The sequence below is a fragment of the Pedococcus aerophilus genome (genome assembly GCF_039532215.1).
GTDB classification, from domain to species: Bacteria; Actinomycetota; Actinomycetes; order Actinomycetales; family Dermatophilaceae; genus Pedococcus; species Pedococcus aerophilus.
This window is the reverse complement of record NZ_BAAARN010000001.1, coordinates 1-215,618: the sequence shown is the minus strand read 5'-3', so window position 1 is coordinate 215,618 and position 215,618 is coordinate 1. Positions and strand designations below refer to the sequence as shown.

Annotated in this window: 195 protein-coding genes, 1 tRNA gene and 1 riboswitch; of the genes, 52 read left to right on the top strand and 144 right to left on the bottom strand. The window is 71.7% G+C overall.

Annotation, left to right across the window (positions count from 1 at the left end):
• Positions 1-135: 135 nt before the first annotated feature.
• The 3 genes from ABD286_RS00975 to fabG all read right to left on the bottom strand — a co-directional run bounded on the left by ABD286_RS00975 (position 136) and on the right by fabG (position 3,909).
• Positions 136-2,322 carry a tetratricopeptide repeat protein gene (locus tag ABD286_RS00975; protein WP_344189379.1) on the bottom strand — a complete coding sequence of 729 codons (2,187 nt, stop codon included), beginning with the start codon at positions 2,320-2,322 and terminating at the stop codon, positions 136-138.
• A 43-nt stretch (positions 2,323-2,365) separates the two neighbouring features.
• A complete protein-coding gene (gene fabI / locus ABD286_RS00970; RefSeq protein WP_344189377.1) occupies positions 2,366-3,124 on the bottom strand; it encodes an enoyl-ACP reductase FabI in 759 nt (252 codons plus the stop codon).
• Positions 3,125-3,198: 74 nt separating this feature from the next.
• Positions 3,199-3,909 carry a 3-oxoacyl-[acyl-carrier-protein] reductase gene (fabG, locus tag ABD286_RS00965; protein WP_344189375.1) on the bottom strand — a complete coding sequence of 237 codons (711 nt, stop codon included), beginning with the start codon at positions 3,907-3,909 and terminating at the stop codon, positions 3,199-3,201.
• Positions 3,910-4,006: 97 nt separating this feature from the next.
• Between fabG and ABD286_RS00960 the strand changes: the two genes are divergently transcribed.
• Positions 4,007-4,330, top strand: coding sequence for a DUF3099 domain-containing protein (locus tag ABD286_RS00960; protein WP_344189373.1), 324 nt, complete (start codon positions 4,007-4,009; stop codon positions 4,328-4,330).
• Complete coding sequence (locus ABD286_RS00955; protein ID WP_344189371.1) at positions 4,330-4,539, top strand: hypothetical protein; 210 nt, start codon at positions 4,330-4,332, stop codon at positions 4,537-4,539. The genes ABD286_RS00960 and ABD286_RS00955 overlap by 1 nt, the downstream gene beginning before the upstream one ends.
• 49 nt (positions 4,540-4,588) lie before the next feature.
• On the opposite strand, the gene moaA is transcribed toward ABD286_RS00955, so the two are convergent.
• Positions 4,589-5,635 carry a GTP 3',8-cyclase MoaA gene (gene moaA / locus ABD286_RS00950; RefSeq protein WP_344189369.1) on the bottom strand — a complete coding sequence of 349 codons (1,047 nt, stop codon included), beginning with the start codon at positions 5,633-5,635 and terminating at the stop codon, positions 4,589-4,591.
• Between the two features lie 32 nt (positions 5,636-5,667).
• Here moaA and ABD286_RS00945 point away from each other — a divergent pair, with 32 nt between their 5' ends.
• Positions 5,668-6,477 (top strand): SURF1 family cytochrome oxidase biogenesis protein, encoded by an 810-nt coding sequence (locus tag ABD286_RS00945; protein WP_344189367.1) that lies wholly within the window; start codon positions 5,668-5,670, stop codon positions 6,475-6,477.
• Between the two features lie 22 nt (positions 6,478-6,499).
• Here the strand turns inward: ABD286_RS00945 and ABD286_RS00940 are convergent, their stop codons facing one another.
• The 10 genes from ABD286_RS00940 to ABD286_RS00895 all read right to left on the bottom strand — a co-directional run bounded on the left by ABD286_RS00940 (position 6,500) and on the right by ABD286_RS00895 (position 18,145).
• Entirely contained in the window at positions 6,500-8,371 is a 1,872-nt protein-coding gene (locus ABD286_RS00940) for an ABC transporter ATP-binding protein (protein ID WP_425565346.1), read from the bottom strand.
• Between the two features lie 102 nt (positions 8,372-8,473).
• The gene (locus tag ABD286_RS00935; RefSeq protein WP_344189363.1) at positions 8,474-9,334 is read right to left on the bottom strand and encodes an enoyl-CoA hydratase/isomerase family protein; all 861 of its coding nucleotides are present in this window, start codon (positions 9,332-9,334) and stop codon (positions 8,474-8,476) included.
• Complete coding sequence (locus ABD286_RS00930; RefSeq protein WP_344189361.1) at positions 9,331-10,035, bottom strand: sirohydrochlorin chelatase; 705 nt, start codon at positions 10,033-10,035, stop codon at positions 9,331-9,333. Before ABD286_RS00930 ends, ABD286_RS00935 begins: the two co-directional genes overlap by 4 nt.
• 10 nt (positions 10,036-10,045) lie before the next feature.
• Positions 10,046-11,350 (bottom strand): uroporphyrinogen-III C-methyltransferase, encoded by a 1,305-nt coding sequence (cobA, locus tag ABD286_RS00925; protein ID WP_344189359.1) that lies wholly within the window; start codon positions 11,348-11,350, stop codon positions 10,046-10,048.
• Entirely contained in the window at positions 11,350-12,711 is a 1,362-nt protein-coding gene (locus ABD286_RS00920) for a sulfate adenylyltransferase subunit 1 (RefSeq protein WP_344189357.1), read from the bottom strand. Before ABD286_RS00920 ends, cobA begins: the two co-directional genes overlap by 1 nt.
• A gap of 97 nt (positions 12,712-12,808) precedes the next feature.
• Positions 12,809-13,753 (bottom strand): sulfate adenylyltransferase subunit CysD, encoded by a 945-nt coding sequence (gene cysD / locus ABD286_RS00915; protein ID WP_344189355.1) that lies wholly within the window; start codon positions 13,751-13,753, stop codon positions 12,809-12,811.
• Positions 13,735-14,487 (bottom strand): phosphoadenylyl-sulfate reductase, encoded by a 753-nt coding sequence (locus ABD286_RS00910; RefSeq protein WP_344189353.1) that lies wholly within the window; start codon positions 14,485-14,487, stop codon positions 13,735-13,737. Before ABD286_RS00910 ends, cysD begins: the two co-directional genes overlap by 19 nt.
• Entirely contained in the window at positions 14,484-14,696 is a 213-nt protein-coding gene (locus ABD286_RS00905) for a hypothetical protein (protein ID WP_344189351.1), read from the bottom strand. Before ABD286_RS00905 ends, ABD286_RS00910 begins: the two co-directional genes overlap by 4 nt.
• On the bottom strand, positions 14,693-16,369 hold the full coding sequence (locus tag ABD286_RS00900) for a nitrite/sulfite reductase (protein WP_344189349.1): 1,677 nt from the start codon (positions 16,367-16,369) through the stop codon (positions 14,693-14,695). Before ABD286_RS00900 ends, ABD286_RS00905 begins: the two co-directional genes overlap by 4 nt.
• Positions 16,370-16,543: 174 nt before the next feature.
• Complete coding sequence (locus ABD286_RS00895; protein WP_344189347.1) at positions 16,544-18,145, bottom strand: ABC-F family ATP-binding cassette domain-containing protein; 1,602 nt, start codon at positions 18,143-18,145, stop codon at positions 16,544-16,546.
• A gap of 206 nt (positions 18,146-18,351) precedes the next feature.
• Here ABD286_RS00895 and ypfJ point away from each other — a divergent pair, with 206 nt between their 5' ends.
• Positions 18,352-19,272, top strand: a complete 921-nt coding sequence (ypfJ, locus tag ABD286_RS00890; protein ID WP_344189345.1) for a KPN_02809 family neutral zinc metallopeptidase — start codon at positions 18,352-18,354, stop codon at positions 19,270-19,272.
• A gap of 3 nt (positions 19,273-19,275) precedes the next feature.
• Here the strand turns inward: ypfJ and ABD286_RS00885 are convergent, their stop codons facing one another.
• From ABD286_RS00885 to ABD286_RS00830, 12 genes are all read right to left on the bottom strand, one after another.
• A complete protein-coding gene (locus ABD286_RS00885; RefSeq protein WP_344189343.1) occupies positions 19,276-19,800 on the bottom strand; it encodes an acVLRF1 family peptidyl-tRNA hydrolase in 525 nt (174 codons plus the stop codon).
• A 34-nt stretch (positions 19,801-19,834) separates the two neighbouring features.
• A complete protein-coding gene (locus ABD286_RS00880; RefSeq protein WP_344189342.1) occupies positions 19,835-20,164 on the bottom strand; it encodes a metal-sulfur cluster assembly factor in 330 nt (109 codons plus the stop codon).
• The gene (gene sufU / locus ABD286_RS00875) at positions 20,161-20,658 is read right to left on the bottom strand and encodes a Fe-S cluster assembly sulfur transfer protein SufU (protein WP_344189340.1); all 498 of its coding nucleotides are present in this window, start codon (positions 20,656-20,658) and stop codon (positions 20,161-20,163) included. The genes ABD286_RS00880 and sufU overlap by 4 nt, the downstream gene beginning before the upstream one ends.
• On the bottom strand, positions 20,658-21,968 hold the full coding sequence (locus tag ABD286_RS00870; protein ID WP_344189338.1) for a SufS family cysteine desulfurase: 1,311 nt from the start codon (positions 21,966-21,968) through the stop codon (positions 20,658-20,660). The genes sufU and ABD286_RS00870 overlap by 1 nt, the downstream gene beginning before the upstream one ends.
• A 35-nt stretch (positions 21,969-22,003) precedes the next feature.
• Positions 22,004-22,774 (bottom strand): Fe-S cluster assembly ATPase SufC, encoded by a 771-nt coding sequence (gene sufC / locus ABD286_RS00865; protein WP_344189336.1) that lies wholly within the window; start codon positions 22,772-22,774, stop codon positions 22,004-22,006.
• 2 nt (positions 22,775-22,776) lie between these two features.
• Positions 22,777-23,151 carry a non-heme iron oxygenase ferredoxin subunit gene (locus ABD286_RS00860; protein ID WP_344189334.1) on the bottom strand — a complete coding sequence of 125 codons (375 nt, stop codon included), beginning with the start codon at positions 23,149-23,151 and terminating at the stop codon, positions 22,777-22,779.
• Positions 23,148-24,350: a Fe-S cluster assembly protein SufD gene (gene sufD, locus ABD286_RS00855; protein ID WP_344189332.1), complete on the bottom strand. Its 1,203-nt coding sequence runs from the start codon at positions 24,348-24,350 to the stop codon at positions 23,148-23,150. Before sufD ends, ABD286_RS00860 begins: the two co-directional genes overlap by 4 nt.
• Positions 24,347-25,768 (bottom strand): Fe-S cluster assembly protein SufB, encoded by a 1,422-nt coding sequence (sufB, locus tag ABD286_RS00850; protein WP_344189330.1) that lies wholly within the window; start codon positions 25,766-25,768, stop codon positions 24,347-24,349. Before sufB ends, sufD begins: the two co-directional genes overlap by 4 nt.
• Positions 25,765-26,550: a helix-turn-helix transcriptional regulator gene (locus tag ABD286_RS00845; RefSeq protein ID WP_344189328.1), complete on the bottom strand. Its 786-nt coding sequence runs from the start codon at positions 26,548-26,550 to the stop codon at positions 25,765-25,767. Before ABD286_RS00845 ends, sufB begins: the two co-directional genes overlap by 4 nt.
• Positions 26,551-26,610: 60 nt before the next feature.
• Positions 26,611-29,703 (bottom strand): helix-turn-helix transcriptional regulator, encoded by a 3,093-nt coding sequence (locus tag ABD286_RS00840; protein ID WP_344189326.1) that lies wholly within the window; start codon positions 29,701-29,703, stop codon positions 26,611-26,613.
• 94 nt (positions 29,704-29,797) lie between these two features.
• Positions 29,798-29,974, bottom strand: coding sequence for a hypothetical protein (locus ABD286_RS00835; RefSeq protein WP_344189324.1), 177 nt, complete (start codon positions 29,972-29,974; stop codon positions 29,798-29,800).
• A gap of 116 nt (positions 29,975-30,090) precedes the next feature.
• Entirely contained in the window at positions 30,091-30,282 is a 192-nt protein-coding gene (locus tag ABD286_RS00830; protein ID WP_344189322.1) for a hypothetical protein, read from the bottom strand.
• A 183-nt stretch (positions 30,283-30,465) separates the two neighbouring features.
• Here ABD286_RS00830 and ABD286_RS00825 point away from each other — a divergent pair, with 183 nt between their 5' ends.
• The 6 genes from ABD286_RS00825 (at position 30,466) to ABD286_RS00800 (ending at position 35,562) form a co-directional block, all read left to right on the top strand.
• Positions 30,466-31,176: an ABC transporter ATP-binding protein gene (locus ABD286_RS00825; RefSeq protein ID WP_344189320.1), complete on the top strand. Its 711-nt coding sequence runs from the start codon at positions 30,466-30,468 to the stop codon at positions 31,174-31,176.
• Positions 31,173-31,955, top strand: a complete 783-nt coding sequence (locus tag ABD286_RS00820; protein WP_344189318.1) for an ABC transporter permease — start codon at positions 31,173-31,175, stop codon at positions 31,953-31,955. Before ABD286_RS00825 ends, ABD286_RS00820 begins: the two co-directional genes overlap by 4 nt.
• A gap of 526 nt (positions 31,956-32,481) precedes the next feature.
• Complete coding sequence (locus ABD286_RS00815; protein ID WP_344189316.1) at positions 32,482-33,423, top strand: COX15/CtaA family protein; 942 nt, start codon at positions 32,482-32,484, stop codon at positions 33,421-33,423.
• A gap of 40 nt (positions 33,424-33,463) precedes the next feature.
• On the top strand, positions 33,464-33,655 hold the full coding sequence (locus tag ABD286_RS00810) for a hypothetical protein (protein ID WP_344189314.1): 192 nt from the start codon (positions 33,464-33,466) through the stop codon (positions 33,653-33,655).
• Between the two features lie 54 nt (positions 33,656-33,709).
• Complete coding sequence (locus tag ABD286_RS00805; RefSeq protein ID WP_344189312.1) at positions 33,710-34,294, top strand: ArsR/SmtB family transcription factor; 585 nt, start codon at positions 33,710-33,712, stop codon at positions 34,292-34,294.
• Complete coding sequence (locus ABD286_RS00800) at positions 34,291-35,562, top strand: MFS transporter (protein ID WP_344189310.1); 1,272 nt, start codon at positions 34,291-34,293, stop codon at positions 35,560-35,562. The genes ABD286_RS00805 and ABD286_RS00800 overlap by 4 nt, the downstream gene beginning before the upstream one ends.
• On the opposite strand, the gene ABD286_RS00795 is transcribed toward ABD286_RS00800, so the two are convergent.
• Complete coding sequence (locus tag ABD286_RS00795; RefSeq protein ID WP_344193195.1) at positions 35,544-36,443, bottom strand: heme o synthase; 900 nt, start codon at positions 36,441-36,443, stop codon at positions 35,544-35,546. The genes ABD286_RS00800 and ABD286_RS00795 overlap by 19 nt on opposite strands.
• Before the next feature lie 207 nt (positions 36,444-36,650).
• On the opposite strand from ABD286_RS00795, the gene tkt reads away from it, so the two are divergent.
• From tkt to pgl, 6 genes are read left to right on the top strand one after another with little or no spacing between them, the layout of a single operon-like run.
• Positions 36,651-38,948, top strand: coding sequence for a transketolase (gene tkt / locus ABD286_RS00790; RefSeq protein WP_344189308.1), 2,298 nt, complete (start codon positions 36,651-36,653; stop codon positions 38,946-38,948).
• A gap of 5 nt (positions 38,949-38,953) precedes the next feature.
• Positions 38,954-40,120 (top strand): transaldolase, encoded by a 1,167-nt coding sequence (gene tal / locus ABD286_RS00785; RefSeq protein WP_344189306.1) that lies wholly within the window; start codon positions 38,954-38,956, stop codon positions 40,118-40,120.
• Positions 40,117-41,787 carry a glucose-6-phosphate isomerase gene (locus ABD286_RS00780; protein ID WP_344189304.1) on the top strand — a complete coding sequence of 557 codons (1,671 nt, stop codon included), beginning with the start codon at positions 40,117-40,119 and terminating at the stop codon, positions 41,785-41,787. Before tal ends, ABD286_RS00780 begins: the two co-directional genes overlap by 4 nt.
• Positions 41,784-43,328 (top strand): glucose-6-phosphate dehydrogenase, encoded by a 1,545-nt coding sequence (zwf, locus tag ABD286_RS00775; RefSeq protein ID WP_344189301.1) that lies wholly within the window; start codon positions 41,784-41,786, stop codon positions 43,326-43,328. The genes ABD286_RS00780 and zwf overlap by 4 nt, the downstream gene beginning before the upstream one ends.
• A 55-nt stretch (positions 43,329-43,383) precedes the next feature.
• Positions 43,384-44,610 carry a glucose-6-phosphate dehydrogenase assembly protein OpcA gene (locus ABD286_RS00770; protein WP_344189299.1) on the top strand — a complete coding sequence of 409 codons (1,227 nt, stop codon included), beginning with the start codon at positions 43,384-43,386 and terminating at the stop codon, positions 44,608-44,610.
• Positions 44,607-45,359: a 6-phosphogluconolactonase gene (gene pgl, locus ABD286_RS00765; RefSeq protein WP_344189297.1), complete on the top strand. Its 753-nt coding sequence runs from the start codon at positions 44,607-44,609 to the stop codon at positions 45,357-45,359. Before ABD286_RS00770 ends, pgl begins: the two co-directional genes overlap by 4 nt.
• Before the next feature lie 102 nt (positions 45,360-45,461).
• Here pgl and ABD286_RS00760 read toward each other — a convergent pair whose 3' ends face one another.
• The 14 genes from ABD286_RS00760 to ABD286_RS00695 all read right to left on the bottom strand — a co-directional run bounded on the left by ABD286_RS00760 (position 45,462) and on the right by ABD286_RS00695 (position 59,421).
• Positions 45,462-46,226 carry a glycosyltransferase family 2 protein gene (locus ABD286_RS00760; protein ID WP_344189295.1) on the bottom strand — a complete coding sequence of 255 codons (765 nt, stop codon included), beginning with the start codon at positions 46,224-46,226 and terminating at the stop codon, positions 45,462-45,464.
• Complete coding sequence (locus ABD286_RS00755; protein ID WP_344189293.1) at positions 46,223-47,641, bottom strand: PIG-L family deacetylase; 1,419 nt, start codon at positions 47,639-47,641, stop codon at positions 46,223-46,225. Before ABD286_RS00755 ends, ABD286_RS00760 begins: the two co-directional genes overlap by 4 nt.
• The gene (locus ABD286_RS00750) at positions 47,602-48,693 is read right to left on the bottom strand and encodes an acyl-CoA dehydrogenase (protein WP_344189291.1); all 1,092 of its coding nucleotides are present in this window, start codon (positions 48,691-48,693) and stop codon (positions 47,602-47,604) included. The genes ABD286_RS00755 and ABD286_RS00750 overlap by 40 nt, the downstream gene beginning before the upstream one ends.
• A gap of 190 nt (positions 48,694-48,883) precedes the next feature.
• A complete protein-coding gene (locus tag ABD286_RS00745) occupies positions 48,884-49,234 on the bottom strand; it encodes an RNA polymerase-binding protein RbpA (protein WP_344189289.1) in 351 nt (116 codons plus the stop codon).
• Positions 49,235-49,255: 21 nt separating this feature from the next.
• Positions 49,256-49,501, bottom strand: coding sequence for a preprotein translocase subunit SecG (secG, locus tag ABD286_RS00740; RefSeq protein WP_344189287.1), 246 nt, complete (start codon positions 49,499-49,501; stop codon positions 49,256-49,258).
• A gap of 101 nt (positions 49,502-49,602) precedes the next feature.
• The gene (gene tpiA / locus ABD286_RS00735; RefSeq protein WP_344189284.1) at positions 49,603-50,409 is read right to left on the bottom strand and encodes a triose-phosphate isomerase; all 807 of its coding nucleotides are present in this window, start codon (positions 50,407-50,409) and stop codon (positions 49,603-49,605) included.
• Positions 50,409-51,623: a phosphoglycerate kinase gene (locus ABD286_RS00730; protein WP_344189282.1), complete on the bottom strand. Its 1,215-nt coding sequence runs from the start codon at positions 51,621-51,623 to the stop codon at positions 50,409-50,411. Before ABD286_RS00730 ends, tpiA begins: the two co-directional genes overlap by 1 nt.
• Before the next feature lie 3 nt (positions 51,624-51,626).
• Positions 51,627-52,631 (bottom strand): type I glyceraldehyde-3-phosphate dehydrogenase, encoded by a 1,005-nt coding sequence (gap, locus tag ABD286_RS00725; protein ID WP_344189280.1) that lies wholly within the window; start codon positions 52,629-52,631, stop codon positions 51,627-51,629.
• A gap of 141 nt (positions 52,632-52,772) precedes the next feature.
• Positions 52,773-53,945 carry a nucleotide sugar dehydrogenase gene (locus tag ABD286_RS00720; protein WP_344189278.1) on the bottom strand — a complete coding sequence of 391 codons (1,173 nt, stop codon included), beginning with the start codon at positions 53,943-53,945 and terminating at the stop codon, positions 52,773-52,775.
• Entirely contained in the window at positions 53,942-54,922 is a 981-nt protein-coding gene (whiA, locus tag ABD286_RS00715; RefSeq protein ID WP_344189276.1) for a DNA-binding protein WhiA, read from the bottom strand. Before whiA ends, ABD286_RS00720 begins: the two co-directional genes overlap by 4 nt.
• 96 nt (positions 54,923-55,018) lie before the next feature.
• Positions 55,019-55,954: a gluconeogenesis factor YvcK family protein gene (locus tag ABD286_RS00710; RefSeq protein ID WP_344189274.1), complete on the bottom strand. Its 936-nt coding sequence runs from the start codon at positions 55,952-55,954 to the stop codon at positions 55,019-55,021.
• Positions 55,951-56,877 (bottom strand): RNase adapter RapZ, encoded by a 927-nt coding sequence (gene rapZ, locus ABD286_RS00705; RefSeq protein ID WP_425565295.1) that lies wholly within the window; start codon positions 56,875-56,877, stop codon positions 55,951-55,953. The genes ABD286_RS00710 and rapZ overlap by 4 nt, the downstream gene beginning before the upstream one ends.
• Positions 56,874-58,856: an excinuclease ABC subunit UvrC gene (gene uvrC, locus ABD286_RS00700; RefSeq protein WP_344189272.1), complete on the bottom strand. Its 1,983-nt coding sequence runs from the start codon at positions 58,854-58,856 to the stop codon at positions 56,874-56,876. The genes rapZ and uvrC overlap by 4 nt, the downstream gene beginning before the upstream one ends.
• 94 nt (positions 58,857-58,950) lie before the next feature.
• Entirely contained in the window at positions 58,951-59,421 is a 471-nt protein-coding gene (locus tag ABD286_RS00695; RefSeq protein ID WP_344189270.1) for a Rieske (2Fe-2S) protein, read from the bottom strand.
• Positions 59,422-59,795: 374 nt separating this feature from the next.
• Here ABD286_RS00695 and ABD286_RS00690 point away from each other — a divergent pair, with 374 nt between their 5' ends.
• The 5 genes from ABD286_RS00690 to ABD286_RS00670 all read left to right on the top strand — a co-directional run bounded on the left by ABD286_RS00690 (position 59,796) and on the right by ABD286_RS00670 (position 64,790).
• Positions 59,796-60,926, top strand: a complete 1,131-nt coding sequence (locus ABD286_RS00690; RefSeq protein ID WP_344189268.1) for a branched-chain amino acid ABC transporter substrate-binding protein — start codon at positions 59,796-59,798, stop codon at positions 60,924-60,926.
• 131 nt (positions 60,927-61,057) lie between these two features.
• Complete coding sequence (locus ABD286_RS00685; protein ID WP_344189266.1) at positions 61,058-62,044, top strand: branched-chain amino acid ABC transporter permease; 987 nt, start codon at positions 61,058-61,060, stop codon at positions 62,042-62,044.
• On the top strand, positions 62,041-63,171 hold the full coding sequence (locus ABD286_RS00680) for a branched-chain amino acid ABC transporter permease (RefSeq protein WP_344189264.1): 1,131 nt from the start codon (positions 62,041-62,043) through the stop codon (positions 63,169-63,171). Before ABD286_RS00685 ends, ABD286_RS00680 begins: the two co-directional genes overlap by 4 nt.
• Positions 63,164-64,081, top strand: coding sequence for an ABC transporter ATP-binding protein (locus ABD286_RS00675; RefSeq protein WP_425565294.1), 918 nt, complete (start codon positions 63,164-63,166; stop codon positions 64,079-64,081). Before ABD286_RS00680 ends, ABD286_RS00675 begins: the two co-directional genes overlap by 8 nt.
• Positions 64,071-64,790: an ABC transporter ATP-binding protein gene (locus ABD286_RS00670; protein ID WP_344193189.1), complete on the top strand. Its 720-nt coding sequence runs from the start codon at positions 64,071-64,073 to the stop codon at positions 64,788-64,790. The genes ABD286_RS00675 and ABD286_RS00670 overlap by 11 nt, the downstream gene beginning before the upstream one ends.
• Before the next feature lie 38 nt (positions 64,791-64,828).
• Here the strand turns inward: ABD286_RS00670 and uvrA are convergent, their stop codons facing one another.
• A complete protein-coding gene (uvrA, locus tag ABD286_RS00665) occupies positions 64,829-68,011 on the bottom strand; it encodes an excinuclease ABC subunit UvrA (RefSeq protein WP_344189262.1) in 3,183 nt (1,060 codons plus the stop codon).
• Positions 68,012-68,060: 49 nt separating this feature from the next.
• Here uvrA and ABD286_RS00660 point away from each other — a divergent pair, with 49 nt between their 5' ends.
• On the top strand, positions 68,061-69,893 hold the full coding sequence (locus tag ABD286_RS00660; RefSeq protein WP_344189260.1) for a glycoside hydrolase family 15 protein: 1,833 nt from the start codon (positions 68,061-68,063) through the stop codon (positions 69,891-69,893).
• A gap of 10 nt (positions 69,894-69,903) precedes the next feature.
• Complete coding sequence (locus ABD286_RS00655) at positions 69,904-70,614, top strand: maleylpyruvate isomerase family mycothiol-dependent enzyme (RefSeq protein WP_344189258.1); 711 nt, start codon at positions 69,904-69,906, stop codon at positions 70,612-70,614.
• Between the two features lie 20 nt (positions 70,615-70,634).
• On the opposite strand, the gene ABD286_RS00650 is transcribed toward ABD286_RS00655, so the two are convergent.
• The 3 genes from ABD286_RS00650 to ABD286_RS18855 form a co-directional block, all read right to left on the bottom strand.
• The gene (locus ABD286_RS00650) at positions 70,635-71,309 is read right to left on the bottom strand and encodes a response regulator (protein ID WP_344189256.1); all 675 of its coding nucleotides are present in this window, start codon (positions 71,307-71,309) and stop codon (positions 70,635-70,637) included.
• 187 nt (positions 71,310-71,496) lie between these two features.
• Positions 71,497-72,147 carry a response regulator gene (locus tag ABD286_RS00645; RefSeq protein ID WP_344189254.1) on the bottom strand — a complete coding sequence of 217 codons (651 nt, stop codon included), beginning with the start codon at positions 72,145-72,147 and terminating at the stop codon, positions 71,497-71,499.
• Positions 72,144-72,470, bottom strand: a complete 327-nt coding sequence (locus tag ABD286_RS18855; RefSeq protein ID WP_425565344.1) for an ATP-binding protein — start codon at positions 72,468-72,470, stop codon at positions 72,144-72,146. The genes ABD286_RS00645 and ABD286_RS18855 overlap by 4 nt, the downstream gene beginning before the upstream one ends.
• Here ABD286_RS18855 and ABD286_RS00640 point away from each other — a divergent pair.
• From ABD286_RS00640 to ABD286_RS00630, 3 genes are all read left to right on the top strand, one after another.
• A complete protein-coding gene (locus tag ABD286_RS00640; protein ID WP_344189252.1) occupies positions 72,402-72,800 on the top strand; it encodes a hypothetical protein in 399 nt (132 codons plus the stop codon). The genes ABD286_RS18855 and ABD286_RS00640 overlap by 69 nt on opposite strands.
• A 182-nt stretch (positions 72,801-72,982) precedes the next feature.
• Positions 72,983-73,645, top strand: coding sequence for an MBL fold metallo-hydrolase (locus ABD286_RS00635; RefSeq protein WP_344189250.1), 663 nt, complete (start codon positions 72,983-72,985; stop codon positions 73,643-73,645).
• A 174-nt stretch (positions 73,646-73,819) separates the two neighbouring features.
• Positions 73,820-74,692: an EamA family transporter gene (locus ABD286_RS00630; RefSeq protein WP_344189248.1), complete on the top strand. Its 873-nt coding sequence runs from the start codon at positions 73,820-73,822 to the stop codon at positions 74,690-74,692.
• A 64-nt stretch (positions 74,693-74,756) separates the two neighbouring features.
• Here ABD286_RS00630 and ABD286_RS00625 read toward each other — a convergent pair whose 3' ends face one another.
• Together ABD286_RS00625 and uvrB are read right to left on the bottom strand one after the other, a co-directional pair.
• A complete protein-coding gene (locus ABD286_RS00625; RefSeq protein WP_344193187.1) occupies positions 74,757-75,761 on the bottom strand; it encodes a TerC family protein in 1,005 nt (334 codons plus the stop codon).
• A 396-nt stretch (positions 75,762-76,157) separates the two neighbouring features.
• Complete coding sequence (uvrB, locus tag ABD286_RS00620; RefSeq protein ID WP_344189245.1) at positions 76,158-78,266, bottom strand: excinuclease ABC subunit UvrB; 2,109 nt, start codon at positions 78,264-78,266, stop codon at positions 76,158-76,160.
• 146 nt (positions 78,267-78,412) lie between these two features.
• Here uvrB and ABD286_RS00615 point away from each other — a divergent pair, with 146 nt between their 5' ends.
• Complete coding sequence (locus tag ABD286_RS00615) at positions 78,413-79,618, top strand: MFS transporter (protein WP_344189243.1); 1,206 nt, start codon at positions 78,413-78,415, stop codon at positions 79,616-79,618.
• Here the strand turns inward: ABD286_RS00615 and ABD286_RS00610 are convergent.
• The 6 genes from ABD286_RS00610 to rpsA form a co-directional block, all read right to left on the bottom strand.
• Complete coding sequence (locus ABD286_RS00610) at positions 79,611-79,931, bottom strand: DUF202 domain-containing protein (RefSeq protein ID WP_344189241.1); 321 nt, start codon at positions 79,929-79,931, stop codon at positions 79,611-79,613. The two genes, ABD286_RS00615 and ABD286_RS00610, sit on opposite strands and share 8 nt — an antisense overlap.
• Before the next feature lie 58 nt (positions 79,932-79,989).
• The gene (locus tag ABD286_RS00605; RefSeq protein WP_344189239.1) at positions 79,990-80,379 is read right to left on the bottom strand and encodes a YidH family protein; all 390 of its coding nucleotides are present in this window, start codon (positions 80,377-80,379) and stop codon (positions 79,990-79,992) included.
• Entirely contained in the window at positions 80,372-81,562 is a 1,191-nt protein-coding gene (gene coaE / locus ABD286_RS00600; protein WP_344189237.1) for a dephospho-CoA kinase, read from the bottom strand. The genes ABD286_RS00605 and coaE overlap by 8 nt, the downstream gene beginning before the upstream one ends.
• Before the next feature lie 33 nt (positions 81,563-81,595).
• The gene (locus ABD286_RS00595; RefSeq protein WP_344189235.1) at positions 81,596-82,060 is read right to left on the bottom strand and encodes a PPOX class F420-dependent oxidoreductase; all 465 of its coding nucleotides are present in this window, start codon (positions 82,058-82,060) and stop codon (positions 81,596-81,598) included.
• 10 nt (positions 82,061-82,070) lie between these two features.
• A complete protein-coding gene (locus ABD286_RS00590; RefSeq protein WP_344189233.1) occupies positions 82,071-82,685 on the bottom strand; it encodes a DUF4184 family protein in 615 nt (204 codons plus the stop codon).
• Between the two features lie 120 nt (positions 82,686-82,805).
• Positions 82,806-84,317 (bottom strand): 30S ribosomal protein S1, encoded by a 1,512-nt coding sequence (rpsA, locus tag ABD286_RS00585; protein ID WP_344189231.1) that lies wholly within the window; start codon positions 84,315-84,317, stop codon positions 82,806-82,808.
• A gap of 158 nt (positions 84,318-84,475) precedes the next feature.
• On the opposite strand from rpsA, the gene ABD286_RS00580 reads away from it, so the two are divergent.
• Both ABD286_RS00580 and ABD286_RS00575 read left to right on the top strand, forming a co-directional pair.
• Complete coding sequence (locus ABD286_RS00580) at positions 84,476-85,279, top strand: class I SAM-dependent methyltransferase (RefSeq protein WP_344189229.1); 804 nt, start codon at positions 84,476-84,478, stop codon at positions 85,277-85,279.
• Positions 85,280-85,400: 121 nt separating this feature from the next.
• On the top strand, positions 85,401-86,933 hold the full coding sequence (locus ABD286_RS00575) for an MFS transporter (protein WP_344189227.1): 1,533 nt from the start codon (positions 85,401-85,403) through the stop codon (positions 86,931-86,933).
• Positions 86,934-87,240: 307 nt separating this feature from the next.
• On the opposite strand, the gene pgfA is transcribed toward ABD286_RS00575, so the two are convergent.
• A complete protein-coding gene (pgfA, locus tag ABD286_RS00570; protein WP_344189225.1) occupies positions 87,241-88,230 on the bottom strand; it encodes a cell envelope lipid trafficking protein PgfA in 990 nt (329 codons plus the stop codon).
• A 133-nt stretch (positions 88,231-88,363) separates the two neighbouring features.
• On the opposite strand from pgfA, the gene ABD286_RS00565 reads away from it, so the two are divergent.
• Together ABD286_RS00565 and ABD286_RS00560 are read left to right on the top strand one after the other, a co-directional pair.
• Positions 88,364-90,133 carry a hypothetical protein gene (locus tag ABD286_RS00565; protein ID WP_344189223.1) on the top strand — a complete coding sequence of 590 codons (1,770 nt, stop codon included), beginning with the start codon at positions 88,364-88,366 and terminating at the stop codon, positions 90,131-90,133.
• The gene (locus ABD286_RS00560; RefSeq protein WP_344189221.1) at positions 90,130-91,371 is read left to right on the top strand and encodes an acyltransferase family protein; all 1,242 of its coding nucleotides are present in this window, start codon (positions 90,130-90,132) and stop codon (positions 91,369-91,371) included. Before ABD286_RS00565 ends, ABD286_RS00560 begins: the two co-directional genes overlap by 4 nt.
• Here the strand turns inward: ABD286_RS00560 and ABD286_RS00555 are convergent.
• Entirely contained in the window at positions 91,275-95,564 is a 4,290-nt protein-coding gene (locus ABD286_RS00555; protein ID WP_344189219.1) for an alpha-(1->3)-arabinofuranosyltransferase domain-containing protein, read from the bottom strand. The two genes, ABD286_RS00560 and ABD286_RS00555, sit on opposite strands and share 97 nt — an antisense overlap.
• Complete coding sequence (locus ABD286_RS00550) at positions 95,564-96,268, bottom strand: class I SAM-dependent methyltransferase (protein WP_344189217.1); 705 nt, start codon at positions 96,266-96,268, stop codon at positions 95,564-95,566. Before ABD286_RS00550 ends, ABD286_RS00555 begins: the two co-directional genes overlap by 1 nt.
• Positions 96,269-96,402: 134 nt before the next feature.
• On the opposite strand from ABD286_RS00550, the gene ABD286_RS00545 reads away from it, so the two are divergent.
• Positions 96,403-97,554: a glycosyltransferase family 4 protein gene (locus tag ABD286_RS00545; protein WP_344189215.1), complete on the top strand. Its 1,152-nt coding sequence runs from the start codon at positions 96,403-96,405 to the stop codon at positions 97,552-97,554.
• A gap of 1 nt (position 97,555) precedes the next feature.
• On the opposite strand, the gene ABD286_RS00540 is transcribed toward ABD286_RS00545, so the two are convergent.
• The 3 genes from ABD286_RS00540 to polA all read right to left on the bottom strand — a co-directional run bounded on the left by ABD286_RS00540 (position 97,556) and on the right by polA (position 102,215).
• On the bottom strand, positions 97,556-97,759 hold the full coding sequence (locus ABD286_RS00540) for a hypothetical protein (RefSeq protein ID WP_344189213.1): 204 nt from the start codon (positions 97,757-97,759) through the stop codon (positions 97,556-97,558).
• 104 nt (positions 97,760-97,863) lie between these two features.
• Positions 97,864-99,522 (bottom strand): MmpA family trehalose lipid delivery protein, encoded by a 1,659-nt coding sequence (locus ABD286_RS00535; RefSeq protein WP_344189211.1) that lies wholly within the window; start codon positions 99,520-99,522, stop codon positions 97,864-97,866.
• Positions 99,523-99,542: 20 nt separating this feature from the next.
• A complete protein-coding gene (gene polA, locus ABD286_RS00530) occupies positions 99,543-102,215 on the bottom strand; it encodes a DNA polymerase I (protein WP_344189209.1) in 2,673 nt (890 codons plus the stop codon).
• 82 nt (positions 102,216-102,297) lie between these two features.
• On the opposite strand from polA, the gene ABD286_RS00525 reads away from it, so the two are divergent.
• The 3 genes from ABD286_RS00525 (at position 102,298) to ABD286_RS00515 (ending at position 106,025) form a co-directional block, all read left to right on the top strand.
• A complete protein-coding gene (locus ABD286_RS00525; protein WP_344193185.1) occupies positions 102,298-102,690 on the top strand; it encodes a PaaI family thioesterase in 393 nt (130 codons plus the stop codon).
• A gap of 155 nt (positions 102,691-102,845) precedes the next feature.
• A complete protein-coding gene (locus tag ABD286_RS00520) occupies positions 102,846-104,654 on the top strand; it encodes a DUF1800 domain-containing protein (protein WP_344189207.1) in 1,809 nt (602 codons plus the stop codon).
• A 9-nt stretch (positions 104,655-104,663) separates the two neighbouring features.
• A complete protein-coding gene (locus ABD286_RS00515) occupies positions 104,664-106,025 on the top strand; it encodes a DUF1501 domain-containing protein (RefSeq protein WP_344189205.1) in 1,362 nt (453 codons plus the stop codon).
• Between the two features lie 111 nt (positions 106,026-106,136).
• Here the strand turns inward: ABD286_RS00515 and ABD286_RS00510 are convergent, their stop codons facing one another.
• The 23 genes from ABD286_RS00510 to ABD286_RS00400 all read right to left on the bottom strand — a co-directional run bounded on the left by ABD286_RS00510 (position 106,137) and on the right by ABD286_RS00400 (position 131,740).
• Complete coding sequence (locus ABD286_RS00510; protein WP_344189203.1) at positions 106,137-106,718, bottom strand: GNAT family N-acetyltransferase; 582 nt, start codon at positions 106,716-106,718, stop codon at positions 106,137-106,139.
• A 238-nt stretch (positions 106,719-106,956) separates the two neighbouring features.
• On the bottom strand, positions 106,957-107,487 hold the full coding sequence (locus tag ABD286_RS00505; RefSeq protein WP_344189202.1) for a GNAT family N-acetyltransferase: 531 nt from the start codon (positions 107,485-107,487) through the stop codon (positions 106,957-106,959).
• 3 nt (positions 107,488-107,490) lie between these two features.
• Positions 107,491-108,102 (bottom strand): ANTAR domain-containing response regulator, encoded by a 612-nt coding sequence (locus ABD286_RS00500; protein WP_344189201.1) that lies wholly within the window; start codon positions 108,100-108,102, stop codon positions 107,491-107,493.
• Between the two features lie 104 nt (positions 108,103-108,206).
• Positions 108,207-108,289, bottom strand: a tRNA-Leu gene (locus tag ABD286_RS00495).
• Between the two features lie 112 nt (positions 108,290-108,401).
• Positions 108,402-109,853 (bottom strand): pyruvate kinase, encoded by a 1,452-nt coding sequence (gene pyk, locus ABD286_RS00490; protein WP_344189199.1) that lies wholly within the window; start codon positions 109,851-109,853, stop codon positions 108,402-108,404.
• 146 nt (positions 109,854-109,999) lie between these two features.
• Complete coding sequence (locus ABD286_RS00485; RefSeq protein ID WP_344189197.1) at positions 110,000-111,454, bottom strand: glutamate synthase subunit beta; 1,455 nt, start codon at positions 111,452-111,454, stop codon at positions 110,000-110,002.
• Entirely contained in the window at positions 111,447-115,991 is a 4,545-nt protein-coding gene (gene gltB, locus ABD286_RS00480; protein ID WP_344189195.1) for a glutamate synthase large subunit, read from the bottom strand. The genes ABD286_RS00485 and gltB overlap by 8 nt, the downstream gene beginning before the upstream one ends.
• A gap of 149 nt (positions 115,992-116,140) precedes the next feature.
• The gene (gene lgt / locus ABD286_RS00475) at positions 116,141-116,998 is read right to left on the bottom strand and encodes a prolipoprotein diacylglyceryl transferase (protein WP_344193183.1); all 858 of its coding nucleotides are present in this window, start codon (positions 116,996-116,998) and stop codon (positions 116,141-116,143) included.
• A 65-nt stretch (positions 116,999-117,063) separates the two neighbouring features.
• Complete coding sequence (locus tag ABD286_RS00470) at positions 117,064-117,822, bottom strand: DsbA family protein (RefSeq protein WP_344189192.1); 759 nt, start codon at positions 117,820-117,822, stop codon at positions 117,064-117,066.
• A complete protein-coding gene (locus ABD286_RS00465) occupies positions 117,819-118,352 on the bottom strand; it encodes a MauE/DoxX family redox-associated membrane protein (protein ID WP_344189190.1) in 534 nt (177 codons plus the stop codon). Before ABD286_RS00465 ends, ABD286_RS00470 begins: the two co-directional genes overlap by 4 nt.
• 1 nt (position 118,353) lies before the next feature.
• Positions 118,354-119,169 carry a tryptophan synthase subunit alpha gene (trpA, locus tag ABD286_RS00460; RefSeq protein ID WP_344189188.1) on the bottom strand — a complete coding sequence of 272 codons (816 nt, stop codon included), beginning with the start codon at positions 119,167-119,169 and terminating at the stop codon, positions 118,354-118,356.
• Entirely contained in the window at positions 119,166-120,437 is a 1,272-nt protein-coding gene (gene trpB, locus ABD286_RS00455) for a tryptophan synthase subunit beta (protein ID WP_344193181.1), read from the bottom strand. Before trpB ends, trpA begins: the two co-directional genes overlap by 4 nt.
• A gap of 29 nt (positions 120,438-120,466) precedes the next feature.
• Complete coding sequence (gene trpC / locus ABD286_RS00450) at positions 120,467-121,258, bottom strand: indole-3-glycerol phosphate synthase TrpC (RefSeq protein WP_344189186.1); 792 nt, start codon at positions 121,256-121,258, stop codon at positions 120,467-120,469.
• 37 nt (positions 121,259-121,295) lie between these two features.
• Positions 121,296-121,712, bottom strand: a complete 417-nt coding sequence (locus ABD286_RS00445; RefSeq protein ID WP_344189184.1) for a DUF2752 domain-containing protein — start codon at positions 121,710-121,712, stop codon at positions 121,296-121,298.
• Between the two features lie 4 nt (positions 121,713-121,716).
• Positions 121,717-121,968: an HGxxPAAW family protein gene (locus ABD286_RS00440; protein ID WP_344189182.1), complete on the bottom strand. Its 252-nt coding sequence runs from the start codon at positions 121,966-121,968 to the stop codon at positions 121,717-121,719.
• Positions 121,969-122,017: 49 nt separating this feature from the next.
• Positions 122,018-122,617: a Trp biosynthesis-associated membrane protein gene (locus ABD286_RS00435; RefSeq protein ID WP_344189180.1), complete on the bottom strand. Its 600-nt coding sequence runs from the start codon at positions 122,615-122,617 to the stop codon at positions 122,018-122,020.
• The gene (locus ABD286_RS00430) at positions 122,614-124,197 is read right to left on the bottom strand and encodes an anthranilate synthase component I (RefSeq protein WP_344189179.1); all 1,584 of its coding nucleotides are present in this window, start codon (positions 124,195-124,197) and stop codon (positions 122,614-122,616) included. The genes ABD286_RS00435 and ABD286_RS00430 overlap by 4 nt, the downstream gene beginning before the upstream one ends.
• Positions 124,190-124,558, bottom strand: a complete 369-nt coding sequence (gene hisI, locus ABD286_RS00425; protein ID WP_344189177.1) for a phosphoribosyl-AMP cyclohydrolase — start codon at positions 124,556-124,558, stop codon at positions 124,190-124,192. Before hisI ends, ABD286_RS00430 begins: the two co-directional genes overlap by 8 nt.
• Positions 124,559-124,600: 42 nt before the next feature.
• Positions 124,601-125,296: an ergothioneine biosynthesis protein EgtC gene (egtC, locus tag ABD286_RS00420; RefSeq protein ID WP_344189175.1), complete on the bottom strand. Its 696-nt coding sequence runs from the start codon at positions 125,294-125,296 to the stop codon at positions 124,601-124,603.
• A complete protein-coding gene (gene egtB, locus ABD286_RS00415; protein ID WP_344189173.1) occupies positions 125,297-126,595 on the bottom strand; it encodes an ergothioneine biosynthesis protein EgtB in 1,299 nt (432 codons plus the stop codon).
• Complete coding sequence (locus ABD286_RS00410; protein ID WP_344189171.1) at positions 126,588-127,958, bottom strand: glutamate-cysteine ligase family protein; 1,371 nt, start codon at positions 127,956-127,958, stop codon at positions 126,588-126,590. Before ABD286_RS00410 ends, egtB begins: the two co-directional genes overlap by 8 nt.
• Before the next feature lie 135 nt (positions 127,959-128,093).
• Positions 128,094-129,875 carry an ABC transporter ATP-binding protein gene (locus tag ABD286_RS00405; protein ID WP_344189169.1) on the bottom strand — a complete coding sequence of 594 codons (1,782 nt, stop codon included), beginning with the start codon at positions 129,873-129,875 and terminating at the stop codon, positions 128,094-128,096.
• Positions 129,872-131,740 (bottom strand): ABC transporter ATP-binding protein, encoded by a 1,869-nt coding sequence (locus tag ABD286_RS00400; RefSeq protein WP_344189167.1) that lies wholly within the window; start codon positions 131,738-131,740, stop codon positions 129,872-129,874. Before ABD286_RS00400 ends, ABD286_RS00405 begins: the two co-directional genes overlap by 4 nt.
• Before the next feature lie 202 nt (positions 131,741-131,942).
• Here ABD286_RS00400 and ABD286_RS00395 point away from each other — a divergent pair, with 202 nt between their 5' ends.
• The gene (locus tag ABD286_RS00395) at positions 131,943-132,587 is read left to right on the top strand and encodes a TIGR03085 family metal-binding protein (protein ID WP_344189165.1); all 645 of its coding nucleotides are present in this window, start codon (positions 131,943-131,945) and stop codon (positions 132,585-132,587) included.
• Positions 132,588-132,623: 36 nt separating this feature from the next.
• Here the strand turns inward: ABD286_RS00395 and hisF are convergent, their stop codons facing one another.
• A complete protein-coding gene (gene hisF / locus ABD286_RS00390; RefSeq protein ID WP_344189163.1) occupies positions 132,624-133,397 on the bottom strand; it encodes an imidazole glycerol phosphate synthase subunit HisF in 774 nt (257 codons plus the stop codon).
• A 31-nt stretch (positions 133,398-133,428) separates the two neighbouring features.
• Here hisF and ABD286_RS00385 point away from each other — a divergent pair, with 31 nt between their 5' ends.
• From ABD286_RS00385 to ABD286_RS00375, 3 genes are read left to right on the top strand one after another with little or no spacing between them, the layout of a single operon-like run.
• Positions 133,429-134,064, top strand: a complete 636-nt coding sequence (locus tag ABD286_RS00385) for a nucleoside/nucleotide kinase family protein (RefSeq protein WP_344189161.1) — start codon at positions 133,429-133,431, stop codon at positions 134,062-134,064.
• A 5-nt stretch (positions 134,065-134,069) separates the two neighbouring features.
• A complete protein-coding gene (locus tag ABD286_RS00380; protein WP_344189159.1) occupies positions 134,070-135,188 on the top strand; it encodes an FUSC family protein in 1,119 nt (372 codons plus the stop codon).
• Between the two features lie 37 nt (positions 135,189-135,225).
• On the top strand, positions 135,226-136,419 hold the full coding sequence (locus tag ABD286_RS00375; RefSeq protein ID WP_344189157.1) for an MFS transporter: 1,194 nt from the start codon (positions 135,226-135,228) through the stop codon (positions 136,417-136,419).
• A gap of 9 nt (positions 136,420-136,428) precedes the next feature.
• On the opposite strand, the gene ABD286_RS00370 is transcribed toward ABD286_RS00375, so the two are convergent.
• Positions 136,429-137,430 (bottom strand): aminoglycoside phosphotransferase family protein, encoded by a 1,002-nt coding sequence (locus ABD286_RS00370; protein ID WP_344193179.1) that lies wholly within the window; start codon positions 137,428-137,430, stop codon positions 136,429-136,431.
• 1,359 nt (positions 137,431-138,789) lie between these two features.
• Here ABD286_RS00370 and ABD286_RS00365 point away from each other — a divergent pair.
• Positions 138,790-139,233 (top strand): MarR family winged helix-turn-helix transcriptional regulator, encoded by a 444-nt coding sequence (locus tag ABD286_RS00365; protein WP_344189155.1) that lies wholly within the window; start codon positions 138,790-138,792, stop codon positions 139,231-139,233.
• On the top strand, positions 139,233-139,835 hold the full coding sequence (locus tag ABD286_RS00360; protein ID WP_344189154.1) for a sigma-70 family RNA polymerase sigma factor: 603 nt from the start codon (positions 139,233-139,235) through the stop codon (positions 139,833-139,835). Before ABD286_RS00365 ends, ABD286_RS00360 begins: the two co-directional genes overlap by 1 nt.
• A 330-nt stretch (positions 139,836-140,165) precedes the next feature.
• On the opposite strand, the gene ABD286_RS00355 is transcribed toward ABD286_RS00360, so the two are convergent.
• The 10 genes from ABD286_RS00355 to rpe all read right to left on the bottom strand — a co-directional run bounded on the left by ABD286_RS00355 (position 140,166) and on the right by rpe (position 149,553).
• Positions 140,166-140,666 carry a PH domain-containing protein gene (locus ABD286_RS00355; RefSeq protein WP_344189153.1) on the bottom strand — a complete coding sequence of 167 codons (501 nt, stop codon included), beginning with the start codon at positions 140,664-140,666 and terminating at the stop codon, positions 140,166-140,168.
• Entirely contained in the window at positions 140,663-141,508 is an 846-nt protein-coding gene (gene hisG, locus ABD286_RS00350; RefSeq protein WP_344189151.1) for an ATP phosphoribosyltransferase, read from the bottom strand. Before hisG ends, ABD286_RS00355 begins: the two co-directional genes overlap by 4 nt.
• Before the next feature lie 13 nt (positions 141,509-141,521).
• Complete coding sequence (locus ABD286_RS00345) at positions 141,522-141,785, bottom strand: phosphoribosyl-ATP diphosphatase (protein ID WP_344189149.1); 264 nt, start codon at positions 141,783-141,785, stop codon at positions 141,522-141,524.
• A gap of 53 nt (positions 141,786-141,838) precedes the next feature.
• The gene (locus tag ABD286_RS00340) at positions 141,839-144,352 is read right to left on the bottom strand and encodes a bifunctional FO biosynthesis protein CofGH (protein WP_344189147.1); all 2,514 of its coding nucleotides are present in this window, start codon (positions 144,350-144,352) and stop codon (positions 141,839-141,841) included.
• Positions 144,353-144,491: 139 nt separating this feature from the next.
• The gene (gene ribH, locus ABD286_RS00335; RefSeq protein ID WP_344189145.1) at positions 144,492-144,962 is read right to left on the bottom strand and encodes a 6,7-dimethyl-8-ribityllumazine synthase; all 471 of its coding nucleotides are present in this window, start codon (positions 144,960-144,962) and stop codon (positions 144,492-144,494) included.
• Positions 144,959-146,188, bottom strand: coding sequence for a bifunctional 3,4-dihydroxy-2-butanone-4-phosphate synthase/GTP cyclohydrolase II (locus ABD286_RS00330; RefSeq protein WP_344189143.1), 1,230 nt, complete (start codon positions 146,186-146,188; stop codon positions 144,959-144,961). The genes ribH and ABD286_RS00330 overlap by 4 nt, the downstream gene beginning before the upstream one ends.
• Positions 146,185-146,895: a nicotinamide riboside transporter PnuC gene (gene pnuC / locus ABD286_RS00325; protein WP_344189141.1), complete on the bottom strand. Its 711-nt coding sequence runs from the start codon at positions 146,893-146,895 to the stop codon at positions 146,185-146,187. Before pnuC ends, ABD286_RS00330 begins: the two co-directional genes overlap by 4 nt.
• On the bottom strand, positions 146,892-147,524 hold the full coding sequence (locus ABD286_RS00320) for a riboflavin synthase (protein WP_344189139.1): 633 nt from the start codon (positions 147,522-147,524) through the stop codon (positions 146,892-146,894). Before ABD286_RS00320 ends, pnuC begins: the two co-directional genes overlap by 4 nt.
• A complete protein-coding gene (ribD, locus tag ABD286_RS00315) occupies positions 147,524-148,573 on the bottom strand; it encodes a bifunctional diaminohydroxyphosphoribosylaminopyrimidine deaminase/5-amino-6-(5-phosphoribosylamino)uracil reductase RibD (RefSeq protein ID WP_344189137.1) in 1,050 nt (349 codons plus the stop codon). The genes ABD286_RS00320 and ribD overlap by 1 nt, the downstream gene beginning before the upstream one ends.
• A gap of 120 nt (positions 148,574-148,693) precedes the next feature.
• A riboswitch (FMN riboswitch) is annotated at positions 148,694-148,824 on the bottom strand.
• A 72-nt stretch (positions 148,825-148,896) separates the two neighbouring features.
• Complete coding sequence (rpe, locus tag ABD286_RS00310; RefSeq protein WP_344189135.1) at positions 148,897-149,553, bottom strand: ribulose-phosphate 3-epimerase; 657 nt, start codon at positions 149,551-149,553, stop codon at positions 148,897-148,899.
• Between the two features lie 20 nt (positions 149,554-149,573).
• On the opposite strand from rpe, the gene ABD286_RS00305 reads away from it, so the two are divergent.
• On the top strand, positions 149,574-150,626 hold the full coding sequence (locus ABD286_RS00305) for a tetratricopeptide repeat protein (protein WP_344189133.1): 1,053 nt from the start codon (positions 149,574-149,576) through the stop codon (positions 150,624-150,626).
• Between the two features lie 23 nt (positions 150,627-150,649).
• Here ABD286_RS00305 and ABD286_RS00300 read toward each other — a convergent pair whose 3' ends face one another.
• From ABD286_RS00300 to def, 3 genes are read right to left on the bottom strand one after another with little or no spacing between them, the layout of a single operon-like run.
• Positions 150,650-152,257, bottom strand: a complete 1,608-nt coding sequence (locus tag ABD286_RS00300; RefSeq protein WP_344189131.1) for an RsmB/NOP family class I SAM-dependent RNA methyltransferase — start codon at positions 152,255-152,257, stop codon at positions 150,650-150,652.
• Entirely contained in the window at positions 152,254-153,204 is a 951-nt protein-coding gene (fmt, locus tag ABD286_RS00295) for a methionyl-tRNA formyltransferase (protein ID WP_344193176.1), read from the bottom strand. The genes ABD286_RS00300 and fmt overlap by 4 nt, the downstream gene beginning before the upstream one ends.
• A 2-nt stretch (positions 153,205-153,206) precedes the next feature.
• Positions 153,207-153,752 (bottom strand): peptide deformylase, encoded by a 546-nt coding sequence (gene def / locus ABD286_RS00290; protein WP_344189129.1) that lies wholly within the window; start codon positions 153,750-153,752, stop codon positions 153,207-153,209.
• A 164-nt stretch (positions 153,753-153,916) separates the two neighbouring features.
• Here def and ABD286_RS00285 point away from each other — a divergent pair, with 164 nt between their 5' ends.
• Positions 153,917-155,518 carry an HNH endonuclease signature motif containing protein gene (locus ABD286_RS00285; protein WP_344189127.1) on the top strand — a complete coding sequence of 534 codons (1,602 nt, stop codon included), beginning with the start codon at positions 153,917-153,919 and terminating at the stop codon, positions 155,516-155,518.
• Between the two features lie 28 nt (positions 155,519-155,546).
• Here ABD286_RS00285 and ABD286_RS00280 read toward each other — a convergent pair whose 3' ends face one another.
• The 16 genes from ABD286_RS00280 to pyrR form a co-directional block, all read right to left on the bottom strand.
• Positions 155,547-155,813 carry a hypothetical protein gene (locus ABD286_RS00280; RefSeq protein ID WP_344189124.1) on the bottom strand — a complete coding sequence of 89 codons (267 nt, stop codon included), beginning with the start codon at positions 155,811-155,813 and terminating at the stop codon, positions 155,547-155,549.
• 171 nt (positions 155,814-155,984) lie between these two features.
• The gene (locus tag ABD286_RS00275; protein ID WP_344189122.1) at positions 155,985-158,042 is read right to left on the bottom strand and encodes a primosomal protein N'; all 2,058 of its coding nucleotides are present in this window, start codon (positions 158,040-158,042) and stop codon (positions 155,985-155,987) included.
• An 83-nt stretch (positions 158,043-158,125) separates the two neighbouring features.
• Positions 158,126-159,346, bottom strand: coding sequence for a methionine adenosyltransferase (gene metK, locus ABD286_RS00270; protein ID WP_344189120.1), 1,221 nt, complete (start codon positions 159,344-159,346; stop codon positions 158,126-158,128).
• A gap of 79 nt (positions 159,347-159,425) precedes the next feature.
• Complete coding sequence (locus ABD286_RS00265) at positions 159,426-160,790, bottom strand: bifunctional phosphopantothenoylcysteine decarboxylase/phosphopantothenate synthase (protein ID WP_344189118.1); 1,365 nt, start codon at positions 160,788-160,790, stop codon at positions 159,426-159,428.
• Between the two features lie 31 nt (positions 160,791-160,821).
• Positions 160,822-161,085 carry a DNA-directed RNA polymerase subunit omega gene (gene rpoZ, locus ABD286_RS00260; RefSeq protein ID WP_344189116.1) on the bottom strand — a complete coding sequence of 88 codons (264 nt, stop codon included), beginning with the start codon at positions 161,083-161,085 and terminating at the stop codon, positions 160,822-160,824.
• 63 nt (positions 161,086-161,148) lie between these two features.
• Positions 161,149-161,733 (bottom strand): guanylate kinase, encoded by a 585-nt coding sequence (gene gmk, locus ABD286_RS00255; protein WP_344189113.1) that lies wholly within the window; start codon positions 161,731-161,733, stop codon positions 161,149-161,151.
• On the bottom strand, positions 161,730-162,047 hold the full coding sequence (gene mihF, locus ABD286_RS00250; RefSeq protein WP_056882257.1) for an integration host factor, actinobacterial type: 318 nt from the start codon (positions 162,045-162,047) through the stop codon (positions 161,730-161,732). The genes gmk and mihF overlap by 4 nt, the downstream gene beginning before the upstream one ends.
• Positions 162,048-162,293: 246 nt before the next feature.
• A complete protein-coding gene (gene pyrF / locus ABD286_RS00245) occupies positions 162,294-163,166 on the bottom strand; it encodes an orotidine-5'-phosphate decarboxylase (RefSeq protein ID WP_344189110.1) in 873 nt (290 codons plus the stop codon).
• A complete protein-coding gene (locus ABD286_RS00240; RefSeq protein ID WP_344189108.1) occupies positions 163,166-164,158 on the bottom strand; it encodes a dihydroorotate dehydrogenase in 993 nt (330 codons plus the stop codon). The genes pyrF and ABD286_RS00240 overlap by 1 nt, the downstream gene beginning before the upstream one ends.
• Entirely contained in the window at positions 164,158-165,063 is a 906-nt protein-coding gene (locus ABD286_RS00235) for a dihydroorotate dehydrogenase electron transfer subunit (protein WP_344189106.1), read from the bottom strand. The genes ABD286_RS00240 and ABD286_RS00235 overlap by 1 nt, the downstream gene beginning before the upstream one ends.
• Positions 165,060-168,383 carry a carbamoyl-phosphate synthase large subunit gene (gene carB / locus ABD286_RS00230; protein WP_344189104.1) on the bottom strand — a complete coding sequence of 1,108 codons (3,324 nt, stop codon included), beginning with the start codon at positions 168,381-168,383 and terminating at the stop codon, positions 165,060-165,062. Before carB ends, ABD286_RS00235 begins: the two co-directional genes overlap by 4 nt.
• Positions 168,383-169,570 (bottom strand): glutamine-hydrolyzing carbamoyl-phosphate synthase small subunit, encoded by a 1,188-nt coding sequence (gene carA, locus ABD286_RS00225; protein WP_344189101.1) that lies wholly within the window; start codon positions 169,568-169,570, stop codon positions 168,383-168,385. The genes carB and carA overlap by 1 nt, the downstream gene beginning before the upstream one ends.
• On the bottom strand, positions 169,567-170,199 hold the full coding sequence (locus tag ABD286_RS00220) for a PH-like domain-containing protein (RefSeq protein ID WP_344189098.1): 633 nt from the start codon (positions 170,197-170,199) through the stop codon (positions 169,567-169,569). Before ABD286_RS00220 ends, carA begins: the two co-directional genes overlap by 4 nt.
• Positions 170,196-171,485, bottom strand: coding sequence for a dihydroorotase (locus tag ABD286_RS00215; protein ID WP_344189096.1), 1,290 nt, complete (start codon positions 171,483-171,485; stop codon positions 170,196-170,198). The genes ABD286_RS00220 and ABD286_RS00215 overlap by 4 nt, the downstream gene beginning before the upstream one ends.
• Entirely contained in the window at positions 171,485-172,459 is a 975-nt protein-coding gene (locus ABD286_RS00210) for an aspartate carbamoyltransferase catalytic subunit (RefSeq protein WP_344189094.1), read from the bottom strand. The genes ABD286_RS00215 and ABD286_RS00210 overlap by 1 nt, the downstream gene beginning before the upstream one ends.
• Before the next feature lie 58 nt (positions 172,460-172,517).
• Positions 172,518-173,129 carry a bifunctional pyr operon transcriptional regulator/uracil phosphoribosyltransferase PyrR gene (gene pyrR / locus ABD286_RS00205; RefSeq protein WP_344189092.1) on the bottom strand — a complete coding sequence of 204 codons (612 nt, stop codon included), beginning with the start codon at positions 173,127-173,129 and terminating at the stop codon, positions 172,518-172,520.
• 165 nt (positions 173,130-173,294) lie between these two features.
• On the opposite strand from pyrR, the gene ABD286_RS00200 reads away from it, so the two are divergent.
• Entirely contained in the window at positions 173,295-174,200 is a 906-nt protein-coding gene (locus ABD286_RS00200; protein ID WP_344189090.1) for an NAD(P)-dependent oxidoreductase, read from the top strand.
• 77 nt (positions 174,201-174,277) lie between these two features.
• On the opposite strand, the gene ABD286_RS00195 is transcribed toward ABD286_RS00200, so the two are convergent.
• From ABD286_RS00195 to efp, 3 genes are read right to left on the bottom strand one after another with little or no spacing between them, the layout of a single operon-like run.
• Positions 174,278-174,631, bottom strand: coding sequence for a GNAT family N-acetyltransferase (locus ABD286_RS00195; protein WP_344189088.1), 354 nt, complete (start codon positions 174,629-174,631; stop codon positions 174,278-174,280).
• A gap of 17 nt (positions 174,632-174,648) precedes the next feature.
• Positions 174,649-175,062: a transcription antitermination factor NusB gene (gene nusB / locus ABD286_RS00190; protein ID WP_344189086.1), complete on the bottom strand. Its 414-nt coding sequence runs from the start codon at positions 175,060-175,062 to the stop codon at positions 174,649-174,651.
• Positions 175,063-175,623, bottom strand: a complete 561-nt coding sequence (gene efp, locus ABD286_RS00185; RefSeq protein ID WP_344189084.1) for an elongation factor P — start codon at positions 175,621-175,623, stop codon at positions 175,063-175,065.
• 157 nt (positions 175,624-175,780) lie between these two features.
• Here efp and ABD286_RS00180 point away from each other — a divergent pair, with 157 nt between their 5' ends.
• A complete protein-coding gene (locus ABD286_RS00180; RefSeq protein WP_425565343.1) occupies positions 175,781-176,722 on the top strand; it encodes an aldo/keto reductase in 942 nt (313 codons plus the stop codon).
• Positions 176,723-176,787: 65 nt separating this feature from the next.
• Complete coding sequence (locus ABD286_RS00175) at positions 176,788-177,282, top strand: GNAT family N-acetyltransferase (protein ID WP_344189080.1); 495 nt, start codon at positions 176,788-176,790, stop codon at positions 177,280-177,282.
• 31 nt (positions 177,283-177,313) lie between these two features.
• Here the strand turns inward: ABD286_RS00175 and ABD286_RS00170 are convergent, their stop codons facing one another.
• Positions 177,314-178,294 carry a peptidase associated/transthyretin-like domain-containing protein gene (locus ABD286_RS00170; RefSeq protein ID WP_344189077.1) on the bottom strand — a complete coding sequence of 327 codons (981 nt, stop codon included), beginning with the start codon at positions 178,292-178,294 and terminating at the stop codon, positions 177,314-177,316.
• 194 nt (positions 178,295-178,488) lie between these two features.
• On the opposite strand from ABD286_RS00170, the gene ABD286_RS00165 reads away from it, so the two are divergent.
• The gene (locus tag ABD286_RS00165) at positions 178,489-179,826 is read left to right on the top strand and encodes a lamin tail domain-containing protein (protein WP_344189075.1); all 1,338 of its coding nucleotides are present in this window, start codon (positions 178,489-178,491) and stop codon (positions 179,824-179,826) included.
• 63 nt (positions 179,827-179,889) lie between these two features.
• Here the strand turns inward: ABD286_RS00165 and aroB are convergent, their stop codons facing one another.
• The 10 genes from aroB to ABD286_RS00115 all read right to left on the bottom strand — a co-directional run bounded on the left by aroB (position 179,890) and on the right by ABD286_RS00115 (position 189,572).
• Positions 179,890-180,993 (bottom strand): 3-dehydroquinate synthase, encoded by a 1,104-nt coding sequence (gene aroB / locus ABD286_RS00160; protein ID WP_344189072.1) that lies wholly within the window; start codon positions 180,991-180,993, stop codon positions 179,890-179,892.
• Positions 180,990-181,517 (bottom strand): shikimate kinase, encoded by a 528-nt coding sequence (locus ABD286_RS00155; protein ID WP_344189070.1) that lies wholly within the window; start codon positions 181,515-181,517, stop codon positions 180,990-180,992. Before ABD286_RS00155 ends, aroB begins: the two co-directional genes overlap by 4 nt.
• 26 nt (positions 181,518-181,543) lie before the next feature.
• Positions 181,544-182,767 (bottom strand): chorismate synthase, encoded by a 1,224-nt coding sequence (gene aroC, locus ABD286_RS00150; protein WP_344189068.1) that lies wholly within the window; start codon positions 182,765-182,767, stop codon positions 181,544-181,546.
• A gap of 37 nt (positions 182,768-182,804) precedes the next feature.
• The gene (locus ABD286_RS00145) at positions 182,805-183,500 is read right to left on the bottom strand and encodes a prepilin peptidase (RefSeq protein WP_344189066.1); all 696 of its coding nucleotides are present in this window, start codon (positions 183,498-183,500) and stop codon (positions 182,805-182,807) included.
• Positions 183,497-184,336 (bottom strand): shikimate dehydrogenase, encoded by an 840-nt coding sequence (locus ABD286_RS00140; protein ID WP_344189064.1) that lies wholly within the window; start codon positions 184,334-184,336, stop codon positions 183,497-183,499. Before ABD286_RS00140 ends, ABD286_RS00145 begins: the two co-directional genes overlap by 4 nt.
• A complete protein-coding gene (gene mltG, locus ABD286_RS00135) occupies positions 184,309-185,508 on the bottom strand; it encodes an endolytic transglycosylase MltG (RefSeq protein WP_344189062.1) in 1,200 nt (399 codons plus the stop codon). Before mltG ends, ABD286_RS00140 begins: the two co-directional genes overlap by 28 nt.
• Positions 185,505-186,032: a Holliday junction resolvase RuvX gene (gene ruvX / locus ABD286_RS00130; protein WP_344189060.1), complete on the bottom strand. Its 528-nt coding sequence runs from the start codon at positions 186,030-186,032 to the stop codon at positions 185,505-185,507. Before ruvX ends, mltG begins: the two co-directional genes overlap by 4 nt.
• 13 nt (positions 186,033-186,045) lie before the next feature.
• Positions 186,046-188,748, bottom strand: coding sequence for an alanine--tRNA ligase (alaS, locus tag ABD286_RS00125; protein ID WP_344189058.1), 2,703 nt, complete (start codon positions 188,746-188,748; stop codon positions 186,046-186,048).
• 111 nt (positions 188,749-188,859) lie between these two features.
• A complete protein-coding gene (locus ABD286_RS00120; protein WP_344189056.1) occupies positions 188,860-189,183 on the bottom strand; it encodes a DUF6167 family protein in 324 nt (107 codons plus the stop codon).
• A gap of 5 nt (positions 189,184-189,188) precedes the next feature.
• Positions 189,189-189,572 carry a DUF948 domain-containing protein gene (locus ABD286_RS00115; RefSeq protein ID WP_344193174.1) on the bottom strand — a complete coding sequence of 128 codons (384 nt, stop codon included), beginning with the start codon at positions 189,570-189,572 and terminating at the stop codon, positions 189,189-189,191.
• Positions 189,573-189,576: 4 nt separating this feature from the next.
• Between ABD286_RS00115 and ABD286_RS00110 the strand changes: the two genes are divergently transcribed.
• On the top strand, positions 189,577-189,981 hold the full coding sequence (locus tag ABD286_RS00110) for a hypothetical protein (RefSeq protein ID WP_344189054.1): 405 nt from the start codon (positions 189,577-189,579) through the stop codon (positions 189,979-189,981).
• Positions 189,982-190,063: 82 nt separating this feature from the next.
• Here ABD286_RS00110 and ABD286_RS00105 read toward each other — a convergent pair whose 3' ends face one another.
• The gene (locus tag ABD286_RS00105; protein WP_425565293.1) at positions 190,064-191,482 is read right to left on the bottom strand and encodes a replication-associated recombination protein A; all 1,419 of its coding nucleotides are present in this window, start codon (positions 191,480-191,482) and stop codon (positions 190,064-190,066) included.
• A gap of 19 nt (positions 191,483-191,501) precedes the next feature.
• Between ABD286_RS00105 and ABD286_RS00100 the strand changes: the two genes are divergently transcribed.
• The 3 genes from ABD286_RS00100 to ABD286_RS00090 all read left to right on the top strand — a co-directional run bounded on the left by ABD286_RS00100 (position 191,502) and on the right by ABD286_RS00090 (position 195,504).
• Positions 191,502-193,706 (top strand): MMPL family transporter, encoded by a 2,205-nt coding sequence (locus tag ABD286_RS00100; RefSeq protein ID WP_344189052.1) that lies wholly within the window; start codon positions 191,502-191,504, stop codon positions 193,704-193,706.
• A gap of 25 nt (positions 193,707-193,731) precedes the next feature.
• The gene (locus ABD286_RS00095) at positions 193,732-194,535 is read left to right on the top strand and encodes a GNAT family N-acetyltransferase (RefSeq protein ID WP_344189050.1); all 804 of its coding nucleotides are present in this window, start codon (positions 193,732-193,734) and stop codon (positions 194,533-194,535) included.
• A 132-nt stretch (positions 194,536-194,667) separates the two neighbouring features.
• The gene (locus ABD286_RS00090; protein ID WP_344189047.1) at positions 194,668-195,504 is read left to right on the top strand and encodes an alpha/beta fold hydrolase; all 837 of its coding nucleotides are present in this window, start codon (positions 194,668-194,670) and stop codon (positions 195,502-195,504) included.
• 63 nt (positions 195,505-195,567) lie between these two features.
• Here the strand turns inward: ABD286_RS00090 and aspS are convergent, their stop codons facing one another.
• A complete protein-coding gene (aspS, locus tag ABD286_RS00085; protein ID WP_344189045.1) occupies positions 195,568-197,394 on the bottom strand; it encodes an aspartate--tRNA ligase in 1,827 nt (608 codons plus the stop codon).
• 288 nt (positions 197,395-197,682) lie between these two features.
• Between aspS and ABD286_RS00080 the strand changes: the two genes are divergently transcribed.
• Positions 197,683-199,857, top strand: a complete 2,175-nt coding sequence (locus ABD286_RS00080) for a DUF6351 family protein (RefSeq protein ID WP_344189043.1) — start codon at positions 197,683-197,685, stop codon at positions 199,855-199,857.
• A gap of 4 nt (positions 199,858-199,861) precedes the next feature.
• On the opposite strand, the gene ABD286_RS00075 is transcribed toward ABD286_RS00080, so the two are convergent.
• The 15 genes from ABD286_RS00075 to ABD286_RS00005 all read right to left on the bottom strand — a co-directional run bounded on the left by ABD286_RS00075 (position 199,862) and on the right by ABD286_RS00005 (position 215,156).
• Positions 199,862-200,257 (bottom strand): YchJ family protein, encoded by a 396-nt coding sequence (locus ABD286_RS00075; protein WP_344189041.1) that lies wholly within the window; start codon positions 200,255-200,257, stop codon positions 199,862-199,864.
• Positions 200,254-200,856, bottom strand: coding sequence for an NUDIX domain-containing protein (locus ABD286_RS00070; protein ID WP_344189039.1), 603 nt, complete (start codon positions 200,854-200,856; stop codon positions 200,254-200,256). The genes ABD286_RS00075 and ABD286_RS00070 overlap by 4 nt, the downstream gene beginning before the upstream one ends.
• Before the next feature lie 35 nt (positions 200,857-200,891).
• A complete protein-coding gene (pyrG, locus tag ABD286_RS00065; RefSeq protein WP_344189037.1) occupies positions 200,892-202,598 on the bottom strand; it encodes a CTP synthase in 1,707 nt (568 codons plus the stop codon).
• An 11-nt stretch (positions 202,599-202,609) separates the two neighbouring features.
• The gene (locus tag ABD286_RS00060; protein ID WP_344189035.1) at positions 202,610-203,731 is read right to left on the bottom strand and encodes a glycosyltransferase family 4 protein; all 1,122 of its coding nucleotides are present in this window, start codon (positions 203,729-203,731) and stop codon (positions 202,610-202,612) included.
• Positions 203,728-205,482: a murein biosynthesis integral membrane protein MurJ gene (murJ, locus tag ABD286_RS00055; RefSeq protein ID WP_344189033.1), complete on the bottom strand. Its 1,755-nt coding sequence runs from the start codon at positions 205,480-205,482 to the stop codon at positions 203,728-203,730. The genes ABD286_RS00060 and murJ overlap by 4 nt, the downstream gene beginning before the upstream one ends.
• Positions 205,479-206,297 carry a hypothetical protein gene (locus ABD286_RS00050; RefSeq protein ID WP_344189031.1) on the bottom strand — a complete coding sequence of 273 codons (819 nt, stop codon included), beginning with the start codon at positions 206,295-206,297 and terminating at the stop codon, positions 205,479-205,481. Before ABD286_RS00050 ends, murJ begins: the two co-directional genes overlap by 4 nt.
• Before the next feature lie 7 nt (positions 206,298-206,304).
• Positions 206,305-207,243: a copper transporter gene (locus tag ABD286_RS00045; RefSeq protein ID WP_344189029.1), complete on the bottom strand. Its 939-nt coding sequence runs from the start codon at positions 207,241-207,243 to the stop codon at positions 206,305-206,307.
• Entirely contained in the window at positions 207,240-208,424 is a 1,185-nt protein-coding gene (steA, locus tag ABD286_RS00040; protein ID WP_344189027.1) for a putative cytokinetic ring protein SteA, read from the bottom strand. The genes ABD286_RS00045 and steA overlap by 4 nt, the downstream gene beginning before the upstream one ends.
• 102 nt (positions 208,425-208,526) lie before the next feature.
• A complete protein-coding gene (gene recN / locus ABD286_RS00035; RefSeq protein ID WP_344189025.1) occupies positions 208,527-210,248 on the bottom strand; it encodes a DNA repair protein RecN in 1,722 nt (573 codons plus the stop codon).
• 104 nt (positions 210,249-210,352) lie between these two features.
• Complete coding sequence (locus ABD286_RS00030; protein ID WP_344189023.1) at positions 210,353-211,306, bottom strand: NAD kinase; 954 nt, start codon at positions 211,304-211,306, stop codon at positions 210,353-210,355.
• Entirely contained in the window at positions 211,303-212,118 is an 816-nt protein-coding gene (locus ABD286_RS00025) for a TlyA family RNA methyltransferase (RefSeq protein WP_344189021.1), read from the bottom strand. The genes ABD286_RS00030 and ABD286_RS00025 overlap by 4 nt, the downstream gene beginning before the upstream one ends.
• Positions 212,115-212,447: a hypothetical protein gene (locus tag ABD286_RS00020; protein WP_344189019.1), complete on the bottom strand. Its 333-nt coding sequence runs from the start codon at positions 212,445-212,447 to the stop codon at positions 212,115-212,117. Before ABD286_RS00020 ends, ABD286_RS00025 begins: the two co-directional genes overlap by 4 nt.
• Positions 212,444-213,208, bottom strand: coding sequence for a hypothetical protein (locus tag ABD286_RS00015; protein WP_344189017.1), 765 nt, complete (start codon positions 213,206-213,208; stop codon positions 212,444-212,446). The genes ABD286_RS00020 and ABD286_RS00015 overlap by 4 nt, the downstream gene beginning before the upstream one ends.
• A 49-nt stretch (positions 213,209-213,257) precedes the next feature.
• Positions 213,258-214,271: an HAD-IIA family hydrolase gene (locus ABD286_RS00010; RefSeq protein WP_344189015.1), complete on the bottom strand. Its 1,014-nt coding sequence runs from the start codon at positions 214,269-214,271 to the stop codon at positions 213,258-213,260.
• Positions 214,272-215,156, bottom strand: a complete 885-nt coding sequence (locus ABD286_RS00005) for a tetratricopeptide repeat protein (protein ID WP_344189013.1) — start codon at positions 215,154-215,156, stop codon at positions 214,272-214,274.
• Between the last annotated feature and the right edge of the window lie 462 nt (positions 215,157-215,618).

The window sequence follows — 215,618 nt, the reverse complement described above, 5'->3', positions numbered from 1 at the left end:
GCGCGTTCAGTGACGTAGTGCCGCCGGCCCCCACCGCACCTTCGCGGCATCCCCGTCGGGCGAGCTGGAGCGCCGTCGGGCGGGGTCAGCCGCCGTTGGCGAGGGGTCAGGTGCCGGTACGGCGCCTTCGCGCGGTCAGGCGTCGCGCAGCTGCGCGGCGTACGCGTGCAGGGCCCGCTGGTAGCTCAGGCTGTCCTCGTCGCCCGCGTGGTGCAGCAGGGTGTCGACGAGGTCGGCCACGGCCTCGGCCGCGCGTCCGCTGTCGTAGGCGGCGAGGGCACGGAAGGCCTCGATGGCGACGCTGCCGGGGCGCTCGTGCGAGAGCTCGGTGAGCAACGAGTGGGCCAGGTCCGGCTGGCCGGTGACGCGCAGGCTCGAGGCGAGCTGGATCCGCGCACGGTGCCGATGCGGCTCGCGCAGCCCACTGGCGAGGGCATCGCGGTAGAGGTCGATGGCGTCCTTCTCGCGACCGGCGGCGTCCAGGCTGGCCGCCAGCTCGTAGACGAGGCGGGGGTCCCCCGGACGCGAGGTCCGCAGCGCGGTGGCCGCGTCGATCCTCTCCTCGTCGTCGTCGAGCTCCCAGAGCGCCGCGATCTGCGACTCGAGCTCGTGCTCGCCGCGGGCGGCGACGACCTTGCGGCGGATGTCCTCCGGGCCGTCGGCCGTGGCGCCCTGGTCGGCCAGCCAGGCTGCCACCTGGGTCCGTTCGGCGTGGCACATGAGGGCCACGACATCACCGTCGGAGGCCCCGGGGACGAGTGCCTGGAGACCACCCAGCTCGGTCTCGTAGGACTCGATGTCGGCGACCCCGGCCCGGGCCAGCCCGGTCCGCAGGTGGCCCTCGAGCTCGGCCATCGTGCGGCCCCGCAGGTAGTGCTCCTTGTGGGCCGCGACGATGCGGTCCGCCCGCAGCCCCGCGACCTCGCCGATCGACTCGAGCAGGTCGTCGGTGCGGTCACCGGCCAGCCCGAGACCCAGGTGCACCTGGGCGCCGGGGACCTTGAGGCCGTGTGCGACGTCCATGAGCGCCTCGAGGCCTGCCTCGTTGTGAGCCAGGTCGACGATCACGGTGATGGCGCTGCCGTCCTCGCGGCGCAGCGTGTAGGTGTTCATCCGGCCGGGGTTGAGCCGGTCGTCGGGTGCGAAGGTCTTCAGGCCCTCGACCACCGCCGCACGCGGCAGCCCGAGGCCCAGCGCGGCGGCAGCACCTGCCAACGCGTTGGCGATGTTGTGGACCGACAGGCCGGACAGCGTGGCGGGGACGTCGAGGATGCTGACGAGGCGGTCGGGGTCCTGACCGTTCTCCAGGACGGCGATGTCGCCGTCGAGGACGGTGATCGCGCGGCCGCCGGCGTCCAGGGCTTCGCGCACAGCGGGCGCGTCAGAACGCAGCGAGAAGACCCAGGGACGCGCCTTGGTCCCCGAACGCATGGCCCACACCCGCGGGTCCTCACCGTTCAGCACAGCCCACCCACGGGGCTTGGTGGCCTTGGTGACGATGGCCTTGACCTCGGCGAGCTGGTCGACGGTGTCGATGCCCTGCAGACCGAGGTGGTCGGCCGAGACGTTGGTGACGACCGAGACGTCGTTGGCCGAGACGCCCATCCCCTTGAGGAGCATGCCGCCGCGGGCGGTCTCGAGGATGCCGAGCTGCACGCCGGGCGTCGTCAGGACGCCGCGGGCCCCGGCCGGCCCCGAGTAGTCGCCGCCCTCGATGACCTCACCCTGCACGACGATGCCGTCGGTGGAGGACCAGGCCGTGCGCAGGCCGGCGGTCATGCCGATGTGGCCGAGCAGCCGGGTCGTCGTCGTCTTGCCGTTGGTGCCGGTGATCGACGCGACCGGGATGGTGGGCGTGATGATCGAGGGTCGCTCCCCCGGCTCCGCAGCCGCCACCTGCGCCCCCAGGGCCTCGACCCTGTCGCCGCCGTCGAGCCAGGACTGCAGGAGCGGGGCCACGCCCTCACCGAGCGCACGCGCGCGGCCGCGGCGGCGCCATACGAAGGCCACCACGACCTGGGCGGGGTCGCTGCCGGGACGGGCCCGCACCCCGAGCCGTGTCGTGCCGCTGGCGGCGGCGAGGCGACGGGTGGCGCGCTCGACGAGCCGCATGACGAACCGCTGCCGCTGCTCCGTGCCCGGAGCGCCGGGCCGGGAGCTCTTCAGCCCCACCGATCGGGCGAGCTTCTTGAGGTCGGCCTCGTCGGCGGCGAGGTAGCCGGGCAGCTCGAGGCTGACCTTGATGGCCGGCTTGGCAAAGTAGAGGTTCGGGCCCTCGAGGACCCGGACCTCTGTTGCAGAGACGGCAGGAGCGGACGTCATGCGGCGAGCCTAGTAGCGGCTCACCGACCCGGCAGAACCAGCGTCACTGACCCATCGCGTGGACGCCGCCGTCGACGTGGACGATCTCGCCCGTCGTCGCCGGGAACCAGTCCGAGAGCAGTGCCGCGCAGGCCTGGGCGGCGGGGACCGCGTCGTTGACGTCCCACCCGAGGGGAGCCCGGGTGTTCCAGGTCTCCTCGAACGTCGCGAAGCCCGGGATGGACTTGGCGGCCGTCGTGCGGATCGGTCCGGCGGCCACGAGGTTGCAGCGCACACCCTTGGGGCCGAGGTCACGGGCGAGGTAGCGGTTGGTCGACTCGAAGGCGGCCTTGGCCACGCCCATCCAGTCGTAGACCGGCCAGGCGAACTTCGCGTCGAACGTGAGGCCGACGATGCTGCCGCCGTCCTTCATGAGCGGCAGCGTGGCCACGCCGAGGGACTTGAGCGAGTAGGCCGAGGCGTGGATGGCGGTCGACACGTCCTCGAAGGTGCCCTCGAGGAAGTTGAACGCCCCCTGCGGCGCGAAGCCGATCGAGTGGAGCACCCCGTCGAGGTGGTCGACGTGCTCGCCGAGCCGCTCCGCGAGGGAGTCGAGGTGCTCCTGGTCGGTGACGTCGAGCTCGACCACCGGCGGGGTGACGGGGAGGCGCTTGGCGATCGTCTGGGTGATCTTGAAGGTGCGGCCGAACGACGTCAGCACGACCTCTGCACCCTGCTCCTGGGCGATCTTCGCGACGTGGAACGCGATCGAGGAGTCCATGAGGACACCGGTGATGAGCAGCTTCTTACCCTCGAGCAGCATGGGGGTACTCCGATCTGGTGGGGTCAGGGGGTCGTGGGCGAGGCGGCGTCGCCTCGCGGCCGGAGCCGGCGGGATCAGTGGCCCATCCCGAGGCCGCCGTCGACGGGGATCACGGCGCCGGTGATGTATGCCGCGTCGTCCGAGGCCAGGAAGCGCACCGTGGCCGCCACCTCGTCGGCCTGGCCGAAGCGTCCCGCCGGGATGCTGGCCTGGTAGGCCTTCTTGCGGTCCTCCGGAAGGACCTCGGTCATGTCGGTCTCGATGAAGCCCGGGGCGACGACGTTCGCGGTGATGCCGCGGGTGCCGAGCTCGCGGGAGATCGAGCGGGCCAGGCCGACGAGGCCGGACTTGCTGGCCGAGTAGTTGGTCTGGCCGGGTGAGCCGTAGAGGCCGACGACGCTGGAGATGAAGATGATCCGGCCGTGGCGGGCGCGGATCATGCCCTTGACCGCCCGCCGGGCGCAGCGGAAGGCGCCGGCGAGGTTGGTGTCGATGACGGAGTCGAACTCCTCGTCGCTCATCCGCATGAGCAGCTGGTCGCGCGTCACGCCGGCGTTGGCCACGAGGACCTCGACGGGACCGCCCAGGAGCTCCTCCGCCTGGGTGAACGCGGCGTCGACCGACGCGGTGTCGGTGACCTCGCACAGCACACCCTGGAGCCCCTCGGGGGGTTCGCCGGAGCGGTGGGTGATGACCACCGAGTGGCCTGCCTCGGCGAGGGCCCGGGCGATGCTCAGCCCGATCCCGCGGTTGCCTCCGGTGACCAGGACGTTGCGGCCTGCCATCGATTCCTCCGTGTCGTCCGTGCTCGGTCAGCGTCTGCGCGCGACCCTATCGACTACCGATGGGTACACCGCATCGCAGGCGGCTTATCGTGGACAGGTGCCTCTCTCCCGCCGCCGTCACCCCGACGAGCCCGTCGTCCAGTCGGTGACGTCGGCGCCGGCCAACATCGCCGACGAACAAGCCGGTCGCATCCGGCGCTACCTCTTCACGATGGCGGTCCGCACGGTGTGCTTCATCGCCTGCGTCCTGACCGCCACCGCCGGCGCGCCGTGGTGGGTGTGGGGCTCGTTGGCCCTGCTGGCGGTGCTGCTCCCGTACGTCGCGGTGGTCATGGTCAACGCCGTGGCTCCCCGTGGCGCCGGGCGCGGCGGCGCCCCGGTCACGCCGCGTGGTGACGGACCGACCCAGATCGGCCGCTGATGGAGGGCATGGTGTGCAGCGCCAAGGCCTGCCGTGCCGAGGCGAGCTGGGCCCACCTGTGGAACAACCCCAAGCTGCACACGGCTGACCGCCGCAAGGTCTGGCTCGCGTGCGAGGACCACCGGACGTCGCTGGGCGAGTTCCTGTCGGTCCGGGGATTCCTCGTCGAGACGGTCCCGGCGGACGCGATCCCCGCCACCGCGGGCTGACCGCACCCGCCCGACGCGGCCGCGCGGCACACCCCGTCGTCCTGGGCCGTCAGCCACCGATGGCCGACATCGGGCGGTCGGGCTGCACGAAGTCGTCCGAGCCGATCCCGTGGCCGGGGGCCTTGCGCCACATCTCCCCCTGGATGAGGCGGGCGAGGTCCTCGTCGGTGGCCCCGTCGCGCAGCGGGCCGCGCAGGTCCGTCTCGTCCTGGGAGAACAGGCAGTTGCGCACCTGGCCGTCCGCCGTGAGCCGGGTGCGGTCGCACGCGGCGCAGAACGGGTCCGTGACGCTGGCGATGATGCCGACCGTCTGCGGTCCCCCGTTGACGAGGAACCGCTCGGCCGGGGCGCTGCCCCGGTCGGCCTGCGGCAAAGGCGTCAGGGTGAACCGCTCGCCGAGGCGCTCGTGCAGCTCCTGCGAGGACACCATGGTCGAGGCGTCCCAGCCGTGCTGGGCGTCGAGCGGCATCTGCTCGATGAAACGCAGCTCGTAGCCGCGGTCGAGGCACCACTGGAGCAGGTCGGCGACCGAGTCGTCGTTGATGCCCCGCATGGCGACGGCATTGACCTTGACAGGCACGAGCCCGGCGGTCGCGGCGGCCTTGAGGCCGGCTTCGACGTCGTGCAGGCGGTCGCGCCGGGTCAGGTCGGCGAACTCCTTGGGGTCGATCGTGTCGAGGCTGACGTTGACCCGGTCGAGGCCGGCGTCGGCCAGCGGCTGGGCCAGACGGTCCAGACCGATCCCGTTGGTGGTCATGGCGATGCGCGGGCGCGGCTCGAGGGCGGCGATCCGTCGCACCACGTCGACCAGCGAACGGCGCAGCATCGGCTCGCCACCGGTGAGCCGGACCTGGCGGATGCCCAGCCCGACGAACACGCCCACGACCCGCACCAGCTCGTCGTCGGAGAGCATCTCCGGCTTCGCGAGCCAGGGCAGACCCTCGGCCGGCATGCAGTAGCGGCAGCGCAGGTTGCAGCGGTCGGTGACGGAGACACGCAGGTCACGCGCCACCCGTCCATAGCGGTCAGGGAGGCCCGCCAGGCCCTCGGGCGCAGGCGTGGCACCGCGCACGGTCGGGAAGGGGAGGCCGGTCATGTCCCCCAGCCTAAGCCGGGTACCGTGATGAAGTGCTCAGGGTGCTCATTTCGCGGCGTTGGCTGGGGGCCCTGGCAGTGGCTCTCGGCTTCGCCGTGGCCGCGTGGTTCCTCGGTCAGTGGCAGTGGCACCGGTACGAGGCCAAGGCGGCGAGGGCCGATCGGATCAACTCGCACTACGAGGCCAAGCCCCAGCCCCTCGCCGATGTCCTGGGCGAGACGCCCATGCCGTTGTCCGAGGAGTGGACGCGGGTCACCGCCACCGGACGGTATGCCGCCGACCAGACGCTGCTGGTCCGGAACCGCCCGTACGAGGGCACCTACGGGTACGAGGTGCTCGTGCCGTTCACGACGGACGCAGGCACCGTCCTCGTCGACCGCGGATGGGTGCAGAACGCCCGGTCCGCCGAGTCGCTGCCCACCGTCCCGCCGGCGCCGACCGACGAGGTCACCCTCACCGGCTGGCTGCGTCGCTCCGAGCCGTCCCTGGGGCGCACCCCGCCCGCCGGACAGGTCGCCAGCATCAATCTCACCGAGGCCGGACGACAGGTGGACGAGCCGCTTCTGGGCGCCTACGTCGTCCTCGAGGTCGAACGGCTCCCCGACGGCAGCGCCCCGCCGCGACCGACGGCGCTGGAGGCGCCCGACACCGGGCTGGGACCGCACCAGGCGTACGCGTTCCAGTGGTGGCTGGCCATGGTCGGCGGGTTCGTGCTCGTGGGCTTCGGGGTGCGACGCGAGTACCGCGACGGCCTCGACGACACCGACTCCGGTGCCGTGGCGGCCGGGGCCGCGCCCCCGCGACCGAAGAAGGTCCGGATCTGGGACGAGGAGGACGGCTGAGCCGTCGCTCACCGAGGACCGGTCAGGCGGGGACGTCGGACTCCTGGTCGGCGAACTGCGTCGTGTACAGGTCGCTGTAGACCCCGCCACGGGTCATCAGCTCGCGGTGGGTGCCGCGCTCGACGATCCGCCCGCCGTCGACGACGAGGATCTGGTCGGCCCCGCGCACGGTGGACAGCCGGTGCGCGATGACCACGGCCGTGCGGCCGCGCAGCGCGGTGTCGAGGGCGCGCTGGACGGCTGCCTCGGACTCGCTGTCGAGGTGGGCCGTCGCCTCGTCCAGGACGATCAGGCCGGGGCTCTTGAGCAGCAGACGGGCCAGGGCCAGGCGCTGCTTCTCACCACCGGAGAGCCGGTGGCCGCGGTCGCCGACGACGGTGTCGAGGCCCTCGGGCAGGGCACTGACCAGCGGCCAGACCTGGGCAGCCTTGAGGGCGGCGACGACCTGGTCGTCGGTGGCGTCGGGCGCGGCGTAGGCGAGGTTGGCGCGGATGGTGTCGTGGAAGAGGTGGGCCTCCTGCGTCACCATCCCGACGGTCGCGGACAACGAGGTCGTGGTGGCCTGGCGCAGGTCGAGGCCGTTGATGCGCACGGCACCCGCGCTCGGGTCGTAGAGGCGCGCGAGCAGCGAGGTGATCGTGGACTTGCCGGCGCCGGAGGGTCCGACGAGGGCCACGAGCTGTCCCGGCTCGACCTCGAACGAGATGTCGCGCAGGACGAGCCCGGATCCCTTGCGGTCTCCCGCGGCGACGCTCTCCAGCGACGCCAGGGAGACCTCGTCTGCTGAGGGATAGCGGAAGGCGACGTCGTCGACCTCGACGCGGACCGGGCCGGCCGGGATGGGCCTGGCGTCGGCGCGCTCGGTGACCAGGGGCTTGAGGTCGAGGACCTCGAAGACGCGTTCGAAGGAGACGAGCGCGGTCATGACGTCGACGCGGACGTTCGACAACGACGTGAGCGGGCCGTAGAGCCGTGCGAGCAGGGCCGTGAGCGCCAGCAGCGTGCCGACGGTCAGCGAGCCGTTGACGGCCATGATGCCGCCGAACCCGTAGACCATCGCGGTCGCGAGCGAGGCCACCAACGTGAGGGCGACGAAGAACACGCTGCGGTTCAACGCGATCCGCACACCCATGTCGCGCACGTCGGCCGCCTGGCCTTCGTACTCCCGGTCCTCGCGACGCGGGTCACCGAACAGCTTGACGAGCAGCGCGCCCGCGACGTTGAACCGCTCGGTCATCCGGGAGCCGAGGTCGGCGTTGAGGTTCATCTGGGCGTGGGTCAGCCCCGACAGCCGTCGCCCCATGACCCGGGCGGGGATGAGGAAGAACGGGACCAGAGCCAGCGACGCGAGGGTCAGCTGCCACGACAGCGATGCCATCGCCGCGATGATCAGCGTGAGGGACACGACGTTGCTCACCACGCTGGACAGCACCGAGGTGAAGGCCTGCTGGGCACCGATGACGTCGCTGTTGAGCCGGGTCACGAGCGCCCCGGTCTGGGCCCGGGTGAAGAAGGCGATCGGCTGGCGCAGCACGTGGGCGAACACCTCGGTGCGCAAGGCGTAGATCAGCCCCTCGCCGATGCGGCTGGAGTACCACCGTTGGATGAGCGTCAGCACGGCGTCGGCCACGGCCAGCAGGGCCACGACGAGGGCGAGCTCGACGACCACGCTGCGGTTGCGCGGCGTGATGCCGTTGTCGATGAGGTCCTTGAGCAGCAGCGGGGTCGCGACCACGAGGGTCGCACTGACCACGACCAGCACGAGGAAGACGATGATCTGCCGCTTGAAGGGCAGGGCGTAGCCCAGCACCCTTCGTGCGGTGCCGGGGGCCAGCTTGCGGTCCTTGACCGAGCCGTCCCGGGTGAGGGAGCGCATCGCGCTCCAGCCGGACATGCTCACGTGGTTCTCCTTGCAGTCACGCGGTGGAACGTCCTGCGCCCACAGCGGCATTCCCCAGCATGGCCCTACCCACCGACAGCGGGCCGCCCTCGGTGGTCAGCGGCGGCCGGTGGCGCGGGCCTCGCCCAGGCCACGCAGGAGCACGGCCTGGGTCTCCCGCTCGGCCCGGAGCTGGGTCTCCCGGTCGGCCGAGACCGCCGACCTCAGGAGCGGCTTCAGGGCGCGCAGCGCCGCCTCGGGTGCAGCGAGCAGGGCCGCGACGAGGTCGGCCGTCGTTGCCTCGAGCTCGTCGCGCGGCACGGCGACGTTCGCCAGTCCGGCGGCCACGGCCTCCTGCGCCCCCACGAACCGACCGGTGGCGCACAGCTCCAGCGCACGGGACGGCCCGACGAGGGACACCAGCGGCTGGGTGCCCCCCAGGTCCGGGACGAGCCCGAGCGACGTCTCACGCATGGCGAGCTGGACGTCGTCGGCCACGACGCGCAGGTCGGCTGCCAGGGCCAGCTGGAAGCCCGCTCCGATCGCGTGGCCCTGGACCGCGGCGACCACCACCGCCTCCGCCTCTGCCCAGGCCGTGAACCCGCGCTGGAACCCCGCGATGACGTCGGCCGCCTCCTCGACGCCGCGCCCGGCGATCTCGAAGAGGTCCGGCTCCCCCTGCGGCGCCTTCGCCGGGTCGCCGGCGACGACCGACAGGTCCAGCCCGGCCGAGAACGACGGGCCCTCGGCTCTCAGGACGACCACGCGGACCGATGCGTCAAGGCCCTGCGCGACCTCCGCCAGGGCCAGCCACAGCGACGGCAGCTGGGCGTTGCGCCGCGCGGTGTTGTCGAGCGTCACCGTCAGCACCGGACCGTCCTGCTGGACGCGCAGGTGCGGGTGCGGACGGCTCCCGTCGTCGGTGCCCTGGGTCGTCACGTCCGGGGTCGAGAGGTCTGGCGTCGAGGGGTCGGTCACACGAGAACGCTATCGGCCCGCTCCAGGACCAGCTGCGCCATCGCCCCCGTCTGGGCCAGCGCCCCGGGGACCATCGACACGCCGGCGCGGCCGCAGTGCTGGGCCATCCGGTCGCGCAGGATCCCCTCGGCGACCATGAACGAGACCGCCACGGTGCGCTCGACCTCGTCGGGCATGGTGCGCAGCACCTGCTCCATCGTCGCGCCCCCGTCGAGCGCCGCCACGCCCCAGCGCCCCCACCCCTCGCGGGGGTGGTCGGCGATGGTCTGGCCCACGGTGGCGACGGCTTCGCTGTCGCTGGACCCGGCGGCATACAGGACCACGGCGGTGGACGGATCCGGCAGGATCCCCTCGGCGGCGAGCAGCTCCTCCGCGGCGTCGAGCAGGAGGTGGTGCGGGCCGAGCGCCGCAGCGACCTCCACCTGCGACCCCGAGCCGGCGACCATCTGGCTGACGGCCGCGGGCACGTCGACCTTCGCGTGGTAGGCCGGGGTGAGGAGCACCGGGACCACCACGGCATGGCTCCCGAGGCCGGCTGCGGTCTCGCTGGGGCTCGGTGCGTGGTGGTCGAGGTATGCCGTGTGGACGGGACGGTCGGGCGCGAGCGTGCGCACGTGGTCGGCCAGGGTCTCTACGCCCCTCGCGTGGCGCGGGTCGGGCGACCCGTGCGCGAGCAGGACGATGTCGGGCTCGGTGCTCATCCCGGGGACGCTACTCCCCTGCCAGGTCGCCGAGCCGGTGACGCACCGACACGACGTCCCCGACGACGACCACGGCGGGGGCCCTCACGCCGGCCCGTTCGGCGTCCGCCGCGGCACCCTCCAGCGTGGTCACGGTCGTGCGCTGCTCGGGGGTCCAGCCACGCTCGATGAGCGCCACGGGGGTGTCGGGCCGGCGTCCGGCGTCGACCAGGGCCCGTGCGGTCTCACCGAGCCGCGTGACACCCATGAGCAGGACGAGCGTGGCGTCCGAGGCGGCATCGGCGGCCGCGCGCAGCACCTGGTCCGCACCGTCGTGGGCCGAGGCCACCACGAAGGACGCCGTGATGCCGCGGTGGGTCACCGGGATGCCGGCAGCGGCGGGCACCGACACCGCGGAGGTCACGCCGGGCACGACCTCGACCGGGATGTCGTGCTCGAGGCAGTGCAGGGCCTCCTCGCCACCTCGACCGAGGACGAACGGGTCGCCGCCCTTGAGTCGGACCACCCGCTTGCCGAGCAGGGCGTGGTGGACGAGCAGCTCGTTGATCCGCTGCTGGGTCACGGGGTGGTTGCCCGGCGTCTTGCCGACGTCGACCACCTCGACGTCGGGGGCCAGCGTCGACAGCAGGCCCCGGGGGCCGAGGCGGTCGGTGACGACGACGTCCGCAGCGGCGAGCAGGGCACGGCCGCGGACCGTGATGAGGTCCTCGGCGCCGGGACCGCCCCCGACGAGCGCCACGCGTCCGGTCGATGCGGGTCCGGCACCATCTGCCGTCCCGGCCCCGGGCCCGACGGGCGTCGCCGTGTTCCGGCGCACCCGACGCACCGGGAGCGTTCCGCTGTCGAGGGCGGCGAGCACGGCATCGCGGACGGCGGTGGCCCGTCGGGGGTCTCCCCCGGCCGTGACCGCCACGGTCAGGCCCTCGCTGGCCGAGCCGGCGGCTCCTCGTGCGACAGCCGGGGTCCACGCACTGGAGGCGCCGGCGTCGTCGGCCCGCACGCACCACACCCTGGCGGCCTCTGCCTCGCGGGACACCTGGGTGTCGACGTCCCGGTCACCGGTGGCCGTGTGCACCAGCCAGGCCGGTTCAGGGAGCACAAGGTCGCCGACCACGAACTCCCGCTCGTGCCAACGGATCTCGTGGGATTCGACGAGGTCGTGCACGTCCTCACAGACGAACGGCGCGATGACCTCGACGTCGGCTCCGGCGTCGACCAGTCCGCGGGCACGACGGGCCGCGATCGGCCCACCGCCCACGACGACCACCCGACGACCGGTGAGGTCGAGGGTGAGCGGGTAGGCGGGCCCGGCCATCAGATGCCCTCGCCGATGCTGCGGTCCGGCGCGTCGGCCATGCCGGCCGCCAGGGTCGAGCCGTCGTTCTCGTCGATCAGCAGGAAGGCGCCGGTGCGCCGCAGCTGTCGGTAGTCGTCGATGGCGACGTCCTCGGCCAGCCGGATGCGCACCCGTCCGATCGCGTTGAGCGCGAGGCCGTCCGGGGCGGTGCGCTGCTCCATCGTCTCGATGTCGAGCTGGTCCACCACGTCCTCGACGATCGCGCGGACGGTGCGCGTGCCGACGCGCAGCAGGACGCGGTCCCGCTGGCGGACCGGCCGCTCGTTGACGACGGCGACCGTCCCGGCGAGGGACCGTGTCGTCAGGCTGGGCTCGTCTGCAGCCGCGATGAGGTCGCCGCGGGAGATGTCGATGTCGTCGGTCAGGCGCAGGACGACCGACTGGGGCGCGAAGGCGACCGCGAGCTCCTCGACGGTGCCGTCCGACCGGGCCCGGTCGATCCCGGCCACGGTGGTGCGGGCACCGGCGGGGAGGACCACGACCTCGTCACCGGGACGCACCACCCCGGAGGACAGTCGACCGGCGTAGCCGCGGTAGTCGCGGTGCCCGTCCTTCTGCGGGCGGATGACGTACTGCACCGGCACGCGCAGCGGCTGCGCCGAGGGGTCGGTGCCGACCGGCACGGACTCGAGGTGCTCGAGAAGGGTCGGCCCTGCATACCAGGTTGCGCGGTCCGAACGGGCCACGATGTTGTCGCCGAACAGGGCGGACACGGGCACGGCGACGACGTCCTCGATGCCGAATCTCGTTGCGTGGCGGGTGAACTCGGTGACGATCTCGTCGTACCGCGCTTGGTCCCAGTCGACGAGGTCCATCTTGTTGACCGCGACCGCGACGTGCCGCACCCCGAGCAGGCCGGTGACGGCGAGGTGGCGTCGGGTCTGCTCGACGACGCCGTGACGGGCGTCGATGAGGATGAGCGCGAGCTCTGCCGTCGAGGCGCCGGTCACCATGTTGCGGGTGTACTGCACGTGCCCCGGGGTGTCGGCGAGGACGTAGGACCGGGTGGCAGTGGAGAAGTAGCGGTAGGCCACGTCGATGGTGATGCCCTGCTCGCGCTCGGCACGGAGGCCGTCCGTGAGCAGCGCGAGGTCGGCGGCGTCGAGGCCGCGCTCCTTGCTGACCCGCTCCACCGCGTCGAGCTGGTCGGCCAGCACGGACTTGGTGTCGTAGAGGAGGCGTCCGACCAGGGTGGACTTCCCGTCGTCGACCGAGCCCGCCGTGGCCAGCCGGAGCAGGTCGTGGCGGCGCGTGGGCGCCCCCGCGGCAGGAGCAGTGGTCACGGTCGCCTCGCTGTCGGGGGTCGCGGTGCTGGTCATGACGGCGTGTCCTTCCATGTATGGGGCCCCCGCGAAGTATCGGAGCTGAGTCCCACGCTCCGCGTGGGCGGGACGAGCGCGGAACTTCGTGGGGATTTCAGAAGTAGCCCTGCTTCTTGCGGTCCTCCATGGCGGCCCCGGACATCCGGTCGTCGGCACGGGTCGCGCCGCGCTCGGTGAGGCGTGAGGCGGCCAGCTCGAGGATGACGCCGGCCACGTCGGTGGCCTCGGAGTCGACGGCACCGGTGCAGCTCATGTCGCCGACCGTGCGGTAGCGGACCTGGCGGGTCTGCACCTCCTCGGTCGGCTTGGGGCCGCCCCACTCCCCTGCGGACAGCCACATGCCGTCACGGGCGAACACCTCGCGCTCGTGCGCGTAGTAGAGGTCGGGCAGCTCGATGCCTTCGCGCTCGATGTAGCGCCACACGTCGAGCTCGGTCCAGTTCGACAGGGGGAAGACGCGGACGTGCTCACCGGGGGCGTGCTTGCCGTTGTAGAGGTCCCAGAGCTCGGGCCGTTGGCGGCGGGGGTCCCACGCGCCGAACGAGTCACGCAGGCTGAAGACACGCTCCTTGGCCCGGGCCTTCTCCTCGTCGCGGCGTCCGCCGCCGAAGACGGCGTCGAACTTGTTGGCCTCGATGCCGTCGAGGAGGGGCACGGTCTGCAGCGGATTGCGGGTGCCGTCGGGACGCTCACGGAGCCGTCCGTCGTCGATGTAGTCCTGGACGTGGGCCACGACGAGGCGCACGCCGAGCCGCTCGACCGTCTCGTCGCGGTACGTCAGCACCTCGGGGAAGTTGTGCCCGGTGTCGACGTGGAGCAGGGCGAAGGGCAACGGCGCCGGCGCGAACGCCTTGAGCGCCAGGTGCACCATGACGACCGAGTCCTTGCCGCCGGAGAACAGGATCACCGGTCGCTCGAACTCCCCCGCCACCTCGCGGAAGATGTGGATCGCCTCCGACTCCAGGTGGTCGAGGTGGTCCAGCGTGTACTCGTCGGGCAGCGCCCGCGCAGCCGTCGTCGTCACGTGTGCAGCCCACATTCCGTCTTGTCCTTGCCGGCCCAGCGGCCGGCCCTCGCGTCCTCACCCTCGGCGACGGGGCGCGTGCACGGCGCACAGCCGATGGACGCATATCCCTCCTGGCGCAACGGGTTGAGGAAGACCCCGTGCTCCTCGACGTAGCGGTCCACGTCCTCGTCGGTCCAGCCGGCGATCGGGTTGAGCTTGACCATGCCGCGCTTGTCGTCCCAGCCGACGATGCCGATGTCGGTGCGGGTCGGTGCGTCGACACGGCGCATGCCGGTGACCCAGGCCTCGTGGGTCGACAGCGCACGGTTGAGCGGCTCGACCTTGCGCATCGCGCAGCAGGCGTTGGGGTCGCGGTCGTGCAGCTTCGCGCCGTACTCCGCGTCCTGCTGGGGGACGCTGAGCAGCGGCAGGATGGTGCGGATGTTCACCGGCAGCATCGCCTCGTAGGCGTCGCGCGTGCCGAGGGTCTCGGCGAAGTGGTAGCCGGTGTCGAGGAAGAACACGTCGGCACCGGGGATCGTCGTGCCGACGAGGTGGACCAGCACCTCGTCGCCCATCGACGACGCGACGGTCAGCCTCTCGCCGAACGTCTCGGCGGCCCAGCGCAGCGCCTCACGCGCCACCTCCACCCTTCCCTCGTACGTCGCGTGCGCACCGTCTGCCTCGACGGCACCGAACCGCTGCTCACCCTCGACGGCGAGGGCGCGCAGGGCGTCGGCCGGGTGGGTCCGGGTCGCTGCGGTCATGACGGACCTCCTGGCGTCTGCTGCTGGAGCTCGGCTTCCTCCCGGAGACGACCCGGGATGCGGGTGGTGTCGAGGGAGGCCATCTGCACCGTGAACACACGGGCGCAGGCGTTGCACCGCCAGGCACCGCGGGGCTCCTCGACGGGGCGCAGGTCCTCCTCGGCGCAGAACGGGCAGTAGTAGATGACGGCGGCGCGGCTCTCGCTCATCGCAGGTCGTCCTCCTCGGCGCGGTGGGCCCAGTGGGCGAACGACTCCGAGCCGTCGCGCTGCTCGAGGAACCGGCCGGCGATCCGCTCGACGTAGTCGGGCAGGTCCTCGGCGCGCACCTTGAGGGCGCGGGTCTTGCGGGCCAGCTGCGGCTCGGTGCCGAGGCCGCCGCCGAGGTGGATCTGGAAGATCTCGACGAGGTTGCCGTCGTCGTCGGTCTGCACCATGCCCTTGAGGCCGACGTCGGCCACCTGGGTGCGGGCGCAGGAGTTCGGGCAGCCGTTGATGTGGATCGAGAACGGCAGGTCGAAGTCCGGCAGCCGTCGCTCCATCTCGGCGATCACCGTGCCCGCGCGGGCCTTGGTCTCGACGAGGGCGAGCTTGCAGAACTCGATGCCCGTGCAGGCCATGACGCCGCGGCGCCACTCGCTCGGCTCGGCGGGCAGGCCGATCTTGGCCAGTGCCGCCTTGACGTACCGCGTCTTGGCCCTCGGGACGTCCAGGACGAGCAGCTTCTGGTGGGCGGTCAGGCGCACCCGACCGGAGCCCCAGCGCTCGGCGATGTCGGCGACCGTCGCCAGGGTCGCGCCGCTGACGCGACCGGCGACCGGGGCGACGCCGACCCAGTAGAGCCCGTCGTTCTGGGCGTGCACGCCGACGTGGTCACGGCGGTGCTCCGAGGGGGCCTGCGGCGCGGGGCCGTCGACGAGCGTCCGGTGCAGGTACTCCTCCTCGAGCACCTCACGGAACTTCTCCGGCCCCCAGTCGGCCATGAGGAACTTCAGCCGGGCGCGGTTGCGCAGTCGACGGTAGCCGTGGTCGCGGAAGATCGACACGACGCCCTTCCAGACGTCGGGGATCTCGTCCAGGGGGACCCAGACGCCGAGGCGCTGCGCGAACATCGGGTTGGTGGACAGGCCGCCGCCGACCCACAGGTCGAAGCCCGGTCCGTGCTCGGGGTGGACGACGCCGACGAACGAGATGTCGTTGACCTCATGGGCCACGTCGAGGCTGGGCGACCCGGAGATCGCGGTCTTGAACTTGCGCGGGAGGTTCGAGAACTCGGGGTCGCCGATGTAGCGCTCGAGGATCTCGCGGACGGCCGGCGTCCCGTCGATGACCTCGTCCGCCGCGATGCCGGCCACCGGTGAGCCGAGGATGACGCGCGGGGTGTCTCCGCAGGCCTCGGCGGTCGTCAGCCCGACGGCCTCGAGCCGCTCCCAGATGGTGGGGACGTCCTCGATGCGGATCCAGTGGAGCTGGATGTTCTGGCGGTCGGTGACGTCGGCTGTGTCGCGGGCGAACTCGGTGCTGATCCCCGCGATGGTGCGCAGCTGCTCACCGGTGAGCGCACCACCGTCGCTGCGGACGCGCAGCATGAAGTACTCGGCGTCGAGCTCGGACGGGTCGAGCGTGGCGGTCTTGCCGCCGTCGATGCCGGGCTTGCGCTGGGTGTACAGCCCCCACCAGCGCATCCGCCCGCGCAGGTCCTCGCCGGGGATGGAGGCGAACCCCTCCCGGCTGTAGACCTCCTCGATCCGGGCGCGGACGTTGAGACCGTCGTCGGCCTGCTTGAACTCCTCGTTCGCGTTCAGAGGCGTGCGGTCGCCGTCGGCCCAGGCGCCGGTGGCCTTGCCTGCCTGGCGCTGCGGTCGGGTGGGGGTCTGCGTCACCCGACCATTCTGCCAAGACCGTTATGGATTGCATAACCGTCCATTATCCGACCCCATCCCCCACCAGCTGGATGGGAGTTTCCCATTCGCCACTTCGTACCCGCAGACCCGCTCACTCCGCCCCGAACCGGGGTCATGAGCGGGGCTGCGGGTACGAAGTCGGGGTGGAGGGGGTCAGGCGAGGGAGATGAGGTCGAGGTAGTCCTGGCCCCAGTGGTCCTCGATGCCGTCGGGGAGCAGCAGGATCCGCTCGGGGTCGAGCGACTCGACGGCGCCCTCGTCGTGCGTCACGAGGACGACGGCGCCCTTGTAGGTCCGCAGGGCGCCGAGGATTTCCTCGCGCGAGGCCGGGTCGAGGTTGTTGGTGGGCTCGTCGAGCAGCAGGACGTTGGCCTCGGAGACCACGAGCATGGCCAGGGAGAGGCGCGTCTTCTCGCCACCGGAGAGCACGCTGGCCGGCTTGTCGACGTCGTCGCCGCTGAACAGGAACGAGCCGAGCACCTTGCGGACCTCGGTCTCGCCGAACGAGTCCGGGGCGGCCGACTTCATGTTGGCCAGCACCGACCGGGACACGTCGAGGTTCTCGTGCTCCTGGGCGTAGTAGCCGAGCTTGAGGCCGTGGCCGGGCTCGACCTCCCCGGTGTCCGGGGTGTCCACGCCGGCGAGCATGCGCAGCAGGGTCGTCTTGCCGGCACCGTTGAGCCCGAGCACGACGACGCGCGAGCCACGGTCGATGGCCAGGTCGACGTCGGTGAAGATCTCGAGGCTGCCGTAGGACCGGGACAGCCCGGACGCGCGCAGCGGCGTCCTGCCGCACGGCGCGGGGTCGGGGAAGCGCAGCTTGGCCACCTTGTCGGTGGTGCGGGCTCCCTCCAGGCCGGCCACCATGCGCTCGGCACGCTTGATCATGTTCTGGGCGGCGACGGCCTTGGTGGCCTTGGCACGCATCTTCTCGGCCTGCTCCATGAGGGCCGCGGCCTTCTTCGTCGCGTTCGCGTACTCGCGCTTGCGGGCGCGCTCGTCGGTCTCGCGCTGCTGGAGGTAGGGCTTCCAGCCGACGTTGTAGAGGTCGAGCTCGCCGCGGTTGGCATCGAGGTGGAAGACCCGGGTCACTACAGCGTCGAGCAGGTGGACGTCGTGGCTGATGACCACGAGCCCGCCCTGGTATCCCTTGAGGTAGTCGCGCAACCACGCGATGGAGTCGGCGTCGAGGTGGTTGGTCGGCTCGTCGAGCAGGAGCGTCTGCGCGCCGGAGAACAAGATGCGGGAGAGCTCGACCCGGCGGCGCTGACCACCCGAGAGGGTCGCGAGGGGCTGGCCGAGGATGCGCTCGTCGAGCGACAGCGCACTGGCAATGGTCGCGGCCTCGGACTCGGCTGCATACCCACCGGCAGCGGTGAACTCGCCCTCGAGGCGGGAGTAGCGCCGCATCGCCTTGTCGCGGGTCTCGTCGTCGGCCGACGCCATGGCGCCCTCGGCCTCGCGCATCTGGGTGATGATGCGGTCGAGGCCACGGGCGGACAGGATCCGGTCCCGCGCCAGCACGTGCAGGTCGCCGGTGCGCGGGTCCTGCGGCAGGTAGCCGACCTCCCCGGTGACGGTGACGCTGCCGGCAGCGGGCTGTCCCTGGCCCGCGAGGACCTTGGTCAAGGTGGTCTTGCCGGCACCGTTGCGGCCGACGAGGCCGACCCGGTCACCGGCGGCGATGCGGAAGGTCGCGCCGTCGAGCAGGAGGCGGGACCCAGCGCGCAGCTCGATCCCACTGGCGGCGATCACAGACGTACTCCAGACACATTTCGAGGAAGAACAGGCAGCTCAGCGTGGCTCCGCGCCGGTCCCGTGCGTCGATGCAGGGACGGTCACGACCGATCGGCGGGCGGCGCGCCGTGCACAGGTTGCGCCGGTGCCGCACAGCCGCTGAGATCACTAGTCTAGCGACGTCGCTCGACCCTCGAGTGCACGCCCGAGGCCCCGGAGGTCAGATGAGCTTCAACGACGACGTGCAGCTCGACACATCCCAGGTGGGGTCGGGCGGGGGCGGCGGCCGTCCCGGGGGCATGGTCGTCGGGGGCGGCGTCGGCGGCATCATCCTGCTGATCATCGCGCTGGTCTTCGGCATCAACCCGAACGACCTGCCCGGGGGCACCGGAACCGACCCCGGCACCGGCGGCTCGGGACAGGTCGAGCCCGGCGGCAGCACCGACCCCAATGCGTTCGCCGAGTGCAAGACCGGCGCCGACGCCAACCGCAGCGACACCTGCCGCGTCATCGCCACGGTCAACTCGGTCCAGGCCTTCTGGGCGGCAGAGCTCCCCCGCTACCGCCGCGAGTACACCCCGGCCAAGACGATCATCTACACCGGCTCCACCCAGTCGGCCTGCGGCACCGCGTCGAACCAGGTCGGGCCGTTCTACTGCCCGCTGGACACCCAGATCTACATCGACGCGAGCTTCTTCCAGATCTTGTCCGACCAGTTCGGATCGAGCGGCGGACCGCTGGCCCAGGAGTACGTCGTGGCGCACGAGTACGGCCACCACCTCCAGGACATCTTCGGCACCCTCGGCAAGGCGCAGCAGGACCCGCAGGGCGCCAACAGCGGCGGTGTCCGCCTCGAGCTCCAGGCGGACTGCCTGGCCGGCGTGTGGGCCAGCAACGCCACCCAGACCAAGGACGCCCAGGGCACGGCGTTCCTGAAGCCGTTGAGCGACAAGGACATCCAGGACGCCCTCTCCGCCGCCGCCTCGGTCGGCGACGACCGGATCCAGGAGAAGACGCAGGGCCGGGTCAACCCGGAGTCGTGGACCCACGGGTCGGCGGCAGCCCGCCAGAAGTGGTTCACCACCGGCTACGAGTCCGGCGACCTCAACAGCTGCGACACGTTCTCCCCGGCCACCGTCGAGTAGGGCTCAGTCCTCGATCGTGATGCGGATCGCCCTGCCCCGCTTCAGCGCGTCCTCGAGGACGGCTCTCCTGGGGTCCGGCAGGTCGTAGAGCTCACGGCGGGGCAACGCGTCGAGGTGGGCCAGCCGCGGGTCGTCGAGGACGGCCCGGACGAGGGCCTTGTCGCCACCGACCACGATGCCCGTGGCACTTCCCCGCGGCAGGATCCGCAGGGCGTGCTCGGCCACCGCGCGGACCAGCTCGTCGGCCTGGTTGCCCCGGCGCCGGGCGAACCGTTGCTGGGACCAGCCGCCCGCGGCCGTGCGCGACTGGACGTGCCGGGTGCCCACCTTGGACTCGGTGAAGGCGGCCCCGTGCGCCAGCCCGACGGCATACCCTCCACGGCGGATGAGCAGCACCGCCAAGGGGTCGTGCAGGAACTCGTCACGAGCCGAGATCTGTTGGCCCGCAGCGGGTTCAGGGTTGTTCGCGGCGAACCGTTCGAGCCAGCCGTCCAACCGCTCCGGAGACACCTCGACGACGCGACTCACGGTCGTGAGGGCGTCGTCGAGGGGACGGGACGGGTCAGAGGTTGAAGCCGAGCGCGCGCAGCTGCTCGCGACCGTCGTCGGTGATCTTGTCCGGGCCCCACGGCGGCATCCAGACCCAGTTCACGCGGTAGGACGCCACGAGGCCCTCGAGGGCCTGCTGCGTCTGGTCCTCGATGACGTCGGTCAGCGGGCAGGCCGCGGACGTGAGGGTCATGTCGAGGACGGCGTGCTTCTGGGCGTCGACGGTGATGCCGTAGACGAGGCCGAGGTCGACGACGTTGATCCCGAGCTCGGGGTCGACGACGTCGCGCATGGCCTCCTCGACGTCCGCGACGTTGGGGGTGGCGGTGGTCGTGTCGCTCATCGTGCCTCTTCTCTCGTGGTGCCGGCGGGAGCGGCGCTGCTGTCGGTGGTGCTGGTGTCGATGCCTGCCTGGTGCAACGCGTCCGTGAACGCCATCCATCCCAGCAGAGCACACTTGACGCGGGCGGGGTACTTCGCGACGCCGGCGAACGCGACGCCGTCGCCGATGACGTCCTCGTCGCCGGGGTCCTCGCCCTTGGAGGTGAGCATGACGCGCATCGCCTCGTGGGTGACCATCGCCTCGGCGACGGTGTGGCCGATGACCTCCTCCGCGAGGACGCTGGCCGACGCGGTGGAGATCGAGCAGCCGAGGGCGTCGTAGGAGACGTCCCGGACAACTGCGTCCGAACCCTGCCCCTCGACGTGGACGCGCAGCGTGACCTCGTCACCGCAGGTCGGGTTGACGTGGTGCACCTCGGCCTCGAAGGGCTCGCGGAGCCCGGCGTGCTGGGGTCGCTTGGAGTGCTCGAGGATGAGCTCCTGGTAGAGGTCCATCAGCTCGCCACCCCGAACACGTCCGGCACGCGGTCCAGCGCCACGAGGAGCGCGTCGACCTCCGCGGGCGTGGAGTATGCCGCGAGGCTGGCTCGCGTCGTGGCGGTCGCCTTCATCCGGCGGTGCAGGGGCCAGGCGCAGTGGTGGCCCACGCGTGCCTCGACACCCTGGTCGTCGAGGACCTGGCCGACGTCGTGCGCGTGGACGCCGTCGACGACGAACGCCACCGCACTCCCCCGGTCGACACCGTCGGCCGGGCCTACGACCCGGACCCAGGGACGCTCGGCCAGCCCGGCGAGGAGGCGCTCGGTGAGGGCCTGCTCGTGGGCGTGCACGCGGTCCATGCCGAGCTCCTGCAGCCACTCGATGGCGGCTGCCAGGCCGATCGCCTGGGCGGCGTTCGGGGAGCCGGCCTCGAAGCGCTGCGGCGGGGCTGCATACGTCGTGCCCTCCATCCGGACCGTCTCGATCATCGAGCCACCCGTGATGAAGGGGGGCATCGCCGCGAGCAGGTCGTGACGTCCCCAGAAGACGCCGATCCCGGTGGGGCCGTACATCTTGTGGCCCGAGAAGGCCGCGAAGTCGACCCCGAGGTCGGCGACGTCGAGCGCGAGGTGCGGAGCCGACTGGCAGGCGTCCAGCACCGTCAGGGCGCCCACCGAACGAGCCGCCTCGACGAGCCGGTGGACCGGGTTGACCGTGCCCAGCACGTTCGAGACGTGGGTGAACGCGAAGACCTTGGTGCGGTCGGTGAGCAGCTCGCCCAGGGCGGGGCCGTGGATCCCGTCGAGGTCGAGCCGGCCGTCGTCGGTGACGCCGACCCAGCGCAGCGTGGCGCCGGTGCGGTGCGCCAGCTCCTGCCACGGCACGAGGTTGGCGTGGTGCTCCATCTCGGTGATGAGGATCTCGTCGCCCTCGCCGAGCGTCAGCCGCGGGTCCTTGGCCTGGCCGACGACCGAGTTGGAGAAGCCGTAGGCCACGAGGTTGAGCGACTCGGTGGCGTTCTTGGTGAACACCACCTCGTCGGTCGCCCCGCCGATGAACCCGGCGATGGTCGCCCGGGCCTGCTCGTACCGGTCGGTGGCCTCCTCGCTGAGCTGGTGGGCACCACGGTGGACCGCGGCGTTCACCTGCTCGCTGAAGGCGCGCTCGGCGTCGAGGGCCCGCGTGTGCCGCTGCGAGGTCGCCCCCGAGTCGAGGTAGACGAGCGGGCGACCGTCACGGACGGTGCGCGTCAGGATCGGGAAGCCGGCCCGGATCTGGGCCAGCTCCCCGTCGGTGAAGACGGTCGCTGTCGCGGTGGTCGACATCTGGGGCACCCTCGGGGTGGAGTGGGTCAGCGGACTCAGGCCGTGGTGGTGGCAGCGGCGCCGACGTAACGGTCGTAGCCCTCGGCCTCGAGGCGGTCGGCCAGCTCCGAGCCACCCTCCTCGACGATCTTGCCATCGACGAAGACGTGCACGAAGTCGGGCTTGATGTAGCGCAGGATGCGCGTGTAGTGCGTGATGAGCAGGACGCCCACGTCGGTGTTGTCCTTGACGCGGTTGACGCCCTCGGAGACGACGCGCAGGGCGTCGACGTCCAGGCCGGAGTCGGTCTCGTCGAGGATGGCGACCTTGGGCTTGAGGAGCTCCATCTGGAGGATCTCGTGGCGCTTCTTCTCGCCACCGGAGAAGCCCTCGTTGACGTTGCGCTCGGCGAACGTCGGGTCCATGCGGAGCTCGTTCATGGCGCCCTTCATGTCCTTGACCCAGGTGCGCAGCTTGGGGGCCTCACCGTCGATGGCGGTCTTCGCGGTGCGCAGGAAGTTGCTCACCGTGACGCCGGGGACCTCGACGGGGTACTGCATCGCGAGGAAGAGGCCGGCGCGGGCACGCTCGTCGACCTTCATCGCCAGCACGTCCTCGCCGTCGAGGGTGACGGTGCCACCGGTGACGGTGTACTTCGGGTGGCCGGCGATGGAGTAGGCCAGGGTCGACTTGCCGGAACCGTTGGGCCCCATGATCGCGTGGGTCTCGCCGGACTTCACGGTGAGGTCGACGCCACGGAGGATCTCCTTGGTGCCGTTCTCCGTCTCGACGGTGACCTGCAGGTTGCGGATCTCGAGTGTGGACATGCTCAGCGCTCCAGGTGTGTGGGAGTGGTGTTCTGGGGGGTGGTGGCGACGTAGACGTCGTCGCCGTCGATCTTCACGGCGTACACGTTGATGGGGGCGAGCGCGGGCGGACCCGACGGCAGCCCGGTGCGGATGTCGAAGCGCGAGCCGTGCAGCCAGCACTCGAGCGTGCAGCCGTCGACCTCGCCCTCGGACAGCGACACGTTCGCGTGGCTGCAGGTGTCGTCGACCGCGTGGACGCTGCCGTCCTTGGTCCGGACGATGGCCACGACCGTGCCGCCGATGTCTGCTGCCGCGGCACCCACCTCGGGGAGCTCGTCGAGGCGGCAGACCCTCACGAAGTCCTCGTCGGGGACGAGCTCTGCTGCTGCGCTCACTCGTCGTCCCCGGTCGGGGTCGCCGTGCCACCCAGCTCGGTGTCGATGGCAGCCATGAGCCGCTCGGACACCTCGGGCACGCCGATCCGGGCCACGACGCTCGCGAAGAAGCCGCGCACGACGAGGCGTCGGGCGATGTCCTCGGGGATGCCACGGGCCTGCAGGTAGAAGAGCTGCTCGTCGTCGAAGCGACCGGTCGCCGAGGCGTGGCCGGCACCGACGATCTCGCCGGTCTCGATCTCGAGGTTGGGGATCGAGTCGGCCCGCGCCCCGTCGTCGAGGATGAGGTTTCGGTTGAGCTCGTAGGTGTCGGTGCCCTCGGCGCTCGCGCGGATGAGGACGTCGCCGACCCAGACGGTGTGGGCGGTCTCGCCCTGGAGCGCGCCCTTGTACTCGACGTTCGAGTGGCAGTGCGGCGCCTGGTGGTCGACGAAGAGGCGGTGCTCCTGGTGCTGACCGGCATCGGCGAAGTAGACGCCGAGGCCCTCGAAGGAGCCACCGGGACCGGTGTAGGTCGCGTTCGTGCTCAGGCGCACGATGCCACCACCGAGGGTGACCGCGATGTGGCGGACCTTCGCGTCGCGACCGACGACCACGTCGTGCTGGGCCAGGTGGATGCTCTCGTCGTCCCACTCCTGGACGCTCACGATGGTCACGTCGGCGCCGTCCTCGACGACGACCGACAGGACCTCGCTGTAGTCCGTCAGCCCCTGGTGCTCGAGCACCACGGTGGCACGGGCGAAACGACCCACGCGCACCATCAGGTGGCCGTGGACGGTCTCGCGCTCGGTGCCGGTCAGGCTGATGCGGACGGGCTCGTCGAGCTCGGCCTCGGCCGGGACCTCGACCAGGGCCACCCCGCCGCTGTGGGCGGCGGCCACCGCTGCGGCACGGTCGCCGGGGGCCGGGGCACCGCTCGCGCGCCACTCCTCCACCGGGATCGTGCGCAGGGTGACACCCTCGGGGAGCGACTCGCTCCAGTCGAGGCAGGCACCGGTCGCCTCGTCGCGGAAGAGCGCAGCAAGGCGGTCGACGGGGGTGAACCGCCACTCCTCCTCGCGGCCGCCGGGGACGGGGAAGTCCGCGACGGCGTACGAGGTCCGGCGCTCGGCGCGCGACTGGTCGGGGACGAAGGCGGCGGCGGAGTCCGTGTGGGCTCCGGCGGTCGCCTCGGGGTTCTTCTGGGCCAGCAGGCTCAACCTACGGCTCCTTCCATCTGAAGCTCGATCAGGCGGTTCAGCTCGAGGGCGTACTCCATGGGAAGCTCACGCGCGATGGGCTCGACGAACCCGCGCACGATCATGGCCATGGCCTCTTCCTCGGTCATGCCGCGGGACATGAGGTAGAACATCTGGTCCTCGGACACCTTAGAGACGGTGGCCTCGTGGCCCATCGTCACGTCGTCCTCGCGGATGTCGACGTAGGGGTAGGTGTCGGAGCGGCTGATGGTGTCGACCAGCAGCGCGTCGCACACGACGCTCGAGCGGGAGCCGTGGGCACCCTCGAGGATCTGGACGAGGCCGCGGTAGGACGTGCGGCCACCACCACGGGCCACCGACTTCGACACGATGGTCGAGGAGGTGTTGGGGGCGGCGTGCACCATCTTGGCGCCGGCGTCCTGGTGCTGGCCCTCGCCGGCGAAGGCGATGGACAGCGTCTCGCCCTTGGCGTGCTCGCCGAGGAGGAAGACGGCCGGGTACTTCATGGTGACCTTGGAGCCGATGTTGCCGTCGATCCACTCCATCGTCGCGCCCTCGGCGCACGTCGCGCGCTTGGTGACGAGGTTGTAGACGTTGTTCGACCAGTTCTGGATGGTCGTGTAGCGGACGCGGGCGTTCTTCTTCACGACGATCTCGACGACCGCGGAGTGCAGCGAGTCGGACTTGTAGATCGGCGCGGTGCAACCCTCGACGTAGTGCACCGAGGAGCCCTCGTCGGCGATGATCAGCGTGCGCTCGAACTGGCCCATGTTCTCGGTGTTGATCCGGAAGTAGGCCTGCAGCGGGATGTCGACGTGGACGCCCGGCGGGACGTAGATGAACGAGCCACCCGACCACACGGCGGTGTTCAGCGCGGCGAACTTGTTGTCACCGGCGGGGATCACCGAGGTGAAGTACTCGCGGAACAGGTCCTCGTGCTCGCGCAGGCCCGTGTCGGTGTCGACGAAGATGACGCCCTTCTCCTCCAGGTCCTCGCGGATCTGGTGGTAGACGACCTCCGACTCGTACTGGGCCGCGACCCCGGCGACGAGGCGCTGCTTCTCCGCCTCGGGGATGCCGAGCTTGTCGTAGGTGTTCTTGATGTCCTCGGGAAGCTCGTCCCAGGTGGTGGCCTGCTTCTCGGTGGACTTCACGAAGTACTTGATGTTCTGGAAGTCGATGCCGGTGAGGTCGGAACCCCAGTTGGGCATGGGCTTCTTGCCGAACAGGCGCAACGACTTCTCGCGCAGGTCGAGCATCCACTGCGGCTCGTTCTTGCGGGCGGAGATGTCGCGCACGACATCCTCGTTGAGGCCTCGCTTCGCGGTGGCGCCAGCGCTGTCGCTGTCCGCCCAGCCGTACTCGTAGCGGCCCAGGTCCTTCAGACCCGGGTTCAGCTCTTCGATGTTGGTGCTCATCGCGTAGACCCTTCTGTTCGTGTCACAGCAGTGGGGATGGTGGTGTTCGTGGAGCTCGTGGGGGCGGTGTCCGTCGCCGTCGTGGCGTGCTGGACGGTGCTGGTGGGGATGAACGTGGTGCAGACGTGGTCGCCGTGCGCCAACGTCGCCAACCGCTGCACGTGGACACCGAGCAGGCGCGAGAACGCATCTGTCTCAGCGTCACAGAACTGAGGAAATTCCCGGGCCGCGCCCTGCACGGGGCAGTGGCCCTGACAGAGCTGGATGCCGGTGAAGGGGCTGGCACTGCCGGGCTCGCCCACCGGGCGGGCCGAAGCGGCGAAGCCGTCGCGCGTCAGGGCGACCACGAGGGCGTCCACCCGTGCGGCCCGTGAGCTGCCGGCGGCGGCCAGCTCCACGGCATACCGCTGCTCGAGCTCGTGCACGCGCTGCTCGGCGAACCGGCGGACGGCGTCGTCACCGGCCTCCTCGGACAGGAAGCGCAGCGCCTCCATGGCGAGGTCGTCGTAGTCGGACTCGAGGGCCTGGTGGCCGGTGGCGCTCACGACGTAGGCGCGGGCCGGGCGACCACGACCGCGGTGCCCGGCGGCGGGACCCTGCTCGCGCTCGACGATGAGGCCGGCGTCGACGAGGTTCTCGAGGTGACGGCGGACCGCCGGGGCGGTGAGCCCGAACTCCTCGGCCAGGGTCGCCGCGGTCACCGGACCGCGCTCGCTGATCGCCTGGAGCACCCGGTCGCGCGTGCGCGACTCGAGCACCTGAGGCGCTTCGGCGATATTCACAACGCCGATGTTACGTAATTGCCCCGACCCCGCGATAGCAAGGTGAACCTAACCTGTCCGTCAGTCGAGAAGGCCGCGCTCCCGGGCGACGGCGACCGCCTCCCCCCGCCCGGCGACCCCGAGCTTGGCGAGGATGTTCGAGACGTGCACGCTGGCCGTCTTCGCGCTGATGAACAGCTGGGTCCCGATCTGCTTGTTGCTGCGGCCCAGCGCGACGAGGGACAAGATCTCCTGCTCCCGGGCCGTGAGGGACTCCCCCAGCCGTGACGGCGGACGGCTCGAGGGGCGGGTTCCTCCGGCGGCGCGGATCTCGGCCCGCAGGGGTTCGGCCCCGAGCCGGACGGCAACCTCGAGGGCTGCCGCCAGCTCGCTCGAGCCGTCGGTGCGTCCGGTCGAACGCAGGGCGACACCGAGTCGGGCCCGCGAGCGCGCGGTCTCGTAGGGGTGGCCGTAGGTCTCGAACGCGTCCACGGCCAGCCGCCAGGACCCGACGAGCTCGTCGGCATCGACGTCCTCGCCCCCCAGCCAGCGCAGCCGCAGCGCCTCGGCGCGGGACCTGGCCAGCCAGGCCCGCGACTCGGGACCGTCGTTGCCCGGGCGCGTCACGGCCTGGTCCCAGACCTCCTCGCCCGTCGAGGCGATGGCGCTCCCCCGGGCCAGCAGGTCGGGTCGCCGGGCCGTCGGCACGCGCTGGACGTGGTCGGCGAGCTGGCCGAGCAGCAGGGTCCCGAGGCGCAGCTGGCCCTGGAACAGCGGGTACCAGACCCGCGAAAGGAGGGCGACGACCTCGTCGTGGAGGGCGACGGCCCGGTCGAGCTCGTTGGCGTGGCCGTGGAGGTCGACGCCGGCGGTGCCGGCGATGAGGGCGACCAGCCCCTCCCGCTCCCACCACGGCCGGGTGCCGTCCAGCACCTGGAGCGCGGCGACGTCACCGCGACCGGCCGCGACGTACATCCGTGCCGCCCGCAGGGACGACCCTGCGGGCTCGGGGGCCGCCTCGCCCTCGAGGGCGAGGATGGTCAGCGACTCCTCCCACCGACCTCGTTCGTATGCGGCGATGCCGGCGAGGAGCCGACCGTCGAAGGCGTACGGCGCCCACGGCCGTCCCGCGGTGCGGGCCCGCTGGGTCCCCCGCAGGTAGACGTCCACGGCCTCGTCGAGCCGCCCGGCGCGGTGGTGGAGCCACCCGAGGTGGTGGAAGGCGCGGGCCTCGGCGGCCTCGCCGAGGGGGCCGGGTGAGCTGACGAGAGCCTCGAGGGCGCGTCGCGACCCCTCGGGATCACCGGCCTTCTCCGTGATGCGGGCGGCGACCACCCGCACCTCCTCGGCGAGCTCGTCGAGCCCTGCGGCCCGCGCGGCGGCCACGGCCTCGTCGATCCCGACGAGGGCCTCCTCGTCGCGTCCTCGGTCGGCGAGCGCCTGGACCCGGGCTGCGAGGAGCTTGGCCCGCACACGGGGGTGGTGCCCGTCGTCGCCATCCAGCAGCGTCAGCCCCTCGGTCGTCGTGGCCAGCGTGTCGAGGGTGCTCTCGGTGATGCGGGCGGCGGTCGCGAGGGCGGCGAGCAGCTCGGCACGCCCCACCAGCGGTGCATCGGCGGATCGCCGGTCGAGGCGCTCCTGGAGCAGGTCGAGCGCCTTGTGCTGCCGCCCGACGGCGACGGCTGCGGCGGCCGCCCGCAGGGTCACCGTGTCCACCTCGTCGTCCGGGGCGTGGTCCGGGGTGAGCGACAGGGCGTGGCTGAAGTGCCGCCAGGCCTCCTCGGGACCGGCCATCCGCAGGGCGGCGTCCCCCGCCCGGACGCTGGCGTCCCTGGCGACGTCCCGCTGCCCGGCGGCCGAGGCGTGGCGCGCCAGCTCCGCCCACGACCCCGCCGCGCGATCTCCGGTGAGGGCGGCGGTGAGGGCCGCGGCATACCTCTCGTGGGCGCGCACGCGCTCCCCCGGCAACAGGTCGTCGTAGACCGTCTCGCCGAGCAGCGCGTGGCGGAAGGCGTACCCGCCGGTGTCGAGCGGCACGAGGACGTGGTGCTCCACGGCGTCGCGCAGCCCGGCGTCGAGCTCGTGCTCGGGGAGGTCCGCGACCGCGGCGAGCAGCCGGTGGGAGACGTGCCGTCCGGAGGCCGAGGCCATCCTCACGACGTGCTGCCCCGATGTACCCAGCTGGTCGAAGCGCACGAGCAGCAGCCGCGACAGGTCCTCGGCGAGGCGGGCGCCCCCGAGGGCCGAGGCGGCCACGAGCTCCTCGGCGAAGAACGCGTTGCCCTCGGCGCGTTCGACCACGGCCCGGACGTCGCCGTCGTCGAGCGGGTGCGTCTGGAGACCGTGGACGAGCTCGCGGACCGCGGCGTCGGGCAGCGGCGGCAGGTCGAGGCGCTCGACCTCGGCGAGCCGGGACCAGTGCGCCAGCGTCGCGCGCAACGGGTGTCGGCGGTGCAGGTCGTCGCTGCGGTAGGAGACGACGACGCTCACGGGGTGGGTGAAGCCGCGCGTGAACAGCAGGGTCAGCAGGTCGCGCGAGGACTGGTCGGCCCAGTGGACGTCCTCGATGACGACGAGCAGGGGCGTGGTGGCCCCGATCTCGTCGAGGGCGGCGTGCACCGCTGCGACGAGGTCGCCGCGGTCGGTGGCCTCGGGGCCGTTCGCGCCGGGGCCGTTCGCACTCGGCCCGTTCGCGCCGGGGATCCCCGGGGCGTAGGCCTCCGACCGGTGGCCCGGCAGGAGCCGGGACAGGCTGGGGTGCGCTCTGGCGGATCGCTCGACCTGCTCGGGGACGAGCGCCTCGAGCCGGCCGAACAGCTCGAGGAAGGGCAGGTAGGGCAGCGACTGCCCGGCCTCGCTCAGGCAGTGCCCGACGAGGACCGTCCAGCCCTGGTCGCGGGCCGTGCGGGCAACCTCCGCGAGCAGGCGCGTCTTGCCGATCCCCGCATCCCCGGACAGGACGACGCTGCCGTGCCTGGCACCGGGAGCCCCGGCACCGGGACCACGAGCACCGGGACCACCAGCACCGGGACCACCAGCACCGGGACCACTGGCGCCAGGACCACCGACCCCAGGCGAGCCCACTCCGGTGAGGGCGACGAGGCGGCGGGCCTCCTCGGCCCGCCCCACGAACAGGCTGCTCCCGCCGGCATCCAGACCCACGCCGTCGATCATGTCAGAGGCGTTCGCCCCGGCGGGGTGGGTCCGAAGCGCCGACGGGGACCCTGTCGCGGTGCCCACGACGCCCACGACGGCCGCGCTGCCCACGTCAGGCCGGACGCGCGGCACCGTGGCGGTGGTGCAGGCGGGGGCTGCGCTGCAGGAGGCTCTCGACGAGGCCGTGGTGGCGACGGGCCCGACCCACGGTCGGCAGCCCGGCGGACAGGCTCTCGCGGCGGTAGGCGACCTCGGCGGCGACGGACAGCGGGTCTGCACTGATGCTCATGGTGTTCTCCTCGGTTTCTCGTGGTGGTGCTTCGACGGGTCCCACGCTGCGCGGCTGAGGTGGGGGGCCACATGGGGCAGATGCCTTATCCGGACCGGCGACCGGTCCGGGACACCTCAGACGGGCCGTGCGCGGTGCCGTGCGTCGTGCCGCTGGACGTGCAGTCCTGTCAGGGCGAGTCCCAGCACGGACCGCAGCCGGATGCGGGTCCTGGACGGGCGACGGGGCGCCAGGTTCGCGTGGCCGAGGCTCTGCTGCTTCCACTGCTGCTCGGCGAGGACGACGTACGGGTGGGCGGTGAGGCTCATGGTCGACTCCTTCGGTCCTGCCGCGTCCGGGCGGGTGCGGCAGGACCGAGACTTCGCGCCTGAGGTGCCCCTCCACATGGGGCAGGTGCCCAGTCCGGGCCCGCGTCCTGGCGTCGCACGACCGCCTGAGGCCCCGCAGCACCCGAGGCGGGCCGCGGGCGTGCGCGGACCTACACTCGGGCCGTGCCACCTGCAGTCGCCGTGTCCGGCCTCGTCAAGCGCTACGGCGGCGTCGTCGCCCTCGACGGGGCCTCCTGGTCGGCGCAGTCGGGGCAGGTCACCGCCGTCCTCGGCCCGAACGGCGCCGGCAAGACGACGATGGTCGAGTGCTGCGAGGGCCTGCGCCGCGGTGACGCCGGCGAGGTCCGCGTCCTGTCCACCGACCCGTGGAACGCGGGCGCCGACCACCGCGCCCGTGTCGGCGTGATGCTCCAGGACGGTGGCCTCCCGAACGCCGCGCGTCCCCTCCCCCTGCTGCGGCACCTGCGTTCGCTGTATGCCGCCCCGGCTCCCCTCGACGAGCTGGTCACCCGCCTCGGGATCGCCGACTTCGCGAGCACCTCGGTCCGGCGCCTCTCCGGTGGCCAGAAGCAACGCGTGGCGCTCGCGGCCGCCCTGGTCGGACGCCCCGAGGTCGCGTTCCTCGACGAGCCGAGTGCCGGGCTGGACCCGCACGCCCGGCTGGACGTCTGGGACCTCGTCCGGGAGGTCGCGGATGCCGGCGCCGCGGTCGTCCTCACGACGCACTCGTTCGAGGAGGCCGAGCGCCTCGCCGACCACATCGTCGTCGTCGCCTCCGGGCAGGTCGTCGCGCAGGGCTCGCTGGCCGAGGTCACCGCGGGCGAGCGCCTCGAGGACCGCTACTTCGCCCTGACCCGCAGGTCCGCCGCATGAGCGCCGCGTCCGACGCACCGGAGACCCGCGTCACGCCTGCAGCGGCGCGGGCCCGCGACCGGGTGCTGGCCCAGGCACGGTTCGAGGCCACCACGCTCCTGCGCAACGGCGAGCAGCTGCTCGTCGCCCTGGTCCTGCCGGTCGCCGTCCTCATCGGCCTCGTCCACACCACGGGCATCTCGGTCGGTCAGGGGCGCCGCGTCGACCTGGTCGTGCCCGGCGTGCTGGCCCTCTGCGTGATCTCGTCGGCCTTCACCGGACAGGCCATCTCCGTCGGCTTCGACCGGCGCTACGGCGTGCTGCGCCTGCTCGGCGTCTCGCCGCTGGGGCGGACCGGCCTCCTGCTGGCCAAGGCGACCGCCGTGCTCGCCGTCATCGCCCTCCAGTTCGTCGTCATCGCCGGGGTCGGCCTCGTGCTCGGCTGGGAGCCGCGCTGGGGCGGCATACCGGCTGCGCTGGTCTCGACACTGCTGGGCACATGGGCGTTCGTGGCCCTCGCCCTCCTGCTCGGGGGGACGCTGCGCGCCGAGGGCGTGCTCGCCCTGGCCAACCTCGTGTGGCTCGTCCTGCTCGCCCTCGGTGGGGTGGTCGTGGCGGGCAGCGAGCTGCCGGACCGGTTCGCGCCGGTCGTCGGGCTGCTGCCGTCGGCAGCGCTCGGCGACAGCCTGCGCGCCGCACTCGTCGACGGGGCCGCGAGCCCGGCCCACTGGGCGGTCCTGGCCGTGTGGGGCATAGTCGCGACCGCGCTCGCCCGGCGCCTGTTCCGCTGGAGCGACTGAGTCGCGAGCTCCCGACGGAAGGCGACCACCGTCGCCCCCAGCGCGAGACCGCCGAGCAGCCAGAACGGCTCGTAGACCAGCACGTACCGCCACCGGGCGTCGCTCACCCCGTTGCCTGCGGCGACCCCCGGGAGGGCGAAGGCGATGTTCGACAGGACGTGGCCCAGCATCACGGCCGTGCCCACCTGGGCCGGCCACAGCAGCCACGCCCGGTGGCGCAGCTTGCCGGCGCGCTGTCCGGGCCGCAGCAGCCACGCGGTCACGGCGCCGGCGAGGCACAGCGGGATCGCCACGAGGTCGATGACCAGCAGCGCGGGGTGCTCCGTGACCACGACCCCGGGCGGCAGGAGGCCCGTGCCGCCGAGCCCCCAGTAGGTGTGGATCCCCGCGAACAGCAGCATCCACGCGGCGCTCAGCCTCCAGGCGTTTCTCGTCATGGCCCCAGTCAGCCAGCGGTCGACGGCCACGACCATCGGGGGCCTCCCCCAGCGACGTCAGGGTTCCACCTGAGACGTACCCTCGTCCTGTGACCGCACCACCCCTCTCGGCCCCCTCCACCACCGCTCCGGCGGCCTCGACCGGAGCCGTCTGGCTACCCCGGATCCTGCTGCTCAACCTCGTCGTCGAGGTGCTCATCGTCGTCACCGGTGGCCTCGTCCGGCTCACCGGCAGCGGTCTGGGCTGCCCCACCTGGCCGCAGTGCGTCCCCGGGTCCTACACCCCCGTGCCGCACCAGGAGGAGGGCTTCCACCGCTACATCGAGTTCGGCAACCGGACGCTGACCAGCGTCGTCGGCATCGCCGCCCTGCTGGCCATCGTCGCCGTGTGGCGCTGGGCGGACCGGCGCCGCGACCTGCTCGTGCCCGGGTTCGTCGTCCTCGGTGGCGTCGCGTTCCAGGCCGTCCTCGGTGGGATCACCGTGCTGACCGGCCTGAGCCCCGTCACCGTGGCGGCGCACTTCCTCGTCTCGATGGTCCTGGTCACCGCTGCAGCGCTGCTGTTCTTCCGTGCACAGGAACCGGCTGGCCCCCGCGCGCTGACGGTGCACCCCTTGGTCGAGCGGCTCGGCTGGGTCACCTGCGGCGTGGCCGCGGTCGTCCTGGCCCTCGGCACCGTCGTCACGGGTTCGGGCCCGCACTCCGGCGACGCCGACGAGCCGGCCCGCCTCGGCTTCGACCCCCGCACCGTGTCCTGGCTGCACGCGGATGCCGTGATGCTGTTCGTCGGGCTGCTCGTGGCGACCTGGGTCGCGGCCCGCCTCACCGGGACCTCTTCCCGCCCCGGGCGAGCGTGGGCCGGCGTCTTCGCGGTCACCGTCGTCCAGGGACTCGTCGGCTACACGCAGTACTTCACCGGCCTGCCCTGGGCCGTCGTCGTGGTGCACATGCTCCTGGCCACCCTGCTGGTCGTGGCCCTCACGCGGGCGGTCCACAGCCAGCGCAGCACGCTGCTCCAGCACGCAGCCTGAAACCCTGTCGCCACCGCACCTATGGATGCACACTCGTGGCATGACCACGTTGCGGGGGACCATCAACCGCACTGTCGCACTTCGCGTGGTGGTGCTCGTCATCCTGGCCTGGGCGTTCTGGCAGGCCGCCCAGCCGACACCCGAGTGCACCCAGTGGGGCAAGGGCAACGCCGTCGAGTCGGCCATGCCGGCGAGTGGGCTCGTCCAGGTCCCGGTGACTTGCCAGCGCTGACCTATTGCACAAGGACTCTTGTGCAATAGGTCTTGTGCATCTAGTCTCAGGGGCATGAACAGTCCCCGAGAGCACGACGGCGTGCGCCGCGTCACCGAGGCGAAGGCCTTGTCTGCGATGGCCAACCCCTTCCGGTCGCGGATGATGGACGCCCTCAAGGTCGACGGACCCTCCACCGCCTCGGGCCTGGCCCAGCGCACCGGGCAGGCCGTCGGCAGCGCGAGCCACCACCTCAAGGTGCTTGCCGAGGCCGAGCTCGTCGAGGAGGCACCCGAGCTCGCCAAGGACCGTCGCGAACGCTGGTGGCGCCTGGTCGACCCCGGCACCCGCTGGTCTCGGGCCGACTTCGCCGACGACACCGCAGCCGTCACCGCCGCCCACGCCGCCGAGGCCCTGGCCCTGCAGCGCCAGTTCGAGCGCACCCAGCAGTGGAACGCCAACGCCGAGTCGGCACCCGAGTGGGACTCCGCCGCCTTCGCCACCCAGAACTGGCTGCGGCTGACGCCCACGGAGCTCGACGAGGTGTCGGCCGAGATCGTCGCGGTCCTCATGCGTTGGTCCGGTCGCGAGCTGCCCGACGACGGGCAGGAGCGCGAGCCCGTGTTCGTCTTCGCCCGAGGGTTCCCGGCCCAACCATGACCTCCCGACCCGCACCGGTCGCCGCGCTCCCCCTGCGCCGCAACCGGGACTTCAGCCTGCTCTGGTTCGGCGAGGGCGTCAGCGTCCTCGGCAACGCGACCACGTCGGTCCTGCTCCCCCTGCTCGCCGTCGTCGCGTTCGACGCCGGCCCGGGGTGGATGGGCATCCTCACCGCTGCCGCCTGGCTCCCCTGGCTGGTCATCGGGCTCCCGGCGGGGGCCCTGGTCGACCGGCTCCCTGCACGACGGGTCATGGTGGCCAGCGACCTCGTCGCTGCCGCCGTCCTCGCCAGCGTCCCGATCGCCGGGGCCCTGGGGCACCTCACCCTCACCCACGTGGTCCTGGCCGCCCTCGGCAACGGGGTGTGCACCGTCTTCTTCCGCGCGGCATACCCGGCCCTCGTCCGACAGGTCGCCCCGGCCCAGCAGCAGGAGCAGGCGTTCGCCCGCCTCTTCGGCACCGAGTCGGCCATGCAGGTGGCCGGCCCCGGTGTGGGTGGCCTGCTCGCACAGCTCGGCTCGGCCGCCCTCGGCCTCGTCGTCGACGCGGCGAGCTTCCTCGTCTCGGCCGCCTGCCTCGCGAGGCTCCGCCTCTCCCCCGGCGGCACCGACCCCGACACCGTCACCGCCCGTCCGAGCCTGCGGACCAGCATCGGCGAGGGCGTGGACTACATCCGTGGCGACCGGATCCTGCGGTTCTTCACCGTCGTGGGCGGCGCGTCCAACTTCGGGCTCACCGGGTATGGCGCGCTGCTCGTCCTCTTCCTCGTGCGGGACCTGGGCCTGTCACCGGCTGCGGTCGGCATCGTCATGGCCACGGGGAGCATTGGCGGGTTCCTCGGGGCGGCCCTGGCGACCAGGGTGTCGGCGCGGCTGGGCAGCGCGCGGGCGCTGCTCTGGCTCCAGGTCCTGGCCGGTCCCACGTCCCTGCTCATCCCCCTGGCCACCCCCGGTCCGGGCGTTGCCTTCCTCGTTGCCGGACAGCTGCTCGTCGGCACCGGTGTCGTCGCGGGCAACGTGGTCCGGGGGGCCTGGCGCAACCGCTACGTGCCGGAGGCCATGCTCGCCCGCCAGGTCACCACGGCGCAGGTCGTCAACTACGGGACCATGCCCGTCGCCGGCCTGGTCGCCGGGGTCCTCGGCACCCACTTCGGGCTGCGGCCCACGATCCTGGTCATGGCCGGCACCCACACCCTGGCCTGCCTGGCGATGTTCTGGAGCCCGCTCCGGGGCCTGCGCGAGATGCCTGCTCAGCGGAGCGGAAGGTAGAACAGGGGGTCGAGCGCGACGCCGAGGAAGAGGATCCCGACGTAGGTGATCGAGAAGTGGAAGAGCCGCATCGGCTTGAGCACGCTCGGTCCCTCACCGGCCTTGGCGGCACGCTGCAGGCGGTGGGCCTCGGCGAGGAAGAGCGCGCCGGTGGCGATCGCCGTGACGAGGTACAACCACCCCATCGGGTGGACCCAGACGAGCAGCAGCGAGGCCGCCACCATCGCCCACGAGTAGGCGACGATCTGCCGGGCGACGACGACGAACTTCTCGACGACCGGGAGCATCGGCACGTGCGCTGCGGCGTAGTCGTCCTTGAACTTCATCGACAGCGGCCAGTAGTGCGGCGGCGTCCAGAAGAAGATCACGAGGAAGAGGACCACCGCGGACCAGGACACCGAGTTCGCCACGGCGGACCACCCGATGAGGACGGGCATGCACCCGGCGGCCCCTCCCCACACGATGTTCTGGGCGGTGCGGCGCTTGAGCAGCATGGTGTAGCCGACGGCGTACATGACGATGGCGCCGAGCGACAGGGCCGCCGACAGCCAGTTGACGACGAGGGCGAACCACACCGTGGAGGCGAGGGTGAGGACCGCACCGAAGACCAGGCCCTCACGCGGCGTGATCTCGCCGGTCACCATCGGCCGGTTGCTGGTGCGGTGCATCTCGGCGTCGATGTCGCGGTCGTAGACGCAGTTGAAGGTGTTGGCGGCGCCGGCGCTGAGCGCGCCACCGACCAGGGTGGCCACGATGAGCCACAGGGAGGGGACGCCTCCCTCGGCGAGGAACATGACCGGCACCGTCGTCACGAGCAGCAGCTCGATGATGCGTGGCTTGGTCAGCGCCAGGTACGCAGCGGCCTTGCGCCGAGGCGGCATCGGGGACGCGGAGATCCGGGCAGTCGGATCGAGTGCGGTCACGGCGTCCTTCGCGGGTGCTGCTGGGGGTCTCACGGGCGGGGCAAGTCTATCCCCGTCCGGACACCGCGCTGCGCCGGGACTGGATGCGACGGCGGTCACGCTCAGGACTAGTCTCGTCACGAAGCCTCGAGCCGCCTGTGCAACTCAGTGTGAGGAGAACCATCAGTGCCCACCACCACCCGTTCCACCAAGGCCACCGCCGCGAGGAAGCGCAGCACCACGCTGCGCCGTCCCGTGGCCCGCAAGGCCGGCTGGACCGACCTCGACGTCCGCGCGGTCGACACCGCGCGACTGCTCGCCGCGGACGCCGTCCAGAAGGTCGGCAACGGCCACCCCGGCACCGCCATGAGCCTGGCCCCCGCGGCCTACCTGCTCTACCAGAACGTCATGAAGCACGACCCGACCGACGCCGCATGGCTCGGCCGTGACCGCTTCGTCCTGTCGGCCGGCCACTCCAGCCTGACGCAGTACGTCCAGCTGTTCCTGTCGGGCTACGGCCTGGAGCTGAACGACCTGAAGTCGTTGCGCACGTGGGGATCCCTGACCCCGGCCCACCCCGAGGTGCACCACACCACGGGCATCGAGATCACCACCGGGCCGCTCGGCTCCGGCATGGCCTCGGCCGTCGGCATGGCCATGGCGCAGCGTCGCCAGCGCGGCCTGCTCGACCCCGACGCGAAGGCCGGCGAGAGCCCGTTCGACCACCACATCTGGGTCATCGCCTCCGACGGCGACCTCATGGAGGGCGTGACGGCCGAGGCCAGCTCGCTCGCCGGTCACCAGCAGCTCGGCAACCTCACCGTCATCTACGACGCCAACCAGATCTCGATCGAGGACCAGACCGACATCTCGTTCTCCGAGGACGTCGCCGCGCGCTACCGCGCCTACGGCTGGGACGTCGTCGACGTCGACTGGCGCGGCGACGGTGACGGCGCCGCGTACGTCGAGAACGTCGACGCGCTGCTCGCCGCCCTGGAGAAGTCGAAGAAGGGCAAGCGCCCGACGCTGGTCCAGCTGCACACGATCATCGCGTGGCCCTCGCCGACCAAGCAGGACACCGGCAAGTCGCACGGCTCGGCCCTCGGCGACGCCGAGATCGAGGCCACCAAGGAGCTGCTCGGCTTCAACCCCGCGAAGACCTTCGAGGTCGACCGTGCGGTGCTGACCCACACCCGCCTGGCGGGCAAGCGCGGCAAGGCGGCGCACAAGGCGTGGGACAAGACGTATGCCGCGTGGCGCAAGGCCAACCCCGACCGTGCGGGCCTGCTCGACCGCCTCGTCGCCGGTGAGCTGCCCGCCGGGCTCGACTCGGCGCTGCCGGTCTTCGAGGCCGACGCCGAGAAGGGCATGGCGACGCGCGCCGCGTCCGGCAAGGTCCTGTCCGCCCTCGCCGGCGTCATGCCCGAGCTGTGGGGCGGCTCGGCCGACCTCGCCGAGTCCAACAACACGACGATGGAGGGCGAGCCGTCCTTCATCCCCGTCAACCGCCAGACGCGTGAGTGGAAGGGCGGGCCCTACGGCCGCACCCTGCACTTCGGCATCCGCGAGAACGGCATGGGCATGATCCTCAACGGGATCGCGCTCGAGGGACTGACCCGTCCCTACGGCGGCACGTTCCTCGTCTTCTCCGACTACATGCGCCCCGCCGTGCGGCTCGCTGCCATCCAGCAGATCCCTGTCACCTACGTGTGGACGCACGACGGCATCGGCCTCGGCGAGGACGGGCCGACCCACCAGCCGGTGGAGCACCTCGCGTCCCTGCGCGCCATACCGGGCCTGGACGTCGTCCGCCCCGCGGACGCGAACGAGACCGCAGCCGTGTGGGGCCAGGTCCTGCGCAACGCCCGCCCGGCAGCGCTGGCCCTCACCCGCCAGAACGTGCCGGTCCTCGACCGCAGGGTCTTCGCCAAGGCGTCGAACGCGGCCAAGGGCGCCTACGTCCTCATCGACGGCGGCAAGGACGGCAAGTCCGCTCCGGACGTCATCCTCATCGCCACAGGGTCCGAGGTCGCCATCGCCCTCGACGCGCGGGAATCTCTGGAGCGCCAGGGCGTTGCCACTCGTGTGGTGTCCATGCCGTGTCGCGAGTGGTTCGAGCAGGCCGGCAAGGCCTACCAGAACCGCGTCCTCCCGCCGGAGGTCCGGGCGCGCGTCAGCGTCGAGGCCGCGGTGTCGATGGGCTGGCACGACCTCGTCGGCGACGCCGGTCGCAGCATCAGCCTCGAGCACTTCGGTGCCTCGGCCGACTACAAGACGCTGTACCGCGAGTTCGGGATCACCCCGGAGGCCGTCGTGAAGGCGGCCAAGGACTCCCTCAAGGACGCCAGGGCGACGGCGCGCAAGAGCGCCGCACCTGCCGTCAACCAGACCCGGCCCCGCGCCGCGGTCTCGCCGACCAAGGCGACCGACACCACGACCAAGCGCAGCGCCGCAACGAAGAGCGCTGCATCCAAAGGGAAGTGACCCACGTGACTGACAACGCACTCAAGGCCCTCGCCGACCAGGGCGTCTCCGTCTGGCTCGACGACCTGTCGCGCGAACGGATCGAGACCGGCAACCTCAAGGACCTCATCGACAAGGGGGTCGTCGGCGTGACGACGAACCCGTCGATCTTCCAGGCGGCCCTCGCCAAGGGCGAACGGTACGACGCCGACCTGCGTGCCTTCGCCGCCGACGGCAAGACCGTGGACGAGACCGTGTTCGGCCTCACCACCGAGGACGTCCGCAACGCCTGCGACCTGTTCCTGCCGCTCTACGAGTCCACCGACGGCGTCGACGGCCGCGTGTCGATCGAGGTCGACCCCCGCCTGGCCAAGGACACCGGCAAGACCGTCGCCGAGGCGAAGAAGCTCGTCGAGGCGGTCGACCGCCCCAACGTCCTCATCAAGATCCCTGCCACCGTCGAGGGCCTGCCGGCCATCTCGCAGGTGCTGGCCGAGGGCATCAGCGTCAACGTCACGCTGATCTTCTCCCTCGACCGCTACCGCGGGGTGATGAACGCCTTCCTCACCGGCCTCGAGCAGGCCCGTGAGAAGGGCAAGGACCTGTCGAAGATCCACTCCGTCGCGTCCTTCTTCGTCTCCCGCGTCGACACCGAGATCGACAAGCGCCTCGACGCGCTCGGCACCGACGAGGCCAAGGCGCTCAAGGGCAAGGCCGCCGTCGCCAACGCCCGCCTCGCCTACCAGGCCTACGAGGAGGTCTTCTCGACCCCGCGCTGGAAGAACCTCGAGGACGACGGCGCCCACGCGCAGCGCCCGCTGTGGGCCTCTACCGGCGTCAAGGACCCGGCCTACTCTGACACTCTCTACGTCACCGAGCTGGTCGCCGCGAACACGGTCAACACCATGCCCGAGAAGACGCTCGACGCGGTCGTCGACCACGGCGACGTCACCGGTGACACGATCACCGGCGAGTACGCCGACGCCGCCGAGGTGCTCGACGCCCTCGAGGGCCTGGGCATCTCCTACTCCGACGTCACCTCGCAGCTCGAGCGCGAGGGCGTCGACAAGTTCGAGGTCGCCTGGGGCGAGCTGCTCGACGAGGTCCAGAAGGACATCGACCTCGCCCGTGCCGACGTGGGCGCCGACACGCCCGACAACGAGTCCGGCCACTCGGAGCAGGTCGACCGGTGAGCTCCCTCGGTGTGGTCGCCTCCGGCCCCGCCGCGGACGCGATCGCTGCATCCGTCCCGGTCCTGGTCGAGGCGCAGTTCGCGAGCAAGCTGTTCGCCCAGGACGCGACGCTCTGGGGTCCCGAGGCGGAGTCCGAGTCGGCCATCCGGCTGTCCTGGGTGAACCTCGCCCGCACCTCGCGGCCACTGCTCGGCGAGATCGCCGCCCTGCGGGACCAGCTCCGCGGTGACGGCGTCGACCGCATCGTGCTGTGCGGCATGGGCGGTTCGTCCCTCGCGCCCGAGGTCATCTGCGCGACGGCCGGGGTCGACCTCGTCGTCCTCGACTCCTCCCAGCCGGACATGGTCCGCGACGCGATCGTCGACCTCGAGCGCACGGCCGTCGTCGTCTCGAGCAAGTCCGGCTCGACGGTGGAGACCGACTCCCAGCGGCGTGCGTTCCAGGCGGCGTTCGAGGAGAAGGGGATCGACCCGACGACCCGGATCATCATCGTCACCGACCCGGGCAGCCCGCTCGACGATCAGTCGCGCGCCGACGGCTACCGCGTCGTCAACGCCGACCCCAACGTCGGTGGCCGCTACTCAGCCCTGACCGCGTTCGGGCTGGTCCCGTCCGGTCTCGCCGGTGCCGACATCGAGGCCCTCCTCGACGACGCCGAGGCCGTGGCCGACGTGCTCAGCGCCGATGACGACGGCAACCCGGCGCTGCGCCTGGCTGCCGCCATGGCGGCGACAAACCCGTTGCGCGACAAGCTCGTCCTCGTCGACGACGGCTCCGGCATCGTCGGTCTCCCCGACTGGGCCGAGCAGCTCATCGCCGAGAGCACCGGCAAGCAGGGCACCGGCATCCTGCCGGTCGTCGTGGGGTCCGAGGAGGACCCCGAGGTCGCCCACCCCGACGCCGACGTGACCGTCGTGCGCCTCAAGGGCGACGACGAGGACTCCGACAGCGCTGACGAGCTGGTCCAGGCCGACCGCTCCGACGTCGCCGTCAGCGGTCCCCTCGGCGCCCAGCTGCTGCTCTGGGAGGTCGCCACCGCGGCCGCCGGACGGCTGCTCGGGATCAACCCGTTCGACCAGCCCGACGTGGAGAGCGCCAAGAAGGCGTCCCGCGCGCTGCTCGACCAGGGCATGGGGGCCGGCGACGAGCCCGCCGCCACGGACGGCGCCGTCGAGATCCGCGCCCTGGGTGGCGACTGGCTCGGCGACGCGACCACCGTCCCGCAGGCGATCGACGCCCTCTTCGCCCAGCTCGACGCCGACCGCGGCTACCTCGCCGTGATGGCCTACCTCGACCGGATCGCCGACGCGGAGCTCGCCTCCGTGCGGCCCGGGCTGGCACGCCGTACCCACCGCCCGGTGACCTTCGGCTGGGGGCCGCGCTTCCTGCACTCCACCGGCCAGTTCCACAAGGGTGGACCGGCCACCGGGGTCTACCTGCAGATCACGACGGCGCCGCACGAGGACCTCTCGGTCCCCGGACGCGAGTTCAGCTTCGGTGAGTTCGTGGCCTCCCAGGCCGCGGGTGACGCCCAGGTCCTCGCGGAGCACGGGCGTCCGGTCCTGCAGCTCCACCTCACCGACCACGACGCCGGACTGGCCCAGGTGCGCGAGTCCCTCGCTGCCGCGGCCTCCGGTGGCGACGACGACCCTAAGGGCAGTGCATGAGTCCCACCCGTGTGACGCAGGAGAACAACCCGCTGCGTGACCCGCGTGACAAGCGCCTCCCCCGCATCGCCGGGCCCTGCGGCCTGGTGTTGTTCGGGGTCACCGGCGACCTGGCCCGCAAGAAGCTGATGCCGGCCATCTACGACCTGGCCAACCGCGGCCTGCTGCCGCCGGGCTTCTCGCTCGTCGGCTTCGCCCGTCGCGACTGGGCCGACCAGGACTTCGGCAAGATCGTGTACGACGCGGTCAAGGCGCACGCGCGGACGCCGTTCCGCGAGAGCGTGTGGCGCAACCTCGCCGAGGGATTCCGTTTCGTGCCGGGAACGTTCGACGACCCGAACGCCTTCGACCTGCTGGCCGAGACGGTCAAGTCGCTGGAGGAGGAGCGTGGCACCGGGGGCAACCAGGCGTTCTACCTGTCCATCCCACCGGGCTCGTTCTCGACGGTCTGCGAGCAGCTCGAGCGCTCCGGCCTGAGCCGCCCCGAGGGTGACTCGTGGCGCCGGGTCGTCATCGAGAAGCCGTTCGGTCACGACCTCAAGAGCGCGCGTGAGCTCAACGACATCGTCGAGAGCGTCTTCCCCGCCGACTCGGTGTTCCGCATCGACCACTACCTCGGCAAGGAGACGGTCCAGAACCTCCTGGCGCTGCGCTTCGCCAACCAGATGTTCGAGCCGGTCTGGAACGCCAACTACGTCGACCACGTGCAGATCACCATGGCCGAGGACATCGGCATCGGTGGCCGCGCCGGCTACTACGACGGCATCGGCGCCGCCCGTGACGTCATCCAGAACCACCTCCTCCAGCTCCTCGCGCTGACCGCCATGGAGGAGCCTGTCTCCTTCGCCGCGGAGCACCTGCGCGCCGAGAAGGAGAAGGTGCTCTCCGCGGTCCGCCTCCCGAAGGACCTGTCGAAGGCCACCGCCCGCGGGCAGTACGCCGCCGGCTGGCAGGGCGGCGAGGAGGTGGGCGGCTACCTCGACGAGGACGGCGTCGCCCCCGGCTCGCGCACCGAAACGTATGCCGCGCTGAAGCTCGAGATCGACTCCCGCCGCTGGGCGGGTGTCCCCTTCTACCTGCGCACCGGCAAGCGCCTCGGCAAGCGTGTCACCGAGATCGCCGTGGTGTTCAAGAAGGCCCCGCACCTGCCGTTCAACGACACGGCGACCGAGGAGCTCGGGCAGAACGCCATCGTCATCCGCGTGCAGCCCGACGAGGGCATCACCATGCGCTTCGGCGCCAAGGTGCCCGGCGCGCAGATGGAGGTCCGCGACGTGACGATGGACTTCGGCTACGGCCGCGCCTTCACCGAGTCCAGCCCCGAGGCCTACGAGCGTCTCATCCTCGACGTGCTGCTCGGCGACCCGCCGCTGTTCCCGCGCCACGAGGAGGTCGAGCTCTCCTGGAAGATCCTCGACCCGGTCGAGGCGTTCTGGTCCAAGCAGAAGGGTTCGGTGGAGCCGTACCTGTCGGGCGGCTGGGGACCGGCCAGCTCCGACGAGATGATGCACCGCGACGGACGCGTCTGGAGAATGCCTTGACCACCCCATCCAGTTCTGCGTTCGTGCCTCACTCCGATACTGAACGGGGACCCCGGTGATCATCGACCTGCCCAGCACCTCGACCGTGGCGATCAGCAAGAAGCTCGTCGCCCTGCGCCAGGACACCGGCGCGATGGCGCTCGGACGCGTGCTCACCCTGATCATCGTCGTCGACGAGCAGGATGCCGACGAGGCGATCGAGGCCGCCAACGACGCGAGCCGGCAGCACCCCTGCCGCATCATCGCCGTCGTCATCGGCAACAAGCGCGGCGCCTCGCGCATCGACGCCCAGATCCGCGTGGGTGGCGACGCCGGCGCGAGCGAGGTCGTCGTGGCCCGGCTGTACGGCGCCCTGACCGACCACGGCCGCAGCGTCGTCACGCCGCTGCTGCTGCCCGACTCCCCCGTCGTCGCGTGGTGGCCGCGCGAGGCCCCGGCCAACGTGTCGAAGGACCCGATCGGCTCGATGGCCCAGCGCCGGATCACCGACGCGGCCGAGGCCAAGAACCCGCGCAATGCCCTGGCGAACCGCGCCGAGACCTACGCCGGTGGCGACACCGACCTCGCGTGGACCCGCGTCACCCTCTGGCGTGGCCTGCTCGCGGCGGCGCTCGACCAGCGTCCGTTCGAGCCGGTCACGGAGGCCACCGTCACCGGCGGCAGCGACTCCCCGTCGACCGACCTCCTGGCCGGTTGGCTGGCGCAGACGTTGCGCTGCAAGGTGACTCGCGCGCGCAGCCGTGCCGGCACCGGGATGATCAGCGTCCGGCTCGACCGCAAGAGTGGTCCTGTCGACCTGGTCCGTCCCGACGGCACGGTCGCCACCCTCAGCCAGCCGGGCCAGCCGGTGCGGCGCATCACCCTGGCCCGTCGGGCCACGGCCGAGTGCCTGGCCGACGAGCTGCGACGCCTCGACCCCGACGACATCTACGAAGAGACCATCCGCAAGGGCCTGCCCCGAGTCGGACGCAAGGGCGTGACCGCCAGCGAGGCCGTCCGTGAGGGCGAGGCCCCGTCGACGGCGGAAGCGGCCGCAGAGGCACGCAAGCTGTCCCGCGCCCACAAGGCCGGGAGCGCTGCGATGGTGCAGGCCCCCGATCCCGAGCAGAAGACGAGCAGCACGGCGACGGTCAAGAAGGCGGCCGCACGCAAGCTCGGCAAGGCCAAGGCCGCCCGGTCGACCGGTGGGAAGACGGCTCCGACCAAGGCTCCGGCCGCGAAGGCTCCTGCAGCCAAGAAGGCGGCGGCTGGCAAGGCTGCGGCGAAGAAGGCGGACTCGTGAGCAGCGATCCCGTCGTCCTCGTCCACGCCACCAAGCAGCTGCTCTCCGACGCTGCGGCAGCCCGGCTCATCACGGCCCTCGTCGACGCGCAGAACGCACGCGGCGAGGCCCACGTCGTCCTCACCGGCGGCACGATGGGTTCGGCGATCCTCGCGTCCGTCGCAGCCAGCGCGGCCCGCGACGCGGTCGACTGGACCCGCCTGCACGTGTGGTGGGGTGACGAGCGCTTCCTGCCCGACGGTGACGCCGACCGCAACGAGACCCAGAACCGCGAGGCGCTGCTCGACGCCGTCCCGCTCGACCCGGCCAAGGTGCACGCCATGCCGGGTCCGGACGGACCCGACGGTGACGACGTGGCCGCAGCCGCGACCCGGTATGCCGCCGAGCTGGCCGCCGCTGCGGGCGACGGTGCGCCGTCCCCGACGTTCGACGTGCTCCTGCTCGGGGTCGGTCCCGACGCCCACGTCGCGTCGTTGTTCCCCGGCCACCCGGACCAGCTGACCGCCGGGGTGGCTGCCGCGCCGGTGCACGACTCCCCCAAGCCGCCGCCGACCCGGGTCACCCTGACCTTCGAGGCGCTGGCCAGGGCCGAGCGCACGTGGTTCATCGTGGCCGGTGCGGACAAGGCGCACGCCGTCAAGGTCTCGGTGGCCGGTGCTGCTCCGGCGGAGTCCTCCGCCGCCCAGGTCAAGGGCCGGCGCGAGACCCTCTGGCTGCTCGACGCCGACGCCGCCTCCGAGCTCTCCTGACCCAGCCACGAGCCCACCCCACCCTCACCCCACCCCGCCCTCACCCCGCTTCGTGCCGATGACGCTCGCTGGTCGCGGCGTGACGCAGCGTCCTGACGAGCGCTAGTCGCACAAGGCCGGGGTGGTCGCGGTGGGGGTCAGGACTGTGACGGGGTGGACAGCCGGGTCCGGGGTGGTGACGGCGTCGGCGAGGTCGCGCAGGTAGGTGGCGAAACCGCCGGTGACGCGGGCGTCGAGCCGTCCGGCGGTCCGCACCCGCGTCGTGTCCGTGGCCAGCCAGGGGGCGCCGGTGGCCTTGACCGCCTCGACCAGCAGCACGTCCTCGTGCAGGGCGACCCCGGGGAAACCGCCGACCTCGACGTAGCGCGAGGCGCGCACGCCGAGATTCGCGCCGTGAACGTGCGGGTGCCCGTCGAGCAGCCGGTGGCGTCTGGCCCACCGGCCGAGCAGGTGGTCGTCGAGGTCGTGCGGCTCCACCGTGCCGAGGACCAGGTCCCAGCCGTTCTCCGCGAGCTCGACCTGGGTGACGAGCCAGTGCGCAGGGACGACCGTGTCAGCGTCGGTGCTGGCCAGCCACAGCTGGTCGTGGGTGTCGTACCCCGAGAGGACGTGAGAGGCGCCCGTGGCCCGCGCCGTCCCGACGCAGCCGGCCGAGACCATCAGGCTCTCGACACCCGGCTGCCGCGCGACCACCGAGGCAGAGCCGTCGAGGCAACGGTCCAGGACCACGAGGACCTGCACCCTGACGTCCGGTCGGTGGCGGTGCAGCTCCTGCCGGGCAGCCTCGAGGGAGCCGAGGCAGTCTGCGAGGACGAGCTCCTCGTCCCGAGCCGGCACGACGACGGCGACCGAGGTCACGGTGCTCACGCGAGCCCCTCGCGGGTGGCCGGGGTCTGCCATGCACCGGCGGCCAGCACGTCGAGGCGGAAGTCGGTCTCGACGTGGCTGACCACCACCCGCAGCCCCGGGAGGCCGACCGCGGCCTCGTGGACCATGTCGCCGTCCAGCGGCCACCCGTCCACCGGGTGCCGCCAGTGGCACAGCAGCAGCAACCCGTCCTCGGTCAGCGAACCCACCGACAGGGCCAGGGCCCGGTCGAGCTCGTCGGGCTGCCAGAAGTAGCCGACCTCGGACAGCACGACGAGGTCGAAGCTGCCCTCGGGCCACTGCTGCGGCGACCGCAGCTGCCTGATCGTCACCGCGTCGTTACCGGCCAGCCGGGCACGGGCGCGGTCCACGGCGCGCGCACTGACGTCGGTCCCGACCACCGTCGTGGCCCGCTGCGCCAGGGCGCTGGTCAGCACCCCGGTCGAGCAGCCCACCTCGAGGACCGCGCCGAGGTGCTCTCGCGGGAGGGCTGCCAGCGTGACCGCCCGCTTGCGCTGCTCGTACCAGCTGGACTCGAACCGCCACGGGTCGTCGGAGCCGTCGAACATGTCGTCGAAGGCGGCGTCCGAGTGCCGGGTGGCCGAGCGTTCTGTGAGCGAGGCGATGAAGACCTCGTGGGGACGGGTGAACCGCTCGAGGACGTGCGCGGGGAGCAGCACCTCGTCGCCCGCCTGCGGGGAGAGCGCGTGCACCTGGGAGACGTGCGCCGCCTGGGCCGCGGCCCTTCGCGTGAGCGCCTCGACACCGAGGGGCAGCCGCACCACGACCTCACCGGCCAGATCCGACCCGCTGCCCCAGTGCCACAGCCACACGGGGTACTCGAGCAGCGTCGCCCCGACCGCGGTCGCCACCTCGGCCGCGACCGCACCGGCGGTGTCGTGGTCGGTGTGGCCGTCCCGACGCCAGGGCGCGGCGAGCACCGTCCGGGGCCCGACCACCCCGGCCAGCGACTCGGCCAGGGCAGCCCGCTGACCGGCCAGTCCCCCGTCGGGCAGCCGCAGGAGCACGAGCAGAGCACCCGGGTGGACGGCCCGCAGCGCGGCCGTGACCTCACGTTCCCGGACGGCCGCCAGCTGCGCAGGGGTATGGGTCGCGGACCGTGGGTGCGATCCCTCACCGGAGGTCGCGACCACGAGGATCGCCCGTCGTCCCAGGGCCGCAGCCTCCGCGAGCAGGCCGCCCGCGGCGAGGGACTCGTCGTCGGGGTGGGCGGCGAGCACCACGAGGTCACTGCCGGATGGGAGGAGGTCGGGAGCGGTCACCGGCCGTGCCACGTCGTCCAGCACCCGGGTCCAGTGGGCCTCCGGTGTCCCGGGCGCGTGCGGGTCGAACCCCGCAGGCGCGTCGGAGCCGGTCACGTGGTGGGCCGCGAGGCGGGGGTCTGCCCCAGCCACCCCGTCAGCGCCTGTCGCCCCAGCGCCGCGTCGTCCCGTTCGGCGTGGTGCTGGCGCAGGTAGACCGTGAGGTCGGCGACGCGCGCCGCGTGGGCTGCGTCGGCGGTGAGCGGCCCGGGCCCCAGGGCGTGACCGACGCGCGTGAGCACGTCCTCGCAGGTGGCCGCCACGACGGCCCGGACACGGGCGGCGAGCAGGGCCCCGGCGTCACCGTCGGCACCACCGGTGTCCACGGTGTCGGCTGCCTCGGCGAGAGCGCACCGGGCCGCGTGCAGGCGGGCGTCGACCGCGCCGAGGTGCATCAGGGCCACCTGGTCGGGCTCACGCCGGCCGCAGGCGCCGGCGAGCGTGCGGGCGAGGCCGACAGCGGCCCCGTACCAGCACGCAGCGACCCCGATGCCACCCCAGGCGAACCCGGGTCGGGAGAGGTACCAGTCGTCCGCGCCCACGGCGACGGCGGGCACGCCGTCGTAATGGGTGGCCACGGAGACGAGCTCGACCAGGCCGCGCGACACCCATCCCCGGGGGTCGTCGTGCGTCGCGCCGGGGTGAGCCAGGTCGACGACGAAGGCCCTCCGCGTGGTGTCGGAGGTGTGGGCCGTGACGACGGCGTGGGTGACGTGCTGCGCCAGGGAGCACCACGGTTTGGTCCCGTCGAGCCGGAACCCGTCGTCGGTCAGGGTCGCGTCGAGGCGTGCACCAGGCGCGTGTGCCGCCCACACCCCCCAGGTGCTGTCGGGTGCGGGCGGCGCCAGACCGGCCTGGTCCATGATCGCGAGGGCGTCGAGGTGCGGCTCGACCACGCGGGCGACGGTCAGGTCGACAGCTGCCAGGGACGCCAGCGTGGACCAGAGGTCGAGGGTGCGCCCCCGACCGGGCAGCGGCGTCGAGGCGAGGTGGGGGAGCAGCGCCATCGCCGCCGGGACGTCCCCGGCTGCGGCGGTGGCTCGCGTCAGCAGCCCATCCTGGCCTCCTGCCGCCCCAGCAGGCCGGTCAGCGGCCGCGTCGGGGGCCAGGGACACCCAGGCGGGGTCGGACGGTTCGGGGGCCACAGGCATCTCCTGACTGGTGGGCGGGCGCCACATGAGCAGTCGCCGGAAGCCGTCCACCCACACGGTGTGTGCCCGCTGCGGCCCGGTCCAAACCCCTGACCGAGCAGATTCCTTCGCACCACGGGGCGGGTACGGCGAAGGGCGCCTCGGACCGTGGTCCGGGCGCCCTTCGAGCGGGTCGTGCGTGCTGCTACTGGATGAGCTTGCGGTCGCGCAGCGTGGCCAGCGCCTCGTCGAGGATGGCCTTGCCGTCGGCGTCCGAGCGGCGCTCCTTCACGTAGGCGAGGTGCGTCTTGTACGGCTCCACCTTCGGCGGGGCCGGGGGGTTGGCCTCGTCCTGCCCGGCGGGGAACCCGCAGCGCGGGCAGTCCCACGTCTCGGGGACGGCCAGGCCGGGCTCCTCGGCGAAGCTCGGACGGGTCTGGTGGCCGTTGGCGCACCAGTAGGAGATGAAGACCCGGGGGGCTGCGTCGCCGCGCTCCGCCTCGCCCATGGGTCCGGCGCCGACTCGGCTGCCTCGGATTGCGTTGCCACCTGCCATGTTGGAGTGCTTCCTTTCGGGTCAGGCGGAGAAGCGGTCGATGAGACCGATGCCGACGATGCAGGCGAACCAGACGATGCCGACAGCGACGGTGAAGCGGTCGAGGTTGCGCTCGGCGACGGACGAGGAGCCCAGCGAGGTGGACATGCCACCACCGAACATGTCGGACAGACCGCCACCCTTGCCCTTGTGCAGCAGGATCAGCAAGGTCAGGATCAGACCACCGATGACCAGCAGGACCTGCAGGCCAATGCGTACGGCTTCCACGGTTCACCCATCTTCGTCGACAACAGTTCGCCACCGAATCGGCAGCAGCGGTCAGGATACCTTCTCGCCACGCCGGGCTGAACCGACCGCGCCGATCTGGCTCAGCTGGTCTTGTTGTGGTCGCGGTAGCGGCAGATCGAGGAGAACTCCTCGGGGACGATCGAGGCGCCACCGACGAGTGCGCCGTCGACGTCCTCCTGGGCCATGATGGCGGCGACGTTGTTGGCCTTCACCGACCCGCCGTAGAGCACGCGCACCGCGTCCGCGAGGTCGCCCGAGTACAGCTCGGCGAGCTTGGTGCGGATGGCGGCACAGACCTCCTGCGCGTCCTCGGGCGTCGCGACCTCGCCGGTGCCGATCGCCCAGACCGGCTCGTAGGCGACGACGACGGACTTCGCCTGCTCGGCGGTGACCCCGGCGAGACCGGCCTCGACCTGCGCGAGGACGTGGGCGACGTGCTCACCGGCCTGACGGACCTCGAGGCCCTCCCCGACGCAGAAGATCGGTGTGAGTCCGTGCTTGTAGGCCATCTTCACCTTGGTGTTGACGACCTCGTCGGACTCCGCGTGGTACTCGCGCCGCTCGCTGTGCCCCACGGTGACGTAGGTGCAGCCGAGCTTGGCGAGGAACGCTCCCGAGATCTCCCCGGTGTAGGCACCCGGGTCGTGGGCGGACAGGTCCTGGGCCCCGTGGCGCAGCTCGAGCCGGTCGCCGTCGATGAGGGTCTGGACCGAACGCAGGTCGGTGAACGGCGGGAGGACGACGACCTCGACGGCCTTGAAGTCGTGCCGCCCGTCCTTGAGGGTCCAGTCGAGCTTCTGGACCAGGTGGGTGGCCTGGAGGTGGTCGAGGTTCATCTTCCAGTTGCCCGCCATGAGCGGGACACGGCCGGAGGTCTTGGCTGCCATCAGGCGGGGTCCTTCGTCTCGTCGAGCACGGTCAGGCCGGGGAGCTCCTTGCCCTCCAGGTACTCCAGGCTCGCCCCGCCACCGGTGGAGATGTGCCCGAACTGCGCGTCCTCGAAGCCGAGCTGGCGGACGGCGGCGGCGGAGTCGCCACCACCGACGACGGTGAGGGCGCCCTTCTGGGTGACCTCGACCAGGGCCTTGGCCACGGCAGCCGTGCCCGCGGCATACGGCTCCATCTCGAACGCGCCCATCGGCCCGTTCCAGAACACCGTCTTGCAGTCCTTGAGCTTCTCGGCGAACAGGACCCCGGACTCCGGTCCGATGTCCAGTCCCATCCGGTCAGCCGGTATGGCGCCGGCCGGCACCACGTCGTGCTCGGCGTCCGCCGAGAACTCGGTCGCGGCGACGATGTCGACGGGCAGGACGATCTCGACGCCACGCTCCTTGGCCTGCTCGATGTAGCCGCGGACGACGTCGAGCTGGTCGGCCTCGAGGAGGGACTTGCCCACCTCGTAGTCCTGGGCGGCCAGGAAGGTGAAGACCATGCCGCCGCCGATGAGCAGGCGGTCGGCGGTGCCGAGGAGGTTGTCGATGACCCCGAGCTTGTCGGACACCTTCGCGCCACCGAGCACCACGGCGTACGGGCGCTCGGGCTCCTCGGTGAGGCGCTTGAGCACGCCCACCTCGGTCTCGACGAGGCCACCCACGGCGGACGGCAGCAGCCGGGCGACGTCGTAGACGCTGGCCTGCTTGCGGTGCACGACCCCGAACCCGTCGGAGACGAAGACGTCGGCGAGCCCGGCGAGCTGGCCCGCGAACTCGGCCCGCTCCTCGTCCGTCTTGGCCGTCTCCCCCGCGTTGAACCGCAGGTTCTCGAGCAGCACGACGTCGCCGTCCTGCGCGCCGTCGACGGCCGAGCGGGCGCTGTCCCCCACCGTGTCCGTGGCGAAGGTGACGTCCCGGCCCAGCAGCTCGCCGAGGCGGGTCGCGACGGGAGCCAAGGAGTACTTGTCCTCCGGCGCGCCCTTGGGCCGCCCGAGGTGGGCGCACACGATGACGCGTGCGCCCGCCTCGGAGAGAGCCTTGATCGTCGGGACGGAGGCACGGATGCGGCCGTCGTCGGTGATCGTGGTGCCGTCGAGCGGCACGTTGAGGTCAGACCGGACGAGGACGCGCTTCCCGCGCAGGTCGCCCAGCTCGGAGATCGACTGCATGCGTCAGAGGGACTTGCCGACGAGCGTGACGAGGTCGGCGAGGCGGTTGGAGTAGCCCCACTCGTTGTCGTACCAGCCGATGACCTTGACCTGGTTGCCGATGACCTTGGTCAGGCCGGCGTCGAAGATGCACGAGGCCGGGTCGGTCTCGATGTCCTTGGAGACGATCGGGTCCTCGGTGTAGACCAGGACACCCTTGAGCGGGCCCTCGGCAGCCTTCTTGACGGCGGCGTTGACCTCCTCGGCGGTGACCTCGCGGCCGGCCTCGAAGGTGAGGTCGGTGGCCGAGCCGGTGGCGATCGGCACACGGAGGGCGAAGCCGTCGAGCTTGCCCTTGAGCTCCGGGAGGACCAGGCCGATGGCCTTGGCCGCACCGGTCGAGGTGGGGACGATGTTGAGGGCCGCGGCGCGGGCGCGACGCAGGTCCTTGTGCGGGGCGTCCTGGAGGTTCTGGTCCTGGGTGTAGGCGTGGATGGTTGTCATCAGGCCCTTGACGATGCCGAACTCGTCGTTGAGGACCTTGGCCATCGGGCCGAGGCAGTTCGTCGTGCAGGACGCGTTGGAGATGATGGTGTGCTTCGACGCGTCGTAGTCGCCGTCGTTGACACCCATGACGATGGTGATGTCCTCGTTGGAGGCCGGCGCGGAGATGATGACCTTCTTGGCGCCACCGTCGATGTGGGCCTTGGCCTTGGTCGCGTCGGTGAAGAAGCCGGTCGACTCGACGACGATGTCGGCGCCCACGGCGGCCCAGTCGATCTTGGCCGGGTCGCGCTCCTCGAAGACGCGGAAGGTCTTGCCCCCGGCGGTGATCGAGGTGTCGTCGTAGGTCACCTCACCCGGGAAGCGCCCGAGGATGGAGTCGTACTTGAGCAGGTGGGCGAGCGTCTTGTTGTCCATGAGGTCGTTGGTGGCCACGACCTCGATGTCGGCTCCCGACGCCACGACGGCGCGGAAGAAGTTGCGACCGATGCGGCCGAAGCCGTTGATGCCTACGCGAACAGTCACTGTGCCAGGTCCTTCTCAGGTGGGGACGGTGTGCCGCGTGACGCGGCACGTGGAGTCGTTCCCGACCCTATTGGATCGCCGTGTGGTGCCGACAGGACGGTCCGGTGTACGGGCGGGTAACCCTGGGACCCACTGGTCGACCTACTGGTCGCCGCCGAACAGGTCGCGCGTGTAGACCTTGTCCACGACGTCGGCGAGCTCGGGCACCACGCGGTTCGCGACGATGATGTCGGAGGCCGCCTTGAACTCGGCGAGGTCGCGCACGACCCGGGAGCCGAAGAAGTGGTCGTCGGCGACGGCGGGCTCGAAGACGATCACCTCGACGCCCTTGGCCTTGATGCGCTTCATGATCCCCTGCACGCTGCTGGCCCGGAAGTTGTCCGACTCCGCCTTCATGATGAGGCGGTGGATGCCCACGACGCCGGGGCGGCGGGACAGGATGTCGTTCGCCACGAAGTCCTTGCGCGTGGCGTTGGCGTTGACGATCGCCTCGACGAGGTTCTGCGGCACGTTCTGGTAGTTGGCCAGCAGCTGCTTGGTGTCCTTGGGCAGGCAGTAGCCGCCGTACCCGAAGGACGGGTTGTTGTAGTGGCTGCCGATGCGCGGGTCGAGGCCCACCCCGTCGATGATCTGTCGGCTGTCGAGGCCGTGGGTCGCCGCGAAGGTGTCGAGCTCGTTGAAGAACGCCACCCGCATCGCGAGGAAGGTGTTGGCGAAGAGCTTGATCGCCTCGGCCTCGGTGCTGTCCGTGAGCAGGACGGGCACGTCGTCCTCGAGCGCCGCCTCCGAGAGCAGGTCGGCGAAGTGCTGGGCCCGCTCGCTGCGCTCCCCCATGACGATGCGGGACGGGTGCAGGAGGTCCCACAGCGCCTTGCCCTCGCGCAGGAACTCCGGGCTGAAGACCACGGTGTCCAGGCCCAGGCGGTCCGAGACGTCGCGGGTGAAGCCGACCGGCACGGTGGACTTGACCACCAGGGTGGCCGACGGGTTGTGCGCCGCGGCGTCCTTGAGCACCGCCTCGACCGACGAGGTGTTGAAGTAGTTGGTGTCGGGGTCGTAGTCGGTGGGGGTGGCGACGACGACGAACTCCGCGCCCGCGTAGGCCTCCGCCGCCTCGGTCGTGAAGGTGAGGTCGAGGTCGTCGGTGGCGAGTGCCGCCTCGATCTCGGCGTCGTGGATGGGACTGCGCCCGTCCTTGAGGCCCGCGACACGAGCGGCGTCGATGTCGAGCGCCACCACCGGGTGGTGCCGGGACAGCAGCACCGCGATCGAGAGTCCGACGTACCCGGTGCCGACGACGGCGATCTGTGTCATGCGTCCAGCATGTCAGCGGTGAGGTTCGCGTCCGTACCGGGGATGCCGAGGTCCTGGGCTCGCTTGTCGGCCATCGCGAGCAGTCGGCGGATCCGCCCGGCGACCGCGTCCTTGGTCATCGGCGGCTGGGCGAGCTGGCCGAGCTCCTCCAGGGACGCCTGCTTGTGTTGGAGCCGCAGCTCCCCCGCCTCGCGGAGGTGGTCGGGGATCTCCTCGCCGAGGATCTCCATCGCCCGGTGGACCCGGGCCCCGGCTGCCACGGCGGCCCGGGCGGAGCGGCGCAGGTTGGCGTCGTCGAAGTTGGCCAGGCGGTTGGCGGTGGCCCGGACCTCGCGACGCATCCGGCGCTCCTCCCACGCCAGGACCGCCTCGTGGGCGCCGAGCCGGGTGAGCATCGCGCCGATGGCGTCACCGTCACGGATGACGACGCGGTCCACGCCACGCACCTCGCGGGCCTTGGCCTGGATGCCGAGGCGTCGGGCGGCACCGACGAGGGCCAGTGCGGCCTCCGGACCGGGGCAGGTGATCTCCAAGGCTGAGGACCGACCGGGCTCGGTGAGCGAACCGTGCGCGATGAAGGCACCGCGCCAGGCCGCCTCGGCGTCGCAGGCCGAGGCACTGACGACCTTGGGGGGCAGCCCACGGACCGGGCGACCCCGCGCGTCGATGAGACCGGTCTGGCGGGCCAGGGCCTCGCCGTCCTGGACCACGCGCACGACGTAGCGGCTGCCCTTGCGCAGGCCACCGGCCGCCAGCACGAGCACCTCGGACGGGTGGCCGTAGAGGTCGCCGATGTTCTTGCGGAGCCGCCGGGCCGCGTTGGCCGTGTCGAGCTCGGCCTCGACCACGATCCGCCCGCCGACGATGTGCAGTCCACCCGCGAACCGCAGGGTCGCCGCCACCTCCGACTTGCGGCAGCACGGTTTCGTGACGTCGAGTCTGCTCAGCTCGTCCTTGACCCGCGCCGTCATCGCCATGCCGTCATCCTGCCATCTCGCCGTGGTGCTTCGGTCGGGTCCGCGGACCCGGGGTGAACTGTTCTGCCGTCGGGGTGCCGCCCGACCCGGGTGGCCTCACCCGAAGATGTCACGGTACGCCGCGGCGAGCCGCAAGGAGTCGTGGTGGCCGGGCGCTCCGCGCTGGGCGATCGCCGCGACGACGACCTCTGCGCCGAGCCGGGCGGCGGCCTCGCGCAGCTGCGCCTCGTCGTCGACCGCACCGGGGTCGGCGAGCACGACGTCGAGTCTCAGCCGGGGCGCGTGGTCGGCCAGCGCGTCGACCTGGCGCGCGCACGAGAAGCCGGCGGTCTCCCCCGAGTGCTCGAGGTTGAGAGTCAGCAGCCGCTTGGCCGAGGTGTCGTGCAGGGCGTCGCGCAGCGCGGGGACCATCAGGTGGGGCATCACCGACGTGAACCACGACCCGGGACCGAGGATGACCCAGTCGGCCTCTCGGACGGCGTCGATGGTGTCGGGCGCCGACGGCGGGTCGGCCGGCTCGAGGGCGATGCTGCGCACCTGCCCACGGGTGCTCGCCACCGCGACCTGACCGCGCACCGTGTCCACCCGCTCCGGGTCGCCCGGGTCGGTGCCGGCGATCTGGGCGGTGATCTCCAGGGGGACGGCCGCCATGGGCAGCACCCGGCCGCGCGCGTTGAGCAGCCGGCCGACGAGGTCGAGCCCGGCGACGGGGTCGTGGTGCAGGTCCCACAGGGCGGCGATGAGGAGGTTGCCGAGGGCGTGACCACCCAGCGGTCCCTCCCCGCGGAACCGGTGCTGGAGGACGTCTCGCCAGGTGTGGCCCCACTCGGTGTCGTCGCACAGCGCGGTGAGCGCCATCCGCAGGTCGCCGGGCGGGAGGATCTCGAACTCGTCGCGCAACCGGCCGGACGAGCCGCCGTTGTCGGCCACCGTGACCACCGCGGTGATGTCGTCGCAGACGAGCTTGAGGGCCTCCAGCGACGCGGCCAGGCCGTGCCCCCCTCCGAGGGCGACGACCGCAGGACCCGTCACTCCTGCCCCAGGTCGCGGTGCACCACGAACGTCGCCACGTCGTCGCTGGTCAGCCGGGTCCGCAGCGCCTCGGCCACGGCCACCGAACGGTGCTTGCCGCCGGTGCACCCCACGGCGACCGTGGCGTACCGGCGCCCCTCGCGGACGTAGCCAGCCACCACGGGTTCCATCAGGGCGGCGACACGCTCCACGAACTCCGGCGCGCCTTCCTGGCCCAGCACGAACTCGGCGACCGGGGCGTCCTGACCGGTGAAGTTGCGCAGCTCGGGGATCCAGAACGGGTTGGGCAGGAAGCGCATGTCGAAGACGAAGTCGGCATCGAGCGGCACGCCGTACTTGAACCCGAACGACATCACCGCGATCCGCACCTTGGGCCCGGAATCGCCGTCAGCGAAGACCGGGTGCACCTTCTTGGCGAGCTGGTGGACGTTGAGGCCGGACGTGTCGATGACGACGTCAGCGACCGCCCTCAGGTCGGCGAGCAGCTCGCGCTCCCGCACGATCCCGTCGAGCAGGCGTCCCTCGCCCTGGAGCGGGTGCGGTCGACGCACCGACTCGAACCGGCGGACCAGGGCCTCGTCCGTCGCGTCGAGGAAGACGAGGTTGGGGTGCCAGTCGCGCAGCCGCAGCTCGTTGAGCGCGGTCTGCAGGTGGGCGAAGAACCCGCGAGCGCGGACGTCGACGACCGCGGCGATGCGCGGGAGGTCCGCGCTGCGGCCGACCCCGCTGGCCAGGTCGGCGAGCGAGACGAGCAGGTGCGGCGGCAGGTTGTCGACGACGTACCAGCCGGAGTCCTCCAGGACGTTGGCCGTCGTGGACCGCCCGGCCCCGCTCATGCCGGTGACGATGACGAGCTCGGGTCTGGGCGTCGTCGACCCGTCGTCGTCTGCTCCGGTGGAGCCTGTCCCTGGCGCGCTGGTCACTGCGCTGCTCCGTCCTCGTCGATGATCTCGCCGGTCATGAGGTTGACGGCTGGCGTGCCCGATCCCTGCGTGGCCAACTCTGCCGCAATCGTGGCCGCGAGCGCAGGCCCGATGCCAGAAACCTCGGTGAGCTCCTCGGCCGTCGCCGCCCGGATCTTCTTCACCGACCCGAAGTGGCGCAGCAGGGCCTTGCGCCGGGTCTCCCCCAGGCCCGGTATGGCGTCGAGCACGCTGGCGGTCATCGCCTTGGACCGGCGCTGGCGGTGGAAGGTGATGGCGAACCGGTGCGCCTCGTCGCGCAGCCGCTGCAGGAGGTACAGGCCCTCGCTCGTGCGCGGCAGGATGACGGGGTAGTCCTGGCCCGGCACCCACACCTCCTCGAGCCGCTTGGCGAGGCCGACCACGGCGATGTCGTCGATGCCCAGGGCCGCCAGCGCGGCCTTCGCGGCGTTGACCTGGGGCAGGCCACCGTCGACGACGACGAGGTTCGGCGGGTAGGCGAAGCGTTTCGGCTTCCCGGTGTCGGGGTCGATGCGCTCGGGTCCGGAGTCGGGGTCGCGTCCGAGCTCGAGGTCGCTGGACTGGTCCCGCTCCTCGAGGTAGCGGCTGAACCGACGTGTGAGGACCTCGTCCATGGCGGCGGTGTCGTCGACCTCCTCGCCGCGGATGACGAAGCGGCGGTACTCGCTCTTGCGGGCCAGGCCGTCCTCGAAGACGACCATCGAGCCGACGACCTGCGAGCCCTGGATGTGGCTGATGTCGTAGCACTCGACGCGCAGCGGGGCGTCGGGCAGGTCGAGGGTCTCCTGGAGCTGCTGGAGCGCCACGCTGCGGGCCGTGAGGTCGCCGGCCCGCGCGAGCTTGTGCCGGGCCAGCGACTGCTTGGCGTTGCGGTGCACCGTCTCCAGGAGCGTCTTCTTGTCGCCGCGCTGCGGCACCCGCAGGTCGACGTTCGACCCGCGTAGGGCGCTCAGCCACAACGAGACGGCCTCGGGGTCCTCGGGCAGGACGGGCACGAGGACCTCGCGAGGCACGCCCTCACCGGACTCGCCGCCATACACCTGCTGGAGGAGGTGCCGGACGATCTCGGGGACGGTCTCGGCGTCCATCTCGGCCACCCAGCCGCGCTGGCCCCGGACCCGGCCGCCGCGGACGTGGAACACCTGGACGGCGACCTCGAGGCCGTCGTCCTCGAGGGCGAAGACGTCTGCGTCCGTGCCGTCGCCGAGGACGACGGCTGACTTCTCCAGCGCCTTGCCGAGGGCGACGAGGTCGTCACGCAGGCGGGCAGCCTGCTCGAACTCGAGCTCCTTGGAGGCGTTGGCCATCTCGCGCTCGAGCCGCTTGACGAAGCGGGTGGTGTTGCCGGCCATGAAGTCGCAGAAGTCGTCGGCGATCTCGCGGTGCTCCTCGGGGCTGACCCGACCGACGCAGGGCGCCGAGCACTTGTCGATGTAGCCGAGCAGGCACGGACGGCCCACCTGGCCGGCGCGCTTGAAGACCCCCGACGAGCAGGTGCGTACCGGGAAGACTCGCAGCAGCAGGTCGAGCGTCTCGCGGATCGCCCAGGCATGGGCGTACGGCCCGAAGTAGCGGGTGCCCTTGCGCTTGGCGCCGCGCATGACCTGGGCGCGCGGGAACTCCTCGCCCATCGTCACGGCGAGGTAGGGGTAGGACTTGTCGTCGCGGTACTTGACGTTGAACCGCGGGTCGAACTCCTTGATCCAGGAGTACTCGAGCTGGAGGGCCTCGACCTCGGTCGACACGACGGTCCACTCGACGCTGGCCGCGGTGGTGACCATGGTCGCGGTCCGCGGGTGCAGGGCGGAGAGGTCCTGGAAGTAGGAGGAGAGCCGGGGCCGGAGCGACTTGGCCTTGCCGACGTAGATGACGCGTCGCGCCGAGTCCCTGAACCGGTAGACGCCCGGGTCCACCGGGATCTCCCCCGGCGCAGGACGGTAGGTCGACGGATCAGCCACGGCACCACTCTATGGAGCGGCACCGACGCCGCCCACGTCGAGGGGTGTGCCCCGCGGACCGCGGAGCACACCCCCGGCCGACGCCGTTGTCGACTCAGCTGACGGAGATCCCGTCGCCGCTCACGGTGACCGACTTCTCGGGGAGCGGGGACGTGGCCGGGCCGTTCTTGACGGCACCGGTGGTGATGTCGAACTTGCTGCCGTGGCAGGCGCAGTTGATCGTGCCGTCGGCGACGTCCGCGACCACGCACGACTGGTGCGTGCAGACGGCGCTGAACGCCTTGAACTCCCCCGAGGCGGGCTGGGTGACGACGACCTTATGGTCCGGGAACACCTTGCCACCGCCCACGGGGATCGTCGCCTTCGAGATGGCGTCCTTGACGGCGTCGGTCGCGGCGTTGGACGCGCTGCTCGCCACGTCGTTGGCCGCCTGCTCGGCCGCGCCGCACCCGCTCAGGGCGACGGCGCCGATGCCCGCTGAGGCCAGCAGCACCCGACGGCTCGGACCGGTGGCCGCCAGGGGGGAGGTGGACGGTGCCGTGGTGGGCTCGTCGGTGTGGGTCATGGGTACGCCTTTCGGTGGGATGGCCCCTCGCTGAGGACAGACACGTGGTGCCAAGTATGCAGCGCCACACTGTGTAGACGAGTGAGGAGCCCGTGGAGTTCGCCTTGCGGGACACGGGTTCTCACGGTCCCACCCGTGGCGCTCGCCCGGCGCAGATCGGTTTCTCGTTTCCCTACACCGCCGGAGGATGTCGCCGTCTCGTTGCGCCAAACAGCAAGACCTGTGATAACGACACGGTCACGCCTGAGGCCGAAGTCCCCAACCCCGCGACCTCCGGGGTCATAGTCTGCCCATACCCCAACCGGGGACCGTGGGCGCTGTGACCCTGCCGCCTCCACGTGCACCATGTGACTTCAGGAGGAGTCTTGCGTTCCGTGTTCAAGATTGGCGCGCCCCTCGTGGCGGCCGCGCTCGCGCTGAGTGCCTGTGGCGGCACCACCAACGACGCCGAGTCCACCAGCGGTGGCAAGGCCTGCGACCTCAAGATCGGCTTCTTCGGTGCACTGACCGGTGACGCCGCCAACCTCGGCATCAACATCAAGAACGGTGCCGAGCTCGCCGTCAACCAGTACAACGAGAAGAACGCCGACTGCAAGGTCACCCTGACCTCGTTCGACAGCCAGGGCGACCCGGCCATCGCGCCCGGTCTGGCCCAGAAGGCCGTCACCGACAAGAAGCTCGTCGGCATCGTCGGCCCCGCGTTCTCCGGTGAGTCCAAGGCGGCCGACCCGATCTTCGAGCAGGCTGGCCTGAACACCATCTCGGCCTCCGCCACCAACCCGGCGCTGTCCGAGAACGGCTGGAAGACCTTCCACCGCATCCTCGGCAACGACGCCACGCAGGGCCCGGCGGCTGCCAAGTACATCAAGGACATCCTCAAGGCCGACAAGGTCTTCGTCTCCGACGACACCTCGGAGTACGGCAAGGGCCTGGCCGACATCGTGAAGAAGGACCTCGGTTCGGCTGTGGCCGGCACCGACCAGACTGCTGCCGACGGCAAGCAGGACGACTTCTCCGCGACGGTCACCAAGGCCAAGTCCTCGGGCGCCACCGTGTTCTTCTACGGCGGCTACTACTCCAACGCCTCCAAGCTCGCCAAGCAGCTGAAGGACGGTGGCTTCACCGGCACCTTCGTCGCGGCTGACGGCGTCAAGGACGACGGCTTCATCAAGGGCGCCGGCGCGGCGGCCGAGGGTGCCATCATCACCTGCCCGTGCCTCCCCCCGGACAAGGCTCCGGAGTTCGTCGAGGCCTACAAGAAGGCCTACAACTCCGAGCCCGCCACCTACTCGGCCGAGGCCTACGACGCGGCCAACGTCTTCCTCGCCGGCATCGCCGCGGGCAAGACCGCGTCGGCGGACATGACCGCGTTCATCGGTTCCTACTCGGCCCAGGGCGTCACCAAGAACGTCAAGTTCGACGCCAAGGGCGAGCCGGCCGAGGTGTCGGTCTGGGCCTACAAGGTCACCGACGGCAAGATCGTCCCGGACCAGGAAATCAAGTAGTTCCACGCGTAGCGGCCAAGGCTCTCGGCATCGGGGGCCTTGGCCGCTACCGTGTTCCCACCCGGACGCGCGGGACCAGCCTGGTCTTTCCCCTGACCCAGGTTTGAGACGCCCCCCTACTCGGAGGTCTGATGGATCTTCTGCTCAACAACTTCTGGGAACTCACGATCACCGGGCTGGCCTACGGAGCCATCTACGCCCTCATCGCCCTGGGTTACACGCTCGTCTACGGCGTCCTTCGCCTGATCAACTTCGCGCACTCCGAGGTCTTCATGTACGGAGGCTTCGCCTCGGTCTGGATCCTCACCGCCCTCGGTGCGAGCAAGGCGACCGGACTCGGCACCGCCGGCTTCCTCGTCGTCGCCTTCGCGACCGCCATGGCGATGTCGGCGCTGGTCGCCCTCGTCCTGGAGTTCGTGGCCTACCGTCCACTGCGCAAGCGCAACTCTCCCCCGCTCATCGCCCTCATCTCGGCGATCGGCGCATCGTTCGCCCTCGCCGAGGCCATGGGTCTGCGCGACAAGCCCTTCAAGTGGTTCGGCGCCGACGCCGACTTCGTCGAGTACGTCGGTCGGCCCCGTGAGGCGTCGCCGTTCCCGCTCGGCATCGAGACCACCCGGTTGTTCTACATCTTCGACTACCACGTCTCGAACATCGACCTCATCGTCCTCGGTGCGGCGATCGTCATGATGGTCGTCCTCGACCAGTTCGTCAGCCGGTCCCGCCTGGGCCGCGGCATCCGCGCCGTCGCCCAGGACCCCGAGGCCGCTGCCCTCATGGGCGTCAACCGGGACCGCGTCATCCGCCTCACCTTCGTCCTCGGTGGTGCGATGGCCGGAGCTGCCGCGGTCATGTACCTGCTCAAGGTCGGCCAGATCCGGTACAACTCGGGCTTCATCCTCGGCGTCAAGGCCTTCACCGCCGCCGTCCTCGGCGGCATCGGCAACCTGCGGGGCGCCCTGCTGGGTGGCTTCGTCCTCGGCGTCGCCGAAAACTACGGCCAGGCCGTCTTCGGTGGGGAGTGGCGCGACGTCGTCGCATTCACGCTCCTGGTCGTCATCCTCCTGTTCCGCCCGACCGGCCTGCTCGGTGAGTCCCTCGGAAAGGCACGCGCATGAACGCCGTCAGGAACTTCCTCCACGGGGTGGGTGACCGCTTCCGCGCGCTGCCCCGCTGGGCCAAGATCGTCCTTGCCATCGCGGCGGCGCTCTTCGTCTACCTCCTGCCGATCATCAACCCGCCGCTCATCACGACGACGGACTCCGACTTCGGTGCCGTCCTGTTCCTCTGTGCGCTGTACGCCCTGGTCGCGATCGGGCTCAACATCGTCATCGGGTACGCAGGTCTGCTCGACCTCGGCTACATCGGCTTCTTCGCCATCGGCGCCTTTACCGTGGGCATCCTCGGTTCGGCGCACGGCAACATCCCGCTGCTGCTGTGCATCCCGATCGCGATGGCCGTCACGCTGTTCTCCGGCATCGTCCTCGGCGCACCGACGCTGCGGGTGCGGGGCGACTACCTCGCCATCGTGACGCTGGGCTTCGGTGAGATCGTCCGCCTCGTCCTCGTGAACGCCGACGGCCTCACCGGCGGCTCGCGCGGCATCTCCAACATCCCGACTCCCCCGAGCCTGGACCTGTTCGGGGTGCCGCACCTGGTGTGGGACGGTTTCGTCGCGAAGATCGACCTGAGCAACCAGACCCGGTTCATCGAGTTCTCGGTGACCGACTCGATCCCGTACTACTGGCTGGCCCTCACCCTGGTCTTCATCGTCCTGTTCCTCGACTGGCGGATGCAGAACTCCCGCGTCGGCCGGGCCTGGGAGGCGACGCGTGAGGACGAGGACGCCGCCGAGCTCATGGGCGTACCCACCTTCCGGTTCAAGCTGCTGGCCTTCGCCACCGGCGCGGCCGTCGGTGGGCTCTCCGGGGCGCTGTTCGCCACCAAGCAGCAGTTCATCAACCCCGACAACTTCACGATCCTGTACTCCGTGCTCTTCGTCGCCATGGTCGTCGTCGGTGGCCAGGGCAACCGGTGGGGCGTCATCCTCGCCGCCGCCCTGCTCACGTGGGCGCCCGAGAAGTTCCGCTTCCTGTCGGACGCGCGCTTCCTGCTCTTCGGGCTCGCGCTGATGGCCTTGGCCATCTTCCGCCCGCAGGGCCTGCTGCCGCCGCGCAGATCGGTCCGCGCCAAGCGGGCAGACGAAGAAACCGAGGTCCTCGAGGAAGGGGCAGCGCATGCCTGACACGACTGCCGGCTCGAGCGGCGCGGACGAGACCCGCGGCGCCCGCGTCGACGACGACACCCCCCTGGCCCCCGACGAGGAGGCCGTGCCCGACACGTCGGTCGACATCTCCGTCGAGGAGGTCGCCGACCTCCCGAAGGGCAAGATGCTCGAGGTCGACGACGTCACCCTCCGCTTCGGCGGTGTCACGGCGCTCGACGGGGTCTCGTTCCACATCAACACCGGCGAGATCCTCGGCCTGATCGGTCCCAACGGTGCCGGCAAGACCACGTGCTTCAACGTGATGACCGGCGTCTACCAGCCCACCTCGGGTGGGGTGAAGTTCATGGGTGAGCCGCTGGGTCGTCGCAAGAAGTTCCAGATCACCAAGATGGGCATCGCCCGCACCTTCCAGAACATCCGTCTGTTCCACAACATGACGGCCTTGGAGAACGTGCTCGTCGGGGCCGACGCCCACCACTCCACCGGAATGGGCTCGGCGCTGCTGCGGCTGCGCAAGCACCACGAGGAGGAGAAGGAGGGGATGGAGCGGGCCTACGAGCTGCTCAAGTTCATGGGCCTGGAGAAGCGCGCCGACGAGCTCGCGCGCAACCTCCCCTACGGCGACCAGCGTCGTCTGGAGATCGCCCGGGCCCTGGCGACCAACCCCAAGCTCCTCTGCCTCGACGAGCCGGCTGCCGGCTTCAACCCGGCGGAGAAGGCTCGCCTCATGGAGCTCATCCGGTCCATCCGCGACCAGGGCTACACCGTGCTCCTCATCGAGCACGACATGAAGCTCGTCATGGGTGTCACCGACCGGATCGTCGTGCTCGAGTTCGGCAAGAAGATCGCCGAGGGCGTCCCGTCGGAGATCCAGAACAACCCGGCGGTCATCGCCGCCTACCTGGGAGTTGATGAAGATGCTTCTTGAGGTCGACGACCTCTGTGTCAACTACGGGCGCATCGAGGCCATCCGCAACATCTCCTTCACCATCGATGAGGGTGAGATCGTCACCCTCATCGGGGCCAACGGTGCCGGCAAGACGACGACCATGAAGACCGTGTCGGGCCTGCGACCGGTCCGGCAGGGCACGATCAAGTTCCAGGGGCAGGACATCACCGCGATGCCTCCCCACGAGCGACCCGTGCTGGGCATCGCGCAGTCCCCCGAGGGCCGCGGCTGCTTCATCGGGATGACCGTGCAGGAGAACCTCGACATGGGCGCCTACGCGCGCCCCGACCGCAAGTCCCCGAAGATCGGGCAGGACCGCGACCGCGTGTTCGGCCTCTTCCCGCGGCTCGCGGAACGACGCACCCAGGTAGCCGGCACGATGTCCGGTGGCGAGCAGCAGATGCTGGCGATGGGGCGCGCCCTCATGGCCAACCCCAAGCTGCTCCTGCTGGACGAGCCGTCGATGGGCCTGGCACCCAAGCTGATCCAGCAGATCTTCGACATCATCACCGAGATCAACAACCAGGGCACGACGGTGCTGCTCGTCGAGCAGAACGCCGCGCAGGCGCTCAAGCGCGCCGACCGCGCCTACATCCTCGAGACCGGCGAGATCGTCCGCGAGGGCTCCGGCAAGGAGCTCGCCAACGACCCGGCGGTCAAGGCCGCCTACCTCGGCGGCGACGTCTGAGACCGGCATGGCGCCCGGGTCACCCGGGCGCCATACCGTCAGCTCCGCTTGGCTGCGGCCGAGCGGGGTGAGCGTGCGGCCTTCGTGGCCTTCTTCGCAGCAGCACCGGGGGCAGCGACCTTGCTGGGCTTCTTCGCGGAGGCGGACTTCGCAGCAGACTTCGAGGTGGCCTTGGTGGCGGCCTTCTTGGTCGTGGTGCTGCGCGACGTCGCTGCCGCCGCGGTGCGCTTCGCTGCCGTCGCACGGGTGACGACCGCAGCCTTCTCCGCGCCGGCCCTGGCGACGGTGGCGCCGGTCGGGCGTGCCGTGGACCGCGCGCTCTTGGCCAGCACCGGCCCGAGGAACCGGCCCGTGTGGCTGGCCTCGACCTCCGCGACCTGCTCGGGCGTGCCCTCGGCCACGACGAGGCCACCGCCGTTGCCGCCCTCGGGACCCATGTCGATCACCCAGTCGGCGTTCTTGATGACGTCGAGGTTGTGCTCGATGACGATGACGCTGTTGCCCTTGTCCACCAAGCCCTGCAGCACCTCGAGCAGCTTGCGGATGTCCTCGAAGTGCAGACCCGTGGTCGGCTCGTCCAGGACGTAGATGGTGCGACCGGTCGACCGCTTCTGGAGCTCGGAGGCGAGCTTGACGCGCTGGGCCTCGCCACCGGAGAGCGTCGGAGCGGGCTGACCCAGCCGGACGTACCCGAGGCCGACGTCGTTGAGCGTCCGCATGTGCCGGGCGATCCCCGGGACGGCGGCGAAGAAGTCGGCGGCCTCCTCGATCGGCATGTCGAGGACGTCAGCGATGGTCTTCCCCTTGAAGTGCACCTCGAGCGTCTCGCGGTTGTAACGGGCGCCGTGGCACACCTCGCACGGGACGTAGACGTCCGGGAGGAAGTTCATCTCGATCTTGATCGTGCCGTCACCGGAGCACGCGTCGCAGCGGCCACCCTTGACGTTGAACGAGAACCGACCCGGCTGGTAGCCGCGGATCTTCGCCTCGGTGGTCGTCGCGAACAGCTTGCGGATCGCGTCGAACACCCCGGTGTAGGTGGCGGGGTTGGACCGCGGGGTGCGGCCGATGGGGCTCTGGTCGACGTGGACGACCTTGTCGAGGTTGTCCAGGCCCTTGACGGTCTTGTGCCGGCCGGGCACGTGGCGCGCACCGTTGAGCTTGTTGGCCAGGACGTTGTAGAGGATGTCGTTGACCAGGGTCGACTTGCCGGAGCCGGACACCCCGGTCACCGCGACGAGGTTGCCCAGCGGGAACGACACGTCGACGCCGTGCAGGTTGTGCTCGCGCGCCCCGACGACCGTGACCTCGCGGCCCTTCTCCTGGGCCCGCCGCGTGAGCGGCGTCGGGATCTCGAGCCGGCCCGAGAGGTACTTGCCGGTGATCGAGTCGGGGTGCTCGAGCAGGCCCTTGACCGGCCCGGAGTGGACGACCTTGCCACCGTGCTCGCCGGCACCGGGGCCGATGTCGACCACCCAGTCGGCGGTGGCGATGGTGTCCTCGTCGTGCTCGACGACGATGAGCGTGTTGCCGAGGTCGCGCAGGCGGGTCAGCGTCTCGATGAGCCGGTGGTTGTCGCGCTGGTGCAGGCCGATGCTCGGCTCGTCGAGGACGTAGAGGACCCCGACCAGGCCCGACCCGATCTGGGTCGCCAGGCGGATGCGCTGGGCCTCGCCACCGGACAGCGTCCCGGCGGGACGGTCGAGGGAGAGGTAGTCGAGCCCGACGTCGAGCAGGAACCCGAGGCGTGCCTCGATCTCCTTGATGACGCGCTCGGCGATCTGGCGCTCCCGTGCCGTGAAGTCGACGGTCTGCAGGAAGGTCGCGCAGTCGGCGATGGCGAGGGCACAGATGGCCGAGATGCTCTGACCGCCGATCGTGACGGCCAGCGACTCGGGCTTGAGGCGGGCGCCCTGGCACTCGGGGCACGGCACCTCGCGCATGTAGCCCTCGTACCGCTCCCGGCTCCATTCGGAGTCCGTCTCGGAGTGGCGCCGCTTCACGAACGGGACGACGCCCTCGAAGCCGGTCGTGTAGGACCGCTCGCGGCCGTAACGGTTCTTGTAGCGGACGTGGACCTTGTAGTTCTGGCCGTGCAGCAGCGCCTCGCGGGCGCGTGCCGGCAGGGCGCTCCACGGGACGTCCATCGAGAACTTGAGGTCGTTGCCCAGGGCGGTCATGACCCGCTGGAAGTACTCGGCGGAGCCGCTCCCCTGCGCCCAGGGTGCGATCGCGCCCTCGCTCAGAGAGAGGTCCTCGTCGGGGACGAGCAGCTCGGGGTCGACCTCGAGCTCGGTGCCCAGGCCGCTGCACTTGGGGCAGGCGCCGAACGGGCTGTTGAAGGAGAATGAGCGGGGCTCGACGTCGTCCATCGACAGCGGGTGGTCGTTGGGGCAGGCCATCCGCTCGGAGAAGCGCCGCTCCCGGGTGGGGTCGTCGACGTCCTTGTCGACGAACTCGACGACCAGGACTCCGCCGGCGAGGCCGAGGGCGGTCTCGACGGAGTCGGTGAGGCGGCGCTTGGCCCCTGCGTCGGAGCCCTTGGCGACCAGGCGGTCGACGACGACGTCGATGGTGTGCTTGATCTGCTTCTCGAGCTTGGGCGGCTCGGTGAGCGACACGACCTCGCCGTCGACACGGGCCCGGGAGAAGCCCTTGCTCTGCAGCTCGGTGAAGAGATCGACGTACTCCCCCTTGCGGGCCCGCACGACCGGGGCGAGCACCTGGAACCGGGTCTTGTCCGGGAGCTCGAGGAGCCGGTCGACGATCTGCTGCGGGCTCTGCCGGGTGATCGGCTCGCCGCACGTCGGGCAGTGCGGACGGCCCGCGCGGGCGAAGAGCAGGCGGAGGTAGTCGTAGACCTCGGTGATGGTGCCGACGGTCGACCGGGGGTTGCGGTTGGTCGACTTCTGGTCGATCGACACCGCGGGCGAGAGCCCCTCGATGAAGTCGACGTCGGGCTTGTCCATCTGGCCCAGGAACTGTCGGGCGTAGGCCGACAGCGACTCGACGTAGCGGCGCTGGCCCTCGGCGAAGATCGTGTCGAAGGCGAGCGAGGACTTGCCGGAGCCGGAGAGCCCGGTGAACACGATCATCGAGTCGCGGGGCAGCTCGACCGACACGTCCCTGAGGTTGTGCTCGCGGGCCCCACGGACGACCAGCTGGTCGTGGTGGGGGCGGATGGGGGGTGTGGTGGGGTGCACTGCGGTCACGCGCTTCATGCTAGGTGCCCGCACTGACAGGCGCGTCACGGGCGCCTACGGTGAGCGGGTGACGACGCCGCTGCAGCCGACGCCCATCGAGGAGTACGCCGTCCTCGGCGACACCGAGACCGCCGCCCTCGTGAGCAGGGCTGGGTCGATCGACTGGCTCTGCCTGCCGAGGTTCGACTCCCCCGCGTGCTTCGCCGCCCTCCTGGGCACGCGCGACCACGGGCGCTGGCTGCTCGGCCCCGTGCAGGAGGCCCGCAGCACCCGCCGCTACGTCGACAACTCGTTCGTCCTCGAGACCGTCCACGAGACCGACTCCGGCACGGTCACCGTGACCGATCTCATGCCCATCGGCGACGGCCGGGCCGACATCATCCGCAGCGTCCGGGGCGATCGCGGCACCGTGCGCATGCGGCACGAGTGGGTCGTCCGGTTCGACTACGGCAAGGTCCGCCCCTGGGTCTCGCGCGGCGTGGGGCACCGCCTCGACAGCGACGTCATCACGGCCATCGCAGGACCGGACATGCTCGTGCTCCGCGGCACCCGCCTCCCCGAGCCGGAGGACGGCCACCACGTCGACGAGTTCGACGTCGCCGCCGGGGAGACCTACACGTTCTCGACGACATGGTTCCCTTCGCACGAGCCGGTGCCGGAGCCGCTCGACATCGACTCCCGGATCAAGGAGACGGTCGACGTCTCCAACGCGTGGGCGCACCGGTGCACCTACGACGGGCCCTACCGCGAGGAGGTCGTCCGCTCCCTGCTCACCCTGCGGATGATGACGCACTCGCGCTACGGCGGGATCGTCGCCGCCCCCACGACGAGCCTGCCCGAGGACTTCGGCGGCGAGCGCAACTGGGACTACCGCTTCTGCTGGTTGCGCGACGCGTCCCTCACGCTCGAGGCGCTCGTCGCCTCGGGCTACCTCGACGAGGCCCGGCTGTGGCGCAACTGGCTCATCCGCGCGGTCGCCGGTGACCCCGAGGACCTGCAGATCATGTACGCCATCGACGGGTCGCGACGGCTCCCCGAACGCACCCTCGACCACCTCCCGGGCTACGCCGGGTCCACCCCGGTGCGGATCGGCAACGGCGCCGTGGACCAGCGCCAGTCCGACGTGCTCGGCGAGGTGATGATCGCGCTGGACGAGGCACGACGGGCCGGGCTCGAGGTGTCGGCCCAGGGCTGGGCGATGCAGCGGGCACTGGTCGACGACCTCGCCACGCACTGGGACCAGCCGGACAACGGCCTGTGGGAGATCCGCGGTCCGCTGCGCCACTTCACCCACTCGCGGGTGATGGTCTGGGCGGCCTTCGACCGGGCGGTCCGCACCGTCGAGGAGCACGGCCTCGAGGGCCCCGTGGAGCGCTGGCGCGAGGTCCGCGACGCCGTGCACGCGGAGGTCCTGGCCAAGGGGTTCGACCCGGGGCGCGGCACCTTCACCCAGCACTACGACACCCACGAGGTCGACGCGTCCCTGCTCCTCATCCCGCTCGTCGGCTTCCTGCCCGCCGACGACCCCCGCGTGCTCGGCACGGTGCGCGCGGTCGAGACCGACCTCATGCGGGACGGCTTCCTGCTGCGCTACCGCACCGAGTCCGGGGTGGACGGGTTGTCCGGGGACGAGCACCCGTTCCTGGCCTGCTCGTGGTGGCTCGTGACGGCGTATGCAGCGTGCGGCCGGGTCGACGACGCCCGGGTCCTGATGGACCGCCTCGTCGGCCTGCTCAACGACGTGGGGCTGGTGTCCGAGGAGTACGACCCCGTGAACCGCCGGATGGTCGGCAACTTCCCCCAGGCGTTCTCCCACCTCACCTTCATCGGCGCCGCCCACGCCTTGGCCGCGGCCGAGGAGAAGGCGGCTCGGGCTGCCCACGGCACGCCCGCGGACTAGCGTGACCGACGTGAACCCCGACGACGTGTCCCCCGCCCACGACCGCGACCTGCTCGCCGACCACACGGCGCGCCTGCTTGCCACCACAGCCCGGCTGGACGACGTCTCGGCGCCGTCCCTGTGCGACGGCTGGAGCCGAGGTCACGTCCTGGCCCACCTCGCCCGGAACGCCGAGGCGATCGAGCGGCTCGCAGGCTGGGCGGTCACCGGGGAACGCCAGGACATGTACCCCGGCGGGACCGCGTCCCGGGACGCCGAGATCGAGGCCGGAGCCGGCCGGGGTCCCGCCGAGCAGCTGGCCGACCTCACGCGGACGGCCCGGTCCCTCGAACCGGCGCTGGAGGCCCTGGACGGGCCTCTGGCCGCCGAACGCGTCGAGATGCGTGGCGGGTACGAGGTCGCCGCCGTGCGGCTGCCGTTCCTGCGCCTGCGCGAGGTCGTGTTCCACCACGTCGACCTCGACGCAGGGTTCTCGTTCGACGACGTGCAGCCCGAGCTGTTGCGCGGGTTCGTCGGTGACGCCGTGGACCGCCTGGCCGTGGGGAGGACCCCACCCGACGTGACGCTCGTGGCCGACGAGGGCGACTCGTGGCAGGTCGGTGCGGGCACGACCACCGTCCGCGGGAGCCTCGGCGGACTGGTGCTGTGGCTGTCGCGCCGCATCGACACCGGCGTGACGAGCCCGGAGGGCACGGTGCCCGGACTGCCCCGCGGAGCCTGACCCCAGGGCTCCCCTGCTCGTCAGCTGGTGAGGATGGAGGCTCCGGTGACGCCGGCGCGGCGCGCGATGGCCACCGCAGCGAGGGCCGAGTGCACCTTGAGCTTGTGCAGGATGCTCTGCACGTGGGTGCGCACCGTGTTGGGCGAGACGTGCAGCAGCTCACCGATCTCGGTGCGGCTCATGCCCTCGACGAGGCAGCCCAGCACCTCGAGCTCACGGGTGGTGAGGTCGCGGATGCCCTGGACGTGCTCCAGCGGTGCCCGCTGCTCACGGGAGAACGAGACCAGCACCCCGGCGAGGAGATCGGCCGGGATCCGCGTCTCACCACGGGCCACGCCCTTGATGGCGTCGACGAGCTCCTCGGGGGTGACGGTCTTGGTGACCCAGCCGCGCACGCCGAGCTGGACCGCCTCGACCACGCGGTCGGACGCGTCGAGCCCGGTGGCGACGACCACCCCGGCGCCGGGGTTGAGGCGCAGCGCCTCCCGAGCCAGCCGGAGGCCGTCCTCGCCGGCGAGGTCCAGGTCGAGGACCATGACGTCGTAGGCAGCCTGGTCGAGCAGGCGCATCCCGGACTCCAGGCTGGTGGCCGTGCCCACGACCGCCACACCGTCGAAGTCACCGAGACAGACAGCCAGGGCGTCGACGAAGACCTCGTGATCATCAACGACGAGGATGCGCGTGGGGGCAGGCATGGCCTCACCATCTCGTCTCCGGACCGATTTCCCCACCAACTGGTGCTGGAGAACCCCCTACGTCAAAAGGGTGATTTCTTCCCGGACCGGCCCAGTGGCCCCGAAACGGCCACCACCGACACAGCGAGCCGGGCCCCGGTACCGACGCTGGACGTCGGTACCGGGGCCCTGTTCACGCGGGTGCAGCTCAGCGCAGGTGGACCGGCCACGACTCGTGCGAGCCGTGCGCGGACATGAGCGCCGCTGCCTGGAGACGGGAGTGGACCCCGAGCTTGGTCAGCAGGTTCTGGACGTGCGTGCGCGCGGTGCTCCGCTGCACGCCCAGGGCACCGGCCATCTCTTCGGTGGTCTGTCCCTCCATGATGCAGCGCATGACCTGCCACTCACGGTCGGTCAGGAACTGCAGGGCCCACAGCGGGTCCTCGGTGGTCTTCTGCGGGCGCAGCGCGCGCTGCAGCAGCGCCGGCTCCACCGCGAGCTGGCCGCGCACGGCACGGTCCAGCATCTCGATGATCTCGACGATCGGCTTCTCCTTGCCGACGTACCCGGAGGCACCTTCGGCGATGGCGCGACCGACCACGGCGTGGTCGGCCTCGGCCGAGAGCATGACGACCTTGGTCTCCGGCGAGATCTCCCTGATCTGGTGGATCGCCGCGACGGAGTTGCCACCGGGGAAGTTGACGTCGAGCAGACAGACCTCGGGCCGGTGCATCGCCACTGCGGCGATGGCCTCGTCCGGCGTACCGGCCAGGGCGACGACGTCGTGCCCCTTGGCTCCGAGGGCGAGGCCGAGGGCCTCGAGAAGGAGGAGATGGTCATCGCAGACGACGATCCTCATGATGCAACCACCTGAAGGGTCGGAAGCGCCGGGAGCGCCTCGCGGTCGGACACGGACGGGGGGAGGCAGATGTCAGCGATGACTCCACCCTCGTCGGCCGTGTAGAGACGGAAGGACCCCTTGCAAGCAGCCACCATGGCGCGCGTGGTCGTGAGTCCAAGCGATGTGACAGAGGCGATGCGCCCGAGGCCGGGCCCGTCGTCTCGCACGGTCACGTGGACGCCGGCGCCATCGGTGTGGACGGTCACGGTGACGTGACCCTCTCCACCAGCTGCCCGGACGGCGTTGTCCAGGACGCACGCCAGCGCACGTCCCAGAGCCACCGGTCGCGCCCAAGCCTGCGGCGCACCCACGACATCGATCTTGATCGGGCACGAGGCAGTCACCTGTGCACGGTCAACGGTCCTGTGGACCAGAGTGGTGAGGTCGATGCTCTGGACGTCGTCCTCGGACGCGTCGACCAGCACCGCCTCGACGAGCTCGGCCATCCAACGAGCCTGGCCTTCGATCAGATCCATCTTTCGTCCGTTGTCCCCACCCTCGGTCCCCGAGAGGAGCAGAATGGCGGCCAGCGGTTGCCGCAGGTCGTGCAGCAGTGCTCGGACGGTGTCGATCTCTCCACCCGCGACCGGGCGCGGGTAGTCCTCAATTGATGCAGCCATGTTGTATCCCTCACCAACCCGCGGACGGGAGACTGCACCCCCTGTGAGGCCCCCGTTGCTTCCGCGACGGGATAAACGTATGGGTTCAAAAAGCTGAGCAGCAATAGTCAATACGAACTAGGCCAACCTACTGATTCGGCATGATTGCGTGGTCTCACGGCAGAATGCGTGACATGACCTACGACGGACATGTGAAAACGGCGGGTCCAAGTGAAAAAAGGACCCTCAATCTTCTCAGCATCTGGAAGATCTCGGTCTCAGGGATGGACAACAACGCCTACCTTCTGGCATGTGCCCGGACCGGCGCACAGCTGCTCATCGATGCGGCGGACGAGTCGCAGCGCCTCCTGGAGCTCGTCGACGAGGGTTCGGGCCGGCTCGACGCCGTGGTGACGACGCACCAGCACTGGGACCACCACCGCGCGCTTCCCGACATCCTCGAGGCGACGGGGGCGACGAGCATCTGCGGGGCCGACGACGCCGACGGCCTCCCCGTGCCCCCCGACCGGACGGTGGGGCACGGCGACCAGATCACGTTCGGTGACGTGGTGCTCGACGTCATCCACCTGCGCGGGCACACCCCGGGGTCGATCGCCCTGGCCTACGACGACCCGGACGGGCACACCCACCTCTTCACCGGCGACTCTCTGTTCCCCGGCGGTGTGGGCAACACCAAGAACGAGGGGCAGAGCTTCGCGTCGCTCATCGAGGACGTGTCGACTCGGGTCTTCGACGTCTACGACGACGACACGTGGGTCTACCCCGGCCACGGCGACGACACGACCCTGGGTGCCGAACGGCCCCACCTGCAGGAGTGGCGCGACCGCGGCTGGTGAGCGGCGAGGCGTGACCGACATGGCGTGACCGACATGGCGTGACCGACATGGCGTGACCGACATAGCGTGACCGGCGGGGCGTGCCCGTATGGCGCCTGCGCCGTCACGCGCCCCTCACCCGGCGGGCGTGGACCACGTCCCTCGCCCGCCGGTCACGCTCTATACAGTCGCGCCATGGCGACGACGCGAGCCCCGGCCTCCCCGCTGCTGCTCGTCCTCACCGCTGTCGTGTCCGTGCAGTTCGGCGGCGCGTTGGCCGCGACGCTCGTGCCGGAGATCGGGGCGGCCGGATCGGTCACGCTGCGTCTGCTCTTCGCCACCGCCATCCTGCTCGCCTGGGCGAGGCCGTCGCTGCGGGGCCACTCCCCCACCGCCTGGCGCACCGTCGTCGCCTTCGGCCTGGCCCTGGGGCTGATGAACCTCGCGTTCTACGCCTCGCTCGAGCACCTGCCGATCGGGGTGGCGGTGACGGTCGAGTTCCTGGGCCCGCTGACCCTGGCCACCGTCCTGGCCCGTCGGGTCCGCGACCTGGCGGCCGTCGCCGCGGCCGCGGTCGGCGTCGTCCTGATCTCCCGCGCCCTCGAGGTGCCCCTGGCGTCGGTGGAGTGGACCGGGCTGGCCCTGGCGGCCGCCGCGGGCGCCTGCTGGGCGGCATACATCCTCGCGAGCGGCCGGGCCGGGCGGGAGTTCGCGAGCTTCGACGGACTGGCCCTGGCGATGACGGTCGCCTTCGTCGTGACGCTCCCGCTCGGGCTGCGCACCGTGCCCCAGTGGAGCGGGGAGTCGGTCCTCAAGGGGCTCGGCATCGCCGTGCTGTCCTCGGTGCTCCCCTACTCGCTCGAGCTCGCCGCCCTGCGGCACCTGAGCGCCAGGGCGTTCGGGATCCTGCTGAGCCTGGAACCAGCCGCTGCAGCCCTGGCCGGCTTCCTCGTGCTGCACCAGCGGCTCACCGGGCGCCAGTTCGTCGGCATGGCCCTGGTCGTGCTCGCCAGCGTCCTGGTCATGGGTGCCGGGCAGCGCAGGGAGCCCGCGGCAGCCGGCGGGTGACGCGCTCGTGCCCGCTGCCGGCACAGGGCCGGACAGCGGGCACGAGGGGGCCGACAGCAGCTGGTCAGGCGCTGGGCGTGGCCGCCTTGTCGTCCTTGCGGGTCTTGAGCAGGCTCGCGACCGTGGTGACACCGAGGATGAGGACGATGGCGCCGAGCGACACCGAGATCGGGATGTCCGGGGCCCACTCGATGTGCTCGCCACCGTTGATGAACGGGAGCTCGTTCTCGTGCATGGCGTGCAGCACGAGCTTGACGCCGATGAAGGCGAGCAGGACGGCGAGTCCGAGGCTGAGGTAGACGAGGCGCTTGAGCAGACCGCCGATGAGGAAGTACAGCTGGCGCAGGCCCATCAGGGCGAACAGGTTCGCGGTGAGGACGAGGTACGGGTCCTTGGTCAGGCCGAAGATCGCGGGGATCGAGTCCAGCGCGAACAGCAGGTCCGTGGTGCCCAGCGCCATGATGACGATGAACATCGGCGTGGCCAGCTTCTTGCCGTCGACCTTGGTGAAGAGCTTGGCGCCGTCGTACTCCTTGGTCGCCGGGAAGCGCTTCTCCACGAACTTCATGAAGCGGTTCTCCTCGTACTCGTCGTCGTCACCCTCGCCCTCCTTGGCGAGCTTGACGGCGGTGTAGATGAGGAAGGCACCGAAGATGTAGAAGACCCAGGCGAAGTTGTTGATCGCCGCGGCGCCCACGGCGATGAAGATGCCGCGCAGGACGATGGCGATGATGATGCCGATGAGCAGGGCCGACTGCTGGAGCTTCTCCGGCACGGCGAACCGCGCCATGATCAGCAGGAAGATGAACAGGTTGTCGATCGACAACGAGTACTCGGTCAGCCAGCCCGCGTAGTACTCCGTCATGAACTTCGCGCCGTGGGCGTCCTTGGTGAACCACCAGACACCGAGGCCGAACAGCACGGCCGCACCGACGTAGGCGGCCAGCGCGACGCTGACCTCCTTGGTGCTGGGCACGTGGGGACGCCGCGCGATGATGAAGACGTCGAAGAGCAGGACCGCGGCCATCAGCCCGATGGTGAGGTACCAGACCCACGGGGCGACATCCATCTGGTCCGCATCAGCAGCGGCATAGACGAGGGAATTCACAAGCACGACCCTTCCGGTCACGACTGAGGTGGCCGGAGGTCTCTCCCGCCCAGGACTGGTGCGGACCGGCTCCCCGGGCAGGGCACCACGAGGCCGGGAAGCCGCGCAGCACGCTGCCGTGATGACGAGGACACCGCGTGGGGATACTCCCCTCCGATGAACAAATCACAAGCATCATCGGGGGGACCCGCCCCTCCGATGAACAAACACAAACCTGACCCTGCCGGTGGGCGTGCGTGCCGTCCCGGCCGGGGCCGTCGATCAGTCTCCCAGAGATCGCCCAGAACCTCGATTCGGGTCCACCTGACGACGCGCAGCCGACGCCGGAGCCCATGCCGCTGCACCGCGCACCGGCTGCTAGGAGGTCGCGTTCGACATCTGACGGAGCTCCTTCTTCAGGTCGCCGATCTCGTCGCGGAGCCGGGCCGCCAGCTCGAAGTGCAGGTCCGTCGCGGCCTGGTGCATCTGCGTCGACAGCTCCTGGATGAGGTTCGCGAGGTCGTTGGCCGGCATCCCGCGCAGCCGGTCGGTCGCCACGCCCGCGTCGGCCTGCACGGTGCCGCGGCCACCACGGCCACCGCCCTTGCCCCGCGACTGGCTGCGACCCGACCCGATGAGGGCCTCGGTGTCGGCGTCCTCACGGTTGAGCAGGTCGGTGATGTCGGCGATCTTCTTGCGCAGCGGCTGCGGGTCGACCCCGGCGGCGAGGTTGTACGCGATCTGCTTCTCGCGCCGACGGGAGGTCTCCTCGATCGCCTCGGCCATCGAGGGCGTGATCTTGTCGGCATACATGTGCACCTGGCCGGAGACGTTGCGGGCCGCGCGGCCGATCGTCTGGATGAGCGACCGGGCCGAGCGCAGGAACCCTTCCTTGTCGGCGTCGAGGATGCTCACGAGCGAGACCTCCGGGAGGTCGAGCCCCTCACGCAGGAGGTTGATGCCGACCAGGACGTCGTACTCCCCCATCCGCAGCTCCCGGAGCAGCTCGACGCGGCGCAGGGTGTCGACCTCGCTGTGCAGGTACCTCACCCGCACCCCCTTGTCGAGGAGGTAGTCGGTGAGGTCCTCGGCCATCTTCTTGGTCAGGGTCGTCACCAGCACACGCTCGTTCTTCGCCGTGCGCTCGCCGATCTCGTGGAGCAGGTCGTCGATCTGGCCCTTGGTCGGCTTGAGCACGACCTCGGGGTCGATCAGGCCGGTGGGGCGGATGATCTGCTCGACCACGCCGGTGCTCTGGGCGAGCTCGTAGGTCCCCGGCGTCGCCGAGAGGTAGACGGTCTGGCCGATCCGCTCGAGGAACTCCTCCCACCGCAGCGGCCGGTTGTCCATGGCCGAGGGCAGGCGGAACCCGTGGTCGACGAGCTGGCGCTTGCGCGACATGTCGCCCTCGTACATCGCCCCGATCTGGGGGACCGTCACGTGGGACTCGTCGATGACGAGGAGGAAGTCCTCAGGGAAGTAATCGAGCAGGGTGTTCGGTGCGGTCCCGCGGGCGCGGCCGTCGATGTGCATCGAGTAGTTCTCGATGCCCGAGCACGAGCCGACCTGCCGCATCATCTCCACGTCGTAGGTCGTCCTCATCCGCAGCCGCTGGGCCTCGAGGAGCTTGCCCTGCTTCTCGAAGGTCGCGAGCTGGTCGGCGAGCTCGAGCTCGATGCCCCGGATGGCCCGCTCCATGCGCTCGGGACCTGCCACGTAGTGCGTCGCCGGGAAGACGTACATCTCCGTCTCCTCGCGCACGATCTCGCCGCTGACGGGGTGCAGCGTGTAGATCCGCTCCACCTCGTCGCCGAAGAACTCGATGCGGACGGCGAGCTCCTCGTAGACCGGGATGATCTCGACGGTGTCGCCGCGTACGCGGAAGGTGCCGCGGGTGAAGGCCAGGTCGTTGCGGGTGTACTGCATCTGGACGAACCGTCGCAGCAGCTCGTCGCGGTCGACCTCCATGCCGACCTTGAGCCGGGCCATCCGGTCGACGTACTCCTGGGGCGTGCCCAGGCCGTAGATGCACGAGACCGAGGCGACGACGATGACGTCGCGGCGGGTGAGCAGCGAGTTGGTCGCGCTGTGGCGCAGCCGCTCGACCTCCTCGTTGATCGAGGAGTCCTTCTCGATGTAGGTGTCCGTCTGCGCGATGTACGCCTCGGGCTGGTAGTAGTCGTAGTACGACACGAAGTACTCGACCGCGTTGTTGGGCAGCAGCTCACGGAACTCGTTGGCCAGCTGGGCTGCCAGCGTCTTGTTGGGCGCCATGACCAGGGTCGGTCGCTGCACCTCCTCGATCAGCCAGGCCGTCGTCGCCGACTTGCCGGTGCCGGTGGCGCCGAGCAGCACGGTGTTCTGCTCGCCGGCACGGACCCGCTTGGCGAGGTCGGCGATGGCCGTCGGTTGGTCACCGGCTGGCTTGAACTCGGAGACGACCTCGAACGGGGCGACCGTGCGCTGCAGGTCAGTCGTGGGACGCATGGGTCAACCGTATGCCTCGCCACCGACAGCCGCCGCCGGCGGACCCCGGGGGGCTCGCCCGCGGCGTCCACGCGCCGTACGGACGCCGTCCCACCATCCGGTGAGACGCGGCTGCGCCACCCACCCGGCCGACGTTGACTGGGGCGGTGCCCGCCACCCGTCCCGCTGCGGAACCGGTCGCCCAGGTGGCGTCGGCCCGCCGCTGGGGCATGCTCGGCGCCACGACCGTGGCCCAGGCGGCATCCGCGGTCGCGGTCCACGGCCCGGCGTTCCTCATCCCCGCCCTCGTCGCCCGGTCCGGGCTGACGCTCGCCCAGGCAGGGCTGGTCGCGGCCGCCCCGGTGCTGGGGACGATGCTCACCCTCGTCGCCTGGGGCGCCGTGGTGGATCGTCGCGGCGAACGGCTGGTCCTGCTGGTCGGGTTGGCCGCGACCGGCGCGGCGTCGCTGGTCGGGGTGCTGTCGAGGGGGACGACCACCCTTGCTCTCGCCCTCTTCCTCGCGGGAGCGGCCGCCGCGTCGGCGAACGCCGCGAGCGGACGCGTCATCGTCGGGTGGTTCCCGCCGCAGCGCCGCGGGCTCGCCATGGGGATCCGGCAGATGGCCCAGCCCCTCGGGGTCGGCGTCGCGGCCGTGAGCATGGCGGTCGTCGCAGACGCGCACGGCGTCTCCGCCGCCCTGTGGGTGCCGACCGCCGCCGCCGCCCTGGGCATCGTGCTCGTCTCCGCCGTCGTGGTCGACCCGCCGCGACCGGCGCGCCCCGAGCAGCCCGCTGACAGCCCGTACGTGCGCGACCGCTACCTGCCGCGGATCCACGGCGTCTCGATGCTGCTGGTGGTGCCCCAGTTCGTCGTCTGGACCTATGCACTGGTCTGGCTGGTCTCCGAACGTGGTTGGTCGCCGGGCGCCGCGGGGGTCCTCGTCGCCGTGACGCAGGTGGCCGGTGCGTTGGGACGCATCGGGGTCGGCCAGCTGTCGGACGTCGTCGGGAGCCGGATGCGCCCGCTGCGGTGGGTGGCGTTCGGTGCCGTGGTCGCGATGGCCGCGCTGGGGATCACGGCCCGCTTGGGCTGGGACGCCGCCGTCGTGCTGCTCGTCGTCGCCTCGACGGTGACAGTGGCCGACAACGGCCTCGCCTTCACCGCGGTGGCGGAACGGGCCGGACCGTTCTGGAGCGGACGCGCGCTGGGCTTGCAGAACACCGGCCAGTTCCTGGTGGCCGCGTGCGTGCCCCCGGTGGCGGGCCTGGTCGCCACCCACGCCGGGTATGCCGCGGCCTTCGGTCTCGCGGCCGGGTTCGCCGCTGCGGCCCTCCCGCTCGTCCCCGTGCGGCAGGAGCGCGAGCTCACCTGAGCTGCGCGATGCCCACGGCCACGCCGCCCACCGCGCACAGGACGGTCACGGCAGCCACCTGCACCAGCGGCGGCGCGGGCGAGTAGCCACGGTCGTCGTCCGCGAGCTGGCGCAGCCGGGTCCGCACCGAGAAGACGAGCACCCCGCTCACCACCATGGCCACCCCGCCGCCACCGGCGACCACGGGCAGGTCCAGGCGCAGCGCCACGACGACGAGTGGGACGAAGCAGACCAGGGCCGTCATCGCCGTGCGCTGCCAGGCCAGCGCGGTGCGCTCGGGCTGCAGGGCGCTGCGCTGCGGGATCGGGCTCACGAGCGAGGGGGGCAGGCTGCGGCGTCCGGTCCGCCGGCCGGCGCGGTGGTGGGAGCCGTCATCGCCGACCCAGCTCGACGAGGGCGAGCACCAGGGTCAGGACCCCGAGGACCACGACCCCGCCCGCGAGGACCGCGAGGGCCCGGGGCGCCGGGAGCGGCTGGTGGAGCCGCAGGGCGCGTTCGACGGCGGCCCAGGCCCCCACCGTGCGCAGCGCCAGGGCTCCACCGCCGAGGCAGGCAGCCGCCCCGACCAGCGCGGTCCAGGCCGGGAGGGTGTCGAGACTGGCCAACGACACCATGGCGACACCGCCACCGACGAGGGCCAGCGCGGTCCGCATCCACGCCAGCGCCGTGCGTTCGTTGGCGAGGGAGAAGCGGGGGTCCGGCTCCTCCCCCACGCCGTAGACGCTGCGGGGGCTGCGCAGGGGGTGGTCGTCCTCAGCCACGCGGGTGGCTCCAGCCGGAGGCCTCGGCCCACGCGGTCGCGCGCTCGTGCACGCTGTCGAACCACGGCTCCTTCGCGTCGGCATACTCGCCCACCGTGCTGAGGGTGGCGGCGAGGCGGCGCTTCTCGGCCGCATACTCTTCACGGGCGCCCGGGTCTGCCCGCATCCAGTCGCGGAAGGCCAGGGCCCACCGCCACCCCGGGCTGTCGACCTCCCGGACGTGGACGTGGGCGACCCTCCCCGGGTCGGCGCTGCCCAGGAAGCGCTTGGGCCAGACCGTCCCGTCCTTCCCGTTGTCCTGCCGGTTCTCCGCGACGTCCGGGAACCCTGCCGCGCGGAGCCGCTCGAGCAGCTCCGGGTCGTCCACGTCGGTCAGTGAGCGCACCCCGATCTGGAGGTCGATGACGTCCTTGGCGATGAGTCCCGGCACCGCTGTGCTGCCCACGTGGTCGGCCGTGACGAGCACGTCACCGAAGGCCCGGCGCAACCTGCCGAGCAACCTCTCCGCCTGCTCCGGCCAGGCGGGGTCGGGCTCGTGCAGGGCGAGTCGCTCCGGGCGACGCGACCGGGTGCCGGTACGGAGGTTGTGCTCGAAGGGCACGAGCCGTTCGCTCCAGAGAAGGTCGACGGCGGCCAGCAGCTCGTCCCGAGACCCGTCGTTGTCGAGCCAGACGTCGGCGGCGGTCCGGCGCTCGTCGTCCGTGGCCTGGGCAGCGATGCGGCTCTGTGCCTCCTCCAGCGTCATGCCCCGGGTGGCGGCCAGGCGCTTGGTCCTCGTCGACTCAGCGGCGCCGACGACCACGACGAGGTGGTAGCCCGGACCCATGTGCTTCTCGACGAGCAGCGGCACGTCGTGGACGACGACCGACCGCTCCCCCGCCTGCTCGGCCAGCTCTGCCGTCCGCCTCGCGATCAGGGGGTGGGTGATCTCCTCGAGGTCCCTGCGGGCCTGCGCGTCGGCGAACACGATGGCACCGAGGGCGGCTCGGTTGAGCGAGCCGTCGGCCTCGAGCACGTCCTCACCGAAACGCTCGGCCACCGCGGTGAGGCCCGCCGACCCCGGGGCGACGACCTCGCGAGCCAGGACGTCGGAGTCGATGACGACCGCCCCGAGGGTCGAAAGCCGTTGGGCCACAGTGGATTTGCCGGACCCGATGCCTCCGGTGAGGCCGACGCGCAACATGCCGTCAGCCTAGACCTGCCGTCAGTTCGCGAGTCAGTTCGCGAGGCGGGCGGGAAAACCGCCGGTCGCGATGGGCGACCACCGCGTCGGGGTGAGCCGCAGGATCGACTTGCCCTGGTCGAGCATGGCCTGGCGGTACTCGTCCCAGTCGGGGTGCTCTCCCGAGATGCACCGGAAGTAGTCCACCAGGGGTTCCACCGAATCCGGTGCGTCGATGACCTCGCAGTCGCCGTCGACCTGCACCCACGCCCCGCCGAAGTCGTCGGAGAGCACCATGACGCTGACCTCGGGACGCTTGCGCGCGTTGTTCGTCTTGGCGCGCTCCGGGTAGGACGAGATGACGATCCGACCCTCCTGGTCCACGCCACCGGTCACCGGCGAGGCCTGCGGGCGCCCGTCGGAGCGCGTGGTGATGACGACCATCTGGTGGCGCGGCCGGACGAAGTCCAGCAGCCCTTCAAGGTCGACCTCGGTGTTCGTCGCGATGCTGCGTGCCATGGTGGGAACGCTACCGGCCGGGCCCCTCCGCGCCCACTCGGGTCCGGCGCCCCGCCCGTTCCCGGGCGTGCCAGACGAGGCAGACCGCGAGCAGCCCCAGCCCGAGACCCAGCCCGCCGCGGGTCACCAGCCGGAACAGCATCGACTCAAGGTCCGGGGGCGAGGTCACCAGCCCGACCAGCGACCCGACGAGCAGTGCCACGAGCACGACGAGCAGTGCGCCGAGCTGCTCCTCCAGCCGGGCCGAGCCCTGTCGCGGCGGTGCCGTGGAGTCGTCCCTGCACAGGCGGGCGACCACCCAGCCGAGCACCACGACCCCACCGACCGCACCGCTCGCCAGCTGGGCCCACTGGTGCCCCGGCACCCCGCCGTGGTCGTCGCCGAGCCACCCGATCCACCGGACCCCGAACCTGCCCGGGTGGGTGAAGGCGTCCCAGACCACGTGGGTGACCGCGCCCACGACGACCGCCCCGGCCAGCAGCGGCAGGTCGCGCGGTCGGGTGGCGGCCGGGACCGGGAGGAGCCTGGCGACGAGGGAGGGCAGCAGGTCCCGCACCGGCAGCGCCACGACGTGGCGCCACAGCAGCACCCCGAGCACTCCCACGACGACGTCCACGGTCAGCACGCCGGGTGGGTGCGGCCGCACCCGACACGGGGAAGGCCGAGAGGCCCGGCACCCCCGCAGGGGAACCGGGCCTCTCGAAGCCGTGCCCGCTGCATACCGAGGTATGCCGCGGACGTGGGCTCAGTTGCCGGTGAGCTTCTCGCGCAGTGCGGCGAGGGCCTCGTCGGAGGCCAGGGTGCCCTCGGACGCCGGGGCGGCCGGGCGGCTGCTGCTGCCCGAGTCGCTGTCGGACGCCGACGAGGAGGACGAACCCGAGTCCGAGGAGTAGGACGTCGCGGCACCGGCGTTGGCGGCAGCCTCGGCGTCGGCCTTGGTGGCCTCCTCGATCTGGGCCTTGTGGGCCTCCCAGCGGGTGTGGGCCTCGGCGTACTGCTTCTCCCACTTCTCGCGCTGGGTGTCGAAGCCCTCGAGCCACTCCTGGGTCTCCGGGTCGAAGCCCTCGGGGTACTTGTAGTTGCCGGCCTCGTCGTACTCCGCGGCCATGCCGTAGAGGGTCGGGTCGAACTCGGCGACGGGCGCGCTGTCGTCGTTGGCCTGCTTGAGGCTCAGCGAGATCCGGCGACGCTCGAGGTCGATGTCGATGACCTTGACGAAGATGTCGGAACCGACCGTGACGACCTGCTCCGGCAGCTCCACGTGGCGCTCGGCCAGCTCGGAGATGTGGACCAGGCCCTCGATGCCGTCGTCGACGCGCACGAACGCACCGAACGGGACGAGCTTGGTGACCTTGCCCGGGACGACCTGACCGATCGCGTGGGTCCGGGCGAAGTGCTGCCACGGGTCCTCCTGCGTCGCCTTGAGCGACAGGGAGACACGCTCGCGGTCCATGTCCACGTCGAGAACCTCGACGGTGACCTCCTGGCCCACCTCGACGACCTCGGACGGGTGGTCGATGTGCTTCCAGGACAGCTCGGACACGTGGACGAGACCGTCGACGCCGCCGAGGTCCACGAACGCACCGAAGTTGACGATCGAGGAGACGACGCCGGAACGGACCTGCCCCTTCTGGAGCTCCTTGAGGAACGTGGTGCGCACCTCGGACTGGGTCTGCTCGAGCCACGCACGACGCGACAGGACCACGTTGTTGCGGTTCTTGTCGAGCTCGATGATCTTGGCCTCGATCTCCTTGCCCACGTAGGGCTGGAGGTCGCGGACGCGACGCATCTCGACGAGCGACGCGGGGAGGAAGCCTCGCAGGCCGATGTCGAGGATGAGTCCACCCTTGACGACCTCGATGACGGTGCCGGTGACGACGCCGTCCTCTTCCTTGATCTTCTCGATCGTGCCCCAGGCGCGCTCGTACTGCGCACGCTTCTTGGACAGGATCAGGCGACCTTCCTTGTCCTCCTTCTGGAGGACCAGGGCCTCGACCTCGTCGCCGACCTTGACGACCTCAGAGGGGTCGACGTCGTGCTTGATCGACAGCTCGCGGGAGGGGATGACACCTTCGGTCTTGTAACCGATGTCGAGCAGGACCTCGTCCCGGTCGACCTTGACGATGACACCTTCGACGATGTCGCCGTCGTTGAAATCCTTGATGGTCGCGTCGATCGCGGCAAGCAGTTCTTCCTCGGTGCCGATGTCGTTGATGGCAACCTGAGGGGCGGTCTTTTCGACCGTGCTGGCAGTCATGTAGTAGGAACTCCGATGATGGACAGTGAATAGAAGAGGGTTGTTGTGCTCACGCTTGTCGGGCCACCGGACGGCGACACGACGAAGCGCGCACACGGATGTGCTCCCCCACACTACCGACGCGGTCCCCGCGCGGTCAAAACACGAGAGGACCACCGGTGAGCGAGTTTGCGCAGGTCAGCCGTCGCGAGGCCGGAGCCGAGGAGACGGCCGCCGCGAACCGCTCCTGGTGGGACGCCGAGGCGGGCGAGTACTACGCCGAGCACGGCACCTTCCTCGGTGACGCGCAGTTCGTCTGGGGACCCGAGGGCTGGCGCGAGGAGGAGCTCACCCTGCTGGGTGACGTGGCCGGCAAGCGGGTGCTCGAGATCGGGGCCGGCGCAGGGCAGTGCGCCCGGTGGGTCGCCGCGGCCGGCGGCACCGTCGTGGCCACCGACCTGTCCGCCGGCATGGTGCGCCAGGGCCTCGACCTCAACATGAGGTCCAGCTCCACCGCGGTGCCGTTCGCCCAGTGCGACGCCGTGGCGCTCCCGTTCGCCGAGGCCAGCTTCGACACCGTCTTCACTGCATACGGTGCCGTTCCCTTCGTCGCGGACACCGCCCTGCTCATGCGCGAGGTCGCCCGGGTGCTGCGACCGGGCGGACGGTTCGTCTTCTCCACGACCCACCCGTTCCGCTGGGCCTTCCCCGACGACCCCGGCCCCGCCGGGCTCACGGTGGGCCAGTCGTACTTCGACCGCACGCCGTACGTCGAGAGCGACTCCGACGGCGAGGCCACCTACGTCGAGCACCACCGGACCCTCGGCGACCGGGTCCGCGAGCTCGTCGCGGCCGGGATGTTCCTCGTCGACCTCGTCGAGCCCGAGTGGCCCGATCGCAACGACGAACCTTGGGGCGGGTGGTCACCGTTGCGTGGCGGGCTCTTCCCCGGGACGGCGATCTTCGTCTGCTACCGGCCCTGACCTGCGGGTTCCCCGCCTGCGTTGCGCTCCTCGGGGTGCGGATCGTCTCGGTTGGTCCTAGCGTTCTCGCGGCGCCCGCCCCCACCGGGGCCCGCGCCGGTGAACTCAACGAGGAGGAACTGTGGCGTCAGACGTCGAGACAGGACGCATCACCACCGACATCCCGGCCCGGCTGGACCGGCTGCCCTGGGCGCGGTGGCACTGGATGGTCGTCATCGGGCTGGGGACGGTGTGGATCCTCGACGGCCTCGAGGTGACCATCGTCGGCTCCATGTCGGAGGCCCTCAAGCCGGAAGGCACCGGTCTCGGGCTCAGCAGCTCGGACATCGGCCTGGCCGGCGCGGTCTACGTCGCCGGAGCATGTCTGGGGGCACTGTTCTTCGGACAGCTCACCGACCGGTTCGGTCGCAAGAAGCTGTTCCTGCTGACCCTGGGCGTCTACACCTTCGCCACGGTCCTCACGGCGTTCGCGCCCAACCCGCTCTGGTACTTCATCGCCCGCTTCATCACGGGTATGGGCATCGGCGGGGAGTACGCCGCGATCAACTCCGCGATCGACGAGCTCATCCCCAAGGCCTACCGCGGACGGGTCGACGTCGCCATCAACGGCTCCTTCTGGATCGGGGCCGCGGCCGGTTCGCTGCTCACCATCCCGCTGCTCGACCCGAAGCTGCTCGACCCGGCCCTGGGCTGGCGCCTCGCGTTCGGCCTCGGCGCGATCCTTGCCATCGGCATCCTCATCGTCCGGCGCCACGTGCCGGAGAGCCCGCGCTGGCTCTTCATCCACGGCCGTGAGGAGGAGGGCGAGCAGATCGTCAAGGACATCGAGGGCAAGGTCCACGAAGACACCGGGCGCGACCTCCCCGAGGTCGAGGACGAGCCGATCACCATCCGTCAGCGTCGGACGATCTCCATCCCCGAGATCGCCAAGACCGTCTTCACGCTCTACCCGCGACGCACCATCTTGTGCTTCTCGCTGTTCGTGGGACAGGCGTTCCTCTACAACGCGTTCTTCTTCACCTACGGCGACAGCCTCTCGACGTTCTTCGGGGTCGAGCAGACCGGGTGGTACATCGCCGTGTTCGCGGTGAGCAACTTCCTCGGGGCGATCCTGCTCAGCCCCTTGTTCGACTCCGTGGGCCGGGTGCGGATGATCACGGGCACGTACATCCTGTCGGGCGTGCTCCTCGCCATCGCCGGCTTCAGCCTGGGCGGCCTGAGCGCCGTCACCCTGACCATCTTCGGCTGCGTGATCTTCTTCTTCGCCTCCGCCGGGGCCAGCGCCGCCTACCTGACGGCCAGCGAGGTCTTCCCGCTGGAGACGCGGGCGCTGTGCATCGCCTTCTTCTACGCGATCGGCACGGCCGCCGGTGGCATCAGCGGTCCCCTGCTGTTCGGCAAGCTCATCGACAACGCCTCGGAGTCCAAGGACATCACCGGTCTCGCGGTCGGCTACTTCCTCGGCGCCGCCCTGATGGTCGCCGGTGGCCTCGCGGAGGCCTTGCTCGGCGTCAAGGCCGAGGGCCAGTCGCTGGAGAGCATCGCCCAGCCCCTGACGGCCGACGAGGCGGACGGCTCCTCCGGACCGACCGACGGCAGCTCCGGAGGGAGTGCCGGGACGGGGCCGCGGTCGCCGCAACCCTCGACGGCCTGACGGTCTCGCGGCTGCCGCCTGCGCCCCGGATCCTGCTCCAAGGGTCCGGGGCGCAGTCCTGTCCCGTGGACGCTCGCCGCGACAACTCGACGATGTCGCGCTATACCTGAAAGACCACATTTCGTTCCGTGCCCCTCGCAGCAACCGCGTCATCCCCCACCGACGCGAGCTGCGACCGGCACCGCCGCGGCCGTCGGGTCGGCAGGGAGCAGCCACTCCGCCGACCCCACGGCCCTCCTCGTCGCCCGACGACACGAGGGCCCGACCGGTGTCCGGTCGGGCCCTCGGGCGTGGGTCGTGAGGCGCGTCAGGCCGTGCGGCGCCCCGGACGGGCGCCGAGGGTGAGGAAGATGCCCACGGCGATGAGCAGGATGCCCAGGCCGATGCCGACCGGCGTGAGCGCGCCGCCGATGAAGCCCAGCAGCGCCCCCTTGCTGGACCAGTCCTCGACGTTCTTCTTCACGGTGGCGTCGCTGTAGCCGATGGTGCCCAGCGTGGTCGCGACGTCGTCGTAGCCGTCGGCCGACAGGGACTTCTCGACCTGCTCCTGGCCCTTGATGAGGACACCGGTGTTCGGCTCCACCCACAGGGTGCGGATGTTGCCGTACATCACCGACGCTTGGACGTTGCCGGAGGTCTTGTCGCCGAAGATCCCCTTGGGGACCTCGCGCTGGGCGACCTCGCCCTTGTCGATCGTCTGCCGGAAGACGTAGGTGGTGAGGCCCTCGAGCTTCTCCTCGCGGACGAACTGGATGTCGGTCGCCCGGCCGAGGTCGCCGTCCCACCACTGGTAGGTCTTCTTCTCGACGCCGAAGGGGAACTTGAAGAAGTTGCCCTGGTGCTGGACCGGCACCGTCTTGTCGGGGTTGTCGAGGTCCCCGGCGGACTTGTAGTCACCGCAGCAGTTCGTGGCCGTGCCGGTCTTGCGGGAGAAGGAGACGCCCTCGTTGCTGTAGCTGAGGTCGGTCCACTGCCCGTCGATCTGCGCCTGCGAGCGCACCGTGGTCTGCCAGAACGCCTGCTCGCCCTCCTTGCCCGCGGCCTTGGCGCGACCGGGGATGCCGATCACCTGACGGGTGCTGCGGAGGGTGACGTTCTCGAGCTTGTCGAAGACCGCGGCGCCGTCCACCTCGTGCGCGTAGAGCGCAGACATGCCGGAGCCCTCCGACGTGGAGGTCGATCGCTGGTCGAGGCTCACCGTCGCAAGCCGGTCATAGAGGACGGGCTTGGCGAGGATGCCGATGCCCAACAACAGAACTCCCAGAACTGTGGCAACGCTGCCCAGCACTCGACGCATGTGCGGATCTCCTTGAGATATGAGGTTGCTGGACCCTACCAGCGGGTAGCCTGACGCCGTCGTCAATCCGAACGAAGAGGCATCGATGCGCCGGTGGGCACCCAGCTCGCGTGACTTCGCCACACGACTGGCGGTGGTCGCCATTGTGGTCCCCCTCGTGCTGGGGCTCGCGACGGCGCGCGGGTCGTGGTTCGCCGACGACCTCGACCTGCTCGTGTACGGACAGCGCGGGTTCTCCCCCGGCGTCCTGTTCGCCCCGGCCAACGACCACATCGTCCCGGGGCTGCGGGTGGTGTTCGCCGTGTTCGCCGAGTTCGGGGACTTCAGCTACACGTTCACGGTCGTGTGGCGCTGCCTCTTCCTCGCCGCCGACATCTTCCTGCTGGGTTCGCTGCTGTTCCGCCTGGTCGGCTCGAGCACCTGGGCCCTGCTCGGTGCGGCCTGGTACGGGGTCTCCCCGCTGCTGCTCCAGGCGTTCGCCCAGCTCTCGGCCGGTGTCAACGACGTCCACGCCCAGTTCTTCGCCCTCGTCCTGCTGCACTGCGCCGTCGACTGGTTCGCGGACCACCGTCGGCGGGCCCTCGTCTTGGGACCCGTCGCGCTGGCACTGGTCCTGTCCTTCTGGCTCAAGGCTGGTCTGGTCGTCACCACCGCCCTGGCGCTGGGCTGGATCATCAGCAGGGTCGGCGTCCGACGGCGCCTCGTGGACGTGGCCCTGTGGTCGGTGACCATGCTGGTGCCCGTCGTCGCGTATGCCGCGGTGGTCCTCCCCCGGCGCCGTGCCGACACGGCGCGCTGGCCGGGGGTCGAGGTGGAGCTGCGCCTGCTCTTCGACTCGGTGCGCGAGTCGGTGCTGATGCCCTTCGTCGGTGGGCCCTGGACGTGGACCGACACCGCACCGTACGGCTTCGCCGACCCTCCGGTCGTCGCGCAGCTGCTCGGCGCAGTGGTCCTGCTGTTCCTGCTCGTCCTGACCTGGCGACACCACCGCGCGGTGCTCCTGCTCTGGCTCTCGGCCGCCGTGTTCGTGGTGGCCACCGTCCTGCTCGTGTCGGTCGGGCGCTACTTCCAGTTCGGCGACAGCCTGACGAGGCACTACCACTACTGGTCCGACCTGGGGCTGCCCCTGGTCCTGGCCACCGTGCTCACCCTGCACCGGGCCCTGCCGTGGCCTACGGGTGGCCGCCCCGGGCTGGTCGCCTCGGAGCGCCACGTCCCACGCGGGCTCCCGACGAGGCTGGTCGTCCCCCTCGTGGGCGCCTGGTTCGTCGGCGCGGTCGTCTCCCACGTGACCTTCGGGGCGATGTGGGGGCAGAACCCGGCTCCGGCCTACTTCGCGACGCTGGCCGACGAGGTCGACGAGGCCGGCAGCCCGCCGAACATCTGGGACACCACCGTCCCGACGACGATCGCCCCCTTCATCAACGAGCACCGGCGACTCGGCGACATCCTGTCCGTCGCCGGGATCGACGTGCGGTTCCAGCAGCCGGACGGTGCGCCCAGGGTCGTCGACGAGAGCGGGCGCCTGCGCCCCGCCGACTTCCAGGTCTGGGCCACGGGGGTCGTGCCCCCGGACTGTGGGCTCAAGCTGGTCGGCGCGGGTACCGTGACGATCCCCCTGGACCACCCGGTCCCCGAAGCGAACTGGTACGTGAAGATGGCCTACCTGGCGAACCCCGACGCGCGGGTCCGGGTCGAGCTCGTGGACGCCCGTGACGGCAGCGTCTCGGCGTTGACCTCCCACACCGAGGCCTGGCCGTCCGGGCTGCTCACGGCCTACCTCAACGACCCGCTCGCGGTGGTCGGCAAGCCCGCGACGGAGATCCGGCTCGTGTCCACCGACCCTTCGACGTCGGTGTGCATCGGGACCACCGAGGTCGGCCTCGTGGAGCCGACCCGATGAGGCTCCACGACATCACGCTCCGGGACCGTTTCCCGGCCGTCGACGGCCTGCGCGCCATCGGGGCGCTCGCCGTGATGACCACGCACGTCGGGTTCACCAGCGGAGCCTCGGTGCAAGGGGCCTGGGGAGGCTTCCTCGCCCGCCTCGACATCGGCGTGGCGCTGTTCTTCGTCGTGTCCGGGTTCCTGCTCTACCGACCCCACGTCGTCGCACGGATGCTCGACACCGCGTCCCCGTCCACCCGGCCCTACCTCTGGCACCGGGCCGTGCGCATCCTCCCTGCGCTGTGGGTGGCCGTCCTCCTCGCGGCGGTGACCCTCCCGCACGCGGACGACGTGGGCCTCTCGCGCTACCTGCGGCACGCCCTCCTCGTCCAGATCTACCAGGACGGGCAGCAGGTCGCCGGACTGACGCAGCTGTGGAGCCTCGCCACGGAGGCGGCCTTCTACCTCCTGCTGCCCGGCGCCGCGGTGCTCCTGCACCGGCTCCCCGGCAGCCCCCGCCGCTGGGCCGGGTCCACCGTAGCCGTGCTGGCCCTGACCGTGCTGGCCGGACCCGCCTGGATGGCCGCGGTCACCGCGACCGACCACAGCCTGTGGGGTCTGTGGCTGCCCGGGTACCTCGGGTGGTTCGGGCTGGGCATGGCCCTCGCGGTGTGGAACGTGGCCCGGGCCTCGGGGCACGCCAGCACCCCTCGGCTCGACGAGCTGGCAGCGCACCCGTGGACCTGCTGGGCGTTCGCCGCCGCGGCCTACGCCTTCCTGACCACGCCCGTGGCGGGTCCGCTCGGCCTCACCGAGACCACCCCGGGCGCCGCCTTCACCAAGTCGCTGGCCTACGGCCTCGTCGCTGCCCTCGTGGTCCTCCCGACCGTGAGCGCCACGAGACGGCAGGACGAAGCAGGTCCTGTGCGCTCGCTCGGCTCGGCTCCCTGGGCGTTCGCCGGCGGCATCTCCTACGGCTTCTTCCTCTACCACGTGACCGTGCTGGCCTGGCTGGAGCGGGTCCTCGACCACCGCCCCTTCGACGGCGACTTCCTGCGCCTGTGGGTCGGCACGCTCCTGGTCACGGCAGCCGTGGCCAGCGCGAGCTACCACCTGCTCGAACGACCGCTCATGCGCCGGGGACGCCGCGACCGGGGCTACGACGTGCGCCGCTCCTCGTCCCTGGACGACCTCGACGGTGCCGGTGAGGCGATCCCGACCGCGACGACCACCCCCGCGAGCACCAGTCCCTGAGCCAGCACCGAGTCGGTGGCGGCCGCACCACCGGTCCACGGCTGCGCGGCGACGACCACACCCGAGGACAGGGCGAGGGCCGCTGCCGCCGCCGACCGCGTCCACCCGGCCCACAGCCGTCCGGTGAGGTGGGCGACGGCACCGCCGACGACCGTCGCCGCGAGCCCGACCCACCCCGCCACGAGGGACAGGGCCACCCCCACGAGGATCAGCCCCACGACAGCCGGTCCCGTCCGGGCCGCGAGCGCCGTCCATGCCGGTGCCGGGAGGAGGCGTCGTCCACGACCCCGCAGCAGGGTCAGTCCGAGGAGCACGGCCACGAGCGGTCCGGTGGCCAGGGCTGCGCGGTACGCGGTGTCGGCACCGAACTGCGCCGTGACCGTGGTCGACCCGCCCGCCGGCAGCACCCAACCCTGCTGCCACCCGTCGACCCTGACCGCAGTGAGGTCACGACCGTAGGAGTCCACCGCGGACCACCCGGCACTGAAGTTTTGCGGCACGACCAGGAGACCGGGCGTCGACCGGGTCGGGACCGACAGCCGCATCGACGTGGGGGTGTCGCGTTCCAGCGAGGCACTCGTCCCGGGTCCGACGAGGCGACCGGTGAAGGTGTCACGGTCGACCAGGGACGCCGTCAACGGGGCGAGCTCCGCCGTGGCTCGAACGGTCAGCCCGTGCTTGCCGGGGCCGAGGTCGACCCGACCTGCGTCAAGCCCGCACGGCTCGAGCTGCACGTCCCTGCGGTCGAGGACGGCGCCGACGGTGGTCCGCAGAGACGTCACCAGGTCACGTCCGTCGACCCGGACCGTCGGGGCGAACCCGCACGGGACGCTCACCTCCCGGTCGCGGCCCACGGGCCGGCGCAGGTCGTCCGCGCCCAGGACCCTGATCTCGCTGACCCCGACGGGCCGCTGCGAGCGGAAGCCTGAGACCGCGTCGATGTTGACGAGCGGGGTCGACCTGACGAAGTCGATGCGCACCCGGTCCCCCCGGGTGGCCGGCAGCCGCACCGTCCCGTCGGCGTCCACGGAGACGCGTCGGCTGGGACCGTCGCCCACCCGGACGTCGACCTGGGACGGTCGCGAGGCAGCGAGGAAGTCGTCCCGCAGGAGCTGCAGACCGCTGACCGTCCGGGTGCGTGGGAGGAACAGGTCCAGGGTCGGCGTCTCGTCGGTGGGTGCGGCGATCCACCCGGTCCCCAGGTCCCGGTCGACAGCCGCCCCCGGGCGGCCCTCAGGAGCCTGGACCTCGCGCGAGCTCGCCTCGGCCCTGATCGAGTCCGGCACCTCGAGGAGTCGTTCGAGGGCCTGGCCGTCGCGGGCCCGCGCCGTGACCGACGTCGTGTAGGTGCTCCGCGCCGTGAGGTCGAAGGTGCGAGACAGCCCTCGGGGCTCCTCGTCCGCCCGCTCGAACCGCGCGCTGCACAGTGGCCGGGAATCCTGGTGCAGGCACCCGGACCGGCCCGGCCGCTCGTCACGCACGATGATCGCCCCGACACCGACACCGACACCGACACCGACACCGGCACCGGCACCGGCGTCGCCGGCGACCACAGGACCGTCCGGGCCGGCAGGTCGCACCGTGGTGGGGCGGGCGGGCACCGCGACGACCGGATCGGCGGCCAGGCCGGGCAGCTCGATCTCGGCGACGGCGAAGCCGTTGGGCTGCCCCCCGGCCTCGACGGCCGACAGCTGCAGTCGCAGTCGCTGCGTCGGCCCGGGTGGGGCGATGACCGGCTCGGCCGAGCCGTCTGCGACGACGACCGCCGTCCCGGTCCCGGTGTCCGTCCTGACGGTGACCTGGGTGGGACGTCTCGTGACCGGGGCCGCGGTGCTGAACCGCACCCGCAACCCTTCGAGGGATCGTGCCTGCCCGAGGTCCAGCTCCAGCCACTCGCCCACCGCCGACAGGTACCTGCCCGACACCCAGCGGGTGGTCGGGTCGCCGTCGACGGCAGCAGCTGGGGACGACCCCGGCCCCAGCCGGATCGTGGCGCCGGCGTCGGAAGCCGAGGAGGACGCCGTCACCCCGGCGATGCCCGACCAGGCCAGCACGCTGCGCGGCGCGCCCGGGTCCGAGTCGTAGTCGAGGGCCCGGCGTCCGAGGCGGCCCGGGTCGTCGGCCGTCAGCGTGGTCGAGGTGTTGTCGGTCGGCGTCCCGAAGAACGTCTCGCGACGCCGGTTGCCGTCGGTGAGCACGTGCCGCCCGGAGTCCGCGAGACCCGGCGCCCCGCCCGCGTCGGAGCCCAGCAGACCGGCGCTGCCGACGCCGGTCACCTCCCGCAGCTCGGGGAGGTTCTCCGGGCCCGCGGTCGCCGTGTAGACGTCGGAGGCAGCCACGAACCGAGCGCCGGCCGGCCGCACCTCGTAGACCTCGAGACTGCGGAACGCCAGCAGGGTGCGCTCGTCGACGGTGAGGTCCGGCGTCTCGACCGGGCTCTGCACGGTCGGCCCGAACGCGGCTGCCACCGTCAGCCCCGACTCACGCAGCGCCTCGTGCACGGCCATCGGCGGGGAGCCCTGGGCTGCGACGGTGAGGTCGTTGCGCACGAGCACGTAACGCACACCCAGCGAGCCGATCAGCGACGCCAGGTCCTCGCCTCCACGTCCCTGTCCGAGGCGTCCCTCCACCTCGTCGAGCACCCGCGTGGCTCCGGCGGACCCCAGCGGCACGGCGTCCCGGACGACGAACGCGCGGTCGGCGATGGCCTGCAACGGCTCGTCCTTGGGCGATCCCCACCGCAGGTCGGCGAAGGCTGCGGCCGGCTCGACGAGGACCGACCCGGGTCCGCTCCTGCCGTCGAGCCACCGTGCCGCCTCGTGCCAGTAACCCGGGATGGCCTGGTACGCCCCCTGTCTCGGCAGCTCGGCCGCCACCGCGGGGGCCGTGGCGCCCAGGACTAGTGCGACCGACAGGACCGGGGTCAGCCACCCCGGGACCGCGGCCACCCAGCGGGACCGGGACGGCGCGGCGAGCGCCCGTCCGATGCAGGTGGTCGCATGGATGAGTCCGAGGACCAGCGGCACGCGCAGGACCAGCTCGAACTTGTGCGTGTTGCGCAGCGGCGCGAGCGGTCCGTCGAGCAGCGCCCGGACCTGGGCGTCGAACGGGGAGTGTCCGGACCCGGCGAAACCGGCGGTGAGCAGTGCGAGGCCGACGACCGTCGCCACGAGGAGGAAGACCCGCTCCGGCATGTCCGGACGACTCAGGCCGGCCAGGGCGAGGGCGGCCACCGCCGCGGTCGCGAGGATCAGCGCCGGAGTCGTGACGAGCAGCCACCCCGCGGGCCAGCTGGGCCCGGACGGCCCGACGAGGAAGTTCAGCCAGGCGGAGGTGCCCTGTACGGCGTTCACCGTGCTGGCCAGGCCGGTCGTCACCCGGGCGTCCTCGATCCAGTCGAGGAACGGCGGGCTGAACCGGCCGAGCAGGACGAGCGGCACGAGCCACCAGAGGCACGTGAGGACGACGGCACCGAGCCAGGCCAGCGCGGGGAGGACAGCGCGCCGGACGGGCGTGCGGGTGGCGAACCACAGCGCGGGGAGGACCAGGGCAGCCCCGCTGGCGACGGCATTGACCCCACCGAGGCACAGCACGGCGACCGCGGAGCGACTGATCCGCCAGGTCCAGCCCCGCTCCCGGCGGTCGACGAGGGGCGCCAGCACCCAGGGCGCCACCGCGAGCGGCCACACCTCGACAGAGGTCACCGCGAGCTCGCTCATCATCCGTGGACTCAGCGCGAACAGCAGCGACCCCAGCAGCCGCGTCCACGGCGTCCCCATCCGCAACGCCCCGGACAGGCGCCACATCCCGAGGAACGCCACGGAGAGGACCACGGTCCACCAGAGTCGTTGCACGACCCACTCGGGCAGACCGAGCTCGAGCAGGACGAGGTGGAAGGGCCCCACCGGGAACAGGTAGCCGTAGGCCTGGTTCTGCAGCTGTCCGAGTGCCCCCTGGGGGTCCCAGATGTGCAGGGCACGCAGGAGGAAGGCACCCGGGTCGGCGGTGAGGTCGAGCTTCGTGTCAGGGACGATGAGACCCGGTGCCTGACGGAACGCCAGGGCTGCGAGGAGCACCACGACCGCAGCGAGCCTGGCCCGCCAGATGAACCCCGTGCCGTCGACGTGATCCGCGCGGGCCCCGTCATCCTGGCCGCTCCGGTCCGAGCCGCGACCCGTTGCCGCCGAGCTCACTACAGCTTCTCCACGACGATGACGGCGTTCCAGCAGGCCACCTCGCGCAGTCCCGGCACCCGGATCACCCAGCGGGCCCAGCGCGGGTGGTACCGCGGCAGGACCTCGACGACGCGAACGCGCTCCTCGCGCACCGCCTGCCTCACCCAGCGGTCCATCCGGGCGACGGAGCACGCGAAGAGGGACACGCCGAAGTCGTTCTTCGGTCGGTGACCCTGCCGCGCGGCATACCGGTCCGCGGCCCGGCGGCCACCGAGGTAGTGCCAGGGCGCGGTCTCGTGGCCTCCCCACGGCGACAGCCACGGGGTCCAGGAGATGACGACCGTGCCGCCCGGGCGGGTGACCCGCAGCATCTCCTCGGCCATGCCCTCGGGGTCGGGGACGTGCTCGAGGACGTTGGAGGAGTAGGCGCAGTCGACCGACGCGTCGGCGATCGGGAGCTGCAGACCCGACCCCCTCAGCGCGTTGGTCCCGACGAGCCCGCGGGCGGTGAGCTCGCCGGCGTCCGGCTCGATCCCGGCGTACCTGGCGCCGGCGTCGCGGAACGCGTCCGCGAAGTAGCCGGGGCCACCACCGACGTCCACGACGTCCGCTCCCACGAGGTCGAACCACCGCGCTGCCTCGGCGACGGAGTCGGCCGCCAGCAACGAGTAGAAGCGGTCGGGGTCGGTCTGCTCCACGAGGAAGGCACGGAACAGCGCCACCGACCGACGCAGGCTGCCGCGCGGAGGCGCCGCGGGACGATCGGGTGACGTGCGCGACAAGGCTGACCCGGCAGGCTGTCCGGGCGGGCTACATTTCTCCATCAGCCCCACCCCTGACTCGCAACGGAGCGACTGTGCGCATTGCCTTCCTGAACTGGCGTGACTCCACGCACCCCGAGGGCGGCGGCGCAGAGCACTACGCCGAGACCGTGTGCCGCGGCCTCGTGGCGCGAGGTCACACGGTGACGCTGTACTGCGCCGCGCACGGCGATGCCCCGGCCTCCGAGACGGTGGAGGGGGTGCACGTGCGTCGGCAGGGCGGCCGCCTCGGGGTGTATGCCGCGTCGACCCGCGCGCTGCGCGCCGACGAGCGTGCGCACGGGCGCTACGACGTCGTGGTCGACGTGCAGAACGGTGTGCCGTTCCTGTCGGTGCTGTCCACCAGGTCGCCGGTCGTCTCGCTGATCCACCACGTGCACCGCGAGCAGTGGCCCGTCGTCTTCGGCCCGGTGTCGGCGCGGATCGGCTGGCTCATCGAGAGCCGGCTGTCCCCCAGGGCGTACCGCGGCCGGCAGTACGTCGCCGTCTCCGAGCGGACCCGCGAGGAGCTCGCCGGCCTCGGCGTCGACGAGCAGCACATCGCGGTCATCCACAACGGCACGGACGAGCCCGTCGCCCTGGGGACGGCCCGTCGCCCCGACCCGACGATCGTGGTCCTGGGTCGGCTCGTCCCGCACAAGCGCGTCGAGCACGCCATCGACGTCCTGGCGCGGCTTCGGCCCACGACCCCGGGACTGCGCCTGCGCGTGATCGGGCAGGGCTGGTGGCACGACGAGATCGCCGCCCACGCGGAGCAGTCCGGGATGGCCGACGACGTGGACCTGCTGGGGTTCGTCGAGGACGGCGTCAAGCACGCCGAGCTCGCCGGCGCCTGGCTCGCCCTGGCGCCCAGCGTCAAGGAGGGGTGGGGCCTGTGCGTCGTCGAGGCCGCCAGCCACGGGGTGCCCACCATCGCCTACACCAACGCCGGTGGTCTCTCGGAGTCGATCGTGCACCAGCGGACCGGCGTCCTCGTGGACGACCTCGACGAGATGACGCACGAGGTGGCGAGGCTGCTGGCCGACCACGAGGCCCGCGAGGAGATGGGAGCCCACGCACGCGACTACGCCCGGCAGTTCACCTGGTCGGGAACGGTCGGGGCCTGGGAGCGTCTGCTGCTGCATACGGCACGCGGAAAGGCGCCGGTCGCGATGACCGACGCCCAGTCGCTGACAGTCCGGGGCTGAGTCAGCCGCCGTAGGGGATCAGGGTCTGCGGGTCGACGATGTCCTTCGGCCCGGTCTGCACCGCCGAGGTGTCGTCGGGGGCGGAGGTGTTGACCACGGTGACGACGGCAGCCGCTGCCGCGCCACCACCCAGGACGACGCTCAGCAAGGTGACGGCCGCAGCCGACTCGATGGCACCGCGCTCGCCACGGCGAAAGAACTGCATGACCTGGGGCCTCCTGGTGGTGATGTTGCGAGGATGTTACCCGCTGGTTGCCCTCCCGACCCACTTCTGCGGAAACTTCCGTGCGTGTCCCCTGCGAGGCGTTCTCACCCGGTACGGCGCGACCACACGGTGAACTCCGGCGACCGCAGCACCGCCACCAGCCCGGCGTGCGAGGACGGCAGTCGGCCGGCCGTCCCCTGCCACTCGACGACCACCGAGATCCCGAGCCGGTCCAGCACCGCAGGATCGAGCCGACCTGCTGCCCAGGCGCGGGACTCCGCGGGGTCGCCACCGCCGACGACGAGCGCCCGGTCGTCCCGGGCCACGGTGAGGTCGAACGACGACAGGACCTCGCGGTCCAGCGCCCGGGGCAGGGGGTCGAGGAACGGCTGCCCCCCGGCCCACGCGGGGTTGCGGAACGGCTGCCAGGGCAGCACGAGCACCGCACCGTCGCCGGGCGTCGACTCCACGGCGTCGACCACCTGCTGCCAGCTGGGCGGGTAGGCGACCGGGCGGTAGGACCGGGCGACCAGGCCGGGCAGGTCGGGGACGGTGAGGACGGTCAGGGCGAGCACGACGAGACCGGCTCCGAACACCGGCGCGGCGCTCGGGCCTCGTCCACCCGCAGGCGGACGAGCAGCGAACCACCTGGTGAGGGCACCGGCGGCCAGACCCACCCCCACGGCGCAGACGAGTGCCGACAGGCCGAGCAGCCGGTGGGTGTCACGGAAGATCGCCACCCCGGGGACGTCCTGGGCCACGGTGAACAGCGCCAGACCCGGCCCCGTGGACAGCAGGAGGACGACGCAGACAGGGCCTGCGTAGAGGGTGGCCAGGACGACTGCGGCCCGGCGCCGCCCGCGGCGGGCGTGTGCGAGCACACCCGCAGCGGCCAGGAGAAGAATGGCGAGGGAGGCCAGCACCGGGAGCAGGTCGAGGCGCGACGACGGACGCGCACCGGGCGCCCACGCGCCACCCAGCATGAGGACGGACCCCACGGTGCCCAGTGGCGAGTCGGCGCCCACGGCGAACGCGATGGCACCGTCGCGGTCGGCCACGACCCCGGGACCCGTCGTGGCGGCGGCCAGCCACGGCAGGCACCAAAGGAAGGCCACGACGAGCACGGACGCGAGCCAGCCCCTGGTCCTGCGCGCGGGGGTCGCGAGCGATGCTGCGACCGCCACCACGGCGGCCACGACGCCGCCGAACGGCGTCAGCGCCGCAGGGAGGGCGGCGAGGACCACCAGGGCCAGGCGCCGACCGGCCGGGCCGGGGTGGCGCACGGCGAGGACGATCCACGGGGCCATGCTGTAGGCCAGCAGGGTCGGCGGCTGGCCGAGGAGGAGCCGCTCCGCGACGTACGGGTTCCACACCGCCACCGCCGCACCGCAGGCCATCGCCACGGTGCCGTGGGCTCGCAGCAGCACAGCGACCCCGAGGCCGGCCAGGACCAGGACCCCCGCGAGCATGAGCTGCTGCTGCACCGAGGTCGGGACCACCAAGGCCAGCGCGGTCGTCACCGCGTCGAGCGGGACGGCCCGAGCGGCTGCCCCGGACACCCCGAGGCTCTGCGGACCGAGCCGGGGCTCCGGGACGGCCACGAAGTCGCGGTAGAGGAACCATCCGGCCCCCCAGCCGCCGGTCGCCCCGCCGGTCGCCCCGCTCGACGACCAGCCCCATGACCCGGCGCACACCCAGGCGGTGAGCCCGAGCGTCACACCGAGCGGCAGGGCGAACGGGCGGAGCCCGGCGAGCCGGCGCACGGGGACGGTGCCGGTCCCGCTCAGTGGGCGGCGTCGTGCCAGGACCGGCCGACGCCGACGCTGACCTCGAGCGGGACGTCCATCTCCATGGCCCCGCCCATCTCGCGACGCACCAGCGCCTCGACGTCGTCGCGCTCCCCCGGTGCGATCTCGAGGACGAGCTCGTCGTGGACCTGGAGCAGCTGGCGCGACTGCGCACCCGACTCGGTCAGGGCCTTGTCGACGCGCAGCATGGCGAGCTTGATGATGTCGGCGGCCGAACCCTGGATCGGGGCGTTGAGGGCCATCCGCTCGGCCATCTCGCGGCGCTGGCGGTTGTCGGACGTGAGGTCCGGCAGGTAGCGACGGCGCCCCAGCATCGTCTCGGTGTAGCCGGTCCCCCGGGCCTGGGCCACGACCTCGGTGAGGTAGTCGCGCACGCCACCGAACCGGGCGAAGTACTCGTCCATCAGGCCCTGCGCCTCACCGGTGGAGATGGTGAGCTGCTTGGACAGGCCGAACGCCGACAGTCCGTAGGCCAGGCCGTACGACATCGCCTTGACCTTGGACCGCATCGCCGAGGTGACGTCCTGGGGCTCCACGTGGAAGACCCGCGACCCGACGAACCGGTGCAGGTCCTCGCCGGTGCGGAAGGCCTCGATGAGGCCCTCGTCGCCGGACAGGTGCGCCATGATCCGCATCTCGATCTGGCTGTAGTCGGCCGACATCAGCGACTCGTAGCCCTCGCCGACGACGAACACCTCACGGATGCGACGACCCTCGTCGGTGCGGATCGGAATGTTCTGGAGGTTGGGGTCGGTCGAGCTGAGCCGACCGGTCGCCGCGATCGTCTGCTGGTACGTCGTGTGGATGCGGCCGTCGTCGGCCACCGACTTGAGCAGACCCTCGACGGTGACCCGCAGGCGGGAGGCGTCACGGTGGCGCAGCAGCGCCTCCAGGAACGGGTGCTCGGTCTTGGTGAACAGGTCCGTGAGTGCGTCGGCGTCGGTGGTGTACCCGGTCTTGGTGCGCCGCGTCTTGGGCAGGCCGAGGGTCTCGAACAGCACGACCTGGAGCTGCTTGGGCGAGCCCAGGTTGATCTGGTCGCCACCGATCGCGTCGTAGGCGTCCTGCTGGGCCTCGCGCACCTTGGCCGCGAAGTCGGCCTCCAGCCCGGTCATGGTCTCGGTGTCGGCGCCGATGCCGAGGCGCTCCATGCCTGCGAGCACGTGCTCGAGCGGGAGCTCGACGTCGCGCTGCAGCGAGGTGCCGCCGGTCGCCTCGAGCTGCTCGGCCAGGGACGCGGCGAGGTCGAGCACGGCGCGGGCCCGCACCATCGCCTCCTGCGCCCCGGTGTCCTGGTCGTCGCCGAAGTCGAGCAGCCCCTGGCCGCTGTCGGCCGTCTCGGCCCGCAGCTCCCGGCCGAGGTGGCGCAGCACGAGGTCGGACAGGTCGTAGGACCGCTGGTCGGGCCGCACGAGGTAGGCGGCGAGGGCCGTGTCGGTCTCGATGCCGTCGACCGCCCAACCGCGGGCCGCGAGCGCCAGGAGCGGTCCCTTCGCGTCGTGGAGCACCTTGGGTCGGGTCGGGTCGGCCAGCCAGGCCGCGACCGCGGAGTCGCCGGCGGTGTCCAGCGAGGTGACGTCGACGTATGCCGCCGCGTCACCGTCGGTGGCCAGCGCGAGGGCGGTGACGTCCCCGGTGCCGCGGCCCCAGCTGCCCACGACGTGCACGCCGACGCGGGCTCCGGCGGCGGCATACTCGGTCAGCCAACCGGCCACCTCGTCGGGGGCGAGCACGCTGCCCTCGAGGTCGAAGCCGTGCTCGGCCTCCTCGGTCGGGGCCTCGAGGTACTCGAAGAGGCGGTCGCGCAGCACCCGGAACTCGAGGCTGTCGAAGACGGTATGGACCTGGTCGCGGTCCCAGTTCTGCCGCTCGAGCTGGTCGATGGTGACCGGGAGCTCGAGGTCGGTGAGCAGGTGGTTGAGGCGTCGGTTGCGCAGGACGCCGTTGAGGTGCTCGCGCAGCGACTCCCCCGCCTTGCCCTTGATCTCGTCGGCGTGGGCGACGACGCCCTGGAGGTCGCCGTACAGACCCAGCCACTTCGCGGCGGTCTTGGGCCCGACGCCGGGGACGCCGGGCAGGTTGTCGCTGGTCTCGCCGACGAGGGCGGCGAGGTCGCTGTAGCGCTCGGGCGCGACGAGGTACTTCTCCTCGACCGCCTTGGGGTCCATCCGCCAGACCTCGGAGACGCCACGGACGGGGTAGAGCAGGGTGACCTTGTCGTTGACGAGCTGGAACGCGTCGCGGTCACCGGTGCAGATGACGACGTCCATGCCCTGCGCGGTGGCCTGCGTGGTCAGCGTCGCGATGATGTCGTCAGCCTCGAAGCCGTCGAGCTGGACGTGCTGGATCTTGAGCGCGTCGAGCACCTCGCGGACCAGCGCCACCTGGCCCTGGAACTCGCTCGGGGTGGCCGACCGGGTCGCCTTGTACTCGGCGTACTCCTCGCTGCGGAACGTCTTGCGACTGACGTCGAAGGCCACGGCGAGGTGGGTCGGCTGCTCGTCGCGGAGCACGTTGATGAGCATCGACGTGAAGCCGTAGACGGCGTTGGTGTGCTGACCGGTGCTGGTCGAGAAGTTCTCGACCGGCAGCGCGAAGAAGGCCCGGTAGGCGAGGGAATGTCCGTCGAGGAGCAGGAGGCGACTCACGCATGGCAGCCTATTGGTTATGAGTGACACCCCCGCGACCCCCGACGACCAGACGCCCGACTTCGGTCCGGCCCTCGCCGCCATGCAGGCGATGAACCCCGACTCCCTCCTGCACCGGATGGGGATCGAGATCGTCGAGGGGACGCCCGACCGGGTCGTCGGCCGGATGCCGGTCGCCGGCAACACCCAGCCTTACGGCCTCCTGCACGGTGGCGCCTCGGTCGTCCTGGCCGAGACGCTCGGCTCGATCGGTGCCGCGCTGCACGCCGGGCCCGAGCGGATCGCCGTGGGGCTCGACATCAACGCCACCCACCACCGGGCCGCCCGGTCGGGGTTCGTCACGGGCACGGCGACCGCACTGTCGTTGGGAGGCACGCTCGCGTCCTACGACGTCGTCATCACCGACGACCAGGACCGGCGCGTCTGCACCTGCCGAATCACGTGCCTGGTCCGTTCCGCGGCCCCGGGTTCCTGACCCGGTCGTGACCGTCTGGGGGGCCTGCGTCACGAGCCGGTCAGGCGCAGGCAAAGCGCAGGTCAAGTCGCCCGCCAACGGTGTCCGTAGGTGCCCCGTCGAACGGCCCGAACGGGTGACGACGACCCGCTGACCTGCGGGAGACGATCGATGACGTGCCCCCCAGCATCCTTCGCCACCGTTCTGCCGCCGCGACCGACTCCCCCCAGTCACCCCCCTCCGCGACCGGCACCCCCACCACTCCCGACAGCCGGACCGAACCTGTCCGGGCCAAGGTCACCCGTCGCAGCGCCGTGGGCGCCGTGGCCGCCGCCGCCGTCGACTCCGTGGCCCCGTCCAAGTCGCCGACGGCATACACCGCCCCCACCATCGCCAACCCGGTCACGCAGCGCCCCCTCCCCCAGAAGCTGACCAAGCCCGCCGTCACCGAGGCCCCCGCCGCCGGGACGGTCGACCGTGCGTACGCCCCACGCACCGCCGTCAGCGCCCCGACGACCACGACGGCGGCGACCACGCGGGCGGTCGCGACGGCCACCACGGCGGCAGCCCCCAGCGCCGCCCTGCACCTGGCCCGGCGCGCCTCCTGGGGTGCGACACCGTCCCTCGTCGCCGAGATCACCGCCCAGGGCACCACCGCCTGGATCGACGCGCAGCTCAACCCCTCGGCGCTGCCCGACACCACCGTCGACGCCCTCGTCGCCGAGCAGTGGCCCATCCTGCGCAGCAAGATCTGGGGCGTCCGCGACAAGTACTACCCCAACAGCACCGGCGACGCCGGCTACGCCATCATCCAGTCCTACCTCGCGCGGGCGATCTGGTCCAAGCGCCAGCTGCTCGAGGTCATGGTCGACTTCTGGACCAACCACCTGGTCGTCGCCGGCCCGTGGGGTGACGCGTGGGACAGCATCCACCGCTACCACGTCGACGTGATCCGCCGGTACGCCCTGGGTCGCTACTCCGACATGCTCGTGGCTGCGGCCAAGCACCCGGCCATGCTCCAGCAGCTCGACAACGCCTACTCGACCAAGCGCAGCCCCAACGAGAACTTCGGCCGCGAGCTCCTCGAGCTGCACACCGTCGGCGTCGACGGCGGCTACCTGGAGTCCGACATCCGCCGGTCCGCCCTCATCCTCACCGGCATGGGCATCGACTTCGAGACCGGCGAGTACCTCTGGCGCGACATGCACCACTACCGCGGCAAGCTCAGCCTGCTCGGGTGGACGAACGACAACGCCTCGCCCGCCGGGACCCCCGTGGTCGACTCGTACCTGAACCACCTCGCCAGGCACCCGAAGACCGCCCGTCGCATCGCCACCAAGCTCGCCGTCCGGTTCGTCTCCGACACCCCTCCGGCCACCCTGGTCGACCGGCTCGCCCAGGTGTACCTCGCCAACGACACCCGCATCGCGCCGGTGCTCAAGGCCCTGCTGACCTCGGCCGAGTTCGCCGCCTCCGCAGGTCAGAAGACCAAGCGACCCCTGGAGAACATCGTCTCCACCGCCCGCGTCCTCGGCGCGGCCCCCGGTGCCGACACCCCGGCGTGGCTGAACGACCTGCTGTGGATGGCGCAGACCGCGGGACAGGCCCCGATGGGGTGGCCCGCCCCCAACGGCTACCCGGACGTCGCAGGCGCCTGGGCCGGTGCCGGGACCACCCTGGCCACCTGGAACTTCCACATGTACCAGACCTGGACCGCCAACGACACGAACGTCACCAAGGTGAGGTACCCGTCGCTGCGCACCCTGCTCCCCACGACCGCCCCGGCGACGTATGGCGCGTACGTGGACGCGCTGTCCAAGCGCCTCATCCAGGTGCCGCTGCCGTCGGCCAAGCGTGATGCGGTCTGCGCGTTCCTCGACAGGACCGCGACCTCGACCCTGAACCCCAACGACGCAGCGCTCGGCTGGCGCCTGCCCTACGTCGTCGCCCTGATCCTCGACTCCCCCGAGTTCGCAACCCGCTGAGGCCCCCTGATGACCCTCCCCACCACCACCGACACCAGCAGCACCCCGACGACGAGCACGGGCAGTCCTGCCGCGGCTGCGGGTCCGGACGGCTGCGGCTGCCCCGAGTTCGCCCGTGCCGGGGGACCCGGCGGCATGTCCCGCCGCGGCTTCCTGGCCGCCTCCGGGCTCGGCGCCGCGGCGACGTTCGCCCTCGGCTCGTCCCCGGCGGAGGCGGCCACCCAGCTCACCTTCGCCGACGCTGGCTACACCGGCGACACCCTGGTCGTGCTGTCCTTCCGCGGCGGCTTCGACGGCCTGACGGCTGTCGCCCCCGTGGGCGACCCGGCCTACTACACGGCCCGCCCCAACATCGCGGTCCCGCAGTCACGTGGCCTCAAGCTCGACACGCGGTTCGCCCTGCACCCGGCGCTCGCGCCCCTGCTCCCGCTGTACACCTCGGGCCGCCTGGCCATGGTCCACGCCGTCGGCCAGCCGAACCCCACCCGCTCGCACTTCACCGACATGGACGAGATGGAGCGCGCGGCGCCCGGCTCGTCGCTGCGGACCGGCTGGCTCGACCGGATGGTCGGCGCCACCACGACTCCCGGGCCGTTCGCCGCCACCTCGCTCGCGTCCACGAGCTCACCCCGCTCCCTCATGGGACCGACCGTCGAGCTCGCCATGCGCAGCCTCGACAGCTTCGAGCTGGCCGGGGCGTGGGACACCAACGAGATGACCCGGTGGACCAAGGCCCTCAGCGCCCTGCACGTCGGCGCGCCGGCCCAGCTGGCGACCCCGGCGGAGGTCGCGATCGGCACCGTCGCGACGACGACGGCCATGACCGCCACCCCCTACACGCCCGCCGGCGGCGCGGCATACCCGTATGGCGCCCTCGGTGACGCGCTGCGCGACGCCGCCCGCCTCATCAAGGCGGGCGTGGGCCTGCGCGCGGTGACCATCGACTCCGGCAACTGGGACATGCACGTCAACCTCGGTCGCTCGGACGGCGGCTGGATGTACAACCAGCTCACCGAGGTCGGGAAGGCGCTGGCAGCCTTCAACGCCGACCTCGGCGCCGCGGGCGACCGCGTCACCCTCGTCACGCTCTCGGAGTTCGGCCGCCGCGTCGCGGAGAACGGCTCGGGCGGGGTCGACCACGGGTACGGCAACGTCTCGTTCGTCATGGGTGGCGGGGTCAACGGCGGCAAGGTCTACGGCACCTGGCCGGGCCTGACGTCCGACAAGCTGCTCGCCGGTGACCTCAACGCCACGACGGACTACCGCATCGTGCTCGGCGAGATCCTCGAGAAGCGGTGCGGGCTCACGGCGAGCACGGTGCTGCCCGGCCTGCCGTCGACGCGGCTCGGGATCGCCAAGCCCCGGAGCTGAGGCACGAGACACGTCGGTCAACCGGCGACCCGGTCGACCGACCGGCGTCGGTCGGCCGACCGGCGTCGGTTGGCCGGGTCGGTCAGCCGGCGAGGCGGTTGGCCGGGTCGGTCAGCCGGCGAGGCGGTTGGCCGACTGCGCGGCGCGCGCCCGCAGCGACCGACGGCGGTGCAGCAGCGCCTCGAGCGAGTGCGTGCGCTGCTCGTCCGTGCCGAGCCGTCGACGCAGCGCCGACACGGTGGTGATGCGTCGCACGACCTGCGAGCTGAACCCGAGGCGGGCGAAGAAGCGGTTGGCCTCACGGTGCTGGGCGGGGACGTTGCAGCCGATCTGCTCGCAGCCACGCGAGTCCGCGTAGACGGTGACCGCGCTCATGAGCTGGCGGGCGACCCCGTGCTTGCGCGCCTCCGGCACGACGTACAGCTGGTCGATGGTCACGCACGGGGCCTCGGTGAGGGCGGAGAACGGGCTGGTCGCGGCGACCGCGAAACCGACGGCACGACCGTCGGCCATGGCGACGTAGGCCCGGACGTCCTCGCGGCCCAGGGCGGCGGCGACGCGACCCTCGGAGGCGGCTCGGGCGGCGACCTCGGGGCTGACGCCGGCCTCGACACGGGCGGACATCCACAACTCGGTGAACGGTCGCTGCTCGTCCTCGCGCACACGCTTGACGCTGATCGCGGGACGGCTCACCGGTTCCTCCATCGTGGACGGTCTGACTCGTGTGTGCGCGGCTCCCCCGTGGGCCGCTGACGGTTCGGGAAACCCGTCAGGAGTAGGACTCTAGGGCCACGCCGACGGTTTAGTGAAGGCTTCAACAGAACTCAACCGAACAACTGAATGGGCTTGCCTGCGACGACTGGCATTTCGTCACGGCGGGCACGATTCGTGACGGTGTCGCGGGGGGTCCTCGAGCCTGCCGCGGCAGCCCTCACAGCGCCTGCTCGAAGACGTAGTCGTCCTCGTAGCGGTCGCCCACGAGGAAGCGCTTGGTGCCCACGCGCGTGAAACCGCTCTTGGCGTAGAAGCGCTGGGCGCGCTCGTTGAGCTGGTTCACGCCGAGCCACGCTCCCCGCGACCCACGAGCCCGGGCAGCGTCCAGCGCGGCCGTCATGAGCAGCCGGCTCGTGCCGGCGCCGTGCTGGTCGGGCAGGACGTAGATCTTGCTGAGCTCCGAGGAGGGGCGGTGCGCCAGGGCGCCTCGCACGTCCGGGTCGCCCGGCTCCCCCGTCACGAGCATGGCGTACCCGGTCGCGACGGCGCCGTCCTCGGCGAGGAACAGGTCGCGTTCGGGGTCGGCGAGGTACTCCTGGAACCGCTCCTGCGACAGCACGTCGGCGATGAAGGCCGCGATGGACTCCTGCGTGGTGTGCGGGGGGCAGGCCAGGGCGAACGTCGCCGAGGCGACGGCAGCCAGGGCTGGTGCGTCAGCGGCAGTGGCCCGACGGACCACGACAGCCACGGGTCAGGCCTTGTCCATGCCGCTGACGACGGCGTCGGCGACCTCACGCATGCCGAGGCGCCTGTCCATCGCGGTCTTCTGGATCCAGCGGAAGGCCTCGGCCTCGGAGATCTTGAGCTTCTTCATGAGGATGCCCTTGGCGCGGTCGACAGCCTTGCGCGTCTCGAGGCGCTCCCCGAGGTCCGCGATCTCGCTCTCGAGGGCCTTGACCTCGGTCCAGCGGTGGCGGGCGATGTCGATGGCGGGGCCGAGGTCGGAGGCGGTGAACGGCTTGACGATGTAGGCCATGACGCCCGCGTCGCGCGCACGCTCGACGAGCTCGGTCTGGCTGAACGCGGTGAGCATGACCACGGGGCAGATCTTCGCGGAGCCGATCTCCTCGGCAGCGGTGATGCCGTCCATGACGGGCATCTTCACGTCCATGATGACCAGGTCGGGCGTGAGCTCCTTGGCCATCTCCACGGCCTGCTCGCCGTTGCTCGCCTGCCCGACCACCTCGTAGCCGAGCTCGGCCAGCATCTCGGCGAGGTCGAGGCGGATGAGGGCCTCGTCCTCCGCCACGAGGATGCGAGTGGGTGCTTTGGTGGTGGTCGTCGTCGACTGGGTCTCGCTCACAGGACTGAGCCTATGGGACGCACGTTAACGGCACGTTGCGTGGCCGGCGCAGGGACTCACCAAGGAGTGTGACCTGCGGCTCATCGAGCCCACGAGACCATCGGTGCCGAAGGCGGGACTCGAACCCGCACGCCCTTTCGAGCAGAGCATTTTGAGTGCTCCGTGTCTGCCATTCCACCACTTCGGCGCACACGCCGGGCAGGCCGACGAACAGTGCTGGAGCAGCATACAAGCGTGCTCGCGTGCTGCCCGCCACCACTCCTGGCGTGCCGCGCGGGGGCGGGCGGCACGCCGGGAGGTCAGTCCTCGAGGTCCTCGTAGGCGGGCGCGACCTTGTTGACCGCGTCGCCCATCTTGTGGACGCGCAGGGCGTTGGTGGAGCCGGGGATGCCGGGGGGCGAACCGGCGACGAGGACGACGAGGTCGCCCTCCTGGACACGGCCGTCGGCGAGCAGGGTCTTGTCGACCTGGCGCGCCATCTGGTCGGTGTGCCGAGCCATCGGGACGAGGAACGTCTCGATGCCCCAGGCCAGCGCCAGCCGCGAGCGGGTGTGCGACTCCGGCGTGAAGGCGAGCATGGGGATGCGCGGGCGGATGCGGGACATCCGCTTCGCGGTGTCACCGGACTGCGTGAAGGTGATGAGGTACTTCGCGCCGAGCAGCTCGCCGATCTCGACCGCGGCGGCCGAGACCGCGCCACCCATGGTGTGCGGCTTCGTCCCGAGCGGGCGGATGCGGTCGAGGCCGTGCTCCTCGGTGCTCTCGATGATGCGGGCCATCGTCTCGACAGCCACGATCGGGTACGCACCGACGCTGGTCTCCCCCGACAGCATCAGCGCGTCGGCGCCGTCCAGGACGGCGTTGGCGGCGTCCGATGCCTCGGCGCGGGTGGGGCGCGGGTTCTCGATCATCGACTCGAGCACCTGGGTGGCGACGATGACAGGCTTGGCGTTGCGGCGCGCGATCTCGATGGCGCGCTTCTGGACCAGCGGCACCTCCTCGAGCGGCAGCTCGACGCCGAGGTCGCCGCGAGCGACCATGACGCCGTCGAAGGCCGCGATGATCTCGGCGAGGTTGTCGACGGCCTGCGGCTTCTCGATCTTGGCGATGACGGGCAGGCGCACCCCGACCTCGTCCATGACCTCGTACACGTCGTCGAGGTCCTTCGCCGAGCGCACGAAGGACAGCGCGATCATGTCGGCGCGCAGACCCAGCGCCCAGCGCAGGTCCTCCTTGTCCTTCTCCGACAAGGCCGGGACGGAGACGGCCACTCCGGGCAGGTTGATGCCCTTGTTGTTGCTGACCGTGCCGCCGACCGTGACGCGGCAGCGGACGTCGGTGTCGGTGACCTCGACGGCCTCGAGCGCGACCTTGCCGTCGTCGATGAGCAGCGCGTCACCGGGCTTCACGTCACCCGGCAGGCCCTTGTAGGTCGTCCCGACCTCGGTCTGCGTGCCGTCGATCTCGCGCGTCGTGATGGTGAACTCGGAGCCCGTCGGCAGCAGCACGGGACCACCGGAGAAGCGACCGGTGCGGATCTTCGGGCCCTGGAGGTCGACGAGGATTCCGACCGCGTGGCCGGTCTCGTCGCTGGCCTGGCGGATGGACCGGTAGATGGCCTCGTGGTCGGCGTACTCGCCGTGGGACAGGTTCAGACGGGCGACGTCCATCCCCGCATCGACGAGCGCACGGATGCGTTCGGGGCTGGAGACAGCCGGGCCGAGGGTGCAGACGATCTTGGCGCGACGCATGGCTCGACCCTATCGCCCGGCGTTCCGGGGAACGTGACCGCGGTCACCCTGCGGACACGCGAACACCCGGTGAACAACCCCGTGGTCGGGTGGTCACCGGGTGTTCGGCGTATGGCGCCGCGGCCGCCGTGCCGGACGGCCGCCGCTCAGACGACGAGCGGGCGGTCGTTCGGGTTGATCGGTCGCGGCAGGGAGGTCTGTCCGCTGAGGTACTTGTCGACCCCCGCTGCGGCAGAACGACCTTCGGCGATGGCCCAGACGATCAGCGACTGGCCGCGGCCGGCGTCACCGGCGACGAAGACGCCCGGCACGCTGGACATGTACTCCTTGTCGCGCTTGACGTTGGAGCGCTCGTCGAGCTCGACCTCGAGCTGCTCGACGACACCGGGCTTCTCCGGTCCGAGGAAGCCCATCGCCAGCAGCACCAGCTGGGCCGGGAGGACGCGCTCGGTGCCCTCGACCTCGTCGAAGCCGTTCTCGCCGCGCTGGACGTCGACGACACGGATGCCGGTGACCTTGCCGTCCTCGCCGAGGACCTCCTTGGTCGACACGGCATACACGCGCTCGCCGCCCTCCTCGTGCGCGGAGGCGACGCGGAACGTCATGGGGTAGGTCGGCCACGGCTGTCCGGCGACGCGCTCCTCCCCCGGCTGGGGCATGATCTCCAGGCTCGTCACCGACTTCGCGCCCTGGCGGTGCGAGGTGCCGATGCAGTCGGCACCGGTGTCGCCGCCACCGATCACGATGACGTCCTTGCCCTCTGCGGTGACCTGGCCCTCGACGGTCTCGCCGAGCGCGACCTTGTTGGCCGGCGGGAGGAACTCCATGGCCTGCATGACGCCGTCGAGCTCGCGCCCGGGCACCGGCAGGTCGCGGGGCACGGTCGCCCCGATCGCCAGGACGACGGCGTCGTAGCGGTCGCGCAGCTGCTTGCCTGTGACGTCCTCGCCGACCGCGACACCGCTGCGGAAGCGGGTGCCCTCGGCCTCCATCTGGGAGATACGACGGTCCAGGACCGACTTCTCCATCTTGAACTCGGGGATGCCGTAGCGCAGCAGCCCGCCGGGCTTGTCGGCACGCTCGTAGACCGCGACGGTGTGGCCGGCGCGGGTCAGCTGCTGGGCCGCGGCGAGGCCGGCGGGGCCCGAGCCGATGACGGCGACGGTCTTGCCGGTGAGGCGCTCCGGCGCCTGCGGCTGCACGTAGCCCGCGTCGAAGGCACGGTCGATCGTCGTGACCTCGATCTGCTTGATCGTCACGGCCGGCTGGTTGATGCCGAGCACGCAGGCGGTCTCGCAGGGAGCCGGGCACAGGCGACCGGTGAACTCCGGGAAGTTGTTGGTCGCGTGCAGGCGCTCGATCGCCTCCCGCCAGTCACCCTTCCACGCCAGGTCGTTCCACTCGGGGATGAGGTTGCCGAGCGGACAACCGCTGTGGCAGAAGGGGATCCCGCAGTCCATGCAGCGACCGGCCTGGCGCTGGAGCTGGCCGAGCTCCTGCTCCTCGTAGACCTCCTTCCAGTCCCTGATGCGGACCGGAACCGGTCGACGGGTCGGGAGCTCGCGCTCGCGCGTCTTGAGAAAGCCCTGGGGGTCAGCCACGGGAAGCCTCCATGATCCGCTCCCAGACCTCGGAGCCGTTGATGTCCAGACCTTCTTCCTCCGCGGCTGCCCGCACGTCCAGGACGCGCTGGTAGTCGCGGGGCAGCACGAGCGTGAAGCGGCTCCGTGCGTTCTCCCAGTCCTCGAGCAGCCCTGCCGCCACGGGGGACTCGGTCCACTCGACGTGCTTGGTGAGCAACTCGCGCACCACCGTCTCGTCGTCCGGCCGCAGTGGCGACAGGTCGACGAGCTCACGGTTGACGCGGTTCTGGTCGAGGTCGAGGACGTAGGCCACTCCCCCGGACATGCCGGCGGCGAAGTTACGGCCGGTCGGCCCGAGGACGAGGACGGTGCCCCCGGTCATGTACTCGCAGCCGTGGTCACCCACGCCCTCGACGACGGCGCTGGCACCGGAGTTGCGCACGCAGAACCGCTCGCCGACCTTGCCGCGCAGGAACAGCTCACCGGTCGTCGCGCCGTAGCAGATGACGTTGCCGGCGATGACGTTCTGCTCTGCCTGCAGCGGCGCAGCCCGGTCCGGGCGGACGACGACGCGCCCACCGGACAGGCCCTTGCCGACGTAGTCGTTCGCGTCGCCGTACAGGCGCAGCGTGATCCCGCGCGGCAGGAAGGCGCCGAGCGACTGGCCGGCCGAGCCGGTCAGGGTGAGGTCGATGGTGTTGTCGGGCAGCCCGTCCGGGTGGGCCTTGGTGACCTCGTGGCCGAGCAGCGTGCCGATGGTGCGGTTGACGTTGCGCACCGCCACCTCCGCCGCGACGGGCGTGCCGTCGTTGATGGCCTCGCGGGCGATGGTGATGAGCTGGTGGTCCAGGGCCTTCTCGAGGCCGTGGTCCTGCGTGGTGGTGTTGCGCCGCGCCGAGCCGTCAGGGCTCTGCACGTCGGCGAAGATCGGCGACAGGTCCAGGCCGGCGGCCTTCCAGTGGTCGACCGCCCTGGTGGCGTCGATGGACGAGACCTGGCCGACTGCCTCCTCGATGGAGCGGAAGCCCAGCGCGGCGAGGTGCTCGCGCACCTCCTCGGCGATGTACTCGAAGAACGTCTCGACGAACTCGGGCTTGCCGCTGAACCGCTTGCGCAGCTCGGGGTTCTGGGTGGCGATGCCGACCGGACAGGTGTCGAGGTGGCAGACGCGCATCATGACGCAGCCGCTGACGACGAGCGGAGCCGTGGCGAACCCGAACTCCTCCGCACCGAGCAGCGCGGCGATGACCACGTCACGCCCGGTCTTCAGCTGGCCGTCGCACTGCACGACGATGCGGTCGCGCAGGTTGTTGAGCACCAGCGTCTGCTGGGTCTCGGCGAGGCCGATCTCCCAGGGTCCACCGGCGTGCTTGAGCGACGTCAGCGGCGAGGCGCCGGTGCCACCGTCGTGGCCGGAGATGAGCACGACGTCGGAGTGGGCCTTCGAGACGCCCGCGGCGACCGTGCCGACACCGATCTCGGAGACGAGCTTGACGTGGATCCGGGCCTCGGGGTTGGCGTTCTTGAGGTCGTGGATCAGCTGGGCGAGGTCCTCGATGGAGTAGATGTCGTGGTGCGGCGGCGGGCTGATCAGGCCGACGCCGGGGGTCGAGTGCCGGGTCTTGGCGACCCACGGGTACACCTTGTGGCCGGGCAGCTGGCCGCCCTCGCCGGGCTTGGCACCCTGGGCCATCTTGATCTGGATGTCGCCGGACTTGGTGAGGTAGAGCGACGTCACGCCGAAGCGACCCGAGGCGACCTGCTTGATGACCGAGCGCCGCTCGTCGTCCATGAGGCGTTCGACGTCCTCACCGCCCTCACCGGTGTTGGACCGACCGCCGAGGCGGTTCATCGCGATGGCCAGCGTCTCGTGGGCCTCGAGGCTGATCGACCCGTAGGACATCGCACCGGTGTTGAACCGCTTGACGATCTCGCTGACCGGCTCGACCTCGTCGATCGAGATGGGCTGGCGCGGGTTGGCCCCGCCGAGGTTGAACAGGCCGCGCAGCGTCATCAGCCGCTCGGACTGCTCGTCGACGCGCTGGGTGTACTGCTTGAAGATGTCGTAGCGGCGCTGGCGCGTCGAGTGCTGGAGGCGGAACACCGTGTCCGGGTCGAACAGGTGCGGCTCGCCCTCACGGCGCCACTGGTACTCACCGCCGACGTTGAGCTTGCGGTGCGGGAGGCGCACGCCGTCCGGCGGGTATGCCGCGGCGTGCCTGGCCGCGGTCTCCGCGGCGACGACGTCGAGCCCGATGCCCCCGAGCTGGCTGACGGTGCCGGTGAAGTAGCGGTCGACGAGCTCCTGGGACAGGCCGATGGCCTCGAAGACCTGGGCACCGCGGTAGGACGCGACGGTGGAGATGCCCATCTTCGACATCACCTTGAGGACGCCCTTGCCGAGCGCCTTGATGAGGTTCTTCACCGCCTGCTCGGAGGTCACGCCCTCGATCGCGCCGGAGCGGACGAGGTCCTCGACCGACTCCATGGCGAGGTAGGGGTTGACGGCGGCCGCGCCATACCCGATGAGCAGGGCGACGTGGTGGACCTCGCGGACGTCGCCGGCCTCGACCACGAGCCCGACCAGGGTGCGGGTCTTCTCGCGGATGAGGTGGTGGTGCACCGCAGAGGTGAGCAGCAGCGACGGGATCGGCGCCTGGTCGCGGCCGGAGTCGCGGTCGGACAGCACGACGAAGCGGGCACCGGCAGCGATGGCCTGGGACACCTCGGCGAAGATCTCCTCGAGGCGCGCCTGCATGGCGGCGGCGCCACCGGTGACGTCGTAGAGGCCGCGGACGACGTGCGTCGCGTAGCCCGGGAGGTCGCCGTCGGCGTTGACGTGGACGATCTTGGCGAGGTGGTCGTTGTCGATGACGGGGAACGGCAGCACCACCTGGCGGGCGTGCGCCGGGGTCGCGGCGAGCGCATTGCCCTCCGGTCCGATCACGGTCCCGAGGGAGGTGACGAGCTCCTCACGGATGGCGTCGAGCGGCGGGTTCGTCACCTGCGCGAAGAGCTGCGTGAAGTAGTCGAAGATCAAGCGCGGTCGGTCGGAGAGCACGGCGATGGGGGTGTCGGTGCCCATCGAGCCCAGCGCCTCTCCCCCGGACTTCGCCATCGGCGCCAGGAGGATCTTGAGCTCCTCCTGGGTGTAGCCGAAGGTCTGCTGGCGGCGGGCCACCGAGGCGGCGGTGTGCACGATGTGCTCGCGCTCGGGCAGGTCGTCGAGGTGGATGAGTCCGGCGTGGAGCCACTCGTCGTACGGGTGCTGGGAGGCCAGCGAGGACTTGATCTCGTCGTCGGAGACGATCCGTCCGTGCTCGGTGTCCACGAGGAACATCCGGCCCGGCTGGAGGCGGCCCTTGCGGACCACGCGGGTCGGGTCGAGGTCCAGGACCCCGGCCTCGGACGCGAGGACGACCAGGCCGTCGTCGGTGACCGAGTAGCGACCGGGGCGCAGGCCGTTGCGGTCCAGGACCGCCCCGATGAGTGAGCCGTCGGTGAAGGTGACGCAGGCGGGGCCGTCCCACGGCTCCATGAACGTCGAGTGGAACTCGTAGAACGCCCGGCGGGCCGGGTCCATCTCGGTGTGGTTCTCCCATGCCTCGGGGATCATCATCAGGACCGCGTGGGGCAGCGACCGGCCACCGAGGTGGAGCAGCTCGAGGGCCTCGTCGAAGGACGCGGAGTCCGACGCCTCCGGGGTGCAGATCGGGAAGAGCCGCTCGAGGTCGCCGGGGATGACGTCGGAGACGAGCTGGCTCTCGCGGGCCCGCATCCAGTTGCGGTTGCCCTTGACGGTGTTGATCTCGCCGTTGTGGGCGATGAGCCGGTAGGGGTGGGCCAGCGGCCAGCTCGGGAAGGTGTTGGTGGAGAAGCGCGAGTGGACCAGCGCGAGCTGGGTCTCGAAGCGACGGTCGGACAGGTCCGGGAAGAACGGCTCCAGCTGGCCGGTGGTGAGCATGCCCTTGTAGACGAGGGTGCGGCACGACAGCGAGGGGAAGTAGACCTCGGTCTCGCGCTCGGCGCGCTTGCGCAGGCAGAAGGCGAGCCGGTCCAGCCCGAGGCCGACCATGCGCCCCGAGGACGCGCTGACGAACAGCTGGCGGAAGAACGGCATGCAGTCGCGTGCCGCCTGGCCGACGAGCTCGGTGCTGACCGGCACGTCGCGCCACCCGAGCACCGTGAGGTTCTCCTCGGCGGCGATGGCCTCGATGCGCTCGACGACTGCGGCACGTTCGGACTCGTCGGCGGGCAGGAAGGCGGTGCCCACGGCATACGCGCCGGCCACGGGGAGGTCGAAGTCCACGACCTCGCGGAAGAAGGCGTCGGGGACCTGAGTGAGGATGCCTGCTCCATCGCCCACGAGCGGGTCGGCACCGGTGGCGCCGCGGTGCTCGAGGTTGCGCAGCGCCGTGAGGGCGTGGTCGACGATGTCGTGACCTGCGCTCCCCCGCATGGTGGCCACGAGTGCCACGCCGCAGGCGTCGTGCTCGAACTCGCGGCGGTAGAGCCCGGTGTCGGCGGGCTGGGCGGAGAAGCGCGCAGAAGTCACGTTCGGGTCACCGTCCTGAGGGGTCGTGATGCGTCGGAGCGAGCCCCCTGGGGGGTCAGGAGGCACACCATTGCACGCGCGTGGACGGCCTTGGCCACGGCTCGGACGAGAATACCGAGAACCCTCCCCGTCCTAGCATGTGAGCCGCGCTATTCCGTATGGTGAGATGCTGAGCGTGCGGGCACCGCCACCTCGCGGCGCCGACCGGCCCAGACGAGGTACAGCCCCAGGGCGAACACGAGGATGCTCGTCCACACGTTGACCCGGACGCCGAAGATGCGGTTCGCCTCGTCGCTGCGCATCAGCTCGAAGACGACGCGGCCCAGCGGGTAGCCCACGACGTAGAGGCCGAAGAGCTGCCCCTTGCGCAGGGCGCGACGCCGGTCGACCAGGACCAGGACGAGGGCGAGCAGCAGGCACCAGAGCGACTCGTAGAGGAACGTGGGGTGGAAGGTGCCGAGCACGACGGGGTCCCCCGCGGCGTCACGGACGGCACGGCCGGCGCCGTTGTCCCACTGGTGGATCGTCAGGCCCCACGGGACGTCGGTCTCGCGACCGTAGAGCTCGTTGTTGAACCAGTTGCCCCAGCGACCGAGCGCCTGCGCGACGGCGACGCCGGGCGCCGCGGCGTCGACGTAGTCGAGGAAGGACACCCCGTGCCGGCGGGCTCCGAGCCACGCGCCGACCGCACCGAGGGCGATGGCTCCCCAGATGCCGAGGCCACCCTCCCAGATGGCGAACGCCTTGAGCGGGTGCCCGCCCTCGCCGAAGTAGGGCTGCGGGGTGGTGATGACGTGGTAGACCCGACCACCGACGATGCCGAACGGCACCGCCCACGCGGCGATGTCGATCGACTTCTCGGCGGCGTGGCCGCGGTCGACGAGGCGACGTCCCGTGATCCAGACGGCGGCGACGATGCCGGTGAGGATGCATAGGGCGTAGGCCCGGACCGGGAACGGCCCGAGGTGCCAGACGCCGGAGGTGGGGCTGGGGATCGACGCCGGGATCTGGGCCGGGAGCTGTGCCGACAGGCCCGCGGCCGATGTGGGCAGGCTCAGGAGTGTCGCTGCGCTCACTTCGTCGCGGCCTTGACCGCGGCCGCGAGGGACTCGTTGGTGAAGCCGGCGAGGTCGAGGGCCTTGCCGTCGAGCCGCAGGGTGGGGGTGCCGTTGATGCCGTCCTTCTCGGACTGGGTCTGCACGGACTCGACGTACTGGTTGTGCGAGCGGTCGTTGTAGCACTTCTCCCACGTCGTCAGCCCGGCGCCGGTGATGCCGGCCTTCTCCGCCACCGACTTCAGCGCGGCGTCGGTGTACCCGGCGCCCTCCCTGAGGGGCTGGGCGCCGAACGTCCCGGAGTGGTACTCGAGGAACTTGCCCTGGTCGGCCGCGCAGGCTGCCGCGTTGGCGGCGCGGTTGGACGAGTCGTTGCCGAGCTTGTCGTCGAGGAAGCTCAGCGTGTGGAACACGAGCTTGACCTGCCCCTTCTCCGCGAGGGCCTCGATGCCCTCACCGAAGCGGTGCTCGAACTCGGCGCAGATCGGGCACTGGAAGTCCTCGTAGACGTCCAGGGTGGGCACCCCTGCCGGGGCGTCGGGGTTGACGACGATGCCCGCGCTCATCGACGAGGCGCCCTTGGGGATCGACGAGCCGCCGGCCGTGGTGGCCTCCTTCTTGTCCTGGCTGCCGAGGATGGCCGCGGTGACCACCGCGGCCACGATCAGGACCACGACGACGGTGGCCACGACCACCGGGCTGGCACCCTTGCGCTGCTGGGACTTCGGCGTCGCCGCCGCGATCTTCGCCTTGCGGCTGGCGCTGCTGCTGGTCATGCCTGGGGCCTCTCGTCGTGCGGTTCGGTGCGGTGCTGGGGCGGGAAGAGACGTCGCTCCAGGCTCAGGGCCGTGCGCGGGCGGAGCACGAGCCACGCTGCGCAGAGCAACAACCCGATGTCCCGGGCGATCTCCTCTGGATACTGCGTCTGGGCCGCCGCAATGGTTCCCCCGTCACCGAAGCAGCCACAGTCGATGCTCAGGCCCCGGGCCCACGCGGACCCGATGCCGATGATGAACACGACCATGAGGACACCGCCCACGACTGCACTGCCGCGGGTGAACAACCCCAGGACGAGCAGCAGGCCGACCGCGACCTCGAGGACGGGCAGGGCGTAGCCGACGTACCCGGCGACGTCGTACGGGAGCAGCTGGTAGGCACGGACCGCGCGGGCGGACGTCTCGAGGTGGCCGACCTTGAGCAACCCGGCGACGAGCACGACACCGCCCAGGACCAGCCGGGCCAGCAGGCCGACCACGTCACGCACGCGTGGGTCTGCGGCGAGGCGCTGCCGGGTCTCGCTGGTCACGTCAGCGACCGCTCCGGACGCCCTCGGCCAGCTCGGCGACGAGGGAGCGCAGCGCGGTGAGACCCGACTCGAGGTCGTCCGCCTCGGTGAGGCAGCGGACCAGGGCCGAGCCGACGATGACACCGTCGGCGTAGGCCGCGACCTCGGCCGCCTGCTGGCCGTTGGAGACCCCCAGGCCGACGCACACCGGCAGGTCGGTGGCGGCCTTGGTGCGGCTGACGATGACGGAGGCGGCGTCACCCATCGAGGTGCGTGCCCCCGTGACGCCCATGTGCGACACGGCGTAGACGAAGCCGCGGCAGTGCGAGGTCACCGACGCGATGCGCTCGTCGGTGGAGCTCGGCGCCACGAGGAAGATCCGGTCCAGGCCGCTGGTGTCGCTCGCGGCGATCCACTCGCCGGCCTCGTCGGGGATGAGGTCGGGGGTGATGATGCCGGCGCCGCCCGCCCGCGCGAGGTCCGTGGCGAAGGCGGTGGGACCGTGGCGCAGGATGAGGTTCCAGTAGGACATCACCAGCGGCGGTGCCCCGGCGTCCCGGACGGCACGCGTGGCGAGGAAGGCGTCGTCGACCCGCACCCCCTGCTTGAGGGCCTGGTCCGCGGCATACGCGATGACGGGGCCGTCCATGAGCGGGTCGCTGTAGGGGATCCCCACCTCGACGATGTCCACGCCGGACTCGACCATGGCGACCATGGCCGCGACCGAGCCCTCGACCGTGGGGAAGCCCACGGGCAGGTAGCCCACGAGGGCCGCACGGTTCTCGGCGCGGCAGCGCGCCAGGACCTCGCCGACGCCGATGTCGGTGGTGGTGCTCACAGCTGGGTCCTTCCGTCGCCCTCGGCACGCGGCTCGTCAGCCGTGCCGCTCGGCGTCGCGTCGCCGTCGATCAGGCCGAAGTACTCCGCGGCCGTGTGCATGTCCTTGTCGCCGCGCCCGGAGAGGTTGACGAGCAGCAGGGCGTCCGGGCCGAGCTCGCGGCCGACCTCGATGGCCCCGGCCAGGGCGTGCGCGGACTCGATGGCCGGGATGATCCCCTCGGTGCGGCACAGCAGCTCGAAGGCCTTCATCGCCTGCTCGTCGGTGGCGTACCGGTACTCGGCCCGCCCGCTGTCACGCAGGTGCGCGTGCTCGGGGCCGACGCTCGGGTAGTCCAGTCCCGCGGAGATCGAGTGCGACTCGAGGGTCTGGCCGTCGTCGTCCTGCATGAGGTAGCTGAAGGTGCCGTGCAGCACGCCCGGCGAGCTGGCGGCGAAGCGCGCCGCGTGGCGGCCGCCCTCGACGCCCTCCCCCCCGGCCTCGACGCCGATGAGCCGGACGTCCGCGTCGTCGATGAACCGGTGGAAGATGCCCATGGCGTTGGAGCCGCCACCGACGCAGGCGATCACGGCGTCGGGCAGGCGGCCGGCGGTGTCGAGCACCTGGCCCCGGGCCTCGACCCCGATGATGCGGTGGAAGTCGCGGACCATCTCGGGGAACGGGTGCGGACCCGTCACGGTGCCGAGGATGTAGTGCGTGTCCCCGACGTTGGTGACCCAGTCGCGCAGCGCGTCGTTGATGGCGTCCTTGAGGGTGGCGCTGCCGGTCGGGACCGGCTTGACCTCGGCGCCGAGCATCCGCATGCGGGCGACGTTGAGCGCCTGGCGCTCGGTGTCGACCTTGCCCATGTAGATGACGCAGTCCAGGCCCATGAGGGCGGCGGCCGTGGCAGTGGCGACACCGTGCTGGCCGGCGCCGGTCTCCGCGATGACGCGCGTCTTGCCCATCCGCTTGGTCAGCAGGGCCTGCGCCAGCACGTTGTTGATCTTGTGCGACCCCGTGTGGTTGAGGTCCTCGCGCTTGAGGATGATGCGGGCGCCGCCGGCGTGCTCGGCGAACCGGGGCACCTCCGTGATGATGCTCGGGCGACCTGTGTACGTGCGGTGCAGGCGCTCGAGCTCACCGAGGAACTCGGGGTCGACCATCGCCTTGCGACGGGCCTCGTCGAGCTCCTCGAGGGCAGGGATGAGCGCCTCGGGCACGTAGCGTCCGCCGAAGTCGCCGAAGCGGCCGGCGCGGGCCACGGGTTCCGGCGTGAGGCCGGGCATGAGGTCGGGCGCCGTTGGGGTCTGGTCGGTCATGAGAGGGCTCCCGCCGCGATGAGGTCGTGGGCCGCCTGCCGTGGCGCGCTGCCACGGACGAGCGCCTCTCCGACGAGGACGGCGTCGGCGCCCTCCCCTGCGAAGCGGGCGGCGTCGACGGGTCCGGAGACGCCGGACTCGGCCACCTTCACGCAGGTGTCGGGGATGAGGGGCGCCAGGCGCCCGAAGGTGTCGGGATCGACAGCCAGGGTCTTGAGGTTGCGGGCGTTGACGCCGATGACGGTGGCACCTGCGTCGACCGCGCGGGCCGTCTCGTCCTCGTCGTGCACCTCGACGAGTGCGGTCATGCCCAGGTCGCGGGCCAGCCGCTGCATCCGGACCAGGTCGTCCTGGGCCAGGGCGGCGACGATGAGCAGGATGAGGTCGGCGCCGTGCGCCCGGGCCTCGAACAGCTGGTAGTCCTCGACCATGAAGTCCTTGCGCAGGACGGGGATCCGCACCGCGGCGCGGACGGCGTCGAGGTCGGCAAGCGATCCCCCGAAGCGGCGGCGCTCGGTCAGGACGCTCACCGCGGTGGCTCCGCCGGCCTCGTAGTCGACGGCCAGCGCGGCGGGGTCGGTGATGTCGGCGAGCGCTCCCTTGCTGGGGCTGGCGCGCTTCACCTCGGCGATCAGCGACAGGCCCGGGCGGCGCAGTGCCTCCTCGGCGTCGAGGGCCGGGGCGGCGCTGCGAGCGAGCTGCTCGATCCGCGCGGCTGGGGTCACGGACACGGCGTCCGCGAGGTCCTCGCGGACACCTGCGACGATCTCGTCGAGCACGGTGGCCATGGTTGACAGGCTATAGAGCGGTGCGCGCGGCCCCGCGTCAGGGTCGCAGTACGGACAGACCGGGCAGCAGTCGCAGGACCCCGAACAGCAGCAGTCCCCCGGCCCACAGCCCGCCGACCAGCGAGGACCGGCGCAGCCAGGCGACCCGGCGGCCACGGACGGCGGACCCCAGCCACACGGCATACAGGATCGCCGCCGCGACGACGGTCAGAGCCGCCCAGGCGTTGCTGGACAGCGCGGCGGCGACGTCACCGGTGAGCAGGTCGTGGGTGGCGCGCAGGCCACCGCACGCGGGGCACGGCTCCCCCGTCACGGCGAGGATCGGGCAGACCGGCCACGATCCCGCGGTGTGCGGGTCACGCAGCAGCAGGGCGACCGCGGCGGCGGCACCCGCGGCACCGACGACCACCGGGGCTCGGAGCGCCTCCGGGAGACGAGCGGCCGCGACCGGCACGGGGTCAGCTGACGCCGGAGGTCTTCTTGTTGTCGCTCGTGACCGGGGGCACGTCCTTGGCGCCGTAACCGGCCATGCCGAGGAGCTTGCCGACCACGACGCCGACGATGCAGACGATGGCCCCGACGACGAACAGCGCGACGCTGGTCACGACGACGGCCCACGACATGATCGCGGTGCCGAGCAGCAGGATCCCGACGGCCGTCCACGCGGCGACGCTGTGGCCGTGGTCTTCGTGGATCTCGTGCTCTGCCATGGTGCGGGACTCCTGTGGAAGTGAGGGGAGGTCGTCGCCGACCATTCTGTCAGGTGCTGGACGGCTCGTCGCGCACGGTGGGGTCGTCCCCTGCGTCGAGGCGGTCCCAGTCGCTGGCGACCCGCTGCCCCCGGGGGCCGGCGGCCGCGCCCGGCGCCTCGTAGCGCGCCCCGAGACCGCGCCACGAACCCGCGCCGAACCAGCCGCCCACGGCGGCGAGCAGCAGCAGGACGCTCGCGGCGACGGCGATCCACGGCCAGGACGTGGGCGAGGCGTTGGTCTCGATCGAGCCGGTGCGTCCGAGCGCCCTGGCGGCGACGGCACCGAGGGACTGCTCGGGGTCGAGGGCGATCCGCACCGCGACGACCCCCTCCGCGACGGCGGCCAGGGCGAGGACCACCAAGGTGATCCGTCGGACGACCGGGCCGCTCGTGGCGCTCGCGAGGGCGGCCGCGGCGGCGACGAGGGCGAGGGCCACGACGCCGGTGGCCAGCTCGGTGCCGGTGCCGGTGATGCGGCTGGACCCCAGCACCGGGTCGTCGACCGTGCCGGTCACCCAGGTCCGGCCGCCGCTGGTGAGCAGGAGGCCGGCCCCGACGAGGGCGAGGAGGATGACGAACAGCTTGGACGTCGGTCGCAGTCGCTTCACCGGACGGTCCGCAGGGCGCTGGCGGTGGCGACGGCGCGCAGGGCTGCGGCGGCCTTGTTGACCGTCTCCTCGAACTCCGCCGTGGGCAGGGAGTCCGCGACGATGCCGGCCCCCGCCTGGACGTGGGCGGTGCCGTCCTTGATGACGGCCGTGCGGATGGCGATGGCCATGTCGAGGTCTCCGTGGAAGTCGAGGTAGCCCACGACGCCGCCGTAGACGCCGCGGCGGCTGGGTTCGTAGTGCTCGATGAGGCTGAGCGCCCGGGGCTTGGGGGCACCCGAGAGGGTGCCCGCGGGGAACGTCGCCGCGAGGACGTCGTATGCCGTGTGGCCGGGTGCGAGGTCGCCGACCACCGTGGACTCGAGGTGGGTGACGTGGGAGTAGCGGCGGACGTTCATGAACTCCACGACGTCGACCGTCCCGGCCTCGCAGACGCGCTGGAGGTCGTTGCGCCCGAGGTCGACGAGCATGACGTGCTCGGCGCGTTCCTTGGGGTCTGCGAGCAGGTCCTCGGCGAGGCGCTGGTCTTCCTCGGGCGTCTTGCCGCGCGGCCGGGACCCGGCGATCGGGTGCGTGATGGCTCGTCGCCCGGTCACCTTGACCAGGGCCTCGGGCGACGACCCGACGACGTCGTAGGCCGTCCCGTCGTCGAGCGGGAGCCGCAGCAGGTACATGTACGGGCTGGGGTTCGACGTCCGGAGCGCGCGGTAGACGTCGAGCGCGTCGGCGGGGCAGGGGGTCGAGAACCGTTGGGAGAGAACGACCTGGAAGACCTCGCCCGCGCGGATGTCCTCCTTGGCGAGCTCGACCATCTCCTCGAAGTCGCCCTGCGCGAAGTTGCTCCGCACCTCGCCACGCGCCTGGTCGAAGGCACCGCGGTCGACCGTCGAGACGGTGCTCGGCGCAGGGGCGGCCAGGTCGCTGGTCATGGCGTCGAGCCGGGCGACGGCGTCGGCCCAGGCGTCCTCGACCCGCTCGTCGGTGCCGTCGAAGTTCACGGCATTCGCCACGAGCAGCACCGAGCCGTCCGCGTGGTCGAGGACCGCGAGGTCGGTGGCGAGCATCATCGTGATCTCGGGGACACCGAGCTCGTCGGGGACCTCGGACGGGACCTTCTCCCAGCGTCGCACCGCGTCATACGTGATGGCGCCGACCATGCCACCGGTCAGCGGGGGCAGGCCCTCGATGGGGGCGGTCGCCAGCGCGGCCACGGTGTCGCGCAGGGCGTCGAGGGGGCTGCCGCTGGTGGGCACGCCCACGGGCGGTTCCCCCACCCAGTGGGCCTCGCCGTCGCGCTCGGTGAGGACGGCACCGCTGGCGGCGCCGACGATGGAGTAGCGCGACCAGACCCCTCCGTGCTCGGCCGACTCGAGCAGGAACGTGCCGGGGGCGTCCTTGGCCAGCTTGCGGTAGACCCCGACCGGGGTCTCGGCGTCGGCCATGAGCCGGCGGACCACGGGGATGACCCGTCGGTCGCGTGCGAGCAGCTGGAAGGTGCCGAGGGTGGGCCAGGTGCTGCCGAAGGACAGGTCCGGGGCGACGTCGGCCGCCGGCCCGCCCAGGGGGGTGCCGTCACTCACCGGTCGACACCGCCGCGCCGAGGTCGCCGGCGTCGAAGCAGGTGTGGTCGCCGGTGTGGCAGGCGGCGCCCACCTGGTCGACGCGGACGAGCAGGGCGTCGCCGTCGCAGTCCAGCGCCACCGAGCGGACGTGCTGGACGTGCCCGCTGGTGTCGCCCTTGCGCCAGTACTCCTCGCGGCTGCGCGACCAGAAGGTCACCCGGCCCTCGGTCAGGGTGCGGCGCAGGGCCTCGTCGTCCATCCAGCCCAGCATCAGGACCTCGCCGCTGTCGTGCTGCTGGACGACCGCCGCGACCAGGCCCTGGGGGTCTCGCTTGAGCCGGGCGGCGATCTGGGGGTCGAGGACTGCTGGGGAGGTCACCCGGCCATTGTGCCGAAGTGGGCGGTCGTGCGGGTCCGGGGGTCAGGAGGTGGCGAGGAGGGCCTCGATGCGCACGCCCGACGCGGTCACCGTGACGAGGTGACGGTCGGGCACCTCCTCCCAGCCTTCTGCGTCGTCGGGCTCGCTCGCGACGAGGACGCCGTCGGTGTCGCGCCGCAGGAACAACGTGTCGCCCCAACGGGTCGCGAGGAGCTCGTCGCCGGAGAGCAGCAGGAGGTTGAGGCGCGAGTCGGGGTCGGCGGCGGCGACCTCGTGCAGGGTGGCACCGACACGGCGCGGACCAGCGGCGACGACCCGTGCGGCGAGCAGCGCTGCGTCACAGGCAGATTCAGCAGCCAGGCTGGGGCCGACCGCGTCGCGGTCGACCCTGCCGTTGTGGGAGACGAGCCACCCGTCGTGCAGGAAGGGTGCCGCAGCCGTGGCGTCGGCCGGCATCCCCTCGGTCGCCGATCGCACCGCGGCGATGACCCTGCCGGCGACCAGGTGCGGCGCCATCGAGGCGAGGTTGGTGTCGGACCACATCGGCTTGTCCGACCGCCACCGGGCGGCAGCTCCCCCACCGTCGGGGTGCAGCCCGACACCCCACCCGTCGGCGTTGACCGTGCCGTGGGCCTGACGCCGCGGCGCCCAGGACTGGGTGAGCAGGCCGTGGCCGGGCTCGAGGACCAGGGACGCCACCGACCGTGGCGCGCCGAACCACGCCAGGTGCCGGCACACTCAGGCGTCCCAGGCCAGGCGGACGCCGGTGAAGATCTGCCGACGGAACGGGTGGTCCCAGTTGCGGAACGACGGCCGGACCGTCGAGGCGGCAGTGGCCCAGGACCCGCCGCGCAGGACCCGGTAGTCGCCGCCGAAGAACGGCGCGCTGTACTGCGCGTAGAGCATCGGGCTGAAGCCGGGCCACGCCTCGAAGCCCGAGGAGGTCCACTCCCAGACGTCCCCGACGAGCTGCTCGACGCCGTATGCCGACGCGCCGGCCGGCAGGGAGCCCACCGGTGCTGGGCGCAGGGCTCCCCCACCGAGGTTGGCCAGCTCAGGGCTCGGTGCGGCCGACCCCCAGGGCCACCGGCGGCGACGTCCCGCCTGCGGGTCCCAGGCGCAGGCCTTCTCCCACTCGACCTCCGTGGGCAGACGGGCGCCGGCCCAGCGGGCGAAGGCCTCCGCCTCGAAGTGGCTGACGTGCTGCACCGGCTCGTCCGGCGGGACGTCCTCGACCACGCCGAACCGCACCCGGGTGCCGTCACCACGCCAGCCCAGCGGGAGCTCGAGACCGGCCTCGTGGCGGTGCTCCCATCCGCGGCTCGACCACAGCTCTTGTCGGTCGTACCCGCCGGCCTCGACGAAGGCCAACCACTCGGCGTTGGTCACCGGGACCCGCCCGATGCGGAACGCCGGGACGTCGACGACGTGGCCCGGCCGCTCGTTGTCCAGCGAGGTCGGCTCTTCGAGCGCACTGACCCCGAGGACGAACTCGCCCGCCGGAACGAGCACGGAGTCCCGGGGCACGGGACGACCGGGCGGGAGCTGGCGAGTCGGGCTGAGCACGGGGCCACCGGCGCGCAGCTGCAGGGTCGCCAGCATCGTCTCGTCGTGCTGCTCCTCGTGCTGGACCACCATGGCGAACGGGAACACGTCGTCGGCCCGTTCGAGGGCGTCGAGCACCCGCCCACGGACCTCATGGCCGTATCGCCGTGCCTCGACCGGCGGCAGCAGCGGCAAGGAGGGGCGGATCGCCCGGGGCTGGGTGAAGGCGTCGTAGAGGGCGTCCACGTCGGGGGGCAGCATCCCCGGTCGCGTCGCGTCGCCCTCGCGGATCAGCCACAGCTCCTCCTGCTGGGAGATGTGCGCGAGGTCCCAGACGAGCGGGCTCATGATCGGGCTGTGCTGGGCGAACAGCTCAGCCTCGTCGAGCTCGGTCAGCCAGGTCGTCCGGTCGCGGGCCAGCTCGAGGTCACGGGCCACCTGCGTGGCCGACGGCAGGACGGGTGCGGCGGACGGGTGGGTCTGGTCAGGCACGGGACATCTCCTCCAGGACGACCGCAGGCCCTCGCCTGCGGAGGTCGTCGACGATCAGGCTTCCAGGACTGCGACCGGTGGCGGCGAGCTCAGCGAGCTCCTCGACGGCGGGACGGACCCGCTCGGGCACCACGGGCAGGGCTGCATCGAGCAGGGTGGCCGCGGTCCGCCGCAGGGCGTCGTCACCGAGGCCGGTGCTGGCGGCCTCGTGCCACCGGCCGGCCGTCTCGGCGACGGCCGCGTCCACCACGGGGTGCACCGTCTCGTCGTCCATCCAGGCCGTGGTCAGGGCCGCGACGGCCGGCCACCAGCGGTCGGGCAGCGAGTCGAGGCAGCGCAGCTCGAGCCACCCGCGCAGCCGGACGGGCGGGAACAACGTGCTCAGCTGTCTGCGGACGTCACCCACGGTCGCCGCCGGCCACCCGGCGGGATCGACGAGCCACTCCTGCAGCGTGCGCGACGGCAGACGGCCCGCACCGGCAGCACCACCGGTTGCGGGCTCGGACCCGACGACGCCGACCCCCGCCCCACCGGGACCGACGGGCAGCAGCACCACCGGCGCCTCGAGGGCGCGCCGTGCCCAGGCCCGGGCAGGGTCGATGTCGTCGATCGGTCCGGCCCGCAGCTCCCCGAGCCCGGTCCACGCCCGCTGGCGGGCGGAGTGCCAGCCGGTGTCACGGCCGGCGAGGAAGGCCGAGCTGCCGCTGAGCGCCGTGAGCAGCGGGCCGAGCCGTTGGGCGCGTCGCACCCTGTCGACCCACTGGTCGGGACGCCCGGGCTGGAGGTTGAGCTGGAGCGCCGCCGTCGAGCACATCATCGTCGCGCCGTGGTCGCGGGTGTCACCGGTGGCCGAGAAGAAGCGCTCCATCGCTGCATACCGCGGCGCGGGGTTGACGCGCTGGGGTGGACGCAACGGGTCGCTGCCCAGCAGGGCCCAGCCCAGGCCCTCCTGCGCCAGGGCCTCCCGCAGGTGCGCGGTGTCCTGGGCCATCGCGACCAGGGCGGTGTCGATGTCGGGGTGCGGGGCCGAGGAGACCTCGACCTGGCCACCGGGTTCGAGGGTCGTCCGGCCACCGGCGGGCAGGTCAGCCACGCGGGACGCCACGGCCGAGAGCACCTCGAAGGACGGTCTCGCCGTCGGGTCGTCCCACACGACGGCGTGGCCCTCGACCTCGAGGCCGACGGTGCCGACAGGCAGGTCGGCCAGCGCCAGGGCCTCGACCATGGCTCGCGCCTCGTCGAGGTCGACGGGTCTCGTGTCGTCGACCTCGATGCCGGTCGCGGAGGCAGACGACGGCGGGGCGGCGTCGTGCGCCCCGCTCGGATGGTGTGCTGCGGAGTGTCGTGCGGCTGTCGTGCTCACAGGTGCTGCCCCTCGCGGTCCGGGCCGGATCCACACAGGGATCCGCGGGTCATCGGGGCGACCGGGCTGTCGACCAGGCCGTCCGCCACCCATCATGCAACAGCCCACCGACAGCCACCCGTCGGAGGGTCGCGGTCAGCCGCGTTGCTGGGCCGACCAGGAGTCGTGCAGCGCGGCATACACGCCGCCGGCGCGGACGAGGTCACGGTGCGGGCCGCGCTCGACGATGCGTCCCTGGTCGACGACGACCACCTCGTCGGCGGCCTCGGCCGTCGACAACCGGTGCGCGATCGCGACCGAGGTGCGGCCACGGGTCAGTCCCTCGAGGGCGCGCTGCAGGCGCACCTCGGTCGACGGGTCCACGGCGGAGGTGGCCTCGTCGAGGACGAGCAGGTCCGGGTCGGCGAGGTAGGCGCGGGCCAGGGCCACGAGCTGGCGCTCCCCCGCCGACAGCGACTCGCCACGCTGGCCGACCTCGGTGGCCAGGCCCTGCGGCAGACCCGCGAGCCAGGCGTCGAGGCCCAGCTCGGTGATGGCGAGGGTGACGTCGTCGTCGGTGGCCTCGGGGCGGCCGAACCGCACGTTCTCGCGCAGCGTGGCGTCGAAGAGGAAGCCCTCCTGCGGCACGAGCACGACCCGCTCGCGCAGGGAGGAGAACCGCACGTCCCGCAGGTCCGCGCCGTCGATGCGCACGGTGCCGTCGGTGGGGTCCATCAGGCGCGTGAGCAGCTTGGCCAACGTCGACTTGCCCGAGCCGGTCTCCCCGACGATGGCCACCCGGGACCGGGGCGCGATCGAGAGGCTGACGTCGTGCAGGACCGTGTCACCGCCGGGGTAGGCGAAGGAGACGTCCTCGAAGTCGACCGTGATCGGGCCGCGCGGGAGGACGACCCCGTCGTCGCCGGGGTCGGCGACGTCGGCACGGGTGTCGACGACCCCGATGACGCGGCGCCAGCCGGCGACGGCGTTCTGGAGCTCGTTGAGGATCTCGGTCGCCTGTTGCACCGGCTGGGTGAAGAGGTTGACGAGGAACAGGAACGCGAGGAGCTGGCCCAGGCTGAGGTCGCCGTGCACGGCCTGGAGCGTGCCGACGACGAGCACCACGGCGAGGGTCAGGCCGGCGACGAGCTGACCCGAGGAGAACGCCACGACCGAGCGGACCTGTGCGCCGATGGCGGCGGAACGGTGTCCCTCGATGGCGGTGTCGATGCGCGCGGCGGTGCGCTCCTCGACGCCGTACGCCCGGATCGTGGCGGCACCCACGACCGACTCGGACACGGCGGCGAGCAGGTCACCCACGCGCTCACGGACCTTGGTGTACGCCCGGCCCACGATGGCCTGGAACCGGCGGATGACGAACAGCAGCGGCACGAAGCAGAGCCAGACCACGGCGGTGAGCAGCGGGCTGTAGAACAGCATCAGCGCGGTGGCCACGGCGATCTGGCCGAGGCTGAGGATGAGGATGATCCCGCCGAACTGCACGAACTGGGAGATCGTGTCGACGTCGGAGGTGACGCGGCTGACCATCGACCCGCGTCGCTCGGTGTTCTGGGTGAGCATCGACAGGTCGTGAATGTGGCGGAACGCCCGCAGCCGCAACGTCGCCAGCCCGGCCTCCGACGCGCGGAAGAGGCGCACGTTGACGGCATACGCGGTCACCGCGGTCGCGGCGACGGCGATGAGGGCGAACAGGACGTACTGCGTCACGAGCCCCGGGTCGGGGCCGTCCTTGCCGAGCAGGCCGTTGTCCGTCGTCTTCTGGACGACGAACGGGACGACGACGCGGCCGACGGTCGTGACGGCGGCCAGAGCCAGGGTGATGCCGAGGCCGCGGCGCAGTTCCGGTGACAGGTCGAGGCCGCGGCGCAGGGTGGCGAGGGTGCCGAGCTTGGAGGTGGCGTCGATGGAGGTGCTCACCTGGCGTCCACCCCTTCCTCGGCGCTGTCGACGTCGGCCGCCAGCGCGGCCTCCTCGTCGGCGATCACGGCGGCGCGCTCGGCCGCCTCGCGGGCATAGGCCGTGACGAGGTGCTCGTAGCCCTCGCACCGCTCCTGGAGCTCGCGGTGGGTGCCGTGGTCGACCACCCGACCGAGCTCGACGTAGACGATCTCGTCGGCGAGCGTGATGGTCGACATCCGGTAGGCCACGACCAGGACGGTCGTCCCGCTGCTCGACCGGCGCAGCCCGGCAAGGATCGCCTGCTCGACAGCCGGGTCGACGGCACTGGTGGCGTCGTCGAGGACGAGCAGTTGGGGACGGCGGATGATGGCTCGCGCTAACGCGATCCGCTGGCGTTGTCCGCCGGACAGGGACGCGCCGCGCTCGCCGACACGGGTGTCGAGACCGGCCGGGAGCGCGGACACGAACCCCGCGGCCTGGGCGACCTCGATGGCGGCCCACACCTCGTCGTCGGTGTGGTCGGCGCCGAGCGTGATGTTGCCGCGGACCGTGTCGTCGAACATGAAGGTCTGCTGCGGGACGAGGGCCGCGACGGACGACACGCCCCCACGCACGACGTCGCGGAGGTCGGTGCCGTCGAGGGTCACGTCGCCCCGGTCGGGGTCGACGAGGCGCAGCGTGAGGTTGGTCAGGGTGGACTTGCCTGACCCGGTCGGGCCGACCAGCGCCACGGTCGACCCGGCTGGCACCTCGATGCTGACGTCGTGGATGGCCTGGAACTTCGACTCGACCCCGTGCTCGTCGACGATGTCGTAGGAGTAGTCGACGTTCGCCAGGCTCGACCGGGCGGCTCCGGTGCGGGGCAGCTCCTGGTCACCGAACGTCAGCTCGCCGCGGGCCTTGAGGACGGCGTCGACGCGGTCCCAGCCGACGACGGTGCGGGGCAGCTCTCCGAGAACCCAGCCGAGGGCGCGGACGGGGAACGCCAGCACCGAGATGAGGTAGGCGACCTGGACCACCGCGGCCGGCTCCAGCGCGCCGTTGGCCACCTGGTGCGCACCGACGACCAGCACCGCGAGGGTGCCGAGGGTCGGGATCGACTCGATGACCGGGTCGAAGGTGCCGCGGGTGCGGCCCACCTCGACGTTGGCGGCCTGCAGCCGGCGGGTGACCTCCTCGAAGCGGGCGGCCTCCTGGTCCTCGCGGCCCATCGACTTGACGATCAGGGCGGCCTCGAAGCTCTCGTGGGCGACCTCGCTGACCTCGGCCCGCAGCTGCTGCGCCCGCGAGACCCGGGGCGACATCGCGCGCTGGAAGACCATGTTGGCGAGGAAGAGTGCGGGGAAGACGGTGAGCCCGATGATCGCCATCACGGGGTCGACGAGGACCATCTGCACGATGCCCGCGACGAGCATGATGATGACGCCGAGCGCCATCGGCAGAGGGGCGAAGACGTTCCAGGTGGCCTCGACATCGGCGTTCGCGTTCGACAGCAGCTGACCGGACGGGTGGCGGTGGTGCCACGACAAGGGCAGCCGCAGGTACTGGCGGGTCACCTCGCGCCGGTAGCCGGCTGCGACGTTGTACATCGTGTAACCGGCGGCGACGCGGCGGATGACGACGCCGACGACGTTGACGACGACCACCCCGGCCACCCAGCCGAAGATCGTCCACAGCTGGGCCGCGGTGACGGTGCCGGCCTCGACCGCGGGCTGGATCTGCTCGCGGGTCACCTTGCCGATGGCCCAGGCGGTGAGGACCGTCATCACGCCGTAGAGGGCGCTGCCCGCGACGGCGAGGCCGAACCAGCGCGGCTCCCGGCGGATCCCCACCCCCACGATGCCGAGACTGCGGCGCAGCGACGGCGCGGCGTCGACGGACACAGAGAACCTCCGGATGGTGCACGAGTGGGAACACCGAAGCCTCTCACGCGCGGCCGACACGACCACCGGCGACCGGTCCGTGCGGCGCGCGCGAGCGCCTGTGCTGCGCGCACCACCGGCCGCTGTCCCCACCGGCGCCCGGACCCGCCCCTGCTCGGCGCCCGACCCGGCGGGCGCGACCGGCACCGCGCATGATGGGTCCATGACCCACCTCGCCCGGCTCGAGCGCGACGCCCTGTGTGACACCTTCCTCGCCACCGGACCCGACGCACCCACCCTGTGCTCGCCGTGGTCGACGGCCGACCTCGCGGCGCACCTCGTCGTCCGGGACCGACGTCCCGACCTCGCGCCCGGGGTCTGGGTGCCGGCCCTCGCCTCCCGCCTGGAGGAGGGACAGGCCGGGTATGCCGCGAAGCCCTGGCCCGAGCTCGTCGATCTCGTGCGGTCCGGTCCCCCGGTGTGGTCACCGGCGCGGATCGCGCCGGTGGACGATCTCGTGAACTTCGTCGAGTTCGTCATCCACCACGAGGACGTCCTGCGCGGTGACGAGCAGGTGGGACCGCGACGGACGGTGTCCCAGCGCGAGTCCCACGCCGTCTGGACCTCGCTGAACCGGCTCGGCCGGCTGCTGTTCCGCCGCAGCCCGGTCGGAGTGGTGCTGCGTGACCCCGACGGCACGTCCACCCACGTCCGGCCCACCACCGAGCTCGGGACGGTCGTCCTGGAGGGCGCACCGGTGGAGCTGCTGCTCGCGGCCTACGGGCGCCGTCGCGTCGCCGAGATCGAGGTGCTGGGCAGCGCCGAGGCCGTCGAGGCGCTGTGGGGTGCACCGCTCGGTCTCAGCTGACAGGCGTCGACCGCGTGGTGCCGTGCGGCATGGGTGTCAGCGGACGGAGAGGCCGTCGGCGCGCAGGGCGTCCTTGACGTCGCCGATGGTCAGCTCACCGAAGTGGAAGACGCTGGCCGCCAGCACGGCGTCCGCGCCGGCCCGCACGGCCGGGGCGAAGTCGCCGACCTTCCCGGCTCCCCCGCTGGCGATGAGGGGGATGGAGATCTCCGGACGGACCAGCTCGATCAGCTCGAGGTCGAAGCCGTCCTTGGTGCCGTCGGCGTCCATCGAGTTGAGCAGGATCTCCCCGGCCCCGAGCTCGGCCGTCCGGGCGCACCACTCGACGGCGTCGATGCCGGTGCCCTGGCGTCCACCGTGCGTCGTCACCTCGAACCCCCCGGTGAACGCCCCCGAGTCGCCCCGGCGACGCCGGACGTCGGCGGACAGCACGAGCACCTGCGACCCGAACCGGTCGGCGATCTCGGCGATGAGCTCGGGACGGGCGATGGCGGCGGTGTTGACGCCGACCTTGTCCGCACCGGCGCGCAGCAGCCTGTCGACGTCGGCGATGGAGCGCACTCCCCCACCGACGGTGAGCGGGATGAACACCTGCTCGGCGGTCCGGCTCACCATGTCGTACGTGGTCTCGCGGTTGCCGCTGCTGGCCGTGACGTCGAGGAAGGTGAGCTCGTCCGCGCCCTGCTCGCCGTAGAGCTTGGCCAGCTCGACGGGGTCGCCCGCGTCACGCAGGTTGGCGAAGTTGACGCCCTTGACCACGCGGCCGGCGTCGACGTCGAGGCAGGGGATGACCCGGGTGGCGACACTCACCCGGGAAGGCTACCGATCTAGGGTGGGGCCCATGTCAGCCGGCTGCACGATGGACGAGCAGGAGCGGGTCGACCGCGTCGTCCAGCTCATCCGTGCGAGCGAACCCCGTTGCGGCTCAACGCGCCTCGTGGCCATCGACGGTCCGAGCGGGGCAGGCAAGACAACTCTGGCCGCCGAGGTCGCCGAGGTGCTCGGCGCCCCGACCATCCACATGGACGACCTCTACCCCGGCTGGGACGGGCTCGCGGACTCGACGCAGCGGGTCGTCGAGTGGGTCGTCGAGCCGCTGGTGGCCGGGCGGCCGGCCCGCTACCGCCGCTGGGACTGGGTAGCGCAGGCGTATGCCGAGTGGCACGAGGCGTCGGGCGACGTCGTCGTCGTGGAAGGGTGCGGCTCGGGGGCGCTGCCCGGCGGTGCGTTCGTGTCCGTCCTCGTGTGGGTCGACGGTGACGTCGCCGAGCGCCGCTCGCGCGGCCTCGCCCGCGACCCGGGCTACGCCGAGTTCTGGGACCGGTGGGCCGCACAGGAGCACGCCCTGTATGCCGCCGACGGCACCCGCGTGCGGGCCGACCTCGTCCTCGACACGACCTCGGGGGCGGGCGGACGCCATACTCGCCGCATGCCCTCCGCATTGCCCACTCCCGCCCCTTCTTCCGGGAACGGCTGACCGGGGTGCCCCCCTACACCGTCTCGCGGGCAGCGGCCCGGTCGCGGCGCGAGGCGAGGGCGCGCACCGAGCGCCTCGTGAGCCGACTGTTCTTCATCGTCCAGTGCGGGGTCGGTGCGGCGGCGGCGTGGTGGGTGGCCGAGGGCCTGCTCGGCCACGTGCGGCCGTTCTTCGCCCCGGTGACCGCGATCATCTGCCTCGGGTTGTCCTACGGCCAGCGGCTGCGCCGGGTCGGCGAGGTGATGATCGGTGTCGCGGTCGGGGTGTTCGTCGGCGACGCCTTCGTCCACTTCTTCGGGTCCGGCGTCTGGCAGATCGTCGTCGTGGTGGTCATCTCGATGAGCGTGGCCGCACTGCTCGGAGCCGGGATGCTCCTCACGACGCAGGCCGGCGTGCAGTCGGTCATCGTCACCACCCTCATCGCGAACCCCGGGCAGGGCTTCACCCGGTGGCTCGACGCGGTCATCGGCGGCACGATCGCCCTCCTCTTCACCCTCGTGGCCCCAGCCGCTCCCCTGCGGCGGCCCCGGCAGCAGGCCTCCCTCGTGGTGGGCGAGATCAGCGCGATCCTCACCGACACGGTGCGCGCGCTGCGCGAGGGCGACTCCGACCTCGCCTCCGCGACGCTGGCCCGCGCCCGCGACTCCGAGTCGATGCTCGACGAGGCACGGGCGCTGTCGGCCGAGGGCATCGCCGTCGTGCGGCTCTCGCCGTTCCGCCGTCGGCACCTGCCCGGGGTGCAGGCCATCGCCGACCTGCTCGAACCGCTCGACCGCGCCATCCGCAACCTGCGGGTCCTCGTCCGGCGTGCGGCGATCGCGACCTGGCGCGAGGAGCCGGTCCCGAACGGCTACCTGCGGCTGCTCGAGGCACTCGCCGAGACCACCACCGACATCTCCCGCGAGCTCGCCGAGCGCCGGTTGCCCACCCACGCCCGGGTCGGGCTGCACCGCATCGGCGAGGCCAGCGCGGTCCTCGACCCGTCGTCCGGCCTGTCGGGCGAGGTCATGCGAGCGCAGATCCGGTCGATGGTCGTGGACCTCCTCATGCTCACCGGCCTCCCCCTCGACGAGGCCCGCGACATGGTCCCGGAGTCGATGACCCACACCGCGGACGAGGGCTGACCGCGCGCGCTGCCGGCCTGCTGGGACACTGGCGTCGATGACTGCGCGACGACACCACCTCCCGCCCCTGTGGCTCATGGCTCTCGGACTCGTCGCGGTGGCGGTCAACCTCCGGACGGCGATCGCGAGCGTCCCGCCCGTCGTCGCGTCGATCGGCGCCGACCTCGACCTGTCGAACACCGCGCTCGGGGCCCTGACCACCCTGCCCGTCCTGTGCATGGGCGCGTTCGCACCGTTGGCCCAACGGGTCGCCGCCCGCATCGGTGCGGCCGGCGCGATCGAGCTGTCCGTGGTGTGCGTGGCCGTCGGCGTCGCCCTGCGCTTCGGTGGCGGTCACGTGTGGCTGCTGTATGCCGCGACGTTCGTCGCCGGCGTCGGTATCGCCATCGGGGGGACCTTGCTGCCCGGGCTGGTCAAGGAGCTCTTCCCGCCCGAGCGCGCCGGTCTGGTCACCGGCCTCTACATGCTTGCGATGATGGGTGGCGCCGGCGCGTCGTCCGCGCTGTCCGTGCCGCTCGAGGGCTGGCTGGGTTCGTGGCAGGCGTCCTTGGGCTCGTGGTCGCTGCTCGGCCTGCTCGGTGCCCTCGCGTGGCTCCCCGTGTGGCGCGGGCACACCCGCCACCGGGCCGCCAACCCCGTGGTCGTCACCTCCGCGAGGCTGCCGTGGACGCACCTCACCGCCTGGCTGGTCGCGGCCTACCTGGCGGTGCAGTCGATCGAGTTCTACTCCTCGCTCGCCTGGCTCGCACCGACCTACGCCGGCAGGGGCTGGGACCCCACGCACGCCGGGTACCTTCTCAGCGCCTTCACGGCCGCGCAGCTGGTGTCCGGCTTGCTCGCACCCGCGCTCACGGACCGCGTGCACGACCGGCGGGTGCTGCTCGTCTCGGCGTCGGTCCTGGGGCTCCTCGGGCAGGCCGGACTCTGGCTGGCGCCCGGCACGCTCCCCTGGGTGTGGGCCGTCGTCCTCGGCCTCGGGCAGGGAGCGGCCTTCGCCCTGGGGCTGGTCCTCATGGTCGACTACGCCGCCACCCCGGCCGCCAGCGCCCGCCTGGCGGGGATGGCGTTCTTGTTCAGCTACGGGCTCGCCTCACTCGGACCGGCGACCATGGGCGCTGTCCGGGACGCGACGGGAGGCTTCGACGGTGTCTGGATGTCGTTGACGCTGTTGATGTTCGCCCAGCTGGCCCTGTCGTTCGTGCTGCGACCGGGACTGCGCAAGGTCGACTGATCGCGGTCGTCACGAGCGGGCTCCGGGCGGGGCCTCGTCGGCCTCGATGTGGTCGGCCTCGAGGTCGTCGGCCTTGGTGTCGTCGGCCTTGGTGTCGTCGGCCTCGAGCAGGGCCGTCAGGGTGTGGTGCGCGGTCTGCGACATGACGGGGTTCGTCGTGCGGTAGTAGGCGTGGCAGCCGATGGCCTGGGCCAGGGCCCAGGCACGACCCCGGTCCCACAGGTCGTCGTCGGCGCCCAGTCCCTCCCGGAACGCTGACCGGGCACCGGGATCGAGCAGGTTCCACGCCGGCATGAGGTCGAGCGCCGGATCGGCGGGTCCCACGCCCCCGACGTCGAGGACTGCGGCCAGGCGCCCGTCCTCGACGAGCAGGTTGCCGGGCATGAGGTCTCCGTGGGTGAGGGTGTCCGGCTCGTGCCGGGGTGTGGTGCGGACGCGTGCCCACAGGCCAGCGAGGGCCTCGGTGTCGATGAGCCCGGCGCTGCTCGCGAGGCCGCGGGCGACGTAGGCGTCGTGGTCGGCCAGCACTCCCCCGCGCCCCTCACCCGAGAAGGTGCGTCCACCCGTACCGATGTCGCGCAGGGCGAGCACCACCTCGGCGAGGTCGGCGCCGAGGTCCGGACCGACCACGGGCGGGTCCTGACCCATGGCGGCCGCGGCGGCGACCACCGGGCTGGCGTTCGCCCCCGTCAGCCAGCGGTAGACCGACCACGGCAGGGGGTAGCCCGGGCCGGGACGGCCCAGCGCGACCGGCTCGGGGGTCGGCACCGGGACCCGGTCGAGGAGCAGGCGTGCCGCGTCCACCTCCTGCGCCACGCGCCGAGTGGCCACGTCAGGGTCGTCGGGCTGCATGGGCAGGCGGGCGACGAGCTCGTCACCGAGCCGGAAGAGGATGTTCACGGTGCCGTGCGACGCGAGGTCCGTCACGGGCAGGTCGGCCCACTCCGGGAACTGGTCCGCGACCAGCGCCCGGACGGTCGACCGGGAGACCTCGAGCTGGTCGGCATGCATCCGCACCGCGCCAGTCTCGCCGCGAACAGGGTGCAGGGCGAACGATTTGCGGCGAGGCGACGAAGCGCTCGCGAGGACGGCAGCTGACGCGGAGGTCGTCGGCGGCAGCTGCCTGTCAGCCGACCGAGGACGCCGTCGACGAGTTCGGCACGTCCGGCGCCTCTCCCCTGGCACGTCTCCCTCGAACTTGGGGACGCCCTCTCATGCCGATGAGCCGGCGTTTGTGCGCTTCCTTGTCGTGTGAAGGAAGAGGGCCGTACGATCAGGAAGCGGGCCATCTGGGTCAGCGGTCGGCCGGTTGCCCTTGTTCGCGCGCGACGACATACACCAAGCCCTTGCCGGGCTGTGGTACCCCAGAGGTGCCATTGGCGGCCGGTCGATCCGCACTTGCCATGAGTACGGCTCCTTGTGCTGTGGCTCGGATACCTGATGCTCGGACGGCTTGCCTACCGGGGTGTGCTCTGACGCTCGCGCGTGCCTCGATGAGGAGGACTCGGGCAGGGTAGGCACATGGACCCTTGGACTTATGCCCTTGGGGCGCTGGCCGACGACCTGCCGGCGGCCTCGGATCCTCGCCCTAGCCGGCGAAGGCGGTATCGACTCCTCGCCAAGGCTCGACAGAACGACTGTGCAGTCGTTGCTGTCTTGTCGTTCTCCTCAGATGGACTGTTCCAGACTCACGGCTCCTACAAGCTTGAACAAGGGCAGTGGAAGTTCCTCTTTGGTGGAGGTGGGGATCGGGATTGGGAAGATATCTCGCCTCTGCCCGCTGGCGGGCGCGCAACCACGATTTCGGCGTCTTCCGGCGGATTCGGCTTCCCGGCATGGCGGCTCATTCGCGTTGCCGTAGACGGCCCCGAGACAGCGGCACTCGGACACGAGTCCGAGCCGAACAACGGTCATCTCATCGTGTTCGACTGACGGAGACCCAAGGTCCGCTCCTGCCGCGTTCCGCGGATGTGCCGAGATGAGTACGACTGCTGATCCACAGACAAGCGGTGGTCTCCGTGGGTGGTGAGGCACCTGCTTGGGTGATTCCGGAACTGATCGATGAAGGTGTGGACTCGTGTGGTCCTCCGGGCCTCTCTCGCCGTTGCAGCGGGATGGGGGTCATCTGCCGGTAGCTGATGCGATGCCCAGGCGGGAGTCGAAGGGTCTTGCGAGGGTCAACCCTGCGGTGCACAACCCTGAAGTGGTCCCCTCTTCCTTGCGTGAGCGAGCGGATTGGGCGGTTTCGAACGCTAAGCGTCGGCGCTTGTCGTATCACCTGTTCGGTCAGAGTGTTGTCGCCGGGGGCCGCCCACCGTGCGGATAGTTCACGCGTGAACTACGTTGCCGATGGCCGACAAGGGAGTGCCGATGACCACGTCCAGCAATCTGCGACTGAACGACCAGCTGTGCTTCGCGTTGTATGCCGCGACGAACCAGGTGACCCGCGCGTACCGACCTCTGCTGGAAGCCGTCGGGCTGACGTATCCGCAGTATCTGGTGATGCTCGTGCTGTGGGAGTCCGATGACCAACCCGCCCACGAGATTGCCGACCGGTTGCAGCTGTCGCCGGCCGCGGTCAGCCCCATCCTGGGGCGCCTCGAGGAAGCTGGGCTCGTCGTGCGCGCCCTGGACCCGGACGATGCGCGAAGTCGTCGAGTTCGCCTCACAACCCAGGGCGCTGCCGTCGAGCTGGGCGCGTCGCGCGCGCAGCTGAACGTCGTCGAGCAGACCGGATTGTGCGGCGATGAGCTGAGCGGGCTGCGAGACGACCTGCACGACCTGGTGATGCGGATGTCGGGGGGAACCTCGTGATGGCGCACAGCGCACCACTCGACGAGTGGACCGGCGAAGGCGACGAGGCGCAGTCGTTGGGCGACCTGCTGGTCCGCTGCGCATCGGGGGACGAGGCCGCGTTCGAGCACGTCTACGCCGCGACGGCGCCGCGCGTTTTCGGGCTCGTGCTGCGCGTCGTGGTCCAGCACGCACTCGCCGAGGAGATCACCCAGGACGTCTTCGCGTACGTGTGGGCCGAGGCCGGGCGGTACGAACCGTCGCGGGGCAGTGCAGCCGGCTGGATTCTGACCATTGCGCACCGCCGCGCAGTGGACCGGGTCCGCAGTGTCAGTGCGAGCCGCGCCCGTGAGGACGTGTGGACACGGAAGGTGACGCAGGCACCATTCGACTCGACCGCCGAGTCGGCACACACCTCCTTCGAGGCCGCCCGAGTCCGAGGTGCACTTGCAGCGCTCACGATGAAGCAGCGCACCGCCGTCCAGCTCGCGTACTTCAACGGCCTGACATACACCGAGGTTGCTTCGCACCTGGGCATTCCGCACAGCACCGCGAAGACCCGTATCAGGGACGGGTTGCGCTCACTGGCGCATGCTCTCGACCCAGAGGTTGCCAGCGCCTAGAGGAGCCCACGTCGGGCGCGCGGTTCGGTGGCTGGTCCTACAGGCGCCGCCCGAGTGCGCTGGATGTCAGACCTGCACCTCGCGATCTCGAGCCACCAGTGTTCGGCACCTGCAGACCCTCTCTCCCATGGAGGCGGTGCTGTTGGGAGATGACGCGCTGGTGAGCGTTGATGTGAGCGTGGAATGCACGATCGAGCGACCCTGCGCGGACGTAGCGGCCTTCGCCGGTGACCCGGGTAGGGCTCCGGAGTGGTACGCCAACATCGTGTCCGTGCACTGGCTGACATCCCCTTCCCTGTCCGTGGGTCGAGGAAGTGAGCGCGTCCGAACTCAGCCGGCAGTGACGTCCGGGCTCTTCGCCGAGGGGCCGAGCGCCTGGACGAGAGCAGCGAGGCGGCTGGCCTCACCACGGCCGTACTCCGCGTCGGCCTTCTGGATCGCCATGATGGCCAAGGTGTCGGTGTCGTCGAGCTCGACGGTCACCCACGGGTCGCCGCCGCCGAACCGCACATCGACGATGCTGCGCCACGGCACGACGCGGGTGGTGATGAGGTTGCGCACCGTGAGGCCCTCGCGGGTGGGCACCGCGCGGATGGAGGCAAACCTCCACAGCAGGAAGGCGATCGCCACCCCGACGCCCGCGAAGAAGATCTTGTCGCCGGTGCGCCACGTCCCGGCCTCCGCGGGTCCCGGGAGGAAGACTGCGATGACCCCGAACAGCAGGAGGGTCGCGGCAGCCATCCCGAGCGCCATCACCCGACCACGGCGCGGCTGGAACACCGCGAACGCGGTGGCCTCGTCGGACCGCCCAGCGGCACTCGTGTCGTTCACAACCGGCACGCAGCGATGTCCGTCACGAGGATGGCCCGGGCACCGAGGTCCCACAGCTCGTCCATGATCGCGTTCGTCCGCGACCGCGGCACCATCGCCCGGACGGCCGCCCAGTCCTTGTTCTGGAGCTGGGACACGGTCGGCGACTCCAGGCCGGGGGTGATCGCGCAGGCGTCCTCGACGAGGTCCACCGGCACGTCGTAGTCGAGCATGACGTAGTGGCGGGCGGTGATCACGCCGGTGAGGCGACGGCGCAGCACCTCGACCGCGGCGGTCTCGCCGCTCCCCTCGCGACGGATGAGGACCGCCTCGCTGCGCAGGATCTCGTCACCGAAGACCTCCAGCCCCTGCTGGCGCAGGGTGGTGCCGGTCTCCACGACGTCGGCGATCACGTCGGCCACCCCGAGGGTGATCGCGGTCTCGACCGCGCCGTCGAGGCGGACGACCTCGGCATTGATGCCGAGACCGGCCAGGTGCTTCTCGACGAGGCCGGAGTAGCTGGTCGCGACCCGGCGACCGGCGATCTCCTCGACGGAGGCGCACGTGCCGGGCTTCGCGGCATACCGGAAGGTCGAGCCGCCGAACCCGAGCGTCATGACCTCGATGGCCGCGCTGCCCGAGTCGAGCAGCAGGTCGCGGCCGGTGATGCCGCAGTCCACGGTGCCGGAGCCGACGTAGACGGCGATGTCGCGCGGGCGCAGGTAGAAGAACTCGACGTCGTTGTCGGCGTCGGTGAGGACGAGCTCCTTGCTGTCGCGACGGACGCGGTAGCCGGCCTCGCGCAGCATCTCGACAGAGGCCTCGGACAGGGAGCCCTTGTTGGGCACGGCAATTCGCAGCATTGGGGTGTGGTTCCTAGAGGTGGGTGTAGACGTCGTCGAGGCTGATGTCTGAGGCGATCATGAGCACCTGGAGGTGGTAGAGCAGCTGGCTGATCTCCTCGGCCGTGCGCTCCTTGCCCTCGTGCTCGGCAGCCATCCAGACCTCGGCCGCCTCCTCGACGATCTTCTTCCCGATGGCATGCACGCCGGCGTCCAGCTCACGGACGGTGCCCGAGCCCTCGGGGCGGGACACCGCCTTCTGGGCCAGCTCGGCGTACAGGTCGTCGAAGGTCTTCACGCGTCAAGGGTACGGGTGGGGTGCCGCCCCCGACGAACCCGGTCGGGCGGTGGTCAGGCAGGCACCGTCCGGGCCGGGGCACCATACGTGGTCGTGCGCTCCCGGACCGGGCGGCCGATGCCACCGGCGATCTCGGTGAGCTCGGCGACGGTCTTGGCGGAGCCGTGCTCGGAGCCGGCCATCCGGCTGATGGTCTCCTCCATGAGCGTGCCGCCGAGGTCGTCCGCGCCACCGGTGAGCATCGCGCGAGTGCCGTCGACGCCGAGCTTGACCCATGACGTCTGCACGTGGTCGATCCGACCGTGCAGCATGAGGCGTGCCACCGCGTGGACAGCACGGTTGTCGCGCAGCGTGGGCCCGGGGCGGGCGAGGCCGGCGAGGTAGACCGGGGCGTTCGTGTGGACGAACGGCAGTGGCACGAACTCGGTGAGCCCGCCCGTGCGGTCCTGGAGCTCCTGGAGGCGGCGCAGGTGGCCGACCCAGTGGCGCGGGTGGTCGACGTGGCCGTACATCATCGTCGAGCTGCTGGGGATGCCGAGCTCGTGCGCGGTGGCGACGATCTCGAGCCACTGGTCGGCGGGCAGCTTGCCCTTGGTCAGGACCCAGCGCACCTCGTCGTCGAGGATCTCGGCGGCGGTGCCCGGTATGGAGTCGAGCCCGGCGTCCTTGACCTCCTCCAGCCAGGCGCGGGCGGAGACGCCCTGCTTGGCCGAGGCGGTCGCGATCTCCATGGGAGAGAAGGCGTGCACGTGGATGCCGGGGGCCGCGGACTTCACGGCGCGGACGATGTCGGCGTACGCGCCGGCCTTGAGGTCCGGGGAGATCCCGCCCTGGAGGCAGACCTCTGTGGCACCGAGCGCCTGGGCCTCCGCGGCGCGGGTGCCGACCTCCTCCAGCGAGAGGGTGTAGGCGTCGGCGTCGGTCTTGCGCTGGGCGAACGCGCAGAAGCGACAACCGACGTAGCAGACGTTGGTGAAGTTGATGTTCCGGTTGACGACGTAGGTGACGTCGTCCCCGACGACCTCGCGCCGCAGGTGGTCGGCCAGTGACGTCAGCGCCTCGAGGTCGTCACCGTCGGCGGTGAACAACGTCAGGTAGTCCGCGTCGGACAGGCCGGCGGGGTCGGACTCGGCGCGGGCAAGGGCTGCACGGGCGTCGCTGGGCAGCAGGGCGGCCGAACCGTCGATGCGCGTCGCCACCTCGTCCCAGTCGCCGTAGACCTGGTCGAAGTCGCTGCGGCGGTCGGCGGTCCGCCCGGTCGTGTCGATGCTGGCGTGCAGGTCGGTACGACCGGAGCCGGCGCCGAGGTCGCTGAGGCCACCATCCGGCTCCTGCCACGGCAGACCGGTCGCCACGGCACCCACGCGGGCCAGGCCGGTCACGGGGTCGGCGAGGGCCTCGACGTGCGGGCGCACGCGCGGGTCGAACCACGGCTCGTCGCCGGACAGCCCTCCACGGACGAACCGGGGGTGCGCGGTCAGCCGCTCGGCCAGTTCCAGCCCCGACTCGGCGGTCCACTGCTCGAGGCGCTCGATCTCGGGCCAGGGGCGCTCGGGGTTCACGTGGTCGGGCGTGACGGGCGAGACGCCACCCCAGTCGTCGACACCGGCGGCGAGCAGGCGCGCGATCTCGCTGGGCTCGGACAGGTTCGGGGGCGCCTGCACGGTGACCGTGGGCCCGAGCAGGAGGCGGGTCACCGCGATCGTGGCGAGGTACTCCTCCTCGCCGAGGTCGGGGGTCGAGCGCATCGCGGTGTCATCCTTGGCCCGGAAGTTCTGGACGATGCACTCCTGGACGGTGCCGTACTCGCGGGCCACGTGGCGGATCGCGAGGATGCTGTCGACCCGGTCCTGGGCGTCCTCGCCGATGCCGACGAGGATGCCGGTCGTGAACGGCACGCCGACGCGGCCGGCGTCCTCGAGGACCCGCAGGCGGACCGCGGGATCCTTGTCGGGAGAACCGAAGTGCGCTCCCCCGGGCTCCTCGAACACCGCCCGCGAGGTGGTCTCCAACATCATGCCCATCGAGGGGGCGACGGGCTTGAGCCGCTGGAGGTCCGACCACGTCATGACACCGGGGTTGAGGTGGGGCAGCAGACCGGTCTCCTCCAGCACGCGGATGGACATCGCGCGGACGTACGAGAGCGTGTCGTCGTACCCGTGCGCGTCGAGCCACTCCCGCGCCGCGGGCCAGCGGTCCTCGGGCCGGTCACCGAGGGTGAACAGCGCCTCCTTGCAGCCCTGAGCCGCCCCTGCCCGCGCGATCTCCAGCACCTCGTCCGGGGAGAGGTATGGCGCGGGGAGACGACCGGGGACGGTCGCGAACGTGCAGTAGTGGCAGCGGTCGCGACACAGCCTCGTCAGCGGGATGAAGACCTTGCGCGAGTAGGTGACCACGCCGGGTCGGCCGGCGGCGACCATTGCGGCGTCCCGGACCCTGCTGGCCGAGGTGAACAGCTGCTCGAGGTCGGCGCCGCGGGCCCCCAGCAGGACCAGGGCCTCCGCCGCATCCAGGGCCTTGCCGTCCCGGGCCCGGGCCAGCGCCCGTCGCATCGCGTTGTCAGTCACTGCGTGAGCCTAACCACGGCGTCGCGCCCCCGCGCAGGGGGCCGTGCCGGTGTTGAGCCAGCGTTGTTCGGGCGGGTCCTCCGCAGGGCGCGGAGGGCGGCGGACGGGCAGCGCGCCCGGGTGGGTCCAGACGTGCAGGTCAGACGTGCAGGTCGCGCAGGGTGACCGCGGTGGCCACCGCTGCTGTCGCCGCCTCGTGGCCCTTGTCCTCGCTCGACCCCTCGAGCCCGGCCCGGTCGAGAGCCTGCTGCTCGTCGTCGCAGGTCAGCACGCCGAACCCGATGGGCACGCCCGTGGTGATGCTGATCTGGGTGAGCCCGGTCGTCACGCCCGAGCAGACGTAGTCGAAGTGCGGGGTGCCTCCGCGGATGACGACGCCAAGGGCGACGAGCGCGTCGTGGGTCGGGGCGAGCCGGGCGCAGGCGACACTCAGCTCTACTGCGCCGGGGACACGGACCACCGCAGGGCTCTCGATCCCCGCGTCGGCGAGGCCGCGGACCGCACCTGCCACGAGCCCGTCCATGACCACGTCGTGCCACGACGCCGCGACGATCGCGACCCTCAGGCCCGTGCCGTCCACCGCGATGGTCGGGGCTCCGTGTCCACTCATCCTGCTGCTCCACTCACGTCAGTGCTCTCGATGACCAGGCGGTGTCCCATCCGGTCGCGCTTGGTGCGCAGGTAGTGCTCGTTGGTCGGCAACGGCGCGATGCTGATGGGCTCGACGGCGGGCACCTCGATGCCGTGCTCGCGCAGGGCCTCGACCTTGAGCGGGTTGTTCGTCAGGAGCCGCACGGCTTCGATGCCGAGGTCGACGAGCACGGCTGCGCCGGCGGCATACTCCCTCGCGTCGATGGGCAGGCCGAGCTCGACCTGGGCGTCGACGGTGTCGAGGCCCTGGTCCTGGAGGGCGTACGCCTGGAGCTTGGCCACCAGGCCCACACCCCGTCCCTCGTGGCCTCGCAGGTACACCACCACGCCACCCTCGGCGGCAACCCGCTCCAGGGCCCGCTCCAGCTGGGGGCCGCAGTCGCACCGCTGGGAGCCGAAGGTGTCACCGGTGAGGCACTCGGAGTGCAGGCGCACCAACGGCGCTCGTCCGGACAAGCCACGGGGGCTCACGAGGGCGAGGTGCTCGGCACCGGTGACGACGTCGCGGTAGCCGACGGCCCGGAAGGTGCCGTGGGCGGTGGGGAGCTCGGTCTCGGCGAGCCGCCGGACGCGGTCGTGGCGCTGTCGCCACGCGATGAGCTGGGCGATCGTCACCACCGGGAGGTCGGCCCGGGCACCCGCGTCGAGGACCTCGGGCAGGCGCATCATCGTGCCGTCGTCGTTGACCAGCTCACCGATCGCCCCCACCGGAGCCAGCCCGGCGAGGCGGCACAGGTCGACCGCCGCCTCGGTGTGACCGGGACGCTCGAGGACGCCACCGTCTTTGGCGCGCAACGGGATCACGTGCCCGGGCCGGACGAAGGAGTCAGCGGTGGAGGCCGGGTCGGCGAGCAGCCGGATCGTGCGGGCACGGTCGACGGCACTGATGCCGGTGGTCACCCCGACCGCGGCGTCGACCGTGACCGTGTAGGCGGTGCGGCGGGGGTCGCGGTTGTCGGCGACCATCAGCGGCAGGCCCAGGCGGTCGGCCGTCTCGCCGGTCACCGGCGCGCAGAGGTAGCCGCTCGTGTGGCGGATCGTCCACGCCAACCACTCGTCGGTAAGGGTCTCGGCGGCGAGCACGACGTCACCCTCGTTCTCGCGGTCCTCGCTGTCGGTCACGAGGACCGGGCGGCCGTCGCGCAGCGCCTGGAGGGCCTGCTCGATGGTCGCGAGGCGGCTCATGCCCCCACCCCGGCCAGCTCGCGATCAGGCTGCGTCTCCTCGCGGGATGCCTTGAGCCACACGAAGAAGCCGTAGACGACCAGGGCGCCGTACACGGCATACAGGACCGCCGAGGGATAGAACTTGGAGTGCACCAGCAGCGGGACACCGACGAGGTCGACGGCGATCCAGGCGAGCCAGAAGTCGTTCCAGCCACGGGCCATCGCATAGGTGGCGACGATCGACCCCACGAAGATCCAGGCGTCGCACCAGAAGTACCAGCGGGGCGCCGGCCAGCCCGCCCCGATGGCGGCGAAAACCCACTGGAGGACGACCACTCCGGCGACCCAGAACCCGAGGTAGGCCAGCCGTTCGCGGGCGGTCGCCCAGCGAGGGGTGATCGCCGGGCGGTCGGTGCCCTCGGCCCGGTTGGCCCGCCGCACCTGCCGCCACAGCAGCCAGCCGTAGATGCTCGTGATGATGAAGAAGACCTGGCGGCCGGCCTGGCCGTAGAGGGTGGTGTGCTGAGGGTTGGAGAAGGCGACGCCGAAGAACACGGTGAACAGCAGCGCGTTGCCGACGATGCCCACCGGCCAGGCCCACACGCGTCGCCGCATGCCGCCGATGGCCGAGGCGAACCCGAAGGCGTTGCCGACGATCTCGCGCCACAGGATGTGCTGCGAGCCGATGGTCAGCTGGGCCTCGAAGAGGCGGTCGAGCAGGTTCATGCGTGGTCCTCCTGTGCGGCGTCCCCGTCGGCGGCGCCGGCCTGCTGGGTCATGAGCCGCTCGACGTACTTGGCGATGACGTCGACCTCGAGGTTGACGGGGTCGCCGACGTCCTTGTGGCCCAGGGTGGTGAGGTCGAGCGTGGTCGGGATGAGCGAGACGGTGAACGAGGTGTCGTCGACAGAGGCGACGGTGAGGCTCACCCCGTCGACGGTGATGGAGCCCTTCTCGACGACGTATCGGGCCAGCTCCGGCGGGAGCGTGAAGCCCACCACCTCCCACCGGTCGCCCGGGGTGCGGTGCGTGATGGTCGCGGTGCCGTCGACGTGGCCCTGCACGACGTGGCCCCCGAACCGCCCGCTCGCCGGCATGGCGCGCTCGAGGTTGACCTTGGCGCCGGGGACCAGGGCGCCGAGGCTGGACCGTCGGAGCGTCTCCGCCATGACGTCGACGGTGAACTCACCCCCTCCGTGCTCGACGACGGTGAGGCAGACGCCGTTGACGGAGATGGACGCGCCGTGGACCGCATCGGTCGTCACGAGTGGTCCGCTCACCGTGAGGCGGGCCGAGTCCTCGCCGGTGTCGAGCCCGACCACGTGGCCGAGCTCCTCGACGATTCCGGTGAACATCAGTGGATCTCCTTCAGGGAGGCGGTGATTCGCACATCGGTTCCGAGCACGGTGATGTCGGTCGGCTCGAGGCGAAGGGCGTCGGTGATGGTGGTGATGCCGAGGTCGCCCACCGAGGGGCGTCCACGGCCGAGGAAGACGGGGGCGACGTAGGCGATGACCTCGTCGACGAGGCCGGCGGCGAGGAACGCGGCGGCCATCGTCGGCCCACCCTCGAGCCACACGTGGTGGATCTCGGCGTCGGCGAGGCGCGTGAGCACCTCCTTGGGGTCACGGGTCCGCAGGTGCCACGTCGGTGCGGAGTCGTCGAGCACGCGGGCACCGGGTCGCAGGTCGCGCTCCCCCACGACGACCCGCAGGGGCTGGTCGTCGAACAGCGTGCCGTCGGCCCGACGGGCGGTGAGGCGCGGGTCGTCGGTCAGGGCGGTGCCGGTGCCGATGATGACGGCGCCGCACCGGGAGCGCCGGGCGTGGACGTCGTCCCGGGCGACCGGCCCGGTGATCCACTGGCTGGTGCCGTCGGCCGCGGCGCTGCGCCCGTCGAGGGTGGACGCGAGCTTCCACGTCACCCACGGACGTCCTGTGGTGACCAGGTGGGTCCAGGTGGCGTTGAGGGCCGTGGCCTCCTCGTCGAGGACGCCGCTGACGACCTCGACTCCTGCGTCACGGAGCACGTCGGCGCCGCCGGCGGCACGGGGGTTCGGGTCGGACTGGGCGTGGACGACCCGGGCGACCCCGGCGTCGAGGAGCGCCTGTGCGCAGGGCTGGGTGCGTCCGGTGTGGTTGCAGGGCTCGAGGGTGACGTAGGCCGTCGCGCCCCGGGCGGCGTCACCGGCCCGGCCCAGCGCGTCGGCCTCGGCGTGGGCGGTCCCGGCTCCGCGGTGCCAGCCCTCGGAGACCAGGTCGCCGTCGGCGGAGACGAGGACGCAGCCGACCCGCGGGTTGGCGTCGGGCAGACGCCCCCGCGCAGCGAGCTCCAAGGCGCGACGCATCCAGGCGACATCGCGGTCCGCCCGGACCTGGTCGCGCGGTTCGTCCTGTTGGTGCATGTCCTGCCCTCGTGCTCGAGACCGATGGTCGAGCTCCGGGGGACGTGCGGGCAGGGTCGACGGGTGCCCGGGGCGCGACGTCGGACGTCGTCACCACCGGACAGGACCGAGGGTCCTGCCTTGCGTGCTGCCTACCATCCGGACTTTCACCGTCGGTCCTGGAGTTCCACCAGGTCAACCGGCCGCTGGCTGCGGCCGGGTCGCGGACTGTCACCGCCGGTTCGGAATTGCACCGACCCCGGAGCACGTGCTCCCAGTATGCCAGCGTGGTCGCCGCAGCGTGTAGCCGACATCCGCGTGACGGTCCTCACCGCCCCTGCGGGTCAGTGCTGGTGGCGGGTGGCCAGCTCGCGCAGCTCGTCGACGGCAGCCGCGGCGTCATCCGCGCCGTACACCGCGGACCCGGCGACGAACACGTCGGCGCCGGCCTCGGCACACTGCTCGATGGTCGTGGCGGACACTCCCCCGTCGACCTGCACCCACACCTCGCCACCGGATCGGCGCACCGCTTCGCGCACCTGTGCGAGCTTCGGCATCTGGTCCGCCATGAACGACTGACCGCCGAACCCGGGCTCGACGGTCATGACGAGCACCATGTCGAGGTCGGTGAGCAGCTCCTCGTAGGGGGCGAACGCGGTCCCGGGCTTGAGCGCCATACCGGAACGCGCTCCGGCGGCACGGATGGACCGGGCGACCTCGCGCGGGTCGCGGGCCGCCTCGACGTGGAAGGTGACGGACGAGCCACCGGCCTCGGCGTACCGCGGCGCCCAGCGGTCCGGGTCCTCGATCATGAGGTGGCAGTCGAGCGGGATCGGGCTGACCCTGGCCAGCGCCTCGACGATCGGGAGCCCGAGCGTCAGGTTCGGCACGAAGTGCCCGTCCATGACGTCGACGTGCGCCCAGTCCGCGTTGCGGATGCGGGCCAGCTCGGACTCGAGGTTGGCGAAGTCGGCCGACAGGATGCTGGGCGAGATCTGCACGGCGCTCACCCTAACGGTCGATGACGCGGGGGAAAGACGGACCCGGGACCCGGCGGGACGGCATCATCGCGCTCATGGTGTGGGTGGCCGCAGCGGTGCTGCTGGTGGTGGTCGTGATGGCCGTGAGGGTGCGGCGGGCGCTGGGATCACGGCGCGTCCTCGTGCAGCTCCGCGACCTGATGGTCGCCGGGCACCACCAGCAGGTGCTCGACCGTGAGCTGCCCGCGGAGCCCTTCGCCGAGGAGGGCCGGTCGCTGAAGGTAACCAGTGCAGTCCTCACCGGCCGGTACCAGCTGGCCCTGGACCTGCTGGACCAGTGCGCTGACGACGGGAGGTCCGTCGCCGGGACCTCCACCGCGGCGCGTCTCCGGGCCGTCAGTCTCCTCGGGCTGGGCCGCTATGCCGAGGTCGCCCGGATGCTCGGGGACGAGCCGCCTCCCGGTCCGATGCGACGGCTGCGGGCGCAGACCGCGATCGAGGTGGGTGACGACGACCTCGCCACCACCCTGCTCGCCGACGCGTACGCCGACCCGCTCGAGGAGGCTGGCCGACTCCGACTGCTCGGGGACCTGGCCATCAGGCGAGGTCGGCTCGAGGAGGGTGACCGACTCGTACGAACCGCCCGCGCGAGCTATGCCGGGAGCGGTGCGGCCGGCGCCCAGGTCGATGTCGCCCTGTGCTCCCTCCACCTCGCCCAGGCCAGGCTTGCCGCCGGGCTCCCGGCGGAGGCCCTGCACCACGCCCGTGCCGGGATCAAAGGGCTCGCCGTGCGACCGGACCACGCCCCGGGGTTCGCCGAGGGGTACGCCATCGCCGCCCGTGTCGCAGCGGCCCTCGGGAACAGCGACGAAGCCGGGCAGCACCTGGCCGAGGCCCAGCAGCACGCGTCCCGCTGCCAGTCGCCGCCCCTCGATGCCGAGCTCAGGAGGACCGCCGCCCTCGTCGCCGTCGACCTCGGGGACCACGAGGTCGCCCGCAGGCTGATCTGGGAGGCCATCGGCGCACACGACCGGCTCGGGGCCAGACCTGTCGTCGCAGAGCTGCACGCGAAGCTGACCGAGCTCAAGGGCTGAGAGCCGCCCGGGGTGAGGACTGCTCAGCGGGTCTTGCGCAGGAGGGCCAGGAACATGCCGTCGGTACCGTGCAGGTGCGGCCACAGCTGGACGGTCTTGCCGCCCCCGGGCACGTCCACGACCTCGCCCGAGGCGTCACGCAGGTACTCGCGGGCATCCAGGAGCTCGACGTCGTCGCGCTTGCGGGTGACGTCGCGCACGACGAACTGCGTCTCGGCCAGGTGCGGGCTGCACGTGGCGTAGGCGATGACGCCACCGGGCGCCGTGGCGTCGATGGCCGACGCCAGGAGCTCGCGCTGCAGGGCCCCGAGGTCGGCGAGGTCGGCCGGGGTCCGACGCCAGCGGGCCTCGGGACGGCGGCGCAGCGCACCGAGGCCGGTGCACGGCGCGTCGACGAGGACACGGTGGTAGCGACCGGGCTCGTCCTCGCCGTAGAACCTGCCGTCACCGGTACGTACGTCGATCGTCCGACCGTGGGCACCGGCCTGGAGCAGGGCCGGGCGCAGGGTCTGTCGCACGAGCTCCGTACGGTGCTCGGTCACCTCGTTGGCCGTGAGGTCGGCGCCGGCCTGCAGCGCCAGCGCGGCCAGCAGTCCCGCCTTGCCACCGGGACCCGCGCAGAGGTCCAGCCACTGCTCGGGTGCCTCGGCCTCGACCGGCACCGCGGCGAGGGCGAGGGCGAGCAGCTGCGAGCCCTCGTCCTGGACCGCGGCTCGCCCCTCACGCACCGCCCGTATGGCGCCCGGGTCACCTCCGGGAAGGATCGCACCGACCGGGGAGAGCCACGAGGCCTCGGCGCCGTCGTCGACGAGCTCACTGACGCTGCTGAGGCCAGGGCGTGCGACGAGGGAGACCTTGGCCGGGTCGTTGTCCGAGGCGACGAGCGAGCTGAGGTCGTCGTCGATCGTCTCGGCCGTGGCTGCGCCGTGGCCGAGCAGGGCGGCGCGCAAGGCCTTGACCACCCACTCCGGGTGGGAGTGCTCGACGGCGAGCCGGGCCGTGAGGTCACCGTTCGTCGGGACGACCTCGGCCAGCCACGCGTCGAGGTCGCGCTCGCTGATGCGGCGCATCACGGCGTTGACGAACCCGGCAGCGCCCGCACCGTTGACCTTGCGGGCCAGGGCCACCGTCTCGTCGACCGCGGCGTGGGTGGGGACACGCATGCCGAGCAGCTGGTGCGCACCGAGGCGCAGCGTGTCGACGACGTTCTCGTCGATCTTCGCGATCGGTCGTGCGGCGGCGACGGAGATGATCGGGTCGTAGAGGCCGTGCATGCGGACCGCGCCGTAGACCAGCTCGGTCGTGAACGCGGCGTCCCGGCCTCGGATGTCCTTGTCCCGCAACACCTTCGGGAGCTCGAGGTTGGCGTAGGCCCCGTCGGCGACAGCACGCATCACCGTGTAGGCGGCGAGCCGCTGCGGGTCGCTCGTGCGGCCGCGTTCGCTCGGCTTCTGCGCCGAGCGCTCCCGCCCGCCGTGCGCGCGCTCGGGACGCTGCCGCCCCTGGGCGTTCCGTCGAGGACCAGCGGCACGACGTTCGCCGTCCCGCCCACCCGGGCCGCCGCGGCGGTTGTCGTCGGGTCGACCGCTGCGGTTGTCGTCGCGCCGGCCGCCGCCGTCGGACTCGCTCATGCCTGTGCCTCGACCATGGTGAAGGACTCTCCTCGTGCGATGCGGGTGCCGCGCGCCCAGTCGGGGGCGGCCATGTCCTTCTTGCCGTGCGGGCGCACCTGGCCGAGCAGGACCGGGGTGGTCCCGGTGCCGACCCAGACCTCACGTTTGCCCGCGACGACCTCGCCGGGGGCCAGGCCCTCGGGGGCGTCGGCGGCGGTCAGCGAGACCGGCGCCAGCTTGACCCGCTCGCCGCGAAACGTCGTCCAGGCACCCGGTGCCGGGGTACAGCCGCGGACGAGCCTGTCGACCGCGACGGCAGGCCTGTCCCACCGGACCTGCGCGTCGGCCACCTCGATCTTGGGCGCCAGCGAGACCCCCTCGGGGCTCTGCGGCACGGGTCGCAGCGAACCGTCCTCGATCCCGTCCATCGTCGCCACGAGCAGCCCGGCTCCCCCTTCGGCGAGACGACCCAGGAGGTCACCGGAGGTGTCGGTGGGACGGACGCGTTCGGTCATCACGCCATACACCGGGCCGGTGTCCAGGCCCTGCTCGATGAGGAAGGTGGACGCACCGGTCATCTCGTCGCCGGCCATGAGCGCGTGCTGGACCGGGGCCGCGCCGCGCCATGCAGGGAGCAGCGAGAAGTGCAGGTTGACCCAGCCGTGGCGGGGGACGTCGAGAGCCACGCGCGGGATGAGCGCGCCGTACGCCACGACGGGGCACACGTCGGGCTCGAGCTCGCGCAACCGCTCGAGGAAGTCCTCCTCCCCGGGCTTGCGCGGGGTGAGCACCTCGATGCCGTGCTCCTGCGCCCACTGCCGGACCGGTGACTGGGCGAGGCCACGGCCGCGCCCGGAACGGGCATCCGGTCGCGTGACGACCGCGACCACCTCGTGCTCGGAGGCATGGAGTGCGGCCAGGGCCGGGACCGCGACCTCGGGGGTACCGGCGAAGACGAGGCGCAGGCTCACAGGCTCCTGCCGAACGTCGCGTGCGGGCTGACCTTGACGGTGGGCGCGGCCTCGCCCGACCACTGGGCCTCGCGGATCGCCCGCATGGCGAGCTTGCGCTGCTCGCGGTCCATCCGGTCGATGAACAAGATGCCGTCGAGGTGGTCGGTCTCGTGCTGGATGCAGCGGGCCATGAGCTCGGAGCCCTCGATGAGGACCGGCTCCCCGAACTGGTTGAAGCCCTTGGCCACCACCCGCAGCGACCGCGGCGTCTCGAACTTCATGCCGGGGAACGACAGGCAGCCCTCCTCGCCGTCCTGCATCTCGTCGGACAGCGACAGGTCGGGGTTGACGAGGTGCCCGAGCTCGCCGTCGATCCAGTACGTGAACACGCGCAGGCCCACGCCGATCTGCGGTGCCGCAAGGCCAGCGCCGGGCGCGTCCATCATCGTGTCGGTGAGGTCCTTGACCAGCTGGCGGAGCTCACGGTCGAAGTCGACGACGGGTTCGGCGGCGGTGCGCAGCACCGGGTCACCGAAGAGGCGGATGTTCTGGATCGACACGGCGTCCAGTCTAGGTGCGACCGTATGGCGCGGCGCGCACCGCCGCAGCGGAGCTCACTTCGGTAGGGACCGCTTCGCGAATGTCGTTCTGCTGCGGGCGAACTCGCGCGCGTTGGGTGTGGACAACTCTTTCGTCATCGTTCGAACACCTGTACGATTAGGACATGTCGACCGCTCCCCTCAGCACCGTCCCCGATGCACTCGCGCCGGGCAGCTGGGGTGTGCGGAACCGGGACCTGTGGGACCGCACCGCCGCAGTCGCGGGACGGTTGAACCGGGCGCAGGCCGAGCTGGTCGACATCATCGACGAGGTCATGACCGGCAGTCACTGGGGTGAGGGCGGGTTCAAGTCCCCCGAGCACTACCTCGTCGTCCGGGCCGGGTTGGCCCCTGCCCACGCCGCCGACATCGTCGCCGTCGCACGGCGCCGCACCGAGCTGACCGACGCTGGGACTGCACTGTCTGCCGGTGAGCTCTCCCTGGACCAGGTCGCGGTCCTGGCCCGCAACGTGCCCGCGAGTCACCAGAAGTCGCTGACCCGGTTCGCCCGCGAAGCAACCGTGCCCCAGCTACGCCGTGCGGTCCGGATGCACGCCTTCCCCGCCGACCCAGCACCCGAACCGGGCGACGACGGGCCAGCAGCGACCGGCACCGCGCCAGACGCCCGCACCCTGGTGAGGGAAGAGCACGACGCCGCGAAGGCCTCGATCGCGGAGCAGCGGGCCTGTGCCCGGCCCGAGCTGACCATGACCTACGACGCTGATGGTCGGTTCCAGCTGCGGTACTCCGCGCCCGCGACTACCGGCGCCCTGGTCGAACAAGCTGTGAAGGAGGCCAAGGATGCGTTGTTCACCCGCCGCCGTGACACCGACAACGGCAAGACCGGGAGCGATGCCGCCAGCGATGGCCGTGCCGATGGCGCCGAGTCGGGCGCAGGGCTGGGCCACAGCCAGGACCCGCACGCCGGGTTGCCGACCTATGCCGACGCGCTCGAGGAGATGGCGAACCGGTCGCTGGCCTCGATCACCTCGACATCACGGGCGGCGCACTACCGGGTGTACCTGCACCTGGACACCAACGGTGCCTGGGCCACCGGCGGGCACGCGATCCCCACGCGGCTGCTGAGCCGGTTCATCAGCGATGGTGTGGTCCAACCCGTCTGGGAAACCCAAGGGCGACCGGTCTCGGTCGGGCGGTCGATGCGGATCCTGCCCGAACGCTCCCGACGCCTGGTCCTGGACCGCGACCGCGGCTGCCGGTTCCCCGGCTGCCCGACCACCAACACCGGCTTCGTCGAGATCCACCACCTGCATCCCTGGGCCGATGGCGGTGCCACTGACACGACCAACCAGATCTCGTTGTGCACCAGGCACCACGACGGCATCGACCGTGGCGACTTCCAGATCACCGGTGACCCCGACCGACCCGACGGACTGACCGTGGTCAACCGGTACGGGCTACCCATCCGCCCACCCCGACCCGCAGAGACAGCCCCACCACCCGGCGGCGACCCGACCATTCCGGCCGGCACCTACCGACCACCCACCGGCGGCAACGCCAGCTGGAACGACATCGAGCTCCCCTCCGACCTCGAGATCACCCACCCCGAACTCGCCCGCACCAAACCACCAGGCCGCCCCACCCGCACACCCCGCACGTCCCGAACACCCAACGGCTCAAGCGCACGCAGGACCACGTCCTCAGGAGCCGGACTCGTCATCATCTCCGAAGGCCTCATCCCCTGGGAGACCGAACCGCCACGCTGACCTCGCGTGGAGGCAGACCCTTCGACCTCTACCGAGGCGAACGCAGGCCGCTGCGCCGGCCGAGCATGAAGCCCACCAGGCCGCTCAGCAGGAGAAGTCCGGTCAGCGACACGATCAGGCCCGCCTGTCGTCGCTCCGAGACGACCGCCAGCGCAGACGCCGACCCTGGGTCCAGCGGCGCGTAGGCGAACCAGCCGAACTGTGCCTCGCTCTGCCCGACCCACAGGACGGTTCCTGTGACGAGGAGCGCGAGGACCAGCACCACGAGACCGCGGAACCGCGTACGAGAGCTCACGGACGCAATGTAGGCCAATGGCGCAGGCAACGAGGACCTTCGCGGATCCTCCGGTCAAGGCCACAACCAGTTGCAGGGGCAGGGGCAGGGGCAGGGGCAGGGGGCGGGGCCGCGAGCACCGACAGGACGCCGGGTCACGACAGGACCGCGGCGCCTGGGCGTCGACCCGTCCTACGTCGCGGGGTCGGGTGGGTCGACCCGCACCTGGACGCTGACGGGCTCCTTGCGGGCGCTGCGCTTGGCGCGCATCGCAGTCAGTGAGGCCGCCAGGGCGTCACGATCGGCGAGCGGGACGCGCAACAGCATCCGGACGGCGTCGTCGGGCAGCGGCAACGGCCCAAGTCGTTCGGTGGTCCCGGCGAGCTCGGCCTGCACCAGGGCGGCCTCGACCGCTCGGCGTTCGCCACTCACGGCGGCCATCACCACGGTGGGCGGCAACGACAGCGCCGCCCGGTCGGCGAGCTCGCGCGCGGCGAACCAGACCGGGTCCCAGCGCACCAGCGCCTCGACGACGGGCAGCGTCGTGTGGCCGGGGGCCCCGCACAGCACCACCTGGCCACGAGACGCAGAACCTCTGGTCAGGGCAGCAGCCGCGAGCCAGCGACGCAACGCCTCCTCCCCCGCGTCCAGCGTCGGGCGGTCGAGCGAGGCCCACGCATCGAGCAGCAGGGTCGCGGCGTACCCGCCCTCGGCCACCGGCTCGGCCCCCGGAGTCGCGATGACCAACGACGGTGTGGCGGCGACCCGGTCGAGCACGGCACCTGCGCCGGAGGTGTGCACCGGCACCCCGGGGAACGCCCGCCCCAGCTCCTCGGCGGTGCGCCGGGCACCGACGACGGACGAGCGCAGCTCACGACCACCGCACTGGCGGCACTCGAACCGGCCCACCCCACGACCGCACCAACGGCACGCGGGCTCGGCCCCACGCCCGGTCACCGCGATCGGCCCTGAGCAGTGCGCGCAGCGAGCCGGGGCACGGCAGGTCTGGCAGGCCAGCGACGGGACGTACCCCCGCCGGGGCACCTGCACCAGCACCGGACCGGTCTCGAGGGCGGCCTTGGCGGTGCGCCACGCGACAGACGGCAGGTGCGCGCTGGCAGCGGCCGGGTCGCGCTCGAGCTCCAGGCCCTCCCCCGCGACGACGACGCGCGGCACGGCACCGCGGACAGGACCCGCGGCGCTGATGGGTCGCAGGGTGCCGGTCTCGACGAGCTGTTGCACGGCCACCGTCCGGGTGAACCCGCCGGACAGCACGGCGGCTCCCTCGACGGCGGCTCGCGTGAGCAGCACCTCCCGGACGTGCGGGTATGGCGCGCGAGGCTCCTCGTGGTTGTCGTCACCGTCGTCCCACCACGACACGAGACCCAGGTCGCGCACCGGGGCGAAGGCCGCCGCGCGGGTGCCCACCACGACCGAGACGTGGCCCCGAAGCACCTTGAGCCAGGCGGTGTACCGCGCCTGCGGGCCCTGGTCGGCAGTCAACCGGACATGACGACCGGGTCCGAGCGCGGCGGTCAGGGCGGCGTCGACGCGCGTGACGTCCCGGTGGTCGGGGACGACCAGCAGGGCCCCCCGCCCTCCGGCGACGGTCGCGGCAGCCGCTGCCGCCAGGGCAGCCGGCCAGTCGGCCGCGGGATCGGTCGTGGGCAGCGCGAGCCACGAGGCGGCAGGGGCGTCCCCGGCGGTGAGGCGGGAGAGGAACGCCGGCCCGGCGGCATACCGGCTCCAGGCGGGTCCGGGCCCCGAGGGGGCCGGCAGCGGGTCTGGCGCTGGCGGCTCGAGGGACAACGCCTTCTCCGCGGCGGCGTGCCGCGGCGGCACCGACAGCCGCAGGACGTCACCGAGGGTGCCTGCGTAGCGGGCTGCCACGGCTCGGGCCACGGCGAGCTGCCGCTCGGTGAGCACCGGCTCGGGCGAGACGACCCGACGGATCGGGGCCAGCCGACCGTCGTGCTCGGCCGCCGCCTTGCGAGAGACGAGGAACCCGTCGAGGTCCTGCCCGGCGAACCGCACCTTGACCCTCGCACCCGGTACCGCGGTCTCGGCGAGGGCCGCCGGCACGAGGTACTCGAAGGGCCGGTCGAGGTGGGCCAGGCCGGTGTCGACGACGACCGCAGCGACCGGGTCGGTCTCGGCGAGCTCCTGGTCGGCGGCCTTCGTGGGCCGCGGCGCCTTGGGCAGGGCGGCGCGGATCAGCGACAGCTGCTCGGCGCTCCCCGGATCGGACACACCGGAAAACTAGTCGACCCGGCCGACATCCCTGCGGGGCAGGGGGTCGGCCGGGTCGGCTGGACGGTGCGGTGACCGGTGGGTCAGCCCTTGACGGCGCGCTGGAGGGCCTCGACGCGGTCGGTGCACTCCCAGGTGAAGGCGTTCTCGACGCCCTCGACCGAGGTGCGACCGAAGTGGCCGTAGGCCGCCGTGGCCTTGTAGATCGGGCGGAGCAGGTCGAGCTGGTCGACGATGGCACCGGGTCGCAGGTCGAACACCGAGGTGATCGCGGCCTGGATCTTGTCGACCGGCTCGGTCTCCGTGCCGAAGGTCTCGACGTAGAGGCCGACCGGCTGCGCCTTGCCGATGGCGTAGGCGACCTGGACCTCGCAGCGGCGGGCGAGCCCGGCGGCGACGATGTTCTTGGCGACCCAGCGCATGGCGTACGCGGCGGAGCGGTCGACCTTCGACGGGTCCTTGCCTGAGAACGCACCGCCACCGTGGCGGGCCATGCCGCCGTAAGTGTCGACGATGATCTTGCGGCCGGTGAGGCCGGCGTCGCCCATCGGGCCACCGATCTCGAAGCGACCGGTCGGGTTGATGAGGCTGCGGTAGCTCGAGGTGTCGAGGTCGGTGCCGGTCTCGGCGAGCTCGGCGAGGACCGGGGCGATGACGTGCTGCTCGATGTCGGGCGCGAGCAGGTCGTCGAGGGAGATGTCGGACGCGTGCTGCGTCGACAGGACGACGGTGTCGAGCTTGACCGCCCGGTCGCCCTCGTAGCCGATGGTGACCTGGGTCTTGCCGTCGGGACGCAGGTAGGCGACCTTGCCGGACTTGCGGACCTCGGTGAGGCGCTCGGCCAGTCGGTGCGCGAGGTAGATCGGCAGCGGCATGAGCTCGGCGGTGTCCTCGCAGGCGTACCCGAACATCAGGCCCTGGTCGCCGGCACCCTGCTTGTCGAGCGGGTCCACGCCGCCGGTGCGGTTCTCGTGCGCGGTGTCGACGCCCTGGGCGATGTCGGGCGACTGCTCGCCGATGGAGATCGAGACGCCGCAGGAGGCTCCGTCGAAGCCCTTCTCGGAGGAGTCGTACCCGATGCCCTTGATGGTGTCGCGCACGATCTGGGCGATCGGGACGTAGCTGCGGGTGTCGACCTCGCCGGCCACGTGGACCAGGCCGGTCGTGACCATCGTCTCGACGGCCACCCGGCTGCTCCTGTCCTCGGCCAGCATGGCGTCGAGGATCGAGTCGGAGATCTGGTCACAGATCTTGTCCGGGTGTCCCTCGGTGACGGACTCGGACGTGAACAGGCGTGCGGACACTCAAATCTCCTTCGGGGGCAGCGGCTGCTGACTGACGGCCGCGAGCCGGAGCCGCACGGACCTCGCGAGTGTACCTACGTCACAAGATCTGCTGGACGGCATCCCACACTGCGGCAGAGATCTCTTCCTTGGGCGCCGGCCCGGCATCGACCACGTGGCTCGACCCCAGCCGCAGGATGTGCACGGTGTTGTCGTCGAGCCCGAACGTCTTGTCGGTACCGACCTCGTTGACGACGAGCAGGTCGCAGCCCTTGCGCGCGAGCTTGGCCCGGGCGTGGTCGAGGACGCTGCCGTCCTCGTCACCGGTCTCGGCGGCGAAGCCCACGATGACCGGGCTCGCGTCGTCGCCGCGACGGGCCACCAGCCCGGCCAGGACGTCGGGGTTGCGGACCAGCTCGATCGTCGGGGCGGCATCGGGGTCGGCGGCGTCGTGGGTCTTCTTGATCTTGGAGTCGGTGTAGTGCGCCGGACGGAAGTCGGCCACGGCCGCGGCCATCACCACGACGTCGGCACCGGGTGCGGCGGCCGCGACCGCCGTCTCCAGCTCGAGCGCCGTCTGCACGGGCACCACGATCACGCCCTCGGGCGCCGCGAGCGAGGTGTTGGCCGCGACGAGGACGACCCGGGCGCCGCGGCGGGCGGCGACGGTCGCGAGGGCGAAACCCTGCTTGCCCGAGCTCCGGTTGCCCAGGAAGCGCACGGGGTCCAGCGGCTCGCGGGTGCCCCCTGCGGTGATGACCACGGTCCGACCCTCGAGCCCGCCCTCGACACCTCCACCGGAGGCGCCTGCGGCCCCGACGATGTCGTCCGCCGTCGGGACGGTCCCGTCGTCCGTGACCTGCCCCGCCCCCTCCCCGTCGTCGGGGGCGGCGCCGGGCCGGGGCGGGTACTTCGAGGGCACCACCGCGGGGGTGCCGTGGAGCAGGATCCGCTCGCACACGGCATACAGGTCGGCGGGCTCGGGGAGCCGGCCGGGACCGGTGTCGGCGCCCGTGAGGCGACCGGACGCCGGCGGGATGACGTGGACCCCGCGCTCGATGAGCGTCGAGATGTTCGCCTGCGTGGCCGCGTGCTCGTACATCTCGGTGTGCATGGCCGGGGCCACGACCACCGGGCAGCGGGCGGTGAGCAGGACGTTGGTGAGCAGGTCACCGGCCAGCCCGTGGGCGGCCTTGGCGACGAGGTCGGCCGTCGCCGGTGCCACGACCACGAGGTCCGCCGACTGGCCGAGGCGCACGTGCGGCACCTCGTGGACCGAGTCCCAGACACCGGTCGAGACCGGCTTGCCGGACAGCGCCTCCCAAGTGGGGGCGCCCACGAAGCGCAGGGCCGACTCGGTCGGCACCACGGTCACGTCGTGGCCGGCCTCGGTGAACAGGCGCAGCAGGGAGCAGGCCTTGTAGGCCGCGATCCCGCCGGCGACCCCGAGGACGATGCGCGCCACTGCGCTGTCGTTCCCTGCTCCCCTGCCGGGCTCAGCTCTCGATCGGCTCGGAGGTGACCAGGCCCTGGTTGATCTCGCGCAGGGCGATGGACATCGACTTCTCGTGGACCTGGCTGTCGACGAGGGGGCCGACGTACTCGAGCAGGCCCTCCTGGAGCTGGCTGTAGTACGCGTTGATCTGGCGCGCGCGCTTGGCGGAGTAGATGACCAGGGCGTACTTGGAGTCGGCCTTGGTGAGCAGGTCGTCGATCGGGGGGTTGGTGATGCCGATCGGGTTCGCGACGGTTCCGGACACGGGGGAAATCACTCCTGAAGTTGAGATGACGAAGGCGTCAGCGGGGGTGGTGCGACGCAGACGTCAGTGGGATCGCATCAATGATACGAGTTCTTCGGCTGCCCGACGAACATCGTCGTTGACGATGGTGACGTCGAACTCGTCCTCGGCGGCCAGCTCGACCTTCGCGGTCTCCAGTCGGCGGGTCCGCTCCTCCTCGTCCTCGGTGCCGCGTCCGACCAGCCGGCGGACCAGCTCGTCCCAGCTCGGCGGAGCGAGGAAGACGAAGAGCGCCTCGGGCATGCTCGCCCGGACCTGGCGGGCACCCTGGAGGTCGATCTCGAGCAGGGCCATCCTGTGGTCGCGCAGGGACTGCTCCACCGGGCCCCGCGGGGTGCCGTAGTGGTTGCGCCCGTGCACGACCGCCGACTCGATGAGCTCGCCGGCCTGCTCCATCCGGGTGAACTCGGCCTCGTCGACGAAGTGGTAGTGCGTCCCGTCGACCTCGCCGGGGCGGGGCTTGCGGGTGGTGGCGCTGACCGACAGCCACACCTCGGGGAAGTGGTCGCGCACGTAGGCGGACAGGGTGCCCTTGCCGACCGCGGTGGGTCCGGCCAGGACGACGAGGCGCCGGGGGCGCTCCTCGCCGGCGAGGTCGGGGCGGCTCACGCCTCGTCGAAGCGGGTGAGCAGCGCCGAGATCTGGTTGGCGCCGAGACCACGGACGCGGCGGCTCTCGGAGATGCCGACCTCCTCCATGATCTGGCGGGCGCGGACACGGCCGACGCCCGGCATCGACTCCAGGAGGGCGGAGACCTTCATCTTGCCGACCACGTCGTTGCCCTTGCCGTCCGCGATGACCTCCTTGAGGGAGCCCTGCGCGTACTTCAGGCGGTTCTTCACAGCGGCTCGCTCGCGGCGGGCCACAGCGGCCTTCTCCAGGGCCGCTGCTCGCTGCTCGGGCGTCAACGGGGGAAGTGCCACAGCATTACTCCTTGTGAGGTGTACAGGTGTCGTTCGAGATGTCGTCCGAGGGGTCGTCCGAACGTCGTCCACTCTTCGCCTCGGACTCTAGCAACCGATCGAGCTCGTTTCTCGCCGAGGTCCTGGGCGTGGGGACCGCTTCGTCCGGTATGGCGCGCGAGGCCCGGATCGCGGTGGCTGGGGCGGGGCGCGCGGCGCCGCAGGACGCGGTCGAGGTCGAGGTCGTGGTCGAGGTCGTGGTCGCGGTCAGCGCAGCAGGCCTGCGTGGTGCTCGCTGGTGCGGACGGCCTGCTCCCGCAGCTGCACGACGTCCGGGCCGGCCGAGAGGACCTCGCGGCTCGAGGACGGCAGCACGTTGGGCAGCGCGTCCCCGAAGACCCTGCGCAGGTCCTCGCTGGTCCCACCCTGGGCGCCGACGCCGGGGGCGAGCAGCGGTCCGTTGCAGCCGGCGAGGTCGAGGCCGAGCTCCTGCACCGCCGAGCCGACGGTCGCACCGACCACGAGCCCCACGGAGCCGAGGTCGCCGTGGGTGCGCGCGGCGGCGTTCTCCGCGGCTGCTCCGGCGACGATGCTCTCGGCGACGCTGGTGTCGCGCAGGGTGGCGTGCTGGACCGTGCGGCCCTCGGGGTTGGAGGTGAGGGCGAGGACGAAGACCCCCCGACCGGTCTGGGCCGCGAGGTCGAGCGCGGGGCGCAGCGACTCGAACCCGAGGTAGGGGCTCGCGGTCAGCGCGTCCGCCGGAGCCACCGCGTCCTTGCCGAGGAAGGCCTCGGCGTAGGCCGACATCGTGGAGCCGATGTCGCCGCGCTTGGCGTCGAGGATGACGAGCGTGCCGGCGTCGCGCAGGGCCACGATGGCGCGCTCCAGGACGGCGATGCCGCGGGACCCGAAGACCTCGAAGAACGCCGACTGCGGCTTGACGACACCCACGTGCCCGGCGAACGCCTCGACGCACGTCTCGGTGAATCGGGTGAGCCCGTCGACGTCGTAGGTCAGCCCCCAGGACTCGACGAGGGCGCGGTGCGGGTCGATGCCGGCGCACAGCGGCCCGAAGCGGTCGGTGGCGGCACGCAGCCGTTGGCCGAAGGTCGTCTGCTCGGTCACGGTCGTCTCCGGCATCAGCGCGCCACCCTCTCGTGTGCGATCCCCACCACGTCGGTGAGGCGCTCGAATCCCTTGTCCTGCAACAGTCCTGCCAGTTCCCGGCCCACCCGCACCGGGGCGGACGGGTCGTTGAACGTCGCGGTGCCCACCTGCACGGCACTCGCCCCCGCCGCGACGAGCTCGAGGGCATCGCGACCGGTGCGCACTCCCCCGACGCCGATGATGGGCACGAACGGCAGGCGCCCCTCGAGCATGGCGGCACGGGTCTGCCAGACCGCCCGGACGGCTACCGGGCGGACCGCCGGACCGGAGAGGCCACCGGTGACCCCCGCGACCTGCGGCCGCAGGAGGTCGGTGTCGATGACCATCCCGAGCAGGGTGTTGATCATCGTCAGGCCGTCGGCGCCGGCCTTCACGCAGGACTGCGCGACGCTGACGATGTCGGTGACGTCGGGGGTGAGCTTGGCGAAGATCGGGACGTCACGTGGTAGCTGCTCCCGGACCAGGGCGATCACCTTGGCCGACGCGAGTGGGTCGCAGGCGAAGACGAGACCGCGGTTGGCGACGTTGGGGCAGGAGATGTTGACCTCCACGCCGACGACGGCGTCGAAGGCGTCGCTGGCTCGCAGCGTCGCCGCGACGTCGGCGAACTCGCCGCTGGTGTTGCCGGCGATCGACACCAGCGTCCGGGCGCCGGACTTCTTCAGCCAGGCGAGGTCGTTCTCGACGAACGACGTGATGCCGGGTCCCTGGAGGCCGATGGAGTTGAGCATCCCGGACGGCGTCTCGGCCATGCGCGGCGTGCCCCGCCCCGAGCGCGGGTCGGCCATCACGGACTTGGTGACGAACGCGCCGAGCTCGGCGACGTCGAAGAACCGCCCGAGCTCGCGGCCGTTGGCGGCGCACCCGGAGGCGGTCATCATCGGGCTCGGCAGCCGACGGCCGGCGAGGTCGACGGACATGTCCACTGCGGTGCTGGTGGTCGTCGTGGCGGTGGTCGTCGTCATCAGTGGCCTCCCGTCCTCGGCGCCCCCACGGCGTCGTCCGGGACCCGGCACAGCCCGTCGGAGAAGGCGTCCCAGCGGACCCGGTCCCCGCGGAACACCGGGCCCTCGACGCACGATCGCACCATCTTCGTCACGCCGTGCTTGTCGACGACCGGCATGACGCAGGTCATGCAGACGCCGACGCCGCACGCCATCGACTCCTCGACGGCGACCTGGGCCACCGCACCCTCGGCCGTCGCGACGTCCGTGATCGACTTGAGCATCCCCATCGGGCCGCAGCCGTAGACGACCGCGGCACCGGTGCGACGGATCACCTCGGGCAGCACGTCGGACACCCAGCCCTTCGTGCCCATCGACCCGTCGTCGGTGGTCACGGTGACGCCGTCGGCGTACCGACGGGCCTCGACGACACCGAACAGCTTGGACTCCGTGGCCGCACCCAGCACGACCTCGACGTGGCAGCCGCGGGCACGCAGGGCCTCGGCGAGCCAGAACAACGGGGCGCTGCCGTAGCCGCCGCCGACCAGGACGCACGGCACCGGCTCCTTGGGCAGCGGGAAGGCCTTGCCCAGCGGCCCGACGATGTCGACCTCGTCGTGGGCGCGCAGCTGCGAGATCCACTGCGTCCCCGGGCCGTGGGCCGCGACGACGACGTCCACGGTGCCGCCGTAGGTCCCAGACGGGCTCACCTTGTGGATGGAGAAGCAGCGGCGCAGGAGGTTCGCACTCGTCGGTCCCCCGACGGCCAACGCGACGAACTGCCCGGGGCGGGCCAGCTCGGCCAGGCCCGGCGCCACGAAGGTGAGGTGCTGGTACGCGCCGGCGCGCCGGGTCGCGATGAGCTCCCCGGTCACCTGCACGACACCGCTCCCGGGACGGGTACGGGGCGTGGTCGCCTCGCTCACGCGGCACCACCGGCCAGGTCGGCCTCGGTGCGACCGTAGAGGTCGAGGTCGCGGGCGTGCTCCTGGAGCGGCTTCACGGTGAACTCCCCCTTCATCTGCGACTCGATGCCCTGCACGGCGGCAGCGAGCTCCTGGACCGTGGTGACGATCGGACGGTCCATCGAGGTCGTCGCCGCGCGGATGGCGTAGCCGTCGGCCCGGGCGTTGGGACCGCTCGGCGTGTTGACCACCATGGCGATGTCGCCGGCCAGGATGAGGTCGACGATGCTGCCCTCGGCGGTGGCACGCTCACTGTGCTTGTGCACGACCTCGGACGGGATCCCGTTGCGGCGCAGCACGTCCGCGGTTCCGGTGGTGGCCACGATGGTGAACCCGAGGTCGGCCAGGCGCTTGACCGGGAAGATCATCGCGCGCTTGTCGCGGTTGGCGACGGACACGAAGATCTTGCCCTCGCGGGGCAGACCGGACCCGGCGGCGAGCATCCCCTTGGCGAACGCCGTCCCGAAGTCGTCGTCGATGCCCATGACCTCACCGGTCGAGCGCATCTCCGGGCCGAGCAGGCTGTCGACGACCTGGCCGTCCTTGGTGCGGAACCGCTTGAACGGGAGCACCGCCTCCTTGACGGCGACCGGCGCGTGGCTCGGCATCGTGCCGCCGTCGCCGAACGGCGGCAGCATCCCCTCGGCGCGCAGCTCCTTGATCGTCGCGCCGAGCATGACGCGGGCGGCGGCCTTGGCCACCGGCACCCCGGTCGCCTTGGCGACGAACGGCACCGTGCGCGAGGCGCGGGGGTTGGCCTCGAGGACGTAGAGGACGTCCTGGGCGAGGGCGAACTGCACGTTCATGAGGCCGCGGACGCCGATCCCCTCGGCGAGCTTGAGCGTCGCCTCGCGGACCCGCTCGAGCTCGGCGACCCCGAGCGTCACCGGTGGGAGGGTGCAGGCCGAGTCACCGGAGTGGATGCCGGCCTCCTCGATGTGCTCCATGATCCCGCCGAGGTACATGTCGGTGCCGTCGTAGAGGGCGTCGACGTCGATCTCGATCGCGTCGTCGAGGAACCGGTCGACGAGGACCGGGTGCTCCGGACTGGCGATCGTCGCGCGGGTGACGTACCCCGAGAGGGTCTCGTCGTCGTACACGATCTCCATGCCGCGCCCACCGAGGACGTAGGAGGGGCGGACGAGGACGGGGTAGCCGATCTCCTGCGCGACGGCGACGGCTTCTGCTGCGCTGTAGGCCGTTCCGTGGCGCGGGGCGGGCAGCCTGGCCTCGGCGAGGACTCGGCCGAACGCACCGCGGTCCTCGGCGAGGTCGATCGCCTCCGGGCTCGTGCCGACGATGGGGACGCCGGCCTCCTTGAGCGCCTTGGCGAGGCCGAGCGGTGTCTGGCCGCCGAGCTGGACGATGACCCCGGCGACCGGACCGGCCTGCTGCTCGGCGTGCACGACCTCGAGGACGTCCTCGAGGGTGAGCGGCTCGAAGTAGAGGCGCGAGCTGGTGTCGTAGTCGGTGGAGACGGTCTCGGGGTTGCAGTTGACCATCACCGTGTCGTAGCCGGCGTCGCGCAGGGCGAAGCTGGCGTGCACGCAGGAGTAGTCGAACTCGACGCCCTGGCCGATGCGGTTGGGGCCGCTGCCGAGGATGAGGACGGCCGGCTTCTCGCGCGGCGCGACCTCGGTCTCCTCGTCGTAGGTGCTGTAGTGGTACGGCGTCAGGGCCGCGAACTCGGCGGCACAGGTGTCGACCGTCTTGTAGACCGGGCGCACGCCGAGCGCGTGGCGGACCCCGCGGACGACGGCCTCGGGCATGGCTCGCAGTGACGCGATCTGGGTGTCGGAGAAGCCGTGCCGCTTGGCCAGACGCAGCAGGGACGGCGTCAGCTCGGTGGCGGTGGCGACCTGCTCGGCGACAGCGTTGATGAGCTCCATCTGGTCGAGGAACCACGGGTCGATGCCGGTGGCCTCGTGGACCTCCTCGACCGAGAGCCCGCCGCGCATGGCCTGCTGCACGGTGACGATGCGACCGTCGGTCGGCGTCTTCGCGGTGTGCAGGAAGGTGCGGGCCTGCTCGACGCTGGGCTTGGGTCCGTCCCAGTGGAAGCTGCTGCCCTTGCGCTCCATCGACCGCAGCGCCTTCTGGAGCGCCTCGGTGAAGTTGCGACCGATCGACATGGCCTCGCCGACCGACTTCATCGTCGTCGTCAGGGTCGGGTCGGCGGCGGGGAACTTCTCGAACGCGAACCGCGGCACCTTCACCACCACGTAGTCGAGCGACGGCTCGAAGGACGCCGGGGTCTCGCGGGTGATGTCGTTCGGCACCTCGTCGAGGGTGTAGCCGATGGCCATCTTCGCCGCGATCTTGGCGATCGGGAAGCCGGTCGCCTTGGACGCCAGGGCGCTGGACCGCGAGACGCGGGGGTTCATCTCGATGACGATGATCCGGCCGTCGGCGGGGTTCACCGCGAACTGGATGTTGCAGCCGCCGGTGTCGACCCCGACCTCGCGGATGATGGCGATACCGAGGTCGCGCAGCCGCTGGTACTCGCGGTCGGTCAGCGTCAGGGCCGGGGCCACGGTGATCGAGTCACCGGTGTGCACGCCCATCGGGTCGAGGTTCTCGATCGAGCAGACCACCACGACGTTGTCGGCGTGGTCGCGCATGACCTCGAGCTCGTACTCCTTCCAGCCGAGGATCGACTCCTCGAGGAGCACCTCGGTCGTCGGGCTGTACTGGAGGCCGGCGCCACCGATGCGGCGCAGGTCGGCCTCGTCGTAGGCGAAGCCGGACCCGAGCCCGCCCATGGTGAAGGAGGGGCGCACGACGACGGGGTAGCCGAGGTCGTCCGCCGCGGCGAGCAGCTCGTCCATGGTGTGGCAGATGAGTGAGCGGGCGGACTCGCCACCGCAGCGCTCGACGACACCCTTGAACTTCTCGCGGTCCTCACCGAGCTGGATCGCCTCGACGTTGGCGCCGATGAGCGGGCAGCCGTACTTCTCCAGGACGCCGGCCTCGTGCAGCGAGATCGCGCAGTTGAGCGCGGTCTGGCCACCCAGGGTCGCCAGCACGGCGTCGGGGCGCTCACGGGCGATGATCGACTCGACGACCTCGGGGGTGATCGGCTCGACGTAGGTCGCGTCGGCGAACTCCGGGTCGGTCATGATGGTCGCCGGGTTGGAGTTGACGAGGATGACGCGGATGCCCTCCTCGCGCAGCACGCGGCAGGCCTGCGTGCCGGAGTAGTCGAACTCGCACGCCTGGCCGATGACGATCGGCCCGGAGCCGATGACCAGGACGCTCTTGATGTCTTCCCGCTTGCCCATCAGGCGTGGGTTCCCTTCTCATTGCTGCTCATCAACTCGACGAACCGGTCGAACAGGTAGCCCGCGTCGTGCGGGCCGGCGGCGGCCTCCGGGTGGTACTGCACCGAGTACGCGGGGAGGTCGAGGCACTCGAGGCCCTCGACGACGTCGTCGTTGAGGCACACGTGCGAGACCCGCACGCGGCCGTATGCCGACCCCTCGGCGTCCGCCGGCGCGGTCACCTCGCCGTCGAGCGGGGCGTCGACGGCGAAGCCGTGGTTGTGCGCCGTCACCTCGACCTTGCCGGTGGTGCGGTCCATGACCGGCTGGTTGATCCCGCGGTGACCGTACTTGAGCTTGTAGGTGCCGAACCCGAGTGCGCGCCCGAGCAGCTGGTTGCCGAAGCAGATGCCGAAGAACGGGATCCGCGCATCGAGCACCTGCCGCAGGACCGCGACCTCGGCGTCGGCGGTGGACGGGTCCCCGGGACCGTTGGAGAAGAACACCCCGTCCGGGCCGTCCTCGCCGACGGCCCTGACCTGCTCGAAGGTCGAGCTCGCGGGCAGCACGTGCACCTCGATGCCCTGCTGCGCCAGCAGCGCCGGCGTCATCGCCTTGATGCCGAGGTCGAGGGCCGCCACCGTGAAGCGCTTCTCCCCCACCGCCGGCACGACGTAGGCCTCGGAGGTGGTGACCTCGGCCGCCAGGGCGGCGCCGGCCATCAGCGGCGCCTGCTGCACCGTCGAGGCAAGCTGCGCGACGGGCTGCTCGGCCTGGTCGCCGGAGAAGATGCCCACGCGCATGGCGCCGCGCTCGCGCAGGTGGCGGGTCAGGGCCCGGGTGTCGATGCCGCTGATGCCGACGACACCCTGCTCGCGCAGGTCGTCCTCGAGGGATCGCTGGGAGCGCCAGTTCGACGGGCGCAGCGCGGGGTCGCGCACGACGTACCCGGCGACCCAGATCTTCCGGGACTCGTCGTCCTCGTCGTTGACGCCGGTGTTGCCCACGTGCGGGGCGGTCATGACGACGACCTGGCGGTGGTAGCTCGGGTCGGTGAGCGTCTCCTGGTAGCCGGTCATGCCGGTGGAGAACACGGCCTCGCCGACGGTCTGGCCGGTGGCGCCGTACGCGTCACCGTGGAAGGCCCGCCCGTCCTCGAGGACGAGGACGGCGGCACCGCGCGGTGCGAGGTGGGCGGGACTGGTCATGACGTGGAGTTTCCTTCTGTCGCAGGGGAATCGGACACGTTGGGAGTGGTCTCTGCAGGCTCGGCGCCGACTTCGGTGCGCTGTTCGCCGGTGTGCCACCAGAGTGCTGACTCGACGCGCTCGAGGTCGGCCTTGTACCGCGGCAGGAACCCGGTCTCGTAGAGGTCGCCGCCCTCGGCCCGCCACTGCAGGACGAGCATGCGGTTGCTGCCGACGAACTTGCCGACCATGCCGCGGTCACGTCGCACCGAGACGAGGCGGGGGCCCGTGATGAGGACGGTCGACTCGCCCTGCCTCTCGATGCGCACGAGCTCCTCCGGTGAGCCCCGGGTGATGAGCAGGGTCGCCGAGGCGCGGTTGCCCAGGCCCTCGACGGTGACCCGCTCGAGGCGGCTCAGGGCGGTGGTGGTGCTGATGTAGGTGCCCTCCACGGAGAGCTGCGCCGCCGGCTTCGCGGTGCTGCCGGTGTCATCGGCCGCCACGTCCGCCCCGCCGTCGCCGCGGGCCCGCTCGGCGGCGATCGCCGCCGACGTGTGCCGGCGCCGCTTGCGCAGCCACGCGGCATACAGGAGTCCGTAGATGAGGCCGAGCGCGACGAGGAGCACTCCCACGGCCTGGACGCGGGTCACGCGAGGGCTCCCTTCTGGGCGGTGACGCGACCACCGAACACGGTGGCGTGGACCGCGCCCTGCAGCGTCCGGCCGTGCCAGGGGTTGTTGCGCGACAGCGACAGGCTGGCGCCGCGGTCGACCGTGACCTCGGCGGCGGGGTCGACCAGCGTGAGGTGGGCTGCGTCGCCCACCGACAGGGTCGAACCGTGCGCCGCGAGCCCGGCGATGCGTGCGGGCGACTGCGACATGACGCGGGCGACCCCGGCCCAGTCGAGCAGCCCGCCGCGCACCATGACGTCGCTGACCACCGACAGCGCGGTCTCCAGGCCGAGCATCCCGAAGGCGGCGTCGACGAACGCGTGCTCCTTGTCGTGCCGGGCGTGCGGCGCGTGGTCGGTGGCCACGGCGTCGATCGTGCCGTCGGCGAGCGCCGCGCGCAGCGCGTCGACGTCCTCCTGCGGCCGCAGCGGCGGGTTGACCTTGAACGTCGGGTCGTAGCCGGCGAGCAGGTCGGTGGTGAGCACGAGGTGGTGCGGCGTGACCTCGGCGGTGACGTCGATGCCCTGGGCCTTGGCCCAGCGGACGACCTCGACGGTGCCCGCCGTGGAGACGTGGGCGACGTGGACGCGCGAGCCGATGTGACGGGCGAGCATGACGTCGCGGGCGACGATCGACTCCTCCGCGATGCCCGGCCAGCCCGGCAGTCCGAGGCGGCCGGACAGCTCGCCCTCGTGGGCGCAGGCCTGCGGACCGGCGAGGTGCGGGTCCTGGGCGTGCTGGGAGACGACGCCGCCGAACGCGCGGACGTACTCCAGGGCCCGGCGCATGACGCGCGCGTTGTGCACGCACTTGCCGTCGTCGGAGAAGAACGTGGTCCGTGCGCGGGAGCGGTGCATGAGGCCGAGCTCGGCGAGCTCCTCCCCCGCGAGGCCCTTGGTGACGGCGCCCACCGGGACGACGTCCACCAGACCGGTGGCCCGCCCGAGGTCGAGGATGCGCTCGGCCGCCTCTGCGGTGTCGGTGACGGGGTTGGTGTTGGCCATGGCGAGCACGGCGGTGAACCCACCGACGGCCGCAGCGGCAGCACCGGACGCGATGGTCTCGGCGTCCTCGCGGCCGGGCTCGCGCAGGTGGGTGTGGAGGTCGACGAGTCCGGGCAGCGCCACGAGACCGTCGGCGTCGAGGACGTCGGCGCCCTTGGCCGAGCGGATCGAGCCGACCTCGGTGATGACGCCGTCCTCGACGAGGAGGTCGGTCGCGCCCCGGCCGAGCAGGTTGGCTCCGGTGACGAGCAGGCTGGCCATCAGCTGTCCTCTCCCTCGCCACCGGCGAGAAGGTGGTAGAGCACGCTCATCCGCACCGCGACGCCCGCGCTCACCTGGTCGAGCACCAGCGACGAAGCCGCGTCGGCGGCATCCGGCGAGATCTCGAGGCCACGGTTCATGGGGCCGGGGTGGCAGATGACGGCGTCGGGGTTGGCGGCCATCAGCACGTCGAGGCGCGGGCGGGTCAGGCCGTAGCCGACGGTGTACTCCCGCGGCGTCGGGAAGAACCCGCCACTCATCCGCTCCCGCTGCACCCGCAGCATCATCACGGCGTCGGCGGTCGGCAGCACGGCGTCGAAGTCGTTCGACAGGGCGAACCCCTCGGCTGCCGCCCACGCGCCGATGCCACTCGGCATCAGGGTCGGCGGGGCGACCAGCGTGACCCGGGCGCCCAGCGTCCGCAGGGTGATGAGGTTGGAGCGGACGACGCGGGAGTGGGTCAGGTCGCCGACGATGGCGACGTGACGACCCTCGAGGTCACCGAGGCGGCGCTCCATCGTGTACGCGTCGAGCAGGGCCTGCGTCGGGTGCTCGTGCGTGCCGTCGCCGGCGTTGACGACGTGCGCGTCGACCCACTGGCTGACCTGCTGGGCGGCACCGCTGGCGTGGTGGCGGATGACGAGGGCGTCGACGCCCATCGCCGCGACGGTGAGCACCGTGTCGCGCAGGGACTCGCCCTTGGAGGTCGAGGAGCCCTTGCCGCTGATGTTGATGACGTCGGCCGAGAGCCACTTGCCCGCGATCTCGAACGAGCTGCGCGTGCGGGTCGAGTCCTCGAAGAACAGGTTGACGACCGTGCGGCCGCGCAGGGTCGGCAGCTTCTTGACCTCGCGCTGCTGCACCCCGTGCATCTCCGCGGCGGTGTCGAGGATGGCCCGGACCTGGCCGCGGTCGAGGTCCGCGGAGGACAGCAGGTGGCGATGCGTACGGCGCGCGGTGGTGGTCGTGCTCATCGGGGTCCTCGCGAAGTGTCGGAGCGACGGAGGAGCGCAGAACTTCGTGGGGTCATGTTCATGGGCGGTCTCCTCCGGCGATGGTGACCTGGTCCTCGACGCCGTCGTGGTCCGACAGCCGCACCGAGACCCGCTCGCTGCTCGACGTGGGCAGGTTCTTGCCGACGTGGTCGGCGCGGATGGGCAGCTCACGGTGCCCGCGGTCGACGAGCACCGCGAGGCGCACGGCGCGGGGCCGCCCGAGGTCGGACAGGGCGTCGAGCGCGGCCCGGACGGTGCGGCCCGAGTAGAGGACGTCGTCGACGAGGACGACGACCTTGTCGTCGATGCCGCCACCGGGGATGTCGGTGTGCCGCGGGCTGCGGGTGGGCTGTCGCCGCAGGTCGTCGCGGTGCATGGTCACGTCGAGCGCGCCGACCGGGACCGGCCTGCCCTCCACGCTCTCCATCACGGCGGCGAGCCGCTGGGCCAGGACCACCCCGCGGCTGGGGATGCCGAGCACGACGAGGTCGGAGCCGCCCTTGTTGTGCTCGAGGATCTCGTGGGCCACGCGGCGCAGGGCGCGGGAGATGTCGCTGGCCGTGAGGACCGTGCGCGACGGGGACGGTGCGGGAGCTCCGGGAGCCGGGGAGGCGTCGACGGGAGTGGGTACGGCAGAGTCAGGACGCACGGGCGTCAGGACCTCCTTCCCTGCCTCACAGGACAGGTCGTTAAAGGATGTCGATCGTCGGCCACTGTAGCGGCCGGGCCCCCGTGGACGCACACCGGCTCGACCCGCGGACGGGTCTGCCGCACGACCCGGGCGCCGCACCCCGACCTCCGGTAGGAAGGAGACGTGCCGGCGCGGACGTCGGCCCTACGCGGAAGGTTCGACCTGGCGATGACGACGACGGTGGCTGTGCTCGGCACGGGGATCATGGGAACCGGTATGGCGCGCAGCCTGGCCCGCGCAGGGCTCGAGGTGAGGGCGTGGAACCGCAGCCCGGAGCGTGCGGCAGCCCTCGAGCACGATGGCGTTCGGGTGTGCGCCGAGGCGGGCGAGGCCGTCTCCGGTGCCGAGGTCGTGGTGACGATGCTGCACGACACCGTGGCCGTGCTCGACGTGGTGGCACCGCTGCTCGACGACCTGGGCGGCGCCGTCTGGCTCCAGACGTCGACGGTCGGGGTCGAGGGCGTGGAGCAGCTGGCCGCGTTGGCGGCCCGGCACTCGGTGCCGTTCCTCGACGCCCCCGTGCTCGGGACCAAGGCGCCTGCCGAGAACGGCGCCCTCGTCGTCGTGGTCTCAGGAGACCGCGGGCTCGAGGACCGCGTGCGGCCCGTGCTCGACGCGGTCGGCAGCCGGACGATGTGGGTGGGCGACTCCCCCGGCGCCGCGAGCCGGCTCAAGCTCGCGGTCAACGCCTGGATCGCCTCGGTCAACGCAGCCGTCGCCCAGTCGGTCGCCCTGACCGACGCGTTCGGCCTCGACCCGCGGCTCTTCCTCGAGGCCATCGGGGGCGGGCCGACGGACACGCCCTACGCGCAGCTCAAGGGCGGCCTGATGATCGACCAGTCGTACGACGCGTCGTTCGCCGTCGGCAGCGCCCTCAAGGACGTGGGCCTGATCCAGGACGCCGCGACCACCGTCGGGGTCGAAAGCAGGCTGCTCGACGCGCTGTCCGCCGTCTACGCCGCGGCGGCCAGGACCGGGCACGAGCGCAGCGACATGGCCGCGGTCCGGGAGGCCTTCCGCCCTGAGTGAGGGGTCCGTTCGCGCCGGAGCGTGCACAGATCGCCCCCGCGGTGGGCGTTCCGGGGCGATTCGTGCACGAACCGGCGTCAGTCGACCTGACGGACCATGGCGACGCGGATGCCGTTCTGCGGCAACCCGATCCGGGCTTCTGCGTCGCGCAGGGGCTGCATCCAGCCGGGCTCCGGGTCCAGGACCTCGAACCCGTGCCGCGCGTAGAACGGGGCGTTCCACGGGACGTCGCGGAAGGTGCGCAGGGTGACCTGCGCGGAGCCCTGCTCGGCGGCATACCGGCACGCCTCCTCGAGGAGGACGGCCCCGATCCCGCGTCGCGAACGGTCCGGCAGGACCGCGATCTGCTCGAGGTGCGCGTGACCGTCGAGGTCGAGCACGTGGGCGAACCCCACCACGTCGTCGTCCTCGGCAGGGTCACGCGGACTCACTTGGGCGTCAGGGCAGGTCAGGCCAGGGTCGGCTTGACCTCGGCGAGCCGACCGAGCAGGCCGTTGACGAACTTCGGGGAGTCGTCGGTCGACAGGCTGGTGGCCAGCTCGACGGCCTCGGAGATCGCGACCCCGTCGGGGATGTCGTCGGAGTAGAGGATCTCCCAGGCGCCGAGGCGCAGGATCGCGCGGTCGACGCTCGGCATGCGCTCGATCGTCCAGCCCTGGGAGTACGTCGAGAGCAGCTCGTTGATGTCGGTCCAGTGCGACACGACGCCCTCGACGAGGTCGGCGGTGTACTGGTTGAGCGGGGCCTCGGTGACCGGCTTCGCGAGCCGCTCGGCCAGCAGGTCGCGGGCGTTCAGCCCACGCTGCTCGGCCTCGAAGAGGATGTCGATCGCGCGCTTGCGCGCCTTGGAGCGAGCAGCCACTTAGTTCACGCGGCCGAGGTACGAGCCGTCGCGGGTGTCGACCTTGACCTTGGTGCCCTGCTCGAGGAACAGCGGCACGTTGATCTGCGCACCGGTCTCGAGGGTCGCCGGCTTGGTGCCACCGGTGGAGCGGTCACCCTGCAGGCCAGGCTCGGTGTAGGTGATCTCGAGCACGACCGAGGTCGGGAGCTCGACGTAGAGGACGGTGCCGTCGTGCGTGGCGACCTGGGCCATCTGGTTCTCGAGGAGGTAGTCCGCGGCGGTGCCGACGGTGGCCTCGGGGATGTAGATCTGGTCGTAGGTCGACCCGTCCATGAAGACGTAGTCGGTACCGTCCTTGTAGAGGTACTGCATGTCGCGGCGGTCGACGTTCGCGGTCTCGACCTTGACGCCTGCGTTGAAGGTCTTGTCGACGACCTTGCCGGAGAGGACGTTCTTGAGCTTGGTGCGCACGAACGCCGGGCCCTTGCCGGGCTTGACGTGCTGGAACTCCACGACGGACCACAGCTGTCCCTCGAGGTTCAGGACCAGGCCGTTCTTGAGCTCGTTGGTCGATGCCACGTGTCAATCGCTTTCGATGAGCCGGTACCCAGCGGCGCAGGCGCGCGCGAGTGCTCCGGAAGTGTTCGGGGTGGGAATCGCCGACCAGTCTAGCCGTCGGGACGGGTGTCCCCCGAATCGCTGCGGGGCCCCGACCTAGGGTGGGGGCATGAGCGACATGGAGTACCGGCCCCTCGGCGGCAGCGGCCTGATGGTCAGCGCGGTCGGCCTCGGGTGCAACGCGTTCGGCCGCCGCGTGGACCAGGAGGGCCTCGCCGACATCCTGCGCGCGGCCCGCGAGACCGGCGTCACCCTCTTGGACACCGCCGACATCTACGGCGGGCACCCGGGCCAGAGCGAGGAGATGCTCGGTGACGCGTTGCAGGGCCAGCGCGACGAGTTCGTCGTGGCGACGAAGTTCGGCATGGACATGCAGGGCGCCAACGGCGAGGACTTCGGTGCGCGCGGGTCACGCCGCTACGTCCGACGGGCGGTCGAGGCCAGCCTGCGCCGCCTGCAGACCGACCACATCGACCTCTACCAGCTGCACCGCCCCGACCCGCTGACGCCCATCGGCGAGACCCTCGAGGTCCTCACCGACCTGGTGCGCGAGGGCAAGGTCCTCTACGTCGGCTGCTCCAACTTCGACGGCTGGCAGGTCGCCGACGCGTCGTGGACCTCGGCGACCGCCGGGCTCGCGTCGTTCGTGTCGGTGCAGAACGAGTACTCCCTGCTCGACCGCTCGGTCGAGGACGAGGTGACCCCCGCCTGTGAGCGCTTCGACCTGGGCCTGCTCCCGTTCTTCCCTCTCGGCCGTGGCCTGCTCACCGGCAAGTACCAGCGCGGGGCTGCGGCTCCCGAGGGGTCGCGCGCCGCGCTCGAGGCCGACCGCGCGGACTGGCTCGTCGACGCGGACTGGGACCGGGTGGAGGCCCTCCAGGCGTTCGCGGACGACCGTGGCGTCGAGCTCCTCGACGTGGCGATCGGTGGGCTGGCGGTCCAGCCGCAGGTCGCGTCGGTCATCTCCGGCGTCACCAGTGCCGCGCAGGTGCAGCGCAACGCGCGCGCCGTCGCCTGGCAGCCGAGCGTCGCCGACCTCGCCGCCCTCGACGCGATCTGAGACGACGTGCAGTGACCGCAGATCCCTCGCGCCCCACGCACGAGCCCCGGCCGCCGGTGGTGCCAATGCACGTCGTCACCTACGGCCACCCCGCCGGCCTCGAGGTGCCGGACGACATCGTCCACGTCGCCGCCGGCGTCTGGGCGCGGGCGGCGGCACGGCGCGACAACCGGTCCGAGCCCGGCACGAGCGTCGTCGAGAAGGCGGTCGCAGGTGTCCGTCGCCGGTTGGTGCTCGAGGGATCGGTCATCCTCGTCGCCCGCGACGACGACGCGGTCGTGGGGTTCGCGCTCGGCGCCCCCACACCGAGCGCCTGGGAGCTCTACTACCTCGCCGTGGACCCGGACGCCTGGGGCAGGGGCGTCGCCGGCGTCCTGTTGGCCGCGGTCGACGACCACGCCGGGTTTGTCGGGAGGGACCAGCTCGAGCTGTGGGTCATCGACGACAACTCCCGCGCGGCCGCGGTGTACGAACGCGCGGGCTGGGTCACCACCGACGACCTGGTCACCGACGCGACCTCGGGCCGCCGCGAGCGCCGTATGGTGCGCCGCCTCCCCTGACGCGGCGCCATACCGGTCGTCGCGGGCCGGGTCACACGCCGATGGTGAGGTTGGCGACGTAGCCGTCCGTGGTGTTCCCGGTGACCGTCGCGAGCTGGTAGATCCCGCCGTCGTTGCCGAACACCATGTCCTGCGTGAGGGAGGTGCGCGCGAGGTTCGCGACGCTCGCCTCGTACCCGGTGGTGGCATACACCTCGGTGCAGGCCGCCTCCGGAAGCGCGATCTGCGAGGTCTTGACGATCTGGCCGCTGCTGGTCGCGTCGTCGACCGAGGAGTACACCTCGAAGTGGATGTGCGGCCAGCGTCCGTCGTATGCCGCGGGGAAGATGCTCGTGTACGTAGCGGTCCCCGACGCGTTGGTGGCCTGCACCCCGCGCAGGTAGTTCTCGTCCTCCACGCCCTGGGAGTACATCGAGTACTGGCCGTCACGGTTGCAGTGCCACAGGTAGACCGCTGCCCCCTCCATCGCCGCGTAGCCGTTGCCGGCGTCGGTGACCGTGAGGTTGATCGTCAGCGGGATGCCTTCCGCCGTGGTCGTCGAGGTGCCGAAGCTGCTCGTGATGTCGGAGCGGACGATGCCCAAGTCGTCCAGGACGTTGGGGCCGTTCGACCCGTCACCGGGGTAGGGCCCGCCGGTCTCGTCGGGCACCTCGGCCTGTGGCGTGGCACCGGCGGTCGCCGAGGCGGTGGACGAGCTCGAGCTGCTCGTCGAGGAGGACGACGCCGTCGAGGAGGGGGTCGCGCTCGACCCGGCCGGGGTGCCGCAGGCTGCGAGCGCGGCACCGGCGCCGAGCGCTCCAAGCAGGCCGAGCATCCCGCGCCGGCCCAGCAGGGTGGCCACGTCGAACTCGAGCCCACGGTCGTGCCGGTCGTCGTGCGGGTGGCCGAAGTGGTCGACGCCGTGGTCCTCCTCGGGCACGGCGTGGACGGCCGTGACCGAGGCGCTCGCGGCCGTGCTCGGCGTGGCGCTGGTCGACGTGGTGCGGGACGGGGGCTGGGTCGGGGTGCTCATGAGTCGATGGTGGACGGCTGACCACGGCGCGCCCTGTGTCGTCACTGTGCCCTGCCTGTGAGGGCTCCTCCCCCGTTTGGCCACGTTTGCCCGCGGCTGCCTCGATCTTCCCGAACGGGTGTCACCATGGCTGTCGTCGGCGCACCCCCCACCTCCCCCGCACGCGTCGACCCCGCCAGTCCCCGGAGCTCCTCGTGCCAGACCGCATCGTCCCCCGCCCCGCCCGCACTCGCGTCCCACGGCAAGACCGCCCCGGTCGCCGACGTCGTGGTCCGGCCCGCGGCCCCCTGGCCGCCGCGCTCGGACTCACCTGCGCGGCTGCGCTGCTCGCGACCGGGTCGATCGCCTCGGCGGCCACCACCTCGAAGGTGTGGGCCGCGACGGTGACCTACGGGACCTACGACCACACCGTCGACGGCGACACCGTGGCGGTCAGGGTCGACGGCGACCCGAGCACCCTCACCCCGCCGCACGTGCGCAACACCGGCATCCAGACGATGGAGATCGGCAGCTGCCACGCCGCCGAGGCGACCGCGTCGATGAACCGCCTCGTGGCCGGCAAGCGCCTGCGCATGACGACGAACGCCACCAGCGCCTCCAGCCTGGGCCGTCCCGTCCGCCACATCGACGTGTCGACGAGCACCGGTTGGGTCGACACCCAGCTCGCCCAGCTCAAGGCGGGGCACGCCCTCCCCGTCATCCTCGCCGGGGACGCCACCCGCTGGAAGTCCTACTTCACCGCCGCCCAGCAGGCCGCCGCGGCCCGCACCAACCTGTGGGACACGGACTACTGCCGCTCCGGGCCGTCCCAGAGCACGCCTCTGAAGGTCTGGGTCAGCTGGGACGCGAACGGCGACGACTCCACCAACGTCAACGGCGAGTGGGTGCGTGTCCTCAACAGCAGCGGCACCGCACTGTCCGTCGCGGGCTGGCAGCTGCGTACCGGAGGCCAGGACTCCTACACGTTCCCGTCGACCGCGGTGGTCCCGGCCGGCGGGCTGCTCACCCTGAGGGTGGGCAAGGGCACGGCCACGTCGACGACGTTCTACTGGGGCAGCAGCACCCCCAAGTTCCCCAACGCCAGCATCGCGGCCAACAAGTACGGTAGCGGCGCCTACCTCTTCGACCGTGACGGCGACGTGCGCGCCTGGTCGATCTACCCGTGCTTCTACGCCTGCACCACCCCGCTGGCGGGCCGGGTGCGGATGAACGCCCAGCAGGACGCCCCCGGCGTGGACGCGGACAACCTCAACGGCGAGTACGTGACCGCGTACACGACCGGCAGCACGTCGATCGACCTGTCGTACCAGACCATCCACAGCAACGGGTACACCTACGAGATCCCTCGGGGCACGGTCGTGAAGCCGGGCGAGATCTTCGTCCTGCGCAACGGCAAGGGCACCAACACCCGCCTGCAGAACTTCTGGGGCAACACCAAGCCGATCTTGTCCAACACCGGCAGCTCGGCCGACCTGCGGACCGCCGACGGCATCCGCATCGCCTGCAAGGCGTGGGGCACCGGCGCCTGCTGACCACGGCGCCCGTCCCCCAGCCCTGAGCCGGCCCTGGCCGGCCCTGGCCGGCTCTGGGTCCGCTCAGAGCGAGATGGCTCCGCCGCGGGTGACCTCGGCACTGACCTCCGCGTAGGCCGCCTGCAGGATCGCCGGGTCCGGCCCCTCCAGGCGCACCGGCCTGGCCAGCCCGTTCAGCACGACGAACCGCAGCAGCGACCCACGGGACTTCTTGTCGCGCTTCATGGCGTCGAGCAGCTGAGGCCAGCGGTCCCCGCGGTAGGTCACGGGCAGGCCGAGCGAGGTGAGGACCGAGCGGTGCCGGTCGACGAGGGCGTCGTCCATCTTGCCGGCGAGGCGGGCGAGCTCGGCGACGTAGACCATGCCGATCGAGACGGCGGCGCCGTGGCGGAAGGCGTAGCGCTCGACGTGCTCGACGGCGTGACCGAAGGTGTGGCCGTAGTTGAGGACCTCGCGCAGCGACGACTCCTTGAGGTCCTGCGCGACGATGTCGGCCTTGACCCGGACCGCACGCTCGATGAGCTCCCGGACGTGGGCACCGGAGGGTGAGCGCACGCCCACCGGGTCGGCCTCGACGAGGTCGAGGATGACCGGGTCGGCGACGAACCCGCACTTGACGACCTCGGCCAGTCCGGCGGTGAAGTCGTGCTGGGGCAACGTCTCCAGCGTGGCGAGGTCGCACAGCACCCCGGCCGGCTCGTGGAAGGCGCCGACGAGGTTCTTGCCCTCGGTGGTGTTGATCCCGGTCTTGCCGCCGACCGCCGCGTCGACCATCGCCAGCAGCGTCGTAGGCACGTGCACGACCCTGATCCCGCGCAGCCAGGTGGCGGCGACGAACCCCGCCAGGTCCGTGGTCGCTCCCCCGCCGACGCTGACGATCGCGTCGGAGCGGGTGAAGCCGGCCTGGCCCAGGACGCCCCAGAGGAAGGCGGCGACCTGCGCGGTCTTGGCCTCCTCCGCGTCGGGGACCTCGGCGGCATACGCCTCGAACCCCTTGGCGGACAAGTCCTCCCGCACGGCCTCGCCGGTGGTGGCCAGGGCCCGCGGGTGGATCACGAGGACGCGCTGCACCCCCTCCCCGACCAGGCCGGGCAGCTCGTCGAGCAGCCCGGTCCCGATGACGACGTCGTACTGCCCGCCGACGCTGATGCGCGTCGCGTCACTCATGACTGCTCCTCGGTGGCGGTGGTGCGGCCGAGCGCGGCGACGACCTCGGCCACGATCTCCGCGGGCTTGCGCCCTGCCGTGTCGACCCGGATCGTCGCGAGGCGCTGGTAGGTGTCGCGGCGCTCGTTCATCATCTTGGTCCAGCTCGCGCGGGGGTTCATCATCAGCAGCGGTCGGTTGCCCTCGAACCCGATCCTGCGCGCGGCATCGGCGATCCCCACGTCGAGGAACACCACCGTGTGGCCGGCGAGCAGGGTCTGGGTCTCGGGGTCCATCGGCGCTCCGCCGCCGAGGGACACGACCACGTCGCCCCCGGTCAGGGCGTGGGCGACCTCGGCACGCTCCAGCGCGCGGAAGTGGGCCTCACCGTGGTCGACGAACAGGTCGGAGATCGTGGCACCCTGGGCGGCCTCGATCGCGGAATCCGTGTCGTGCCAACGGACTCCAAGGGCAGCAGCGAGGCGTCGGCCCACCGTGCTCTTCCCGGCGCCGGGCGGGCCGATGACGACGGCGAGAGGGCGCACGGGGGCGCCCCCCGTCGGGGCGGAGGTCACCACGTCCGCATCGCCTCGGGGATCGCCGCGAGGTATGCCGCGTGGTTGCGTGCGGTCTCGGTCACCGAGTCGCCGCCGAACTTCTCGACGCAGGCCTGGGCAAGGACGAGCGCGACCATGGCCTCGGCCACGACGCCGGCCGCGGGGACCGCGCAGACGTCGGAGCGCTGGTGGATCGCCTTGGCCGCCTCGGCCCCGGTGGTGTCGATCGTGTCGAGGGCCCGCGGGACGGTCGAGATGGGCTTCATGGCGGCGCGGACGCGCAGCACCTGACCCGTGGACATGCCGCCCTCGGTGCCGCCGGCGCGGCCGGTCCGCCGGCGGATGGTGCCGTCGGCGTCGCGCTCCATCTCGTCGTGGGCGGCCGAGCCGCGGCGGGCAGCGGTACGGAAGCCGTCGCCCACCTCGACGCCCTTGATGGCCTGGATGCCCATGAGGGCACCGGCCAGCTGCGAATCCAGCCGACGGTCCCAGTGGACGTGCGAGCCCAGGCCGGGGGGCAGCCCGTAGGCCAGCACCTCGACCACGCCGCCGAGGGTGTCACCGTCCTTCTTGGCTGCCTCGACCTCGGCCACCATGGCGGCCGAGCCTTGGGCGTCGAGGGTGCGCACCGGGTCGGCGTCGATCTGCTCGACCTGGTCGGGGGTCGGCAGCTCGGCGTCGTCGGAGACGCCGGCCGTGCCGATGGCGACGGTGTGGGAGACCAGGCGGATGCCGTAGGCCTGCTCGAGGAAACGCGCGGCGACCTCACCGAGGGCGACGCGGGCAGCGGTCTCCCGCGCCGAGGCCCGCTCCAGCACCGGGCGAGCGTCGTCGAAGCCGTACTTCTGCATGCCGACGAGGTCGGCGTGGCCGGGGCGCGGACGGGTCAGCGGCCGGTTGCGCGCGACCTCCTTCTCCGCGTTCACGTCGTCGGACGCTGCATACGCCTCGTCGGAGACGGGGTCGGGCGACATCACGGTCTCCCACTTCGGCCACTCGGTGTTGCCGATCCGGATCGCCAGCGGCGAACCCATCGTCACCCCGTGGCGCAGTCCGCCGAGGAACTCCACCTCGTCCTGCTCGAACTTCATCCGGGCACCGCGGCCGAAGCCGAGACGACGACGGGCGAGGGCGGCGGCGACGTCCTTGGAGGTCACCTCGACCCCCGCGGGCAGGCCCTCGATCGTCGCGAGGAGGGCCGGGCCGTGGGACTCACCTGCGGTCAACCAGCGAAGCATGCGTCGATCCTCCCACGCACCCTCCGGGCCCTTCCCCCTAGGCCACCAGCTGGTACTCGAACGCCAGCGCGAGGAAGGTGCCGAGCAGGAGCGAGGGACCGTAGGCGATGTGCGAGCGCAGGCCGACCCGCTGGGCGACGAGCATGACCAGCGCCACCACTCCCCCCACGAGGAACCCGGCCACCACGCCCGTCACCGCCTCCTGCACCCCGAGCCAGCCCAGCAGCAGGCCGATCAGCCCGGACAGCTTCACGTCGCCGAACCCGAGCGAGGCGGGCGACACGAGGTTCATGAGGAAGAAGACCCCGAAGACGACGGCGAGGCAGGCCAGTGCCCGCCACAGGGCCCGCCAGTCCCCCAGGCCCAGGGTCGCCACCAGCAGCAGGACCAGCAGGGCGGGGTAGGCCGGGAGGACCAGTCCGTCGGGGAGCCGGTGCACGTCGGCGTCGATCCAGACCAGGCCCACCGTGAGCCAGGCGAACAGCAGGAAGGCAGGCAGGGCGGCCCACCCGGCGTAGTCGCCGAGGCGCCAGCCCAGGAACGCCCACAGCAGGGCCAGCACGGGCGCCGGCCACCACCAGACCCGGGGCAGCGCACCGGCCTCGTCGTACTCGGTGCGGTACCCGCCGTCGGCGAGGCGCCGACCGGTCAACCCGCCGACGACGAGGCCGACCACGCCCAGCAGCACGACGAACCACACCGGGGTGCCGGCCCCGGCGACACGGACGATCATCGGCCCAGCGCCTCGCGGCCTGCGGCGAGCATGGCGTCGATCGGGGCGGCGCTGCCGGTGAACAGCTCGAACTGGCGCGCGGCTTGGTGGACGAGCATCTCCAACCCGCTCACGACGTCGAACCCCGCCGAGACCGCGGTGCGGGCCAGCTCGGTCGGCCACCCGGCGTAGACCACGTCGAACAGGGTGGCCCCCTCGAACGTCGTGCCGGCCGCCAGGAGGGTGGCGGCCACTGCTCCCCCGGCCGCGGGCGGCAGGGTGGACAGCACGAGACGGCGCCGTTCCTGCGCCCAGTCGTCGAGGGTGCCCGGGACGGCGTGCACGCCGAGCGAGTCCAGCAGGGCGACGACCTCGGTGCTGGTCGCGAGGTTGCGGGCGGCCACGCGCACGTCGGTGACGCCGAGCTGGGCCAGCGCGACAGCCGCCGACCGCGCCGTGGCGCCAGAGCCCAGCAGGGTCACGGCACCGCCGTGGTCGACGTGGCCCAGCGCCGCGACGAGGCCGTGCACGTCGGTGTTGTGGGCGTCCCAGCCGAGGTCGTCGCGGCGCACGAGGGTGTTGACCGAACCCGTCAGCCGCGCCGTCTCCGAGACGGTGTCCGCCACGGCGAAGGCTGCCTCCTTGAGCGGCATGGTCAGGCTGAGCCCGCGCCAGGTCTCGTCACGACCCCGCACCCACGCGGCCAGGTCGTCGGCGCCGAGGTCGTGCGCGCCATACGTCCAGTCGGGCAGGCCCAGCACGCGGTAGCCGGTGGTGTGCAGCAGCGGCGACAGGGAGTGGGAGACCGGCCGCCCGAGGACGGCGGCGTTCAGCACCGGTCCGGGTGGTCCCGGCACCACTGCTGGAACTCCTGCACGTTGCGGTCGTGCTCCGCCGACGTCGTCGCGAACTTGGTCTCACCGGTGTCGGGGTCGACGGTGACGAAGAACAGCCACGTGCCGTCGGCAGGAGCCGCGGCGGCCTCGATCGAGGCAGCGCCGGGGCTGTTGATCGGCGCCGGCGGCAGACCCTGCTTCTTGTACGTGTTGTAGGGGCTGGTGCTCTGCCGGTCGGCGTCGCTCGTGCCGGCCCGGCCGCGCTTCTGCACCGCGTAGTGGACCGTCGAGTCCATCTGGAGCAGGCCGTAGTTCGGGGCACCGGAGGTGCGCAGGCGGTTCTCGATCACCCGGGCGACCTTGCCGCGGTCGGCGTCGCCGCTGACCTCGCCCTCGACGATGGAGGCCACCACGAGGGTCCGCTCACGGTCCTTCTCGGCGACCCCGGCGGAGTCGAGCTCGCTGATCGTCTTGGTCACCATGGTCTTGAGCTGCTGGGTGGCCGTGGCCTTCGCGGGGAACTCGTAGGTCGAGGGGAAGAGGTAGCCCTCGACGTTGCCCTTCGCCACCGCCGGGAGGCCGATCGCCTTGGCGTCCTTGGCGGCCTTGACGTACTCCGCCACCGGCACGCCGGTGCCCTTGGACAGGGCGGCGAAGATCTCGTTCTTCCAGAGCCCCTCGCGGATCGTCACGCGCGGGACGCTGCGGTTGGCCGAGTCGACGAGGACCGCGAGCGCGCCCTTGGCCGTCATCTGCTTCTTGAGCGTGTAGGTGCCGGGCTGGATGGAGGCCGACCGGGAGTCCGCCGACGCCGCGTCGAGGAACGCCTTGGCCGACTTCACGACATCGGCCTTCTCCAAGGTGGTCCCGATGGCGCGGCCGGTGTCGCCGTCGTTGACGACGACCTGGACCTCGGTGCTGCCCGGGCCGGGATAGTCGTTGCTCTCCAGGAACCCGTCGACCACCGGACGCAGGACGCTGTATGCCGCGAAGCCGGCGAGCGCGACGATCGCCAGCGCCACCACGAGGATGCCGCGGCGACGACCGTGCCTGCGCCGCGGTGGGCGGGTCCGCTGTCGCGTCTGGGCGCGGGTCTGGGCGCGCGCGGAGCCGTCCTCGTGACCGTCAGGGCCCCCGTGGCCGTCGTCGTGCTGCCCCCCGAAGATCGAGTGCTCCAGGTGGGGCTCGGTCATCGGTGCCTGTCCTTCGTCCGGGGCTTGCGCCCACCAGTCCTGACCAGCTCACCGGGCGGTCGCCCGGAGGCCCGCTCCGCGTCGAGGGCGGCCTGCAGGATCAGGACCGCCGCCGCCTGGTCGATGACCGCGCGCTGCCGGCGACCGTCGACCCCGCTGTCACGGAGCGAGCGGTGCGCATCGACCGTGGTCAGGCGCTCGTCGATCAGGCGCACCGGCACGGGGGCGATACGGACCGCCAGCCGCCCAGCATACGTGCGGGCGGTCTGCGCAGCGGCACCTTCGGCCCCCGCGAGTGTCCGCGGCAGGCCCACCACGACCTCGATGGCCGAGGCGTCGGCGACGATGCCCGCGATCTCCTCGAGGTCGGTCGGCGCCGCGGCAGGAGGGTCCTGCTGGTCCCGGGCCACGGTGCGGACCGGGGTGGCCAACAGACCGGACGGGTCGCTGGAGGCCACCCCGACCCGGACGCTGCCGACGTCGACACCGACCCGCACCCCGTTCCTGGTGGCCTCCTGCGTCACCGTGGTCCTGCCGTCAGCCGGTGATGCCGGCGGCATCGCGCACCGCGGCGTCGATCCGTCCGAGCGCGTCGCCGGTCTTCGCCGGGTCGGTGCCACCGCCCTGGGCGAGGTCGTCCTTGCCGCCGCCGCCACCGCCGAGCGTCTGTGCAGCGACGCGCACGAGGGCCCCCGCCTTGACACCGCGCTCACGGGCTCCGGCGTTGGTGGCGACCACGACACCGGGGCGCCCCTTGGCGACACCGGTCAGGGCGACGACCACCGGGGTGGCGTCACCGAGACGACCGCGCAGGTCCAGCGCCATGGTGCGCAGGTCGTCGGCACCGGCGCCGTCACCCGCGTCGTGGGTGAGGACCCTGATGCCACCGAGGTCACGGGCGTACTCGACGAGCTTGCCCGTCTGGGCCTGCACCTGCTCGCGGCGGACCTTCTCCAGCTCGCGCTCGGCGTCGCGCACGCGCGCCACCAGGGCGGCGATGCGCTCCTTGAGCTCGCCGGGCTGCACCTTGACGATCTCGGTGAGCTCGGCGACGAGCGCACGCTCCTTGGCGAGGTAGCGCAGGGCGTCCATGCCGACGAACGCCTCGAGGCGTCGCACGCCGGAACCGACCGAGGACTCACCGGTCACCGAGAGCGCACCGATCTGCGAGGAGTGCCCGACGTGCGTGCCACCACAGAGCTCGCGCGACCACGGGCCGCCGATCTCGATGACGCGGACCTGCTCGTCGTAGGTCTCTCCGAACAGCGCCAGCGCACCGAACTCGCGCGCCTGCGGCAGCGTCATGAACTGCGCCGACACGGGGAGGTCCTGGCGGACGGCGAGGTTCGCGACCTCCTCGATCTCGCTGCGGGTCTCGCTCGACAGGGACTGGCCCCAAGCGAAGTCGAGGCGCAGGTAGCCGGGCTTGTTGTAGGAGCCGGACTGCAGGGCCGTCGGGCCGAGCACCTGGCGCAACGCCGCGTGGACCACGTGAGTGCCGGAGTGCGCCTGGCACGCGGAGACGCGCCACTCGGGGTCGACCTCGGCCGAGACGTCCTGGCCCGAGCGGACCGGGCCGGTGAGCACCTCGACGGTGTGGGCGACGAGGCCCTTGACGGGGCGCTGGACGTCGACGACCCGCAGGTGGGCGCCGTCGGCGGTGATGATGCCCTCGTCGCCGACCTGGCCACCGGACTCGGCGTAGAACGGCGTCCGGTCGAGGACGACCTGGCCGCGCTGGCCGGGCTCGAGCTCCTCGACGCGCTCGCCGTCGACGACGAGGCCGACGATCTTCGCCTCGCTGGTCAGCTCGGAGTACGCGCGCCAGTCGGTGGCACCCAGCCCACGCAGGTCGCGCCACACCTCGGTGTTGGCGTGCCCGCCCTTCTTGGACTTGGCGTCCGCCTTCGCGCGGTCGCGCTGCTCCTGCATGAGGCGCGTGAAACCCGCGCGGTCGACCTCGAGGCCCTGCTCCTGCGCCATCTCCAGGGTCAGGTCGATCGGGAAGCCGTAGGTGTCGTGCAGCTGGAACGCCTGGTCGCCCGGCAGGGTGGTGCCGCCGGAGGACTTGGTGCGCGACACCGCGGTGTCGAGGATCGTCGTGCCCGAGGCGAGCGTGCGACGGAAGGCCTCCTCCTCGGCATACGCGATCTGCGAGATCCGGTCGAAGCCGGCCTCGAGCTCGGGGTAGGAGTTCTTCATCCGCTCGACCGAGACGGGCAGCAGCAGCGGGAGGCTGGGCTCGTCGAACCCGAGCAGGCGCATGGAGCGCACCGCGCGGCGCAGCATCCGGCGCAGGACGTAGCCGCGGCCCTCGTTGCCGGGGGTGACGCCGTCGCCGATGAGCATGAGGCTCGAGCGGACGTGGTCGGCGACCACGCGCAGGCGCACGTCGTCGGGGTGGGACTCGCTGGCCGCGTGGCCGGAGTGGGCGCCGTACTTCTTGCCGGTGAGCTCCGCGGCCCTGTCGAGGACGGGATAGACCTCGTCGATCTCGTAGAGGTTGTCGACGCCCTGGAGCAGGGTGGCCATGCGCTCGAGGCCCATGCCGGTGTCGATGTTCTTCTTCGGCAGCTCCGAGGCGATGTCGAAGTCGTCCTTGGCGCGGACGGCCGACAGCTCGTACTGCATGAAGACGAGGTTCCAGAACTCGAGGTAGCGGTCCTCGTCGACGGCCGGGCCACCCTCGCGGCCGTACTCGGGGCCGCGGTCGAGGTAGAGCTCGCTGCACGGACCGCCGGGGCCGGGAACGCCCATGTGCCAGTAGTTGTCGAGCTTGCCGCGACGGGTGATCCGCTCCTTGGGGACACCGATCATCCGGTGCCACAGGTCGAAGCCCTCGTCGTCGTCCTCGTAGACGGTCGGCCAGATCTTGTCGGCGTCGAGGCCGTAGCCACCCTCGTCTTGGGACGTCGTGATGAGGTCCCAGGCGAACTGGATGGCGCCTTCCTTGAAGTAGTCGCCGAAGGAGAAGTTGCCGTTCATCTGGAAGAACGTGCCGTGGCGGGAGGTCTTGCCGACCTCCTCGATGTCACCGGTGCGGACGCACTTCTGCACCGACGTGGCGCGGTCCCACGGCGGGGTCTGCTGCCCGAGGAAGTAGGGCTTGAACGGCACCATGCCTGCGTTGACGAACAGCAGGTTGGGGTCGTCGTAGACCAGCGGGGACGACGGGACGACCGTGTGGCCCTTGCTCTCGTAGAACGAGAGGAAGCGGCGCCTGATCTCGGCGGTTTCCATGGATGTACTCAGTCCTTTGCGCATGCCCTGGAGGAGTGGGCGGGCATGACGAATCGTACGGGTAGGGGTGAGCGGTGTGCGGGGACGAGACGCGCGGGTGCGCGAACGCCCCTACCGAGCTCGGAGGTCCCGGTCCTCGCGACGACCCGTGGGGTCGTCGAGCAGCGCCCGTGCGGAGGCGGCGTCGAGCCGTGCTGCGCTCGCCTCGGGGTCGTCGGCGGTACCGGCGTCGATGCCGAGGGCCAGCCGCAGCTCGCCCTCGCGCTCGGCCATGCCCTCGCGGACGGCGGCGGCGAGCTCGCGCAGGCCGTCACCGAAGTCGGACAGCCCGTCGGCGACACCGGCGGGCGTGTAGGCCTGAGCGGCCTTGCCGACGCGGCGCACGGCGTAGACGCCTGCGGCCGCACCGAGACCGAGCCAGAAGAGTCGTGCCACGGCGATCAGCCCCTGCGGCGGCGACGGCCACCGGTCGACTTGGTGCCCGCCCCGCTCAGGGCCGACCGGACGCCATACGTGAAGGCCGCGACCTTGACGACCGGGCTGCCCAGGGTCGCCGCGAAGAGGGCGGTGAGAGCGCTGGCGTTCGTGGTGATGGCGGAGACGTTGGTCGTGATGCCGTCGACCCGCGCGAGCTGCTCGTTGGTGAGGCTGACCGTGTCGGTGAGCTTGATCAGCGTCGGCTGGACGTTCTCGGTGGTGGTCCGCAGACCGACCCGCGTCTCGTCGAGGATCTTGCCGGCCTTGCCGATCACGCTGCCCAGTTTGAAGACCAGGAACGCGAACGCCAGGGCCGCGATCATTCCGGCGATGTCGCCCAGACTCACATCCATGTCGGCAACCCTACCCGGGTATGGCGACGGGTCGCCCCGCGGCAGCGACGTGCAGTGGGCGGAGGGCTGGGGTCGCGTCCTGCTGCGGCTGTCGACCCGGGCTCGCCGCTGCACGTCGGCGCCTCGCGAGCGACCTGTGGACAACCCCGGTGAGCGCGGAGGTCCGCGGCAGGCTGGCGGGGTGGAGACCGCCGTCGCCCTGCCCGCACCCGCGGTGGCCGACGTGCTCGACTGCGTCCTGAAGCTCCCGTTCGACCAGGCCCTGGCCGTCGCCGACTCCGCCCTGCGCGCCATCGCCCTCGGCGTCCGGGCCCTGCGGTTCACGCCCCAGCTCGTCGCCGAGCTCACGGGAACGCCAGCTCCCCCGCAGCCGCAGGAGGAGCGACGTGCAGTGCCCGCCTAACCCGGCGACACGCGTGCTCATGTCTCGGTGACGACGCCGCCACTGCACGCCGCAACCCGGACCCGGCGGTCGGGAGGAGCCGTCAGGTGCCGCGGATCCTCGACTTGAGCCAGGCCCAGCGCGGGCCGAGGCGCTCCTCGAACCCGCGGTCGGTCGGCCGGTAGTAGTCGGTCTTCCCCTGCAGGTCGTCGGGCAGGTACGCCTGCGTCGCGACCCCGTCGGGCTCGGAGTGGGCGTAGACGTAGCCGTCGCCGTGCCCGAGCCGGGTCGCGCCGGCATACCCGCTGCCGCGCAGGTGAGGGGGCACGGCCCCGCCGCGTCCGGCGCGCACGTCCGCGATGGCTTCGTTGATCCCGGTGTATGCCGCGTTGCTCTTGGGCGCGAGCGCGTTGTGGACGACCGCCTGGGCCAGGATGATCCGCGCCTCGGGCATCCCGATCTGGGCGACCGCGTGCATCGCGGCGACCGAGGTCTGCAGCGCGGTCGGGTCACCCATGCCGACGTCCTCGCTGGCGGAGATGACGATGCGACGGGCGATGAAGCGCGGGTCCTCCCCCGCCTCGAGCATCCTGGCCAGGTAGTGCAGCGCCGCGTCGACGTCGGAGCCGCGCATCGACTTGATGAGCGCGGAGGCGACGTCGTAGTGCTGGTCGCCGGTCTTGTCGTAGCGGACGCTCGCGAACGCCACCGCCTGCTCGGTGTGCGCGAGGGTGATGAGCACCGGGCCGTCGACCTCGGCGCCGGGGGCGATCTCGTCGAGCGCCACCCCGGCGGCGGCCTCGAGCGAGGTGAGGGCCCGTCGGGCGTCTCCGCCCGCGATCCGCACGAGGTGCTCGCTCGCCTCGTCGGCCAGGGCGAACTCCCCTGCCAGACCGCGTTCGTCGGCGACGGCCGAGGCCAGCACCTCCGCGACCTCGGCGTCGGACAGCGACCCGAGCGTGATGAGCATCGACCGCGACAGGAGCGGGGCGATGACGGAGAAGGACGGGTTCTCGGTGGTGGCGGCGACGAGGATGATCTGGCGCGTCTCGACACCGGGGAGCAGGGCGTCCTGCTGGGCCTTGGTGAAGCGGTGGATCTCGTCGAGGAACAGCACCGTCTGCCGGTCGTACATGTCGCGGTCGCGGGCCGCCTGCTCCATGACCTGGCGGACGTCCTTGACGCCGGCGGTGACCGCCGACAGCTCGACGAACCGCCGTCCGGCTGCTGTCGCCACGAGGTGGGCCAGGGTCGTCTTGCCCGTCCCGGGCGGCCCCCAGATGATCGCCGACAGCGGACCTGCCGCCCCGGCCGAACCCTCGATCAGCCGCCGCAGCGGGCTGCCCGGACGCAGCACCGAGGACTGGCCGCGCACCTCGTCGAGGTTGGCCGGGCGCATGCGGACGGCCAGGGGTGGCAGCGCCGCGCCGGACGGCATCCGGCCGCCACTGACGGCCGACCCCGGACCGCCGGCCGTGCCGCTGGCCGCCGCGAAGAGGTCGTCGCCGTCACCTGTCACCACGGGTGGCAGGCTATCCCCCGTGACCGACGCGCCCGACCACCCCGACCGGTCGACCTCAGCCCTGTCCCGCCTCGGCGGCCTCGTCGGACGCCACCCCCGGACGGTCGTCCTCATCTGGCTGGTCGCCGTCGTCGCGTCCTTCGCCGGGGCGACGGGCGCCCTCGGCAACCAGTCGTTGTTCGAGCGCCTCCAGTCCGGCGACCCCTCCGTCGCAGGCGAGAACCTCCAGGGGCGCGACCAGCTCGTGGCGGCAGGTCGTTCGGCGACGTCGACCCACCTGCTCCAGGTCACCGATGCCAACGCCACGTCCCCGGCGACGGTCGCCGCCGTCCGGGACGCCGCCACGGCGATCACCGGCATCGACGGTGTCGCCTCGGTCGCCGCGCCCCAGCTCGTGCCGGCCGGGATCGACAGCCCCGAGGCGAGGTCGCTGCTCCCGACGGACGGTGACGGGTTCGCCGCGGTGGTGACGTTCGACACCGACCTCGAGGGCGACGCCCGCGACCGCGCCCAGGAGCAGGTGGACGCCGAGTTCGACGACCTCGTCGCCGCCATCCCCGGGGCGCGCGGGACCACCGGCGGGCTGGCCGACCTCATCGAGGCGATCACCTCCCAGGTCGAGAAGGACCTGCGGGCCGGCGAGGGCATCGCGCTGCCGATCAGCTTCCTCGTCATGGTGCTCGTCTTCGGTGGGTTCGTCGCCGCGGGGATGCCGATCATCGGCGCCATCGCCTCGATCGCCGGCGCGCTCGCCTCCCTGCTCGGCTTCTCCCACGTCATCGACCTCGACGCGACCGTCGTCAACGTCGTCACCGTCCTCGGGCTCGGCCTCTGCATCGACTACGGCCTGCTCACGGTGAGCCGGTTCCGCGAGGAGCTGCGCGCCCGGGTGCAGGGACGACCCGCCTCGGAGATCACCCAGGAGGAGGTGCTGGCCGCCATCGTCCGCACCGTCGACTCGGCCGGCCGCACCGTCGTCTTCTCCGGCCTGACCGTGGCCATCTCGCTGGGCGGCCTGCTCGTCTTCGAGGCCTCGATCCTCAAGGCGATCGGCTCGGCCGGCCTGTCCGTGGTCGTCGTGGCGATGCTCGTCGCGCTGACCCTCGTACCCGCCCTGTGCGTCGTCGGCGCCAGGCGGCTGCTCAAGCGTGGCACCGAGCAGGCCCCCGAGGAGGGGGTGTTCTCGCGGCTGGCGACCTGGGTGTTCCGCCGCCCGTTGCTCGTCATCATCGCGGTGCTCGCCGTCCTCGGGACCCTGGCAGCCCCGGCGTTCGACCTGCGCCTCACCTCCTCCGGCAAGGAGCTGTTGCCGGTCAGTGCGCCGCAGCGCGAGTTCTTCACCACCCTCGAGGCGCGCTACCCGCAGCTCGCCGGCCCCGACGTCCAGGTCGTCGCCACCGCGACCCCCGAGCAGGCGCAGGCGTATGCGGCCGCGCTGCCCGTCGTCGACGGGACCCGCCTCACGGGGCGGGTCGAGACGGTGAACGACGCGCTGAGCCTCGTCGCCATCGACACCCCGGGGGGTCCGCTCGACGACGGTGCCCGCGACGCCGTCACCGCCCTGCGCGCCGACCGTCCCGACTTCCCCACCAAGGTGATCGGGCAGGCGTCCGGGCTGCGGGACTTCACCGACTCGCTGAGGGAGCGCGCGCCATACGCCTTTGCGCTCGTGGCACTGGCCACACTGGTGCTCCTCTTCCTCATGACCGGCTCGGTGGTCATCCCCGTCAAGGCGCTGCTCATGAACGTCGTGTCCCTCGGCGCCAGCCTCGGTGTGGTCGTCTGGGTGTTCCAGGACGGGCACCTGCAGGGGCTGCTGGGGTTCGACTCGGTCGGCGCGATCGAGTCGACGATCCCGATGCTGGTGCTGGCGTTCGGGTTCGGGCTCTCGATGGACTACGAGGTGTTCCTGCTGTCGCGCATCGTCGAGCTGCACGAGCGCGGCGTCGGCAACGACGAGGCCGTCATCGCCGGGCTGCAACGGTCCGGGCGCATCATCACGTCGGCGGCGGTCCTCGTCGTCATCGTGTTCTCCGGGTTCGTCGCCGGGCAGCTGCTCATCATCAAGGAGACCGGCGTCGGCCTGGCCGTGGCGGTGCTCCTCGACGCGACGCTGGTCCGCATGCTGCTCGTCCCTGCGACGATGGCGCTGCTCGGCGACTGGAACTGGTGGGCCCCTGCGCGACTCAAGAGGTGGCACGCACGGTTCGGCATCACCGAGTGAGCCGCATCCGAAGGAGCACCACCCCATGAGCAGCCAGGAGCGGACGAACCCTGACCGGGTGGGCGCTGCTGCGAGATGGACTGCGCTGCAACAGATCTGGGACCACGAGGAGCTGGTCCAGGTCAGCGGCGGAAGCGCCTTCCTGCGGTGGGACATCCCGGCACAGCTGCCGTCCCCCGCCCTCCGCCTGGGCTCGGCCCTCGCCCTCCCCCGCCACACGCAGGTGCGACGCAACGGGCTGCTCGTCATGGGGCCACCGCCGGATGTCGACCGTCTCCTCGCGACGATGGTCGCCGAGGACCTGCTGCCCGAACCGCTGGGCCGGGTGGCCGTGCAGAGGGGGTCCCTCGACGCCGTCGCGCGCCACCTGCCACTCGCCGACGGGAACGACTGGGAGTGGCTCTGCGCGACGGACGTCCCGGCGCGGGCCGCTGCCGAGGACCGCGTCGTGCGGCTCGAGGTCGCTGACGAGCCGGTGATCCGTGAGCTGCTCGCCGCGGGCAATCCCCGCACGGACGCCCGGCCCTTCGAGCACCCCGACCAGCACTGGGCCGGGGTCCGCGGCGACGACGGCAGCCTCCTCGCCTGCGGTGTGCGGGAGCACAACGCCGCGGGGTACCCGCACCTGTCGGGCATCACCGTGCACCCGTCGGCGCGCGGCACCGGCCTGGGCGTGGCCGTCACCGCACGGCTGACCCGGGAGGGTGTCGAGGAGTCGGGCGTCTGCACCCTCGGGATGTACTCGGACAACGCCGTGGCCCGCCGCGTCTACACCGGCCTCGGGTACGGCGAGGTCCACCTCTGGTCCAGTCGTGACCTGAGCCGTTGACCTGAGCCGTTGACCTGAGCCGTCGTCGGCGAGGTGTTCACAGGTCCGGTGCGGTTCTGGCTAATCTGCGAACTTCCCGAGATGTGCCTAGGGTCGAAAGGTCCAGCTTTTCGATTGAAAGGTGAACCACACATGCCCACCGTCAAGGGATCCTCCGGTCTGCTGTCCAAGGACGTCGAGCTGCACTACGAGGACACCGGCGGCACCGGTCGTCCGGTCGTCCTCATCCACGGCTGGCCGCTCAGCGGCAGGTCCTGGGCCGACCAGGTGCCTGCCCTCACCGAGGCCGGCTACCGCGTCGTCACGTACGACCGCCGTGGCTTCGGTGAGTCCGACAAGCCCGAGAAGGGCTACGACTACGACACGTTCGCCGACGACCTCAAGGAGCTCCTCGACGAGCTCGACCTGCGCGACGCCTCGCTCGTGGGCTTCTCCATGGGTGGCGGCGAGGTGGCCCGCTACATCGGCAAGCACGGTACGGACCGCGTGCACAGCGCCGTCTTCGCGTCGGCCATCCCGCCGTTCCTGCTCAAGAGCGACGACCACCCCGAGGGAGGCCTCGACAAGGACACCGTCGAGGGCATGCAGGCCGACCTGCGCAAGGACCCGTCGGGCTTCTTCGACACCTTCACCACCGGCTTCTTCACCGCTGGCGACGACCTCAAGGTGACCGAGGCCCAGCGCCAGGACGCCCTCGCCCTCGCGGCCCAGGCCGACCCCGAGGCTGCCGCCCAGTGCATCGCCGCCTGGGTCGAGGACTTCCGTGACGACCTCACCAAGGTCGACGTCCCGACGCTGGTCATCCACGGCGACAGCGACGGGACCGTGCCGTTCGAGGTCTCCGGCCAGAAGACCCACGAGGCTGTGGCCGGCAGCGAGCTGCACGTCGTCAAGGACGGGCCGCACGGCATCAACGTCTCCCACAAGGACGAGTTCAACACCGCACTGCTCACCTTCCTCGCGAAGTAGCAGAAGGGCGGGTACGACGAAGGGCGAGGACCGGGTGGTCCTCGCCCTTCGTCGTGCTCACGCTCAGCTGATGGCAGGAGCCGCCTCGCCGGCCGGGGCGTCCGCCTTGGCCTCGGCGGGCTTGGCGTCCACGCCGGCCTCCTTGCGCTGCGCCGGGGTGATCGGGGCAGGAGCCGCGGTCAGCGGGTCGTAGCCGCCACCGGACTTCGGGAACGCGATGACGTCGCGGATCGAGTCGGTGCCGACGAGCAGCGACACGATGCGGTCCCACCCGAAGGCGATGCCACCGTGCGGTGGGGCGCCGAAGGCGAACGCGTCGAGCAGGAAGCCGAACTTCTCCTGCGCCTCCTCCTGCGACAGGCCCATGACCTTGAAGACCCGCTCCTGCACCTCGCGGCGGTGGATACGGATCGACCCGCCACCGATCTCGTTGCCGTTGCAGACCATGTCGTAGGCGTACGCGAGCGCCGGGCCCGGGTCGGTGTCGAAGGTGTCGAGGAACTCGGCCTTGGGCGAGGTGAACGCGTGGTGCACCGCGGTCCAGGCACCGCCGCCGACGGCGACGTCACCCGCGGCGACCGCGTCGGACGTGGGCTCGAACAGCGGGGCGTCGAGCACCCACAGGAACGACCAGGCGCTCTCGTCGATGAGGTCGCAGCGCCTGCCGATCTCCAGACGGGCCGCACCGAGGAGGGCGCGGGAGGACTTGGTCGCGCCTGCACCGAAGAAGATGCAGTCACCGGGCTTCGCTCCGACGTGGGCGGCGAGGCCGTCGCGCTCGGTGTCGGTGAGGTTCTTGGCCACCGGACCCCCGAGGGTGCCGTCCTCCTGGACGAGCACGTAGGCCAGGCCCTTGGCCCCGCGGCTCTTGGCCCAGTCCTGCCAGGCGTCGAGCTGCTTGCGGGGCTGCGAGGCACCGCCGGGCATGACGACGGCGCCGACGTACTCGGCCTGGAACACGCGGAACGTGGTGTCCTTGAAGTACTCCGTGCACTCGACGAGCTCGTTGTCGAACCGCAGGTCGGGCTTGTCCGAGCCGTACCGGCGCATCGCGTCGGCATAGGTCATCTGGAGGAACGGTGTCTGCAGCTCCACACCGATGAGCTTCCAGACCTCGCGCACGATCTCCTCGCCGAGCTCGAGCACATCGGCCTGCTCCACGAACGACATCTCGATGTCGAGCTGGGTGAACTCGGGCTGGCGGTCGGCGCGGAAGTCCTCGTCGCGGTAGCAGCGCGCGATCTGGTAGTACCGCTCCATACCGGCGACCATGAGCAGCTGCTTGAACAGCTGCGGGCTCTGCGGCAGGGCGTACCAGGAGCCGGGCGCGAGGCGCGCGGGCACGAGGAAGTCGCGGGCACCCTCGGGCGTGGACCGCGTCAGCGTCGGGGTCTCGATCTCGACGAAGTCGCGGGCACCGAGGACGGAACGGGCGGCGGCGTTCACGCGCGAGCGCAGGCGGACCGCGGCACCGGCCGACGACGCACCGGGACGACGAAGGTCGAGGTAGCGGTGCTTGAGGCGGGCCTCCTCGCCGACCGTGACGCGCTCGTCGATCTGGAACGGCAGCGGAGCCGAGGCGTTGAGCACCTCGATCTCGCCGGCGATGACCTCGATCTCGCCGGTCGGCAGCTCGGAGTTCGCGTTGCCCTCGGGGCGGGCCTTGACCTCGCCGACGACGCGCACGCAGTACTCGTTGCGCAGGTCGTGGGCGCCACCCTGCTCGAGGACCTCGTCCCGGACGACCACCTGCGCGACGCCGCTGGCGTCCCTCAGATCGAGGAACGCGACTCCGCCGTGATCGCGCCGACGGGCGACCCAGCCCGTGAGCGTGACGGTCTGGCCGGAGTGGTCGGCACGCAGCGTGCCGGCCTCGTGGGTGCGAAGCACAGGAGTTCCTTCGATCTCGGGGACGGGACTGCCCGCCCGGGGGGTCCGGTCGAGCCCGCCCATCCTACGGACCGGGCCACGGCCCCCACGAATCGGTTTCTGCCGCGCGCGGGCGGCGGCAGCGGGCGGGCGGGGTGCACGACGGGGGCGCGACGGGAACAGGACGGGGACACGACACCGGTATGGCGCGGTCTCACTCCACGGCCCGGGGTTGCCCGGGTGAATTGTCCGTTTCAGGATGGGGTGGGCCGCACGACGAGGTGCGGCCACCCGACCGAGGAAGTCCCCATGCGCCGCACCGCCCTCCTGCCTCCGCTCGCCGTCGTCGCCGCCGCGGGCGTCGCCCTCGGTGCCACGAGTCTTCCTGCCGCCGCTTCGAGCCCGGTGGCTGCCTCGAGCCCGGTGGCTGCCCGGGGGCCGGAGCGGCTGACCATGGAGACGGTGTCGACCCGGGCGGGGTTCGTCACCGGCGGCGACGTCCTGGTCCGCATCGACGGCGTCCGGTCGGTCGACCGGCTGCGCGTGACCGCGGACGGGCGTGACGTCAGCCGGGCGTTCACCGTGGACCCCGGCGGGCTCAGCGCCTCCGGGCTGGTGGACGGGTTGCGGCTGGGGCGGACCGACCTCGTGGCCACGCAGGGTCGCGAACGCACCAGGCTCCGGGTGGTCAACCACCCGGCCTCCGGCCCGATCATCAGCGGTCCGCACGAGACCCCGTACGCCTGCACGACGGCCCAGTGGCGCACCGTCACCGGCGCGTCCCTCGGGACCCCGACCGATGCGGACTGCTCGGCGCCGACCCGGGTCGACTACGCCTACGGCAGCACCGACGGCACGATGAAGCCGCTGGCCGACCCGCGCCAGCGCCCGGACGACCTCGCCACCACGACGACGACCACCGGGGCGACCGTGCCCTTCCTCGTGCGCGTCGAGACCGGCACGGTCAACCGCGCCGTGTACGAGGTCGCGATGCTGCACGACCCCAGCACCCCCGCACCGACCCGCACCACGCGCAGCCCCGGCTGGAACAACCGGCTGCTGCTGACCTTCGGCGGTGGGTGCCGGGGCGGCTGGTACTCCCAGGGCACCGGGACGGGCGGAGTGCTCGACCGCGAGCTGATCTCACGCGGGTACGTCGTCGCCTCGAGCTCGCTCAACGTCTTCGGCAACAACTGCAACGACCTGCTCGCCTCGGAGACGGCGATCATGCTCAAGGAGAAGGTCGTCGAGCAGTTCGGGGCACCGAGGTTCACGATCGGCTGGGGCTGCTCCGGCGGCAGCTACCAGGGCCACCAGATCGCCGACAACTACCCGGGTGTCCTCGACGGGGTCGTCGCCGGCTGCTCCTTCCCCGACGTCACCTCCGCGACGAACCTCACCCTGCTGGACGCCCGCGTCCTCGACACCTACTTCATGAAGACCGCGCCGGGCACGTTCACCACCGAGCAGCAACGGGCGGTGGCCGGCTTCGGCGTCGTCGCCTCGATCCCCAACCTCAGCGACGGCGCGAAGCGGCTCGACCCGGACGAGGAGTTCCCGGCGGCACTGGCTCCCGAGCTGCGGTACGACGCACAGACCAATCCTGACGGCGCGCGCGGCACGGTCTTCGACCACACCGTGAACGTCTACGGCCGTGACCGGGCAACGGGATTCGCCCTGCGCCCGCTCGACAACACCGGCATCCAGTACGGCCTGGCCGCCCTCGACGCCGGCACGATCAGCTGGGACCAGTTCGTCGACCTCAACCGCCGGGTCGGTGGCATCGACCGTGACGCCAACCCGGTCCCCCGGCGGACGGTGGCCGACCGCTCGGCCACCGAGGCCGCCTACCGCACGGGGCGCATCCTCGACACCGGCGCCGGGCTCGCGACCACCCCGGTGATCGACTACCGCGCCTACACCGACCGCGTCAAGGGCGGTGACATCCACATGAACGTCCACGGCTTCTCGACCCGCGCCCGGTTGGTCGAGCGCAACGGCACGGCCGCCAACCACGTGATGCTCGAGGAGGACGACCGCCACGGACTCTTCGGCCTGACCAGCCCGGTCCTACGGGGCGCGTTGACGCAGATGGACGAGTGGCTGACGCGGCTCAGCACCCAGACCGGGACGCGCACCACGGCCTCCGTCGCCGCCGCGAAGCCGCGAAGCCTCACCGACGCGTGCTGGACCCGGGACACCACCCCGCGCAAGATCGAGCAGACGCTGTCGTTCGACAACCGCGGCGAGTGCGGGCGCCTCTACCCCGCCTACCCCACTCCGCGGATGGTCGGTGGCGCTCCCCTGACCGACGACGTCGTCGCCTGCGCGAAGAAGCCGGTCGACGCGAGCGACTACCGGCAGCGACCGTCGTCCGCCCAGCTCCGCGAGCTGCGGGCGGTCTTCCCCACCGGCGTCTGCGACTGGAACCGCAAGGGGATCGGGCAGAAGCCGCTGGCCGGGACCTGGCAGGTGATCCGGTGACGGGTCAGGCCCGGACGTCGCCGTCGAGGTAGACCCAGCGCCCGGCCCGGCGCACGAAGGTGCTGCGCTCGTGCAGCGGCCCGTCCACGTGCCGGGCGACGAACTCGACCTCGCCGGTCTGGTCGTCCGGCCCACCGGCGACGGTGTCCAGCACCTCGAGCCTCAGCCACCCCGCGTCGGCGACGACCTCGAGCGGCTCCGGCCGGGTGCGGGGGTGCCACGTGCGCGCGAGGTGTGGCGCGTCGCCCAGGACGTACGCGGCATACCGGCTGCGCATGAGTTGCTCTGCCGTCGTGGCGACGGACTCGCCACGGTGCAGCGGACCGCAGCAGGAGGCGTACGGCGCTCCGGTGCCGCAGGGGCAGTCCTCGGGAGCGGTGACGCCGAAGGCGCCGCTCACGCGAGGTGGCGCTGCGAGGGGTGGCTCGGCCAGGGCGCGTCTACGGGCCGCAGGGTCGCCCACCCCTGGTCGCGGGAGGCCAGTGCGGCCAGCGCAGCGATGCCCATGGTGGCGTTGTGCAGCCGGCCGGCGAGGAAGGCGTCGCGGACCTCCTCGAGCGGCACCCAGCGCAGCGGCATGCCGAGCTCCTCGCCGTCGCGGTCGTGCCGTTCGTCGTGCGGCACCGCCGACAGGTCTCGGGCGAGGTAGATGCGCAGTGCCTCGTCCAGCCCACCCGGGGAGCTCACGTAGTCCGCGAGCACGTGCCACGTGGTGGCGACGAGGTCTGCCTCCTCGTGCAGCTCTCGGGCGGCGCCGACGTGCGCGGGCTCGCCGTCGACGTCGAGCAGCCCGGCCGGGATCTCCCACTCGAAGGTGCGGATCGGGTGCCGGTACTGCTGGATCAGGCAGAGGCGGCCTTGGTCGTCCACCGCCGCGACCGCCACCGCACCGGGGTGCCGGACGAACTCACGGGTGACCTCGCCGGCGTCGCCGAGGTCGACCGTCTCGCTGACGACGTCCCAGACACGGCCCTCGAAGACCGTCGAGGCGGATACCACGGGGCGCGCCTCGAAGCGGTCGGCGAGAGGCTCGTTCACGCGGTGGCGTCGGCGGCGGTGCGCGGCCGCTCGACCTCGACGAGTCGGGCAGCCCGCTGGGCGTCGATCGCGGCCTCGACGAGCCCGGCGAACAACGGGTGCGCCCGGTGCGGTCGTGACTTGAACTCCGGGTGCGCCTGCGTCGACACGTAGTAGGGGTGCACCTCGCGCGGGAGCTCGACGAACTCGACGAGGTTGTTGTCCGGGGACAACCCCGAGAAGACCAGCCCGGCCTTCTCCAGCTCGTCGCGGTAGCCGTTGTTCACCTCGTAGCGGTGCCGGTGGCGCTCGTCCACGGCGACCGCGCCATACGCCTCGGCGATGACCGAGCCCTCGGCGAGCTTGGCGGGGTAGGACCCGAGGCGCATCGTGCCGCCCAGGTCGCCGGCACCCTCGACGAACGCCTTCTGCTCCTCCATCGTCGCGATGACCGGAGCGGGGGTCTGCGGGTCGAACTCGGTCGAGCTGGCCCCCGCGATCCCGGCGACGTTGCGGGCGTACTCGATGACCATGCACTGAAGGCCCAGGCAGATGCCGAGCGTCGGGACCTGCCGCTCGCGCGCCCACTTGAGCGCCCCGAGCTTGCCCTCGATGCCACGGACGCCGAAGCCACCGGGCACGAGCACCGCGTCGACCCCGCCGAGCGCGCGCTGCGCCCCGGCATCGGTCTGGCACTCGTCGCTGGCGACCCAGCGGATGTTGACCTTGGCGTCGTTCTGGAAGCCGCCGGCACGCATCGCCTCGGTGACCGAGAGGTAGGCGTCGGGCAGGTCGATGTACTTGCCGACGAGGGCGATCTCGACGGTGTGCTCGGGGCGGTGGACCCGGCGCAGCAGCTCGTCCCAGTCGTGCCAGTCGACGTCGCGGAAGTTCAGGCCCAGGCGGCGGATGACGTAGGCGTCCAGGCCCTCCTTGTGCAGGACCTTCGGGATGTCGTAGATGCTCGGGGCGTCCACGGCGGCGGCACAGGCCTCGGTGTCGACGTCGCACATGAGCGAGATCTTGCGCTTGATGCCGTCGGGGATCTCGCGGTCGGCGCGCAGGACGAGCCCGTCGGGCTGGATGCCGACCTGGCGCAGGGCGGCCACCGAGTGCTGGGTCGGCTTGGTCTTCAGCTCACCGCTGGGGGCGAGGTAGGGCACCAGCGAGACGTGCAGGAAGAACACGTTGTCGCGGCCCACGTCGTGGCGGACCTGGCGGGCGGCCTCGAGGAACGGCAGGGACTCGATGTCGCCGACGGTGCCACCGATCTCGGTGATGATGATGTCGGGCGCGTCGGCCTGCGCGACCCCGGGGCTGCCGGCGGCCTGCGCCCGCATGCGTTCCTTGATCTCGTTGGTGATGTGCGGGATGACCTGGACGGTGTCGCCGAGGTACTCGCCGCGACGCTCCTTGGCGATCACCTGGTTGTAGATCTGGCCCGTCGTGACGTTGGCCAGGCCCACGAGGTTGCTGTCGAGGAAGCGCTCGTAGTGCCCGATGTCGAGGTCGGTCTCGGCGCCGTCGTCGGTCACGAAGACCTCACCGTGCTGGAACGGGTTCATCGTCCCGGGGTCCACGTTGAGGTACGGATCGAGCTTCTGCATGGTGACCCGTAGACCACGCGACCGCAGTAGAAGGCCGAGGCTCGACGCCGTCAGACCCTTGCCCAATGAGGAGGCAACGCCCCCGGTTACGAAGATGTGTTTCGTCTGCTCCACCACGGGGTTCAAGCCTACGTCATCCCGGGCAGGGCTGAGTACCACTCGCGCCACTGGCGCGCCGTCGCCGCCCCGTCGTCCCACGATGTGGCCCGCTCCCGTCCCTGCTGGGAGAGCTGTCCGCGGCGCTCGTCGTCGGCGAGGACGGCATCGACGGCCGCGGCGAACCCGGGCGCGTCGCCGACCGGGACGAGCACCCCGGCACCGTCGACGAGGTCGTGCAGGCCGCCGGTGTCGCTGGCGACGACGGGGACGCCGGCAGCCATCGCCTCCTGGACGACCAGGGCCCGTGCCTCCCACCGGCTGGGCAGGACGAACACCTCCGCGGCGCGCAGCCACGCCGTGGGGTCGCCCACGGCTCCGACGAAGTGCACGGGCGCGTCCACCCGCGCGGCCCGCTGGCGCAGCTCGGCGAGCAGGGTGGTGTCGCCGTCACCGACGACGACCCACTGGGTGCGCACCCTCAGCCCGGCGGCCGCGTCGACGAGCACGTCGAGGTTCTTCTGGGGTGCGATCCTCGAGATGGTGAGGACCAGGGCCCCCGAGGCCGGTATGCCGCGTGCGGCCAGGAGTGCCTCGGCACCGGTCCGCCGTTCGCGGACGTCGACGAGCGGGGCGGCTACGAGCTCGGGGACCCGGGGCGACGGGACCGCGGCCAGCCGGGCCGTCCGCGCGCCGTGCGACCGGGCCACGTCCACGAGGTCTGACGAGGCCCCGGTCACGAGGGCTGCCCGCCGCGCCACCGCCGTCTGCACCACCCACGAGGCGAGGCGGGAGACCATGGCGCGGGGACCTGCTCCGCGCAGGACGGCGTTGTGCTGGCTGACGACCACGGGCGTCGAGGTGCCGGTGGCGGCGACCACGGCGAGCAGGCCCGCCTGGTGGCCGTGCGCGTGCACGACGTCGGAGGACCGGGCGAGCCGGTGGAGCCGGCGCACCCCGTCGACCAGGCCCCGCAGGCCACCGGCACGGGTGGGCCACCAGCGCAGCGCCCCGGGCTGGTCGAAGCGCTGCGCCGTGAGCTCGTCGGTGACGAGCACGACGTCGTCGCCGAGGGCGCGCAGGTGACCCGCGAGGTCGACGGCGTGCAGGCCGATGCCGCCGGTGGAGCGACCGACGACCATGGCGATCCTCACGCGGCGCTCCCCCGGCGTCGGCTGCGACCGCGCTCGCGCAGGGCCTTGATGGTGCTGCGGTCGGCGAAGGACATGACCAGCAGGTAAACCGCCAGCGTCACGAAGGCCACGGCGACGCCACTGCCCAGGGCGGACCAGAGGGACGAGGTGGACAGCGTGCGGGAGAGCGCGTCGCCGACGCCGAGGGCGAAGGCGACGGAGACGACCGCGGCGCCGAGGGTGCGTCCGCTCCCGGCGGTGGCCTCCGACCCCCAGGCGTGCCGGACGAGCATGACGAGGGCGAACGCCGACAGCGTCATCCCGAGCGAGGAGCCGACGCCCAGGACGCCCAGCGTGGCCCCGGCCCCTGACCCGTCCGGCAACAGGGCCAGCGGCACGAGGGCAGCCACCGCCCACCCGGCGGCCACGGCCGCAGCCGCCAGGGCAGGGCGTCCACGTACGTACAAGGCCCGCGTGAGCAGGGCGGCGACCCCGAACCCGACGATGCCGGGAGCGTAGGCGGACAGGGCTCCCGGCATCGCTGCGAGGGCCGGCCCTCCCCCGGCGGCGGCACCACGGTCGAGGTGGGCGAAGAAGGCCCCGACCGGACGGGAGACGGTCATCAGCACCGCCGCCGCACCCGCGGAGAGGAGCACGATGCCCTGGACGGAACGGGCGAGGGTGTCCCTGGCCGCCGTCCCGACGAAGGCATCGGGACGCGACGCGGCGGACTCCTCGGCGGCCGTGTGGGCCAGCGTCGGGAAGGCGCTGGTCGCGATCGGCACGGCGAGCACGGCATACGGCAGCAGGTAGACCGCCTGGACGTAGGTGTAGACGTTCACCGTGCCCACGACGTCGGTGCGGTGGTGGGTGATCCACAGGACGGTCAGGACGGCAGCCTGCTGGGCGACGAGCGCCACGACCCCGGCTCCTGCGAGCGACGCGGCCCGGCGAGCGAGTCCGTCCGGGAAGCGCAGGGTCGGTCGCAGGCGGATCCCCGCGCGCAGCACGGGAGCCAGCAGCGGCAGGCTCAGGACGACGACCCCGAGCGTGGTGCCGCCGGCCAGCGTCCAGACGGCTCCGGTCGAGATCGTCGAGGGGCTCGTGGCCCGGTCGACCATGACGCCGTAGGCGACGTACGCGCAGACGACGACCAGGCTCGAGAGCAGGGGCGCCAGGGCCGCGGCGAGGAACCTGCGGCGCGCCTGGAGCACCCCGGCGAGCACGATCCCCACGCCGTACAGGAGGACCTGCGGGGCGAAGAGCACCAGCATGTCCGAGCCGAGGGCGACCTCGTCGGCACCGGCCTTCACGCCGAGCAGGGCTCGGCTCAGCCACGGCGCGAGGAGGGCGAGCAGGATGCTGAGCGGCGTGAGCACCACGACGGCCCAGGTGAGCAGCGCCGACGCGGCCCGGTCGGCCTCGGCGGTGCGCCCCAGCCCGAGCTGGTGGGCGATCAGCGGTACGGCGACCGCCGCGAGCACGCCCCCGGCGGCGACCTCGTAGACGACGTTCGGGATGACGTTGATCGTTTGGTAGACGTCACCGACCTCGGTGGCGCCGACCCCCTTGGCGAAGACCAGCGTGCGTCCGAAGCCGACCAACCGGGCGAGCAGCGTGACGACCGCGATCAGCCCGGCCGCCTTGGCGACGCCGATGCCGATCGACCGGGCGGACCCCGACGAGGCGGGCGTGGCCGCACCAGCGTCAGCGGAACCGACGTCGGCCGAACCGGTGCCCGACGAACCGGTGCTCGACGAACCGGCCGTCATCGGCGGCCCAGGGCGTCGAGGTCACGCAGGACCGGGGTCGACTCGATGACCTTGGTGAAGGACACCTTCTCCGAGGCCAGCGTCAGCCCGGCGAGGACGGCGAGCGACAGCAACCGGCCCCGTCGCCCCGTCGACTGGATGAGTGCGCTGCCCAGCAGGGCTCCGGCACTGTTCGCGCCGGTGTCGCCGAGCATCGCCCGGCCGGCGAGGTCAGGTCCCAGCAGGCCGACCGCTGCTCCGGCGGCCGCCGCACCAGCACTCCGGCCGCCAGTCGTGCCGGCGGCCAGGGCTCCCCAGGCCAGCGTCACCTTGAGGGCCCGGCCGGGGCGCAGGTCGAGGAGGTTGAGCAGGTTCGCCGAGCCGGCCACCACGGCACCCCCGACGAGGGTGTCGACGAGGGCCGGGCGGTCCGCAGCCGGGACCCGGCGGTCGACGAGGACGGCGGTCACGAGCCCGGTCAGGCCGAGGCCGAGGACCTTCACCGCGCCGGTGGTGACCTCGCCGCGCGCCAGGGCGCCCAGGTGTCCCTTCAGGCCCTTGCTGCTCGAGTCCCCGATGAGGTCGTCGAGGGCGCCGAGGCCGGCCGAGGCCGTGGCCGCGAGCACCGGCCCTGGTCCTGCCCCGGCGAGGGCCGCCGCAGAGGCCGCCCCCGCGGCATACGCAGGTCCCTCGAGGAGGGTCACGGAGCCACCGGCGTGGTTCGTGCGGTCCCAGCGCGCTGCGCCTCCCGGCGGGTGGGCGCGCAGCAGCCGCAGGGAGCCGGCGGCGAGGAGACCGGCGAACGCCCCGGTCGCCACGGGGTGCAGCGATCGCACGTCGGACCTACTTCGTCGCGAGCTGCGGGAACGAGGCGGTGGCGTCGCCGGAGAGTCCGTACTGCCCGGCCTTCCCGGCCTCCTGCTCGAGGATGCCGAAGACCACGCTCGCCTGGCCCATCGGCAGCTCACCGTCGTCGACGGTGGACAGCACGTCGGTCATGTCGTTGTCGTCGCGCACCGTGGTGACCACGGAGGTGACGTTCGTGGCGCCCGGGACCGCGCTCGTGCCGGTGAGGACGGCACCCGCTCCTGCACCATCGACGGCCACGGCCAGCTGGGCCAGGGCGGTCGCGCGAGCCGTGCGCGCTGCGGCGTCGGAACCGGTCACGGGACCGGCCACGACCACGGCGACGCTGGCCGGGGTGACGGCCTCCGAGCTGTACTTGATGAGGTCGCCGGTGCGCATCACCTCGAGGGCGGCGGCGGCACCGGTGGACGCCGACCCGGCCTTGGTCAGGATCGACCGGGCCAGGACGGTGTCGAGGACGTCGCCCTCGGCGTCGAGGGGCACCCCCACCTGGCTGGCGAGCTGCTGCCCGAGGCTGCTGCGGAAGGACGCCTTCTCGGGGTCCACCCACGCGTCCTGGACCTGGACCGAGGAGCCGATCTTGGCCCCGGCCGCGATCAGCGTCTCGGTGGTCGACTTCACCAGGCCCGCGTCGGCGCCGGGCAGCACGAGCACGGCGACGGTCTGGTCGGTGAGGCGGGAGGCCAGCAGGCTGCGGTTGCTCGCCGTCGTGAACTCGTCCCGCGCCTGGGTGCCCCGCTCGGCGAGGTCGAGCTGGGTCCGCAGGGTGGCCTTGTCGGCACGCAGGTTCCTCACCTCGGAGGTCAGGGTGTTGCCCAGGTCCTCCTTGAGGGGACCGGCACCGAGCACGATGCCCACGGCCAGCGCGAGGAAGATCGAGACGATGGAGACGAGGTGGTAGCGGAAGTCGATCACGTGACAATTCCTACGACGAAGGACCACAGGTCGTCCCAGCGGGCGCCGAGGACCTGGAGGAGGGCGCGCCCACCCGTCGTCGACCACAGGGCCGCGAACAGGGCGCTCAGCCCGACGAGGAGCATGAGCGTGAGGGCGAGGTTGGAGATGCGGGAGCGGTAGAGCCTGCTGACGCCCTTGGCGTCGACGAGCTTGCCGCCCACCCGCAGCCGGGTGAGGAAGGTGCTGGCCATGCCGCTGCGGCCCTTGTCGAGGAACTCGACGAGGGTGGCGTGCGTGCCGACGGCGACGATGAGCTCGGCGCCCTTGTCGTCGGCGAGGAGCATGGCGACGTCCTCGCTCGTGCCGGTGGCGGGGAAGACGACCGGCTCGACCCCGAGTCGGCGGACCCGCTCGAGTCCGGGGGCGTTGCCGTCGCGGTAGGCGTGGACGACGATCTCGGCACCGCAGCGCAGCGTCGCGTCGGAGACCGAGTCCATGTCGCCGACGATGAGGTCGGGCTTGAGGCCGACGTCGAGCAGCGCGTCCGCACCGCCGTCGACGCCGATGAGGACCGGGCGGTACTCGCGGATGTAGCTCCGCAGCGTCTGCAGGTCCTCCTTGTAGTGGTAGCCGCGAACCACGATGAGGGCGTGCCGCCCGTCGATCTCGGTGGTGATGTCGGGGACACCCACGCCGTCGAGGAGCAGGTCGCGCTCACGACGCAGGTACTCCATGGTGTTCGCGGCGAAGGCCTCGAGCTGGACCGCGAGCCCGGCCCTGGCCTCGGTCATCGCGGCCGCGACGATCTCGTGGTCGAACGCCTGACCGCTGGCGACCACCTCGTCACCGACCCACAGGTCGTCGCCGTCGATCCGGACCTGCGTGCCCTCCTGGAGGTCGTGCATGACATCGGCACCGACGTTGTCCAGCAACGGGATCCCGGCGTCGATGAGGATCTCGGGTCCGAGGTTCGGGTACCGGCCGGAGATCGAGGGAGCGGCGTTGACGACGGCTGCAGGCTTGCAGGCCAGCAGCGCCTCGGCACTCACCTTGTCGATGTCCTGGTGGTTGATCACGGCGATGTCGCCGGGGCGCAGGCGCTTTGTGAGGTTCTTGGTGCGGGCGTCGACGCGGGCCTGCCCGCGGACCCCGGGGACCTCGGGTTCGCGGGCACGCTGGCGGGGGATCTTCAGGGGCATCGGTCCCATCCTCCCACGGCCGCAGGGCAGCTCAGCGCGTCCCACGCGGGGGTGCGGGCCATCGGGGTGCGGTGGCGGCGGGGTTGCGGTGGCGGCGCCCGCTCAGGACGCAGCGGCCGCACTGCGGCGCGCCGAGGTGGTGGCCACGAGCTCACGGGCGTGGTCGAGAGCGGCTTCGCTCTCGCCGCCGGACATCATCCGGGCCAGCTCGCGCAGGCGCTCGTCCCCCTCGAGGGCGTGGATCCCGCTGGACGTGATGTGCCCGTCGCTGGCCTTGCGGACCACGAGGTGCCGGTCCGCGTATGCCGCGACCTGCGGCAGGTGCGTGACGACGACGACCTGGGCGTGCTCGGCCAGGGCGGCGAGGCGCGCGCCCACATCCAGCGCCGCGGCCCCGCCGACCCCGGCGTCGACCTCGTCGAAGACGAAGGTCGGCACGTCGGCTGCGCCGGCGGCACCGGTGACGACCTCGAGGGCCAGCATGACGCGGGACAGCTCACCGCCCGAGGCGGCCTTGGCCACGGTGCGCGCCGGGCTGCCGGGGTTCGCGGCGAGGAGGATCTCGACCTCGTCGGCGCCGTGACGCCCCAGGCCGGAGGTGCGCGGGGTGACCGCCACCTCGACGGTCGCCTGGCCCATCGCGAGGTGCGACAGCTCGGTCGTCACAGCCTTGGCCAGGCGGGCAGCCGCCTTGGTGCGGGCCGCGGTGAGTGTCGTGGCTGCGGTGCTGCGTTCGCGGTCGAGCTCGGCCACCCGTGGCTCCAGCTCCTCGATCCGGCTGTCGGAGTTCAGCAGGAGGTCGAGCCGCGCGGCCGCCGTGCGCCCCCACTCAAGGGCGTCCTCCACCGTCTCGCCGTACTTGCGGGTGAGGACGGTGAGGTCGGCCCGCCGCTGCTGCACCCACGCCATCCGCGCGGGGTCGACGTCCACGTCGGTGAGGTAGGAGCTGAGGTCTGCGGTGAGGTCCGCCACGAGGTACCCGACGTCGGCGAGCCGGCGGTCCAGCTCCCGCAGCGCGGGGTCGTGCTCGACCTCGCCCGCGAGCGCCTGGCGGGCCGCGGCGATCGTCTCGATCGCGCTGGGAGCCGGCTCGGCGGCATACTCCTGCGCCCCACCGAGGTGGTCGTGGGCCAGGGCTGCGGCGATGCGCAGTCCCTCGGCGTGGCTGAGGCGTTCGTCCTCGATGCGCAGCTCGGCGTCCTCGCCGGGCTGGGGGTCGAGCTGCTCGAGCTGCTCGAGGCCGTGCTGGAGGACCTCGACCTCGCGGGCGCGGTCACGGGCCTGCTCACGGAGCATCGCGAGCTCGGCGCGGGCGGCCTCGTGCTCGTCGTGGAGCTGGACGTAGCGCGCCAGGGCCTTGGCGACCGGGGTGCCGCCGAACTGGTCGAGCATGGCGCGGTGCTGGTCACCGTGCCGCAGCCGCCACTGGTCGGCCTGTCCGTGGACCGCGACGAGGTGCTCGCCGACCTCGGCGAGCACGCCCACCGGCGCGGTGCGGCCCCCGACGTGGGCCCGCGAGCGGCCCTCGGCCGACACCGAGCGGATCAGGACGAGGCCCTCCCCCACCTCGGCACCGGCCTCGGCGGCGCGCAGCGAGGCCGGGTGGTCGGCGGCGACCTCGACCAGGCCCTCGACCACGGCGGACGCGGCACCGGACCGGACCAGACCGGCATCGGCCCGGGCGCCGAGCAGCAGCCCGAGCCCGGTGACGACCATGGTCTTGCCGGCACCGGTCTCACCGGTGAGGACGTTGAGGCCCGGGTGCAGGTCGAGCACGGCGTCGTCGATGACGCCGAGTCGTTGGATCCTCAGTTCCTGCAGCACGGGGCCACCCTCTCACGGGGCTCCGACGGCGTCGGCGAGGACAGTCGGCGAGCCCGGTCGTCGGGGCCGGTCGTCGGGGCCGGTCGTCGGGGTCGGTCGGCCCGTCAGGGACCGATCGTGGAGGCGCGGCCGGTGCGGGCCGCCTCCTCGCGACGGGCCTGTCCGCGCCACCCGTGGATGTTGAGGTCGAACTTCGCCACCAGGCGGTCGGTGAACGGCGACGTGCTCAGCCGGGCCAGCCGCACAGGGGTGTCGGACCGGACCACCTGGATGCGTGCTCCGGGGGGCAGGTCGACCGCGCGCCGACCGTCGCACCAGAGCGCACCGGTGCCGAGGGTGTCGGGGACGACCTCGAGGGCCAGGTGGGAGTGCGGCCCCAGGACCAGCGGGCGGGCGAACAGGGCGTGCGCACTGATCGGGACGAGCAGCAGTGCCTCGACGTCCGGCCAGACCACGGGCCCACCGGCGGAGAACGCATACGCCGTCGACCCCGTCGGCGTCGCGACGACGACGCCGTCGCAGCCCCACGTCGTGAGGGGGCGACCGTCGACCTCGGCGACGACCTCGAGCATCCGCTCCCGGTTCGCCTTCTCGACGGTGACCTCGTTGAGGGCCCAGCTGGAGTAGACGGGGGTGCCGTCGACGTGGGCCGTGACCTCGAGGGTCATCCGCTCCTCGACGGTGTAGGTGCGGGCGACGATGTGCTCGACGGTCGAGGAGATGTCCTCGCGCTCGGCCTCGGCGAGGAACCCCACGTGCCCCAGGTTGACCCCGAGCAGGGGCGCCCCGGTTCCCCGCGACATCTCTGCACCACGCAGGATCGTCCCGTCGCCGCCGAGGACGCAGATGAGCTCGCACCCCTCCGCGGGGTTCTTCGCCGTCGCCGGCCAGACCCCGGGGTGGTCGGTCAGCCCGAGCGTGGCGGCCTCGTCCGGCTGCATCACGACGTCGATGCCGGCGGTGTGCAACCGCTTCACCACGTCGGTGGCGATGTCGTGCGCCTCTTGTCGGCGCGGGTGGGCCACGAGCAGGATCCTGCGGCGATCTGCGGTGGTCACGGGGCTCCCTTCAGGCTCACCTGGTCTGCGGTCCTCACCAGAGCCTCCCATCCCAGCGACTCCTCGGCGCGCGGGGTTAGCCACAGGAGGTACTCCGCGTTGCCCTCTCCCCCACGGATCGGGCTCTCGGCGAGGCCCTTCGGATGCAGGCCTGCGTCGATGGCGACCCGCGCCACCTCGGTCACCGACCACGCCCGGTCGCCCTGGCTGCGGACGATGCCGCCCTTGCCGAGGCGGGTGCGCCCCACCTCGAACTGTGGCTTCACCAGCACCAGCGCGTCACCGGAGTCCTTGACGAGCTCGCGGAACGTCTCGAGCACCAACGTCAACGAGATGAAGCTCAGGTCGGCGACCAGCAGGTCCACCGGACCACCGATGTCGTCGGCGGACAGGCCCCGGACGGTCGTCCGGCTCCGCTCCTCGACCCTCGGGTCGTCGGCGAGCTCCGGCACGAGCTGACCGTGGCCGACGTCGAGGGCGACGACGTGGGAGGCATCGTGGTGGAGCAGCACCTGGGTGAACCCACCCGTGGACGCCCCCACGTCGAGGCAGCGCTTCTGCGCCGCAGAAAGCCCCGCGTCACCGAACGCCTCGAAGGCCCCCACGAGCTTGTGTGCCGCGCGGCTCACCCAGCGCGGTCCGGCCTCCCGGACGACGAGGTCGTCCTGCGCCCGCACGGGGGTCGAGATCTTCGTGGCCTCGGTGCCGTTGACGTGCACGTCACCGGCTTCGACGAGGGACCGGGCATGCCCCCGGGAACGCGCCAGGCCCCGCCGGACGAGTTCGACGTCGAGCCGGGTGGTGTCGTTCACTCGCCGCCGAGGTGGGAGAGGCGACCCTGCAGCGTCTGGTGGACCCGGCGACCGGCCTCGATCTGGGCGTCGAGGTCGTCGGCCGGGGCGTCACGCAGGTCCTGCAGGGCGGAATCGATGACGATGTCGCCGGTGGTGTGCTCGCCGAGGTCCGGAGCGTCATGGACGTCATGGACGTCCTGGGCGTCCTGGGCGTCACCGGCAGTCGGGGCCGCGGGGACGGCCGCGGGTCCCGGGACCGGCGGCTTCGGCAGGTGGGCGCCGGGCGCAGGCGGTCCCGGCACGGGCGCACCCGGCACGGGTCGGGGCTGGGGAGTGGGTTCGCTCACGAGGTGGCCTTCGTCGTTCGAGCCTTGCGGGGCGTGGTCTTCTTCGCAGCAGTCTTGTGCGCCGTCGCCTTCTTGGCCGCAGTCTTTGTCGCCGCTGTCTTCGAGGCTGCGGTCTTCGTCGTTGCCGTCCTTCTCGCTGCAGTCTTCTTCGCCGGCGTCGAGGCAGAGGCAGCCTTGGTGGCCGTGCTCTTCGTCGCGCTCTTCGTCGCAGCAGCCTTGCGGGGAGCAGCCTTGCGGGGAGCAGCCTTCTTCGCCGGCGCCTTGGCGGTGGACGTGCTGCGCGCCCGGCGCGGAGCGGGCACGGCAGCAGTGGGTGCCGGTGCGTCGGGTACCTCGCCAGCTGGCGCGGTTGCCCGCGCCGAGGTCGACACCGCACCCGACCTCCCCAGGCTCCCGCGGGAGGCTCCGGCGACCGCCGAGGCACCGGTCGCGACGACCATGGCCTTGAGGTCGGCGAGCTCCTTGGTCACGGTGGTCAGGGTCGCCCGAGCCGCGTCGAGGTCGGCGACCCGCACGACGTCGGCTCGCTTCAGCGCCGACTCGACCTCGCCCTGGACCAGCGCCACGAGGTTCGCACGGTTCGACTTCGCCACGTCGAGGAGCTCCTCCGCCAGGGTCGATGCCTGCACGACCTTGCGCGTCACCCCGTCGGCGCCTGGAAGGCTGAGCAACCCCTGCGCCGCCTCCATGGCCTTGGCCATCGTGAGCTCCCCCAGACCGCTCGCCAGCTGGACGTAACCGCGCACTGACTCGAATGCCATGGAAGACCTCCTGGACGACGTGGCCGGGTGCCACTGCTCGTCGATCACGCTACTGCCAGTCGTCGAGGTCCCGCACGAGGCGTCGGACCGTCTCCGCATCGAGGTCGCCGTCATCGAGGCCCTGGTGCAGGGCCGCGATCCCGGCGCGAGCAGCCTCGAGGGCGGTTCCCCGGTGGGCAACGTCCCACCGCCCGTCGACCACACGACGGCGGTCGCTGCCGCAGACCCACCACGAGTAGTCGGTCTCGGCGGGCTCGTACTCCAGCTCGAGCGCGCGCAGGTCCTCGACCAGGAAGGTCGGGCGCAGCTCGGGTGGAGCGGTCGCGAGACTGGTGACGGAGTCGACACCGGTGAGCACCAGGACCGAGTCCATCCCAGCCTTGACGGCGCCGGCGATGTCGGTGTCGAGCCGGTCACCCACGGCAAGCATGCGGCGCGCCGACATCCCGAGACGGCCCGCGCACAGGTGGTACAGCGGCGCCTCGGGCTTGCCGACCACGACGGGGTCGCGCCCCACGGCGCGACGGACGGCAGCGACGAGGGTGCCGTTCCCGGGTGCCGTGCCGCGGTGGGTGGGCAACGTCCCGTCGGTGTTGGTCGCCACCCACATCGCACCGGCCGTCACGGCGTATGCCGCCTCCGCCAGGTCGGCGGCGGTCACGTTCGGTCCGTACCCCTGCAGCACACCGGCGACCCGCTGGGTCGGGTCGTCCCGCAAGCGGGCCGGTTCGAGCACGCGGAACCCCTTGGCCTGCAACGCTTCGCGGACGCCTACCCCTCCCACCGCAAGCACGCGCGCTCCGTGAGGAAGGTGGGCGGCGAGCTCCTCGGCGCCGGCCTGGGAGCTCGTGGCCACGTCACGACCGCTGGCGTGCAGGCCGAGGTCGGTGAGGTGGGCAGCGACCTCCTCGGGGGGACGGGACGCGTTGTTCGTCGCGTAGACGATCGGCACGGGGAGGGCCGAGAGAGCCCCCACGGCGTGCTCAACCGCATCGGGTCCGCGGTACACCACACCGTCGAGGTCGCAGACGACCGCGGCATACCGGTGGATCAGGCGCGGCACCTAGCGGACGTCTTCCCCGCGGGAAGGGTCGGCGGAACCACCGTCGTGCAGGCGATCGTCGGCGCGACCTCTGGGGTCGGACACATCGGCGTCGTCGTCCTCCTCGCCCTCGAGGAGGTCCGTGAGGATGACGCCGTCGAGCTCGGCGAGCCGCTCCGCGGCATCGGTCTCGAGCTCGTGGTCGGAGTCGGAGGCTCGCGCGAACCACTCACGGGCATCCTCGTCGCGGCCGACCGCCAGCAGCGTCTCGGCGTACGCGTAGGACAGGCGAGCAGACCACGGCTTGCGTCCTGACCCCTTCAGCTGCGGGATCTCCAGGGCGAGCCGGGCAGCCTCGAGCTGACCGAGGTCGCGCCGGATGCCGGAGATGACGATGGCCAGCTCGACCCGGTCCTCGACGGCGAGCGTCTTCGCCTCCGGGGACATGGCCAGCTCGAGTGCCCGCTCCGGCCGACCGAGTCCTCGTTCGCAGTCGACCATGAGCGCGAGCATGTGGGAGGAACCACTCAGCCGCCTCGCGGTACGGAACTCGCTGAGGGCACGGGCCCACTCCCCCTTGCGGTAGGCGACCAGGCCTAGGGCCTCACGGGCCGCGGGCACGCGCCCGGCGCGACGCACTGCCGTCTCGGCGTGGGCCTCTGCCCCGATGAAGTCGTCGACCTCGAGCAGGGCGGCAGCCATCACGAGGTGCTGGGCGACGCCTTCGGCGTTCTCCTTGCTCAGGGTGCGCAGCTGCACGTGGATGGAACGGTCCAGCTCCTTGCCGGTCACGCCCTCGGCGATGCGGGGCTCGGGGAGCTTGGGCTTCTTCGGTGCGAGGCGCGGGCCACCGCGTCGCTCGCTGTTGTCGAAGCTGCCGGCCTCACGGTCGTCGCGGCGTCCCACACCGCCACGCCGTTCGGAGCCTCCGGGGGGACGACCACCGGGGCGGCCACCGCCGGGTCGCCCGCCCTGTCCGCGGTACCCGCCGTCGGAACCGCCACGGTCGGAACCACCACGACCCGAGTCACCAGACCCACCGCGGTAGCCACCGCCGCCCTGGCCTCCGCGGGATCCGCCGGCACCGCCGGGACGTCCACCCGACGACGGACGACGACCCTGGCCGTCACGACCTGACTGGTTCTCGGACACGCTTGCTCCTCGCTGTGCAGTAATCGACTCGCAGTCTACGGACTCGCCCCTGCCCGGGCACTGCCGGTGCCGAGCAGGGCATCCCTGCGATGGTGAGATGTCATGATTTCCGTGGAGCACGACACCGTGAAAACCAAAAGGGCCTTCCCGTGTGGGAAGGCCCTTTTGAAAGTATGTCCGGCTGCGTCCTACTCTCCCACACCGTAACCAGTGCAG

Excerpts from the sequence above, each read along its gene's own strand:
- carB (WP_344189104.1), bottom strand. The coding sequence starts at position 168,383 with ATGGGCAAGCGGGAAGACATCAAGAGCGTCCTGGTCATCGGCTCCGGG.
- ABD286_RS00560 (WP_344189221.1), top strand. The coding sequence starts at position 90,130 with ATGAGGCTCCACGACATCACGCTCCGGGACCGTTTCCCGGCCGTCGAC.
- trpB (WP_344193181.1), bottom strand. The coding sequence starts at position 120,437 with ATGCCCGGCCTCACGCCGGAACCCGTGGCCCGCGCCGGCCGCTTCGGC.
- ABD286_RS00095 (WP_344189050.1), top strand. The coding sequence starts at position 193,732 with ATGAGCAGCCAGGAGCGGACGAACCCTGACCGGGTGGGCGCTGCTGCG.
- ABD286_RS00440 (WP_344189182.1), bottom strand. The coding sequence starts at position 121,968 with ATGGCAGAGCACGAGATCCACGAAGACCACGGCCACAGCGTCGCCGCG.
- zwf (WP_344189301.1), top strand. The coding sequence starts at position 41,784 with ATGAGTCCCACCCGTGTGACGCAGGAGAACAACCCGCTGCGTGACCCG.
- steA (WP_344189027.1), bottom strand. The coding sequence starts at position 208,424 with ATGCCCCTGAAGATCCCCCGCCAGCGTGCCCGCGAACCCGAGGTCCCC.
- ABD286_RS00650 (WP_344189256.1), bottom strand. The coding sequence starts at position 71,309 with ATGCCTGCCCCCACGCGCATCCTCGTCGTTGATGATCACGAGGTCTTC.
- pnuC (WP_344189141.1), bottom strand. The coding sequence starts at position 146,895 with ATGAACCTGCTCGACCGCCTCTTCGAGGCCCAGCTGACCATCGGCTCG.
- ABD286_RS00370 (WP_344193179.1), bottom strand. The coding sequence starts at position 137,430 with ATGCATGCCGACCAGCTCGAGGTCTCCCGGTCGACCGTCCGGGCGCTG.
- ABD286_RS00730 (WP_344189282.1), bottom strand. The coding sequence starts at position 51,623 with ATGCAGTCGATCTCCGAGCTGGGCGACCTGCGCGGGAAGCGCGTCCTC.
- aroC (WP_344189068.1), bottom strand. The coding sequence starts at position 182,767 with ATGCTTCGCTGGTTGACCGCAGGTGAGTCCCACGGCCCGGCCCTCCTC.
- ABD286_RS00170 (WP_344189077.1), bottom strand. The coding sequence starts at position 178,294 with ATGAGCACCCCGACCCAGCCCCCGTCCCGCACCACGTCGACCAGCGCC.
- coaE (WP_344189237.1), bottom strand. The coding sequence starts at position 81,562 with ATGTTGCGCGTCGGCCTCACCGGAGGCATCGGGTCCGGCAAATCCACT.
- ABD286_RS00940 (WP_425565346.1), bottom strand. The coding sequence starts at position 8,371 with ATGTCCGGCTGGAGCGCGATGCGCTCCCTCACCCGGGACGGCTCGGTC.
- ABD286_RS00180 (WP_425565343.1), top strand. The coding sequence starts at position 175,781 with ATGGAGTACCGGCCCCTCGGCGGCAGCGGCCTGATGGTCAGCGCGGTC.
- ABD286_RS00930 (WP_344189361.1), bottom strand. The coding sequence starts at position 10,035 with ATGAGCACCGAGCCCGACATCGTCCTGCTCGCGCACGGGTCGCCCGAC.
- ABD286_RS00880 (WP_344189342.1), bottom strand. The coding sequence starts at position 20,164 with ATGAGCGACACGACCACCGCCACCCCCAACGTCGCGGACGTCGAGGAG.
- moaA (WP_344189369.1), bottom strand. The coding sequence starts at position 5,635 with ATGACCGGCCTCCCCTTCCCGACCGTGCGCGGTGCCACGCCTGCGCCC.
- ABD286_RS00805 (WP_344189312.1), top strand. The coding sequence starts at position 33,710 with ATGAACAGTCCCCGAGAGCACGACGGCGTGCGCCGCGTCACCGAGGCG.
- ABD286_RS00840 (WP_344189326.1), bottom strand. The coding sequence starts at position 29,703 with ATGATCGACGGCGTGGGTCTGGATGCCGGCGGGAGCAGCCTGTTCGTG.
- ypfJ (WP_344189345.1), top strand. The coding sequence starts at position 18,352 with ATGAGCTTCAACGACGACGTGCAGCTCGACACATCCCAGGTGGGGTCG.
- ribD (WP_344189137.1), bottom strand. The coding sequence starts at position 148,573 with ATGCACCAACAGGACGAACCGCGCGACCAGGTCCGGGCGGACCGCGAT.
- ABD286_RS00680 (WP_344189264.1), top strand. The coding sequence starts at position 62,041 with ATGAACGCCGTCAGGAACTTCCTCCACGGGGTGGGTGACCGCTTCCGC.
- ABD286_RS00670 (WP_344193189.1), top strand. The coding sequence starts at position 64,071 with ATGCTTCTTGAGGTCGACGACCTCTGTGTCAACTACGGGCGCATCGAG.
- ABD286_RS00955 (WP_344189371.1), top strand. The coding sequence starts at position 4,330 with ATGGAGGGCATGGTGTGCAGCGCCAAGGCCTGCCGTGCCGAGGCGAGC.
- uvrB (WP_344189245.1), bottom strand. The coding sequence starts at position 78,266 with ATGCGTCCCACGACTGACCTGCAGCGCACGGTCGCCCCGTTCGAGGTC.
- ABD286_RS00080 (WP_344189043.1), top strand. The coding sequence starts at position 197,683 with ATGCGCCGCACCGCCCTCCTGCCTCCGCTCGCCGTCGTCGCCGCCGCG.
- sufC (WP_344189336.1), bottom strand. The coding sequence starts at position 22,774 with ATGTCCACACTCGAGATCCGCAACCTGCAGGTCACCGTCGAGACGGAG.
- ABD286_RS00385 (WP_344189161.1), top strand. The coding sequence starts at position 133,429 with ATGTCAGCCGGCTGCACGATGGACGAGCAGGAGCGGGTCGACCGCGTC.
- pgfA (WP_344189225.1), bottom strand. The coding sequence starts at position 88,230 with ATGCGTCGAGTGCTGGGCAGCGTTGCCACAGTTCTGGGAGTTCTGTTG.
- alaS (WP_344189058.1), bottom strand. The coding sequence starts at position 188,748 with ATGGAAACCGCCGAGATCAGGCGCCGCTTCCTCTCGTTCTACGAGAGC.
- trpC (WP_344189186.1), bottom strand. The coding sequence starts at position 121,258 with ATGGCCACCGTGCTCGACGAGATCGTCGCAGGTGTCCGCGAGGACCTC.
- uvrA (WP_344189262.1), bottom strand. The coding sequence starts at position 68,011 with ATGAAGCGCGTGACCGCAGTGCACCCCACCACACCCCCCATCCGCCCC.
- sufB (WP_344189330.1), bottom strand. The coding sequence starts at position 25,768 with ATGAGCACCAACATCGAAGAGCTGAACCCGGGTCTGAAGGACCTGGGC.
- ABD286_RS00595 (WP_344189235.1), bottom strand. The coding sequence starts at position 82,060 with ATGGCACGCAGCATCGCGACGAACACCGAGGTCGACCTTGAAGGGCTG.
- ABD286_RS00360 (WP_344189154.1), top strand. The coding sequence starts at position 139,233 with ATGGCGCACAGCGCACCACTCGACGAGTGGACCGGCGAAGGCGACGAG.
- ABD286_RS00800 (WP_344189310.1), top strand. The coding sequence starts at position 34,291 with ATGACCTCCCGACCCGCACCGGTCGCCGCGCTCCCCCTGCGCCGCAAC.
- tpiA (WP_344189284.1), bottom strand. The coding sequence starts at position 50,409 with ATGGCAGCCAAGACCTCCGGCCGTGTCCCGCTCATGGCGGGCAACTGG.
- ABD286_RS00145 (WP_344189066.1), bottom strand. The coding sequence starts at position 183,500 with ATGATCGTCCGTGTCGCCGGGGCCGGCACCCCGGTGTGGTTCGTCGTG.
- ABD286_RS00695 (WP_344189270.1), bottom strand. The coding sequence starts at position 59,421 with ATGACCCACACCGACGAGCCCACCACGGCACCGTCCACCTCCCCCCTG.
- ABD286_RS00015 (WP_344189017.1), bottom strand. The coding sequence starts at position 213,208 with ATGGCATTCGAGTCAGTGCGCGGTTACGTCCAGCTGGCGAGCGGTCTG.
- ABD286_RS00630 (WP_344189248.1), top strand. The coding sequence starts at position 73,820 with ATGGCGACGACGCGAGCCCCGGCCTCCCCGCTGCTGCTCGTCCTCACC.
- fabI (WP_344189377.1), bottom strand. The coding sequence starts at position 3,124 with ATGCTGCTCGAGGGTAAGAAGCTGCTCATCACCGGTGTCCTCATGGAC.
- ABD286_RS00745 (WP_344189289.1), bottom strand. The coding sequence starts at position 49,234 with ATGGCAGGTGGCAACGCAATCCGAGGCAGCCGAGTCGGCGCCGGACCC.
- ribH (WP_344189145.1), bottom strand. The coding sequence starts at position 144,962 with ATGAGTGGACACGGAGCCCCGACCATCGCGGTGGACGGCACGGGCCTG.
- ABD286_RS00910 (WP_344189353.1), bottom strand. The coding sequence starts at position 14,487 with ATGACCGCAGCGACCCGGACCCACCCGGCCGACGCCCTGCGCGCCCTC.
- ABD286_RS00635 (WP_344189250.1), top strand. The coding sequence starts at position 72,983 with ATGACCTACGACGGACATGTGAAAACGGCGGGTCCAAGTGAAAAAAGG.
- ABD286_RS00515 (WP_344189205.1), top strand. The coding sequence starts at position 104,664 with ATGACCCTCCCCACCACCACCGACACCAGCAGCACCCCGACGACGAGC.
- ABD286_RS00810 (WP_344189314.1), top strand. The coding sequence starts at position 33,464 with ATGACCACGTTGCGGGGGACCATCAACCGCACTGTCGCACTTCGCGTG.
- ABD286_RS00175 (WP_344189080.1), top strand. The coding sequence starts at position 176,788 with ATGCACGTCGTCACCTACGGCCACCCCGCCGGCCTCGAGGTGCCGGAC.
- ABD286_RS00720 (WP_344189278.1), bottom strand. The coding sequence starts at position 53,945 with ATGACACAGATCGCCGTCGTCGGCACCGGGTACGTCGGACTCTCGATC.
- murJ (WP_344189033.1), bottom strand. The coding sequence starts at position 205,482 with ATGACGGCCGGTTCGTCGAGCACCGGTTCGTCGGGCACCGGTTCGGCC.
- ABD286_RS00625 (WP_344193187.1), bottom strand. The coding sequence starts at position 75,761 with ATGGATGTCGCCCCGTGGGTCTGGTACCTCACCATCGGGCTGATGGCC.
- ABD286_RS00870 (WP_344189338.1), bottom strand. The coding sequence starts at position 21,968 with ATGTCGACCACCGCGACAGCGACCGTCTTCACCGACGGGGAGCTGGCC.
- pyk (WP_344189199.1), bottom strand. The coding sequence starts at position 109,853 with ATGCGTCGCGCCAAGATCGTCTGCACCCTCGGCCCGGCTGTCTCCAGC.
- ABD286_RS00285 (WP_344189127.1), top strand. The coding sequence starts at position 153,917 with ATGTCGACCGCTCCCCTCAGCACCGTCCCCGATGCACTCGCGCCGGGC.
- ABD286_RS00365 (WP_344189155.1), top strand. The coding sequence starts at position 138,790 with ATGACCACGTCCAGCAATCTGCGACTGAACGACCAGCTGTGCTTCGCG.
- ABD286_RS00240 (WP_344189108.1), bottom strand. The coding sequence starts at position 164,158 with ATGACGACGACCACCGCCACGACGACCACCAGCACCGCAGTGGACATG.
- ABD286_RS00675 (WP_425565294.1), top strand. The coding sequence starts at position 63,164 with ATGCCTGACACGACTGCCGGCTCGAGCGGCGCGGACGAGACCCGCGGC.
- ABD286_RS00975 (WP_344189379.1), bottom strand. The coding sequence starts at position 2,322 with ATGACGTCCGCTCCTGCCGTCTCTGCAACAGAGGTCCGGGTCCTCGAG.
- ABD286_RS00090 (WP_344189047.1), top strand. The coding sequence starts at position 194,668 with ATGCCCACCGTCAAGGGATCCTCCGGTCTGCTGTCCAAGGACGTCGAG.
- ABD286_RS00210 (WP_344189094.1), bottom strand. The coding sequence starts at position 172,459 with ATGAGCACGACCACCACCGCGCGCCGTACGCATCGCCACCTGCTGTCC.
- ABD286_RS00830 (WP_344189322.1), bottom strand. The coding sequence starts at position 30,282 with ATGAGCCTCACCGCCCACCCGTACGTCGTCCTCGCCGAGCAGCAGTGG.
- ABD286_RS00395 (WP_344189165.1), top strand. The coding sequence starts at position 131,943 with ATGACCCACCTCGCCCGGCTCGAGCGCGACGCCCTGTGTGACACCTTC.
- ABD286_RS00905 (WP_344189351.1), bottom strand. The coding sequence starts at position 14,696 with ATGAGCGAGAGCCGCGCCGCCGTCATCTACTACTGCCCGTTCTGCGCC.
- ABD286_RS00795 (WP_344193195.1), bottom strand. The coding sequence starts at position 36,443 with ATGCCGCCTCGGCGCAAGGCCGCTGCGTACCTGGCGCTGACCAAGCCA.
- ABD286_RS00330 (WP_344189143.1), bottom strand. The coding sequence starts at position 146,188 with ATGAGCCGCCTCGCGACCATCGAGCAGGCCCTCCAGGCGCTGCGCGAC.
- fabG (WP_344189375.1), bottom strand. The coding sequence starts at position 3,909 with ATGGCAGGCCGCAACGTCCTGGTCACCGGAGGCAACCGCGGGATCGGG.
- ABD286_RS00305 (WP_344189133.1), top strand. The coding sequence starts at position 149,574 with ATGACGCGGGGGAAAGACGGACCCGGGACCCGGCGGGACGGCATCATC.
- ABD286_RS00375 (WP_344189157.1), top strand. The coding sequence starts at position 135,226 with ATGACTGCGCGACGACACCACCTCCCGCCCCTGTGGCTCATGGCTCTC.
- ABD286_RS00685 (WP_344189266.1), top strand. The coding sequence starts at position 61,058 with ATGGATCTTCTGCTCAACAACTTCTGGGAACTCACGATCACCGGGCTG.
- ABD286_RS00320 (WP_344189139.1), bottom strand. The coding sequence starts at position 147,524 with ATGTTCACCGGAATCGTCGAGGAGCTCGGCCACGTGGTCGGGCTCGAC.
- ABD286_RS00470 (WP_344189192.1), bottom strand. The coding sequence starts at position 117,822 with ATGACCAGCAGCAGCGCCAGCCGCAAGGCGAAGATCGCGGCGGCGACG.
- rpsA (WP_344189231.1), bottom strand. The coding sequence starts at position 84,317 with ATGACTGCCAGCACGGTCGAAAAGACCGCCCCTCAGGTTGCCATCAAC.
- ABD286_RS00215 (WP_344189096.1), bottom strand. The coding sequence starts at position 171,485 with ATGGCCAGCCTGCTCGTCACCGGAGCCAACCTGCTCGGCCGGGGCGCG.
- hisG (WP_344189151.1), bottom strand. The coding sequence starts at position 141,508 with ATGCTGCGAATTGCCGTGCCCAACAAGGGCTCCCTGTCCGAGGCCTCT.
- whiA (WP_344189276.1), bottom strand. The coding sequence starts at position 54,922 with ATGGCGATGACGGCGCGGGTCAAGGACGAGCTGAGCAGACTCGACGTC.
- carA (WP_344189101.1), bottom strand. The coding sequence starts at position 169,570 with ATGACCAGTCCCGCCCACCTCGCACCGCGCGGTGCCGCCGTCCTCGTC.
- ABD286_RS00820 (WP_344189318.1), top strand. The coding sequence starts at position 31,173 with ATGAGCGCCGCGTCCGACGCACCGGAGACCCGCGTCACGCCTGCAGCG.
- ABD286_RS00540 (WP_344189213.1), bottom strand. The coding sequence starts at position 97,759 with ATGCAGTTCTTTCGCCGTGGCGAGCGCGGTGCCATCGAGTCGGCTGCG.
- mltG (WP_344189062.1), bottom strand. The coding sequence starts at position 185,508 with ATGACCGAGCCCCACCTGGAGCACTCGATCTTCGGGGGGCAGCACGAC.
- ABD286_RS00835 (WP_344189324.1), bottom strand. The coding sequence starts at position 29,974 with ATGAGCATCAGTGCAGACCCGCTGTCCGTCGCCGCCGAGGTCGCCTAC.
- sufU (WP_344189340.1), bottom strand. The coding sequence starts at position 20,658 with ATGGACCTCTACCAGGAGCTCATCCTCGAGCACTCCAAGCGACCCCAG.
- aroB (WP_344189072.1), bottom strand. The coding sequence starts at position 180,993 with ATGAGTGACGCGACGCGCATCAGCGTCGGCGGGCAGTACGACGTCGTC.
- ABD286_RS00525 (WP_344193185.1), top strand. The coding sequence starts at position 102,298 with ATGCAGGCGATGAACCCCGACTCCCTCCTGCACCGGATGGGGATCGAG.
- cobA (WP_344189359.1), bottom strand. The coding sequence starts at position 11,350 with ATGGCCGGGCCCGCCTACCCGCTCACCCTCGACCTCACCGGTCGTCGG.
- pyrF (WP_344189110.1), bottom strand. The coding sequence starts at position 163,166 with ATGCCGGAGACGACCGTGACCGAGCAGACGACCTTCGGCCAACGGCTG.
- ABD286_RS00110 (WP_344189054.1), top strand. The coding sequence starts at position 189,577 with ATGTCGGCAACCCTACCCGGGTATGGCGACGGGTCGCCCCGCGGCAGC.
- cysD (WP_344189355.1), bottom strand. The coding sequence starts at position 13,753 with ATGTGGGCTGCACACGTGACGACGACGGCTGCGCGGGCGCTGCCCGAC.
- ABD286_RS00920 (WP_344189357.1), bottom strand. The coding sequence starts at position 12,711 with ATGACCAGCACCGCGACCCCCGACAGCGAGGCGACCGTGACCACTGCT.
- ABD286_RS00300 (WP_344189131.1), bottom strand. The coding sequence starts at position 152,257 with ATGAGCGAGTCCGACGGCGGCGGCCGGCGCGACGACAACCGCAGCGGT.
- ABD286_RS00645 (WP_344189254.1), bottom strand. The coding sequence starts at position 72,147 with ATGAGGATCGTCGTCTGCGATGACCATCTCCTCCTTCTCGAGGCCCTC.